This is a genomic window from Amycolatopsis sp. NPDC114478 (genome assembly GCF_055633805.1).
The window spans coordinates 170707-342560 of the sequence record NZ_JBVKDO010000009.1 but is presented as its reverse complement, the minus strand read 5'-3'; the positions used below and the strand labels follow the sequence as shown (position 1 = coordinate 342560).

Here is a 171854-nt window from a genome sequence, read left to right as displayed (position 1 = left end):
CCGCTACGAACGCAAACCCACCCACTACCTCGCCTTCCTTACCCTCGCCGCCGCCATCACCTGCTACAAGAAACTCGCCAAATGAGACAAGCCCTTAGTCGCCAGGTCGTCGATCTTCGTAGACGACGTAGCGCACGACGATGACCTGAACGAGGCGTTCGACCAGTTCAGTGCTCTGTATCCATGGAGCGACCGTTGACGTTGGTCCGGGAGGTGGGCTGACACGTCGAGGTTGAGGTGAAAGTTGCGCGCGAGCCGAAGGTTAGCCACTGCCGTGGCCGTTGTTGAGGCGTACCGGCAAGTACTGCCAGGTGCTGGCACGCGTTGTCACGAGAAGAGGCCGTGGCGATGGTTCCAGGCGAGGTGGAGGGCCGCCGCTGCGCCCGGGGAGAGTCGACCTTCTTCGCGTCGGTAGCGAAGCGTATTTTCTTCGAAAGGCAAAGCGCGAGCCGGGACGGTTCCTTCGGAATTGGTGTTGACGGCGTCGGCGAAGAGGTGGTCGTAGAGGTCGGGGGCGATGACCGCGGCGGTGAGGATGTCTCCGCAGAGGGTCAGGGCGTCGAGGGTGACTCCGAGGCACCAGATCTAGATGTCGCCGGCGTCGAGTGCGCGGTCGAGGATGGCGAAGGGCTCGAGGTCGTTGTAGGCGATCGGGTGGCCGCTGCCGTCGTATTCGTCGTGGCCTAGGAGTTCTTCGGCGAGTTCGCACTGGATGTTGCGCCAGAGGGAGAAGCCCGCGGCGATGGCCGCTGGGAGAACGCTGGAGGGTTGGAAGATCCCGGCGGGGAGGAGATGGGTTATGCCTCCGCCGCCGGCGACTTTGTTGCCGTCACGCTGATGTAGGACCACACTGGGGGAGTCGCCTCCGCGGATGGTCAAGGTTCCGACTGCGCCCATCAGCGGGCGGCGGCTGAGGTCGAACGGGTCTCCGATGAGGGTTCTGAAAGGAAGCCGCCGCCACGGCGGTTTCATGGTGGACAGCTCGTCGTTGTGGTCACGCATCAGGTGCCGCAGGGCAGTTTCGTGCGCAAGGGCTTCGTTGGTGTCCATGGAGTCGAAGAAACCCATGTGTCCGAAGTGCATCCCGATTTCTGGAGTTGTCCAATCGAGGTGCGTCAGGCGGAAGCACAGTCGGTTCTCGAACAGCTTCGGTGGGGTCAGATCACGGATGACGTCGTGGTAGCGGCGGTAGCGATGGCCCGGCGTGGACCAGGGGCGCACGGCCGCCGTCTCGGTCTCGCCGCCGGTTATCTCCGGCGGTGCGGTGTCGGAGGCAAGAGTCAGCGTGATGTCCTGGATCGACACGGCGATTGAGGAATCCAGCTCTGATGGGCGATGACTCCGGTGTTGTGCAGTCCAGGCAGGCGGAAGTCGGGGTAGAGGCCCTCGGCGGTGATCGCTAAAGCTCGCCGCGTGGTGCCAAGGGCGGCCCTGGTCTCGCGTTACCGCTGCTGCTCGCGCTCGACTTCCGGGCTGGGGGAGACCGGTTCATCCGCTCCTGTCGGTGCCATGGGTGTGAGTGTGATGGCTGGAGTCAGGTGTGGCCGTTTGAAACCCAGCTCAGCGATCGGGACGCTGAAAAACTCAGCAAGCAGCTGCTGGTAGAAACGTTTCGGGCACGAGGTTCCTCCGCACTCCCAGCGGTAGACCGACTTCTTGGTCAACGTCAGCTGGGCGTCGTGGCGGGTTGTGGCCAGCCGGTTCAGTTCCTCGGCCAGCTCCTGCTGCGACAGGGCGCGGTTCTCGCGGAGCGCGATCAGCGTTTCGTTGGGTGTGCGGTACGAGGACGAGCCTGCCATGTCCCCACCGTAGGCGACTGACACCGCTTCGTGATCGTCAACGTCCACGGTGTCCCCACCACGTCCACGATTCGGGTACCGCGCGTCCACGGCGCGGGGTCGATCTGTCCCGCCTGCGCTGTTGAACTGGATCTTGTCGTTCCACAGACCGAGGTAGAAGGCCATGGAACCGGCCTCACGAGGAGGGGCCGTGATCGACTCCAGGCGAACAACACCCTTGGGAAAGCAGATCGTGGTCACCGGCGCCGCGGGTTTCATCGGCTCGCACCTGGTCGACTCGTTGACCGAACGAGAATGCCAGGTCATCGGTGTTGACCGGTGGATCGTCACCGACGACCCGTTCGCCGCGCTGAACCTCGCCGTCCCGGCCGAGAATCCGCAGGTCCGCGTGGTGCACGCGGACCTCGCGGAGGCTGACCTGGCCCGCAGGGTGGGCGGTTGACCCTCGCGCAGCAACTGGGGGAAGAGCACCTGGTCGTCGGCTACCGGGGCTGCACCGATCGCTGATCGCCTCTAGCCTGTGGTTCTCGTGCCGCGGACGACGGGTAACCGCGCGGTCGCCGAGTGCGTACGTGCGAGCCGAGGAGCCGTCGTGTCCGACGAGTGGAACCAGTCGGCCGGCCGCACCAGCTCGGCCAGCGTAGCGGCGGCGGGGATCGGCGCGGTCTCCGGAGCGTCGGCGGTGCGGACGGGTGCGGCCGGCGCCCGCACCCGTCCGGGACCGTTCCCGTGAAATCCCCGTGATCCCGCTTCCCCCTTTCTCGGTTTAACAGAGAGCCAACACCCGGCGGCGGCCCGGAGAATTTCGGAACCAACACACCGTTTTCGGACACCGGAATACAAATTCGCGGGTCCTGTGATCATTCCGTGGGACAGATCACTGCTTGTTACTTGCCAACTACGGGCCACCCTGTCGAGGATGGACATGCACGCTAACGGGTGAACGCTTCTGCACCCGTATGGAGTCCTGATGTCGCCTGTTCGAGTGAAAGGGTGTTCGGTGGGGTTCACGGGCTATTCGTCCGATTCCGGGGTCGCGACGGAGGTTCGCGCACCCGATGCCGAGCCGGTGCGGCGATTGCACCATGTCTTCGAGCGCACCGCAGATCGCGTTCCCGATGCCATTGCACTCGAGGCGGACGGCCATTCTTTGACCTACGCCGAATTGGACCGCCGGGCCAACCGGCTCGCCCACCGGCTGCGCGCCGCCGGGATCCGCAGCGGGGCCCGGGTCGCGATCCTCGTCGAGCGGAGCGTGCACACCTACACCTGCCTGCTCGCCGTCGGCAAGGCGGGCGGCGCCTTCGTGCCCATCGATCCCGCGTCGCCCGCGGACCGGGTCGCCTACATCACCGGGGACTCGGCCGTCGACCTGCTCCTGACGACGCCCGACCGCGTGGCCGACGCGCCCTGTCCCACCCTCGACCCCGGGGACGTCGACGGGTTTCCGGACGACCGGCCGGACCTGGGCGACGACGACCTGCTCGACCCGGACCCTAGCGCGTACGTCATCTACACCTCCGGCTCGAGCGGCCGCCCGAAGGGCGTCGAGGTCGCGCAGCGCAGCATCGGCAACTTCCTCGACGTCGTGCCGCGGCTCTACGACGTCCGCCCGGACGACCGCGTCTACCAGGGGATGACGATCTCCTTCGACTTCTCCATCGAGGAGATCTGGCCGACCTGGGCGGTCGGGGCGACGCTCGTCGCGGGCCCGACCGACTCCCGCCGGCTCGGCGCCGAACTCGCCGAATTCCTCGCCGAGCTCCGGATCACCGTGCTGTACTGCGTGCCGACGCTGCTGGCCACGATCCCGCACGAGCTGCCGCTGCTGCGCAACCTCCTGGTGGGCGGCGAGGCGTGCCCGCGCCAGCTCGTGGACCGCTGGGCCCGGCCCGGCCGCCGGATCCTCAACACCTACGGCCCGACCGAGGCCACCGTCACCGCGACCTGGTGCGAGCTGAAGCCCGGCCGCCCGGTCACGATCGGCGTGCCGGTCCCGACCTACTCGGTGGTGCTGCTGGACGACGACCGCGTGCCGGTGCCGCCCGGCGAGGTCGGCGAGATCTGCATCGGCGGCCCGGGCGTGGCCAAGGGGTACGTCGGGCGGCCGGAGCTCACCGCGGACAAGTTCGTCGAGCACGACGGCGAGCGCGTGTACCGGACCGGCGACCTCGGCCGGCTCGTCGAGGGCGGGGAGATCGAATACCTCGGCCGCGCCGACGCCGAGGTGAAGATCCGCGGGCACCGCGTCGACCTCGGCGAGATCGAGAGCGTCCTGATGGCCGACCCGGGCGTCTCCGCGGCGGCCGCGGCGATGGTCGAGGTGACGCCGGGCGCGCCCGAGCTGGCCGCCTACGTCGTGTCCACTTCGGACGAAGACGAAGACGTGCTGTTCCGGCGGCTGCGGGAAAGCCTGCGCGAGCGGGTGCCCGCGTACATGGTGCCGGGCTTCTTCGTGACTCTCCCGGTGCTGCCGATGATGCCCAGCGGCAAGGTCGACCGCCGCGAGCTGCCGGTGCCGTCGGGCCGGAAGCGAACCCTGAACGGGCCGCTGGTCGCCCCGGCGACCCCCACCGAGGAGATCGTCGCGCGGGTGTGGTCGGAGGCGTTCGGCGTCGCACCGGAAGACTTCTCGGTCACCGCGGACTTCTTCACCGACCTCGGCGGCCACTCGCTGCTGGCCGCGACCGTCGTGTCCCGGCTGCGCGAGCACGACCTCGGCGCCGGGATCGCCGTGCGCGACCTCTACGCCCACCCCGACGTCCGGTCGCTGGCCGCGCACCTCGACGCCGGCGAGCCCGCCACCGTGTCGGCGGCCCAGCCGCGCTACGAGCCGATCCGCCACCGCACACGCCGGATCGCCGCAGCCGGGGCCGCCCAGCTCGTCGTGATCTACCTGCTGCTGCTGGTGATCACGCTGCCGGTGGCCTACGTCTACACCTGGAACGACGGCGACGTCTCGGTCCCGGTCCTCGCCCAGCTGCTCGTCGCGATCCTGATCAGCTACCTCGGCGTCCGCTGGCTGGTGCCGCTGCTGCTGATGCGGCCGCTGGCGGCGGGGATCCGGCCTGGCCGCTACCGGCTCTGGGGCTGGACGTACCTGCGGTTGTGGACCCTCGACCTGCTGCTGAGCGTCGGGCCGCTGCCGGTGGTCAGCGGCTCCGGACTGATGCCGCTGTACCTGCGGCTGCTCGGTGCCCGGGTCGGCAAGCGCGCCGTGATCGCCACCAGCTCGATCTCCCTGCCGACGCTGGTGCGCGTCGAGGACGACGCGGCGATCGGCTACGGCGCGGTGCTGCGGCCGTGGCGGGTCGAGGACGGCTGGGTGACCGTCGGCGAGATCACCGTCTGCGCCGGCGCCTTCGTCGGCGCGAACGCCGTGCTGGAACCGGGATCGACGGTCGGGCCCGGGGCCGCGCTCGCCGAGCAGTCCCTGCTCGGCCGCGGCGAGACCGTGCCGGCGGGGGAACGCTGGGCCGGCTCGCCGCCGGCGAAGGTGGCCGCGCTCTCGCCGGTCGTCGAAGACCTGCTGGCGTCGGCCGAGCCGCGCCGCGGCTGGCGCGTGCACCACATCGCGGCGACCCTCCTCGGCCTCGGCGCCCTCGAGGTCGGCGCGATCTGCCTGATCCTCCCGAGCGTGGCGCTGGTGTGGTGGGCGTTGCTCGGCTGGGGCGTGCTCGCCGGCGTCGTCGCCACCGCGCTGGCCGGACCCGTCTTCGTGCTGACCGTCTGCGTGGTGGTCGCCGCCGGCCGCAAGCTGGTGCTGCCGCGGACGCCGGTCGGGATCCACCCGGTGCGGTCCGGGCTCGGGGTCCGCAAGTGGGTCGCCGACAAGCTCCTCGAATTCAGCCTGATGTTCACGAATTCGCTGTACGCCACGCTGTACACGGTTCCGTGGCTGCGGCTGCTCGGCGCACGGGTCGGCCGCGGCGCCGAGGTGTCCACCGCCGGGCACCTCGACCCGGACCTGCTCACCCTGGGCAGCGAAAGCTTCGTCGCCGACATGGCCACGGTCGGCGCGGCGACCTTCGCCCACGGCCGCGTCGCCTTCCTCACCACCGAGGTCGGCCGGCGCGCGTTCGTCGGCAACGCCTCGGTGGTGCCGGCCGGGACGGCGCTCGGCGACGGCTCCCTCGTCGGCGTCGGCACGGTACCGCCGGGGGTGAGCGTCCCGGGCGACTCGTCCTGGCTCGGCTCGCCCGCGATGCACCTGCCACGCCGGCAGGACAGTGGCGACTTCCCCGAAGAGCAGACGTTCCGGCCACCGCGCGAGGTGGTCCGCCGGCGGCTGGCCATCGAGTTCGCCCGGGCGACACTGCCGGCCTCCCTGCTGGGCCTGAGCTTCTACCTGTTCCTGCTGACGCTGTCCGAGCTCGCGGCCGGCCGCGACCTCCCGGTGCCCGCGCTGGCGTCGCCGCTGGTCGCGATCGCGTCCGGGCTCGCCGTCATCGGGTTCTGCGCCGCGACCAAGAACAACGTCGTCGGTGAGTACACCCCGCGGGTCGAGCCGTTGTGGAGCCCGTTCGTGCGGCGCAGCGAGTTCGTCACCGGGCTCTACGAGTCGGCCGCGGTGCCGGCGGGGCTCGGGATGCTCGTCGGCACGCCGATGCTGCCGCCGCTGCTGCGGTGGTTCGGCGCGCGGATCGGGCGGCGCACGTGGATCGGCACGACCTACCTGACCGAGTTCGACCTGGTGCGCGTCGGCGACGACGCCACGGTCGGCACCGAGGTTTCGCTGCAGACGCACCTGTTCGAGGATCGCGTGATGAAGATGTCGGTGGTCACGGTCGGGGCCGGCGCCACCGTCGGCACCCGCGCGATCGTGCTCTACGACGCGGTCGTCGGCGACGGCGTGTCACTCGGCTCGCTGTCGCTGCTGATGAAGGGCGAACACCTCGTCTCGCACACGTCCTGGCGCGGCATCCCCGCGCAAACCCTGACCGCGAAAGGAATCCCGGCTTGAACACGGCCCTGCTGATGTCCGGCGCGCACCACTTCCGGGTCGACTACGAGATCAACCCCTACATGGACACGGCGGTGCAGCCCGACCCCGCGGCCGCCGTCGCCGAGCACGACGCGATCGTGGCCGCGCACCTGGCCGCCGGCCGCAAGGTCGAGTTCCTCGACCCGGTCCCGGAGTGCCCGGACATGGTCTACACGGCCAACGCGGCCGTGGTCCGGGACGGCCGGGCCGTGCTCGCGAACCTGCCGCCCGAGCGCCGCGCCGAGACCCCGCACCACCGGGACTGGTTCACCGCGCACGGGTTCGAGGTCGCCGAGTCGCCGTACGCGTTCAGCGGCCAGGGCGACGCGCTCGCCCACGGCGACCTGCTGCTGGCCGGCCACGGCCAGCGGACCGACCGGCGTGCGCACGACGTCGTCGCCGAGGTCCTCGGGTACGAGATCGTGCCGCTGCGCACGACCGGGCCGCGCTGGTACGACCTGGACCTCGCGGTCGCCGTCGTCGCGCCGGACGTGCTCGCGTACTGTCCGGCCGCGCTCGACGAACTCAGCCGCGGCCGGCTGCGCGAGCTCGGCGGGACGCTGCTCGAGGTCGCCGAAGCCGAGGCCCGGAACTTCGCGCTGAACCTGGTCAGCGACGGTCGCACGGTCACCATGACCGCCGGGGCGCCGGTGCTCGCCGGCGCGCTGCGCGACCTCGGCCTGGACGTCGTCGAACTGGCGACCACGCAGCTGCGCAAGGGCGGCGGCGGGGTCCGCTGCACGGCGCTGACCCTCGACAACCCGCGGCGGTCCGCGTGAAGCTCGCGCTCGTCTACCGCGGTCCCGCCACCGTGCCCGGCTGCCCCGAGGCGGTCGCCGGTCTGCTGCAGTCGTCCCGGCACGGCTTCACCGTTCGCTTCACCGGCCCGGGCGAAGAGGTTCCGCTCACCGCGGAAAGCCTGGCGGAGGCGAGGGTGTACGCGCAGCCCGGCGGCGGCACGCTCGGGCGCGCGTACAAGAAGCTTCGCGGGCACCGCGACATCATCCGCGGCTTCGTCGACGGGGGCGGCCGCTACCTCGGCTTCTGCCTCGGCGGGTACCTCGCGGGCGCGACGCCTGGGTTCGGGCTGCTGCCCGGCGACACCGACCGGTACATCGAGACCGAAGACGCGACCGTCGACGACGACGGGGACGCCGTCGTGCGGGTCCGGTGGCGCGGCCGCCGCCGGAAGCTGTACTTCCAGGACGGCCCGGTGTTCGTCCTCGACCGGCCGGACGCCGCCGACGTGCTGGCGACCTACCCGAACGGCACGATCGCCGCGCTGGTCGCGCCTTTCGGCGCGGGCCGCGTCGGCGTCGTCGGCCCGCACCCGGAGGCGACCCGCGACTGGTACACCGGCGGCGGTCTGCGCCCGCCGCTGCTGCGGTACGGCCACAACCTCGGCCGCGACCTGGTGGACGCGGTGATGGCGAGATGACCGGACCCGTGGCCTCCGCGCGGCTGACCGCGATCGACGCGACGCGCGGGATCGCGTTGCTCGGCATGATGGCGGTGCACTCGCTGCCGGACGAGGCCTCGCCGGGCCACCCGTCGGCGGCGTTCGCGATCTTCGGCGGTCGCGCGGCGGCGACGTTCGCGGTGCTGGCCGGCGTCGGCGTCGCGTTCATGACCGGCCGCGAGCGGGTGCGCCCGGCCGATTTCCGCGGCACCGCGGCGATGCTCGCCGTGCGGGCGCTCGCCATCGGCGCGATCGGGCTCGCGCTCGGCTACACCGACGCCGCGCTCGGCGCGGTGATCCTGCCGTACTACGCGATCCTGTTCCTGTTCGCGATCCCGCTGGTGATGCTGCCGTCGTGGGCGGTCGCGGCGGCCGGCGTCGCGGTCGCCGCCGGCGTCCCGCCGCTGACCCACCTGCTCCAGCCGCACCTGCCCCCGCCGACGCTGCTGAACAACGGCTTCGTTTACGCCGCAACGCATCCCGTGAAGCTGCTGAGCGAGCTGACGTTCAACGGCGAGTACCCGGCGTTGTCGTGGACGGTGTACCTGTGCGCGGGGATCGTGATCGGCCGGCTGTCGCTGCGGAAGCTCAAGGTCGCCTCCGGCCTGCTGGGCACCGGGCTGGTGCTGGCCGTCGGCGCCGCGACGGTGTCATGGGTGCTGCTGCACCACTACGGCGGGCTGACGGCGATCTGGTCCGCCCAGCCCGGCAGCAACCTCACCGTGCCGGAGACGACCGAGCTGCTCAACCTGGGCGGCGACGGCACGACCCCGACGTCGACGGCGTGGTGGCTCGCGGTCGACGCGCCGCACACCGGCACCGCGCCCGATCTGGTCGGCACCACCGGGTGTGCGATGGCCCTGCTGGGGCTGATGCTCCTGCTCGGCCGGGTGGTGCGGCCCGCCGTCCTCGCGCCGCTGTCCGCGGCCGGCAGCATGACGCTGACCTTCTACACCGCGCACATCATGTTCCTGAACTCCGACTACGACGTCTACAGCCCGGCGGTCGGGTACTGGCTGCAGGTGGCGGCGGTGCTGGTCGTGGGCCTGGCCTGGCGGGCGACGGCCGGGAAGGGACCGCTGGAGGCGCTCGTCACGGCGCTGGCGAAGCGGGCGAAGCAGCGTGTCGTGCGTCGCCCCGTCCTGGAGCCGGCGTGACCGGGCTGTCCCGCCGGGCCCTGCTGACCGGCGTCGCCGCGGCCGGCCTGCTGGCCGCGTGCGGCGGCAGCCCGGACACCCGCCCGCTGGCCCTGGTCTACCGCGGCGACGGGGCGACCGACCCCTGCTCGGAGGCCGTCGCCGCGATGCTGCGCGCGCACCCGCGGGGGTTCCGGGTCGAGTACTGCGGCCCGGACCAGGCGATCCCGCTGACCACGCAGGCGCTGGCGGGCGCGACGCTGTACGCCCAGCCGGGCGGCGGCGGCCTGGACGACGCGTGGCGGGTGATGCGCCGCCACGCGGACGTGATCAAGACCTACGTCAGCGGCGGCGGCCATTACCTCGGCTTCTGCCTCGGTGGCTACCTGGCGGGCGCGACCCCGGGGTTCGCGTTGCTGCCCGGTGACACCCGGCAGTACATCAGCTCCCGCGGCGCGGAGGTCCGCTCGACGCGGGACACCCTGATCCCGGTGGACTGGGAGGGCCGGCGCCACGAGATGTACTTCCAGGACGGCCCGGAGTTCGTCCTGACCGGCCCGGCGACGGTCCTGGCCCGCTACACGAACGGAACGGTCGCGGCACTGGTCGCGGCCCACGGCAAGGGCCGGGTTGGCGTGGTGGGTCCGCACCCGGAGGCCCCGCAGTCCTGGTATCAGGACGCGAAGGTCCCCGACCCGGGCACCGGACGGCTGGATCTCGGCTTCGCGTTCGTGGACCGGGCGCTGGCCTGATACTCCCGGCGAAGCGGTCCTGGCGAACCTTTCGTCCCACGTGGGCCGCGCTACCGGGCTAACGTCGCCACCCAAGCCGCGGCGGGGTGTACGGAACAGTCCTTCGATGATCTGCCCGTCGCGTAGTGGTACCGCACGCACTGGTCAGCGGCGAGTCTATTCACGATCTGCACGCCACGTCCCCCGGTCCTATCCGAGATGTCGGCGAGGTTGTCGTGGAAGGCGGTGACAGCTACGAGATCGACCTGTCCGACGACAACGCGGCCGCACTGCGCGAGGAACTTGCCCGCTACATCGCGGCCGGGCGACGGACCGGCGGCCGTAAGGTGCGGTTGGCGGCCGGTGAGTCGGCACAGGTGAAGAAGCCCGGCACCGCGGCCACGAATCGCGAACGGTCACGCCAGATCAGGGAGTGGGCCAGCAACAACGGCTACGCCGTGTCCGAGCGCGGCCGCCTGTCTGGCGAGATCATCGAGGCATTCGAGGCCAACGACGGCCAGCCGATCGTCGTCGACGAGCCCGCGCCTGTGGCGCGGAAGCGGGCACCGCGCAAGAAGGTCGCGGCCGCGAAGAAGTAACTGCCAGCCAGGTTGGCCACGCTGAGCGAGGCCAGGCGTGCGCTCTCGCCCCGTGGCTGCCGGGCTTGCCGCCCAACGGCGCCTCGCTCTCGATGCGGAAGGTTTCGCGGTAGGCGGCAACTAGGCCGACCAGCTCGTCCCAATCCTCGGCCGCGATCGGATTGTCCGGACGCGGCCCGAGGCCCGACACCCATTCGGGCTGCTCCCGGATCACCGCGGCGCGTAGGTGTTCGACGCGGTCGGCGATGGCGAGGTTCGTCTCGTGCAGGTACCGCGCGTGCCCGGGATGGTGGCGAACGTGGGCGAAGTCGGGGCGGCCCAGCCAGGGAACGGCACGTACGTGGGCTTCACCACGCTCTCCGCGGCGCTCCAGCTCAGCGGCGGGCGCCGATGACTTTCGCGGTGCGACCGCCTCTGTATGGGTAGGAGGTGGTTGATGATGAGCTCATCGCAGCAGCCGGTGACCACGGCGGTGGTCACCGGCGCCAGCCGTGGGTTCGGCGCGGCGATCGCTGCCGCACTGGTAGGCGGGGGGCACCGAGTCGTCGGCGTCGCGCGCACGGCCGAGGCGTTGGCGGACCTACGCCGGGAACTGGGTGCCAGGTTCGTCCCGGCGGTCGCCGACGCGACCGACGCGGAGACCGCCCGCACCCTGATCGAGCAGCACCAGCCCACACTGCTCGTGCTCAACGCGGGCGCGACGCCCGCCGCCAGCCCGGTGCACGAACAGTCGTGGGAATCGTTCAGCCGCAACTGGCAGGTTGACACCCAACACGCCTTCCACTGGATCCGCGCGGCGCTGCGACACCCGCTGCCGCCCGACAGCCTGGTGGTGGCGATGTCCAGCGGCGCCGCACTGCGCGGCTCACCACTGAGCGGCGGATACGCGGGCGCGAAAGCGATGGTCCGCTTCCTCGCCTCGTACGCGGCGGACGAATCCCGCCGCGCCGCCCTCGGTATCCGCTTCGCCACCGTGCTGCCGCAGATCACGCCGGCCACTGAACTCGGCGCCGCCGGTGTCGCCGCCTACGCCGAGCGCCAGGGCGTCAACACGGCCACCTTCGCGGCAGCACTCGAACCGCTGCTCACACCGGCCATTGTCGGTGCCGAGATCGCGCGACTGTGCGAGGACGTCGGCAATCGGGACGAGCCGCGGGAATACCAGCTCAACGGACACGGACTTCACGCGCTGGCGTGAACCACAAGGAAGAGAAGGATATGTTGCTGGAAAACAAGAATGTGGTCGTCTACGGCGCGGGCGGAGCGGTTGGCGGTGCGGTCGCCCGCGGTTTCGCCGACCAAGGTGCCCGGGTCTTCCTGACCGGGCGGAATCCCGACACGGTCAGCACCGTCGCCAAGGAAATCTCCGCCGCTGGCGGAGCCGTCGAGGCCGCCGTGGTCGACGCGCTGGACGAGAAAGCCGTCGGCGAACACCTCGACGCGGTCATGGCCGCCGCGGGCGGTATCGATGTGTCGTTCAACGCGATTGGAATCTCACCGCGTGGACTGCAGGGAATCCCGCTCGCGGACCTGGCGGTCGACAACTTCATGCGGCCGGTCACGACCTACGCCCAGGCGCACTTCGTGACCGCGAAATCCGCCGCTCGGCACATGATCCCCCAGGGCTCGGGAGTGATCATGATGCACACCCCCGAACCCGCCCGGGTGAGCCTGCCCCTGGTCGGCGGCATGAGTGTCGGCTGGGCGGCGATGGAAGCCCTCAACCGCGCGCTGTCCGCCGAATGGGCACCGCACGGCGTCCGCTCGATCTGCCTGCGCACCACCGGCATGGTGGACACACCGGTCATCGACGTCGTGTACGGGCTGCACGCCGACGCGCTGGGCATCTCCAAGGACCAGTTCACTGCCATCGCCAGCTCGATGACCCACCGCAAGCGCCCCACCGGACTGGCCGAACTCGCCGCGGTCGCGGTGTTCCTCGCCTCCGACCAGGCAGCCGCGATGACCGGAACCGTCGCCAACCTGACCGGCGGACTCATCGTCGACTGACCGCGACACGCCCCGGCCGCCACACCGGCGGCCGGGGCATCCCACCAGAGGAGCAAAACAGTGAACGATCTACTCGCGAACGTGGTCGCCGCACACGGTGGTCTGGACCGGTGGAACCGGATCCGGGCGATCCGCGTCGACGCCGCCATCACCGGGGCCTTCTGGCAGGTCAAGGGAAAGGCTGAGTCCATGAAGGACGTCCACGTCGAAGTGGACACCACCCGGCAACGGCTGACCATGGACTTCCTCGGGCAGAACCGCCGGTCGATCTTCGAGCCCGACCGGGTCGTCCTGCAGCAGGCCGACGGCACGGTTGTCGACGCGCGCGACGACCCGGAGCGGTCGTTCGACGGCCACCAGTTCCAGACGCCGTGGGACGACCTTCATCTCGCGTACTTCACCGGGGAAGCACTGTGGACCTACCTGAATGTGCCGTTCCTGTTCACCTGGCCGGGGTTCGTCTGCGAAGAGATTGCGCCCATCGAGGCCGACGGTGAAACCTGGCGGCGGCTGAAGGTCAGCTTCCCCGACCACATCAAGACCCACACGCGCAAGCAGGTGTTCTGCTTCGGCCCGGACGGGCTGCTGCGCCGCCACGACTTCACCATCGACATCGTCGATCCGGGCACCGAGTCACAGCTGCACGCCGCCGACTACCGGGACATCGACGGCATCATCATCCCGGCCACCCGACGGGCCTACGCCCCCATGGGCGACGACCGGATCGTCTTGGTCGCCATCGATATGGCCGACATCACCGTCGGTTGAGCCGAATTTCCTGCCACCCAAGGACATCGCGATGAACAGCACTCACCAAGCTCGGGCCGTCACGCCAGCGGAATGGGAGGTCGCGCGCCTGCGGCTGTTGGCGAAGGAGCAGGACCTGACCCGTGCCCGGGACGCCCTGGCCGCTGACCGCAGACGGATGCCGTGGCTGAAGGTCGATCAGGAGTACGTCTTCGACGGGCCGAACGGGACGGTCCGCCTGCCCGACCTATTCGACGGCCGCCGTCAGCTGCTGCTCTACCGTGCCTTCTTCGAGCCCGGGGTGTCCGGCTGGCCCGACCACGCGTGTGTCGGTTGTTCGCTGATGGCCGACCAGGTCGCGCATCTCGCGCATCTCAACGCCCGCGACACCACACTGGCCTTTGCCTCGCACGCGCCGCAATCCGACATCGAGCGGGTGAAAGCGCGGATGGGCTGGGCCATACCGTGGTACACGATCACCGACGGCTTCGCCGCCGACCTCGGCGTGGCCGAGTGGTACGGCACGAACGCGTTCGTCCGTGACGGCAACAGCGTCTACCGCACCTACTTCGTCAACGCTCGCGAGCACGAACTGATGGGCGGGACGTTGAACTCCCTCGACTTCACCGCACTTGGACGCCAGGAGGACTGGGAGGACTCCCCAGCGGGTTACCCCCAGGTGCCGCGATTCTCGTGGCTGAACCGACACGATGAATACGGCCCGACCGAGCCAGCCAGCCCTGCACCGTCGACCCAGGGAGCGGATCATGCACAGCATGACTGAGCCCCAGACCGGCAACGAGGACTTCGGACGCCTGAGCGAACCGTTCCGACGCGAGCTGCTCGCCTACTGCTACCGGTTGCTCGGTTCGGTCGACGAGGCCGAGGAAGTGGTTCAAGACGTCTATCTCCAGGCATGGCGTGCATACGACGGGTTCGAGGGCCGATCGTCGTTGCGTACCTGGCTCTACCGCATCGCGACCAGGGCGTGTTTCAAGGCGCTGGAAAAGAGCAGGCGCAGGCCACTGCCGGCCGATCTCGGCGCCCCCGAGGCGCTCCCGGAGGCCAGGCTGGTTGAGCCGGCCTCGGAGGTGTCGTGGCTCCAGCCGATGCCCGATCTCCTGTTCGCCGCCGCGCCGAGTGATCCGGCAACCGTCGTGGTGCAACGACAGACCATGCGGCTGGCCCTGATCGGGGCGCTCCAGCAGTTGCCACCGCGACAGCGAGCCGTGCTGATCCTGCGTGATGTGCTGCAGTGGCGGACCAGCGAGGTCGCGGAACTGCTGCAGATGACGGCAGCGGCCGTCAACAGCGCGCTGCAGCGAGCGCGTGTGCAGGTTCCGCTCAGTGAGGACGGTCTGACCGAACCCGCAGAACCGCGGCAGCGTGCCCTGCTCGACCGCTATGTCACCGCATTCGAAACCGAGGACGTCGACCAGCTCGTCTCGGTACTGACCGAAGACGCACGATGGGAAATGCCGCCGATCGCGACTTGGTTCGAAGGCCGCGACACTATTCTGGCCTTCCTGCTCAGGCAGATGCGGATCGTCGGTCCAGCCAAACTGGTGGCCACCTCCGCGAATGGGCAGCCCGCCTTCGCGGTGTACGCCCGCGGCGGTGACGGTGTGCTCCGTCCACACGCGCTGCACGTACTGACCGTCACCGCCGAGGGTGTCAGCCGGATCGTCGCGTTCCACGGCTCCGCGTTGTTTCCGCGGTTCGGACTCTGATCAGGAAACGCATGGCCGGACCGGAGAACTTCGACCAGCACGACGCCGCGCTGCACGCACAGCTGCGGCTGTTTTGCCAACTCATGCTCGGTTCGGCCGACGCCGCCGACTGCATGATTCAGCAGATCTACCGTTGCGCCCTCGATCACCATGACGAGCAGGAGAATTGCCCATCGGAACACGTTCGGCTGTTCCGTATCGCGGCCGCCCTTTGCGGGGTCCGTCGGCAAGGCCGGCGCGAGTAGAAGTTCGACTATTCCTTTGTGCGAACAGGAGAATCATGCAAATCGGAGTTATCGGTGCCACGGGCACCATCGGCAGTCGAGTCGTCACGGAGGCGCTCGACCGAGGGCATCGGGTCACGGCGTTCAGCCGCGACATTTCCGGCGTTCAGGACAGCCGGGAGAACATTCTCTGGCGGAAGGTCGATGTCACCGATGCCGCCGGTGTCGCCGCGGTCCTCCCTGGTCTCGACGTCCTGATCAGCGGATTCGGTGCCGGCAACGCTGCCAAGGACCCGGCTGACGCCGCGGCGCGCGCCATCGCCGACCCGGGCATCTACGCGCGGGTGGCCGCGGCGTTGCTGACCGCACTGGAAAGCCGTCCCCGTCTCCGGCTCGTCGTGGTCGGCGGCGCCGCGAGTCTCGAGGTCAAGCCCGGACTGGTGTTCTCCAGCTCTGACGAGCTGCTCAATGCCGCGATCGACGGCTTTGGCCTGCCAAGGGAATATGCGGCGGTAATGCGCGGCCACGGCGACGCGCTGAACCTCTATCGCACCTCGAACCGGCTCTGGACCTACCTCAGTCCAGCCGTGGAAATCGCCCCCGGCGAACGCACTGGCCGGTTCCGGATCGGTGGCGACCAACCCGTCCTGGACGCCGAGGGTCGCAGTCGCATATCCGCGGAGGACGCGGCCGTCGCCGTTCTCGACGAAGTCGAGGCGCCGCGTTTTGTGCAGCGCCGCTTCACCGTCGGCTACTGAGCGTGGGCTGATCGCGCGGCGTTGTGACACTCAACGTCACCCGCTGAGTGATCGTCCCTCACCCGTTCAGGTGGAGGCCATCGCTCGGCCGACGGAACCGGACAGGACGAGGCCGGCTGCGGTCAACACGGTCAACGGTGGTCGTTCGGTCAGAGCAGGGTGAGATCGTTGGCATCAGCCATTGCCTGATAGCCGGTGTTGTTGGGGTGCAACCGATCGCCGGAGTCGTGGGTCGGGTCTGGTTTTTCGCCCATGGCTCCAGCCAGGTCGATGACCGCGTCGTGCGCGCCCGAGTTTCGGATCCAGGTATCCACGGCGGCGTGTTTGGCCTCGCTGCGCGGTGTGGCGAAGCCCGATCCCCGCATCGGCAGCAGCGTCGCCCCAACCGCTCGAAGGCCCGTGGTGCGGGTGTGGCCGATCAGGTCGCGGTGTCCGACACGGTTTTACCGCATCTGAGGCGGTCGAGACGCTGGAGCCCGTGGGTGAGGCCAGCGACCGGCCGCGCTGGTACGGCGAGGCCGGTCGGGCCTATGCCCGCGCGCTGCAGGTTTCCCCGCCGGACGAGCCGGATCGTCCGGTCGGGTCGGAAGCCGATACGCCGCTGGTGCTGCACGCGCGTGCGCTGCTAGCGGTGCTGGGACGCATCCATACCCGCACCCGGCCACCGGCCGAGCTGTTCACCGAGCTTGTCGCCCTGGAACAGCGCGGCTGGCTCGCCGACCTGCCGCGGCTGCCTGCGGGGTGTGACGGGGGCATACTCGCCGAAGCCCTGACGGTGCTGCTGCTGACGCCGGCCGCTGATCTTGCCGAGGCAGCGACGCTACTGCGGCGGCTACCTCAGTTCGCTCACGACGCTGCCCAGGAGTCCCGCATCGCCGTTGCCGGATGGGTGCACCGACGCTACCCGCTGGGACCTCGCCACCGGCCGGACTTGGGTCCTGACCTCGTCGCCGATCGCCTGGTCCTTGACACCCTTCGCCGCCGCCCGCAGCTGCTTCGTGATCAGGATGCTCCTGCCGCGGCGCCGGTGCTGGTTCGTGCCTCCACCACTTATGATGATGCGCTCGAACAGCTCATCATTCTGCTCGCCCGCCAAACCAGCCAGCTCCCCGAAGCACTCGCCGCAATCCTGGGCACCGGCGTCACCGGCCACCTGCTTGACCGCGCTCTGGCAGGTTTGATCAACACCAACGTCGCCGATGACGTCCACGCCCGCGAACGGCTCCTCGAACTCAACCCGCCAGCAGAGTTTCCCCACCTACGCGCTGCCCAAAGCCAGCTACTCGTCACCCACTATCGCGAACAGGTCGAGTCGGGGCCTGATCGATACCGCCCTGACCTCGCCGGCGCTCTGAACAACCACGGGATCTACCTGCGGGAGGTCGGGCGGTATCGGGAAGCCGCGGAGGTCGCTGAAGAGGCCGTCACGATCTACCGTGGGCTGGCCGATGTCGAGCCTGATCGGTGCCGCCCAATCCTCGCCAGCTCCTTGAGAAACCTCGGGATCTACCGACAGGAGAGAAATGACATCGAGGGCGCGCTTACCGCCAGACGTGAAGCGCTGTCGGCGTGGAGAGCCTGCAGTGAGAAAGATCCACAGCTATACGAAGCAAATTACCGAAGCGAACTGGTGCATCTTTGTCAGCAGTTGGACCTTCTCGACCGCCACGATGAAGCAGTAGCTCTCAGTCTCATGTGCAGGACCCGCCCGTTGGTCGCACCAACGACCACTGAAGCCCTCCTCGGGCGTGCCCGACGAACGGCTCGCCCGCGACGCTGCACGATCATTCGACGTGGCCATCATGTTGCTCCTTTCACAGGTAATCCGCCGGACGTTCAAATTTGCCAATTATCGGCTAAATCGCTGTAGGTTCTCACTGTGCTCGACATGTCGATCGTGTATGACCTGGTGTTTCTCAGTTGTCTCACTGCGGCGTCATCAAAATCAGTCTCATACTCATGGCATTTCCTCAGCGGTTGGCACCGCGCAGTGGAGCTGGAGACGATGCTTCGATCACTTGCATTGGGCTTTCGGAAACGCCGCGACCTACCGGTCGATGCTCGATCAGGGGCGCTCCGACGTGTGGCCGGCGACCCGCGCCGGACATGGCGGCGGTGTTCGACGGATTCACGCTGATCGAGCCCGGCATCGTGCCGGCCGGCGAGTGGTGGCCGGCCGCGGGCACCGAGATTCCCGACCCGAAGTCGGTCGGCCTCTATGCCGGGGTGGCCCGCAAGGACTGACCGCACGATCCGCGGCCCCGATCTCCATCGGAGGTCGTAAGGCCGAGTTCCGGCCTGCGACGGATGTGCCAGACCACGGGTGGACGGCAGGGTTCAAGCCACGGCGCCGGTCGTCCGGCCGGCGCCATCGGCAGCCCGAGGGAGTTCACCATGGTCGAGCACGCGAATTCGCAACGAAGGCGCCAGCGTAGAACGCTGTCGGTCCTCGCCGGGGCGGCCGTGGCCGTGGTCGCCGCCGCACTGGCGGTCGGTTCGGTGCCGTTCGCGCGGGCCGAGGCATCGCTCGTGCCGACGACGTCGGACGGCTGGGCCGGGATCGTCCGGGACGAGGTCACGATCCCGATGGACGGCGGGTGGGTGTCGAAGGGCGAGCTCACCTATCCGCGCGGCGCCGAGGGCCGGCTACCCACCGTGGTGCTGCTGCACGGCAGCGGCAAGAACGACCTGAACGAGACCGTCGACACCGGCGCGACCCCGCTCGAGCAGGTCGCCCAGACGGCGAACCACCAGGGCTTCGCCGTGCTGCGCTTCAACAAGCGGGGCGTCGTCGACGTCGGCCCGAAGCTGAGCGATGATCCGGCCTTCCTCTATCCGGCCAAGCCCTATGAGCAGGTGGTGCGGGACGCGGCCGCGGCCGTACGATTCGCCGCGAAGTCGTCGCGGGTCGACACCGGGCGGCTGTTCCTGTTCGGCCACAGCGAAGGGACCCAGGTGGCGAGCAACCTGGCCGCCGCCCCACGGACCTACGGCATCCCCGGTCCGGCCGGCGTCGTCGAAATGGGCGTGGTCAGCGGTACGCCCCGCGAGGTGGTGTATTACCAGGCGGTCGGAGCGGGTCTGGGACAGTTGCACGACGAGTTCGACTTCGACGGCGACGGCCTGCTCACCGCCGACGAGATCACCAAGGGTCTGCTGGGTCAACCGGCCGGCACGGCGCAGCAGTTGCGCCCGCTGCTGCTCGACGGCGTGCACGACGACAAGGTCAACAGCCGGCTCGACGCGAACGGCGACGGCAAGCTGGCCATCGACGCCGAGGTGCGCCCGGCCGTGGAGGCCGCCGCTGGTTTCGCCGAGTACCCGAATCTCACGAACGCCCCGAAGGGCTTCGCCGACTACCTCGTTGACATCGCCCGGTTCCCGACCCCCGCCCAGGATCTGGTCCACTACCACGGCTCGGTGCTGCTGCTGAACGGCCAGACCGACATCCAGACCCGGGTGCGCGGTGCGATCGTCACCGACGCCGCGCTCACCACGGCCGGCAACCGCGACCACGAGCTCATCACCTACCCGGGAATGGGTCACTTCCTGAACGTGACTCCCCAGTACAACCCGGCCGAGGCCAACCCCGACCCGGTCGTGCTGGCCGACATCGGCAAGTGGCTCGCCCGGCACCGCTGACCATTCGCGGGTGCGGCCGCGACCCGGCCGCACCCGCACCGACCCCCCGAATCCGGACAGGCCATGACCGATTCCGTACGGCCGTGGGACGCACTCGGCCTGACCTCGCCGTTCCGCCGCGACTGTGCTCTCGCGGCGCTGGTGGCGCTCCTGTCGGCGACCGTGCTGTGGTTTCCCGACCCGACCGTGACCGCCACCGGCTTCGTCGTGCTGACCCTGCTGGCCGCGCAGGCGATCGCGCTGTGCCTGCGCCGGGTGCGGCCGCTGGTGTGCATCGCACTGGTGCTCGTCCTGCAGACCGTGCTCTCCGCCGTCGTACCCACCGGGCAGGGGGTGCGCGGGCCGGCCGTCGCCATCGCGGTCTACACCTGCGGCACGCTTCTGACCGTACGTCGTTCGTTCGCCCTGGCCGCCGCGGCGGCCGGCACCGAGATCGCCGGCTATGTCTTGTTCAGCGCGGTGCCGGCCACCTTCGGACCCGCCCCCGTGCTGCAGCCGTCCGCCGTGGTCGCCCGCGCCACCGGGCAACTTCTCGTGGCCCTGGCCGCCTACGGCGGCGCGGCCCTCATCGGCCAGAACGTCGCCATGCGCCGCCGCTACGCCGAACTCGTCGAGCTCCGGGCCGCCGAGGCCGCCCGGGCCCAGGCCGCCCGGGTCGAGTCGGCGCTGGCCGCCGAACGCACCCGGATGGCCCGCGAACTGCACGACGTCGCCGCCCATCATCTGACCTCGGTGATCGTGCAGGCCGCCCTGGTGGAACGCCTGGTGGAACGCGACCCTGCGGCCGCGCGCACCGGCGCGATCACCGTCCGCGAGGAGGGCCGCAAGGCGCTGAGCAACCTCCGCTTCATCGTCGGCGCCCTGCGGGAGGACGGCACCAACGGTGCCCCGGCGGCCGGCCTGGCCGGGATCGCCGAGCTGGCGTCCGGCCAGGGCGCCTCGCTGACCGTCACCGGGGAACCGCGCGACGTCCCGCCGGCCGCCGACATGGCCTTCTACCGGGTCGCGCAGGAGGCGTTGTCCAACGCCCGTGATCACGCACCGGGCGCCCCGGTTACGATCACCATCCGGCACCGCCGCAACGGCACCACCCTGCTGGTACGCAACGACCCACCCGCGGTCGTCGCAACACCCACCAACGGCGACCGCCGCGGCTTCGGGCTGATCGGCATGCGGGAACGCGCCAAGCTCATCGGCGCGACGCTGACCGCCGGCCCGGCCGCCGACGGGGGCTGGCAGGTCGAACTCACCGTGCCGCGAGCAGAAGGGGAACCACCTCCGTGATCACGGTGCTCCTCGTCGACGACCAGCAGTTGCTGCGGGCCGGCTTCCGTTCCCTGATCGAACTCGCCGACGACATCCGCGTGGTCGGCGAGGCGTCCAACGGCCCCGAAGCCGTACGCCTCACCCGCCTGCTGCGCCCCGACGTGGTCTGCATGGACGTCCGCATGCCGAACGGCAACGGCCTCGACGCCACCCGCGAGATCGTCCACGAGATCGAACCGGCCCCCGCGGTTCTGGTCCTGACGACCTTCGAGCTGGATGAGTACGTGTTCGGCGCGCTCGAGGCGGGGGCGCCAGCGGCTTCCTGCTCAAGGACACCGAACCCGACGACCTGGTCGACGCCATCCGGCGGGTCGCCGCCGGCCAGGGCCTGGTCGACCAGTCGGTCACCCGTCGCGTGATCCGCGAGTTCGCCCGCCGCCGCCCCGCCGCCGCGTCCGCCCCACGCCCGGCCGCCGGCACCGCCGACGCGCTGACCGCCCGCGAGGCCGAGATCGTCAAACTGCTGGCCCAGGGCATGTCCAACGCCGAGATCGCCGCCGCCCTGGTCGTCGAGGTAAGCACTGTGAAGAGCCACCTCAGCCGAGCCATGTCCAAGATCGGCGCCCGCGACCGCGTACAGACCGTCATCTGGGCCTACCGCAACGGCCTCATGCCAGCAGACCCGGACTGACCCTCGACATCTGCGGCAGACATCCTATGTTTTCAAAGTCAAGTCTGGGGTTGAAGGTGGGCCCAGGCGGTGGCCTCGTCGTAGGCCGTTCTGGTCTTTGGGCAGCCGTGCAGGATGCCGACGTGGCGGTTGCCGAGCTGGCGTAGAGCAGCCTGATGGCCGGTGCCGCGCTCCCGCAGGGATTGGTAGTAGGCACGGGCGCCCGGTGAGCCGCGCATCGTGCAGAACGCCCACTGATGCACCGCGTCAGCGAGACGCCGGTTGCGGGCGTAACGAGCCAGCACGACCCGGCGACCGCCGGATGCGCGGGTGATCGGTGAGGTGCCGGCGTAGTTGCGTTCAGCGTCCCGGTGCCGGCCAAAATGGTCGGCCACCACCTGCCCGAGCTCGGCGATCTCGATGTTCAGGATGTTGATCAGCTGGACCTGGCTGGACACGACGCCGCGTATATCCTGCCGGAGACTTCCTTTTGCCGTAGAAACGGGTGGGGGACGATTCCCCGCACCGACCGATCGAAATCCGCGTACTGCAATCGCGTGAGTTCCAACCGCGACTCATACGAGACGTGGCCTTTCGTCGTGCTCGACCAGTAGGTGCCCGAGTAGTGCTTCTGGCCCCGATACCAGCGGAAGGTGCGCCGCGGCGCAGCCGTGCTCAGCAGCGACTCGTCGACCTCGAACCACGGCCGCGTCTGTGCATCACGAAGGTCGCCGGGCAGCCGAAACCTGACCAGCGCATCCCCGGATCCGCCGGTCATGATGGCCTCCTCGGCAACAAGAACGGAACCTGATGGGCTCAACACCCACACCTGTGCGATTACTGCGAGCGTGACCGTGGCGCGCGCGTCGGCGACACCACGCGAACGGCCCAACATCAACTTGTGCCACGCGGAATCTCACGAGAACCCGCGCCGTCCCGGTCCCGAGCCGGGCGATCTTCCGCCGATCTCCTCCATGCCGTTCCCCGCGGGGAGCCTAGACGGCCGGACCGCCTGCGGCCGCCGGGTTTCCGCGCTCCCGAGTCGGTGCAGGACCGCGGCCGCCGCACTACCGTCGAGCGACGTCACTGCACTCTCGCCTACGTCACGCAGGGGCCAGCTCGACGAGACGGCGACGTCGGGTGGGTTCGTGTGCGGACCGCCCCACCATCCGAACCGCCCTGAAGGAATCGCCCGGACCGGGCAAACCGACCAGGCGGCGGCCATGCGGGCATCCCCGCATGGCCGGACGGGCACCCGTTCAGCGGTACTGCCACCCCTCGATCCCGAACATCGGTAGCGTGGGTTTCATGATCTCGGCCGGCCGGCGGCAGCCGGAAAGCGGCGTCCGCGACGAGGATGGTCCCACCACATGAGCAACCCCTTGGTCGCGCCGACGCAGGATTCGACGAAGGCGTACTCGGGAATTTCCCTGCTGGAATCGGCGAACGACCTGAAGTCCGCGATCGAAAGCGGGGACTGGGCGTCGGTCGCGATGGGGGCCGTCGGCACCGCGCTCGACGCGCTGTCGATGGCGATGGACCCCTTCGGCGCGATCCTCGCCGCCGGTGTGGGCTGGCTGATCGAGCACGTCGGGCCGCTCAAGGAAGCCCTCAACGGCCTCACCGGCAACGCCGACGAGATCGCCGCCCAGTCGCAGACCTGGACGAACGTCGCGGGCGAGCTACAGAGCGTCGGCACCGACCTCGCCGACCTGGTCAAGGCCGACCTGCAGTCGTGGTCGGGGCCGGCGGCCGACGCCTACCGCCAGCGCGTGCAGGACACCGGCACCCTCCTGGAGACCGCGCAGAAGGGGTGCGAAGGCGCCGCCAGTGGGGTCAAGACCGCGGGCGAGGTCGTCGGGGCGGTGCGGACGCTGGTCCGCGACATCATCGCCGAACTCGTCGGCCACCTGATCAGCTGGGCGCTGCAGGTCGTGTTCACCCTCGGCATCGGCCTGACCTGGGTCGTCCCGCAGGTCGTCGCGGCCGTCGCCAAGACGGCGTCCAAGATCGCCGACATCACCACCCGGCTCGTCAAGGCACTCAAGGCGCTCATCCCGCTGCTGAAGCGGGCCGGCTCGCTGTTCGATGACGCCGCGAAAGCGCTGAAGAACATCAAGCCCGGCAAGGTGTCCGGCCCGTCGAAGCCCCCGAAGATCGACGGGACGCCGAAGCCGCCGGAGCCCAAGCCGAAGGGCGGGGACAGCACCAGTACGGCCGGCGCGCACGGGAACCCGCCGCCGCCGAAGAACGACGGCGCACCGCCGCCCAAGAACGACAGCACCTCGCCGTCGGGCAGCAACGGCGACACACCGCCCGCCCACGGGGGCGGCAGCCCGGGCGGCGGGGCGAACGGCTCGCCAGGGGGCGGCGGCACCAGACCCTCGTCCAGCAAACCGGACAACCCGCGCGACACCGCGCCCACGCCGGACACCCGCGTCTGCAAGGACGACCCCGTCGACGTCGCGAGCGGCGAGGTGATCCTCGAGCAGGTCGACCTCGAGCTCGGCTCGCTCGTGCTGGCCCGCACGCACGTGTCGACCTACCGGGCGGGCCACTGGTTCGGCCCGTCGTGGTCGTCCACTGTGGACCAGCGGCTCGAGGTGGACGACGAGCACGTCTGCTACTACTCGGCTCTCGGCACGATCCTCGTCTACCCGCGCGGCGAGGGGGAGCAGTTGCCGTTGGAGGGCGCGCGCTGGCCGCTCGTCCGCGACGGCGACGCCTACACCCTCACCACCGACGACGCGGTGCTGGAGTTCTTCGGTGCCGGCCGGGTGGTGCCGCTGCGTGCCGTCCAGGGCGAGCAGCGGGTCGAGGTCTTCTACGACGACTTCGGCGTTCCGGCCCTGCTGCGCCGCGAGGACGGGGTGCGCGTCGGCGTGCGGACCCGGGGCGGCCGGGTCACCGAGCTGGTGGTCCTGGGCGACGGGCTGCCGGACGTGACGGCGCTGCGCTTCGACTACGACCCGCGGGACCACCTGGCCGCGGTGACCAACTCCTCGGGGCAGGCGCAGCGGTTCGAATACGACGAGGCCGGGCGCCTCACCGCGTGGCGGGACCGCAACGACGTCCACTACGGCTACACCTACGACGAGCACGGCCGGTGCGTCCGGACCAGCGGCGACGGCGGGTTCCTGAGCGGCACCTTCGCCTACGGCGACCACGTCACCCGCCACACGGACTCGCTCGGGCACGTCACCGAGTTCCACTTCAACGACGCCCGCCAGGTCGTGCGCGAGGTCGACCCGGCCGGTGGCGTGACGCTCTCCGAATGGGACCGCTACGACCGCCTGCTCGCCCGCACCGATCCGCTGGGCCGCACGACCCGCTACGGCTACGGCGAGGACGGCGCTCTGACCGAGGTGCACCGGCCCGACGGTTCCGTGGTGCTGTTCGACGGCACCGCGGGCGGCCCCGCCGCGATCACCGTCCACAGCGGGGACACCACCTGGCGCCGCCAGTACGAGGACGACGCGCCGGACCCGCGGACCACCCCGGTGGGCGTCGCCACGTCGCTGTCGTTCGGCGGCGACGAGCCGCCCGCGCCCGAAGGCGTCGAGCCCGACCAGTTCGGCCGGCCGCGGGCGCTGCCCACGGCCGGCGGGACGGTGGCGCTGAGCTGGACCGTGGAGGGCCGCCGGGCTGCGCGCGTCGGACCGCGGCAGGAACGCGCGTTCTGGCGCTACGACGGCGAAGGTAACGAGATCGAGCACATCGACGAGCTCGGCCGGGTCACGCGCCGCGAGTACGGCCCGTTCGACGTGCTCACGGCGGTCACCGACCCGTCGGGCGCGCGCACGGTGTACGGCTACGACACCGAGCTGCGCCTGACCTCCGTGACCAACCCCCAGGGCCGCACCTGGACCTACCGCTACGACGAGGCGGGTCGCCTGCTGGCGCAGACCGACTTCGCCGGCCGCACCCGCTCCTACGCCTACGACGCGGCCGGGCAGCTGGTCAGCGCCACCGACCCCGCCGGGCTGGTGACGACCTACCACCACGACGTCGTCGGCAACCTCGTCGAGGTCCGCGCGCCGGACCGCACGACCACCTACCGGTACGACCCCGTCGGCAACCTGGTGCGCGCTGCCAACGGCGAGTCCACCGTCGAGTTCGAGCGGGACGCGTTGGGGCGGGTCGTGCGCGAAACCGTCGACGGGCGGAGCGTGACGTTCGAGTACGACGAGGCGGGCACGCTCCACCGCCGCACGCCCGGTGGCGCCGAAAGCACCTGGTTCTTCGACGACCTCGACCGGCCGATCGGGCTGCTCGCCGGCACCCGCCAGATCGTGTACCGCCATGACACCGCGTCCCGCGTGGTCGCCCGCCACGACGGGGCCGTGCAGCTCGCCCAGACGTTCGGCCCGAACGGCGAGCTCGCCGCGCAGACCGTCACCACCGCGGGGGTCCCGGTGCAGCGGCGGTCGTTCGGCTACCAGGCCGACGGCACGCTCGTGGGACTGAGCGACGACGTCACCGGCACCACGGCGCTGAGCCGGGACCTTGTCGGGCGCGTCGTAGGGGTCACCTCGGCGCGGGGCCGCGAGGAGTACCGCTACGACGCCGCCGGCACGTTGTTCCCGCCTGCGGGCCTCGCGGTCACCGAGGACGGACACGGTCGGCGCGTCACCCAGAGCGCGGGGGCCGGCACGCAGACGTTCACGTGGTCCGGAGACCGGCTCGTCACGGCGACCACGCCGGACGGCACGGTGTGGCGCTACCACTACGACCCGCTCGGCCGCCGCGTCGGCAAGACCCGCCACGGCGCTGACGGCAGCACCGCCACCACGATCTACACCTGGGACGGCACCATCCTCATCGAGGAGGCCGCGCCGGACAGGCTCGTCACGTGGGACCACCTGCCTGGCACCGTGACCCCCGTGGTGCAGCGCGAGCGGGACGCCCAGGGCACGCGGGTGCGCACGTTCGTCACCGACGCGGTCGGCACGCCGACCGATCTGCTCGACGAGCGGGGCGGGCTGGTCTGGACGAGCCACCGCGCCGCGCACGGGCGGGAGCTGACGGCCGCGCCGACGCCGCTGCGCTTCCCCGGCCAGTACGCCGACGCCGAAACGGGCCTGCACTACAACGTCTTCCGCTACTACGACCCGGCGACGGCGCGGTACCTGAGCCAGGACCCGCTGGGCCTGGAGCCTGGCCCGGACCCGTACGCCTACGTACCGGACCCGTACGCGGAGTTCGACGCTCTGGGCCTGATGAACTGCTCCACCTCCTCGCAGTCGACGGGTGGCGGCGCTCCGCCGACCCCGCGGGGCGGGCACGACGCCGGCAACACCGGCGGCAGCTCGTCGAAACCCACGCCGCCGCCGGTGCCGCCGAGGAGCTCGAAGCCGAAGATCAAGCCGCCGGTGCCGCCGAAGCCGGGGGCGAAGCCCGGAAACACGGCCCCGTCGGGCAGCAAGCCGCCTCCGCCGCCGGTCCCGCCGAGGAGCTCGAAGCCGAAGATCGAGCCCAAGCCCGAGACCCCGGCTCCGCAGCCGAAGCCGGACACCCCGGGCCCGTCGCAGCCGAAGCCGGAGCCGAGCGGCCCGGCGGGCAGCGCCGGCAACCCGGCGCCGAAGCCACCGGCGGGCAAGGACGACTTCCACCAGCCGCCCCCGGGCGCGCCGAGCAAGCTCCAGGGGGAGTACACGTTCAAGCCGGAGCCGCAGAAGATCGGCGGCAGCCAGTACGGCGACGTGACGCCGATGCAGGAGCACATCTTCCAGGGCGTGATCGACAGCAAGATCGCGAAGTGGAAGCAGGACGGCGTGATGAACACACCGGTGGACATCAAGGTCTACTACCCGCCGGGCTCCAACCAGCTCAAGCTCGCCGGCGACGGCCACCACACCTTCGCCGCGGCGATGGAGAGCGGCCGCCCGATCAACCTGCAGCTGTGGAAGCAGCCCGGCGGCGGCCTGGCCAACCCGCAGACCAGCTGGGGCAACACGACCGCGCTGCCGGGAGTGCCCAAGCCGGGGCAGTGGCAGAAGTAGCCAGCGAGGCGAGAACCCGCGCCGCGGGACCACGGGGCGTGGGGAACGACCGGGTGTGAGGCGGGTAAAGGTCAACGGGCGGTGGCCCCTTCGCGATGAGGGCGAAGGGGGCACCGTTCGGGCTGCGATCCGGTCGCGCAGGTCAGGCGCGATCTCGCGACGGATCCGGTCTTCGACGCTGTCGCCCGGCCAAATCGGCCGGGCCACGGATCGCCGGATACCGGGGAGGCCCGGCCGGTTTACCTGGTCAACGCATGAGGGAGTGGCTCGGCCGACGTGCGATCAGTCAAGCTGCAGGTCGGTGGCGAACTTCAGTGTTGGGTTATAGATCAACTCGGTCCTCGGACACCAAACGTGGTGAACTTTCACCAAGCATTTCGCATCAAGCCGATCACCGTTGATGGTGGTCGGCATCTTGCGTTTCGTAGCCGGATCGCCCGTTCGGGGCGGTGGTCGGCGTGATCGTGGCAGCCGTGATCCCCGGCTCGGCTCCGGACGGACTCCTGGATCGTCTGGCTTCTCCGGCGGTGGCTCTGCCGTTGCCTGAGCTGCTGCCTGATCGGACTCGGACGGGACTGGAGTACGCGATAGCGCGAGTCAGCCCCTCAGGCCGGGTTTGCGTGTGGCCGTTGCTGGATCGGCTGGGCTGGCACGACGACGTCCGCCTCGCTGTGACGGTGGTCGGGACGTCGCTGCTGATCCGGCCGGACGCCGGCGGTGTGTTCGCGCTGGGGAAGCGGCGGATGGTCGTGTTGCCCGTCGCACTGCGGCGCCGCTGCAGGACGCCGCCGACGACCTCGGACCTGTCGAGATCCTCCAGTTCAGCCCCGTGCCCCGGGCCGACTTCATGAAGCCGGTCCTCGACACGAGCGCCGACGACCTCGAGACGCCGTTGAACTTCTCGGTGAAGGGCCCGGTCACCGCCGTGAACGCAGTCTTGCCCGGCATGCGCGTCCTGGGCCGTGGGACCGTCCTGTTCGTCAACGGCGGCAGCGCCGTGCACCCGCACCCCGGGCGCGCCGGCACCTCGATCGCGTTCGCCGCGGAAAGCGCGTAGGCCCGCATGCTGCACGAAGCCCTGGCTCCGGACGGCATCCACGTCGCCCAGCTGATCGTGCCCGGAGCCATCCGGCCCGACTCGTCGACCAGTAGCCTGGACATCCTGGCCGAGCGCCTGTTCGACCTCCACACCGAGCGCGACGGCTTCCGCCACTTCGCCGAACCCATGGCCGACTGACCGGGGAACGCCGTGAGATTCGCTCACCTGGCCACGGCCAGCGCCCTGGCCGCGACCGCTTGCAGCCCCGAGGTGCCCACCTCCTCGACACCAACGCCCTCGACACCCGTCGCCGCCAACACAGAGAGCGCGACCTCTGTGAACATCCGCCTCACCGTCGACGACCGCGTCGTGGCCGCGACCCTGAACGACAGCCCCAGCGCCCGCGACTTCGCCACGCTCCTGCCGCTCAACCTGAACCTGAGCGACTTCCACGAAACGGAACGGATCTCGGACTTGCCACGGTGGCTGACGACCGCCGACGCCCCGGAAAGCGCCGAGCCGAAAGCCGGAGACGTCGCCTTCTACGCCCCGTGGGGCAACGTGGCGATCTACTACCGCGACGCGCCCCGCGCGAGCGGCCTGATCGTTCTCGGCCGCTTGGCCGACGGCGGCGCCGACGTGCTCGCCACCGCCGAGCGGATCACGATCGAACTCGTCCCCGAACCTGGAGAACATCCCTGATGAACCCCACCTGCGACTTCACCGGCCGAGTCGCCTTCGTCACCGGAGCCGGTTCCGGGATGGGCCTGGCCACGGCTCGGACATTCGCCGAGGCCGGGGCGGCCGTCGCGCTGACCGACGTGGACGAAGCGGCGCTGGCTGCCGCCGACGGGGAACCTCACCGCCGCGGTCGACCGTGGCGGTCGAGACGTTCGGCCGGCTCGACGTGGCCTACAACAACGCGGGCATCCAGATCCCGCCCAGCGACGCTGCCGACGAGCCCGCCGAGCGGTTCGACCGCGTCACCACCATCAAACTTGCGCGGCGTGTGGGCCTGCATGAAGCACGAACTGCGGCACATGCGGGCACAAGGCAGCGGGGCGGTGGTCAACTGCTCGTCCCTCGGAGGTCTCGTCGGCCTCCCCGGCCGGGCTTCCTACCACGCCTCCAAGCACGGGGTGATCGGCTTGACCACCGGCGCCGCGCTCGAGTAGGCCCCGCGCGGCATCGGCGTCAACGCAGTCTGCCCCGGGACCGTCGACACCCCGATGGTCAGTGACATGATCGCCAAGGGCGAGCTCGGCCGCGCCGAGGCCGAAGCCACCCAGCCCATCAACCGACTCGGGACCGCCGAGGAGGTTGCCCAGGCGGTGCTGTGGCTGTGCGGCCCCGGAGCCGGCTTCGTCGTCGGAGTGGCCCTGCCCGTCGACGGCGGATACGTCGCCCGCTGAGCGACGGCACGGACTCTCATACTGGTTCCGGGACGGGCTCGGCTTCGCGCGGCCGAGACCCTCCCGGCCGACCGAACACGACGTCGTCATCCACGTCCGAAGCCTCGACCCGCTGACGGGCGACGCGGACGCCTGGCGGTCGGCGCGACTGGCGTTTGTCTTCAAGCAGCAGGTCGCGGAGTTGTTCGGCGACGCCGCAGCAGCGCACGACCGGGGTGCTGGACCGGGGGTTGAGTTCGACCACCAACAAGTCCGGCCTCAGCCGCGCACCGTCGTTGTCGACGGGGCGAACTGGTCATGCCTGCTTCCTCGCGTAGGTCTCGAGGACCGCCGCCGCGGTCCCGGCGTCATCGACGGTGACGACGATCGAGCGGCCGTCGCGCCGGACGACCTCCAAGCCGGGTCCGCGCCGCGTGACGATGCCCCACCTCCCCTTGCCGCGCGGGCCGATCACCCAGCGGATGCCCCAACCGCCGAAGTCCGCCATCGGATCGACCGGGACCACCCCCGCCGACGCCAGCTCGGAAGCCGGGACGCTGAATCGTGGCCATCCGAGCGTCGACCGCACGACGAACCCGCCCGGCCCGGCCGTCACCACGAACTGCGCGGTCGTCAGCAGGGCCGTGAGCATGAGGGCCGGTGCGAAGAAGATCGGCCAGAACTGCCGGCCCACGGTGAGGAACAACAGCACGCCGAGCACGATGAGAACCGCGGCGACCACGGCGATGAGCGACAGGAACCACGGCGCGAGGTCGACCCTTCCGATCCAGACGGCGACCTCTCCGCGTCTGACCGGCAGCCCGTCCGATGCCTCCACGCCGGTGGTCGCGGCGGCCTCACGGGGGAGCAGCCACCAGGTGAGCAGGCCCGCGGCGATGGCCAGCACGACCCCGCCCCCGAGCGGCAACGCGGGGGCGAGAGGCGAATGGTTGAGCACGACCAGGCCGACACCCATACCGACGGTGTGGAACACCGTGATCGCCACCGCGATCGCGGGCATCCAGGTGTTCATCCCGGCCATCCGTGTCGAACGGGCGATGAAGAACCCGATCAGCGCGATCACGGGAAGCCCGATCGCGGCAATGAGGATCGCGTAGCTCCACCAAGGTCCGTAGCGATCTCCCTGGGCGCCCCACCGCACGACCAGCTGTGCACTGCCTGCCGCGCCGACACCGATCACCACGGCCTCGGACGCCACGACGATCGCGAGCGGGACCCAGATCGTCGCGATGAGCGCCGCCCGGTGAGCGGCCGCGTGGCCGACGACCCGACCGGTCATGACTCGTACTCCTTCCGGACCAGGGCGAGCAGGGTGCCGATCGGGATACCGGCGGCTTTCGCCTCGTCCGCGGCGCGCGCCACGGCGTCCCTGACCCGATCGGCGGTCGGGCCGCCGACGACGACGGCGCCGCGACCGCGGCGGAGCTCGACCTGGCCGTCGTCGCGCAGCTCCTGATAGGCGCGCAGCACAGTGTGGACGTTGACCGCGAGTGAGTCGGCGAGGTCCTTCGCCGCCGGCAGCCGCGTCCCGGTCGCGATGGTCCCCGTCGCGATCTGGGTCGTGATCGAAGTCGCGATCTGGGCGAAAACCGGCGTAGCTGAGGAGGGGTCGACAAGCACGAACACAGGGTTATTCTAGTTCAACTAGAAGAATGAAGCTACCGCCCACGAGGAAGGGGAGCGCATGCCTACGGACGAACAAGCGTCCGCGACCGGATCCCGGCGGCCCACCAGCACGGGGTGCGGGCCGTGCTCGGTGATCCTCGAGGACCGCGTCGACACCCTCATCTTCCTGGTCGCGCCGCTCCGGACCTGTCCGCGATGAGCAGGATCTACACGTATTTCGGTGCGCTCATCGGCCTGGTCTGCGCGTACTTCGTTGTGCGGCTCGTCTTCTTCACCGACTTGACCACGAGAACCGTGCCCGCCGACATCCTCCAGGGCGTTCTCCTCGGCTGCGGGCTCGCGCTCGTCACCGCCCTGATCATCGGGCGGATCCGGGCCACGACATCGCACGGGTGGACGACGATGTACGGGTGCGGCCGGCCCGGCAACGGCTTGTTCTTCCGGGCGGCGCAGGCATGGGCCTTCCCGGGGCCGATCACCGTTCCCGAAGAGGCGATGTACTGGCGGACCACTTCGGACGGCTCGGGCCGGACGCTGGACGGCCACCGGGACTACGTCATGCACTTCGAGGCGGGACGGCTTCCGCCCACCACCGCGTTCTGGTCGCTGACCATGGGCGATGGGAGGAACCGCTACGTGCCGAATCCGCTCGACCGGTACCACGTCGGCGATCGCTCGGGCCTCGTCCCGAATGTCGACGGCTCGGTGGACGTGTACATCCAACGGCAGGCTCCGGTCGGCCACGAGCCGAACTGGCTGCCCGCTCCCGCGGGCAGCTTCATCCTCTGGCTGCGGGTCTACCTGCCTGGCCACGAGATCGCCGAGCGCACCTATTCGGTACCGCCGGTGGAGGTGAGCCATGCCCGCGGGATATGAACACCTGGTCATCCTCGGGGTCATCGCCGTCGCGGCATCGCTGCTGGCGACCTACCTGTATCCGCGCCTCCTGCTCATCGCGTACAAGCGGGCGATCCTCGTCAAGGGGGTGGACTCCGGCCCCATCCCGGTCAACACGCTCTACACCCAGTCTCAGGCACTCTTCCGAGACCCCTTCGCACCCTTGCCGCCAGGTGGGTCGCGACTGATGAGCATGGGCACGAACCGCGACACCCTTTACGTCGCGGGCTGGCTCGACCTCGCGGCGGGGCCGCTCGTCCTGCACGTGCCGGACATGGGAGACCGCTACTACAGCGTGCAGTTCACCGACCCCGCCACGAACACGAACTTCGCCTACGTCGGCACGCGCACCACGGGCACGGCCTCCGGCGACCACCTCGTCAGCGGGCCTCGCTGGACGGGGACCGTGCCGGAGGGCATGGCACACGTGTCGGCGCCGCACAACGCCGTCCTGCTCATCGGACGCGTGTTCGTCGCCGACGATGACGACCTGCCGACCGCATACGCACTCGCTCGGGAAATCCGTGTCACCTCGCGGAAAACGTAGTGTTCGAAAGGCGGTCGGTGGATCAGCCTGTCCGGGCGATGAGCCGATTGCGGCCGATTCGCTCAGACTGCCGGCGCGGTGCCGTCGATCTCCGCCGTCAGGAGCTCCACTTCCTCGGCGGCGACCGTGGCCTGCACCTTCTCCGGGGCGAGCGCCGAATTGACCGCCCAGTAGAAGATGACCAGCGCGAAGACGACGACCGTGGCGAGGTCCCACCATTCCGGGAGGATGTTGCGCGGCGCCACGTTCTGCGCGTACCGCCCCAGGAAGCCGATGATCGCGGAACCGACGAGCCAGGGGACGATCCAGACCGCGGCCTTGAGCTCCAACGGGCGCCGTTTCTCGGCGGGGGCCGTGGCGTAGCTGATCGCGAAGATCAGGAGGCCGACGACGACGGCGGCGAGGATCTTCCACGTCGTGTCGTAGCCGCCCCAGTAGATGATCAGGTTGGCGCTGACGAACCCGATCGGGGCAAGGACCTTCGCGTAGGGCGTGCGGTAGGGGCGCGGGCGGCCGAGGTCGCGCTTGCGGAGCGCGGCCAGGGAGACCGGCGCGAACGCGTACATCACCGCTGTCGCCGAGGTCACCACGTTGACCAGCGCCTGCCAGCTCGGGAAGGGCAGGAACGAAAACTCGCCGACGACGAAGGCGAGGATGATCGACCAAAGCGGGATGCCCCGAACGTTGACCTTGCCGAGGATGCCGGGCAGCAGCCGGTCGCGCCCGAGCGCGTAGGTCAGGCGGGCCGACGTCGCCACGTAGACGAGGCCGGTGCCGGCGGGGGAGACGAACGCGTCGGCGTACAGGACGTAGGCGAGCCAGCCGGCGCCGGCGGCGAAGGCGAGCGTCGCGTACGGGCCGAAGTCGCCCTTTTCGATCGGGTTGGCCCAGCCCTGGATCAAGTTGTGCGGGTCGATGCTGCCGATGAAAGCGATCTCCAGCAGGATGTAGACCAGCGCGCCCACCGCCATCGCGGTCAGCACCGCGCGGGAGAGGTCGCGTTTCGGGTTCCGTGCCTCGCCGCCGAGCTGGATGGCTTGTTCGAAGCCCTGTAGCGCGAAGACGACCCCGACCGGCAACGCGGCGAAGATTCCGTGCGCCCCGTACGGAGCGAAACCGCCGCCCGCCGTGAAGTTGCCGGCGTGGAAGCTCGTCGGGATCAGCACGAACACGGTGACCAGCGGGACGGCGGTCTTCCACAGCACCGCGTAGGAGTTGGTCTCCGACATCAGCTTCACGCCGACGATGTTGATCAGGGTGAAGACCACCATCAGGAGGCTGGCCCAAGCGAACCCGCTGGCGGTGAGCGTGCCGTCGTCGGCGTGCAGGAGGTTCAGGTTGTCCTTGACCCACGCGATGTTGTTCAGGTATTCCAGGCTCGCTTCGACCTCGATCGGCGCGATGGCCACGGCCTGCAGCCACGCGGACCAGCCGGCGACGAACCCGGTGACCGTGCCGTAGGCGAACAGCGGGAACCGCGCCGTGCCGCCGGCGACCGGATAGGCTGCACCGAGCTCGGCGTGGATCAGCGCCAGCACGGCGAGCATCGCCGCGGCGAGCACCCACGAGATGATCGACGCGGGGCCGGCGACCTGGGCCGCCTTGAGCGCACCCAGTAGCCAGCCCGAGCCGATGATCGAGCCGAGGGAAATGAACGTCAACCCGTAGAAGCCGACCGCTCGCTTCAGCTGTCCGCTGCCTTCGTCCGAGGCCACGACGGTTCGCGAGGAAGCCATGCACACTCCTGTCTGCGAAATCCGGAGTTCTCCGGGAGACCCTCCGGTGGCGTTCGGAGCACTATGGCGCATGTGCACTCCGAACCAAACCGCTGTGGTGGCAGAGTTTTGATACTTAAGGGCGACTTAACATGAGACTCGGACATTTGTCACTTATCCGGACCGTGGAGAGGGTGTGAATACGCATTCCGGGCAATGCGGAGAAAAGACGTTCGAGCGACAGGAAGCGGGCATTTGGAATGGGGCCGCGTTCTGAGGCCGCGTATTCCGTTCTTCTTCACCGGCAACGCCACCGAGAAGCGGGAGCGGCGCGCTGCCGCTCTCGGTGCGCGGATCACCAATCGGCTCGAGGATGTTCTCGCCTGGCTGCCGAGGATGTGAACCCGCTGCAACCGACAGGGTGAGGTGCGGGCGGCTCCTGTTGAGCCCTGCCGCGTTCAGTCACCGTCGTGGTGACGTATCTCGTCGTAGAGGCGCAGCCGAGGGGCTATCTCGTCTGCACGGTAGGTAGGCCTTGATCAAGGTTCGTTCGGGAAGCACTCCTTGCCGCACCCCAGCGCTGAACCGGGCGGCCAACGTGGCGATCTCGGTCAGGTCCACGGTGGGTGGCGGCTTGCCGGAGACCACACGACGAGGTGACACCGCCCCACGTGACCATCCCTGCACGCGGCCGAGGAGCCGACGCCAGTGCACCGAACTGTCCTGGTGGATAGCGCAACCGACGAGGTAGGCGTGGACGACGTTCCACTCCAGCCATACCCGGTCCGGCCTGCGCAGATCTGCGATGGTCGAACGCGCCACGGCGGGAATGGGCTGCTCCGCCGTCGCGAAGACCGTTCCGGCGCGGAGAACGATGTCCCGGTACGACGCCGTACGTAGCCGATGCAACGCCGCGACGTACTCACGCAGGGGTGGTGCGGGTGATCTCGGCGGTGGTGTTGCCGGCGTAGAGCGATTCCCGGGCTCGGGAAGCCGTGAAGGTAGCCGTTACGGCCCCTGCTTTGTTTCACGAGCCGGAGAAGTCGGTCAGGAAGTGGATCCCCACCTCGCACGAGTTCACGCAGGCGGCGAACCGCCGGGCGCCCAGCGGCCGCGGGAAGAACGGGCCGGTTTCGGCTATGAGGTGGCGGGACCTCGCGCGGGTCGACCGGCACCTGCGTTGACGGCGGAGAAGGAGGGACTTCGGTGAGGTTCATCGGCTTGCGGCCGTTCGGGCACGTCTCCGGGCAGATCGACGTGACGGTGACCGGTGTCGGGGACATCGACCTGCGCGACGAGGCGCACGTGGCGGCCATCAGGTTCGCCCGCGGCGAGCGGCACCTGACGATCGGGTTCGACTTCGTGTCCGAGTGGCCGGGTGGGCGGCAGCGGATCTCTCTGGAGTTCGGCGAGGTCGAGGTGCTGCGCATCGAGCCCTACTTGCCGACGGGCGTCGACCCCGGTTACGGGCACGCCCTCCTGTTCGGCATCGGCCACTGGGCGGACGCCGAAACCGGCCGAGAGGGCTTCACGGTGTCGACGACGACGTTGGAAGTCGACTTCTACGCGGTGGAACTGACGGCCATGGTGAGCTGACTCGTCCGCTGAGGGCCGCCGGGCGGTGACACCTTCCGGCGGCCCTGTCGCGTGGATGCCTTGCCGGGACTAGATACCCATGCTCGCGCCGAGGCTGTCCAGTGCCTTTTGGACCAGGGCCTGGGCATTGGCGTTCAGGTTCGAGTTGGTGCCGTTCACGACCCAGGACGAGCCCGAGAAGATCACCACGGTCACGCCGTTGTCGACGCCGCCGGTGGTGCCGCTGCTGGGGATGCCGAGCAGCGAGGCCGACTTCACCGACGCCTCACCCAGTTCGCGGGAGTCGTTGCTCGAAGTGGTCTGGTTGTTCCCGGTCTGCGTGTCGCCGAAGATGGCGCCGATGCACTTGCTCTTGTAGAACATCAGGGCGAACTGACGGCCCTTGATGTCGTGTTCCTTGTAGAAGAAGTGCGGGCAGGGGGACTTGCGGTCGTAGCAGTCGTCGCCCAGCACGTAGAACGGCACGTGGTGCGCGGCCAGCTGCTTGCCGTTGCTGTCCTGGAAGGTCGTCTGGCCCTGGTGGTCGGGATCGGGGTCGGGGTCGCTGCCGTCGTCGTCGACGGCCAGGCTGGAACTGTAGGCGTAGACGCCCGTCGCCACCTGGTAGACGTTGACGTTCTTGGCCCGCGTCATGGTGTTGATGTGCGGCTTGGAGTTGACCTGGTGCGCGGTCGTGCTGTTCTTCTTGACACCGGCCAGCACCTGGGCGGCCGTGTACGTCTTGTCGGCCGACGGGGCGGCCTGGGCATCGGTGTTCATCGTGGCGGCGTCGGCGGACTTGAGAGCGAATGGCGTGACGAGCGCCAGAGCCGCAGCGGCTGCGACAGCGAAGCGCGTACGGGATGTCATGGCTGGGGCCTTCCATCGATCGCGGGGACACCGGACTTCGTTAGGAATACTTCCTAACTGAGGGAACCACCTGGGACGCCATCACGTAACACTTTTACGGAAATTTTAATCAGATGTCCCGGTCTCCGGGGCAGGCGACCGGTTGGAGCGGCGGAGGGTGGTGATACGCGGCGTCGAGGGCGAGGGAGCAGGAAGCGTGGTCGAGACCGCGGCGGCCAAGCCGGCCCCAGTCATCCGCCCCCTGGTGCGCCGAACGGCAACCTGCCTGTGCGCGACGACCGCGCGTACGCCGAGCGCCTCTATGCCCTCCGGTCACGGTGAGCGCTGCTGTTACTTGGCGGTGGACCTCGAGAAACGCCTGAGAACCCTCTTCGAGGTGGCGGGTGAGGGACGCCTGAGGCATACCGGTGAGATTCCGGCGGCAATCACACCAATCGCCTTACCCGGCGGGCTGCTGATCAAGGTCGATGTGCGGCGGCCGACGCCTACTCAAGAAGCTCGGCAGCGAGAAGCGGTACGTCCGCGACGTCTACTGAAGACCTGCCGGTGAGCGCGTGCTGGGCATGAGACTGCACCGCTTGGTGGTGGCGATCGCGCTCGTCCTGCCCGGCGCCACGGCCACGGCCGCGGTCCTGCACACGGTCAGCGTCGGCGGCGAGGTCGCCACCCCTGCCCTCTACACCGCGGCCGAGCTGGTCGCGCTCGGCCGGGCGACTTACCCGGTCACCAACCCGCGGCCGGGTGCGCCCGCGGCGGTCACCGGGACCAGCCTCTACGCCGTGCTCGTGCGCGCGGCGCCGGTCGTCCCGGCGGGCAAGAACACGTCGCTGCGGGTGCTCGCGCGCGTCACCGGCAGCCATGGTCGAGTGACTTTCGCGCTGGGTGAACTGGACCCGGGATTCGGCAACCACCCAGCCGTCTTGCTGCCTGGACAGCGGGGGATCAGCCTGGTCGTCCCGGGCGACCGGGACCGCAGCCGCAGCATCACCGACGTCCGGTCCGTAGAGGTCACGGTGTACACGGCCGGTGTCCAGGAGGTACCGCCGGGCGGGCTCCGGGTCGTGACGCAGCACCGCAGCGTCATCGTGCCCGGCTGGCTGCTGGCTCATCTGCCGGCTCGGACTCGGCAGGTCACGTTCCTGGCGCGGCCCGCCGCTGAGCGCGGTTCTGCTCGTCGCCGGGGTTCCGCCGCTCCCGGGTACGTCGGTGGTCGCGGTCGGGGCGGACGGCTACGGCGCGGCGGTCACGCTGGCCGAGGACTACGTCGGCGGGCGTCCGCTGCTGCTGTCCTCGGTGGAGGACGGGGCACCGCTCGCGCAGCCGCGGTTGGTGCCGGACGGTGACGTCAAGGGTGGCCGGTACGTCTCGGGCGTGGTGACGCTAGCGGTGGGCTGACCTGCGGCGATCCCGGTTCGGGACTACAGTCCCGGGCATGGGTTTGAGCATCCGCAACCAGCTCGCCGGCACGGTCTCCGCGATCACGCCGGGCGAGGCGATGGCGACGGTCAAGACGCGCCTGTCCGGTGGCCAGGAGGTCACGGCCGCGATCACCCGGGAGGCCGTCGAGGACCTCGGGCTCGCCGAGGGATCGGCGGTGCGGGTGCTGATCAAGTCGACCGAGGTGTCCCTGGCGACCGGTCCGGTGAGCGGGATCAGCATCCGCAACCAGCTCCCCGGCCGGGTCACCGGCGTCACGGCCGGCGAGGCGATGGCGACGGTGAAGGTCACCGTCGAGGGTGGTGAGCTGACCGCGTCGATCACGCGGGAGGCCGTCACTGAGCTGGGCCTTGCGGAGGGCTCCTCGGTGGTCGCGCTGGTCAAGTCGACGGAGATCTCGCTGACGACCGACTGAACCGGACGCGGGTGCGGCCATACTGAAGCATGCTGTTGCGTCAGCTGGAGTACCTGGTCGCGCTGGCCAAGGAACGCCACTTCGCCCGGGCCGCCGCCGCGTGCCACCTCTCGCAGCCGTCGCTGTCGGCGGCGATCCGGAAGCTGGGGCGTGAGCTGGGCGTGCCGATCGTGCGTGCAGCCACCGGTTCGCCGGGTTCACGCTGGAGGGGGAGCGGGTGCTGGCGTGGGCGCACCGGTTTCTCGTCGCAGCCGACGCGCTGCGCCACGATCTGTCGATCATGCGCAGCGAGTCCAACGAGTCGTAATCATCGATGCGGTCCCCGAGTGTCTCGGCGACGATCCGCTCGACCTCGTCCGGTCCGCGTGCTTCCGACTCGGCCATGGGTGAGCTGCACCTTCAATCCTTTCGACGCCGCGGCTTGGTGGAGTTCGTGCTCGGCGACGTCGAGGGTGCCTTGGCGCAGCCGGCCGAGGACCGAGGCGCCCAGCTCGGTCCGAGCGGCATCACGAAGCAGGATCTGCGCGGCGGTGGTGTTCTGCTTGGCCTGGTCGATGACGGCACACACTGACAGATCCGGATTCCGGCCGCCTCGGCCGGGCGGGGTACCGCCAGCACCGTCATGATGACCGCGACGATCAGGCCGACAACCGTCGTGCGCTGCACGGGATGCGACGGTGAACGCACGCGTTTCCTTTCTCGTCAATGACAGCTACGGCAGCAAAAGGTACGGCACGACATCGGGCAGCCGGTAATCCTTCGGTAGGTTTTGTGCCGATGACCACAGTTCTCAATCAGGCTACCGGCTGGTCGAGCTGAACGGACACTGCGGGGAATCCACAGTGTCGTGCGGGTTTATGCCCAAGACACCGTCCTGGCTCTGATGCACACTGATGGCATCCCCTCGCGGGTGGAGAAGGAGAGTGAGATGCAAAACGAGCAGCGCATTGGCGAGCTCTGGTGAATGCCCCCGGAGACACATATCGCCGCCAAGCGGCGTTCGTGGCCTTGTTCGCCGGTTCACTGCTCACCGCCGATCTCGTCGGTGGTCCGGTGACACAGGCGCACGACTGCCTGAGTGCGACTTTTGGCGCAGTGACAGCCGGTGCCGCGATGGCGGGAGCGGGGATTCTGGTGGGCGGTCCAATCGGCGCCGTCATCGGCACCGGGGCAGGGGTGGTGGGCAGCGTGCTCGGCGGGTGCACCGAAATTGTCGAGGGTACGGCGCACCCCGTCACTTATTCGTCCGCCGGCTACTTCACCTCGCCGGAGATCGGCGATTGCGATGATTGCCGGAATTTCCAGCTGGTCGTGTGATGAGCACCTCATGGTCGCAGATCTTCATCGGCAGCAGATGAACCTGGATGTTCAATGAACCGGAACAGCTGCTTGTCGGGAGGAAGCCGAGTGTCCGCAACCGTTCGGGTACTTCTTGTTGATGACCACCCCACAGTGCGGGCGGGGATCCGGGCCGTCCTCGACGAGGAGGGTATCGACGCCGTGGCGGAAGCGGATTCGCTCGCCGGTGCGCGGCGGGCGATGGCCGAATCGTGTCCGCATGTCGTGCTGCTGGATCTGGGGCTGGGCCGCGAGTCGGGAATGAGCGCCGTCCGGGAGTTCGCCGGAAGGAGCGGTGTGCTGGTTCATACCATGCACTCGGACCTGGCCACGGAGGCGTTGTCCCGTGGCGCGCTGGGATTCGTGACCAAAACCGCACCGGTCGGCGTTCTCGTATCCGCAGTGCGCGCCGTGGCGGCCGGGCGCCGCTATCTCGATCCGGCGTTGGCCGCCGACCTCGCCACCGGGCTCGCCGGAAGTCCGTTGAGCACCCGGCAGCGGCAGGTGCTCGAACTGCTGGCCGACGGGCTCACTAACCAGCAGGTGGCCGACGTGCTCGTGCTCAGCGTCCGCACGGTGGAGAACGTCAGGGCCGGTTTGCGTAGCCGGCTGGGCTTGGTGGATCGGGCCGATCTGGTCGCCTACGCCCGCAAGCTGAGCGGGGCCGGGCACTGACGATGCGCAGTGCTGTGGTGCGGTCGGTGTGCGTCGCCGGCATCGGCTTCGGAACCCTTACCGTCCTCGTCGACTCGGTGATGCCGATCCCGATGCCCGCGGACCCGATCGCGGCGTTGTCGATAGCTGTGGGAGCCGGTGTGCTGGCCGGGTGGTTGCCGGGGACACGGTGGCTTCGCCTGGGCACCGTGCTGATCGCCGTCGGCGCGCTGGTCGTGGGGATCAGCTACCTGGTGAGCGGCGCTCCGTGCCTTCCGGCCCGCATCGCCGCGTTGGTGTTGCTGGTGCTGGCCTTGCTCTGCGCGGTACCCGGGTGGCCGGAGCTCGGACGCCTGCTGGACCAGTCCAAGGCGCGTGCGGTGATCCGGTTCCAGAACTACCACGCCGCGCGGATCGCCGACGAGCTGCACGACGAAGTTCTGCAGGCCCTGGCCATGAGCCGCCGACAGCTGGACTCCGCCGTGCGGCGGGGCGATACGGAAGGACTGGTCGTCGCGGCCCGTGCGGGGGTGGAGATGCTCGACGACCAGGCGGCGGTCCTGCGGAGCATCGTCGGCACGCTGCACCCGGTGACCCTGCGGCACGTGGGCCTCGTCGCGGGCGCCCGTGAGCTGGCCCGGCAGGTGGCTGCGGCGAACGGCCTGCTGATCGACGTCACGGTCGCCGGGCCGTTCGCGGTCGAGCTCGACCACGAGCTCGAGACGGTGGCGTATCGGGTTGTCCAGGAGGCCCTGAGGAACGTCGTCAAGCACGCAGAGGCGCGGAGCGTGCAGGTGCGGCTGACGTGTGATCGAGCCCACCTCGTGATCACCGTCTCCGATGACGGCCGCGGTCTGCGCGGGCCGCGTGGTCTCCCGGCAGCTGGATACGGGCTGGAGAGCATGCGGTGGTGGTGCGCGGCTTTCGGCGGTGACCTGGCCGTGGGTCACGGTCCCAGTGGCGGCACCCGGATCCGCGCGACATTCCGGATCCGTGGCGGTGGCGTCCAGCCGGGTACTCAGCTGAAGACCGCGTCGGAAGCCGGCGTCGAGGTTGGCTAGCTCGCCAATGCGCCGGAACCGATGGTCTCGTGCGAGCGTTGTCGGGGGACTCGGCGTGACGGTGCTCGCGACCTCGGCGATGGGGTACGCACTGGTGATCGGCGCCACCGAATATCTCGGCGCGGCCGAGGGTGCGCTGTTCCTCACTTTCTGGGGATTGGTGATGGGTGTGGGAAGCGCCCTGTCACCGGTGGAGCAGGAGGTGTCGCGGCAGGCGGCAGAGGCCGTGGCGGCGGGCCGCCGGCCGGACTCGGGCACGATCAGGGCGCTCGCGGTGACGCAGGCCGTCGCGATCGCGGTGGTCGCGGTACTGGCGGTGCCGGTGGCCAACGCGCAGCTGTTCGGGGAGCATCGAGAACTCGCGTTGGTCGCCGGGGGCGCGGTGATCGCGTTTCCCGCGCTGTACGCGATACGGGGTCTGTTCATCGGCGCTGGGGCGACCGGTTCCTACTCAACGATTCTGCTGGCTGAAGCGGGCGGCCGGTTGCTAGTGTTCACTGCGTTCCTCGCAGCCGGGCTCGGCGGGCTGACCTGGTTGTCGATCGCGGTAGCGGCCGGCTCGTGCATGTGGCTGCCGTTTCTTTCCCAGGTCCTCGGCCTGATTCAGAAAGAACCATCACGCGAACCGTGGGGCGCGCTCTGGCGGCGCATGCTGGGGTTGATTGTCAGCGCGGGGTTGACCGCGAGCGTGCTGACCGGCTACCCGGTGGTGGTCAAGCTGGTCGCACCTAACGGGAGCGAGGACGTTCTGAGTGGATTGTTCCTGGCGGTGTCACTGCTGCGGTCCCCGCTGCTGCTGGTCCTGGCCCCGATTCAGGCCCTCGCCGTGCCCGCGGTCGTCCGGGCCGTGTATCAGCCGGGCGGAGCACGACGGCTGCGGCGGCTCGTGGCGCTCGGCGCATGCGCGACCCTGGTCGCCGGACTGCTCGCCGGGGCGATGGCGTACGGTGCCGGGCCGTTGACGTTCCATCTGCTCTACCCGGAAAAGGTGGTGGTGCCGGCGTGGGCGATGGCCGGACTGGGCTGGTCGGGCGTCGCGCTGGCGGGGACGATGCTCATGGCGTCCGTGTTGGTCGCGCGGAAGCAGGCTGGCCGGGTGGCGACGGTGTGGGCGGTCGTGGCCGGGCTGAGCCTGTTGGTGCTGCTGCTTTCGCCGGGCGAGATCCTGTTCCGTGCCGTGCTGGGCGCGACGGTCGCCCCGACGGTCGGCCTGGCGGTTGCGCTCACGGTGGTGCGCACAACACGCGAAGCCGACAAGGGAACCGGATCGCTGGTCTGACGCCGATCTACTCGAAGTCATCGAACCGGAGCCCTGATGTCTCGGCGAGCCCGCAGCCGTCGGCCGGGTACACAGAGGACCCGGCAGTGCATCTGGGGGCATGGGAGCCGACATCCAGTCGCAGCCGCGCCGAGCGGGTCCGGCCCTCCCTGATCGCCTTCGCCTACTGGTCGAGGGTTTCCAGGTTGAGTCCTCACTGGACTGGTACATCGTGGACATCAGCAGGCCTCACGGCTGGACGGCCTTGCGCTTGAGCAGGTTCCGGTCCACCGTCTTCAACATCCACCACAGCTCGCGCGTGATGCACAGGTGCGGCTGGTCGACGATCGCGAGCGATTCCTTGCCGCCGTCCTTCGCGACCGCGCAGATCCGACGGCATGCGTTCCGAAGACTGCCGTGGCGATCCTGGCAGTGCCGGTGGCTCCGGGGAGATCGCCGAGTTGTGATGATGATGTGACGAGTGAAACGCCGACGCTCGGTCTCGCGCCGGAACGAATACTCGAGGCGGCTACGCCGGAGGGCTACTCGCTCGACGACACAGCCCCGGCACCGGACGTGTGGACCCGCGCAGCTACCACCTTCTCGAGCCTGGATGTGCTGCGAGATCAAGGCCTCGGCTCAGAGGCAGATGGTGGTGCACTGTCAACTGAGCGGTGACGCTCCATCTGTCACAATGCCGAGAGCATCTGTGTCCACCCCGAGGACCAGTCCGATCGGGGTGCTTGGCAAAGCACTTGGTTCTGTTTCCCCCGTGCTGCCGGTCGCTGCGTCTTGAGGCGCGTGTCGGCAATCACCCGTAGATCTCGATGAACCGCCCGACGAGCACAGAACCGGCCAACAGGGTTACGAGCATCGCCCCAGTCTGCGAGCTTGGGATCGCTGTCGCGTCCCGCAAAAAGAAACTATTCCTTCTCTCTCTCTTATTTGAACTCTTCAGAAGTCTGTGGCGGTAGGTGCGGCATACCTGAGGTGCATCCGCCAAGGGTGTGGGTAGGCCGCAAAAATACGGTGGGTTCTCCGCATTGCGACCGAAGTATGGGCGTCGATCCGGTGTTGTGTCGTATGTTCTGTCGTCGTACAGATAGGCGACAAGAGGGGGAAACACGTGCATTCCCAGTCCCGTCCCATGAGGGGGGTGACGATCGCCGGCCTGATCGCCGCGATTGTCTTGACGCTACTGGCGATGCCCGCACCGGCTCAGGCGGCAGGCCTGTGCGACCGGCATCCCGAACTGTCGGTATGCAAGGTCGCCGACCAGGTCAAGCAGGACACGGCCGCGGCCCAGAGCCTGTTGCGTGACGCAGCCCGCACTGAGCTCGGCGCGCTGGTCCTCGGCCAGCTGCGCCAGGGCACCCTGGACATCGCCGAGCACGAGCTCGGCCAGGCTGCCCAGATCACCGCTCATCTCGGCAAAGCGCTCGACTCCGGGGACCCCGCCGAGGCGCAGCGGGTTCTGGACCAGCTCGATGCGGCACGCGAGCAGCTGCACAACGCCGCGGTCGCGACGGCGGTAGTGGCGAAGTCGCTGCCCGAGCTCGTTCAGATCGCGAAGGAATTTGTGGCGAGGATCAACGCGATCCCGGCCCTGGATATCCACATCGATGTCGCCGCGCTGGAAGCCAACAACCGCGCGCTGGACGCCACTGTGGCCGGCATTACGCAGGCCTCGGCCGTGTTGAACGACGGTGCGCCGCGGATCCGCGCCGACTTGGCCGGCGCCAGCCGCGACTTCGCCGGAGCGAAGCGTGAGCTGGACGCGGCGAACAAGACCCTCGCGGCGGCGAACAAGACGCTGGACGCGTTCAAGGCCACACCGTGGAAACCGGTGGGCGGGGTGTCGCTGAAGGACATCAAGTTCGACTTCGACGAAGCCTTCGGCCACCCGACCCACAGCGGGTCGATGAATCCTGAAGTGTCCGCGCTGCTGTCGATCGTGGCGGACTTCATCCCCGGGGTGGGCAGCATCAAGAACGCGGTCGAGGCGATCGCCGGGAAGGACGCGTTCACCCAGGAGGAGCTCGACGGGTTCGAACGTGCCATCTACGGCATGGCCGCCGTCCCCGGCGCGGGCGGTGTCCTCAACAAGCTCACTGCGGTCGAGAAAGCAGCTAAGGTGGCGCGCGCGATCGAGATCGCCGCGAAGAACGGCGGTAAAGATTGGCGCGCAGCGTGGGAGGCGCTGCCTCCGGGGAAGCAGAAGACGGTCAAGGTGGTAGCCACCGTCAGTGAGCTGCGCACGTTGTTTGACCATTGGACCGCAGGGGCGCAGAAGCTTCCGCCCCGCGGAGAGGGCAAGATCCCAGATGTGTTCAAGTTGAATGACGGTACGACAATGCAGTGGCGAGTAGACTCAGAGTCGGGTGGCGAAACGATCGACATCTTCCCTGTTCGCCCCGAGAAACTGAAGGTTCACCTCGATGGATGACGAAGGAAAGCGTGCAGCAGCCGAGATCGATCAGGTCGTAGCCACTACTCTCGCGGATGGCCTTGACGACTGGATTCCGATTGACTGGCTGATCGCCAACGCCCTGGACGTCGTTCCGCAGTCCAGTGTCCACTTCAAAGCGTTCTTCACCTCCGCTCTCGACTTCCTGCTCCGCAACGACCTGATGGTGGTGGGCGAGCTGGGGAAAGTCGGGTTCGAGCCATGGAAATCGAGGACTGAAGACACCGTGGAACGCGTTGTCCGCGACTGCGAGGCCGTTGACTGGCTACCCCAGGGAAGCCTGTATTGGCTGGCGAGCACTCCGCGAGGTAAGCGGCAGGCCGGCTGAGTCAGGTCACCAGGCTGTCCATCGGTGCGGCGCATGCAGTGGAGATGGGTTCATGACCGCGGATCCGGCGCTCGAGCTGCGCGGCGATGACCTCCTGCTCGGTTTCGGGGTCGATCAGCTCTCGCAAGCGTCGGTGCTGGCCGCGCTCACCCCGGCCGAGCTCGCCACGCTGGACGCCTTGCTGGAGAAGGGCTTCCGCTCGGTGACGGCGTCCGGCCGGAACCGGTCACGACGGCTCGGGCGTGAACACCCGATACCTCCGCGTGGTGTGGCGATCGGGGTGAGCCCGGGTCACCACACCACGCGATCTCCAGGGGTCAGCCTCGGTGCCACTTCTGGTTCGCGCCGCCGGTGCAGTCCCACAGGATGAGGGGCGCCCGGTCGTCGCCGTTCCACGCCTTGATGTCGACGCACTTGCCGGACTGCGGGTTGACCAGGTCGCCGGCCGGGGTGAGGACGAACTGCTGCGCGGGGTTGCCGCTGCAGGTGGCGATCTGGATGGCCGCGCCCCTCTCGCGGGAACCCCAGGCGACGTCCATGCACATGTTGTTCGGGACCCGCAGCGTGTCACCGGTGAACGTCCAGTCCTGGGCGACGGTGCTGTTGCAGAAGAAAGTCTGCAGGTGGACGCCGTCGGCGAAGTTCCGCTTCGGCACGTCGACGCACTTGCCGTTCCAGTCGCTGATCAGCCTGGTGCCGGACGAGTGCGACCCGCCGCCGGTGAAGCTGTTCAGGGTGATGCCCGCGGCCCGGGGGCTGCCGTCGTTCACCAGGGACTCGAAGTTGCCGACGTCGTCGAAGGCGAACGCGTAGGCCTTGCCGTCGGCCATGTTCCCGTGCACCAGTTTCGCGTACTGGTTGGTCGGGTCGCTCCGGTAGAAGTCGGCGCCGGCGCCGCCCGGCTGCGTGTCGACGGTGCCCAGGGTGCCGCGGTTGAGCGCGGCGCACAGCGTGCGGGCGATCGGCCCGACGACCTGGTCGTTGGGGGCACCGAGGGCGCCGTCGCAGCCCCAGACGTTCGCCGAGCTGGGCTTGGTGAACGACGCCACCTGCTGGCCGGCGCCGTTGGTGAAGGTCATGACGGTGCCCGAGGTGCGGCCGAAGTACTTGGTGTTCGGCTGGTCGGCGAACGGGACGACGGTCAGCACCTTGCCCGTGTAGGCGTTCCACGCCGACGAGATGTATGAGTCGAGGTAGCCGCTGCCGAGCCGGCCGGCGTCGGCCGCTTTCCCCGGGGCCAGGACGCGCAGCACCGTGCCGTCCGAGCGGGTCTGGACGGAGCCCGCCCAGCCGGGCTGGGCCTGGATGCCGTTGATGACGTTGTCGCGGCCGCCCGGGACCAGCGTGCCGGTCGACTTCACGGCACCGGATCCGGTCGTCACGCTCACGGTGTGGGGCACGGCGAACATGTCCACCTGGGAGCTGTTCAGCCATAGGCCCGCGTCGTTGTAGGTGAACTCGCTCCAGTCGAACAGGACGTCGCGGTTGGCGTCGCCGCCCGCCCAGGGGGCGGGCTGGACCAGACCACCCGGAGCGAGGAAGAACTTCAGGCGTTCGCCGAGCGAGAAGTAGACGCGTCCGGAGACGCCGCGCGGCACCTGGATGGTCGTGGTGCCGCCGTTGCCGGGGCCGGGGATGGAGACGTCGGGTGCCGGAACCGGCGGGGTGCCACCGGGGCCCCAGGCGGTGAAGTTGCCGCCCGCGTTGACGTAGCCCAGCTTGCCGGTGCTCAGGTCGACACCGAGGACGTAGAGGTGGACCGCGTCCGCGCGACCGGTGTTGTTGGTGATGGAGAGGGGGAGGAGAGCGGGGCCGGAGGCCGCGGCCGGGGTGGCGCCGCCCGCCAGCGTCGTCGCCGCCACCGCCACCAGCGTGGTGAGGATCGCGGACAGTTTTCTTCGAGTGTGCAACAGTAACTCCCTTCTGGTGGATGGGAACGTAGGCACCCACCTCTCGCCCGTCCATGGCCTGAGCGCAGATGGGGTTCGTCGGTGCACCACCGCTGCCCGGACGGCTGTAGGAGCGGTGTCACGTTCGGTAGCGCTCGGGAGGTGCGGGTAACCCCCTGGCAGTATCACCGCGCATCGTTAGGATGCTGCCATGACCCGACACCGGATGGCGGTCGTCCTCCTCGAGGAGGTCCTGCCGCTCGACTACGCGATCCCGGTCCATGTCTTCGGCCGGGAGGCGTCGGAGGCCTACGACCTCGTCACGGTGTCCGTCGGCGGCGGTGCGGTGCCGGTGGCCGGCGGGACCTCGGTGGTGCCGGACGGCGGGCTGGAGCTGCTGCGCCGGGCGGACACGATCGTCGTGCCCGGGTACGCCGACGCGGTGGACCGTGAGCTGCCCGGCTCGCTGCTGCGGGCGCTGGTGGGGGCGCGTCGCCGGGGCGTCCGGATGGTGTCCATCTGCTCCGGGGCGTTCGCCCTGGCGCGGGCCGGGATCCTCGACGGGCTGACCGTGACCACGCACTGGTCGTTGTGCGAGGCACTCGCCGAGCGGTTCCCGGCGCTCACGGTCGACCAGTCGGTGCTCGTGGCCGGCACCGGCTCGGTCCTCACCTCGGGCGGTGTCACCGCCGGCGTGGATCTGTGCCTGCACCTGCTGAACGTCGACCTGGGACCGGCGGCCGCGCGGCACGTCGCGCGGCGCATCGTCATGGCGCCGCGGCCGGCCGACGGCCAGCGGCAGTTCGTGGAGAAGGCGGCCGTCCCGCCCGGCGACGACGTCATCGCGCGCGCCCAGCAGTGGATGCTCGTGTCGCTGGAGCAGAACTTGTCGGTGAAAGACGTGGCCACGCGGTTCGCCATGTCCGAGCGGACCTTCCACCGGCACTTCCGCGAGAAGATCGGTTCTCCGCCCTTGACGTGGCTGCGCGACCAGCGCATCGCCCGGGCCAAGGAGCTCCTGGAGAACTCGGAGCTTTCCGTCGAAGACATCGCGCGCCGGGTCGGGTTCGGCACGGCGACCAACCTGCGGGTGCAGTTCCGGCGCGCGACGAGCGTTTCGCCGCGCGAGCACCGGAAGGCGTTCACCTTCGACCGCGCGTGAGTGTTGGCAGCAACGTTTCGATAATCGGCAGTACTGCCACTGTCCGCGGGGATCCCCCAGGGCGAGACTCGGTGCCATACCGAGCCGACCTCAGGAGATCGAACCCATGAACCAGCCGACCTTCGTCCTCGTCCACGGCGCGCTGACCGATGCCTCGGTGTGGCGCCGGGTGTCCGTGCGTCTCCAGGACGCCGGCCACCCCGTCATCGCGCCGTCTCTGCCGATGCGTGACTTCGACGGCGACGTCGCCTACCTCAAGCAGTTCCTGGGCACCCTCGACGGCCCGCTCGTGGTCGCCGCGCACTCCTACGCGGGGTCGGTGATCTCGGCTCCGGACGCGTTGACCGCGGAGGTCCGGTCGCTGGTGTTCGTCACCGCTTTCCAGCAGGACGCGGGCGAGACCGCGGGCGCGCTCAACGGGAAGTTCCCGGGCAGCCTGCTGATCCCGGACAACCTGGTCGTGCGGGAGTACCCCGGCGGTGCGGAGATCTACCTCCGGCCGGACAAGTTCGGCGAGGTCTACGCCGGCGACGCAAGCGAGCGAGACCGGAAGGTCCTCTCCGCCGCCCAGAAGCCGTTCGACCCGGTCACCCTCGAAGGCAGCTTCGCGAAGGCCGCCAGCTGGCACACCTTGCCGTCCTGGGTGGTGGTGTCCACTCAGGACAGGTCGATCCCCACCGAGGCCCAGCGGTGGATGGCCGAGCGCGCCGGTTCGACCGTCGTCGAGGTCGACTCCACCCACGCCGTCCCCCTGGTGCACCCCGATGTGGTGGCCGAGGCCATCCTCAGCGCGGCGAGTTGAGGGTCTGAGGCGCCCGGGATCGAGTCGGTCGAGATCCTCGAGCGGATGAACGACATCCTCGCCGCGCCGGCGCACGTCCAGAAGGTCGACGTCCTGCTGGGCAAGCCGGACCCGTAAAGGGTGACGGGTGGGAAGCGCCAGACCTGGTCGGCGGTGGCGGCGCAGTCGGCCAGGTGAGGTGCCGCCGACCCGCGCTGCTGCGCGAGGTCCTGGCGGGCCCGGCCGCAGCGGCTCCGAAGAACTGCAGGTGAGCGGCCTGTCCGCGCACATAATCGGGCTCGAAGCGGCCGAGCACGGGGGTCCACGGCGACGTGCGCGATCCACCGCGACGACCCGTAAGACGACTGACTCGCGGCGCCGCGGCTGTCGCCGACGGTTGGCCCTTGGTTCGCTCAGCGTCTACTCAACCGCTTTGTCCTAATGTCGGACGCGCGTATTCGAGTGGAAGGGGGCCTGATGACCGCAGTCGTGATCGTCGCCGTCATCCTGTTCTGCGGTGCCATCGGGTTGCTGATGTGGAGTCCGTCGTTGACCTCGATGGGGAGCGCACCTGAGCCGAAGCGGCCGGGGGAAACCCGCTCGTCCGGCAAACGCCTATCGCGGTAGGCAGGGCGTCTCAGCGTCCTCACAGGGGCTTGCTCGATACATTCGCGTCGGCATACCTGTGGACGCAGTGAGAGGACACCCGATGGACGGGGCACGATCAGACCCGGAACACCTGCAGCGGCTTCGGTCGGTTCGCGTGGAACTGGCGCATCTCGAGGAGCTGCTCTGCCACGGCGCGCACCCGGTGTCCGATGCGGCGCACGTCGTGGCGGACAGCGCCAAGCGCGCACCGGCCTGGCTGCGGGTGACCCGCGGCGAGCAGCGGTGGGTCGTGACGCTGGCGATCGCGCTCGCGGTCACGCTGCAGCTCGTCCTGCCCGACCGGCTCGCCTTCCGGCCCCACTGGTTGCTGCCGGTGCTGGAGGTCGCGCTCGTCGCGGTGCTGATCGTGCTGAACCCGGTCCGCATCTCGCGCGGCCACCCGTGGCTGCGGCCGCTGTCGGTGGCCTTGATCGCCCTGATCAGCCTCGCCAACGGCTGGTCGGCAGCGTTGCTGGTGGTCGATCTGCTGGCCGCGCGCGCCGGCGAGGAACCCGGGCCGCTGCTCGGCAGCGGTGGCGCGATCTGGCTGACCAACGTGATCGCGTTCGCGTTGTGGTACTGGGAATGGGACCGCGGCGGCCCGGTCTCGCGAGCCCTCGGCGAACGGCCCCGGCCGGACTTCCGGTTCCCGCAGATGGAAGACCCGGAGCTGCACCCCGACTGGGAACCGCACTTCGTGGACTACTTCTACCTGTCCTTCACCAACGCGACCGCGTTCAGCCCGACCGACGTGATGCCGATGTCGCGGTGGGCGAAAATGCTGATGCTCAGCCAGTCCGCGGTCTCGCTGGTCACCCTCGCCGTCGTCGTGTCGCGGGCCGTCAGCCTGTTCAAGTGACGGCCTCGGAGATCCCGCGGGCGGGGATGCCCCGCCAGGCCGTGCCCGCCGGGAGCCGTTCACCCTTCATCACCAAGGACATCGCGTCGACGACGGTGTCGCTGCCGACCTCGCTGTCGTAGAGGACGACCGTGCGCGCGCCGATGCTCGCCCCGGCTCCCACGTCCACAGTGGACATCTTCATCACCCGGTCTTCGAAGAGGTGCGTCTGCAACGACGTCGCGGCGCCGACGCACGTATCGTCTCCGAGCCGGACGAGGTCGAACTCCGTCAAGTAGGTGGTCGCGATCCAGCAGCGCTTGCCGATCTCGGCGCCGAACAGGCGAAGCACCGGGCCGAGCAGCGGTGTGCCGGCCAGGGTCGAGAGCAGCGCGGGCACGGCGGCCGTTTCGTACAACGCGGTCACGAACTCGGTACGCCGCACGAACCGGCTCCACAGGGGCTCGACCCGTGGCCGGTACCGGCCGACGACGAGCCATTTGACGGCGGCGACCGCGAGAACCACACCGAACCCGCCGAGCAGGCCCGCGACGGGGGTGACGCCGACCGCCGCGACCGGCCCCGCCGTGCGGGCCGCCCACAGCTGCACGAGCAGCACGAGATAGCCCGCCGTGGCCAGCAGGCTGCCCGGCACGACGATGCGGAAAAACTCGATCACCAGTCGTTCGAGCACGCGCAGCCGGGTCGGCCGGAAGGTGAGCTCCTCGGCGAACGAGCCGCTGTCCTGGCGGCGTGGCAGCCGGATCGGCGGGGTGCCCAGCCAGGACGTGCCGTCCGGGCTGCCGTCCTCCGGTGCGCGGGTGTGCACGCCGATCAGGCAGCCGTCCCCGACGGCGGTACCCGAGCGCACGAACGCGGCGTTGCCGATGAACGAGCGACTGCCGACGGTGGTGCCGGCGAGCGCCACGTGCCCGTGGCAGTAGGTGGCGGCGCCGACGGCGGCCATGTCGGCGACGAAGCTTTCCGCGCCGAGGGTGAGCAGGCCCGGGTCGAGCTGGGAGGCGGTCGAAACTTCGGCGCGCGGGCCGATGCGGGCTCCGAGCGCCCGCAGCCATCCTGGTGTGTACAGCGTCGAGTAGAGCGAGTTCGTCGCGGCGAGGCTCGCCTGCAGGAGCTTGTCCGCGATCCACTTGCGCACCCCGAACGACGAGGCCACCCGGTGGATGCCGGGCGGGGTCGCCGGCAGCACCAGCCGCTTGCCCGTGAACACCACCAGGCACGTGGTGCCCACCGACATCGGGCCGGCCAGCAGGCACGCCCACCAGCCACCCGCGACGCCGTCGGTCAGGTAGGCCCAGCTGCCGAGCGCGACGGACGGCGCGAGGAAGATCAGCGGCAACAGCTCGACCATCAGCCAGGCCGCGCCGAAGGCGGCCAGCAACGGCCGGGACGGGGGTCGGCTCACGCGTGAGCGCAACGCGGCGATCAGCGGGTCGATCCGCGCGCAGCGTCGCGACGGCGAACCGGACCAGTACTGGCCCGGCGGGATGTGCTGTCCGGCCGTCACGGCGGACATCTCCGCCAAACCCGCACCGGCGCCGAGCACCGCGCCCGGCCCGGCGACCGCGTTCGCGCCGACGAAGACGTGATCGTCCAGCACCACGGGCGCGATGTGCAGCCGGTTGTCCAGCACCCGGTAGGCCTGCAGGTGCGCGCCGTAGCCGACGCTGACGTCGTCCCCGATCGTCAGCATCGACGGCAGCGACAGGTTCGCGCTCGCCAGCTGGCAGCCTTGCCCCACCCGGGCGCCGAGCAGCCGGAGGTACCAAGGCAGCAGCGGGCTTCCGCTCATCGTCGTGAGCGGGGCCAGCGCGAGCAGCGTCTGGATGAGCCACACCCGGAGGTAGGCGACGCTCCACAGCGGATACTCTCCCGGGCGCACCCGGCGCGACAGCAGGCGTACTCCGGCCACGGGGAGTCCGAACCGCCCGACGACGTAGGTCACGGCCGCGGCGGCGATCACGGTCCAGACGGTGCCGAGGGACAGCACACCGGCCGACCACCCGAGAACCACCGCGACCGGGGCACCGAGCAGCAGGAGTATCGCGCTGAGCGCGCCGACCTGCGCCGCGCCGCAACCGAACAGGCGGGACGTGGTCGTTCGCCGGTCCGCGCGAGGCGCGGAAGCACGCGGCGCCTGGGCCGTCCGGCCGGGCAGGGTGGAAGCCAGGGCGCGGATGGTGGGGTGTGCGTAGACGTCGGCCACGGACACACCGGGTGCCACGCCACGGTCACGCAGGATCGACACCGCCCGCGCGGCCAGCAGCGAATGCCCGCCCAGGTCGAGGAAGAAGTCGGCCGTGACCGAAACGCCGGCGGTGCCGAACAGCTCGGCCCACACCGCGGCGAGCGCCCGTTCGGCGTCGGTGGCCGCGGCCACCGTCGTCGCGCGGCCGCTGTGGAAGCGGGCGCCGGAGGGGCGGGGCAGCCGGGCGCGGTCGACCTTGCCGCTGGGCATCATCGGGAGCCGGTCGAGGGTGTCGACGTAGGCGGGCACCATCGACGGCGGCAGCCGCTGCCGCAGGGTGTCGCTCAGCCGGCCGATGATCGCGTCGTGGTCGTGTCGGGCGCGGGTGAAACTCAGGTACGCCACGAGTTCTTCGGTAGGGGCGTCCGGATGCGGGGTGACGGCCGCGACCGCCACCCCCGGGTGTTCCATGAGGACGCTTTCGATCTCCTGCAGGTCGATGCGGTGGCCGCGGATCTTCACCTCGCTGTCGGCCCGGCCGAGGTACTCGATCTCGCCGTCGGGGAGCACCCGGCCGAGGTCGCCGGTGCGGTAGAGCCGTCCGCCGCCGGTGATCCGCGGGTCGTCGAGGAACCGCTCGGCGGTCAGCTCCGGCCGGTTCAGGTAGCCGGCCGCGACGCCGGGCCCGCCGATGCAGATCTCGCCGACCGTGCCGTCCGGGACCGGTTGCAGGTCCTCGTCCAGCAGCACGATCCGGTACGTCGGCAGGGCCCGGCCGATGGTCACCGGACGGCCGGGCCGGAGCTCGCCCCAGGTCGCGGTGACGGTGGCCTCGGTGGGGCCGTAGGTGTTCAGCATCCGCCGACCGGGCCGGCTCCACCGCTGGACCAGCTCGGCCGGGCAGGCCTCGCCGCCGACCAGCAGGGTGCGGACACCGGGCAGCTCGCCATCGACGGTGGCCAGCACCGTGGGGACGCAGTACAGGATCGTGATGCGGTTGCGTCGCAAGAACTCGGCGAGGCCGCTGCCGATCCGGTCGGCGCCGGTCGGCCCGGCCACCAGGGTCGCGCCCGCGGCCCAGGTCGGCCAGATCTCCTCGATCGAGAAGTCGAACGCGATCGTCATGCCCTGGTAGACGCGGTCGGTGCGCCGAACCCCGTAGATGCCGGCGACGACGTCGATGAAGTTGCAGATGCTCGGCTGGCCGACCGCGACGCCCTTGGGGCGGCCGGTGGATCCGGAGGTGTAGATGACGTAGCACGGTTCGTCGCCGGCCGGCCACAGCAACGGCCGGGCGGAGCTGGCTTGGCGGAGTTCGGCGGCGAGGTCGCCGGGCCGCAGCACCGGGCAGCCGACGCCGTGGGCGGCGGCGTCCAGCTCGGGGGCGACCACCAGCAGGTCGAGTGCCGCGTCCGCGGCGACGTAGGCGACCCGGTCGGCGGGGGCCGCCGGATCGATCGGGACGAACGTCGCGCCGGTCTTCAGGGCCGCGAGCAGCGTCACGTACATCGGGAGCGAGCGGGGTACCAGGATGCCCACCCGGGCGTGCGGGCCGATGCCCCGGGCGATCAGCACGTGGGCCATCCGGTTGGCGTGCGCCTCCAGTTCGCGGTAGGTGAGCCGGTGGGTGCCGCATTCCAGCGCGACGGCGTCCGGTGTTTCGTCGCACGCGCGTTCGAAGAATTCGTGCAGCCGCCCGGGTCGCGGCTTGCCGAGGGGGACTGTGCCGAAGCGCGCGGTGTCCTCGAGGGAGATCGAGAGGTCCTCGCTCACTGGATTCCGTTCTGTGTGGCGATGGTGCAACTGTCGGGAATGGGGGATACGGCCCGGGCGGTCAGGTCCGCACCAGACGTCGGACGAAGTCGAAGCCGAGTTCTCGGAGGGCATCGCCGGGCTGGGCGAGGTCGTAGGCCTGGTACCAGTCGGCGGTCGCTTCCAGGTGCGGACCGGACACCGCGACCAGTCCGCGGCCGTAGCGCGCGATCAGCGCGGCGGCGAGGCCGTTCGGGTAGGTGGCGACGATCTCGGACGTCGCGGGGCCGTCGGCGGGGAACGCCGGTCCGTCCTGGAAGAACAGGAGTTGCCGACGGCCATTCCATTCGACCTGCACGACGGTGTCCTCTTCGGTGCGCACGGTCGCCGCCCGGGAGGTGATGTACTGGTCCACCGGGACCGGCAGCAGGTCGAATCCCGGGTCGGCGCCGGCGAGGTAGCCGCCGAGACAAATTCCGAGATAAGTTCCGCCGCCGTCGACATAAGCGCGGAGCAAGTCGCGGTAAACCCGCATGTGCCGGTAACCGTCGCCGAGGTCGCCGCCGCCGGGCTGCGCGTAAAGTCCGGCTTTGCCGAGCGTTTCCCCGGAGAGGGGAATCCGTTCGCCTGGGCCGGCGAAGTGAACGTCGAGTTCGACCGGGGAATCGCGCAGCAGACCGGCCAGTGCGTCGGCGCAGTCCGCGTCGGCCGCGGGGCCGCGGTAGACCAGTGCGAGCGCACGCGAGTTTGCCGTGGTGGGAGGGAATTTCGGCTTCGCGCCGGGCGTGGCGCATCCGGTCAACGCGGGGAGGCCGCCCAGCGCGCAGGCGACCGCGATGATCTGCCGGCGGTTCAATGCGGGATTTCCCATTGGCCGAGAAGGTCTCGTCACGTGACGTTTCCGGACTGGTGGGGCGGCAAAGCTTCCTGCTCCTCGGTCTGTTTTCCCTGCGGTGCCGGCGGCGACGGTAGGTTATGGATCAGCCGCTGTGAGGACACTGAGAGGGCGGTGGTCGTGAGACGTAAGTAACAGGTACGGAAATATGAAGGAAATTTGTGGGGGGAATCGTCCGGGTCCCCGCAATGCTGACTGTCGAGAACCTCGCGCGCCGCGGCTCGACGCGCGAAGCACGGCGCCCTCGGCAAGAATCGCGGGTGTGATGACTCAACGTGACCCGGCACCACGCTCGTCGAGGCCGGGGACCGGATCGGGCTGGGCCCACCGCCACCGGGACGTCTCCGGCGGCTGGCTGCGGCCCACCGTGTTCGGGGCCGTGGACGGACTGGTCACCAACGCCTCCCTGATCGCCGGAGTGGGAGGCGGCGGGGTCGCGCCGCACACGATCGTGCTCACCGGACTGGCCGGGCTGGTCGCCGGGGCGTTCTCCATGGGCGCCGGGGAGTACGTCTCGGTCACCAACCAGAACGAGCTCGTGCACGCCGAAGTCGCCCTCGAGGCCGACATGCACGCCCGGTTCCCGCAGCAGGAGCACGACGAGCTCGTCGACCGCTTCGTTTCCTACGGCGCCGACCGCCAGACCGCCACGACCATGGCCGAAGCGGTCGCCCGCGACCCGGAACAGGCCCTGCGCCTGCACACTCGCGACGAGCTCGGCGTCGATCCCCACGACCTGCCTTCCGCGTGGCTGGCCGGCGGAGCGTCGTTCGTCGCGTTCTCGGTCGGGGCTCTGCTGCCGCTGCTGCCCTACCTCTTCGGCGGCCGGACCCTCATCGCATCGCTGGTCATCACCGCGGTCGCGCTCCTGGCCGGCGGGATGACGGTCGGCAAGCTCACCGGCCGGCCGCTCCTGCGGTCCGGGCTGCGCCAGCTCGTCCTCGGCGGGCTGGCGGTCGCGGTCACCTTCGGCATCGGCCAGCTCATCGGCGCCCCGGCGGCCTGACGCAGGCTCGGCGATGTCCGCCTGCGCCCGGGCGTTCAGGGCGCGCGGTGGCCCTGGTAGCCGATGAGAGTTCCGGCGAAGCGGTCAGCCTCGGCGCAGGGGTCGGTGCGGGCGCTGAGTGCGGGGTCGGTCGCGTCGACGGTGACCACGAGGAGCGTGTCGTCGGCGACGCCGATCTCGGTGGTGCAGTGGCCGACGCGGGTGTCGCGATGAATGCCCGGGTAGCTGTGCACGGTGGTGGGTTCGAATCCCGCGATGCCCGCGCGGTGCTGGTAGCGGGCTTCGAGCCCGCCGCTGGTCGTGTCGACGGCGGCCTGGTAGCTCAGGCCCCGGGTGTCGCCGGGTATCCAGCGGCAGGCGCCGGCCTGCACGGTGCCGGGGGTGGTGACGTAGTAGTGCGCGAGCTGCTGGGCGGTCATCAGCCCGCACGGTGCGGCGGCGAACTCGGTGAGGTCGATCGGGTCGGCGACGATCTCCGGGGACAGCCGCTGCGGGCCGGACGGATCCGACGTGCAGGCGGTGACGGCAGCGAGCAGCGCGCCCGCGGTGAGCGTGATCGCGGCGATCCGCACGGTGGTCTCCTCTCGACGCCGCCCGGCATCCAGGGTGGCACGGCGTCGGCTCGCCCGGTGCCGGTTCGGGGCGGGCCGTCCGGTTCTCATGCGGATGCCCGATGTGCGGCCGTCGCTGCCCAGTGGGCCGGGTCGAGGGTGATCTGGCCGGTGTCGGTGTCGTAGTCGAACAGTTCCGCGTAGCGGCCCCAGTCGATGGCGGTGTTGAGCTGCTGCTGGGCGTCCTCGGGGGAGAAGCCGCGGCGGAGCAGGTCGAGGAAGAACCCGGCCCGCAGGTTCCCGTCGGCGCTGGCGGCCAGCGCCTTGTGGATGGTGCGCACCAGGGGCGCGCGATCGCGAGCCTGTTCGGCGAAGATCTTCTTGCTGTCCTGGATGTCGGCGGTGGTGAACGTTTCCCCGGCCGGGGTGAGGTGCAGGTCGCCGCCGGCGACGAACAGGAAGTCGAGCATGGCGGCGGCGTCGACCAGCGGAAGCAGGTCGTCGACTTCGAAGCCGATTTCGGCGGCGATGTCGGGCAGGTCCGCGCGGCCGCCGCGGGCGTAGACGATCTCGACGAGCCCGGCGAGCCCGCCGACGGACGCGGCCGGCAGGGGGCGCGCGGTGGGGGTGGCTTGGGTGGGTTCGGGCACGGTCTCCCCGGGTTCGCGGCCGGTGAGCAGGTCGTAGAGCTGGTCGACGAGGGCTTCGAAGGCCGGGGTCCTGCGGTCGCGGGGGCGGGGGAGGCCGACGGTGACCTCGGCGCGGATGTGGCCGGGGTTGGCGCCGAGGACGACGACGCGGTCGGCGAGCTGGACGGCTTCTTCGATGTTGTGGGTGACGATGCAGATCGCCTTGGTGGGGAAGCCGTCCTGCGCCCAGAGTGTCATGAGCTCGGTGCGGAGGTTTTCGGCGGTGAGGACGTCGAGGGCGGAGAACGGCTCGTCCATCAGCAGCACGTCCGGTTCGAGAACCAGGGCGCGGGCGAACCCGACGCGCTGGCGCATGCCGCCGGAGAGTTCTTTGGGGTAGGCCGATTCGAAGCCGTCGAGGCCGATCATGTCGATGGCTTTGAGCGCGCGTTCCCGGCGTTGTGCAGGCGGGATCCCTCGGGCGGCGAGGCCGAGTTCGACGTTGTCCTGGACGGTCAGCCAGGGCATGAGCGCGAAGGTCTGGAAGACCATGGCGGTGCCGGGGTTGGCGCCGTTGAGGTCGGTGCCGCGGTAGCGGACCGACCCGCTGGTGGGGCCGATCAGCCCGGCGATGGTGCGCAGCAGGGTGGACTTGCCGGACCCGGACCGGCCGAGCAGCGCGACGATCTCGCCGGCGCGCAGGTCGAGGGTGATGTCGTCGAGCACGCGCAGCTCATCGCCGGCCGGCCCGGTGAAACTCTTGCTGACCTTCTCGACGGCGACGAGAACTTCGGAGCGGGACACGGGGGAACCTCGTTTCAGGACAGGGAGAAGCGGCGTTCGGCCAGGGCGTACAGGCGCCGCCAGAACAGCCGGTTGAGGCCGACGACGTAGAGGCTCATCACCGCGACACCGATCAGGATCTGTCCGGCGTTCCCGGCGCTGGTGGCGTCCTTGATGTAGGCACCGAGTCCGGTCGCGGTGAGGGTGAGCCCGTGGTAGGAGACGACTTCGGCGACGATGGAGGCGTTCCACGCACCGCCGGCGGCGGTGATGCCGCCGGTGACGTAGCTGGGGAAGATCGCCGGCAGGACCAGCCTGCGCCACCACAGCTTCCGCGGGAGCCCCAGGTTGGCGGCGGCTTCGCGCAGGTCGTTGGGGACCGCGCTGGCCCCGGCGATCACGTTGAACAAGATGTACCACTGCGCCCCCAGGGACATGAGCAGGATGCCGCCCCAGTTCAGCGAGATCCCGGTCGCGACGAGGACGGCGGTGATGAGCGGGAACAGGAAGTTCGCCGGGAACGACGCGAGCACCTGCACGACCGGCTGGGCCAGCCGGGACACCCTGGGGTCGAGCCCGATCCACACCCCGACCGGCACCCACACCAGCGTCGCGGCCGCGACCAGCACGAGCACCCGGGCGAAGGTGATCAGCCCGAGCAGCAGGGCGTGGGCGACCTCGCCGAACCCGGCGGTGCCGGCGATGAAGGTGACCATCCGGACCAAGCCGTAGGCGATCAGCGCGAGCACCGCCGCGGCGAACACGACGTCCCCGGCCCGGCGGCGCACCGGCGAGACCCGCAGCGGGTGTTCGGCGAGCCCGAACCGGGCCATCGCCCGGTCGATCGGGTGCACCAGCGGCCCGAACACCCGGCGCAGCAGGGCCGGGACCCGGGAGCGGCGCAGCAGGTCCAAGGTGAGACTCCGGGGCGCCTGGGCGGCCTCGGAGTATTCGATCCGGAATCGTTCGGACCAGGCGGTCAGCGGTCGCCAGAACAGCACGTTGACCCCGACCACCATGACGATCATGACGGCGATGGCGAGCAGCACCTTGCCCAGGGCGCCCTCGTCGGAGGCGGCGGCGACGTAGGCGCCGATGCCGGGCAGGGCGTAGGAATGGTTGTCGACGCTGAGGGCCTCGGAGGCGGTGAGGAAGAACCAGCCGCCGCCGAAGCTCATCATCCCGTTCCAGACCAGCGGGATCATCCCGCTCGGCACGTCCACCCGCCAGAACCGCTGCCACCGCGAGAGCCGCAGGTCGCGGGCGGCCTCGTCCAGCTCGCGCGGCTGGGAGATCAGCGAGTGGTAGAACGCGAAGGTCAGGTTCCAGGCCTGGGAAGTGAAGATCGCGAAGATCGACGCACACTCCAGGCCCAGCTCCGAACCGGGGAACAGGGCGATGAACCCGGTGATCGTCACCGACAGGAAGCCGAGGATCGGCACCGACTGCAGGATGTCCAGCGCCGGCAGCAGCACCTTCTCCGCGCGCCGCAGCCGGGCGGCGGCCGTCGCGTAGACGAAGGTGAAGACCACCGACGCCACCAGCGCGAGGAACATCCGCAGCAGCGAACGCCCGGCGTAGTAGGGGAGTTCGGCCGGATCGGTGGACACTGTGGACGGTGCGGTGGCCGGTGTCCACGGACCGGCGGCACCGTGCGCCAGGCGCACCACCAGCCACAGCAGCGCGGCAGCGCCGAGGAACACCGCGACGTCGGCGAGGGTGCGCCGCGGTCGCGCGAGCACGCCCTTGGTCGGGAAGGTTCGCAGCAAGGACATGGTTCACCTGTCCTCGGTGTCGTCGTGGTCGGGGGTGGTGACCTGCCAGCGGACGCTGGTCACCGAGGGCTCCAGGGACAGCCGGGACACCGCCGACTCCATCTGCTTGTCGTCGCGCTGCTCGGCCGACAGGTCCGCGCGCACCTCCACTTGGCCGTCGTGGGCGGCGTTGAGGCTTTCGATGGACCGCAGCGCGAAATCCGTGCGCGACAACGACTGCACGAGCAGGGTGCGCACGTGTGCCTCGGCGTCGTCGCGGGTCACCGCGCGAAAGGTGTAGGTGGCGGGAGTTTCGGCGCGGGTGTCCGGCCGGCGATCGACCGCGCGCCCGAGCGGGCGCAGCGCCACGTTCACCGCCACCACGACGACCGTGCCCGCCGTCGCCTCGACGTACAGCCCGGTGCCGGCGAGCGATCCCACCGCCGCCGAGCACCACAGGGTCGCCGCGGTGTTCAGGCCCCGCACGGTCAGGCCCTCACGCAGGATCACCCCGGCGCCGAGGAACCCGATCCCGGACACGATCTGCGCCGCCACCCGCGTCGGATCGGCGCCCGCGCCGGTGAACCCGTGGGCGGACAGCAGCACGAACAGCGTCGCCCCGGCCGCGACCAGCGCGTTGGTGCGCAACCCGGCCATCCGGGCCCGGTACTGGCGCTCGAAGCCGATCACCGTGCCCAGCCCGACACCACTGCCCAGGCGCAGCAGCATCTCCGCAGTCGTCATCCTGCGCTCACTCTCGTTCAGGTAGGCGGAAAGGGTGGTTACCACCAGGCGGGGCGGCGGCCGTAGAGCCGTTTGGCCAGCTGCGCGGCCACGGCGTACGCCACCAGGACGAGGACGAGCCACAGCAGGTAGCCGCCGGGCAGCTGGTGCAGGCGCAGCGGCCCGGCCAGGGGCGACAACGGCAGCAGCAGCCCGGTCAGCCCGGCACCCGCCGCCGCGGCCACGACCACGCGAGCAGGACGAGCGCCCCGCGCGAACCCGGCCCGGCCGCGCAGGACCAGCACCACCAGAAGCTGGGAGAGCAGGCTTTCGGCGAACCAGCCCGTCTGGAACAGCAGCGGGTCGGCGCCGGCACCGAACACCCACCACAGCACCGCGAACGTCGAGAGGTCGAAGACGGAGCTCAGCGGGCCGAACACGAGCATGAACCGGGTCAGCCCGCGCGCGTCCCAGCGCCGTGGCGCGCTCAGGTACTCCTCGTCGACGCGATCCCAGGCCAGCGCGAGCTGGGCGAGGTCGTAGAGCAGGTTCGCGACCACGAGCTGGATCGGCAGGATCGGGAGGAACGGCAGGAACGCGCTCGCCGCGAGCACGGTCAGCACGTTCCCGAAGTTCGACGCGGCGGTGATGTTGACGTACTTCAGCGTGTTGCCCAGCGTGCGGCGGCCCTCGACCACGCCGCGGGCGAGCACGCCGAGGTCGCGCTCCAGCATCACCAGGTCGGCGGCGTTCTTCGCCGCGTCGGTCGCGGTGTCGGGGGCGATGCCGACGTCGGCGGTGCGCAGCGCGGTGACGTCGTTGACGCCGTCACCGATGAACCCGACCGCCCGGCCCTGCGCTCGCAAAGCCGCCACGATCCGGGCCTTGTGCGCGGGGGCGAGCTTGGCGAACACCGTCGTACGCTCGGTCAGCACTCGCAGATCGGCGTCGTCAGCCCGCTCGACGTCGCTGCCGAGCACGACCTCCCCGACCGGGACCCCGACCTGTTCCGCCACGCGCGCCGCGGCGTGGCGGTTGTCGCCGGTCAGGATCTTCACCGTGATCCCGTGCCCGGACAGCGTCCGGACGGCCTCGCTCGCGCCGTCGCGGACCGGGTCGACGAACCCGATGAAGCCGACCAGGACCAGCGCGGTCTCGTCGTCCTCGGTGTAGCGGCCGGGCCGGGCCGGGCGTTCGCGGGCGGCGACGGCCAGCAGCCGCATGCCGTGCTCGGTGTGGGCCCGGACGAGGTCCGTCACTTCGGCCCGGGCCGCGTCGGTCAGCTCGGCGACTTCACCGGCGCGGCGGGCGTGGCCGCAGCGGGGCAGGATCTCGTCCGGATCCCCCTTGGTGACCACGATGTGGGCGCCCGCGCGGTGGACGACCACGGTCGCGCGGCGGCGCGCGTGGTCGAAGCCCAGCTCGTCGACCTTGGTGAACAGCGCGTCGGTCACGAGGTCGTCGTCCGGCTCGGCGAGCTGCGCGACGATCGCCTCGTCGAGCCGGTCGCGCTGGTCGGCCTGGAAGTGCACCGCGAGGTAGGCGTACTCGGCGGCTTCGCCGTCCGGGCGGCCGCCGGAGTCGATGCTGTGCGCGAAGGCGACGCGGTCCTGGGTCAGGGTGCCGGTCTTGTCCACGCACAGCACGTCCATCGCGGCCAGGTCCTGGATCGCGTTGAGCCGCTTGACGATCACCTTCCGGTGCGACAACGCGGCCGCGCCGCGGGCCAGGTTGGTCGTGACGATCACCGGCAGCATCTCCGGCGTCAGGCCGACCGCAACGGCGACCGCGAACATCGCCGCCTGCGCCCAGTTCCCGGTGACCGTGCCGTTGACCACGAGCACGATCGGCACCATCACCAGCATGAACCGCACCAGCGTCCAGCCCACGCGGCGGACGCCGTGGTCGAAGCTGGATTCGGCGCGCGGCGCCGCCGCCTGCGTGGCCAGGGAACCGAAGTACGTCCCGGCGCCGGTGGCGACCACGACCGCGGTCGCGGTACCGCCGACCACCGACGTCCCGGCGAGCACGACCGCCGGCGCGTCCACGAGATCCGGCGGCGACGCCGGCCGTCCTCGACGCGGTGTGGGCGCCCGCTTCGCCACCGGCAGCGCCTCGCCGGACAACGCCGACTGGTCCACGACCAGGTCCGCGGCCGCGACCACCCGGACGTCCGCGGCCACCACGTCGCCCGGGCCGAGCAGCACCAGGTCGCCGGGGACGAGGTCGGCCGCCGGCACCTCACGCTCGGCGCCCGGGAAGCCCTCGCCGGCCCGGCGCCGGACGGTGACCGTCGTGCTGACCCTGGCCCGCACGGCACCGACCGCCCGCTCGGACCGCGCCTGCTGCCAGAACCGCAGCAGCACGTTCAGCGCCACTATCACCGCCACGGTCACGCCGCCGCGGAGGTCGCCGACCACCGCGAAGACCACACCGAAGCCGGCCAGCAGCGCCACGAACGGGCTGCGGGCCGCAACCCATCCGCGCTTGACCACTCCCGTCGCGACAGCGGGATCGAGGCGGTTGTCACCGAAGCGGCGCAGCCGGTCGGCGGCCTCGGCTTCGGTGAGGCCCTTCGGCGAGCTTTCGAGCCGCTGGAAGACCGTGATCACGGGCGCGTCGCCCAGTTCGGGCGGCACGCCGGGGGAACGCGTCATGGGGAGGTCCTGTCCATCGAGGGCACAGCTGTACGAGACGACAGCGGCACGACCACGCGGACCACCGGACTTACCCCGGCGTGGCCGGGGAGGGCCGGACGTCCCCGCGGTCGTGGCGACTACTTCCTTCGCCGGTCACCCGGCTCACCTCCCTCCACACGACAGGCCGCAGCACCCGGCGGGCGCCGACCGGGCACCAGTACACCCCACCCCGACACGAACAGTCAAACACTTGTCGAAGTGACCGTCCTTACGTCACCCTATGGGGACACTCGAGAGGATGTACCCCGTGCCTGCCCCACCCGACCCCGACGCGCTGCCGCCCGATCTGCTCCAGGACGCCGCGACCACCTTCGGCCTGCTGTCGGCCACCGTTCGGCTGCACCTGCTGTGGCTGCTCGCTCAGGGCGACCGCGACGTCGGGACCCTCGCCGACGAAACCGGCCAGAGCGTCGCCACCGTCAGCCACCACCTCGGCAAGCTCAAACTCGCCGGCCTCGTCCGCGCCCGCCGCCACGGCAAGCACCAGATCCATTCCATCGACGACCCCCAGGTCGCCGACATCGTCCAGCTCGCCATCCGGCACCACCAGGAACTCCGCGCCAGTACGCCCCGGACGCGCCGTACCCGGGGTGCCTGAGGCCGTCGCCTCTCAGTGTCCTATCAGGACACATCTGAGAGCCTCTCAATGGAATTCCCATGCCGGGCCGACGGGAATCGATCGACAGCAGGGTGGCGGATGTGACAGCCGAGGTGAGCGGTGGCCGGGGTGCTCGGCTGCACGCGGCGGTGTTCGGGTGGCTTTCCCGTCCGCTGGCGTCGTTCCACCTGGTGTTGTGCCTGTGCGGTCTGCTGACGTTGCTCGGCGCGGTGATGGTGCTGTCGGCGTCCTCGGCGTCGGCGTACGACCCGCACGCCGGGGGGAGTGTCTACGGCACGTTCTACCGGCACCTCGCCTCCATCGCCGCGGGGCTCGTCGCGTTGTGGGCGGGGTTGCGGCTGCCTTTGCCGGCGATCAGGCGGGTATCGCCGACGGTGATGGTCGGGGCGCTGGTCCTGCTGGTGCTGGTGGTCACGCCGCTCGGGACGCTGGCCGAGGGGGCCCGGCGCTGGTTCTCCTTCGGTCCGCTGTCGGTGCAGCCCGTCGAGATCGCCAAGGTCGCCCTCATCCTGTGGGGAGCGCACATCCTGGTGACGAAGGCCCGAGTGCTGCGGTACTGGCGACATCTCCTGGTGCCGGTGGTTCCGGCCGCGCTGCTGATGTTCGCGCTGGTGATGGCCCAGCCGAACTTCAGTGGCACGATCACGCTCGGGATCGTCCTGATGGCTCTGCTGTGGTTCGCCGGCGCGCCGAAGCGGTTGTTCGCGGCGTTGCTGCTCGGGGCTGGGGTGGGGGTGGTCGTGCTGGCCGTGGCCGCGCAGTACCGGCTGGCCCGGGTGCTGTCGTTCGTGTCCGACGGAACCGACTCGTCGGGTTCGGGCTATCAGGCGCTGCAGGCGGAGTACGCGCTCGCCGACGGCGGCCTGTTCGGCGTGGGACTGGGGCAGGGCGCGTCGAAGTGGAAGTACCTGCCGGACGTCCAGAACGACTTCATCTTCGCGCTCATCGGTGAAGAACTCGGCTTCGTGGGGTGCGTGGTCGTCCTCGTGCTCTTCGGGGCGCTGGCGGTGGTGGGCTTCCGGATCGCCACCCGCAATCGCGACCCGTGGAACCGGATGGTCGCCGCCACGATCACGGTTCTCCTGGTGACTCAGGCGGCCATCAACATCGGCTACGTGGTCGACGTGCTGCCGGTGACCGGTGTCACGCTCCCGTTGGTCTCCTACGGTGGAACTTCGCTGGTGGTCACGATGTTCCTGTTCGGCCTCCTCGCTCACTGCGCCCGGCACGAGCCGGAAGCCGTGGCGGACCTGACGCACCTGGGTCCGGGCCGCCTCGGCCGGCTCCTGCGCCTGCCCACGCCGGGGGCCTCGGCGCGGCCGTCGGTCCCGCGCGACCCGCCGCGAAACGAGCGGCGGCGGCGTGGGCGGACCGATCGTCGCCCGGTTGTGCCCATCGGCGAGCGAGGCGGCGGACGGCCGCCCCGGTAGTGCGCGCGGGCTGGGGTTCTCAGCGTTTTGCCAGCGTCAGGCGGATAGCATCGCGCGTCTCGGGACGGCTCACGCCCGCACGCGCGGACGGTTGTTCTCCGGGGGGATAGCCGTGAGGAGCGCGTTATGTCCGAAGTGGACTGTGGGGCATGAGGCTTGCCGTGTGGACGGTGCTGTGCGTCGTTTGCCTCGCCTCCGACCACGTCGTGCTCGGCGTACTCGGATTGCTGGTGCTCTTCGCCGCTCACGGTGGCTCCGCCGATGTTCGCCCAGCGCGTCGCAGCATGACCCTGCCGGTGTGAGCTGAACGCGCGGCGCCTCGAACCGCCGCGAGCGTCCGCCTCCCGCGTGAAGTGGCGGTTCCGGCCCGGCGTGGCGACACTGACGAGGTTCGGAAGGAGCCCGCCGATGAACCTGTCCACGCTGGCGCTGGTCCTGCTGGCCGGACTCGCCGGTCCGCTGCTGGCGGCGTCGCGACGCGCCCGGGTCCCGATCGTGGTCGGGGAGATCCTGTTGGGCGTGGCGGTCGGGCACACCGGCGCCGGCTGGGTGAACGCCGACGACCCGATCCTTTCCTTCGTCGCTTCCGCCGGCTTCGCGCTCGTCATGCTGGTTGCCGGCAGTCACGTGCCGCTGCGTGACTCGGCGCTGCGCGTCGCGAGCGGCCGGGGCGCGCTGCTCGCCGTGGTCGTCGGCATCCTGTCGGTGCCGGCCGGACTCGGGGTGGCCGCGCTGGTCGGCACCGGGCACGGCCTGCTCTACGCGGTTCTGCTCGCTTCCAGCTCGGCAGCTCTGGTGATGCCGGTGATCGACGAGGCGAAACTGGGCACGCCGCCGGTGATCGCGATGATCGTGCAGGTCGCGATCGCGGACACCGCGTGCATCGTCGCCCTGCCGCTGGCGGAGGATCCCGCTCGGGCCGGTCACGCGGCACTGGGCGCGCTCGCCGTGATCGCGGCCGGCGCCGTCTGGTTCCTCGTGCTGCGCCGGCTGCACGCCGACGGACTGGTGGAGCGGGCGCACGAGCTGAGCAAGACCCGGCATTTCGGGCTCGAGCTGCGGATCGCGTTGATCGTGCTGTTCGGGCTGGCCGGGCTGGCCCAGCTCGTCGGCGTGTCGGTGATGCTCGCGGGATTCGTGGCCGGGCTGGCGTTGGCCGCCGTGGGCGAGCCCCGGCGGCTGGCCAAGCAGTTGTTCGGGGTGACCGACGGATTCCTCGGCCCGGTGTTCTTCGTCTGGCTCGGCGCTTCGCTCGACCTGCGCGCGCTCGGCCGGCACCCGGAGATGCTGGCGCTCGCGGCGCTGCTCGCCATCGGCACGGTCGTCGTGCACGGCGCGACCCGCGTGCTCGGCCAGCCGCTGTCACTGGCGGTGCTCGCCGGTGCGCAGCTCGGGGTCCCGGTCGCGGCCGTCACCATCGGGAACCACGAGCACCTGCTCGCTCCGGGCGAGGGTGGCGCGATGCTGGCCGCCGCTTTGGTCAGCGTCGCGGTGACCGGGTGGGCCGCGCGGTCCGCTACCCGCAACAGCACGCAACAACGGAGGTCCGCGTGAAGGAACACTGGAAAACCGAACCCGACGAGCACGACTACCCGGCCGCTCTCGACTACCTGACGCTGGTCACCGACGAACGGACGGCCGCCCGTCTGGTCGAGGAACTCCGGCAAGCCGAGCTGACCCACCGCAAGGCCAAGGACATCTTGCGGGCCGGCCGCCTGGAGCTGCTGGACGCGGACAACGTCCACGTCGCCAAGGACCTGGCCAAGGTCAAGAAGGGCAAGGCCCTCTCGCCGGTCCTGCTCGTGCGCGGACACGGCCATCCGGGCTTGGAGACCGCCGACAACCTCCTCGTCGCCGACGGGTACCACCGTGTCTGCGCCTCTCATCACCTCGACGAGAACGCCGACATTCCGTGCAAGCTGATCTGACGGGGGCAGCGTCACCAGGCTTCTCAGCGATTTGCCAGCGAACGGTGAATAGCATCGGGAACAGCTCGGCTCCGGCTGTCCGTTGTCCTTCGTGACGATGCCGGTGTGCCCGGGCCGCTCAAGTGTGTCCACACAGGACAGCACATCCGCTGGCTCCGGTGAGGTTGTCGGGATCGATGATTCTCCGTCCGAAGAGGACGGTGACGGGCGTGCCGCCCGAAGCGCCGTCCCAGCCGTCCATGACGCGCCGCGGTACCGAGCTGGTGATGCTCGCCTTCGCCACCGTCATCGTGGTGTTCGCTTTCGTTCTGGTGGAGAGCAACCAGGACCACGAACTGACCCTGAGCGTGCTGTGGTACGGGCTCGGGTACTTCGCCATCTTCGCGGTCGCGCACTTCGCGACCCGCCGGTGGGCACCGCACGCCGACCCGCTCATCCTGCCGTGCACGGCCCTGCTCAACGGGATCGGCCTGGTGATGATCTACCGGATCGACCTGGCGCAGGCCGCGAAAGCCGTCCAGAACAACGACACCTTCGCGGCCGAGGCGCCGAAGCAGGTCCTGTGGACCGTCCTCGCGCTGGCGCTGTTCCTGCTCGTGCTGATCGTGGTCAAGGACCATCGGCGGCTGGCCCGGTTCGGGTACACCGCGGGCCTGGCCGGGATCGTCGCCGTCGCGCTGCCGGCCGTACTGCCCAGCGCGATCTCGGAGGTGAACGGGGCGAAGGTGTGGATCAAGCTCGGCCCGTTGTCGATCCAGCCCGGCGAGTTCGCCAAGATCCTGCTGCTCGTGTTCTTCGCGTCGTTCCTCGTGGCGAAGCGGGAAGTGTTCATGTCGGCGGGCAAGAAAGTGTTCGGCATCGAGCTTCCGCGCGCCCGCGACCTCGGCCCGATCCTGATCGCCGCGCTGGGCTGCATGGGCGTCCTGGCCTTCGAAAAGGAGCTCGGGGCGGCGTTGCTGTTCTTCGGGATCGTGCTCGTGCTGATCTACGTCGCCACCGAGCGCGGGATCTGGGTCGGGTTCGGGCTCGTCGTGTTCGCCGCCGGCTGTGTGCTCGCGTACCTGCTGTTCAACCACGTCCGCCAGCGCGTGGCGAACTGGATCGACCCACTGGCCACCTACGACCAGCCCGGCGGGGGCTACCAGCTGGCCCAAGGACTGTTCGGGATCGCGACCGGCGGCGTCGGCGGCACCGGCCTGGGGGCGGGCCGGCCGGACATGGTGCCCGAGGCGAGCACCGACTTCATCACCGCGGCGATCGGCGAGGAGCTCGGGTTCGTCGGTCTCGCGGCGATCCTGATGATCTACCTGCTCCTCGCGATGCGCGGCATGCGGGCCGCGCTGGCGGTACGGGACACCTTCGGGAAGCTGCTCGGTGTCGGCTTGTCCTTCGCGGTCGTGATGCAGATCTTCGTGGTCGTCGGCGGGGTCACGAAGCTGATCCCGGAAACGGGGATCACCGCCCCGTTCCTGTCCAAGGGCGGCTCGTCACTGCTCGCGAACTACATCCTCGTGGCGCTGCTGCTGCGGATTTCCGACACGGCTCGGCGGCCCACGCCCCGCCCCGCGGCACCACCGCCACGCCAGGCGCCCTTGGCCGACGCGCACACCGTGCTGGTCAGCGTCCCGGGCACACCGCCGGCCCCATCACGGTGATGCCGGAAATCGGATGGCTCGGCCGATCACCGCGGTGGTAGCCGGTCCAGACATCCTGACCAGTCGCCGTCCGGGCAGATCCCGACGTCGGTGATCGTCGTGTCGAGGGTGACGCGGTGTCCGGGGTCCAGGCAGGTGCTCACGGCTTCCCGGCCGACGCAAGCCGTGTAGTCACCGGACTCGAACACGGTGACCAAGGTGCCCGGGATGGTCACGGCACCGACGCCGCCGCCGAAACACAGGTCGGCTCGGGGAGATGCGACCCGCAGCACGATCGGCGCGGGACGCTGGCCGGAGCCGCAGTCGCGGCGGGCGATCGCCGAGTTCGTGCCAGGTGCCGCACCGCATCCGGTGAGCAGGCCCGCGGCGAGCCCGGTAGCCGACACCAGCGCGGCCCACCGCCGGAACTCGTTCACCACAGCCACTTCCCCAGTGTGCGATGGAGTCATTGAGAAGACGTTGAGAGAGCGCCGTGTTCGGCCGCCGAGGCGTTGTCCGTTGCCGGAGATGTCACCAGTGTCCTTTCCGGACTCCGGTTCCCGGCAACTCACGGTTCCCTCACTCATCAAACCCTCAGGATCTTCCCGGTACGGTCGCGACGCGCCGCACGCGGCACGGGTCCCTGGGCAGGGGCGTCGCGCGCGGCGCACCGAAGAGTGCCGGCCGGGCGGAGGTGGGCTCCGTGGACGGTGATGGGGGTGGAGAGTGGATCACGAGCAGCGTCGGACGCCGCCCGTTCCGCCCGCCCGTCGTCGCCCCGCTCCGCCATGGCCGGCCGCCGGACCTCCCGTAGCGGCTGAGCATCGCGTGGACCGGGAAGCTCGCACGGTCCGCACCGCTCCCGTGCCCGCGGCCGCGGCACGCCGCCGTCGGCGTCCGGCCTTGGTCGCGGGCCGGGTCGCGGTCGGGCTGGCGTCGCTGCTGGTGCTGACCGGCACCGGGGTGGCCTCGACGATGTTGACCAGCCTCGTCGACGGCCTGAACACCTCCGACGCGCTGGGGACGGACGGGCCGAAATCCACCGGCCAGGATCAGAACATCCTGTTGATCGGCCTGGATTCGCGCAAGGACCAGAACGGCAACCAGCTGCCCAAGGAGATCCTGGACCAGCTGCACGCCGGCGACGGCACCGAGGGCGGCTACAACACCAACACGCTGATCCTCATGCACATCCCCGGCGACGGCAGCAAGGTCTCGGCGGTCTCGATCCCCCGCGACGACTACGTCCCGGTGCAGGGCCTTCCCGGCTACACCCACGCGAAGATCAAAGAGGCCTACGGGCTGGCGAAGTTCTACGCCGAGCAGGACCTGGCCAAGCAAGGCGTCACCGACAAGGCGGAGCTGGAGCACAAGGGCCGCGAAGCCGGCCGGAAGAAGACACTCGAGACCGTCCGGAGCTTCCTGGACGTGCCGATCGACCGGTTCGCCGAGATCAACCTCGCCGGGTTCTTCGACCTGGCCACCGCGCTCGGCGGGATCGAGGTGTGTCTCAACCACGCTGTCAAGGACAGCTACTCGGGCGCGGACTTCCCGGCCGGGCACCAGACGCTCAACGGGTCGCAGGCGCTGTCGTTCGTGCGGCAGCGGCACGGCCTGGACAACGGCGACCTCGATCGCACCCACCGTCAGCAGGCCTTCATCGCCTCCGCGGCGCACAAGCTGCGCAGCGCGGGCACCTTCACCGACCTGGGCAAGCTGCAGGACCTGATCGACACGGCGAAGAAGGACGTGGTGATCTCCGCCGGGTGGGACATCCTGTCCTTCGCGCAGCAGGCGAAGAACCTCACCGGCGGCAACCTCGAGTTCACCACGCTGCCGATCGCCGGGTACGAGAAGGTCAACGGCCAGGACGTGAACAAGGTCGACACCGAACAGGTGCGGGCCGCCGTGCGCACCGCCTTCGGCATCGCCGCCCCGCCACCGGCGACGCCGCAGGTGAAGGCGTCGGCCACGATCGACGTCCGCAACACCACCGGCAAGACCGGCCTCGCCGCGGCCGTGACGCAGGCGTTGACGCCCTACGGGTTCCGCGCCGGCGAGCGGACCAGCGCCGCTCCCGCCGCATCGGCTGTCGCCTACGGCGCGGGCGCGCAGAACGACGCCGCCGCGGCGGCGGCACTGCTGGGCGGGCTGCCGGTCGCGGCCGACAGCCATCTGCCGAAGGGACACGTCCGGATCACCCTCGGCACCGGCTTCGCCCTGCCGGCCACGCTCGGCCCGCACGGCGCCGACGCCCCACCCGGCGTCCCCGCCTCAGCCTCGACGCCGGCCGGACCGGAACCTCCTCCGGCCGCCGGGCCGCAGGGCGGCACGGTCGACGGCAGCGGCATCCCCTGCGTCAACTGAGCGTTCACGAGGAGCTCCGAGCTGTGTCCTTGCTTGTACCGTCGTCGTCTCTGCTCGCCCTGTTCGCCGGGCGCCGCTGCCGAGTGGGGATGGTGACCGCGCAGGTCGTGTTCGCCGTCGCGGGCGGGCTGCTGACGGTGTTGCACGTGGACCCTCGGTGGGGACCGATCAACCCCATGACCGGGATGTTGTCGGACTACGCGTGGTGCCCTGGCTGGTGGATGTGGGATACGGCGCTGGTGCTGATCGCCGCCGGGTCGGCCGTGGTGCTGGCGGTGCTGTACCGCCGCCGGGTGCTGGTGTGCCGGCCGGCGATGTCGGCGATGGTGGTGTGGTGCCTGAGCGTGCTGGCGGTCGCGGTGTTCAGCAAGGATCCACAGGGCGGCGCGGTGACCGCGACCGGCAAGGCCCACCTGGGTGCCACCGCGATCTCGTGCGTGAGCCTGCCGCTGGCGGGCTGGCTGCTGGGGCGCCGCCACCGTCACGAGCCGAGCTGGCGGCGGTCGGCGGCGTGGTCGCGGCGCCTGGCGCTGGCCACGATCCCGTTCTTCCTGCCGTTCATCATTCCGTTCACCGCTGACGTCGTGCTCGGCGGGCACCTGCCGACCGTGGCGACCGGGTTGGTGGAGCGGGCGGTGGCAGCCCTCGAGCTGGCCTTGCTGGTCGTGCTCGCCCGCTGGGTCCGCCCGCAACGGCCGGCGATGCCTCGGACTCGCCCCCGTCGACAACCTGAGCGGCGGGCCTCATCGACCCTTCGAGTCTGGCGCCTGCGCAAGACGTCGACGCAATGCCTGCTCCCTCGAGCGGCGCACTCGGCCTGGGTGGTTTGTGGTTCTTGCCGGAGTTCCTACTGAAGTTCATTCACATTTGGCGATGATTTTCCTAGTCTGCGGGAGATCGAAAAGTCACCATCATCGAGGTTTCTCTCTCATTGGTAGCTCGGGCAAGGAGGACTTGTGCGGAATCGGTTGCGTTCTAGGCGGTCGTGGGCGATGCGGCTCGGCGTGCTGGCCGGTGTCATCGCGTCGACGGCGGGCATTTCTTCGGCCACCACAACGGCGATGGCCTCCACGTACGACTCGTGCACCATCTCGGGATGCTCCGCCGCGAGGTCGGCGAATTCGATCTGGCAGTCCGATGGCTACCCGGGCAGCCGAGGGTGGTACGACTGGCCGAACGGGCAGTGCAACTTCGCCGGCGGCACCTATTACAACAACGACGGGCAGCTGCCCGGCGGAGACTCGTTCCAGGAGTACGACGTCTACCCGCGGACGTGCGGTGCGCACCGGGACGCCTACCGGATCGTGGTCGACCTGAACACCGGCGAGGTCTGGTACTCACCCGACCACTACAGCGACTTCTACCACCTGTAACGATTTCCGGTTCGTGTCCCGGAAACTCGGCAGGCCGAGTGGTGAACGCTCGGCCTGCCTCCGTGGTGTCTCCTGTGAAGACGCTGAGAACGTGTCCGCCGTGCCGAGCGTGAAGCGCCGGACGGTGGGTATACATCGTTTCGTTCGAAGTCGGCGTCGAAAGGAGTGGTCATGGGGTTGCTGATCGGGCTGCTGGTCGTCTGGGCGGTACTGGCCGTGCTCGGAATCGTGATCAAGGGACTGTTCTGGCTGGTCATCGTGGGTGCGATCCTGTTCGTCGCGACGGGAGTGATCGGTATCGTCAAACGCGGCGCCCTGAGCGCCCGCCGATGAGGCGACGCCTGTCCCGGCCCTGAATGCACGCGCGGCGTTGTAATCCCATGGCGCGCGGCCGTCCACTGTGGACGATTGCGTACTCCTCAAGCGTCCGGAAGGCGCCGTCACGGCGGCCAGGTACGCGGTGACGGCGGCTGCGTCCTGGGCGCGCAGTCCGATGTGTCCGTCCGGGCGGACCAGGATGAGTTCGTCGTCGTGTGCGTCGGAGCCGATCGAGTAGGCGTTGACCCCGGCGACGTCGGGCAAAGGGGCCGAGGCCGAACCGGTAGAGCGTCCAGTCGCCGCCGCGCTGCAGCTCGAACAGGCGCACCGGGTGCCCGTCGGGCCGGGAGCAGAGCGCGTCGGGGTTGCGGTCGCCGGGGTGGGGGCCGGCGCCGTCCCAGGGTGGGCTGAGCGGGCCGCCGCGGTAGGTGATCCCCAGGCCGGACATCGCATCGAGGTCGGAGTCCTCGAACCGCGCGAAGCGCGTCAGCAGCTCCTTGGAAAGGCTCAGGACGGCTGCGGCCATCGGCAGCCGTTCTTGCTCGTAGGTGTCCAGCAGCGGCTCGGGTGCGCCGTTGAGGACCGCGGCCAGTTTCCACCCGAGGTTGATCCCGTCGTGGATGCCGGCGTTCATGCCCTGGGCGCCCGCGGGTGCGTGGACGTGGGCGGCGTCTCCGGCGAGCAGGACGCGCCCGATGCGGTAGCGGTCGACCATCCGCTCGTTGTAGCGCCAGCGCGAGGTCCAGAGGGCTTCGCGGAGCGTGACGACTCCGCGGCCGTAGGCTCGACGTCGCCGTCGCTCTCGCCGACCTCGGCTTGGAGCACGAAAGAATCGGTCGCGGGCAGCGGTACAGCGACAGGCGCTGACCACCGGATCGGCGACGGGCGTGCCACCGGTCGCGGTCGATGCCGTCGAGGCGGAAGTCCCCGAGCAGCATCTGCTTTCCTTCGCGGGTCACCCCGAGGAACGACACGCCCGCGAGCTTCCGGACGGTGCTGGACCCGCCGTCGGCGCCGACCAGCCATCCGGCGCGCAAGCGCTCGCCCGAGGAGAGTTCGACGGCGACGTCGTCATCGCCGGACCGCATGCCGACCAGGCTCGTGCCGAACTCGACCCTGACGTCGCAGCCCGCGAGCAGGTCACGCAGGGTATCTTCCAGCCGCCACTGGGGGAGGATCATCGAGCGGGCGAACGGTGTGGTCGGTGTCGGCTCGATCCCTTTGGTCATGTCGTGCTCGTGCACGGTGCCGTCGGGATCGACGTACCGGATCACCAGGCGCGACCGTCCGGCGGCGCCGAAGCCGTCCAGGAGTTCGAGCGTGCGCGGCTGGAGGCCCTTGCCCCGGCTCCCTGTCTGCGGTCCGGGTTTGAGCGTCGACGATGCGCACCTTGACGCCCTTGCGGGTCAGTGCCGCAGCGGTGATCAGGGCGGTCGGCCCGGCTCCCACGACGAGAACCTCGGTTGTACGGGCCGCATTTTCGATACAGGGCCAAGCTGGCGATCGGTGAAGGTGCGGGCCCATTCGCCTGTAGGCCGAGTTGCTCGCGATGGCGACGCTGGAGCGTACCTCCGTCCGGTGAACAGCTGGAACAGCAGCTCCGCGCCGCGCTGGTCCAGTTCCGGATACCCGAGTTCGTCGAGGCGGAGCAGGTCGCCCTTGCCGGAGCGGGGCTGCTCCGCTCCGGGCGGGGGCGGGGTCAGCGCTTTCCCACCGCCGCACCGGCTTTCGGCCAGTTCGCGCGCAGGTTCTCCAGGTAGGTCCGGGCCTGCTCGCCGGGCTTGGTTCCGTGGGCGAACGCCGTCATGTTCCCGGGCCCGGCGTTGTAGCCGAGGGCGAGCAGTTCGCCGGTGGTGTACTCGCCGCTGTGTTTCGCGGGCAGCCGGGCGGCCAGGTCGTGCAGGTACCAGGCTTCGGCCTGGATGGCCAGATCCGGGTCGTCGGGCAGCTCCGTCCACTGCCGGGACGCGAACGGCCGGCCGCGGCGGGTCTCCTCGAACGTCGCGCGGTGCATGTTCGCCACCCCGAACGCCGCGTCCGGCTTCAGGTTCTGCCAGGCCCGCTCGAGCTCGGGATCGTGCGGTTTGTAGTCCTCGTTGTAGAGGATCGCCATTACCAGCTGCGGGTCGACGCCCGCTTCGCGGGCCCGCGCGGTGACCTGCGGAGCGAACTTCGCCGGGTCGGGGTTCCCGGCCGAGGCGGAAACCGGGGCCGACTGGCTCGGCGGCGGTGCGGCCCGTGTGGGCGACGTCGAGGCCGGCGGCCCGGCGGGAGCTGCCGCGCACCCGACCGGCGCCAAGGCCAGCACGCAAGCGACCGCGAACACCCGAACCAGCCGCATGGACCCCGCCTTTCCCCGGTTCGGCACCACGATAGCCGGGGTGGCCGGCCCTCGGCCCGCCACCCACGCGCGGCTCCGCGGCGCCGGTCGACCGGCCGGGGCCCACCGTGGCCGGAAACGCCGGCTCCGCGCCCTGGGGGTGGACCCCCGAGTGTCCGAAGAGGACAGTGCAGGGCCGCGGCGACGGGCAGCCGGCGCGGAAGCGTGCGCCACCGCACTTTCAGGGCGGCCATCGGGGATATCCCCGATGCCCGAAGGGTTTCCGCGTAGGAGACTAGGTCCGTCATCGACTGGGGGAGATGTTCATGAGAGGCAATCGGTTCGCAGCCATGGTCGCGGTGACCGTGGTGCTGGTGTCGGGGGTCTGCGTATCGTCGGCGGCCGGCGTCCAGTTCGGTGGCGCCCCGCAGCCGGCCGGCCCGGGTGCCGGGAGCGCGGTGAACCTGGTCGACTACACCGACAACGACGGGGCGGCGTCGACGGTGATCCTCACCGGCGGGATCGGGGACTTCGGCGCGGCAGTGAGCGTGGATGCGAACGGCACGGTCAACCCGGACCACAACAGCGACCTCCTGCTGGCGCTGTCGCAAGGTACGTTCCGCCTCGACGTCGCCGAGCTGGACCGTGCGGTCGCGGCCGTGATGAGCACGTTCCCGCCGGACCGCCGCAGCTGCTCGGGTACCGTGCGCGCGACCGCGCCGGTGCCGATCGTGGCGGGCTCGGGCACCGGCGCGTACCGGGCGATCCGGGGCACCTTCACGCTGACCGTCACGGTCGCCGAAGTCGACGCGAAGGCGAATTGCGGGCCGGGCAGCGCTTTTCTCGACCAGATCGTCGTCACGGCCGGGCCGGGAACCGTGACCTCGACGTAGGGATCAGGCGAGGCCGACGCCGTAGGCGTTCAGCGCCGCGGTGACCGGCTGGAAGTAGTCGGTGGTGCTGTCGCCGCCGGACACGGTGCCCAGCGCGGTGCTGCCGTCGAACAGAGCGCCGCCGCTGTCGCCGTGGTCGGAGTAGACGTTCGTTTCGATGAGGCCGTAGACGACGTCGCCGTTGCCGTAGTTGACGGTCTGGTCGAGCGCGCTGACCGTGCCGCAGGTCAGTCCGGTCGTGCGGCCGCTCTTGCAGACCTGTTCGCCGACGTAGGCGTCGCCGGCCTGGGTGATCGGCTGGGTGGTGCCGTCGTAGAGGTCGACCGCGCCGGGGCCGTCGCCGGAGTCGTTGCGGATCAGGCCGTAGTCGGTACCCGGGAAGCTGGAGTCGACCGAGGGGCCGATGCCCTGCCAGGACGGGCCGCCTTGGGTGCAGTGGCCGGCGGTGATGATGTACTGCTGGCCGCCGCTGGTGACGTTGAACCCGGCCGAGCAGATGATCGAGCCGGTGCTGATCTCGTCGCCGTCGTAGACCTGGGTCGTCAGCGGTTTGGCGGTGTGCTTGACGCGCACGGCCGAGCCGAGGGACGCGATCGCCGAGCGCAGCCCGGCCATCCCGGCGCCGTGCGCGGCGTCGGAGATCGTGACGACGACCTGGTGCGTGGCCGGGTCGATGCCCCACGCGGTGTTGGGCACGTCGTGCACGCGGTCGAGCGTCGCTTTCGCCGACGCCAAGGCCGCCGCGGTCGGGGCCGCCGAAGCGGGCACCGCCAGTGCGAGCACCGAGGCCGTGGTGATTCCGGCGGTGAGCAGGATTCTGGGCAGGGACGTGATCATGAGGCACTCCCAGGGAAAACCGGTACGGGGACGTCCAAAGAGTCCCCGCACACGAGCCATGGTCACCACCTACTTCGGTAGGAAGATGTCGGTGAATTACCCTCTGTTAACCGACGTGGTGGCGTTCTCTCGGTTGGCGGATCAGGGAGCGCGGTGACCTTGGTAGCCGACGATGGCTCCGGCGAAGGTGTCCGCTTCGGTGCACGGATCGCCGTAGGCGTTGAGCTTGGTGTCCCGGGCGTCGGTGACGACGTCGAGAACCATGCTGTCGGTCACGCCGACGACGACGCGGCAGTGCCCGGCGGCGGTCTCGACGTGCACGGCCGGGTAGCTGTGCACCGTCGTCGCGTCGAACACCGGGAACGAGGTCCGGCGGCGGTAGACCTCGTCGAGACCGCCCGCTCCGACCGACGCCCGGTACGTCAGGGCCGAGGTGTCGGACGGGGTCCAGGAGCACGTCGGACCGTCGACGCCGGCGGACGCGGTACCGGGCCGGGTGACGAAGAAGCGAGTCAGCTGAGCGGCGGGCAGCAGCGCACAGGGGTCGCGTGCGTACGCGCTCAGGTCCAGCGGGTCGCCGGGAATCGGCGGCGACAACCGCGCGGGTGGCGCCGCGGCCGAACAAGCGGTCATCAGCGCGGCCGCTGCCAGGAGTGCGAACCCGGCCGGACACGACGACCTGGACACGACCGGCCCTCCTCGGGTGAGTGAAGCTTCTCGCGAAGATAACCACCCGCCCCTGGCAAGACGCTGAGGACGCCGAGAGGGCCGAACCGGACCGCGCTCAGCGTCCTCACAGCGGTTTTCGGAAAGGGTGCGACGAAACCCTCAGGCATACCCCGGAGTTGACGACGTGCCGATCACCACGACAGATCCCCTGATTTTGCCCGAGCGAGACCGCGCGGTGGGCCGCTGATCGGCGGACGGTCATGGCACACACCCGCGTCTACCGCAACGGCGTGCTCGAAGCCGAAGGGTTCCCGGTCGCGGCGGTCTCCGACCACCTCGCCGACCCCGCGGCCACCGTCTGGCTGGACTTCTGCGCCCCGACCGAAGCCGATCTCGCGGCGATCAGCGAAGAGCTCGGCCTGCACCCGCTCGCCGTCGAGGACGCCGTGCACGAGCACCAGCGGGCCAAGCTCGACCGCTACGACTCCCACGCGTTCCTGACCGCCTATTCCGCGAAGCTGGACGACGCCACCGGCACCCTCGTCGTCTCCGAACTGGCTGCGTTCATCACCGGCCAGGCTCTGGTCACCGTGCGCAAGGACGAGAACTTCGCGATCGACGCCGTGGTCGCGCGGTGGGACTCGGCCGGGGAACTGGCCAAGAACGGCGTCGGCTTCCTGCTGCACGGGCTGCTGGACTACGTCGTCGACGGTCACTTCGAGGTCGTGCAGTCCCTCGACGAGCAGATCGAGCACCTCGAAGATCTCGTGTTCGACGAGCGGCCGCGGTACACGGACGTGCAACGGCGCTCCTTCGCCCTGCGCAAGAGCCTGGTCCAGGTGCGCCGGGTCGTGCTGCCGATGCGGGAGGTCGTCAACGCGATCATGCGCCGCGACCTGCGCATCGTCGATGGTGAGATGCAGCCGTACTTCCAGGACGTCTACGACCACGTGCTGCGCGCCTCGGAGTGGACCGAGTCGCTGCGCGATCTGGTCACCACGATCCGCGAAACCCAGCTCAACATCCAGGGCAACCGGCTCAACACGATCATGAAGAAGGTCACCAGCTGGGCGGCGATCATCGCCATCCCGACCGCGGTCACGGGGTTCTACGGGCAGAACGTGCCTTACCCCGGGTTCCAGACGACCGCCGGGTTCTGGACTTCCACGCTGGTGATCCTCGTGCTTTCCGTCGGCCTGTACGTCTCGTTCAAGAAACGAGACTGGCTGTGAACGAGCAGCGACAGGCCGGGTTCCCCGGGTAGCGACGAATTCGCCGAATTTCTCGCCGCCATCGTTGGCGCGGACGCGAAACCGGAGCCTTCCGCGCGGGAAGGCTCCGGTTCGCCGTTCTCAGCGTCCGCAAAGCGAGCGACGGGTACGTTCTCACGGTGTTCGGTCTCAGCCTGGAGCATCTGGTCATCCTGCTCGCGGCGGCGTTGTTCATCCTCGGACCCGAGCGGTTACCCGGTGCGGTGAGCCAGGCGGCCCGTGCGGCGCGCCGGGCCCGCGAGTTCGCCGTCGGCGCCCAGCGGCAGCTGGAGGCCGAGCTGGGCCCGGAGTTCCAGCAGCTGCGCAAGCCACTGCAGGACCTGCAAGCGTTGCGCGAATTCGATCCCCGGACAGCCCTGCGGCGCCACCTCATCGACGACCACCCGCCCACGGCTCCGGCGATCCCGAGCGGCGGGCTGCGTCCGGGGGAGCGTCCACCGATCGATTCCGACGCCACCTGAGCCCGGTCAGCCGACGCGGCCGCCGGTCCCGGTGGCCGCCCCGGCTTCGGTGGGTGTCGGCTACCCGGTGATGCGGACGATGACCTGCTCGTTGGCGTAGGAGTACCCCGCGTACTCGATGGACACGCCGGTGCGCTCCACGTATTCCCGCAATGCCCGGTACTCGTGCTCTTGCCAGCCCTGGAAGTTGAAGAACTCGTCGAACACGAGCACGGAGCCCGGCCGCAGGCGAGGGCCGACGAGGTCCAGCACGGTCTTCGCGGAGCTGTAGAGGTCCGCGTCGACGTGGACGAAGTCGACCGGTCCGGGATGGCGGGCGAGAAAGCCGGGGAGCGTGTCGTCGAACCAGCCGACGACCAGTTCGGCGCCGGCGACGTCGGGGAGGCCGTCGACGGTGAAGCTGCCGGCCGGGAAGTCGATGCGCCAGTCTTCGGGCAGACCTTGGAAGGAGTCGAAGCCGTAGACGCCGCCGGAGGTCCGGGCGGCGGCGATGATCTTCAGGGTCGTGCCGGTGTAGACGCCGAACTCCAGAGCCATGCCGCCGGTGGGAGCCAGGGAAAGAGCGTGTTCCAGGGTCCGGTGTGGGTCGTCGAACCGCGGTGCGTGGGGCATGTGGGCGCGGACGAATTCGGCCGATTCCCGGGTGGCTTGCTGGTCGGCGGCGTAGACGATGTCGCGTCGCGTGCGGATTTCGAACTCGATGAGCCGGTCGTAGATCCGCTTGGTTTCGGCCCGCAGCTCGGCTAGTTGCCGTTCCTGCTGTGCCAGCAGTGGTGCGACGGCCTCCGTCACCGTGTTCTTCAGCCGTGCCCGGATCGGTCGCAGCAGCCGGTGCCGCCAGGACGCATGCATGGGGGATGGGTTCCTCTCGTCACCGAAGGTGGGGATTGTAAGCCGTACGTCGACGTGTGACGAGGCATTCGACCGGAGAGATTTTCGTCCTGCTCAGCGTTCTCTCAGGATGGACAATTCCCGCTGTGCCGCGCATCAGTATGCTGTCCGGCAGGTGGCGGAAAGGTGCGGGGGGCATGGTCTGGGTTCGGTTGTTGCCGCTGCTGGCGCTGTTCGCGACCGTGGCCTTCGCCGCGACTGCGTCCGTGGCCGCCGAGGACACGGACGGAGCGGTCGCGATGGCGCGATCGGCCTCGCCGGCGCCACCGGCTGCCGAACACGACTGGCCGAGCCGCAGGGTTCCTGCTCCTGCGCCGGAGCCACGCGCCACGGCGGTCATGGCATCGCCGCCCGTCACCAGCCCGTCTCCCACCGTCGTCCCCGGTCGCACTGATGTCCCAGCCCGGCCGGTGGTGCCCGAAAGTGCCCGTGCGCACGTGGTGGACCCCGGTAGCCGGCTCGCCGTGGGTGCGTTGTTTTCGGGCGACGGTCACTACTGTTCGGCCAGTGTGGTGGACAGCCCGAAGGGGAACCTGGTGCTGACGGCAGCGCATTGCGTCCACGATGGCGCCGGTGGGGGTGCCTTCACCAATGTGACGTTCGAACCCGGCTACCACGATGGGACAGCGCCGTTCGGTGTCTGGGCCGTCTCGCAGATCTTCGTCGCTCCCGGCTGGGAAGCCACTTCGGACCCCGACCTCGACTTCGCCTTCCTCACCGTTCATCAGGACGGCAACCCCGCCCCGCTCGAGAGTCTCACCGGAGCCAACCGACTGGGCTCCGACCGCGGCTACACCAACACGGTCTCGGTCACGGGCTACCCGGACTCCGCCGACGCGCCGGTGACCTGCCTGAGCACCACGACTCAGCAAGGTGCGAACCAGATGCAAATTTCGTGTCCCGGATTGTCGGAGGGAACCAGCGGCAGCCCGTGGGTCCTCGACGTCGACCCGGCGACGAACCTCGGCACGGTCATCGGAGTCGTCGGCGGTTTCGAGGCCGGCGGTGACGATGATGTGTCCTACAGCAGCTACTTCGACGCCGACATCGAAGCACTTTACCGAGCGAGCGTCACCGGATAGCGGATCACGGTGGACCCGGCCGGTGCCTTCGCCGCACATGCGAGGCTGGTTGGTCGGTTCGCCGAGGCGCCAAGCCATCGTTTCGTTCTGCGCCGTTCATCGGAGCGTGGTTTGCGAGGGGCCGCCGATCGGCGAGTGTGTCGGGATGAACGACGACGAAAAGATCTTCGCCCGCCACTTCGGCCGCCGTGGCTTCCTCGCTGCGGCCGGCGCGGCGGGAATCGCCTTCGCGGCGGGACCGCTCGCCGGGACGGCGGACGCACAACCCACCACAAAGGACATTTCGGACGCGACCGGCCGTGACGCCGCGAAGAGACCTCCCGTCGAGGGGTTGCACCTGCAGTTCGGCGCGGACGCCGCGAGCGAGGTCGTGGTGTCCTGGCACGCACTGCAGCCGGCCCGCGACCCGCGTGTGCTTGTCGGGCGTCCCGACGGCCGTTACGAGAGGAGCGTCCCGGCGAAGACCGTCAGCTACACCGACGCGAAGTCGGGCCAGGTCGTGTACGCGTTCCACGCCTCACTGCGAGGACTCCACCCGAACAGCGATTACGTCTACGCAGCGCTGCACGACGGCGCGGAGCCCGTGCTCGCGACCTTCCGGACCGCGCCGCGAGGCCGGGCGGCGTTCACCTTCACCAGCTTCGGCGACCAAGGCACCCCGACACTCGGCAAGCGCTACGTCCCTCCGGCCGGGGTCACCCTGCCGAACCCGCCGCTGGTCAACGACAACCTCGGTTCGCCGGCGGCCGGTGACACCACCGCAGGCGTCGAACGGGTGCAGCCGCTGTTCCACCTGTTCAACGGTGACCTGTGCTACGCCAACCTGGCCACCGACCGGGTCCGCACCTGGTGGGACTTCTGGACGAACAACAGCCGCAGCGCGCGCAACCGGCCGTGGATGCCCGCCGCGGGCAACCACGAAAACGAGCTGGGCAACGGCCCGATCGGCTACGCCGCCTATCAGACGTACTTCTCGGTGCCGCCCGCCTCCGGCCAGACCGACGTCACGCGCGGCCTGTGGTACTCGTTCACCGTGGGCTCGGTGCGGGTGATCAGCCTGGCCAACGACGACATCTGCTACCAGGACGGCGGCAACTCCTACGTGCGGGGCTACTCCCGGGGCGCGCAGAAGGCGTGGTTGGAGACGGAGCTCGCCGCCGCGCGCGCCGATCGCGACGTCGACTGGGTGGTGGTGTGCATGCACCAGGTCGCGATCAGCACCGCCGACCAGTTCAACGGTGCCGACCTGGGGATCCGCGAGGAATGGGTGCCGCTGTTCGACCGCTACGGCGTCGACCTGGTGGTGTGCGGGCACGAACACCACTACGAACGCTCCCACCCGATCCGCGGGGCGGCGGCCACCGCGACCCGCACCCCGGTGCCGGCGGCCACCCGTACCGACGTCGTCGACACCAGCAAGGGCACCGTCCACATGGTCCTCGGCGGCGGCGGCACGTCGGCGCCGTCGAACCAGCTGTTCTTCACCCCGCCGCGCTGCCGGGTGATCACCGCGGTCGGCGCACCCGACCCGGCGACCGGCAAGCGCCCGCCCGTCTACGTCACCGAGAACGCTCCGTGGTCCGCGGTTCGCGACGCCGCCAACTCGTACGGCTTCGCGGCGTTCACCGTCGATCCCGGCACCCGCCGCGGTGGCCTGACGACGATGCGGGTGACCTACTACGACGTCGTCGGCACCGGCGGCGCGCTCAAGCCGTTCGAGACCTTCACCCTCCAGCGCCCTCGCTCGGACGCCTGACGGCAACGTTCCGCCGGCGTCACGCGCGCCCTCACGACGCGCGTGCCGCCGGTGGAACGATCCCGTCACCGGCCGGTGCAGTACCGCGGACCCCGCTCGTTCGGTCGTGATCAGCCCGAACGACCGGAGGATCCGTCAGCGCGCCCGGACCCGCCGGCTCGACCGGCGCTGCCTCCGGCGTCGGCCGCGCCGCGTGGATCGCCGGGTAGACGAGCACCGGGGGAGGGCGGGGTCGGCCAGGACCGTCGGGACGTTCCGGCAGGAGTAGGCGGGCGCCAGATCAGGGCGTCGGCTTCAGCTGTGGGGCGCAGTGGTTCGGCGCTGCCGGGCCCGGTCGGTGAGCACACCGAGGATCCGCCGCCAAGCCGGTGACGCCTCGGCTACCCGAACGGAGACCAGCGTCATGGTCGCTTGCTGTCCGCTTTCCGCTTCCTGCTCGATCTGCCAGGCGTCCAGCTCGTCGACGAGCCGGTCCACGCGCGGATCGAGCGGATCCCAGTCGATCGACTGATCACAGAGGAGATACTGGTGCGTCTTCGCCGGGTCGTCGAACCTGGCGTTCCTGTCCTGTATCCACTGCGGCATGGCGCACGGGTCCAGCGCCTGCATCAGGATCCACGTGTCCCGCTCGAGTCGCACCGTCCGCTCGCTGACCCCGAGCTCGCGCATCCGGTCCAAGATCGCGACCACCTCAGGCGGCAGCACCAGCCCGTCGCCGCCGGCCAGCGCGGCGATCCGGCGCCGGTGCTCGGTGAGCTGGTCGACCTTGCGCCGCAGTTCGGCGTCGATGTCGGCGATGGCCGCGGCGAACTCGGCCGGCTGGGCGTGCAGCACCGCGTCGACGCGAGCCAGGGGCACACCGGCCTCGGCGAGGGTCCTGATCCGGATGAGGTCGACCGCCGCCTGCGCGCTGTAGCGGCGGTAGCCGGAGGCATCGCGTTCGGGCTCGGGCAACAGGCCGATGTGGTGGTAGTGGCGGACGGTGCGCACGGTCACGCCGGCGGTCGCCGCGAGCTGGCCGATCGTGAGCACCGGCTACCTCCGCTCTTCGGAAAGGCGCTCTTCGAAAAGAGCTAGGCGCGACCCACCCGGTCCACGACATCGCGGATCGCTTCGACCACGATATCGGGGCGCGCGAAGCAAAGCTGGCTGTGGCCGATGCCGGGCACGACCCGCCGCTCCCCGTGCGAAACCCCGCTCACCAGGGCCGCGACCATCTTCCTGCGGCCTTCGGCGATCTCGCGCAGGGTCTGCTCCGAGACACCCTGCCGCGTCTCCTCCGACGTCAGCGCCTGCTGAGCCGGGTCGACCCCCTCCGTGGTGAGGGCGATCAGCGGGACGTCGGGCAGGTCCGGCCCGGCCCGCAGTTCGTCGGCGAGCGCGACCAGGTTGCCACGCTCGGCGAAGCCGCCCAGGAGCCAGTTGTCACTCACGTGGGCCTCGATCAGCGACCGCCGTAGGTGCTCCGGGTGGTGCCCCAGCAGCTCGGCGTACATCCGGCGCAGGTCCGGGCGCTGCCGCCGGATCCACGCCAGGTCCGGTGCCATCCGCTCGCCCGCGGCCAGGCCCGCCTCGGCGGGCATGAACTCGTCCCAGTCCCGGTGGAAGGCGTCCAGCCAGACCAACCCGGCCACCTCCGGCGCGTACAGCTGCGTGAATCGATGCGCGTAGGCGCCGCCGAGGGAGTGCGCGACCAGAACGTACGGGCCGGCGATGGCCTGGTCGTGCAGCAGCTCGTGCAGTTCCGTGGCGACCGCGGCGGCGGTGCGCGGCAGCGGGACCGGGTCGCTGTAGCCGGTTCCGCCTCGGTCGTACACCACGGCGGTGGTGAACCGCGCTACCTGCTGGTGGACGAGGAAGTAGTCCAGGCCGACCATGCCGGCGCCCGGCAGGACGACGACAGCCGGGCCGCCACCACCCGACCGATGCACGAAAACGCGGCGGCCGTGGAGCTGCTGGAAATCGCCGATCGGCGGAATGAGGGCCGAAGAAAGGGTGCTGTCCGTCATGCCACCAGGCTCCAACCCTGACGCACGGTCAGGGTCAACCCCTTCCGATCGGAAGTTCACCGCGACATGCGCTCCACGAATTGCTGCCGCCCGAGCCGCTGAAGTCGGCGCCCGAGTAACTGTCTTCGACCGGGTGGTTCAGGCACACCTCGACCCCGCCGAGCGAGGTCGTAGAAGCCGGCCGAGTTCACTTCGGCGAACCGGTCGATCGGCACGTCGAGGAGGGTGTGCGCGGTTTCCAGGGTCTTCTTCCGGCCGGCTTCCCGGCCTTGGTGCTCCAGGTCCGCCTTGTCGGTGATGCCGCGAGCGGCCAGCTGCCGCTCCGCCTCCGCCTTCGCCAGCCCATGGCCAGGCCGCCGGTGATCCCGGACAGCATCGTCGCGGCGATCCCCGTCCCGGACGCGCGCGACTGATTTGTCCGATGAGGACTGTCGCTTGTGGTCCGTCCGAAACCCCGATGGCCTTGTCAGCCACCATGACCAGCGCGGCAGCGTGGACGTTGTGAAGGCGTCGTGTCGCGTTCTCAGCGTCCTGCCGGCGATCGGCGGCTACCGTCGTGCGCGGCTGGACACCCCCCGAACGGCGGCCGGTCTCGCGCACCGTCGTCAGTTGACGCCCCAACCGCGGTCGATGCCAGGATGGAGAACCTTCACTCTGCCAGGCCCGCCGCCTCATGTGCAGCGTCGTCGACTGCCTTGGCCGCTTTGGCGGCGAGGTCGGCCAGGTCGGGCAGGTCCGGGTTCAGCTCCCTGGCCCTGGCGGCGAGCCGCTCCATCAGCTTTGCCGAGTTCTGCGCCAGCCGCACCGCGTCGGCCATCCGGTCGTCCGCGGCCAGGTGTTCGATGTGCCAGGCCAGCCCGGCGAGCGTCTCGTCGTCGGTGTCCGGGGACAGGTAGCCGGCCAGTCCCGGCGGGTACCGGGTGTCGGCACGCAGTTCGGACAGCGCGGTCACCACCGAGGGCTCGGCGCTGAACCTGTCCAGCAGGTCGATCAGCGCGAACAGCCTGGCCACGACCTTCGGCCGGCCGGGGAAGCGGTCCAGCCACCGCACCAGCTCGGCCTCGCCGCCGAGGTGCTGCACGATCCGGGTCATCTGCGCGGCGAGCGCGGTGGGCAGCTCAGCGTGGAACATGGCGATGTGGGCCACCTGGTCGGCCAGCTCGGCCTGGCCGTCCTCGTCCAACTTGTCGGCGACGAACCTCTTGACCAGCTTCGTGTCCAGAAGGAAACCCGGTTTCGGCAGCTGCTCGTGGTAGGTCATGGGCCTCCCAGGTTCGTGACGGCGTCCGCTGTGGACGATCTGAGGACGGTCCCCACCTAGCTGGGGACGAGGATGCATCGGATCGCACCGGCGCCGTATCGACCTGGCAGGTCGAAAACCAGCACGGCGAACGGGCCTGCCAGGCGCATCGGGCGGCGTCGACCTCCCGAGGCCAAAAAGCCGCACGTTCCGTCATGTCACGGTGAACGGCCGCGCGACGGCACTGTCCGTCCTGGCTTGGCGGCGATGCACCCGCGCCGCCGGGAAGACACCGGTGTAGTTCACCGATCGCGGCACACCTGTCGGCCTGGCAGGGTGAATCGGCCCGGCAAATTCCGTCCCCGGCGTCGGAGACGCCGCCCGCCCGCGGCTGCCATGCTCGGCCCATGGATTACCACCAGTTCGTCGACGAAGTGGCCGAGCGGGCCGACGTCTCGCGAGAACAGGCCGAGGCGCTGGCCCGGGCCACCCTGTGGACGCTGGGCGAACGCATCACCGGCGGGGAGGCTCGCCACATCGCCGGGCAACTCCCCGAGGAGCTGCAGACCCCCCTGGTCGCGGCCGAGGAGGAAGCCGAGGGATTCAGCCTCGACGAGTTCATCCGCCGGACCGCGGAACGGGCCGGCGTGGACCGGGGCACCGCGGACATCGGCATGGCAGCGGTCTTCGCCACGCTGCGCGAAACGATCAGCGGTGACGACCTCCGCCACATGATGAGCCAGCTGCCGCTGGAGTTCAAGGAAATGGCAGCCGGCCCTCGTCTCTGAGACGTTCGAGTAACAGGAGGAGACCTACCATGACTGTGCCCGTCAGGCGTTCTGCCGGCCAGACGGATCGATGGAACCCCCTACGCGAATTCGAAGATCTTTATCGACAGGTGGACCGGCTCGCGCAGTCGGCGCTGGGCACCGCACGGGACGGCGGGCCGTGGCTGCCGGCCGGAGACGTCTCGGAGACCGACGACGCCTACCTGGTCGAGCTCGAACTGCCCGGCGTCCGGCGGGAGGACGTCGACGTCGAGCTGTACGGCAACGAGCTGGTCATCACCGGTGAGCTGAAAGAGCGGGAGCGCAAGGGTTTGCTGCGCCGCCGAACCCGCAGGATCGGCGAGTTCGAGTACCGCGTGACGCTGCCCGGCGACATCCGCGCCGACGGCATCGAGGCGGCACTCGACAGCGGCGTGCTCACCGTACGCGTCCCGAAGGTGGACGCCGCCAAGCCCAGCAAGATCAAGATCACCGGTGGTTGACCGATGACCCGAATCCTGGTGGTGCTCTCCGGCAGCGACCATTGGACGCTCAAGGACGGTACCCGGCACCCCACCGGTTACTGGGCCGAGGAGTTCATCGTGCCGCACAACGGGTTCCGCACCCAGGGTGTCGAGGTGGTCGTCGCCACCCCGGGCGGAGTGGCGCCGACGGTGGACCAGAGGAGCCTGGACCCGGAGACGGTGGGCGGCGAGAGGAAAGCCACCGCGTTTCGCGACTACCTCGACGCGATCGCCACCGAACTGGCCCGGCCAATGGTGCTGGAGCACGCAGTGGGGCACGTCGCCGACTACGACGCCATCTACATCCCCGGCGGCCACGGGCCGATGGAGGATCTGGCCGGCTTCGAGCCGCTTGGCGAGCTCCTCGTCCAGTTCTTCGACACGGGCCGCGTCGTCACGGCGGTCTGCCACGGTCCGGCGGCACTGCTCTCGGCCAACCGGCGCACCGGCGACTGGCTGTTCGAGGGCCGGCGAATGACGGGGTACACGAACGAGGAGGAGCGCCTGGTCGGCCTCGCCGACCGCGCGCCGTGGCTGCTGGAGGACCGGCTGCGGGAGCGTGGCGCGGACTTCAAGGCGGGCGCGCCGTGGGAGCCGCACATCGTGGTGGACGCCAACCTGCTCACCGGCCAGAACCCGGCGTCGTCCCAGGCGGCCACCGACCGGACGCTGAGTGAATTGCGCGTATACGACGCACTGTGACGGCGATATCGCCTGAAACTGCCATCGCCTGAAATTGCCGGAACATCCACGCCACGTGCGGCGCAGCCAGAGAGTCGGGTGCTCGCAGGTCGTATAACGATCTATACGGCGAGGCTGACGCGATCAGCCGCCCGACTTGTCCGGAGCCAAGGTGCCAGGCGCGGCGGGAGCGCGGTGGTCAAGATCGCTGTGCTCCCGCCGCTGCTAGCGTGCTGGGGTGAGCAACCCGCTGATCGCGCAGACCCAGGACTCGACGAAGGCCTACTCCGGCATCTCGCTCCTGGAGTCCGCCAACGATCTCTCGACCGCCATCAAGAGCGGCGACTGGGCCTCGGTGGCGATGGGCGCGGTCGGCACGGCGCTCGACGCCCTGTCGATGGCCATGGACCCGTTCGGCGCGATCCTCGCCGCCGGGGTCAGCTGGTTGATGGAGCACGTCGGCCCGCTCAAGGACGCCCTCAACGCGCTCACCGGCAACGCCGACGAGATCCAGGCCCAGTCCGAGACCTGGGCCAACGTCGCCAAAGAGCTCGGCAGCGTCTCCTCGGACCTGACCGACGCCATCAAGGCCGACCTGCCGTCGTGGTCCGGACCGGCCTCGGACGCCTACCGGCAGCGCGGCCAGGACGTGTCCACCACCCTGCAAGCGGCGCAGAAGGGCTGCGAAGGTGCCTCCAGTGGCGTCAAGACCGCCGGCGAGGTCGTGGCCGCGGTCCGCACGCTGGTGCGCGACATCATCTCCGAACTCGTCGGCCACCTGATCAGCTGGGCGCTGCAGGTCATCTTCACCCTCGGCATCGGCCTCACCTGGGTCGTCCCCCAGGTCGTCACGGCCGTCGCGAAAACCGCCTCGAAGATCACCGACCTGGTCACCAAGCTCGTCAAGGCGCTGAAGGCCCTGGTGCCGCTGCTGAAGAGGGCGGGAACCCTCTTCGAGGACGCGGGCAAGGCGCTCAAGAACCTCAAGGTCGGCAAGACCGCGCCGCCCCCCAAGGTCCGCGACATCAACGGCACCCCGAAGGCGCCACCGGTGAAAACCCCCGGCGGCGACGGCGGAGGCACCCCCAAGGACCACACACCGCCACCGGCGGCCAAGGGCGGCGACGACGCCACCCACACCTCCAGCACCGGCGACGGCGGCTCTCACGGCGGTGGCAGCACCCCACCACCGCCGAAGGCCGACGAGGCACCGCCGGTCAAGACCGACCCCGAACCGCCGCCGGCGCAGACCCCGAAGGGGCCGGGGGACGACAAGACCGTCACCTCGAGCTCCGGCGGCTCCGGCGGCGGCAAGAGCATCAAGGACAGCAACGCGAACCCGCACGAGAACGGCACCCCACCGCCGGACCGGTCGGTGTGCGGCGACCCGATCGACGTGGCGACCGGGTGGATGCTGCTGACGCAGACGGACCTGGAGATCCCCGGCGCGTTGCCGCTGGAGGTGTCGCGCACGCACATCTCGTCCTACCGCGCGGGCCGCTGGTTCGGCCCGTCGTGGGCCTCCACCGTGGACCAGCGGCTCGAGGTCGAGGACGACGGCGTGCACGTCGCGCTCGCCGACGGAAGCCTCCAGAGCTACCCCCTGCCGGTGAGCTCCCCGGTGCTGCCGGTGGCGGGCCCGGCACGGCCGCTCCGCCGTGCCGAGGGCGGCTACCTGGTCGAGGATCCGCAGCAGCAGCACACGCTGTTCTTCGAGGAGTCCGCCGACGGCGTGTTCCCGCTGAGGACGATCTTCGACGGCGACGGCAACCGCGTCGATGTGGTGCCCGGTGCGAACGGGGTGCCGGCGGAGCTGGTCCACTCCTCCGGCGACCGGGTGCTGTTCGACAGCGCGGGCGGCCGGATCACCGCGCTGCGGGCTGCCGACGGCACGGTCGTCGCGAGCTACTCCTACGACGCGCGCGGCCGGCTGGCCGAGGTCGTCGACGCCGCCGGCACGCCCACCCGTTTCACCTACGACGCCGACGGCCGGATCGTGCGCTGGGAAGACGTCAACGGCCGCTGGTACAGCTACGGCTTCGACGCCGCGGGCCGGGTCGTGCGGGCCCAAGGCACCGACGGCTACCTCGACTGCGCGATCGACTACGACCGCGAGAACCTCGTCACGAGCGTCACCGACTCGCTCGGCGCGGTGCGCCGCTTCCACCTCGACGACCGGCTCAGCGTGATCGCCGAGACCGACGCGCTGGGCCACACCACCAGCCTCGCCTACGACGAGCACGGCAGGCTGCTCACCCGGACCGATCCGCTGGGCCGCCAGGTCCGCTACGAGCGGGACGGGGCCGGCCGGGTCGTCGCGATCACCGCGCCGGACGGCACGCGGTCGCTGACCGAGTACAACGAGCAGGGCCGCCCGGTCACCGCGATCGGCCCCGACGGCGCCACGTGGCGCTACGAGTACGACGCGCGCGGCAAGGTCACCGGGGTCGTCGACCCGCTCGGTGCCCGGACCTCCTACGCCTACGACGAGCGCGGCAACGTCGCCGTGGTCACCGACGCGCTCGGTGGCACCACCCGGATCTCCTCCGACGCGGCGGGCCGGGCGCTGACCGTCGAGGACGAGGACGGCGCCGTCACCCGCTACACCTACGACCTGCTCGGCCGCACCACGTCGGTGACCGACGAGCTGGGCGCCGTCACCCGGTTCGCGTGGGCGGCGGGCGACCAGCTCGCCGAACGGATCGAGCCGGACGGCGCGACGTGGCGGTGGACGGACTCCGCCGTCGGGAACACCGACGAGAGCACCGACGCGCGCGGCAACACCACCCGCACCGAGTACGCGCAGTTCGACCTGCCGGTGGCCGAAACCGGCCCGGACGGCTCGCGGCTCGCCTACGCGTACGACACCGAGCTGCGCCTGGTGTCGGTGACCAACGAGCAAGGCCTGGTCTGGCACTACCGCTACGACCCCGCCGGGAACCTCATCGGCGAGACCGATTTCAACGGCCGCACCCTGCAGTACCGCTACGACGCCGCCGGGCAGCTGATCGGCCGCACGAACGGTGCGGGGGAGACTACGACGCTGGAGCGCGACGTGATGGGCCAGGTGGTCTGCCGCGTCACCGGCGAAGACGTCGCGACCTTCGCCTACGACGAGGCCGGCCGCATGGTCTCCGCGCGCAACGCCGACGCCGAGGTCACCTTCGCCTACGACGCGCTGGGCCGCGTGGTCGCCGAGACGGTGGACGGGCGCGTGGTGCGCTCGGAGTACGACGAGCTGGGTCGGCGCCGCGCGCGCCACACGCCTTCGGGCGCGATGTCGCGCTTCGAGTACGGACCGGCCGGCACGCTCGCCGCGCTGCACGTCGGGAACCGCTCGCTGCGCTTCGGGCACGACCTCGCCGGCCACGAACGGGTCCGCCGCTTCGGTGCCGCGGAACTGCGCCAGAGCTGGGCTCCGGGCGACCGGCTGGTGGCCCAGACGGTCGTCGCGGGCAATCGCACGACCCAGCACCGCGAGTACGGTTACCTCGCCGACGGTTACCTGGCTTCGGTGGCCGACGCGATCACCGGTACCCGCACCTTCGAGGTGGACCGCGCGGGCCGCGTCCAGGCTGTCGTGGGCCGCGGCTGGCAGGAGAACTACGTCTACCACCAGACCGGTGTCATCGCCCAGGCGCAGACTCCCGGAGCGCCGACGGCCGGGCCGCGCGAGTACCGCGGCACCCTGCTCACCGCCGCGGGCGCGGTCCGCTACGCCCACGACCCCGAAGGCCGCACCACCCTGCGCGGTGCCGGGCCGGCGGGTCCGCAGTGGCAGTTCCGGTGGAACGCCGAGAGCCGCCTGACCTCGGTGCTCACGCCCCGGGGCGAGCACTGGCGCTACCGCTACGACGCGCTGGGCAGGCGTGTCGCCAAGCAGCGCCTCACGCCGGACGGCCGGGTGGCCGAGCAGGTCCAGTTCGCCTGGGACGGGGACGCGCTCGCCGAACAGGTGCGCACCGGACCCGGTCAGCCCCCGGTCGCCACCGTGTGGGAGTGGGAACCGGGTACCGGCCGCGCCCTCACCCAGACCGAACGCGTCCTCGGCGCGCCGGGCGAGCGATTCCACACGATCGTCACCGACCTCGCCGGCACGCCGAGCGAGCTGCTGGAGGAGTCCGGTGAGGTCGCGTGGCACCGCCAGGCCACGCTCTGGGGCAAGGTCCTCGACGGACCGGGCCGCACCACCACGCCGTTGCGGTTCCCCGGCCAGTACCACGACGCCGAAACCGGGCTGCACTACAACCTCAACCGCTTCTACGACCCCGAGGCCGGCCGTTACCTGTCCCACGACCCGCTGGGCCTCGACCCGGGCCCGGACTCGCAGGCCTACGTCCACAACCCGACCGCGCTGGCCGACCCGCTCGGCCTCGCCCCGACCGTCACCCCGTGCGCGGCGAAGAAGAAGCAGCAGGCGGCCGCCTCCGGTTCCTCGAAGTCCAAGGTGAGCAAGGCGAAGCAGCAGTTGGTCGGTACCGGCGGCGCGGGGCCGAGCAAGAAGGCCCCGAAGGTGAAGACCAAGCCGGACGGCAACCCCGCGAAGTCCGACGGCTCGTACGGCACGACGAAACACGAGCAGGCGCGCACCTGGGACAAGTACCAGAACGAGATCAAGAACGACTCGACCTGGAAGGACCCGAACAAGCTCGTCAGCGGCAAGACGCACGAGTCCGAACACCCGATCGGGTACAAGGCTCTCGGCGGCGACGAGTTCAAGCGGGCCAAAGCGCACGAAGACCAGATCAAGTCGGACGTCGACAAAGGCAAGCGCGGGCCGAAGACGCAGGATGAAGCGGACAACATCCAGACGGCCAGGCGCATCGAGAATGACGCTCCGGCCTACCAGGAGTCACACCAGGCGCACCGCGACAACATCGGCACCGGCGGGCGCACCGAGAAGGACGCCTCGGGATTCAACGCCGACTCCTACCGCGACTCCCTCGCCAACACCTTGCGGGAAGGCCGGCCGAGCGACGGTGTCCAGCTCAACCAGCTCACCTACGCCCACCAGCACCTCGAGCCGAAGATGGAGCCCAACCCCGACTTCGTCAGCAAGGGCAAGACCCCGGACGTGCCGGAGAAGATCCAGACGTGGGAGTCGAACCCGCACTACAAGAACGACATGGAGACGCCGGACGAGCCGAAGCAGACCCACGCGTTCGAGCCATCCACGCGGGACAGCTTCCGGCCCACGGACGGGACGGTGCAGGGCAAGGTCGCCGACGACTCCTACCACCACATGGTGGACAAGATGGAGGGCAAGTCGGTCGAGTACAGCGACGGCACCGGCGGTGTCGGCAAGCCGGGCGGCACCACCCACACCCCGCCGGTCTCGCACGACGACGTCATCGAGATGCACACGGCGCGCGACGTCGTGCGGGACGGCGCCGGAGTGTCCAAAGAGGACATGCCGATGTTCCTCCACGACAAGGAGATGGGCCACCGCCTCGGGCAGCCGACCGACGCGGACAAGCAGAAGTACTGGGGCGACGACGTCAAGGACGTCGACATGTCGGACCAGGCGGTGCGGGACCGGATCCAGGCGCAGCAGGACCGCATGCAGCAGATGGTCGGCCAGCAGCGCGCCGGCCGCGAACCGGGCTGGGCCGCCGACCCGGACGCCATGGAGGTGGACGGCTGACCGGCGTGCGGCGTGCTTGCCGGACGCGCGGTCCCTTTCCCGGCCTGAGGATTGGACGCAATGGGACGCTCGTCGGTGTTCACTTTCCAGTACATCGCCATCGACACGGAGGCTGGTGTCACGCCGGAGGAGTTCGAGATCTTCGTGCGTGGTGAAGGCGTTCACCTGCCCTTGTACCCGGGGTGGCGGTGGACTTTGCTGCGCGGGTTGCGCGGAGAGCGGACCGGGCAGTACCTGATGTTGTACGAGATCGAGAGCGCCGAGCAGCGCGACCGCTACGTCACCGCACGGGGTGAGCAGACCGAACCGGCCCGGCAGTTCTGGGCGCGGCACCCCGAGGCGGAGGCGGTGCTGGCGCGGTGGCGGCGGCTGGGCACGTTCGCTGAGCTGCCGACGTTGTTCACCGACTACCGGCTGCTGGCCGACAACCCGCGGAGCACGGTCACGCCCGGCCCCCGCTACCGCGACCGCCCGGGGGAGGAGCCCGTCGCCCGGGTCGTCGGGATCCACAACCTGGCGTTGCGCGCCGGGGTGACCGAGGAGATGTTCGACCGCTTCATCGCCGAGAACCACCACCGGATCGACGACTACCCGGACTGGCGGTTCCACGTGCTCAAGGGCGAGCGGGGCAACCGCCTCGACCAGTACGTGATGATGATGGAGATCGCGAGCCTGGAGGCGCTGGACGTCTTCTACCCCGAGCCCGACATCGCCACCGGCGAGGCCGCGGAGTTCGCGGCGGCTCACCGTGACACGAAGCAGATGTACGAGGAGTGGAAGCAGCTGGCGTCGTTCTCGGGGTCGCCGCAGATCTACACGAACTACCTCGCCGTCGCGGAGAACCCGGCGTAGCCCCGCACGACCGGGACGGTCCCGGGATCGCGATCGGCAGGTGAGTGAAAGTGCGGGCACGGTGACTCTGAGCTTCAGTTGGTTGTCGGCCTGGGGAGCAGGACCTGCAACGCTCCCGGCTGGATCTCGCACACGATCGGGAGGTCGAGCTGCACCGCCTCACCGTCGATGCCGGCGGGCAGCTGCGCGAGCGTGCTGTGCAGGGTGATCCGGGTTGCGGTCCAGGTGACGATTCCGGCGCCGGGTGGTCCTGCGTGGCCTTGTTGCCGCAGTTCCGCTAGTTCCCGGCGCAGGCGGGGGAGCAGATCCGGCGGTGGCGAGCCGTCCGGGTGCTTGATGACGATCCCGCCGAGCCGGCCGGTGTCGAGTGCGGACCGGTGGCCCAGCCGGCGCAGCGCGCCGAGGTCGTACGGGTTGTTGGACACGAGGACGATCTGCGGGCTGTCGATCGGGCCTTCCGGAGTGTCCACGACGCCGTCGACCCGCTGCTCGCCCTGGAGGTATCCCGGCGCGATTTCGGCGAAGGTGCGCGCCTTCGCCTCCCGGTAGCCGGGTGTCAGCAACGCGTCCGCGTAGGCGCCGAACGAGACGTTGTTGACGAAGATCCGGGAGCCGACCCGGCCGAGATCGACCGGGCGGGGCGCGCCCGCGCGCAGGGCGTTCAGCGCGGACGCCGGGTTTCGGATGTCCAGGCCCAGATCGCGGGCGAAATGGTTGCGAGTTCCCGCCGGGATCACCACCAACGGCAGGCCGGCCTCGGAGGCTTCCGCGGCCACCGCGGCGACCGTGCCGTCGCCGCCGGCGACGCCGAGGATCCCGGCTCCGTCGGTGATGGCGGCTCGTGCCAGCGACGCCACGTCCTGGCCCGGGCCGGTCAGCCTGACTTGCGCGCCCATCGCCTGTGCCCGCTCCACCAGTCCGAAGCGGGCCACCTTTCCGCCTCCGGAGTGCGGGTTCATCACCACCACGGTGCCGTTCGTCATCACGATCTCCTGCCGGTCCCGGGCGGCTGGCCCCGACGACGGTATCGGATGTGAAGTGCACGCGGGAGCGGGCGCGGCCGGGCTTCCGAACACCGCCGGTCCGGGTCACGGCGATGCGGTGTCCGGCTGCAGGGTGAGGTACACGGCGCGGACGGCCAGGGTGCGCTCGATCTCGTCGATGATCGGGGCGAAGAACTGCTTGCGGTGCTCGGTGTCGCTCATCGAGGTGACCGCGAAGTACATGCTGCCGAAGCCCGCGAGCAGGGTGGCGTTGCGCAGCAGGGCGACCGGGACGCCCGGGAGCAGCGGCGAGATCGCCGGCTTGGTACCGATCCACTGTTCGGCCGCGGCGGGGGTCACGATGATCACGCCGAGGAGGACGAAGAAGGCGAACAGCGCGAGGCCGACGACCGCGGCCTGGACGAGCTGGCGGGTGGCGAGCATCAGCAGCAGGTTGCGCTTCTGGCGCCCGTTGAGGCTGACCGCGCGGACGGGCCCGTCGATGGTGACGGCGGCGAGCGGGGTGCCGGCGCAGGCGGCGGTCAGCATGGGTGGGCTGAAGTCCTGCTCGACCCGGCCGATTTCGTCGCGGAGGCGGGCGGCCGCGGCGAGAACGGTGACCGCGGCGAAGAGGGCGACGACCAGGGCGAGCCGCCACCAGGCGAGCTGGTTCATCAGCTGCCAGAGCTCGCCGGTGAAGAAGAGGAACAGGGTGACGAAGAGCAGGACCGGCAGGGCGCGGCCGAGGACTTGCACGCTGTTGCGGAGGTCGGTGATCGCCTGCTTGATGCCTTGGCGCACCAGGGTGCCGAAGCCGTAGGTGGTGGCGAGGGCAGTGGCCGCGAAGGCGGCGGCGAAGAACACCAGGAACGCGAGAACGCCCAGCGCGCGGGCGCCCGGGAGGGTGATGGCGCCGTCGAAGGCGAGCTGCAGCAGCGGCACCGCGACCGGCATGGCGGCGTAGGTGGCGAGGATGGCGATGGTCGCGCCGCGGGAGAAGCGGGGGAGGCGCCGGACGAACAGCGAGATCGTCACCCAGGCCGCGATCGTCACCGCGATGACCACGCCGAGCAGGACCCACCGGCCCGAGCCGGCCGTCTTGAGCGGGACGAGCCAGGCGAGGCCGGCGAGCATGACGAAGGTGAGCGCGGGCAGCATCCGCGGGAGGATGTGCGCGGTGAAGCCGTACCCGGCGATCATCGTCGGGGTCCCGCGGCGGAGGAACCAGCGTTCGGTCCGCTGGACCCGGGCCCGAGGTGAAGAGGTCGGCATGGGGAGATGATTCCCGGCGGCTCCGGGCCGGGCTCACCGGGCCCGGGCCGCCGCGACGGTCGCGTCGGCGAACCGGAGCTTGTCCTGGACCACGGGCGACAGCGTGAACGGGTACAGGTCGTCCTTGCCCATGCTGCGGTTGAGCTGGTTGAGCGCGCGCGACAGCGGGATCCAGGTCGCGACCAGGTCGTCGACGTCGTCGGTGTGGTCCTCGGGGACGGCGTCGACCCGGCTGCCGGGGTGGGGCGCGATCGGCGTGCCGGCGACGAGCACGCCGAGCGCCGCGGCGGTCTGCACCGTGTCGCGGATGTGCAGGAGGTGGGCGAAGGTCTCGGCCCAGTCTTCCCACGGGTGCGCGGCCGCGTAGTGGCTGACGTGGGTGTCCGCCCACTCCGAGCCGGGTGCGCTGCCGTAGTGGTCTTCCAGCGCCTGCTGGTAGTCGGCTCGTTCGTCGCCGAACAGGGTCCGGAACGCGTCCGGCGCGCCGGCGATGAGCAGGTCCCAGTACCAATGGCCGATCTCGTGGCGGAAGTGGCCGAGGAGGGTGCGGTACGGCTCGGCCAGCCGCGCGCGCAGGCCTTCGCGGAACCCGTCGTCGCCCTCGGCGAGGTCGATGGTGATCACGCCCGAGGCGTGGCCGGTGGTCACCGGCCGGTCGGCGCTGGAGAGCAGGTCGAACGCCAGGCCGTGCTCGGGATCGGCCGTGCGCGGGGTCACCGGGAGGCCGAGGTCGTCCAGCTGGTAGAGCAGCCGCCGTTTGGCGGTTTCCGCGGCGCGGAAGGCTTCGAGGGCCTCGACGTCCTCGTCGGCCGGGCGGGTCCGGGTCAGCGCGCAGCAGCCGCACAACGGCTCGGCGGTGGCGATCCAGTTGCACCCGGCGAGCTCCGCGTTGGCGCAGCGGGCGCGCCCGGCCGTCCGGACCATCGACCGGGTCGCGCGGTCGTAGCCCACGTCGGTGCCGCACACCACGCAGGCCGAGTTCTCGAAGAACAGCAGGTTCGCGCAGTGCGGGCAGGTGAACGTGCGCATGCGGGATGAATACCCGCCGCGAAGCCGGTGAACCGGACCAGCGGGGTGATCCGGGACGCAGGACGGCACCGCGATTTGCTCGAAAGCGAACAGATAGCGCGGCTGAGCCACGATCTCACGGTCGATTCCGCTGATGAGAGGAGTGATCATGGCTCGCATGATCAACACCCTGGGCGACCGGTTGCTGGGCCCGCCGCGCGTTGATCCTGACCACAGTGGACGGTGCCAGCATGGCCCCGGCCCTGCGCTCCGGCGACCGTGTCCTGGTGCGCCGCACTCGCCGCCCCCGGCGCGGTCAGGTGGCCCTGCTGCGCTATCCGCCGTTGCCGAGCGGAGCACCGGCGGGGGAGCAGCTGCTGCTCAAACGCGTGGTGGCGGTGCCGGGCGACCGCCTGCCGCCCGTCTGGGCCGACCCGGACGTGCACGGCCTCGGAGGTGCGACGGTGCCCCCGGGCTGCACCGTCGTCTTGGGTGACAACCGGCCGTCCAGCTGGGATTCCCGGCACTACGGGTTCGTGCCGCGGGAGCGGCTGGTCGGCGTGGTGGCGACGCCGGCGTGCGTTCTAGGACGCCGGTTTGGCCGAGAGGCAGGCGCGGGCTTCGGCGACCGTGGGCTTGATGGTGATCTCGCGGTTGAGAGCCGTCAGTTGTAGGTGCCGGAGCATCGTGCGCTGGGCGCTGACCAGGTAGAACGCGACGCCCGCGGAGCCGGCCGCGTGGGCGAAGATCTGGAGCGCCGCCAGTCCGGAAGACGCGAGAAACGCAACTCGGTCGAGGTCGGCGATGACCGCGGTCGGCGGGCCGGTGAGGGTCGATTCGAGGTGCTGGGCGAAGGTGTGGACCGTGGCCAGGTCGATCTCGCCGGACGCGGTCGCCAGTACCACGCCGGCGTCGCGGGTGATCGACAGCGCCAGTTTGCCCCGGCTGGAACGTCTTGCTGAGTCATCGTGCGGATGAGCACGGGCGGGTTCGCCGTCCGGCGCGGGGAATCCGGGCCGTAACGTCGCGTGCACCCGTTGCGGTGCGGTGGGCAAGCCGAACAGACGGTGCATTCCTGTGCTCCTTTTCCTGAAACTCGTGGCCTTCGCGCACCGCCGGTCAATACCTTCCGACCGCCGGCGTGCGCGCGGCCGGGATCCGGTACGTCCAGTGGGGTGCCCGGCGGCGCTCCCGCCGCGACCGGCGGACCAGGACCAGCAGCCACAGCACGCCGATCAGTGCGATCACGCCCTCGCCCGTCCAGGTCATCACCGTGTACACCGTCGTCACGTCCTCGGGCGGTACGACGAGGCCGCGCGGATCGAACTCCGCCACCTGCCCGGTCAGCACCAGGGTGATCACCAGGGCGATGGACGACATGGAATCCCACAGCGCGTGCAGCAGCGCGACGCCGAGGAACGCCAGCGCCAGGCGAAGGCTCAGCACGAAGTGCTCGCGCGTGCTCCACGCGAACAGCAGCCCGCCCAGGATGGCGGTCCACAGCCCGTGCCCGACCGGCGCGAGCAGCCCGCGCAGCAGCTCGGTCGTGACCAGGTCGGTCAGCGACAGGCCGTGGGAGGTGAACAACGACGTGAGCGCGTAGCCCGCGGATTCGAAGGCGGAGAAGCCGAACCCGACCGTGGCGCCGAGGATCATCCCGTCCCGCATGGACTTCACGACCAGGCCGCGCGTCAGCAGGGCGAGCGCGATCAGCTTGACGGCCTCCTCGATGAGCCCGACCCACAGGTACAGCCACGTCGACGGGTACAGCAGGTAGGCCTCCAGCACCGAAGCGCCGAGAACGCCGAGCACCCCGCCGACGAGGAAGGTCCGGAACACCAGCTCGGCGGTGATCTCGCCGGAGTCGCGGCGCTCGAACGCCCACGCCACGAACGTCACCGGCACCAGGAAGCTGCCGAGCAGCACGAGCGTGGGCAGCAGGTTGGGGTTGCCGGTCGCGTACGTCACGACGACCGAGAGCACCCACAGCAGCAGGCCGACCACGAAGATCCGTGCCCAGGTCCGCCGGTGGTGGCGGCTGACGGTGGTCATCGGCGCCTCCCGAACCGCTCGCCGCGCCCGGTGGCCCCGGTGTCGACGAACGCGCGGAAGCGGGCGGGGGAGCCGGGTTCGGCGACCCCCTCGAAGCCCTGCGGGCAGCGCAGTGCCGCCCACCGCCGCAGGCCGCCCTCGAAGGCGGCGCGGTACTGGGCGAAAACCTCGCCGAGCGCCTCGTCGTCCAGCTCGTACAGCACCGGCGGGGTCAGCCCGATCAGTTCCAGCGCGCCGCCGTCCGCGGTCAGCCGTTCGCCGAAACGGCGCAGCAGGCCGAGGAGGTCGTCGCCGGGACGTTCGACCCGGGAGAGGTCGATGACGAAGTGGCGGGCGCCCGCGTGGACGAGCCCGGCGAGGTACCCCGCGAGGGTGCGCAACGCCGGCGCGTCCGTCCGGCCGGCGATCGCGACGACGGTGTAGCGCCCCGGGTGCAGGGTCGAGCTGATGGTGAGTTCGGGCGGGGGTGCCGCGCGGCTGATCAGCCGATCCAGTTCCGCGAGCGCGATGGGCGGGTGGGAAAGCCTGGTGGTCATGGGAAACCTCCCGTTGTCAGGGTTCTTGCGCGAGGTGTTCGTGCACCAGCCGGACGGCCATGGCGCCTTCGCCCACCGCCGAGGCCACCCGCTTCACCGAGCCGTGCCGGACGTCGCCGACGGCGAACACACCGGGGCTGCTCGTCTCCAGCGGCAACGGCGCCCGCGAGATCCCGGCCGCCTGGAACGCGCCGGCGTCGGCGCCGGTGAGTACGAACCCGTCCGCGTCGAGCGCGACGTGGCCGGACAGCCAGCGCGTGTGGGGAGCGGCCCCGATGAAGACGAACAACGCGCGGGCGGCGAGCCGGGTCCGCTCGTGCGTGCGGTTGTCCTCGACCTCGACCCCCGACATCGTCTTGCCGTCCTCGACGATCTCGCGGACCTCGGTGTGCAGGTGGACCCGGATGCGCGGGTGCCGCTCCACCTGGTCGACCAGGTAGCGCGACATGTTCGCGCCGAGATCGCCGCCGCGCACCAGCAGGTGCACCACGGGCGAGGACCCCGCCAGGAACACCGCGGCCTGCCCCGCGGAGTTGCCGCCGCCGACCACCGCGACCGGGTCGGCCTGGCACTGCCTGGCCTCCTCCGGGGTCGCGGCGTAGTAGAGGCACGTGCCTTCGAGGTACTCGAGTCTGGGTATGGGCAGCCGCCGGTACCGGGCGCCGGTCGCGATGATCACCGTCCGCGTGACGACTTCGGTGCCGTCGTCGAACCCGACCGCGTACAGCCCGCCCCGCGGTTCGAGCGTGCGGGCTTCGCCCGGGACGTCGACCCGGACGCCGAACTTGGCCGCCTGGATCACCGACCGCTCGGCCAGCTCCGCTCCCGAGATCCCGGACGGGAAGCCGAGATAGTTCTCGATCCGCGAAGTGGTGCCCGCCTGCCCCCCGGCCGCGACGGCGTCGAAAGCCGACGTCGCGAGCCCTTCCGAGGCGGCGTAGACGACGGCCGCGAGCCCGCCGGGCCCGGCGCCGACCACGAGCATGTCGCGCACGCCGGCCCGGGGTTCCTGGTGCCGCAGCCCGACCGCGCGCGCCAGTTCGGCGTTGCTCGGGTTGCGCAGCACACCGGCGCCGGGCAGCACCACCACCGGCGTCTGGTCGACCGTGACGCCGAGCCGGCGCAGCAGCGCCTCGGCCCCGTGGTCCTGGTCGAGGTCGTCCAGCCGGTAGGGCAGGCGGTTGCGGGCCACGAACTCCAGCAGCCGCCGGGTGTCCGGCGAGTAGCACGAGCCGACGATCCGCAGCCCGTCACCGGAGCCGATGATGAGGGCGCGGCGGACGAGGTAGGCCCGCAGGATCAGGTCGCCGAGAACCGGGTCGCCGGTCACCACCCGCTTCAGCTCGTCGACCGGGAGGACGAGCACCTCGCCGGGTTCGGCGGCGACGGCGGTGAAGAACGACGGCTGCCCTTCGAGCAGGCCCAGTTCGCCGAGGAACCGCCCGGGGCCGTGGACGCGCACGGTTCTGGTCTCGTCCCCTTCGGTGTGCTGGATGGCGACCTTGCCGCTCAGGACGACGTACCAGTCCGACGAGCGTTCCCCTTGCGCGTAGAGCACTTCACCCGGCCGCACCGCCCGGCGCTCGCCCGCGGCGGAGAGCGTCTCGAGCTGCTCGCGGGTCAGCCGGGGGAACGCGCCGTGCGGATCCGGCGTCTCGACGAGGTCCTGCGCCGCGACCGTCATACGAACGCCTCGTGCGCGTAGCACCAACGCCAGTTTTCGCCGGGCTCGAACGAGCGCACGATGGGGTGGCCGATGGCGTGGGCGTGCCGGCGCGCGTGCCTCATCGGTGAAGAGTCGCAACAGCCGACGTGCCCGCAGGTCAGGCACAGCCGCAGGTGCACCCACGCGGTCCCGGCGGCGAGGCACTCCTGGCAGCCTTGGGGAGTCCGGGGCACCACCTCTCGGACGAGAGCCAGGTGCGGGTCGGTGACAGTGGTCATGTCTTCGCCTCCTCCGGCGAGTTCAGTGCTTGGTCGAGCCAGTCGCGCAGAACGTTTTCCGGCGCCGCGCCGGCCTGCCGCCGGACGACCTCGCCGCCGCGGAGCACCAGGAGGGTCGGCACGGCCATGACGTCGAACCGGCGTGCCGTCGCCGGTGCCTTGTCGACGTCGACCTTGACGAGCTTCACCTTCCCGGCCCGCGCGCGGGCGAGCCGGTCCAGCGCCGGGCTCACCGACCGGCAGGGGCCGCACCAGGTGGCCCAGAGGTCGACGAGCACCGGGAGGCCCGCCTGCTCGGCGATCGGCGCGAAGTCGGTGTCGCCCGCGTCGACCACCCACGGCAGCGGCTGGTGGCAGTTACCGCACTTCGGCGTTCCGTCGGCGGCGACGGGAATCCGGTTGCTCTTCCCGCAGTGCTCGCAGGCGACGACGACGGTCCTCATGCTGCCTCCTGTCCGGCGGCGCGGAAGTCGACGGTCAGGTCACCGTCGGCCGCGTCGACCACGATCACGAGTCCCTCGGTCAGCTCGCCGCGCAGCAGCGCGCGCCCGATCCGCGTCTCGACCTCGTGGGAGATGTAGCGACGCAACGGCCTTGCGCCGTAGACGGGGTCGAACCCGCGCCGGGCGATGAACTGCCGCGCCGAAGGGGTGAGTTCGACCGTGATGCCCTGTTCGGCCAGCCGGCGGCGCAGATCGTCGAACTGCAGGTCGACGATCCGCTCGATCTCGGCCGGCCCGAGCGGGGTGAACAGCACGGTGTCGTCGACGCGGTTGAGGAATTCGGGCCGGAAGTGGTGGCGCAGTTCGGCCAGTACGGCGTCCCGGGCTTCCGGCTTGATTTCGCCGGTGGTGGTGACGCCGTCGAGCAGGTGCTGCGAGCCGATGTTGGAGGTCATGATGATCACCGTGTTGCGGAAGTCGACGGTACGGCCCTGCGAGTCGGTGATCCGGCCGTCGTCGAGCACCTGCAGCAGCGTGTTGAACACGTCCGGGTGGGCCTTCTCGATCTCGTCGAACAGCACGACCGAGTACGGCTTGCGCCGCACGGCTTCGGTGAGCTGGCCGCCCTCGTCGTAACCGACGTAACCCGGCGGAGCGCCCAGCAGCCGCGAGACGGTGTGCCGCTCCTGGTACTCGCTCATGTCGAGCCGGACCATGTTGTCCTCGCTGTCGAACAGGGCCGCCGCGAGGGTCTTGGCCAGTTCGGTCTTCCCGACCCCGGTCGGGCCGAGGAAGATGAACGACCCGATCGGCTTGCGCGGGTCGCGGATCCCCGACCGGGCCCGGATGACCGCGTCGGCGACCAGCCGGACGGCTTCGTCCTGGCCGATCACCCGCTCGTGCAGGATTTCGTCCAGGCGCAGCAGTTTTTCGCGCTCGCCTTCCTGCAGCCGGGAGACCGGGATGCCGGTCCACGAGGCGACGATCTCGGCGATCTCGTCCTCGGTGACGACTTCGCGCAGCAGCCGGTTCCGGCCCTGCTTGCCCGCGAGCTGTTCTTCTTCCGCGGCCAGCCGGCGCTCGGCTTCGGTGATCTCGCCGTAGCGCAGCTCGGCCGCGCGGTTGAGGTCGTAGTTGCGTTCCGCTTCTTCGGCTTCGTGGCGGAGCCGTTCGAGTTCGGACCGCAGCTCCTGGACCCGCCGGATCGCCTGCCGCTCGGCGTCCCACTGCGCCTTCTTCGAGTCCGCTTCGGCCCGGAGATCGGCGAGTTCCCGATCGAGGTCCGCCAGTCGTGCCTTGCTGGCCTTGTCGGTTTCCTTGGACAGCGCGGCCTGCTCGATCTCCAGGCGGGTGACGCGCCGGGTGAGCTCGTCGAGTTCGGCGGGCATGGAGTCGATTTCCGTGCGCAGCCGCGCGCACGCCTCGTCGACGAGGTCGATCGCCTTGTCCGGCAGGAACCGGTCGGTGATGTAGCGGTGGGACAGGGTCGCGGCGGCGACCAGCGCGCCGTCCTGGATCTTGACCCCGTGGAACACCTCGAGCCGTTCCCGCAGTCCGCGCAGGATGGAGATGGTGTCCTCGACGGAGGGTTCGTCGACGACGACCGGCTGGAACCGGCGCTCCAGCGCGGCGTCCTTCTCGATGTGCTTGCGGTACTCGTCGAGCGTCGTCGCCCCGATCAGGTGGAGCTCGCCGCGCGCGAGCATCGGCTTGAGCATGTTCCCGGCGTCCATCGCGCCTTCGGTGGCGCCGGCCCCGACGACCGTGTGGAGCTCGTCGATGAACAGCAGGATGCGTCCTTCTTCGGCTTTGACCTCGGCCAGCACTGCCTTGAGCCGCTCCTCGAACTCGCCGCGGTACTTCGCCCCGGCGACGAGCGCGCCCATGTCGAGCGAGAAGATCGTCTTGTCCCGCAGGCCTTCCGGCACGTCGCCGCGCACGATCCGCTGGGCGAGACCCTCGACGATCGCCGTCTTGCCGACGCCCGGGTCGCCGATCAGCACGGGGTTGTTCTTGGTCTTCCGCGACAGGATCTGGATCACCCGGCGGATCTCGGCGTCCCGGCCGATGACCGGGTCGAGCTTGCCCGATCGCGCGTCGGCGACCAGGTCCCGGCCGTACTTCTCCAGCGCCTCGTACGCGCCCTCCGGGGTGGCCGAGGTGACCCGCTGGTTGCCGCGGATCTTGGTCAGTGCCGTCAAGAACGACTCGCGCGTCACGCCGTGCCGGGTCAGCAGCCGTCCCGCGGCGGACTTCGCGCCCTCGTCGGCGAGGGCCAGCACGAGGTGCTCGACGGAGACGTATTCGTCCTTGAGCCGCTTGGCTTCCCGTTCGGCGGCGTCGAGCAGGCCGGCGAGGCGCCGGGTGAGGTAGACCTGCCCGGGTGCGGCGCCCGGGCCGGTCACCTTCGGTCGCCGCGCGACCTCCGCTTCGACGGCTTCGCGGAGGCTGTCGACGTCCGCGCCCGCCTGCGCGAGCAGCCGGGGCGCCAGGCCGTCGGCCTGGTCGAGCAGCGCGAGCAGCAGGTGCTCGCCGTCGGTCTCGGTGTGGCCGTGGCGCTGCGCCACGCTCTGGGCCTCTTGGAGTGCTTCCTGCGACTTCTGGGTCAGCTTGCTCATGTCCATCGCCGATTGCTCCTGACTTGTCCTTCGAGGACGTCGATGCGGTCGAGCAGGTCGAGCACCAGCCCGATCGCCGCGTAGTTGAGGGGCAGGACGGCGTGCAGCCGCTGGATCCGGGCCACCCTGGCCATCGTGGACAAGGGGAAGCACGGGCGCCCGTTCGCGTCCGGGGTCGTCTCCACCAGGCCGAGCGCCGCGAACCGGCGGAGCAGCTCGGGGTGCAGCCCGGTGCGCGCGGCCACGGTCTCGAGGTCGAGCCGCGCCGGGCGGACGAGCACGTACCGCGCCATCAGGTCCTCCTGGGATCGAAGTCGGACACCGCGGCGAGCTCTTCGAACAGCTCGCGTTCCCGCTTGTTCGGGCGCTTCGGCACCATGATCTTGACCTCGGCGTAGAGGTCGCCGGGCTTGCCCTTCGGGTTCGGCATGCCCTCGCCGCGCAGCCGCAGCCGCCGTCCACTGGACGATCCGGGGACGACCCGGGCCTTCACCTCGCCACCGGGCGTGGTGATCGGGACCGTGGCCCCGAGCGCGGCCTCCGACGGCGTCACCGGGAGCTCGACGTGGATGTCGCGCCCCTCGAGCCGGTACCGGCGGTCCGGCCGGACGCGGACGACGAGGTACAGGTCCCCGGGGGCGGCGTTGCCCGCGCCCCGGCCGCCCTGGCCGGCCAGCCGGATGCGCTGGCCGTCGAGTACGCCCGGCGGGATCGTCACGTCGTACTCGCGGTCACCACCGAAGTTCAGGTGCCGCCGCCCGCCGCGGTAGGCCTCCTCGACGGACAGCTCGAGCTCGGCCTCCTGGTCCGCGCCCGGGACCGGGCCACCGCGCCCCCGGCCGCCGAAGAGACCGCCGAGGAGATCCTCGATGTCGACGCCTTCGAACCCTTCGAACCCACTACCGGAGGTGCTGTAGCGGACGCGGCCACCGCGCTGCCCGGCACCGGCGCCGGCGCCGACGCGCTGCTCCCAGTCGTCGGGCACCTGCCGGAAGTCGTCGCCGAACCGGTCGTACTTGCGGCGCTGCTCCGGGTCGGACAGGACCTGGTAGGCCTCGCTGACCTCCTTGAACCGCTCTTCGGCCTTCGGGTCCTTGTTGACGTCCGGGTGGTTCTCGCGGGCGAGTTTCCGGTACGCCCGCTGGAGTTCCTCGGCGCCGGCATCGCGGCCGACCCCGAGCGTGGCGTAGAAGTCCCGTGCCACGAGCGCTCACCCCCGCGGTTTCGCCACGGAGACCGCGGTCGGCCGCAGCTGCCCGTCGCCGGTTCCGTACCCGGGCCGCATCACGCGGGTCACCGTGTTCGGCTCGGCGTGCGGGTCGTCGTCGACGGCGACCACCTCGTGCCGGGCCGGGTCGAACGGGACGTCGCTTTCGTCGTCACGCTGGTACCCGAGGCCGGCCAGCAGCTGCACGGCCTGGTCGCGGATCGCCAGTACGCCCTGCACGATGGCGGCGGGGTCGGCTTGGGCGTGCGCGAGCGCCAGTTCGAGGTTGTCGAGGATCGGCAGGAAGGCGGCGGCGACCCGGGCACGTTCGGCTTTGCGCACGGCGGGCAGCTCCGCCGCGTACCGCTTGCGCTGGTTGTCGGCGTCGGCCGCCGCCCGGCGCCAGCGGTCCTCCAGCTCGGCGACCTTCGCCTCGAGCTCGGCGATCCGGTCGTGCCCCACCGCCGGAACGGGCGCGTCCTGGGGGCCGGACTCGGCGCCCGTCCCGGCGGCGTCCACGGAGGATGTCCCCGGCTCCGTGGATTTCCCTGTGGTGGCCATGGTTTCCTCACGCTCGGTCGAAGTCGGCGTCGATCACGTCGTCGTCTTCGGAGGGCGCTCGCTCCGGCGGCGGACCGCCGTCTCCGCCCGGCCGGGCCGCGGTGAGCCCCGCCAGTACCTGCTGCAGCTCCGACGTCAGCTCGCGCACCCGGTCCAGCGGCGCGTTCGACTGGACGGCTTCGCGTGCGTCGGCGACCAGCATCTCCGCGCGTGCCTTCTCGTGCGCCGGCGTCTGGTCCGTGATCGCCTTCTCGACCTGGTAGGCGGCCGTGTCGAGCAGGTTGCGCGCCTCGACCTCCTCGCGCAGGCGCTCGTCCTCGGCGCGGTTGCGCTCGGCCTCGGCGACCATCCGCTCGACCTCGCCCTGGTCGAGGTTCGAGCTTTCGGTGATCGTGATGCTCTGCTCGGCACCGGTGTCCTTGTCGCGCGCGGTGACGTTGACGATGCCGTTCGCGTCGACGTCGAACGTCACCTCGATCTGCGCCTCGCCGCGCGGGGCCGGCCGGATGTCGGTGAGCTGGAACCGCCCGAGCACCCGGTTGTCGGCCGCGCGTTCGCGTTCGCCCTGCAGCACCACGACGTCGACGGCGGGCTGGTTGTCCTCCGCGGTGGAGAACACCTCCGTGCGCCGCGCCGGGATCGTGGTGTTCCGCTCGATGATCTTCGTCATCACGCCACCGCGGGTTTCGACGCCGAGGGACAGCGGGGTGACGTCGAGCAGCAGGACGTCCTTGACCTCGCCCTTGAGCACGCCGGCCTGCACGGCGGCGCCGAGCGCGACGACCTCGTCCGGGTTGACGCTCATGTTCGGGTCCTTGCCGCCTGTGAGCCGGCGGACCAGGCTCTGCACGGCGGGGATCCGGGTCGAGCCGCCGACGAGGATGACCTCGTCGATGTCGTTCGCGCTCACCTTGGCGTCGGACATCGCCTGCTGCACCGGGCCGAGGCAGCGCTCCACGAGGTCCGCGGTGATCTGCTCGAACTCCGAGCGCCGGATGGTGGTGGTCAGGTGCTTCGGCCCGCTCGCGTCGGCCGTGATGAACGGCAGGTTGACGCTCGTCTGGCTGACCGAGGACAGCTCGACCTTGGCCTTCTCCGCCGCTTCGAACAGCCGCTGCAGTGCCTGCGCGTCCTGCCGCAGGTCGATGCCGTTGTCGGACCGGAACCGGTCGGCGAGGAAGTCCACGATCCGGCGGTCGAAGTCGTCGCCGCCGAGGTGGCTGTCCCCGGCGGTCGAGCGGACCTCGACCACGCCGTCGCCGACGTCGAGCAGGCTCACGTCGAACGTGCCACCGCCGAGGTCGAACACCAGCACGGTCTCGTGCTGCTGGGAGTCCAGCCCGTAGGCCAGCGCGGCCGCGGTCGGCTCGTTGATGATCCGCAGGACGGTCAGCCCGGCGATCTTCCCGGCGTCCTTGGTGGCCTGCCGCTGCGCGTCGTTGAAGTACGCGGGCACGGTGATCACGGCCTCGGTCACCCGCTCACCGAGGTTCTTGCCCGCGTCGTCGGCCAGCTTGCGCAGCACCTGCGCGCTGATCTCCTCCGGCGAGTAGAGCTTGCCGCGGATGTCGAAGCGGACGACGCCGCCCTCTCCCTCGACGACGTCGAACCCGACCGCCTTGGCCTCGTCGGACACCTCGTCGAACTTGCGGCCGATGAACCGCTTCGCCGAATAGATGGTGCCCTTCGGGTTGAGGATCGCCTGACGGCGGGCGAGCTGCCCGACCAGCCGTTCACCGCTTTCGGTGAACCCGACGACCGAGGGGGTCGTCCGGGCACCCTCCGTGTTGGGGATGACCCTCGGCTCACCGCCTTCCCAGACGGCGATCACCGAGTTGGTGGTGCCGAGGTCGATTCCGACCGCCTTGGCCATCACACACCTCCTGACTTGGCGGGCAGCTTCGCCAGCAACGCCCGGGCCTCATCGGCGACTTCGGCGTCGGCGACGACCTCGTAGCGGGTGGGCGTCATCGCGCGGACCGACGCGAAGTCGCGGCGGCCGCGTTGCAGCGCGTGCATGACCAGCCCGAAGACCGCCCCGACGATCGCGCCGAAGACCAGCCCGTAGAGCGCGAGCGTCAGCGTGGCCAGGACCGGGGTGAACCAGTTGAACAGGCCGAACAGCCAGCCGATCAGGAGCCCGGTCAGCGCTCCGGAGCCGGCGCCGCGCAGGGCGGCGCCGCCGAGGCCGAGCCGGCCGATGACCTGCTCGACGAGCTGCACGTCGCGGCCGATGATGGCCGTCCGCTGCACCGGGAACCCCTGGTCGGAAAGGTAGTCGACAACCCGCTCCGCCTCGCTGTAGTCGTCGTACGAGGCGATGGGGACACGTTCGGCGGCGTGGCGTGGGGCAGGCGCGGTCGCGCCCGGCTGTGCGGTCATGGTGGTTCGCCTCCTAGGCGTTCGCGTGTTCTTCGGCTCGAGCCTGCGCGGGGGCACCCGCGCGATCGTCGGTGAGCTGGCGCCGCTCGTCGTGGCTCCCGATTTCGACGCGGCGGGGTTTGCTCGACTCGGCCACGGGGATCCGCAGCGTGAGAACGCCACGCTCGAAGTCGGCCGACAGCTTGGAGGTGTCCAGGTTGTCCCCGAGGAACAACTGGCGGCTGAACTCGCCCTGCGGCCGCTCGTCGATGATCAGCTCGGCGCCCTCGTCGCGGGCCGGCCGGCGGGTCGCCCGCACGGTGACGACATTGCGTTCGACGGACACGTCGACGTCGTCCGGGTCGACGCCCGGCAGGTCGAGCGCGACCTGGAACTCGTCGCCGCGGCGGAACGCCTCCATCGGCATGGCGCGTGGGGCCGTGCGCCCGCTCAGCACCTGTTCGCTCACCCGCTCCCAATCACGGAAGGGATCGAAGCGCATCAGTGTCATGATCTTGTCCCAATCCGGGACGGATCGTCCTACCGGGAGTGTCCGATCCGAACCGATTTCGCGTTGGTTTTCCCGGCGGGCAGGATTTCCCGTGCCAGGCCCGGCGTGCGGCGACGGGGAGTGCCTGTCCGATGCGTCCACCGTGGCAAAGGCGCCCACCGCCCGCGTGCGCCCGGCAGGCCGAATTTCCGGGGGGTTTGTCGGCCCGGCAGAACACATGCCGACGGCGTAGGGTGCGAAACACCAGGTCGGGGTCGGGGAGGCCGAAATGACGCCCGAGGACGATACGGCCTCACGAGGCCAGGAAGCCAAGTCGGACAGCTGGTGGCGTGCGCAGCTGTCGAATCTCTACGGCCTCTTCGCGATTTCGATGATGATGTTCGACGGCCGCGAAGCGGCGGACATCATGCGGCTCGCCGCGACCTCGGTGCCGTCGCTGAGCGGTTGCACGACCGATGCGGCGTACCTCGTCGACGAGGACGGCAAGGTCACCGCGCAGGACGGTGTGGAGGAGGCTCATGCCGACCTCGCCGCGGAAGTCGGCAAGCTCGACGGGCAGAGCGGGCGGATCGAGCTCGCCGACGGCCTCTGGCGCTGGTGCTACGCGCTGCGAGGGCTGGGCGGCCTGACGGGCTACCTCGTGGTCCGGGCCGGGCAGTCCCCCTCCCGTGACGAGTTCTTCCTGCTCAACTCGCTCGGTCACCAGACCGCCGCGGCGCTGGCCAACTCCGCGCTGCTCAAGCGGGAGCGGCGGCACTCGGTGGCGCTGCGGGAGCTCAACGACCAGCTGTCCACGTCGCTGGAGCGGCTCAAGCAGCAGACGCAGGTGCACGACGTGCTGTCCTCCATCTCGGCCTCCGGGGCCGGCGAGCCGGGCATCGCGCACGCGCTGCACCAGCTGACCGCGCTGCCGGTAGCGATCGAGGATCGGTTCGGCAACCTGCGCTCCTGGGGTGGCCCCGGCCGGCCGGACCCGTACCCGAAGGTCGCCGTGCACCGGCGCGAGGAGCTGCTCCGGCACGCCGCGACCCTGCCCGAACCGGTCCGCGTGAAGGACCGGCTCATCTCCCTGGTGAAGCCCCGGCACGAGGTGCTCGGCGTGCTCGCCCTGATCGACCCCGCGCGGACGGCCGGCGCGTACGAGGTGTTCGCGCTCGAGTACGGCTCGACCGTGCTGGCGCTGGAACTCTCGCACCAGCGCAGCCTGGCCGAGGTCGAGCTGCGCCTGCGCCGCGACCTGGTGGACGACCTCATCGCCGGAACCGACGACGAGAGCGCGTACGCCCGTGCCGAGGCGATCGGGCACGATCTTCGCCGTCCGCACCACGTGGTCGTGCTGCGGTGGGCCGGTGGTCTCGCCGACGACGTGGTCGCCGAGGCCACGGGACGCGCCGCGACGGCGCTCGGGCTCGCCTCGCTCGTGTCGCGCCACTCGGGCGCGGTCGTGCTGCTGGTCGCCGGGCGGCCGGACGGTGCGGTGCTGCACGCCTCGCTCTCGCAAAGCCTCGGTGCCGAGGGGGCGATCGGGATCGGCAGCCGCTGCGACTCCCCGGGGCGGCTGCCCAAGTCCTACGCGGAAGCGGTGCGGGCGCTCGAGATCCGGCGCGGCTCGCAGACCCCGAACGGGGTCACCGGGATCGAACAGCTGGGGATCTACCGCATTCTCGACACCGGGCAGAACCACGGCGACGTCGTCGAGTTCGTCCGCGAGTGGCTCGGGAAACTGCTCGACTACGACACCCAGCGCAACGCCGAGCTGGTCGCGACGCTCGCCCAGTACCTGGAGTGCGGCGGCAGCTACGGCGACACCGCCGCCGCGCTCATGATCCACCGGAGCACGCTGCGCTACCGGCTCGGCCGGATCCGGGAGATCACGGAGCTCGACCTCAACGACGTGGACAGCAGGCTGAACCTGCACCTCGCCACCCGGATGTGGCACGTACTGCACGGATCGCCGTGACCGGAGGTGACGATGGACCAGCACGAGCGGACCGATCGTGAGGTGACCCTCGGCGGAGTCGCGCTCGCGCCGGGTGACCACCTCTGTGTCTTCCACCGGGGCAGAGCCGAGCGGGACCGTCTCCTGATCCCCTTCCTCGCCGAGGGCCTGTGGGCGGGGGACGCCGTGCTCTACCTGGGAGCCGAGGGTGAGCGGGAGACCATCCGCGAGCGGCTGGCCCACGCCGGCGACCTCATGCTGACCGAACCGGGCAGCGGCCACCTCCGAGACGGCGAGTTCGCGCCCGACGCGCTCTTCGCGATGCTGGACGGCTGGTCGCGGCGCAAGCTCGGCACCGGTGATCACCCTTTCGGGCGCATCGTCGGCGACATGAGCTGGGCCGCGCCCCGGCTGAGTTCCGCGCTGATCGACGCGCTCCTCGCCGAAGAGGTCGCCGTGACCGCCTGGGGAAAGGATTTCCCGCAGGTCGTTCTGTGCTTCTACGACCTGGATTTGTTCGGCGGCGACTTGATCCTCCCGTTGATCAAGGTACATCCGAAGGTCTGGACGGCCGGAACGCTCGTCGAAAACCCCTATTGCGTCTCATCGACCGAAGACGGGCACCACCCCGGCTTCGAACGGAGGATTCCGTCGTGACCGCTTCCCGGAAGTTCGGCACCCCCGGCATAGTCATCGAGCCGGGGCAGCACATCTGCGCGGTGTACGTGGGCGAGGAAGGTCGGGACAGTGTCCTCCTGCCCTTTCTGAGCGAGGGCCTGCGTGCCGGCGAAAAGTGCCTGTTCGGCGTGCACGAGGAGGAGGTCGGCGGTTTTCTCGACCGGCTCGGCGAGGACGTCGACGACATCGGGGCGCGCGTCGACTCGGCGCAGCTGGACATCCGGGCCGCGGGGGACACGCTGCTGTCGCCGGACGACTTCACCGTGGACCGGATCGTCGAGTTCTGGGACGAGGCCGTGTCCACCGCGATGGCCGCGGGCTACCCGTTCGTCCGGCTCGGCGCGGAGGCGCGCTGGTGGCACCCGCAGCTGCCCGGGCTGACCGAGCTGTTCCGGTACGAGGCCGCGTTGAACGACTTCACCAGCCGCTACCCGCAGGCGATCCTCTGCATGTACGACATCTCGCGCTACCGCGAGAACATCGTGCTCGACCTGCTCAAGACGCACCCGCAGGTGCTGATGTGCGGAGTGCTGCTGGAGAACCCGTACTACTCGCCGCCGGCGACCCTGGTTTAGCCCTCCCTCCGTTCTTCCCCGCGTGAAAGGCGATTCGGCGGGTACGCGACCCGAAGAGCACACGTGGGAAGGAGAATGCCGTGGTACAGCACGAGAAGTGGCTGACCGCCGTCGAAGACGTCGCCGAGCTGGACGACGCGGCCGAAGCGAGGGCCGTGCTCGGCGCGGTCGTGGCCGCCCTCGCCCGGTGCCTGCCGGACGCCGGCCGCGAGTGGCTGGCCGAGCGGCTGCCCAGCCCCGAGGCCGGTCCCGCGCGCGATCCCCGGGCCGGCGAACCTGAAGTCGGGCACCGACGTCGAAGCCGCGGTGGCCCGGCGGCTGCGGACCACCCCTGAGCGGGCCCGCTACCTGACGCAGGCGGTCCTGACCGCGCTCACCCGGACCGATCCCGGACTGGCCGAGGAGCTTCGCGGACGCCTCCCGCGTTCCGTTGTCGAGGTGCTCACTCCCGCGGGCGAGTCGCCCCGCGACGCCGCGAGCCATCGGCCGGAGGTCCCGACGCGGCTGTCGGACGAGGAGGTGGCCCGCGGCCTGCGTCACCTGACCGGGTGGTCCGGGGACCGCCACGGCATCGAGCGCACGGTCCGGCTGCCCGACGACCGGATCACGCCGCTGGTCGAGCGCGTCCAGCGGGAGGCGCGGGCGATGAACAACCACGCCCACGTGGAGCGGGCCGACGGCGGGGTGACGTTCCGGCTGCGCACCGGCCGCGAGGGGGTCGTGACCGAACCGGATCTGCGGCTGGCCGAGCGGATCGACGAAGCCGTCGGGTCCGGGGGCCGACCCGGTTGAGCGCGGCCGGAGCGGCTACCCGGCTACCATGGAAGACTCCGCGAACTGGTGGCGCGACGCCGTCGTCTACGAGGTCTACCCCCGCAGCTTCGCCGACTCGAACGGCGACGGCACCGGGGATCTCGCGGGCCTGCGCTCGCGGCTCGGCTACCTGGCCGACCTGGGTGTCGACGCGGTGTGGACGACGCCGTGGTACCGCTCGCCCATGGTCGACGGGGGCTACGACATCGAAGACCACCGGGCCGTCGACCCGCTGTTCGGGACCGACGCGGACGCGCTCGAGCTGATCGACGAGGTGCACCGGGCCGGGCTGCGGCTGCTGATCGACGTCGTGCCGAACCACACTTCCGACCGCCACCGGTGGTTCCGGGCCGCGCTGGCCGCCGGGCCCGGCTCGCCCGAACGGGCGCGGTACCACTTCCGGCCGGGCCGTGGCGCCGACGGGGAGCGGCCGCCCACCGACTGGCGCAGCGTCTTCGGCGGTCCCGCGTGGAAGCGGGTGCCGGACGGCGAGTGGTACCTGCACCTGTTCGCTCCCGAGCAACCGGACCTGAACTGGGACCACCCGGAAGTGCGCGCCGAGTTCGAGGATCTGCTGCGGTTCTGGTTCGCCCGCGGGGTCGACGGCGTCCGCATCGACGTCGCCCACGGCCTGGTGAAAGACTCGGCGTTCCCCGATCTGGGGTCCGGCCATGAAGATCTGATGCGGCCGCCGGACCGCACCCGGCACCCGCACTGGGACCTCGAGGGCGTGCACGAGATCTACCGGTCGTGGCGGAAGATCGCGAGCGAGTTCGGCCCGGACCGGGTGTTCGTCGCCGAAGCCTGGGTCTCGAAGCCGGAGCGGCTGGCGTGCTACGTCCGCCCGGACGAGCTGCACACCGCGTTCAACTTCGACTTCCTGCGCTGTTCGTGGGACGCCGCGGCGCTCCGTTCGGTGATCGACTGCACGGTGAAGGCCCTGCACGCGGTGGGGGCGCCCGCGACGTGGGTGCTGTCCAACCATGACGTGGTCCGGCACGTGACGCGGTTCGGCCGCGCCAACACCCGGGTCGAGGACCACCCCTGCCCGCCCGAGCCGGCCGATCTCCCGCTGGGCAGGCGGCGAGCCCGCGCGGCGCTGCTGCTGATGCTGGCGCTGCCCGGCGGCGCGTACCTCTACCAGGGCGAGGAACTGGGCCTGGAGGAGGTCGAGGACTTGCCCGAGGACGTGCTGACCGACCCGACGTGGGAACGCTCCGGCCACACCCAACGGGGCCGGGACGGTTGCCGGGTGCCGCTGCCGTGGTCGGGAACGGCGCCGCCGTTCGGCTTCACCGACGCCGGCGTGCCGACCTGGCTGCCGCAGCCGGCCCGGTGGCGGGAGCTGACCGTGCGGGCGCAGGGCGACGACCCGCAGTCGATGCTCTGCCTGTACCGCGCCGCCCTCGCCGCACGGCGGGAGCACCCCGCGCTGGGCGACGGGACGATGACGTGGCGGCCCGCGCCGGAGGGAGTGCTGTTCTTCGCGCGTGAGCCGGGGTTCGAGTGCGTGGTGAACCTGTCCGCCGAGCCCTTCGAGCTGCCGGAAGACGCGCGGGTGCTGCTGTCCAGTGTGCCGACGGACGGAGGCCGGGTGCCGCCGGACGCCGCCGCGTGGCTGGTCAGGAAGTGACGAGGCGGATCCAGCGGTAGCCGTGGCCGGCGACGGCCACGTCCGCCGGGTCGATCCGGTCGTCGTAGCCGCTGTCCTCGAACACCGCCATCGCGACGTCGTCCGCCTCGGCCGGGATGCGGACGCGGCAGGCGGACGGACCCAGGTTGTGCACGAACACCATGCGGCCCTTGGCCGTTTCGGCGCGGTGCACCAGCACCTCCGGCGGGCCGCCGTCGACGGGCTCGTGCCGGCCGACGGCGATCTCCGGGCACTCCTTGCGGGTGTGCAGCACCCGTTCGAACCAGGTGAGCAGGCTGGTCGCGTCCCGGCGCTGGCCGAGGACGTTGACCAGCTCGTACCCGAACGGGCCGCCTTGGACGAGCGGGGCGACCAGCTGCTCGGCCGGCGCGCGGGAGAACCCGCCGTTGGGCCCGTCGGACCACTGCATCGGCGTGCGGATCGCGGTGCGCTCGGGCAGGGCCAGGTCCTCGCCCATGCCGATCTCGTCGCCGTACCGCAGCACGGGGCTGCCGGGCATGGTGAGCAACAGGCTGTAGGCCAGTTCCAGCCGGCGCCGGTCGCCGTCCAGCATGCAGGCCAGCCAGCGCCGGATGCCGCGGTCGTAGAGCTGCATGCGGGGCTCCGGCCCGAACCGGCCGATCACGTCACCGCGTTCGGCGGGGGACAGGCCGCCGAGGTCGACCTCGTCGTGGTTGCGCAGGAAGGTGGCCCACTGGGCCTGGCCCGGCAGCCGCGGCGAGTGCCGCAGCCGCTCCCGGACGGGCTCGGCGTCGCCGCGCGCCAGCCCGAGCATCAGGGCCTGGTTGAGCCCGAAGTCGAAGAGCATCGTCGCGCGGCTGGCCTCGTCGTCCGCGGTGCCGAAGTACTCGAGCAGCTCGTCCTCGGGCACGTTCGCCTCGGCGAGCAGAATCGCGTCCCCGCGTTGCCAGGAAGCGGTTTCCCGCAGCCGCCGCAGGAGGCCGAAGTCCCGTCGCCCGCGCGACTCGATGAGGAACGGGGCCGCGTCGACCCGGAAGCCCGCGACGCCGAGCCGCAGCCAGAAGGTGACGATCTTGGCCAGCTCGGCCGCCACCGCCGGGTGCTCGACGTCGAGCTCGGGCTGGAAGCGGTAGAACCGGTGCCGGAACCAGCGATCGACGGACTCGGCGTAGCTCCAGGTCTCCGCTTCGGACCCGGGGAACACGCAGCCGTCCCACCGGTCGGCGGGTTCGTGGTCGGCCCACACGTACCAGTCGTGGTGCGGCGCCTCCCGGCCGGAGAGGGCCGACCGGAACCACGGGTGCTCGTCGCTGGTGTGGTTGACGACCAGGTCCAGCACGATCCGGATGCCGACCTCGTCGGCCTGGCTCACGAGCTCGGCGAAGTCTCCCAGCGTGCCGAAGCGCGGGTCGATGCCGTAGTAGTCGGTGATGTCGTAGCCGCCGTCGCGACGCGGCGAGGGATGGCACGGGTTGAGCCAGATCGTGTCCACCCCGAGCCGGGCGAGGTAGTCCAGCCGGTCGGTGAGGCCGCACAGATCACCGACCCCGTCGTCGTCCGAGTCCTGGAAGGTCTCGATGTCGAGGGAGTAGATGACCCCGTTGCGGTACCAACGATCCACGCTGCGGCGGCTACCCGCGGCCCTCCGGGACAAACTCAGTCATGAGCCCGCGCGAGGTGCTGGCCGCGAAGGACGGCGTAGAGGTGGTCCGGGTCGTGGGGGAAGGGGAATCCCATGGCGCAGGCCCGTTCGGCGTCCTGCCGGATGCCGCGCAGCGCACCGGGGGACAGCTCCGGGACGCCCGGGCCTTCGGAGCGCAGCCAGTCGAGCAGGTCGTCCCACCCCGCCCAGTCGCCGGCTGCCAGCACCGTCTGCACCGCGGCGCGGTCGAACTCTTCGGCGCGCAGATCGTCGCCGGTCGTCGTAGCGTCCTTTTCGCTCATGGAACGGCCGTACCCCGTGCTTCAGGCGGCAAACGCCCGGCCGGGCGTTTGCCGGTGATCGAGCCGGGAACCCGGAGAGCTCACTCCGGAAACCCGAGGGAAGGCTCGAGTATGACCGCCCAGCGTGCGCCGGAGGCCCTGGTGGTGGGCCTGCTGACCGATGACGGGTTGCCCGGGCAGCTCGCCGGGAGAATCGCGGACGACCTGCCCGCCCGCCTGGCCCGCGACCTCGGTGAGGAGACGGCCTGGCGCGTCGAGCACGAGACGCAGTCGCTTCCCCTGAACGAGAAGGGTGACATTCCCATGCTGGCCCTGGCGGAGGAGCGCCGGGCCGAACACGGCTGGGACCTGCTGGTGCTGATCACCGACCTCCCGCGGCGAGCCGGGACGGTCCCGATCGCGTCGGACTACAACGGTGACCACGGCGTGGCGATGGTGTCCCTGCCCGCGCTGGGTGCCCTGCGGTTGCGCGGCCGGGCGTCCCGGCTGGTCATCCACCTGGTCCGGCACCTGGTGGCGCACCGCTCGGCGAAGGAGGCGGACCCCCCGCGGGGGATGCTCGACCGGCTGCGGGAGGTGGTGGCGCCGACGCGGCACATCCACGGCCGCGGCGCCGCCGACGAGCACCTGGCCCTGGTGGGTGTGCGCGGCCGGCTGCGGCTGCTCGCCGGGATGATCCGCGACAACCGCCCGTGGCGGCTGGTGCCCAACCTCGCCGGCGCCACCGCGGCCGCGGCGGCCACCGCCGCGTACGGCATCATCACCACCTCGTTCTGGAAGCTCGCCGAAGCCCTGCCCTCACTGCGGCTGGCCGGGATCACGGTCCTGGCGATCGTGGTCATGGCGGGCTGGCTGATGGTGCACAACCACCTGTGGGACTCCCCGTCCGGGCACCTCGACCGGCGGAAAGCCATGCTGTACAACGCCTCCACCGCACTGACGCTGTCCATCGGTGTCGCCTGCATGTACGCCATCCTGTTCGCGCTGGCGCTGGTGGCGTCGATCGTCCTGGTCGAAGGCACTTACTTCGGGGAAGTCCTCGGCCACCCGGCGGGGCCGGCTTCCTACCTCAAGCTGGTGTGGCTCGCGACCTCCGTGGGCATCGTCGCCGGGGCGGTGGGTTCGAGCGTCGAAGACGAGGAACGCGTCCGCCGGGCGACCTACAGCCGGCGTGAGCGGGAGCGGCAGCAGCGCAACCGCGAACGCGCCGAGGAAGCCGAAAACGGCGGGGACGACTGAGCGGTCGCCGGGCCCCGCATCCGGCCACCGGCTTCGACGGTGGCCGGATCCGGGCGCCGGTCAGGGTTTGAGGACGACCTTCTCGCAGTTGTCCTGCTTGTTCTTGAACATCTCGAAGCCGCGGTCGGCCTCCTCCAGCGGCAGCGTGTGGGTGATGATCCGGGTCGGGTCGAGCTCCCCGCGTTCGATTCGCCGCAGCAGCGGCTGCATGTAGCGCTGCACGTGGCACTGCCCGGTCCGCAGGGTCAGCGACCGGTTCATCCACGCACCGGCGGGAAACTTGTCCAGCAGGCCGCCGTAGACCCCGATCACCGAAACCACGCCGCCGCTGCGGCACGAGAGGATCGCCTGGCGCAACGCGTGCGGGCGGTCGGTCTCCGAGCGCACGGCCTGCTTGACCCGGTCGTAGGCGGCGACGTGCGCGCTGCCGTGGGTGGCTTCGAGCCCGACGGCGTCGATGCACTTGTCGGGTCCGCGGCCACCGGTCAGCTCCAGCAGCCGGGACCGGACGTCGACCTCCTCGAAGTTGACCGGGATGTGGCCCGCGCGTTCCGCCAGCTCCAGCCGGTACGGCTCCTTGTCGATGGCGATGACCTTCGCGGCGCCCAGGAGCCGGGCGCTGTCCATGGCGAACTGGCCGACGGGGCCGGCGCCCCAGACCGCGACCACGTCACTGGACCGGATGTCGCACATCTCGGCGCCCATGTACCCGGTGGGCAGGATGTCGGAGAGGAACAGCACCTGTTCGTCGGTCAGGTCCGACTCGATCTTGATCGGGCCGACGTCGGCGAACGGCACGCGCGCGTACTGCGCTTGGCCGCCCGCGAAACCGCCGGTCAGGTGCGAGTAGCCGAAGATCCCGGCGACCGGGTGGCCGAACATCTTCTCGGCGATCCCGGCGTTGGGGTTGGAGTTCTCGCAGCAGGAGTACAGGTCCGCGGCGCAGGCGGCGCACGCGCCGCAGGCGATCGGGAAGGGCACGACGACCCGGTCCCCGGCGCGCAGCCGGCCCGGATCGACGCCCGGGCCGACCTCGAGCACCTCGCCCATGAACTCGTGGCCCAGGACGTCGCCGTCCTGCATGGTGGGGACGTACCCGTCGACCAGGTGCAGGTCCGAGCCGCAGATCGCGGTGGAGGTGATCCGGACGATCGCGTCGCGGTGGTTCAGGATCTTCGGGTCCGGGACGTCGCGGACCTCGACCTTGTTGCGGCCCGCCCAGGTGTTCGCCCTCATGCGTCCGGTCCCTTCTCGAGCTCGGCGTCCGACAGCGGTTGCGCGGGACGCTGGGGGAATTCCTTGCGCGCCCGCTTGCCCCACGGAGCGCCGTCGGACCGGACGACCTCGCCGGTCTCCAGGACCTGCTTGAGCCGGCGCAGGTCGTCGTCGAGCTGCTGGTGCGGTTCTTCGCCGAAGTACTTGGCGACTGCCTTGCCCACCGCGCCGCCGGGGATTTCGTACACCAGGACGACGTGGACCTCGGTGCTCTCCCCGTCGGGCGCGGGTGCGAACCAGACGGTGCCGGCGTTCGGCACGGTGGCTTTCCCGGTCGACCGCCACGCGATCCGCTCGCCGGGCGTCTTCTCGGTGATTTCCGCGTCCCATTCGACGTCCTTGCCGAACGGGGCACTGGCGGACCAGTGGCTCGTCCGGTCGCCGGTCGTGCGGACCTGCTCGAGGTGCGCCATGAACGCCGGAAGGTTCTCCAGGTCGCGCCAGAACGCGAAAACGTCCGGCACGGGTTTGCGGATGGTTGTCGCTGCTGTCAATTCCACGGAATCTCCTTTGCGTGCTTCCCGCGCCGCCCGCGGGGTACCGCCGTGCGCGCGAGTCGCGCGCACGGCGGTCAGCAAGTCCAGTGCCGTGATCCCGGCGACGGCGCCGGTCACCCCGGCGAGCCGCCGGCGGCGGTTCCCGCCGCGGTGGGCGAGGGCGATGCCGAGCGCGGTCAGGTCCATCGCGTCGCCCGCGACCCGGGTCCACGCCCAGGCGCCCTTCCGCCGGCCGGCGAGCAACCCGGCCGCGTGGACCAGTTCCCGCACACCGACGACCGGCACCACCGCCCGCGACCTCGCGGAGTCGTCCACGCCGCTGATCCGGCGCACGGTGTGCGGTGCGGCCACCTGTGCCACGCCGAGGCCCAGGCTCAACCAGCCCAACCGCCGGCCCTGCCGCTGCACCTCCTCGTGCTTTTTTCGTTCTGCTGTCGGGCTCACCGAGCGCGTCATGGTCAGCCTCCGTATCCGGTTGCGCTCTGTATCCGATCGACGGCGGCTACCCCTCGGCGATCCGGCTAACCCACCGACACGTTCGGACGGTGGTGGTTTAGCGGTGTGCCCGCCGGACATTCGTGCCCCGAGGGGAAATCCACGACGAGGAGAAAATCGTGAAGGCAGTGGTGTACGAGGGTCCGCGGCAGGTCAGCGTCAAGGACGTGCCGGACGCGCGGATCGAGCGGCCGACCGACGTCCTGGTGCGGATCACGTCGGCGAACATCTGCGGCTCGGACCTGCACATGTACGAGGGCCGGACCGACTTCGAGACCGGCCGCTGGTTCGGGCACGAAAATATGGGTGAGGTGGTCGAGGTCGGCGACGGGGTCGACAAGGTGCGGGTGGGCGACTGGGTCGTCCTGCCGTTCAACATCGCTTGCGGGCACTGCAAGAACTGCGAGCGTCAGCTGACGAACTACTGCCTGACCGCCCAGCCCGAGCCGAAGATGGCCGGTGCCGCGTACGGCTTCGCCGACATGGGCCCGTACGCCGGCGGACAGGCCGAGCTGTTGCGCGTGCCCTGGGGTGACTTCAACTGCCTGCGGCTGGGCGAGGACGCCGAGCAGCGCCAGACCGACTACGTGATGCTCGCCGACATCTTCCCGACCGGCTACCACGCCACCGAGATGGCCGGTGTGGTGCCCGGCGATCAGACGGTCATCTACGGCGCGGGTCCGGTCGGGCTGATGGCCGCCCTCTCGGCGACCATCCGCGGGGCGAGCAAGGTGATGGTCGTCGACCGGCGCCCCGACCGGTTGCGCCTGGCCGAATCGATCGGCGCGATCGCCATCGACGACTCGAAGGTCGACCCGGTGCAAGCCGTGCTGGACCAGACGATCGGACTGGGCGCGGACAACGGTTGCGAGTGCGTCGGCTACCAGGCGCACGAACCCGACGGGCAGGAGAAGGCCAACCTGACGATGAACCGGCTGGTCGCCTCGGTGCGCTTCACCGGGAAGATCGGCAACGTCGGCGTCTTCGTGCCCCAGGACCCGGGGGCCGAGGACGAGCTGGCCAAGCAAGGCAAACTCGCCTTCGACTACGGCATGTTCTGGTTCAAGGGCCAGCACATCGGCAGCGGCCAGGCGCCCGTGAAGAAGTACAACCGGCAGCTGCGCGACCTGATCGCCGCGGGCAAGGCCGAGCCGTCGTTCATCGTCAGCCACGAGCTGCCCCTCGACCGCGCACCGGAGGCGTACGAGCACTTCGACAAGCGCGACGACGGCTGGACGAAGGTAGTCCTGCACCCGGCGATGGCGGGCGCTTGACCTGACGGGAGGCCGGCGCCACGACCTCCAGGGCGCCGGCGACCTTCCCGGTGGAACTTCCTCAAGGCCGATGTCGCGCGGGCTGACTACTATCAGCCAGGATCAGGACCGGCGGCGAGGCGACCTTCGACCTCGACGCGAGGTGCGACGGCGCCTGGGAGCACGAATTCGGCGTGCGGCTGGAGACGCTGGACAATCCGGGCTGGCGGCTGCGTGCCGACATCGTGGGCACTGGTGCGGAGGGCCGGGTGCTGCCGAGGTCGAAGGTGGACCTCGGACCGGGTCGCTGGCTCTGGACGTCGGCGGACGGCGAGAGTTACGAAGCGTCCTGCGACTCGCGGTCGCTGCGTGAGTTGCTCGAGGCGTTCCGCGGCTTCGTGGCCGTTCCGGGATGAGTGAGACGGTCCGGAACCGCCGGCCATCGAGTTCCGGACCGCCACCTCCGACGCCTCAGCCCACCAGGAAGTCCTGGTTCGTGCCCGGTGCGTCCTTGCACGGCCACTGATCCAGCTGCTGACCGGGACTGGTGCCGGCGTTGGGCACGTCCAGGCACAAACCGCTGCGCTGGTTGCGGAACTCGTACGAGCCGTCGGACTGGGGGACCGGTTGCCACAGGTTGCCGGTGGCCGAGTTCGGGGGTTGCTGCACTATGTCGGGCGTGCCTTGGACCGTGGCACCGCCCGAGACCGCCACGTCCTGGCCGGAGTTCTGCGCCCGCAGTTCGCCGTAGCCGCCGGTGCCCGGGATGAACTGGAACTGCTGGTTGGACTGTCCGTTGCAGGTCCACTGGTCGATCGCCGCGCCCGCGGCCGCTGTGTTGCCGTAGACGTCGAGGCACAGGTTGTCGTGGGCGGCGACCAGCCGGTGGTAACCGGTGGGGAACCCGCCGCCGGAACCCGATGCGGGTGTCAGGTAGACGGCGAACGCGTCGTGGGACGCCTGGAACGTGAGCGGCACCGTGATCGCCGCGCCGGCGCTGACGTTCTGGTTGTACACCACCTGCGGTGCGGCCAAGGGCGCCTGGTCGGGGATGCGGTGCACCGTGACGTTCACGCTGCCGTTGCTCGCCAGCCAGGGAACCGAGCCCAGGCCGGTGAAGGTGACGGACGCGGCGCCGGTGTACCCGTTGGAATCGCCGATGATCGCCACCGCGCGCTTGGCGGTGGCGTCCTCGGCCGCCGAGATCGCCGTCGAGCCGACCTGACCGGCGGTGCCGACGAGCGTTCCGGTGAGGTCGGCGTAGTCGCGCATCACCCACCAGTTGCCCGTCGGCTGCCACGTCCCGCCGCTCTGGGTGAGGATGCCGGTGAGGTTCGGCGTGACGCAGCAGACCCAGTTGCCGCGCATCGCGTTGGTGTACCCGGATTGCGCGAACCGCGCGAGGTACCACGCGGTCACGCCGGCGGTCTGCCGGTCGGCGGGCTGGTACTCGTTCGCCGACAGCGGCACCGCGCCGATCCCCGCCGCGGCCAGGGCGCTGTTCAGGGACTGCGAGACGGTGACCGGGTCGTCGACGTCGCCCTCGTCGTGGTTGGTGATCATGTCCGGCACCGTCCCGGCCGCCTTTGCGTGCGCCAGCCAGGTTCGCCATTGCTCGGGCCGGCTTTGCGGGGTGTAAGCGAACGACGGGCCCACGATCTGCGCCCCGGGAGCGATGCGGCGGATCTCCCGGTAGGCGGTGTCCCACATCTGGAAGTACTGCGGGCTGTTCACACTCCGCGTCCAGAACACCGAGATGTCCGGCTCGTTGTCGATGTCGTAGGCGAACTTCAGCCCGGAGGCCTGCAGCGCGCCCACCGTGGCGTCGATGAACTTCAGCCAGTTCGAGCAGTCGCCGTTGTCGCACGGGTACACCGTGTTCGACGGCTGCCCGCCGTTGAGGCCGTAGATGTCGGTGACGAGCACCTGGTACTGCGCGTGGTAGGGCGGCCGGGTGAGCCGCTTCGCCTGCGCGATGATCGAGTCGACGTCGGCCTTGGTCGCGGCGCCGTTCTGGTAGCCGTCCTTGATCCAGCCGCCGGAGAACCAGCCGCCGCCGCGGAAGGCGTTGATGTTCAACGGCTGCAGCAACGAGTCGGCCGGTTGGCTGCCGTCCTGGGTGATGCCGTAGAGGAAGCCTTCGCCCACACCGGTCGCCGGTCCTCGCGTCGCGGAAAGGTCCACCGACAGCGATTCGCCCGCCGCCTGGCTGGTGGCCGGGGCCAGCACCGACCCGGCCAGCACCAGCGCCGCACCCAGCACCGGCCGCAGCCGCCCGAGCCTGGTTGTCGTTCTCATGGGTCCTCCTGCGTCGCACGCGACCGCCGGAACGGGCCGGCGGGGTCGAACCGGTTCGACCGGCGGGGTCGGGCGGACGTTACGTCCTGAGTCGGACGCGGTCAACGTGCGCGCAGCCGAAAACCGCGCTGCCACTGGGTTTCCGTGGCACGTCGATGAAAGTTTCAGCCGCGGCCGTGCACGTTTCACGCCTCACTTGACAGCGATCACCGCCGGGGAGTTACCTGTTTTCGCTGTCACACCAGGGATCGCGCCACCCGCAGAGATGTCGACGACGCCATCGGAGTCCGCCATGCGCCCCTTCACCCGCAAACCGCGCCGATCACGCCGCTTCCGTTTTGGTGCGCCCGCCGTCGTGATGGCGCTCGCCGTGGCGGTGGCACCGCCCGCGGACGCGGCGTCGACGCTGCGTTCGCTGGCCGAGGCCCAGAACCGGTACATCGGAACGGAAATCACCGGCAACATGGTGAACAACGCGACGATCACCTCGCTCGCCGGCGCCGAGTTCGACATGGTGACCCCGGGCAACGAGATGAAGTGGGACACCACCGAGCCCGGCAACGGTTCGTACAACTTCGGCCCCGGCGACAACGTCGTGTCTTTCGTGCAGTCGCACAACATGCGCGTCCGCGGGCACAACCTGGTCTGGCACGCACAGCTGCCCGGGTGGGTGAACAGCCTGCCGCGCAACCAGGTCCAGGGCGCGATGGAAGCCCACATCACCACCGAGGTGAACCACTACAAGGGAAAGATCTACGCCTGGGACGTGATCAACGAACCCTTCAACGAGGACGGCAGCCTGCGCCAGGACGCCTTCACCGGCGCCATGGGCACCGGCTACCTCGCCGACGCGATCCGCACCGCGCACAACGCGGACCCGAACGCCAAGCTGTACATCAACGACTACAACATCGAAGGCGAGAACGCCAAGAGCAACGCTCTTTACAGTCTCGCGCAATCCCTGCTGTCCCAAGGCGTACCGCTCGGCGGGATCGGCCTGGAAAGCCATTTCATCGTCGGCCAGGTCCCGTCGTCCATGCTGGCGAACATGCAGCGTTTCGCGGCGCTGGGACTGGACGTCGCCATCACCGAGCTCGACGACCGCATCCAGCTGCCGGCCTCCGGCAGCAGCCTTCAGCAGCAGGCCAACGACTACGCCACCGTGGTGAAGGACTGCCTGGCCGTCACCCGCTGCCCCGGCGTCTCGCAGTGGGGCGTCGGTGACGCCGATTCGTGGATTCCCGGGACCTTCCCCGGCTACGGCGCCGCGAGCATGTACGACAACAACTACCAGCCCAAGCCCGCTTACACCGCCACCGCGACGGCTCTGGGCGGCCCGCCTCCCACCGGCGGCGGGACCGGGCCGTTGCACGCCGTGGGCGCGGGCAAGTGCCTGGACGTGCCGAACTCGACCACCACGGCCGGCACGCAGCTGCAGATCCGGGACTGCTCGGGCGGCTCGAACCAGAGCTTCACCCACACCTCCGCGGGCGCGCTCAGCGTGTACAACGGCGGCGACTGCCTCGACGCCAGCAGCCGCGGCACGAGTCCGGGCACCAAGGTGATCATCTGGCCCTGCAACGGCCAAGCCAACCAGCAGTGGACCGTCAACGCCGACGGGACGGTCACCGGCGGGCAGTCCGGGCTCTGCCTGGACGTCACCGGAGCGTCCACCGCCAACGGCGCCCTCGTCGAACTGTGGACCTGCAACGGCCGGAGCAACCAGCAATGGACGCTCGGCTAGCCGCGTAACTGCTGTGAAAGGAACTCGTCATGTCAAGGTTCAGGCGTCGGCGGACAGCGGCGGTCATGGTCGGCTGCCTCGCGCTGACCGCCAGTGGTGCCGTGGCCGTCACGGCCGCACCGGCCGAAGCCGCGACTTCGATCACGATCAACGGCTCGTCGGGCGGGCGCACGTTCGACGGCGTGGGGGCGATCAGCGGCGGCGGTGGCAACTCCCGTCTGCTGATCGACTACCCGGAGCCGGAACGCGGCCAGATCCTGGACTACCTGTTCAAGCCCGGCTACGGCGCTTCGGTGCAGATCCTCAAGATCGAGATCGGCGGCGACACCAACTCCACCTCCGGCGCGGAGCCGAGCGTCGAGCACACGCGGGGGACCGTCAACTGCGACGTCGGCTACGAGTTCTGGCTCGCGGAACAGGCGAAGGCCCGCAACCCGAACATCAAGCTGTACGGACTGGCCTGGGGAGCGCCCGGCTGGATCGGCGGCGGCAACTTCTGGTCCACCGACACGCTCGGCTACCTGACCACGTGGCTGGGCTGCGCCAAGCAGCACAACCTGGCCATCGACTACCTCGGCGGCTGGAACGAGCGCGGCTACAACGTCGGCTGGTACGAGAACCTGCGGTCCACGCTCAACTCCGCCGGCTACTCGGCGGTGAAGATCGTGGGTGCCGACTCCGACTGGTCGATCGCCAACGACGTCAATTCCAACCCCGCTCTCGCTTCGGCCATCGGCATCATCGGCGCGCACTACCCGTGCGGCTACCGCTCGGCCCAGTCGAACTGCGGTGTGCCTGCGGCCGCCAGCTCGTCCGGCAAACCGTTGTGGGCCAGTGAAAACGGCTCGGACGACTACAACGGCGGCGCGCAGGCGATGGCCCGCGGCCTCAACCGCGGGTACATCGACGGGAAGATGACCGCGTACCTCAACTGGCCGGTGATCGCCGCGATCACCCCGAACCTGCCGTACCCGACCATGGGTGTCGCGCTGGCCGCGCAGCCGTGGTCCGGCCACTACGCGATCGGCAAGAACGCCTGGGTGCTGGCCCAGACGAGCCAGTTCACCGCGCCCGGCTGGCAGTACCTCGACGGCTCCAGCGGTTACCTCGGCGGCAACCGCAACAACGGCAGCTACGTCTCGCTGAAGTCGCCGAACAACCGGGACTACAGCACGGTCATCGAGACGGTGGACGCGGGCGGGCCGCAGACGCTGGCCTTCACCGCGACCGGCGGCCTGTCGACGGGCGCCGTGCACGTGTGGGCCACCAACGTCGGCTCCGGCAACGCGGCCGACTACTTCGTGCACACCACCGATCTCACGCCGTCCGGCGGCGGTTTCAGCCTGACCGTGCAGCCCGGGTACGTCTACACCCTCACCACCACGACCGGGCAGGGCAAGGGCGCCGCGGCCGGCCCGGCGCCGGGCGCGCTGAGCCTGCCCTACAGCGATTCCTTCGACAGCACCGCGATCGGCGCCGAGGCGAAGTACCTGATGGACTGGCAGGGTTCCTTCGAGGTGGCGGGCTGCGGCGGCGGCCGCGCGGGCCGGTGCGTGCGCCAGATGAGCGCGCAGGCGCCGATCACCTGGGACCCGCTGACTGACCCGCACACCCTGCTCGGCGAGCTGGGGTGGAGCAACTACACCGTTTCCTCCGACGTCCTGCTCGAAAAGTCCGGGTACGCCGAGCTGATCGGACGCGCCGGCAGCCAGAGCTACACCGGAGCGGCCGGGCTCAACGCCTACCACCTGCGCGTGAGCGACACCGGGAACTGGTCGATCCTGAGCTCGAACACCAACGGCACGGTCTCCACCGTCGCCCACGGCACGGTCGCGGCGCTGGGCACCAACCGGTGGCACACGCTCGCGCTCACCTTCTCCGGCAGCACCATCACCGCCGTCGTCGACGGCGCGACCGTCGGCTCGGCGAACGACTCCACGTGGGGAGCCGGTCAGGTCGGCTACGCGACGAGCCAGGGGGAGACGGCGCAGTTCGACAACCTGTCCATCACCCCGGGCAGCGGCGGAACCGGCGGCACGACGTCGACGGTCGTCGGCGCCGGGTCGGGCCGCTGCCTGGACGTGCCCAACGCGTCGCAGACGTCGGGCACCCAGGTGGAACTGTGGGACTGCAACGGTGGCGCCAACCAGCAGTGGACCTCGACCGCCGCGGGTGAGCTGCGCGTCTACGGCAGCTCCTGCCTCGACGCCAGCGGCCAGGGCACGACCCCCGGCACCAAGGCGATCATCTGGACCTGCACCGGCGGCACCAACCAGAAGTGGACGCTCAAGTCCGACGGCACGATCGTGGGCACCCAGTCGGGCCTGTGCCTGGACGCCATCGGGAACGGCACGGGGAACGGAACGCTGATCGACCTCGCCACCTGCACCGGGGGCGGCAACCAGAAGTGGACGCGGAACTGACCCGGCCGTCCGCCGATCCGGCCGTCACGCGGCGAGCCGCAGCGCGAGGTACACGCCGCCGCCCGCGGCCAGGAACCCGAGGAGGAAGCCGGCCCAGCGCGGGATGTCGTAGTCCTCGAGCAGCGACTCGCGGCCGAGCGCGATGAGCAGGCCGAGCCCGCCGAACACGATCATCCAGACGTCTTCGCTGATCGTCGCGCGCAGGTCGACCACGGTGCCGCCCTTGCGCACCATGACGATCTCGTCGGTCTGCTTCGCAACCTCGACCACGACCGGCGTGCCCGGCTCGGTGTCGAGCTCCGGGTGGCGGTCGCCGAACTCGAAGGTCTCGTTCTCCGCGTCCCGGACGGTGATGAAGTACGTGGTGTAGGTGGTCGAGTCCGGCCCGCTGGAGGGGTGGACCACCTGCCGGTGGGCGACGACCGTGCCCTCGAGCTCATAGGTCGGCGCGTCCCGCACGTCCAGGTCGTGGATCGCGTAGGTGAGCAGCGCGGACGGGAGCGCGAACCACAGCACGGTGCCGATGAGCCGCAGGATGATCATCGGCCGAGCCGACCACAGCGGCGCCCCGGACGGGAGGGGACAAACGCCCTCACCCGGGGTTGTGCGCGCGGGTTCGCAAGAAAGTTCCGCCTGGAGGTACACGGATCGCGAGCGGCGGCAGTCTTCCTAGTGATGGCTGACTACGAGGACTTCGTCCGGGCGCACCTGCCGCGGCTGCTCCGTTACGCGACGATGCTGACCGGAGAGCGGGAGCAGGCCGCTGACCTGGTGCAGGACGTGCTGGTCAAGGCGTACCGACGGTGGTCGCGGATCAGTGACGCCGAGCACCCCGACCGCTACGTCCTGCGGATGGTGACCAACGACTACCTGTCCTGGCGGCGCAGCCGGTCGGCGCGGCTGATCGCCGTGGGGGACCCGCCGGACGCGGCTCGGCCGGACGACTTCGCATCGGACCACGCGGCCCGCGAGGACATGTGGCAGCGCCTGGCGCGGTTGCCGCGGCGTCAGCGCGCCGTCGTGGTGCTCCGGTACTACGAGCAGTTCGCCGACGCCGACATCGCCGGCCTGCTCGGCTGCGCCCAGGCCACCGTGCGGGCCCACGCCCGCAAAGCCCTGACGACCCTGCGACACGGCCTGAGCATCGACCGGATGGCCCAGGCGAAGGAGAGCTGATGGACATCGAGAACCTGATCAAGGACACCTTCACCGCCCACGAGCCCGACGCCCCCGACAGCGACCAGGTGCTGGCGGCCACGCGTCAGCACCTCGACCGCAGGCGCGCCGCGGTGAGCCGTCCGCTCGCGGCCGGCGCCGGGGTGGTGCTGCTCGTCCTGGCCGCGGCCGGCGTCGTCGCGCTGAACCGGCCCGCGCCCGACAACCAGGTGGCCACGGGTACCGGCCAGAGCAGCGGACCGGCCCCCGTCGCGGCACCGGCCAAGCCAGGTATCGCGGAGCTGACCATGCCCTACTCGCTCGGCTGGCTGCCGCCGGGCAAGGCCGACTACCTCGCGCGTCGGATCAACACCGGTGGCAGCGCGGCGAACCCCGGCAAGCCGGTGTACGGCGGCGAGTACATGCTGACCGTCACGTCCGGGCGTCAGGTCCTGCTCGTGGACGTGCAGGAAGTGAAGATGATGCCGGTCGATCACGCCGCCTTCAAGTCCGGTCCGGGCCAGTCCGTCACGATCGCCGGGCGGGCCGGCGTGGAGAGCTCGCACTCCGGCGGCCCGGGCGGTTACGAGGTGTACCTGACCCACCCCGAAGGCGGCTCGCTGTACGTCAACGTGTCCGCGCAGCCGGGCAGCACGGCGCCGGCGCAGCAGCTGATCGACGCGGGCCGCCGCGTCGCGGGGAGCATCACCTTCCCGGGCAAGACCACCGTCACCCCGGCGTTCGGCCTCGGCCAGCTGCCCGACGGCCTGCGGATGTGCGCGTTCGACGTCGAGGAGAGCGGCCCGAGCGGTCCGCGCACGAGCTACTCGGTGGGCACGTGCAGCACCCTGCCCCCGATCCAGGTGCGCGTCGACGAGGCCGACCGGGTGCGCGGCACCGCGGGGCAACCGGTCCAGGGCCACGCGACCCGTTACGTGGACGAGAACGGTTACCACACGCTCTGGATCCTCAAGGCCGTCCACGACGCGCCGATCGCCGTCGCGGGCCGCGGCGCGCAGGCGGAGCTGTACGCCATCGCCGACCACCTCGTCCTGCCCCGCTGAGGTCCCGCGGGTCCTCTTCGGACACGACCGAAGAGGACCCGCGGTAGGCCGGACGCCGCGTGCGTAGTCAGCCGATGGCGATGGTGAAGATGTGCATCGCCGCCGTGCCGGAGTTCGCGCCGTCGCTCACGTCCGGCAGGGTCACCGACTGCACCGTCTTGCCCGCCTGCAACGGGATCGGCGCGTAGTACAAGCTCACCTGCTGGTTCAGCCGGCCACTGCTGTTGTTGAGGTACGGCAACGTCGTGAGGATGTCGCCGCCGGTTGCCGCGTTGGCCCACCAGTCCGCGAAGCTGACGCTGTGGGACTCCGTCGTGCCGTCGGTGTAGGTCACCGTCGCGGTGCCGGTCGGGCTGCCGTAGTCGCCGGCGCCGATCAGGCCGAGGGTGTGGCCGGTGCCGGAGACCGTGATGGTCTGCCCGCCGGCCACCCCGCCCGCGACCACGTTGTCCGGGCTGCCCGGCGTCACGTTGGGCCACGTGAACGTCAAGCCGTCGTGGGTGAACGTCGCGCCCGGAGTGAGACTCGGCGTCGCGGCGGCCAGCGCCTGCGCGGAGAAGCTGGCGTTGCCGCCGTCGAAGTTGCCCGCGCCGGGGGTGGCGTCGTCGCTGACGCCCACGTTGTTGTAGGCCGCGGGCAGCGACGGGTACGGCGGGTGCGGCAGGATCACGGTGGTCGCGTCCACCGAGGTGCCGGGCCCGTTGGCGGAGGTGAACGTGGCCTGCGCCGACACGTCGAACTTCCCGGGCTGCGCCGAGGCCGGCACCGTGACCTGCCAGGTCGTCGTGACGGTCTGCCCCGCGGCCACGGTCGGGAAGGTCGACGGCGAGGTGGCCGTCGCGGTCCAGCCGGTGGGCACGCTGAGCGTCAGGGTCACGTCCCGCAGCGGCCGGGCTCCCGCCGGGTTGGGCAGGGTGGTCGTGACGGTGTACGTCGTGCCCGGTTGCACCCGGTCGGGTGCGCTGAGCGTGAACGGCTGCTTGACCACCACGGGCGCCGAGCCGGTGACGCCGTCGACCGTGACGCCGATGGTCGCGACGCCGGGCGCGAGCAGGGTCACCTTGCCGGTGCGGCTCACCTGGGCCACGCGCGGATCGCTGCTGCGGTAGGTGACCCGCTTGCGCGCCAGGTCGACGAACGACTGGTCGTTGTTCACCGCCTCCACGACGTGGTCCGCCGGCACGTGCTGAGCGGCTTGGGCGGTGTCGTCGGCGATCCACGGGTTCTTGCCCGCCAGGTCGAGGCTCTGACCGGGCGCGAACACCACCTGGTCGGGCTGCACGGTCACGGACTGCGTCCGCGGGGTGATGGCGCCGGTGACGGCCACCGTGGCGGTGCCGGCGAGGTGGGCGGCGTCGGCGCCGACGCCGAACCGGTAGGCACCGTCGTACACCACCTGGCGGTGCTTGGCCTCGTCCCAGAACGACAGGTCGCTCAGCCGCACCGGGATGGTCAGGTGCTGGGTCCGGCCGGGGGCCAGCACGTCGGTCTTCTGGAAGCCGGCCAGCCGCTGGCGCGGCAGTTCGACGCCGGGCACGCTGAACGCCGTGGCGGCGTACAGCTGCGCGACGGTGGCGCCGGGCGTGCTGCCGGTGTTGGTGACGTCCAGCCCGATGGTGACCTTGCCGTCCGCACGGGCGGTCCTGGTGTCGGCGCGCACGTGTGAGTAAGCGAAGCCGGTGTAGGAAAGGCCGTAGCCGAACGGGTACGCCGGGGTTCCGGTGAAGTACTGGTAGGTGCGGCCGAGGCCACCGGTCTGCGACGGCGTCAGCCCGTAGTTCTTCATGCCGGGCAGCTGCGTGTCGTCGGCGTACCAGGTGAAGTTCAGGTGCCCGCTGGGGTTCTGCTTGCCGAACAGCACGTCGGCCAGCGCGGTGCCCTGGCTTTCCCCGTTGTACGCGCTGAACACGATGGCCGGGTAGCCGCTCTTGGCGTGGTCGAGGGAGACCGCGCCGCCCGCCTGCACGGCCAGCGCGGTGCGGGGGTTGCCGGCCGCCGCGACCTGGTCGAGCAGCGAGTCGTAGTTGCCCGGCATGGCGATGCTGGTGCGGTCCTTGCCTTCGGTGGCCACGTTCGTGTCGGTGCCGGCGACCACCACGACCAGGTCGGCGGTCTTGATCGCGGCCAGGGTCGCCGCCGAGCAGCTCGCCGCCGTGGTCGTGCCACTGGACGTCCCGCACGCGTCGAAGGTGACCGTGGCGGCCGGGTTGGCCGCCTTGAGCGCGGACGTGATGCCCTGCACGGCGTTCACCTGCAGCGCGGGCTCGCCGGAGTAGTCGCCGAGGGTGACCTTGCCGGCGAGGTCGCCGACGACGACCACGCTGCCGAGCTTCGCCGGATCGGCGGGCAGCAGCGGCGCCGCCGTGCCCGAAACCCGGTCGTTCTTCAGCAGCACCAACGAGTTGTCCGCGACCTTCGTGGCCAGCGCCTGGTGCGCGGCGCTCTGGAGCTGGTCCTTGGTGATCTTCGTGTAGGCCACCCGGTCGGCCGGGTCGAACTCACCGGTCTGCATGCGCATGGTGAACAGGTGCACCAGCGCGTTGTCGACGACGCCCTCGGAGAGGACGCCGGCCGTGATGGCCTCCTGGATGTTGGCCACGGTGTCTTCGGAGCCGGTGCAGTTGAGCTGGGTGCCCGCGCGCAGCGCGTACGCTTGGCCGCCCGCGGCGCCGGAAACCTGTTGCCCGGTAACGGTGTTCGTCCACTGCGTCGCCGCGTTGGCGGTGGCCGTGGTCCAGCCCGGCGGTGCCCAGTTGTGGCTGCCGGGCGCGTAGACGTCGCCGACCGCGCCGCAGTCGGACGTCGTGTAGCCGTCGAAGCCGTAGGTGCGCTGGGCCAGTTCGTTGGCCGTGTAGGTGTTCGCGGGCGCCGGCGTGCCGTTGATCGCGTTGTACGACGTCATCAGGCCGGACACGTGCGCGTCCTGGACCAGGTCCCGGAACTGCGCGGTGTAGTAGTCGCGGATGTTGGCGTCGGTGGTGTCGGAGGAGTCCGCGTGGCGGTCGTTCTCGACGTCGTTGAGCGCGTAGTGCTTGGCCGTGGCCGCGACCTTCAGATAGGGGGTCATCGGCCGGCCCGACGGCGTCTGGCCCTGGTAGCCGTTCACGAATGCGCCGGCCATCTTCGCGACCAGGTAGGGGTCTTCGCCGAACCCTTCGTCGGTGCGGCCCCACCGCGGGTCGCGGTCCAGGTTCACCGTGGGCGCCCAGTAGGTCAGGGAGCCGTAGCCGTTCTTGTCGGGGCCGATGTTGTTCTGCGCGACGCCCCACAGCGACTTGTCCAGCATGCCGCGGGCCTCGTCGGAGATCGCCGTCGTCTCCTGGTAGATCAGCCCCGGATCCCAGGACATCGTGCTCGCCAGGTTCGTCGGGAAGCTGGTGGCGTGCACGCCGCCGGTGGCGGTGCCGGGGTTGGTGTTCGCGCCGAGCGTGTTGAGCCCGTGCTGGCCTTCGCTCCAGTAGGTGTACTGCTGCACGCCGAGCCGCGGGATGGCCGGCGCGCTGTTGGTGTGCAGCTGCAGCACCTTCTCGGGCAGCGTCATGCGGGAGACGAGGTCGGCGGCCCGCTCGGCGAAGCTGTAGTGGGTGTCGCGGTAGACCGGCAGCGCGGCCGCGGCCGGCTGCGGACCGGCCCACGCGGACGGGACGAACGTGGCCGCGGTCATGGTGGCGGCGAGCAGGGAGGCGGCGGTGAGCCGTGCCCTTCGCCGGCCGGGGAGCAGCAGGGACATCGGATCTCCGTCACAGAGCGTCGGTGGGGATCACGTCGGTCCCCATCGTTAGCGCCGATCCCGTTTCGAGGCAAGGGTTCCGGCTTCGCCCGGTCGCCGAGCTGCGCTCTCCGGATGTAAGTTTCAGCCGGTGGACTCCCGGACGGCGGCGCTCGAACATCCCGAAACTTTCGCGGGTTCGTGGCGACGCCGGTGATCGCGGTCTACGCGAGCTGTTCCCGCGGGGCCGGTGCGCCGGTCGCCGCGGCCAGCCGGAGGTTGGTCTCGGCGGCACTGCCCGGGACGGCGGTCATGATCACGATCTTGAGCTCCGTGTCGCCGTCTCCGAGCACGTCGCAGTTCACCGCGATCGGTCCCACCGACGGGTGGTGGATCGTCTTCTCGTCCTCGCGGTGGCCGGCGACGGAGCCGGTGGCCCACAGCCGCGCGAACCGCCGGTTGCCCGCGGTCAGCTCGCCGATCAGCCCGGCGAGGCGGGCATCGCGCGGGAAGCGCCCGGTGGCGCGGCGCAGGTCGGCGACGACGGCGAGGTCCGTGGTCTCGGCGTCGAGCTCGGTCACCGGCCACTGGGCCAGGCAGGCGGGGCCGTCGTCCAGCGGGAAGCGGTCGCGGGCGAAGTTGCGCCGGCGGGGTTCCGCCGCCGAGGGGTCGCCCAGCAGTGCGGCCCAGCTCCGGTTCCACCAGACCAGCTGCCAGTCGGCCGCGAACACCGCGACCGCGACGTCGCCGAGCCGGGAGAGCACGCGGTGGACGCCGGGCGGGATGTGGTCGGAGATCGTGCCGTTGGCGGGCGGGGTGAGCCCGGCGAGCCGGTACAGGTGGTCCCGTTCGGGGACCGAGAGCTGCAGCGCCCGCGCGAGGGAGGCGACCACCTGCACCGAGGGCGTGGTGGCCCGGCCCTGCTCCAGGCGGACGACGTAGTCGACCGACAAACCGGCGAGGTCGGCGAGCTCTTCGCGGCGCAGCCCGGCCGCGCGGCGGTTGCGGCCCACCGGCAACGCCGCGGCGGAGGGCGGCAGCCGGTCCCGCCAGGTGCGGATCATCGCGCCGAGCCCGGCCCCGGGTGTCGTGGTCACGGTCCCATCTTCCCCCGGGGACGGGCGCCGGGCCCGGTTCGAGGGTGGTACTGCTGTTCCTACCGTCGAGGCGTCCCTGGCCGCCCGCGCCCGCCGGGGCCGAGGATCGACCGCATGACGATCACCTTCATCACCGGAGCGAACAAGGGTCTCGGCCGCGAGACCGCCCGCCGCCTCGCCGAGGCCGGCCACACCGTGCTGGTCGGCGCCCGTGACCCGGAGGCGGGCGCGAGCGCCGCCGCCGCGGTGGGGGCGCGGTTCGTGCCCATCGACGTGACCGACGACGCGTCCGTCGCCGCCGCGGCCGCCGACGTCGCCGCGCACGAGGGCGCGATCGACGTGCTGGTCAACAACGCCGGCATCCACGGCCCCGCCGGCGACCCTTCCGGCCTGACCGGCGCCGACGTCCTGGGCGTCTTCGACGTCAACCTCGCGGGCGTGGTCCGGACGACCACCGCGTTCCTGCCGCTGCTGCGGCGGTCGGCGGACCCCGTGATCATCAACGTGAGCAGCGGGATGGGCTCCCTCGCCCTCACCCACGACCCGTCGCGACCCGAGTCCAAGGTCGTCGCACCGCTCTACACCGCCTCGAAGGCGGCGCTGACGATGCTGACGACGCAGTACGCGAAAGCATTTCCCGGCATCCGGATCAACGCCGCGGACCCCGGCTACACGGCGACCGACCTCAACGGCCACAGCGGCCCGCAGACCGTCACCGAGGGTACCGACGCCATCGTCGGCCTGGCCACCGAGAAGCCCGGCGCCGGCTCCGGGCGCTTCGTCGCCCGGAGCGGCGAGATCGCCTGGTCCTGAAAACCGTGGACGTAAGGGTTCTCTAATCTCGTCGCCTGCTCGATCGCCCGCGGGCCGGGCTATGGTCGCCCGGTGATCGGCTCACGTTGGCAGCGCGGTGCCTTGTTCGCAGTGCCGGGACTCCTGCTCGCGGGCTTCGGTGCCGTGCATCCCGCGAACCTCGACGCGGCCACCGCTTCCTGGTGGGTGTCGCTGCACGTCATCCTGCTTCCGGTCTTCCCCCTGCTCGCCCTGGCGCAGTGGTTCTTGCTTGCGTCGGCACCACCATGGCTCCGGTGGCCCGGGCGGCTGGCCGCGTTCGGCTTCGCGGCGTTCTACGGCGGTCTCGACGCCGTCGCGGGAATCGCCGCGGGCACGGTCGTGCGTGCCCAAAACGGTGCCACACCGGTCGTCGGCGCCGTCTTCGCGATCGGCGACCTGCTCGGGTACATCGGCGCGGCCTGCTTCCTCGCGGCCAGCGTCTCGATCGTCGCGGCGACCGCCCTGCGGGCGAGGTGGCAGGCGGCGCCGGGAGGCGTGCTTCTCCTGCTCGCGAGTGTGTCGTTTTTGGACAGTCACATCTTCTGGCCGCGGGGCGTATTCACGATGATCGGCGCCGCGGCCGGGATGTTCTTGCTGTCCATGGCCGGCGAGCGCGGCCTCGGGTCGATCCGGTTCACGTCATCGCGTGAAGACCACGAAGAACCCGCTCCATGAAGTCGATGCTGGGACGACCGCCGGAGGCCATCGGCGTGTCCTGGACGGCCACCAGGCCACGGTCGGCGAGGTCGGACACCAGGACCCGGACGACGCCGAGGGGAATTCGCCGATAAGCCGCGATTTCCGCGACCGATTGCGACGAGCGGCACAGGATGCAGATCGCGGCTTCTTCCCGGGAGCAGGCGTGCTCCGGAATACGGCCTCGCTCGGTAGCCGCGATGAGTGCTTCGACGGGGAGCGTGCGCGTGGGCCGCGTACGTCCATGGGTGCGGAAGTACGGACGGACAAGATCTGCCGTGCCCGCGTCGAGCCCTAACGCCGGCTCCACATCGGCTCCTCACTGAAATTATCGACTGTCCGAAAGTATTTGCCGGTCCGCTGATCGTCGGCAATCGACCGAACGGGTAAAGCGCCGGTAACAGTCAGCAGCTTCGCCACCTCCGCGACGCCTCCGTCAAACATCACTTGGATGCGAGGCTTGGACATCATACCGCTACAGTAGAGTGACACTTAGGAGGAGTGAAGCATGCCTGCTCGCCGAATTCCGGCGCCGGGGTCTGCCGAGTGGAGTGAGCTCGCCCCCGGCTGGTCAAGGCGTCGCTGAGCAAGGACCCGCGGGAGTCCGGCAAGCAGCTCGAGCGGCTCTTGACCGATCAGTGAACGTCCGCGGCGGTGAGGGTGGGCCGTGTGCTGCGGAACCGTCCCGGTGATACGCCGTACTCGCGGCGGAAGGCGGCCGAGAAGGCGAACTCGGTCGAGTACCCGACCTTCGGGGCGATGCTCGCCAGCGCGGCGTCGCTTTCCCGGAGCAGCCGGGCGGCGCGGGCGAGCCGCCAGGCGGTCAGGTAGTTCATCGGCGGCCGGCCCACCGCGGCGGTGAACAGCCGCGAGAAGGCGGTTCGGGGCATCCCCGCGACCTCGCTCAGCCGGCCCACCGTCCACGGCCGGTGCGGGTTTTCGTGGATCTCGCGCAGCGCGGCCGCGATCCCGGGGTGGGCGACCTCCGGCCCCCCGGCGGCGGTGTCCCGCTCGTGCCACTGGCGGAGGACCTGGACGAGGATCAGGTCCAGCAGCGCCCGCCGCGTCGCGCCGGAGCCCGGCCCGGCCTCGGCGACGTCGGCGACGAGGAGGTCGATCAGGGAGCGCAGCTCCGGGTGGCGGTCGTAGTCCGGCGACAGCGCGATGAGGTCGGGCAGCGCGCGCAGGTACTGGGGTGCCTGGCCGCGGTCGAGCCGGTAGGCCCCGCACAGGAACTCGAAGGCCACGGGCTCCGGGGCCGGCGCGGGCGCGCCCAGCTCGAAGAGCGGGATGTCCGCCAGGGCACGGGGTTCCTGGCTGAGCCCGTGCTCGGCGCCGGACGAGGTGAGCACGATGTCACCCGGCCGCAGGGAAACCGGCTCGTCGTGGCTGATCAGCAAGCAGGTACCGCGCGTGATGATGTGGAACCCGCTGCCGTCGAACGCGGCGAACCTGAGGCCCGCCGAAGGCTGCTTGATCAGCCGAGCGCCGGCGCTCCCGACCCGCACGGTGCGGATCACCTCGCTGATCAGGTCCATACCGGCGATGCTACCGGCGCACAGCCGCGTATGGACCGGTGCCGCCGGCGCATGGCACGCCGCGCGCGCCCGGTGCTTGAGTCGACGGGGTGATCGAATACGCGAACGCCGCGACCACGGATGTCCTGCGCGCCCACGCCGGGAAAGTCGAACAGAACGAGCGGCCGGCCGCCGAAGGTTTGGCCGCCCTGCGCGAGGACGGCGTCTTCGCCTGGCGGACACCGGGGGAGCACGGCGGGGAATGGGCGGACGCGGAGACCATCGCGCGCCGGCTGACCGGCCTCGGCCGGGCCTGCCCGTCCACCGCGTGGATCGCCGGGACCTGCGTCACGGCCAAGAACCTCGCCGCCCGCTTCCTCCCCGGTTCCGCGACGCCGGAGTTCTTCGCCGATCCGGACGCGCTCTTCTGCGGTTCGGGGGTGCTCGGCGCGCAGGGTGAGCGGGTGCCGGACGGGGTGCGGGTCACCGGCCGCTGGCCGAACGTCTCGGGCGGCGAAGACGCGGTTTGGGCGACGCTCGCCGTGCTGGTCGACGGCGAGTTCTCCTTCGCGATGGTGCCGACGGCCGACCTCGTCGTCGAGCGGACCTGGGACATGGGGGGCATGTGCGGCACCGGCAGCCACACCTTGGCCGCCGACGGCGTCCTCGTGCCCGCGGGCCGGATCGCGGCGGCGGCGCCCTTCCCCCTGGGAGACTTGATGCTGTACGCCACCACGGTGCTCGGTCCGGTCGTCGGTGCCGCCCAGGTTTGCGTCCGAGGCGAACATCGCGGTGACGGCTGCGCATGGCGCTCGCGGACGCCGGCCGGGACTGCCGGGCCGCCGTCGAGCGGCTGCTCGACCTGCACGGTCCGAGCGGTTTCGCGACGTCGAACGTGCTGCAGCGGTTCTGGCGGGACGTCGCCGTCGGCAGCAGGCACCCGCACCTCAACCCCTACCTCGCGGTGGAAAACCTGGGCGCGGCGCTGAGCGAGACTGTCGACACAGTGTCGATTTTTCTCGACAAGGCGTAGAGTCGAGGGCATGACGAACCGAACCTTCCTGATCACCGGCGCGAGCGGCGGCCTCGGCCGCGCTTTCGCCGAAGGCGCGCTGGCGGCCGGTCACACCGTCGTCGGCACCGTGCGCAAGCCCGAAGACGTGGAGAAGTTCGAGGCGCTCGCGCCCGGCCGTGCCCACGCGCGTCAGCTCGACGTGACCGACGACGAGGCGGTTTACACCGTCGTCGGCGAGGTCGAGCGCGCCGTCGGTCCCATCGACGTGCTGATCGCCAACGCCGGTTACGGGCACGAGGGCGTGTTCGAGGAGTCCCCGATGGCCGAGCTGCGTGCGCAGTTCGACGTCAACGTGTTCGGGGTGGCGGCGACCGTCCACGCTGTCCTGCCGGGCATGCGGAAACGGCGCTCCGGGCACATCTTCGCGGTCAGCTCCATGGGCGGGCTGCTGACCCTCCCCGGACTGGCGTACTACTGCGGCAGCAAGTACGCGGTGGAAGGCATGCTGGAGGCCCTGTCCAAAGAGGTCGCCGGGTTCGGCGTGCGGGTGACCATCGTCGAGCCCGGGTCGTTCCGGACGGACTGGGCGGGCCGCTCGATGGTCCGCAGTGAGCGGTCGATCGCGGACTACGACGAGCTCTTCGAGCCGATCCGCGCGGCCCGGCAGGCCGCCAGCGGCAACCAGCTGGGCAACCCGGCCAAGGCCGGCGACGCGGTACTGGCCGTCGTCGAGGCGGAGAAGCCGCCGGTGCACCTCGTGCTCGGTTCGGACGCGTTGCGGCTCGTCGCGAGCGCCCGGGCCGCGGTGACCGCGGACATCGAAAGCTGGGACGAGCTGTCGCGGTCGACGGACTTCCCGGACGGGCACCAGATCGCGGCGAACTGAGCGCCGTACGATCGGGAGGGTACCGGTGGCACGGGAGGGGCAGGCGATGCCTGACAAGGTGGCCCGGCGGCGCTCCGGCGCGCCGTCCAAAGGGGACCTGCGCGAGCTGAAGATCCTCGAGGTGCTCGAGGAACTGTTGGCCGAGAAGAGCTTCGACGCGCTCACGACCAACGACATCGCCGAACGCGCCGGGCTTTCCCGCGCGTCGATGTACTTCTACTTCAGCTCCAAGCAGGAGGCACTCGTCGCCCTCTTCGCCAGGACCGTCGAGGCGCTGCACGAGAAGTCGCGCGCGGCGGCCGACGACCCGGCGGCACCCGCGGACGCGATCGCGACGGCCCTGCACCGCACCCGCGCACGCTGGCACGAGCACGGCCTGGTCATGCGCGTCGCGATCGACCAGTCCTCGGCGATCCCCGAGCTGGGCGCGTTGTGGATGGAGACCGCGGAGATCTTCATCGACGCGATCACGGCGATCCTGGTCCGCGCCGGCGTCCCGGACCGCGCCGGGCCCGCCGGCGCCCGGGCCGTCGCGGGGGCGGTGTGCTGGATGGTCGAGCGGACGTTCTACCACGCGTCGGCGGTTTCTCCCGAAGCGCTCGACCAGGCCTCCGAGACGTGCCGGGTGGTGTGGCTCCGGGTCGCGGGGATCGAGCCCTGACCGGTTTCCTCGCCCACCGCAGTGAACCCAGATAGAACGTTCGGTCTTGACAAGACCGGACCGAGTGCTGATGATGGGAAGCGATAGAACGTTCGGTATCGCGACTGCGCGATGAAGAAGGGACCCCGTCATGAGCAAACCCCTGTACCTCGGCATCGCGACGTCGACCGGCGACGGCAGGGCGGGAGGCCAGGCCAGGTCCGACGACGGCCTGCTCGACGTCACCTTGGCGATCCCGAAGGAGATGGGCGGCCCCGGCGGCGCGACGAACCCGGAGCAGCTGTTCGCCGCGGGTTGGGCCTCGTGCTTCCACTCGGCGCTCAAAGCCGTTGCCGCGCAGCGGAAGACGGCGGTCACCGACTCGGCGGTCGTCGCCGAGGTGCAGGTGCACGCGACGCCGGAAGGCGGGTTCACGCTCAGTGCCGCGCTGCACGTCGAACTGTCCGATGTGGACCAGGCGACGGCCGACGAGCTCGTCGAGGCCGCGCACGCGATCTGCCCGTACTCCAACGCGACGCGCGGCAACATCCCGGTGACCGTCGACGCGACCGTCGCCTGATCCGCGCCGGCCGGGCCGATGTGGACACCTCGGCCCGGCCGGAGCGCGCGCGCCCGGTTCGGGTGGGGCGGTGAGGCGGACCTATCATGGCCCGCATGGTGAGGGATTCCGGCTCCGCGTCGGCTGCGGCCGGGCTGAGCAGCCGAGAGATCATCTTGAACGCGGCTCGCGCCCTCGTCGGCGAAAAGGGCTACGACGGCATGGCGATCTCGGACCTGAGCGCGCAGTCCGGCCTTCCGCCCAGTTCGATCTACTACCACTTCGGGAACAAACTCGGCGTGCTGTCGGCGTTGCTGGAGCGCACCTTCGAAGAGCTGCACGCGTTGTTCCCGAGCCCGTCGTCGTTCGACGACCAGGCACCCCTCGAACGCCTCGAGGCGTGGTTCTCGGCCGCCTGCGAGTCCCTCGACCGGCGGCCGGACTACCTCCGGCTTCTCGTCGCCATCAGCGTCGGCCCGCAGAAGGACGCCGAGGTGGTTCACGCGACCGTGCGCCGCATCCGCGACTACGCGCACGCGTCCTGGGTGGCCGCGCTGACCCCGATCTTCGCGCCGGACGGCGGCGAGGACGGCGAAGCCCTCGTCAAGCAGCTGGCCGTCACGGGGCGCGCGTTGACGGACGGCCTCTCGGTGGCCGAAAGCTTCGACGGCACGAGCTACCGCTCGCAGGTCGGCCCGTTCGTCGCCCTGATCCGCGCTCTGGCGGAGCAGCGGGCCCGCGGGAGCAAGCGGAAGCGCTGAAGCCCGCCGCACTCCGATCGGCCGGCCTTGATAACGCTGCCGTCCGTTGTATAGTGAGCGCTACATACAGACGGGTGAGGACGGCACAGTGACGAGCACCTTGGATGTCGGAGACGCGCGCCTGGCCTGCACCGAGGCCGGTTCGGGCAGTCCGGTCGTGTGGCTGCACGGCTCGGGCCCGGGCGCCACGGGGATGAGCAACTTCGGCGGGAACCTGCCCGCCTTCGCGGACTACCGGAACATCGTCGTCGACCTGCCGGGCTGGGGCGAATCCCCGCGGCCGGAAACCGGCGAACCGCTGATCTTCCACGCCGCCGACCGCGTGTGCCGCGCGATGACGGCGCTCGGCGTCGAGCGGGCGCACCTGGTCGGCAACTCCTACGGGGGCGCGGTGGCCATGCGGATCGCGATGCGCTACCCGGACCGCGTGGACCGGCTCGTGCTCATGGCGCCGGGCGGGGTGCTCCCGCCGGACGCGCCGCCCTGGCCTCCCGGCCTGGAGCGGCTGTTCGGTTACATGGCCGCCGCCAAGCCTTCGCGCGACGCGATGGCCGAGTTCGTGCGGCTGATGGTGTTCGACGAGTCGCTGGCCACCGAGGCGCTCATCGACGAGCGCTACGAGTCGAGCCTGCGGGCCCACCCGGAGCTGCCGATCCCGCCGATCTTCGGTGACCTGACGCCGGACCTGGGGCTCATCGGCGCGCCCACGCTGCTCGTGTGGGGCCGGGAGGACCAGACCGTTCCCCTGACGTGGGCACCCAAGATCCTCGCGGGGATCCCCGACGCCGAGCTGCGCGTGCTGCCGCACTGCCGGCACTGGGTCCAGTACGAGCGGGCACCCGAGTTCAACCACATCGTCCGTGAATTCCTGCGGGGCGGGGCCGCCGCCGCAGTGGAGGGATGACCGCCGTGGGGATCAGGAAGCTGGGCTACGTCGGTCTCGACGTCACCGACGTCGACGCGTGGACCGACCTGCTCGGGCGCACGCTGGGAATCGGCGTCAGCCACGCCAAGTCCGGCACGGTCGAGGTCACCCTCGCCGAAATGGACGAGTTCAAGTACCGCGTCGCGCTCTACCCGTCGACCGAGGACCGCCCGCGCGAGCTGGGCTGGATCGTCGACACCCCTTCGGAACTCGACCGGCTGACGCGGCGCCTGACCGACGCCGGCTACACCGTCGCGGAGGGGACGGGGGAGGAGAAGGAACTGCGTGGCGCCACGCAGCTGCGCTGGTTCACCGACCCGGTCGGCTACCGCGTGGAGCTGGCGGTCGGCGAAGCCAAGGTGCGTGTCGGCGTCGAACGCCCGGCGGGCGGCCCCGGCGTCACCGGCCTGGGGCACTTCGTCCTGGCCAGCCCGAAAGTCGAGGAACTGCGCGAGCTGTACGAGTCCGTGCTCGAGTTCAAGCTGACCGACTACCGCGCTCCGGGCCTGTTCTTCTTCCGCTGCAACCGGACCCACCACAGCATCGCGCTCGCGAGCGCGGAGACGCCGTCGATCCACCACCTCGAGTTCGAGCACGGCTCGATCGACGACGTCGGGCGGGCCTACGACCGTGCGACTGCCAACGACGTGCCGATCTCGATCAGCCTCGGCCGGCACATGAACGACAAGGCGATCTCCTTCTACGTCCGGAACCCGAGCGGGTTCCACCTGGAGATCGGCTGCGGGGGCATCGAGGTGGGGGACGACTGGGTCCCGCACGACTTCGGCCGCTCGGACGAGTGGGGCCACCACCACGCCGACGCCAATCCCTTCGCCGCACCGAAGTCATGAGTCTCGCGGGACGCCGCGCCCTGGTGACCGGCGCGGCGAGCGGGATCGGCCTGGCCGTGGCCATCCGGCTCGCCGAGCTCGGTGCCCACGTCGTGGTGTGCGACGTCGACGCCGAAGGGGCGGCCCGCGCGGCCGAGCGGATCGGCGGCGAGGACCTGCCGATCGATATCCGCGTCGAACGCCCGCTCCGCCAGCTCGCCGGTCCGGCTCAGGTCGGTTCGAACCCGAGCGGTTCGCGTTCATGCTGCGGCTGATGCTGGACGCCGTTCCTGCTGACCCGGGCCAGCGCGTACAAGTCCGCCTACGTCAGCGCCAAGCACGGCCTGCTGGGGCTGTCGAAGGTCATCGCGCTGGAAGGCGCGGCTCACGGCGTGACGAGCAACTGCGTGTGCCCCGGGTACGTACGGACGCCGCTGGTCGAGAACCAGCTCGCGGAGCAGGCCCGAAGCGACCTCGATCACCGGCACCGAACTGGTTCTCGACGGGGGGCTGGAGCGCCTCGTGAGCCTGGGACCGTTCGGAGGCGCGGACCCCGCGCGTCCACGCCGGTCTCGGCTCGATACCGACCGTTCTATCTGTTACACTCGGGCGGATGGTGCACAACACTCGAGGCCAGGTGTCCGAAGCGCGGTCGAGGCTGCTCGCGACGGCCACCCGGATCTTCTACGCGGAGGGTTTGCACTCCGTGGGGATCGACCGGATCGTCGCGGAGGCGAAGGTCACCCGTGCCACGCTTTACCGGCACTTCCCCGGCAAAGAAGACCTCGTCGTCGCCTACCTGCAGGGTGTGCACGAGATGGAGCGCGAGGGGTACGCCAAGGTCCTCGACGGCGACCTTCCGGCCGCCGACAAGCTGCGAGGCGTCGCCGAATCGATCGGCGAGGGCATCCGCTCCGCCCACTTCCGCGGCTGCGCGTTCCTCAACGCGGTCGCGGAGTACCCGGATCCCGCGCACCCCGTGCACCAAGCCGTCCTTGCGCACCGCGAGTGGTTCCTGACCACCGTCACGGACCTGCTCGGGCAGGTCGGCGACACGCCGCCGGAACTCGCGGGCCGGCACTTCGTGATGCTGCGGGACGGCGCGATGGTCTCGGGCTGCCTGGCCGACCCGGCCGGCGTCTGCGACACGTTCCTGCGCGGTGTCGACGGGATCCTGCAGCACCGCGTCGACTCCGCCTCGAAGTAGCGGCCTGAGGGAGAACGTTCTGTCTTGACCCGTCGCTGAGTGACGGCTACTGTCGGCTGTGTACCGAGCGCTCTAGACAAATTCTCTCGGTTCATTCTTCCGAAGGAGCCGTTGTGAGGGTCTTTTCGCTCAGCAGCCCCCGAACCGACGACGGTCTGCCCTGGTGTCCCTGTTCCCCCGCGACGCGCGGGAACGAGCGGCTTCGATGAGCACGCTGCAGTTCAAGCGTTCGCCGCGGCCGGCGGCACCGCGCCCGCCGGGTGGTGAGGTGCACTTGGAGCCGCCGCCCGAGGTGCCGCGGGTGATTCTCGGGAACATCGTCATGAAGGCGCTGCCGGTCGTGATGATCGTCGCGTCCCTCGGGTTGCTGGTGTTCTTGTTCCAGTCGAGATCGCCCGGGGTATTTCCGAGCGGTTCACCGCCAAGAAAGCGCTGACCCGGCGCCTGCCGGGCCCGGACGTCACGCAGGAGCAGCTGAAGACGCGGTCGTGGTGGAAGGGCCCGGAGCTGTTCATCCTGGTCGACGACTACGACCTGGTCGCGACCTCCAGCGACAACCCGTTGCGCAAGATCTCCGACTTCCTGCCCCAGGCCAAGGACGTCGGCCTGCATCGCGGCGCCGGGCATGGTGATGAACGGTTCCCGCGACGAGGGTGCGTTGGTGGGCAACATCAAGCCGTCGGCGATGCAAGGCCGGCAAGCAGCTCAGCCAGGTGTCGTGGATCAACCCCGACTGAGACTGAACCAGGAGTTGAACAGTGACCTTTCTCGTGACCGGGACGTCCAGCGGGATCGGGCGGGCGATTGCCGTCCGGCTCGCCGAGCACGGACACGACGTCGTGGCCGGGGTGCGCAAGATTGCCGACGCCCCAGCGCATCCGCGCATCCGGCGGGTGGAGCTCGACGTGACCGACGCGGCGCAGCTGGCCGCGGTGGCGAAGGACATCGGCCCGTTGCGTGGCCTGGTCAACAACGCCGGAGTCACGGTTTCCGCGCCGGTGGAACACATTCCCCTCGACCGGTTGCGGGCCCAGTTCGAGGTCAACGTGGTGGGGGTCGTGGCCGTGTGCCAGGCGTTCCTGCCGGCGGTCCGCGCCGGGGGAGGGCGGCTCGTGATGATCAGCTCGTCCAGCGGCCGGGTCGCCATCCCCCAAGTCGGCGCCTACAGCGCCTCGAAGTTCGCCGTCGAAGCGCTTTCGGACGTGTTGCGCCGGGAATTGCGGCCGTGGAACGTGCCCGTGGTGGTCGTCGAGCCCGGCAACTTCCAGTCGCGGAACCGGGCGAGCACCGAGACCGCGGCCGAGGCCGACCGCGCGACCATGGGCGAGACGGCGGAGCGTCAGTACGGTCCCGCGATGGACGCTTATCTCGAATTCAGCAGGAAAGAACAAACGCGAGCCGGAGCGCCGGAACGGGTCGCCGCGGTCGTCGAACGCGCTCTCACGGCGAAGCGCCCGCGGCCGCGTTACCAGGTCGGTGCCGACGCGCACCTGCTGGTGGCGCTGAGCCGGCTGCTTCCCGCGCGGGCCATGGACGCGTTGCTCGTCAGGAGCATCGGCTTGCCGCCCCGCCCGCCGAACTGATCTCGTCCGGGCCTCGCCGGGCGGGACGGCGCGGCACTAGTGAGCCAGCGGTAGCCAACCCGTCTTCCGAGTTGTAGAGTGAGCGCTACATACAGAACATGGAGTGCCCGTGCCGGGCGCGATTCCAGCGCTCCCGGCGGGCTCTTTCGGGGGGCCTGACCGACCGCCGCAACGAAGCGAGGTTTCCCTTTGAACATCCTCGAGCAGGTCAAGAATTCACCGATGAGCCGGGCCCAGGTGAGAGCGGTCGCGCTGTGCCTGGTGATCAACTTGATCGACGGCTTCGACCTCCTGGTCACGTCCTTCGTCGGGCCGACGATCACCCGTGAGTGGAGCCTGTCGTCGTCGAAGGTGGGCGTGCTGCTCAGCGCCGGACTGGCCGGGATGGCCATCGGCGGGCTCTTCCTCGCTCCGCTCGCCGACCGCGTCGGACGCCGGCGGCTCAGTCTCGGCTGTCTCGCCCTGGCCTCGCTGGGCATGCTCGCCGCGGCCGGTTCGCGGGACTTCGGGCAGCTGCTGGCCTGCCGCGTGGTGACGGGAGCGGCCGTCGGGGCCATGGCGGCGAGTCTGCCGGTGCTCACCTCCGAGTACGCGAACCACCGGCGCCGGGGGCTGGTCGTCGCCCTGATCACCACCGGCTACGGCCTGGGCTCGGTCATCGCCGGAATCGCGTCAAGCTTGCTGCTGGGCGCGTTCGGCTGGCGCTCAGTCTTCGTGTTCGGCGCCCTCGGCACCGCGCTCCTCTTCGCGGTGGCACTGGGTTTCCTGCCCGAGTCGATGGACTTCCTCGTCGCCCGCCGCCCCCGCCACGCGCTGGACAAGCTCAACCGGATCCTCGTCTCGATGGGCCGCGCTCCCGTCGGGGAACTGCCCGCGCCGCCGTCGGTGGCGACCTCGCGCAAGGTCGTCCTCGACGCGCTGTTCCGCGGGAGCAACGCGGTCCGGACGGTCCTGGTGTGGGTGGCCTTCATCGCGGCCCAGCTGACGTTCTACTTCGCCAGCTCGTGGACGCCCAGCCTGCTGCTGAAGGCGGGCATGTCGGCCCAGCAGGGCATCAGCGGCGGCGTCCTGTTCAGCCTCGGCGGCGTCACGGGCGCGATCCTGCTGGGACTGCTGGCTTCCCGCGTCGGCGCCGGGCGGTTGACCGCGGCCTACTTCGGCATCGGCGCCCTCATGCTGCTCCTCTTTTCCGTGTCGCTGGGCGTGCTGGCCGGCGCCCTCGTCGTGGCCGTGCTGGTCGGGCTGTTCCTCAACGGCACGGTCTCCGGCATCAACGTCATCGTGCCGGGCCTCTACCCGGCCGAAGCCCGCGCGACGGCCCTCGGCATGGCGATCGCCGTCAGCCGGCTCGGTGCCGTCCTGGCGCCCCTGATCGCCGGCTTCCTGCTGCAGGCGGGGTGGGCGCCGGGGTCGATGTTCCGCGTCTTCGCCATCCCGGCGGTGCTCGGCGCGGTCGCGACGATCCTGCTCGGCCGCCTCGGGCGGGCGCGCGGGAACGAGCCCACCCGGTCCGGAACGGTCGAAAGCGCGGTGGCGGAAGCATGAGCGCGCCGCTGATCGACGTCGCCCGCACCGCGGTGCTCGTCATCGACATGCAGAACGACTTCGTCGAAGAGGGTGCGCCGCTCGAGTTCCCGGAGGGCCGGCGCGTCATCCCCGCGATCCAGCGGGTCCTGGAAGCCGCGCGCGGCCGGGACATGCCGGTCGTCTACGCCGCGCACGTCCACCGTCCTGGCGGGGCCGACCAGGGGATCCACCGCGAGCTGTACCCGCCGGTGGCCGCCGGGGAGGCCCTCGTCGACGGCGAGCGCGGGGTGGAGATCCACCCGGAGCTCACGCCGCGGCCGGGGGAGCCGGTGGTGAAGAAGCACCGCTACAACTCCTTCTACGCCACCGACCTGGAGATCATCCTGCGCGGACTCGGGGTGGAGACGGTGGTCCTCACCGGGATGACCACCGAGTGCTGCGTGCTCGGCACGGCCCGCGGCGCCCTCGAACGCGGCTTCCGCTCCCTGGTGGTCTCCGACGCGTGCGCGTCCTGCGACTACCCGGACCTCGGGGCCGGCCCCATGTCCGCCGCCGAGATGCACCTGGCCGCCTTGCGGGTGCTGGCGCTGACGTCGTCGCAGCTGATCGGCACCGACGAGCTCCTGGCGCGCCTGCCGTGAGCCGCGAACCGACGTACGATCCACAAAGGAGGACGGACGTGCCTGCCCTGGTGCTGCTCCACGGCGGCGGGCCGGGTGTCGACGCCGCGAGCAACTGGGCGAGCGTGCGCGCCGGGTTCGACGGCGAGTTCCGCTGCCTGGCGCCCGATCTCCTCGGCTTCGGCACGCGGATCGCCGGGACGGGCGGGCTCAAGGGGCCGCTGGCCTGGGCGCTGGCCCGCGCCCGGCAGGTCCTGGACCTCCTCGACCACCACGGGCTGCGCCGGGTGCACCTCGTCGGCAACTCGGCCGCCGGGGGCGCCGCCGCGCTGGTGCTGCTGGCGGTGGCCCCCGGCCGGGTCGAGCGGGCGGTCGTCATGGGCGGCGCCGGAACCGGCCCGCTGCCCCCGGCCGTCCCCTTCTACGACGATCCGACCGCGAAGTCCATGCGGGCCACCCTCGGCCGGCTCGTCGCCGACGAGACCGTCCACAGTGGACTCCTCGACGAGCTCACCGAGCTTCGGCTGAGGCAAGCACTTCGTCCCGGCGCCGAGACGGCGTTCCGGTCGATGTTCGCCGACGTCGTGGGCGGGCCGCCGCCGATCGACCTCGCGAAGATCACCACCCCCGTGCTCGCTCTGCACGGGGAGCGCGACCGAGTGTCGCCGGTCGAGGTGTCCGAGCGCCTGGTCGCGTCCCTGCCCGATGGCCGCCTCGAGGTGGTGGCCGGGGCCGGGCACTGGATCCACGTCGACCGGCCGGACGAGTTCGTCAAGCGGGTAGGGGAGTTCCTGAGCACATGACCGAAATCCTGATCGTCGGCGCCGGTCCCGCCGGGCTGACCCTCGCCATCGACCTGGCCCGCCGCGGCGTCGCCTGCCACGTCGTGGAGGCGACGCGGGAACGGACCGTCAACCCCCGGTGCAACACGACGTCCGCGCGGTCGATGGAGATCTTCCGGCGGCTCGGGCTGGCCGAGGAGATCCGGCGGGCGGGCCTGCCCGAGGGCTACCCGACGTCCATTCAATACCGGACGACCCTGGCCGGCGACGAGATCTACCGGATCAATCTGCCGTCCGCGCACGACGTCCTGGCCGGCGTCGGCCAGGACGAGTGGCCCACCCCCGAGCCGCAGCACCGGATTTCGCAGCTGTACCTCGAACCCATCCTGGAGAAGCACGCGAGCAGGCTCCCCGGGCTGACCTTGGAGCGCGGCACCCGGCTCGTCGAGCTCCGGCAGCACGACGACCACGTCGAAGCGGTCCTGGAGACCGCCGGGGCCCGGCGCACGCAGCGCTACGCCTACGTGGTCGGCTGCGACGGCGCCCACAGCACCGTCCGCCGTCAGCTGGGCATCAGGTACGAGGGTGTCGACGCGATCCAGCAGTTCGTCTCCACGTTCGTCCGCTCACCCGAGCTGGGGCGGCTCGCCGCCCGCGACCGGGCCTGGACGTACTGGACCTACGGCCGCCGGATCGCCTCGCTGATCGCCATCGACGGCGACGAACTGTGGCTCAACCACGTCGCCTTCGCTCCCGGACACGACACCGAGGGCGAAGACCCGGAACAGCTGCTGCGGGAGTCGGTGGGCCGGGCGGTCGAGCACGAGGTGCTCGGCGTCGTGCGCTGGACCGGACGGCGGCTCGTCGCCCGGCGGTACCGCGCCGGGCGCGTCTTCCTGGCCGGCGACGCCGCCCACATCTGGATCCCGGTCGGCGGGTTCGGCATGAACGCCGGCATCCAGGACGCGGCGACCCTGGCGTGGATGCTCGCGGCCGTCCAGCACGGCTGGGCCCCGCCGGAGCTGCTGGACGCCTACGAGCTCGAACGCAAGCCGGTCGGGGAGCAGTTCGCCGCCGCGGTGGGTGCCCAGGCCCGCACGTCGTTCGCGGACGTCTCGCCGGACATCCACCTGGACGGTCCCGAGGGCGAGCGGGCGCGCGCGGAGTTCGCCTCGCGCCTGGCGACCACCGAGCCGCGGCGGTATTCCCCCGACGGCTTCAGCTTCGGCTACCACTACGCGGGCTCGCCGCTGGTGATCGGCGGCGAAGACCAGGCGGAGATCACCATGGGGGAGTACCAGGGGCGGGCGCAGCCGGGCTTCCGGCTGCCGCACGTCTGGCTCGACGACGGCCGCTCGGCGCTCGACGTCCTCGGCCCCGGCTTCACCCTGCTCCGGACGGACCCGCGCGTCGGGGTGACGCCGTGGACCCTCTCCGCCCGCGACCGCGGGATCCCGCTCACCGTCGTCGACCTGCCCGGCCGCTACCAAGCCGCATTGCTGCTCGTGCGCCCCGACCAGCACGTCGCCTGGATGGGCGGCGCGGAGGGCCGCTCCGAGCAGCTCCTGCACACCGTCACCGGCCGCGTCCCCGCCCACCAGCGCTGAGAACCAGGAGAGAAACGCCATGCCATACGCACTGGGCATCGACGTCGGCGGCACGTTCACCGACGCGGTCGCCTCCGACGGCGCCGGCCGGATCGTGTCGGCCAAGACGCCGACGACCCCGCCGAACCGCGAGGCCGGCGTCATGCGCGCGATCGAAGACCTCGCCGGCGAGCTCGGCATCGGCGTCGGCGAGCTGCTCTCGCAGACCGACTACATCGCCCACGGCACCACCGCGTCGATCAACGCCCTGGTCCAGGGCGAGGTGGCCGATGTCGGGCTGATCGCCACCAAGGGCCACCGGGACGCCATCTACATCATGAACGCCGAGGGCCGCACCCTCGGCCGGTCGGCCCACGAAATCCAGGACACGCTCCGGCAGCGCAAGCCCGCGCCGCTGATCCCGAAGTACCGGGCCTTGGAGGTCACCGAGCGGATCGACCACGCCGGGAAGGTCCTGGTGCCACTGGACGAGGACGAGGTCCGCCGCGTCGCACAGTCCCTTGTGGACGAAGGGGTCGAGGCGATCGCTGTCTGTCTACTGTGGTCGTTCAAGAACGCCGGCCACGAGCAGCGCGTCCGCGAGCTGATCCACGAGATCGCGCCGGACATGTACGTGACACTCTCCTCGGAGGTCAGCCCCCGCATCCGCGAGTTCGCGCGGGCCTCCACGACGATCATGAACGCCCAGGTGGGCCCGAGACTGCGCACTTACCTCCTGCCGCTGCAGCAGCACCTCGAGGAAGGCGGCCTCAAGGGGCCCCTGCTGGTCATGCAGAGCGAAGGCGGCACCATCACCGCCGACCGGGCGCCGGAGCACGCCATCACGACGGTGGGGTCCGTGCTGTCCGGCGGCGTCATCGGCGGGATGCGGCTGGCCGGGCAGCTGGGCCACCGCAACGTCATCACCACCGACGTCGGCGGCACGACGTTCCTCGCCGGGCTGATCGTCGACGGCGAGCCGGTCATGGCGCCGGGGTCCATCGTGAACCAGTTCCCGATCAACGCGGCGACGATCCGCGTGCACACCATCGGCTCGGGCGGTGGGGCGCTCGCGTCGGTGGACGCCGGCGGGAACCTGCGGCTCGGCCCGCAGAGCGCCGAAGCCGTCCCCGGTCCGGCCTGCTACGGCAACGGCGGCACCCGGCCCACCAACACCGACGCCAACCTGGTGCTCGGCATCCTGAGCGAGCGCGGGCTCCTCGGCGGCCGCAAGCCGCTCCGGATGGACCTGGCCCGGGAGGCGATCCGCGAGCACGTGGCCGAACCGCTCGGGCTCACCGTCGAGGAAGCCGCCATCGCCATCCACGAGGTGCAGAACGCGCAGGCGGGCGACCTCCTGCGCCGGGCCGTCGTGCAGGCCGGTTACGACCCGCGTGACTTCGTCGTCTACGCCTTCGGCGGCGCCGGGCCCGCCCACTGCGCCGGCTACTGCCAGGACCTGGGTGTCAGCGAGGTCGTCGTGCCGCTCGGTCCCGTGGCGTCGGCGTTTTCGGCCTTCGGGCTGGCGGCCTCGGACGTGGCGCTGAGCGCCGAGCTGTCCGATCCGTCGTCCTTCCCGGTCGACCACTCGGTGCTCGAGTCCCACTTCGCCCGGCTGGAAGCCGACCTGCAGCGCGCTCTCGACCGGCAAAAGGTGAAGTTTCACGACGTGTCACTGCACCGCGAGATCGACCTGCGGTACTCGATGCAGGTCACCGAACTGGCGACAGCCGTTCCGGACGCGAAGTTCACCGATCGCACTGGCGACGAGATCCTCGAGCGCTTCGAGCAGCAGTACGAGCGCATCAACGGCAGCGGCGCCGGGTACCGCGAAGCGGGCGTGCAGGCGATCACCTACCGCGTCCGAGCGAAGGCCGGGCTCGGCTTCCCGGTCGCGCTGCCGGAAGTCCCGGACGCCGACGGCCCGGACCCGCGGGAAGCGCTGCTCGGGGAACGGTCCGTCTGCCTCGACTCGCAGCTCGGCTTCGCGCCGACCCCCGTCTACGACTACGCACGGCTGCGCGCGGGACACGAGCTCGTCGGCCCGGCGATCGTCGACGTCCCGACCACCGTGGTCGTGGTTCCAGCCGGGGTCACCGGCCGCGTCGACCACCTCGGCAACCTCGTGCTGCGCTACCAGTGAGGACACCATGACTTCTCGAATCCCGGGAGCGGACGGGTTCACCAGCCGCCCCATGTCCCGTGAAGAGCTGTTGCGGCGGATCCCGCCTTCCTTGCCGCTGCACCAGGTCGGTGACACCGAGGTCGACGCCCTGACCTACGAGGTCGTCCGGCACCGGCTCTGGGCGATCACCCAGGAGATGGGGGAGACGCTGCGGCGGATGTCGGGCTCGCACGTCGTCACCGAGTCCAACGACTTCAACTTCTCCATCTGCGACGAGCTCGGCGAGCAGGTTCAGGTCGGCACCTACAACATCGGCCTGATCGGCTCGATGGACCTGGCCATCACCTGGACCCTGCGCAACCGCAGCGACAACCCGGGCATCGCCGAGGGCGACATGTTCCTGTGCAACGACCCGTGGATCGGCGGCGGGCTGCACCAGAACGACGCCGCGATCCTGGCGCCGATCTTCCACGACGGCAAGCTGTTCGGCTGGACGACGGCCATCGCCCACCAGGTCGACCTGGGCGGGCCACGGCCGGGGTCCTTCAGCCCGTCCGCGCAGGACGTCTTCGGCGAGGCCGTCCCGACGCCGCCGATGAAGGTCGTCCGCGGCGGGGTGCTGCAGCGCGACGTCGCCGACGCCTGGGTCCGCCGGTCCCGGCTCCCGCACCTGGTCGGCCTCGACCTGCGCGCCAAGATCGCCGCCAACAAGAACGCGGCCGAGCAGATCCTCCGCCTCATCACCAAGTACGGCGCCGACACCGTCAAGGCCGTGATGCACCGGATGATGGACGACGCCGAGCGCCGGCTGCGGGCCAAGCTCGCGACGCTGCCCGACGGGACGTGGTCCGCGGTCGGCTACCAGGAGCAGTCGCAGACGGGTGACCGCGGCCTGCACGCGATCAAGGTCGCGATGACCAAGGAAGCCGACCGGCTCGTCTTCGACTTCCGCGGCACCGCCGGGCAGACCGGCATCATCAACTGCCCCTACCCGGGGCTGCGGGCCGGGATCGTCTTCACGATGCTGCCGCTGCTGGCCGGCGACATCCCGTGGGCGGCCGGCGGGCTGATGCGCTGCTTCGAGATCATCACCGACGAGGACACCATCACCAACGCGTCGTTCCCCGCCGCGGTCGGGAAGGGACCGTTCGGGCCGGCGTGGGGATCGGGCAACCTGGTCGCCGAGGTGCTCGCCAAGATGCTGGACGCCGAACCCGACCACCGCGCCGACGTGCAGTCGATCTGCAACGGCACCACCGACCTCTGCGTGGTGTCCGGTGTGGACGTTCGCGGCGGGGGCGGCAAAGGCTTCGTCTCGCCCATTTTCGACGTCATGGCCGGCGGCTACGGAGCCCAGGTGTACCACGACGGCGTCGACACCGGCGGCCGGCTCATCATCCCTTCCGCGCGGGCACCGGACGTCGAGATTACCGAGTACCTCTACCCGCTGGTCGCCCTGTGGCGCCGTGAGCAGATCGACTCCGGCGGGCCGGGCCGGCAGCGGGGCGGGATGAGCGGCTCGGTCTGCTACGTCCAGCACCCCGACCAGCACGGCACGTTGTCCCTGGTCGTGTCCGGCGCCGGCAAGGTCGCGAACCAGAACGTCGGCCTGGCCGGCGGCTACCCGGGCAACTCCCAGCTCGACCTGGTCGTGCGCGGAGTCCGCGAACCCCAGCTCGCCCAGGCGGTCACCATCCCCGGCCACCTGGGCGAGCTGGGCGGGGAGATCGAGGTGCTGCCGTGCGAAGGCGAGTCGCACCTCGGCCCCGATGACGCGCTCTACCTGCACTGGCAGGCCGGCGGCGGGTACGGCGACCCGCTGCTGCGGTCGCCGGAAAGCGTGCGCGAGGACGTGCGGCAGGTCCGGGTGTCGGCGGACGCCGCGCGGGACGTCTACGGCGTCGTCATCCGGAGCGGCGAAGTAGACGGTTCCGCGACCGGCGAGCTGCGCGAAAAGCTGCGGCGCCGGCGGGCATCCGCGGCCGGGCTGACCGGTCTCACGCCGATCACCACGCCGGAGCTGGGCGAAGCGCGGCGGCTCGACGACAACCTCGTCGTCCTGGACAGCGGAACCGTCGCCTGCGTCCACTGTGGAACGGAGATCGGGCCCCTCGAAGGGGGTGCGTTCATCGGGGCACTGGTCCGCCGGGACGCGGCGCCGACCGAGGCGGGCCCGCACATCTGGCACGACCCGCTGGAGTACGTCGACGCGGAAGTCGTCTTCCGGCAGCTGTGCTGCCCCGGTTGCCTGACGGCCGCGCATTCCCGCGTGGTGCCGGTGGACCATCCGCTCCCGGTCGACGAGTACCGGCGCTGGGCGTGAGCCCGCTCGTGGTCCGCTCCTTTCCCGCTCGTAAGAAGTAGGAAAGAACGTTCTGTCTTGACATTGCGCAGCGCGCCCACCATGCTGAGTTGAGATAGAACGTTCGGTCTTGTCGGGGAGGTTCCCCGCGGTCTTGAGAGGATCATGGTGACTACTGTCGACTCGCCCGCCGTAGGTGGGTTCGCTCCGGCTCTGCGCCGGTTGTACTTCGTGCGGTTCGCGTTCGCCATCGTGTGGGCGGTCCTGATTTTCCTGACGACCAAGTCGGGTCTGGGGGCGGTCGGCATCGTCCTGGCCGTCCTGTACCCGCTGTTCGACGTGGGTTCGGCCATTGTGGACGCTCGCTCGTCGAAGGGCGGCGGGTCGGTGACCGCGTTGTACGTGAACATGGCGATCAGCCTGCTCGCGGCCATCGGGATCGGCGTCGCGTCCGCGTCCGGCGTGGCGGGCGTGCTGCGGGTGTGGGGCGCCTGGGCCATCGTGGCCGGGGTGGTCCAGCTGATCGTCGGGGTCCGCCGCCGCAAGATGGGCGGCCAGTGGCCGATGATGCTCAGTGGTGGCATCTCCGTGCTGGCCGGCGCCAACTTCGTCATCGGCGCCTCCGCGGCCAACCCGTCGCTGGCCAACGTGGCCGGTTACGCGGTCCTCGGCGGCATCTTCTTCCTCGTCTCGGCGATCCGGCTCGGCCGCGCCGCCAAGGGGAACTGACATGACCACGTACGACGTCGTCGTCATCGGCGCCGGCCCGGTCGGGGAGAACGCGGCCGACCGGATCGTCCAGGGTGGCCTGACCGCCGCGATCGTCGAGCGGGAACTGGTCGGCGGCGAGTGCTCCTACTGGGCGTGCATGCCGACCAAGGCGTTGCTGCGCAGTGGGGCAGCCCTCCGCGCGGCCCGGCAGGTGCCCGGCGCATGGGAAGCCGTGACCGGTGAGCTCGACGTGGCGGCCGTGCTCCGCCGACGCGACTCCTTCGCCTCGAACTGGAACGACGAGGGCCAGGTGTCCTGGCTCGAGTCGGCCGGCATCCCGCTGTACCGCGGCCATGGCCGGATCGCCGGAGCCCGGGTCGTCGAGGTGACCGCCGCCGACGGCACCACCACGACGCTGACCGCGCGGCACGCGGTGATCGTCGCGACCGGCAGCAGCGCGCTCGTCCCGGACATCGAGGGCCTCCGCGCGGCCAAGCCGTGGACCAGCCGGGAAACCGTGGCGGCCAAGGAGGTTCCCGCCCGGCTCGCCGTCATCGGCGGCGGGGTGGTGGCGTCGGAAATGGCGACCGCGTTCAGCGAGCTGGGGTCGTCGGTGACGATGCTGGCCCGCGACGGCGTGCTGCACCTCAACGAGCCGTTCGTCGGCGAACGCGTCGCGGAGTCGTTGCGGGAGAGGGGGGTTTCGGTCCGCATCGGCGCCGAGGCCGGGTCCGTCAAGCGGAACGAAGACGGCACGGTGTCGATCACGCTCACCGACGGCGAGCAGCTCGACGCCGACGAACTGCTCGTCGCGATCGGCCGCACACCGAACACCCAGGACATCGGGCTGGAGAACGTCGGCCTGAAGCCGGGCGCCTGGCTCACGGTCGACAGCACGATGCGGGTACTCGAAACAGACGGCTGGCTCTACGCCGCCGGTGATGTGAACCGGCGTGTTCTGCTGACACACCAAGGCAAGTACCAGGCTCGCGCCGTCGGCGACACCATCGTGGCCCGCGCGAAGGACGAACCCCTGGACGACGGCGACTGGGGTCGGCACGCGGCGACCGCCGACGAGCGCGCGGTGCCGCAGGTGGTCTTCACCGACCCGGAAATCGCGTCGGTCGGTCTCACCGCGGCCAACGCCGAAGCCGCCGGGCTGCGGATCCGCGTCGTCGACTACGACCTGGCCGCCACCGCCGGCTCCGCCGTGCAGGCCGAGGGCTACCGGGGACACGCCCGGATGGTCGTCGACGAAGACCGCAAGGTGATCGTCGGCTTCACGCTCGTCGGCCCGGACGTCGCGGAGATGCTGCACGCGGCGACGATCGCCGTGGTCGGCGAAGTCCCGCTGGACCGGCTCTGGCACGCGGTCCCGGCGTTCCCGACCGTCAGTGAGGTCTGGCTGCGGCTGCTCGAAGCCTACGGCCGCTGATCCGCCCGTTGCCCCGGCCCCGCCGCGATCCGGCGGGGCGGGGTGCCTACTTTCCCCGGAAGGGTTTTCCTGTCATGCGTTTCCGCATTCCTCGCGTCGCCGTCACCGGTGTCGCGGTTCTCGCCCTGCTCGCCACCGCCGCGCCGGTCACGGCCTCGGCGACCGGCACTCCGGACAGCACTCCCAAACCGACCATCGTGCTCGTCCACGGAGCCTGGGCCGACTCCTCGAGCTGGAACCCCGTCATCGAACGGCTGCGCCGCGACGGCTACTCCGTCCGCGCCATCGCCGATCCGTTGCAGGGACTGACGAGTGACACCGCCTACGTCACCAGCTATCTGTCCACTATCGACGGTCCGAAGGTGCTCGTCGGTCATTCCTACGGCGGCGCGGTCATCACCAACGCCGCCACCGCCGTGCCCGACGTCAAAGCCCTTGTGTACGTCGCCGGTTCATCCCGGTCAAGGGCGAGACCATCGGTGACCTCGCCGCGAAGTCGGCGACGCCGCTGCCGCTGATCACCACCCCGGTGCCCGGCGGCGTGGAGGTCACCATCGACCCGGCGCAGTTCCGGACGGCGTTCGCCGGCGACCTCGACCGGACCCTCGCGGCCGACCTCGCCACCACCCAGCGGCCCGCGAACACCCGGGCCGTCACCGACGCCAGCGTCACCGAGGGCTTCCGGACGATCCCGTCGTGGGCCCTGCTCACCCGCCAGGACCACGCCATCAGCCCGGATCTCCAGCGTTTCATGGACACGCGCGCGGGTGCCCGGATCACCGAGGTGGACGCCTCCCACGCGGTCATGCTCAGCCGTCCGGACGTCGTCACGAAGCTCGTCGAGCAAGCCGCGCGATGACCGCCGCGACCACCGCACGCGCCGATCCCGTCCCGATGACCCACCAGCAGGTCCTGCAGGCGCTTTCCGGGCTGTACCTGGGGATCTTCGTGGCGATCCTGTCGTCGACGGTCGTGACCAACGCCTTGCCCACGATCGTCGCCGACCTGCTACACGGCGCACTACGGCCGCGGCCCGGACCCGGCCGTCGACGACCCGATCCGGCTGGCCCGCTGGGGGTTCGGGCACAAGGGGGCCCGCACGCTCTGAGTCGTATCGTCAATCCACATCAGGCGATCGACGGGAAGGTGGGGTCAAGGTGCGGGTACTCGTGTCGGTCGACATGGAGGGCGTTGCCGGAGTGGTCGACAGCGATGACATCCGCCCCGGTCACGGCGAGTACGAGCGCAACCGCGCACTGCTGACCGCGGAGGCCAATGCCGCGGTGCGGGGTGCACGCGTATGCGGCGGACGCGCAGGTGCTGGTCGCCGACGCGCACGCGCGGTTCCGGAACCTGGTGCCCGAACTGCTGGACCCGCGGGCCGAACTGGTGCGGGGGACACCGAGGCCGCACGGGATGATGGCCGGGCTCGCCGCCGACGTCGACGCGGTGCTGTACATCGGCTACCACGGCAAGGCGGGTACGGCCCGTTCGGTGCTGGCCCACACGATTTCCGGCGCGCTCATCGCCGACGTGCGGTGCAACGGTTCGTCCCTCGGCGAACTCGGCCTCAACGCCGCGCTGGCCGCCCACTTCGACGTGCCTTCGGTTCTGGTCAGCGGCGACGACACCGTGGCCGCCGAGGCGGCCGAGGTGGCCCCGGGCATGCGCTGTGTGGTGGTCAAACGGGCGCTCGGCGCTCGTGCGGCCAGGACGGTGCACCCCGACGAGGCGTGCCGCCGGATCGAGCTCGAGGTGCCGCGAGCGCTGGACGAGCGGGCCGCGGTGCGCACCCGCCGGTTCGACGGCCCGGTGCGGCTGGAGGTCCGGCTGCAGCGGCCGCACATGGTCGAACACGCCTTGCTGGTGCCCGGGATGGAACGCACGGACGGATGCACCTTGCGCTACGAGGCGCCCGACTTCCCGACCGCGTACGACGTCCTCGAACTCATCGCGGTGCTCGGCGCCGTCTGATCGGCTGCTCGGTACGCGCAGGCTCAGGCGAAGGCCGCGGCGTGCTCGGCGAGGAAGGCGTGGAGACCGCGCGGCGCGGTGCCGGCGAGGGTCGCCACTTCGCCGGTCAGCCAGGCCGCGTCGCCCTCGGCGATCAGCCCGAACGCCTGGGCGTTCGAGGTCGCCACCGCTTCGGGAACCCCGGCCCCGATCATCACGGCTCGATGCTCGTCCGGGCTGATCCGGCGGTACTCGACGTCGAGTCCCAGCGTGGCGGACAGTTCTTTCGCGATGTCGGCGTAGGTGATCAAGTCCGGGCCGGTCAACCGGTACGTGCGGCCCACGTGGGCCGCCGGTGCGAGGGCGATCCGGGTCGCGACGGCCGCGACGTCCCTGGCGTCGATCATCCCGACCCGGCCGTCGCCGGCCGACATCGTGAAGCCCCGCGTCTGCCGGACCGCCGGCGCCAGGGCGAGCAGGTTCTGCAGGTAGGCGTTGGACCGCAGCAAGGTGTGGGGGAGGCCGGTGGCGGCCAGGTGCGCCTCGATCCGGGCCTGTCCGCGTCGCCGGTCCACGGGGGAATCGGCCGACGCCTTGCTGGTGATCTTGACGACGTGGGTCACGCCGTTCCGGACGGCGCTGTCGATGACCGCGATTTCCTGGGCGGGCACGGCCGGGCTCACCAGGATGACGGTGTCGACGCCGGCCAGGGCCGCGTCCAGCGTGCCCGGGTGGTCGAAATCGCCGGTGACGATCTCGATCTCCTCGGCGAGGGCGGCGCGGTGCGCCACGCGGGACGGGTCGCGGACCAAAGCCCGTGCGGGTTGGTGCTGCGCGGACAGCAGCCGAACGGCTTCGGAGCCGACCGTGCCGGTCGCGCCGGTGACCAGAATCATCGTGTTCCCTTCGGTCCCTCACAGAATGGATCGTGCTATCCAATCTAGGCGCGCTAGGATTGGATAGTCAAATCCAGTTTTGGAGGTCCGATGCCCGCTCGCGCGGTGCCGCAGGAGGCGCCCAGCACACCGAAGGGGCGCGCGACGCGCGAGCGGATCGTCGCGGCCGCGGCCGACCTGATGTACCGCCACGGCGTGGCGGGCACCAGCACCCCGGCGGTGCGCGATGCCGCCGGCGTCAGCTCGTCGCAGATCTACCACTACTTCGCCGACAAGGACGACCTCACGCGAGCGGTCATCGCGTTCCAGTCCGAGGCGATCCTGTCCCACCAGGCACCGCTGCTGGCCAAGCTCGACAGCGTCGCCGCCCTGCGCTCGTGGCGCGACGTGGTCGTCGACGCCGCCCGCCGGCAGCACGGCACCGGTGGATGCCCGCTGGGCAGCCTGTCCAGCGAGCTGTCCGACGATCACCGGTGGGCGCGCGACGCCTTGGCCGGCAGCTTCACCGCCTGGTCCGAAGCCATTCGCGCCGGTCTGGCCGCCATGATCGACAGCGGCGCCCTGCGGCCGCAGACCGACGCCACCACGCTGTCGCTCGCGCTGCTGGCCGCGGTTCAGGGCGGCCTCGTCCTCGCGCAGGCCCAGCACACCACCGACGCCCTCGAAGCCGCCCTGGACACCGTGATCGCCCACATCGACGACCACGCCGAACCGACGGCCTGAACGTACGGCCTCGACGGGTTCGGGCGGGCGATCCGTGTTTGCGCGGGCCGGTGGTGCGGGTACCGGTAAGGACCACGAGCCGGATGAGGTGCCTGCCGATGACGAACGAGCTGCCGGATCTGCTCGCCGGACGCTACGAACTCGGGTCGCTGATCGGCAAGGGTGCCACCGCGCAGGTCTACCGCGCCCTCGATCGGGAGCTGGGGCGTGAGGTCGCCGTCAAGGTCTACGACCGCCACGCGGTGGCGGTGGAGGAGCTGCGCCGGGCGCGGGAAAAGACCTTGCTGGCGAGCATCGACCACCCGCGGGTGGTCGCCCTCTACGACAGCGGCACCGAGGGCGACCGGCCGTACCTGGTGATGCGGCTGGTCGACGGGGAAAACCTCGCCGAGCGCTTGCTCGCCGGGCCGTTCACCGCCGACGAGGTCGGCGAGCTGGGCGTCCGGCTGGCGCACGCGCTGGCCCACGTCCACGCGCGGGGCATCGTGCACCGCGACCTCAAGCCCGCGAACGTCCTGCTCGGCGCGGACGGCCCGCTGATCACCGACTTCGGCATCGCGCACGCGCTGGACTCCACGCGCATCACCGGTACCGGACTGGTCACCGGCACGGCCGCGTACCTGGCGCCGGAGCAGATCCTGGGGGAGCCGGCCGGTCCGCCCGCCGACGTCTACGCCCTCGGGCTGATCCTGCTGGAGTGCCTGACCGCGCAGCGCGAGTTCCCCGGCACGCTGGCGGAGTCGGCGATGGCCCGGTTGCACCGCGCGCCGCGGATTCCCGAGGGGACACCCGGCCCGCTGGCGCACGCGCTGAGCCGGATGACCGCCCGGGAACCCGCGGACCGGCCGAGCGCCGAGCAGCTGCCGCACCTGCTGCAGGAGCCCTCCGCGACGGTGACCGCGGTCCCGTTCGCCGTCCCGGTCCGGCGACGGCGAACGGCCGTGGCCGCGGGCGGGGTCCTGGTGACCGCGGCGGCCGGTTTGCTCGTGGTGCTCCTCGCGACGCCCGCCGATTCCGGGAACTCTCCGGCGCGGCCGCCCCAAGCGGCCCCGGCCACCAGTTCGGCCGTGGCGCCTTCTCAGGTCACCTTGCCGCCGGCGTCGGCCGTCGTGGTGGTCTCGCCGCAAACCGCGAAGCCGGTGACAGTGGGCGTGGTCGCCGCCATACCCCCGAAGGCCGGCCCGCGGAAGCCGGACGACGGTCCGGTGAAGCCGGACGGCGAGGCCAAGCCGGACGGCGATCAGCACCACGATGGGGAAAAAGCCGTGGGCCCGGGCGGAAAACCGAAACCGCGCCACTGACCGAGACGGTGCGATAGTTCCGATCTACGTTCAGAGGACGGGAAAGCCGGGTATCCGCAGCCAGTCCCGTCCGTGCTTGGCGGGGCTTCGGCGACGGCGTCGGTTCAGCAGCGAGCCCGGCGTCGTCGCCCCATCGCCGAACCTGTACGGCGGAGAAGCGCGTTTTAGTGCTGCAGCACGATTTTCCCGCGTGCGTGGCGGCTTTCGCTGAGTTCGTGCGCGGCGGCGACTTCGCCGAGCGGGAACGTCGCGGCGACCGGAATCCGCAACCGCCCTTCGGCGGCCAGCGCGACCGCGGCCGAAAGAGCGTGCAGCGCCAAGGGATCCGCACCCGAGCCGGCCGGCGACCCGTGCGACATGTGCACCCCGTGCTCCGCCGCCGCGAAGTCGGCGATGGTCACCACGTGCGCCGGGTCGCCGGTCAGCGCGACGAGGTCCGGCAACGCGCCGCCCGCGCAGTCGAACACCGCGTCCACTCCGGACGGTGCCAAGGCGCGGACCCGCTCGACCAGCCCCGGGCCGTACGTCGTCGGCTCCGCGCCCAGCGAACGAAGGAAACCGTGGTTTCGCGGGCTCGCCGTGCCGATCACCCGCGCGCCGCGGGCGGTGGCGAACTGGACCGCGACCGTGCCCGTACCGCCCGCCGCGCCGTGCACCAGCACCGTCTGCCCGGCGCGGACCGCGAGGCGGTCGAGCACCCGGGTGGCCGTCTCGGCCGCGCCCGCCGCGCCGCCCGCTTCCGCCCAGCTCCACTCCGCCGGCTTCGGCGCCCACGCCGCCAGCACCGCGAAGTCGGCGTTCGCCCCGCGCGTGGCTGCGGGGGCCATGCCGAACACCGGGTCGCCGATCCGCACATCCGTGACGCCGGAGCCGACCTCGTCGACCACGCCCGCCGCGTCGAAGCCGGTGCGGAACGGGAACTTCACCGGCACGACGTCCCGCAGCTCTCCGGAACGGAGCCGGATCTCGCCGGGTGAGATCGCGGAAGTCCGTACGGCGACGCGGATTTCACCCGGGCCGGCGTGCGGCGCCGGCACGTCGGCGACCTCCACCACGCTCGGCGGCCCGTAGGAGGAAAACTGGACAGCTCTCATACGGGCGAATGTAACGGAGCACCCCGTCCGGTTGGCTAAAGTGAGAGCGGTGACGGCCGAAGTGAGAGCGCCCCTCCGTTCCGACGCCCGCGACAACCGCGGGCGCATCCTCGTGGTCGCCCGCGCGGCCTTCGCCGCCGAAGGCCTGGACGTGCCGATCCGCGAGATCGCCCGGCGCGCCGGCGTCGGTGTCGCGACCGTCTACCGGCACTTCCGGACCAAGGAAGCCCTGCTGGCCGAGGCCTTCGCCGAGCAGCTGGCCTCGTGCCGGGCCGTCGTCGAGGAAGGCCTCGCGGCCGACGATCCGTGGCGCGGGTTCTGCCTGGTCATCGAGCGGCTCATGGAAGTTCACGCCCTCGACCGCGGCTTCGCCCGCGCGTTCACCTCGCAGGTGCCCGGCATCGCCCACTTCGCCGCGGACCGCGACCGGACGCTGCGGCTGCTGCTCCGGTTGGTGCGGCTCGCGAAGGAAGCGGGCGAGCTGCGGGACGACTTCGTGCTGGAAGACATCAGCCTCGCGCTGATGGCGAACGAAGGCATCCGCGCCGAATCGCCCGAGCTGCGGGTGGCGGCCTCCCGCCGGTTCGCGGCCCTGATGCTCCAGTCGTTCCGGGCGGACCCCGTCCGGACGCCGTTGCCGCCCGCCGTCCGGTTGCCGCTGTCCCGGGCCGAGCTTGGCAGGGCCCGGAGCAGCGGCACCGGACCGGTTCAATAGTTGGCCCGTCCCCCTGAGGCGTCGAAGACCGCACCGGTCGTGAAACTGCACGCCTCGCTCACCATGAAACAGATGACGTCGGCGATCTCCCGCGCGGCCGCGATGCGTCCCATCGGCACCATGCGCTTCATCATCTCGATCGCCTCGGCCGGCACGTCGTTCACCATGGCCGTCTCGGTGGGGCCCGGCGTGATGGTGTTGACGGTCACGCCGGACGGGGCGAGCTCCTTGCCGAGTGTCTTCGTCAGACTGATGACACCGGCTTTCGAAGCGCCGTAGGCGGCTCCTCCGGGAACACCCTCCTTGCCGGCGATCGACGCAACCGTGGCGATGCGCCCGTAGCCGCGCTCACGCATGGCCGGCACGACGGCCGTGCAGCACAGGAACGTCCCGTCCAGGTTCACGGCGTTGATGCGGCGCCAGTCCTCGTAGGACAGCTGACCGACCGGCCGCATGGGCCCGATGATGCCTGCGGAAGTCACCAGGACGTCGACCGGGCCCAGTTCCTCGACGGTCGCCGCGTGTGCTTCGCCGACACCGGAAGCATCGGTCACGTCGACCGCGTGCACGTAAGCGGCGCCGCTGTGGTCCCGGGCGTCCTTCAGCTTGCCGGCGTCGAGATCCCACAGCGCGACACGGCCTCCCTCGGCCGCGATCTGCTTCGCGACGGCGAGGCCTATCCCCGAAGCGCCGCCCGTGACGACGGCGACGCGGTTTGCGAATCGATCGGTCATGGTCATCTCAGGCGACGACGTGGGTGTGCTGGACGGCGGCGGGCCCGGCGGGGTACGGGCTGATCGCCTTGCGCCATTGGGCGTACTGCTCGGTTTCGCGGTAACGCTCGTGGGCCGCGAGGTCGGTCCATTCCACGAGCAGCACGAAGTTCGTCGGGGTCTCGACCCCCTGGGTGAGGCGGACCGAAAGCACTCCCTCGGTGGCCTCGAACCCCTCGCTGGCGGCGATGTGCGCATCCGTGAATTCCTTCTCGGTGCCCGGCTTCACGGTGATCTGGGCGATTTCGATGATCATTTCAGTACTCTCCATTGTGGTTGGTGCGGCGGCGTTCCAGCAGGTAGCCGGCGAGGACGAACCCGAGGCTGGGCAGGGTGGTCATGAGCTGCGGCCAGGTGTTTTTCCCGGGCGGGTCGACGCTGGAGACTCCCGGGTAGAGCGCGACGGACAGCTGGGTGAGGCCGTACATGCTCGCGATGACGGCGGCCGCGTCCAGCGACGCGCGTGTCTGGTTCGGTTTCCACAGGTAGTGGAGGACCGCCGCGCCCAGCGCGACGCCCATGCTCATGGTCTGCGCGTTGTGGAACTTCGCGTGCGGTGGCCAGGAAGGATTGTAGATGTGCGTCTCGTTCCAGTCGGCCACATAAACGCCGACCGCGGTTCCCGCCGCGGAAATCGAGATGAGCACCTTCCCCCACGGGAACTTCCTGCGGTTGCGATCTGACACCTTGGTCCCCTTCGAATGTGCGGTCGGACCCGTGAATATCGGTGGTCTCGAAGGACCGGGTGACCCGGAACCTCCGAGGAGAAGAGCGCGACTGCCATATCCGTGATGTCGCGCCGTGACATCATGCTAGTGATGTCACGGCGCGACGTCAACTCTCGAACCGGAACCGAGCCCGCGGGGCGGACGGTCAGGGGTGCCGGGTGGCCGGAGTCCGGCGCCGCGGAGACCGGGCCGCGGGCACGATGGTGGTGAGCAGGGCCAGCACGGTCTCGGTGATGGTCGTCAGGTCGGTGTCGTCCTGACCTTCCAGCCACTTCCGGTAGGCCGTGCGGAAGATCTGGCTGCCCGTGCTGGCGGCGAGCTCCGCGATGTCGGGGTCGATTCCGCGCTCGCAAAGGGCCCGGCGGAACCCTTCGGCCATCTGGTGCTGCTTGATCAGGTCGCGTTCCAGCAGCCGGGGGTTCTCCGAAATCATCCGGCTCCGCCGGTACAGGGTTTCCCGCGACCCGAGGGCTTCCCAGTCGTACCCGGTCAACGTCCGGATCACCGCCTGAATCGGCTGCGTGAGATCGGGGGTCCGCAGGAGTTCCCCGACGAGCACCTCGTTGAGGTGGTTCGCGTCGGCGAAGAGGATTTCTTCCTTGTCCGGGAAGTACCGGAAGAAGGTCCGGGTGGTGACGCGGGCGCGTTCCGCGATCTGAACCGCGGTGGTGGCTTCGAAGCCCTGCTCGTCGAACAGCTCCATGGCGGCCTGTTTCATCCGCGTCTCGCTGCCTTCTTCCCACCGGGGCATGGCGGCAGTGTACCTCCCGTGATGACTCGTCGTGACAACGCGCGGCCGGAGCCTCAGTGGAGGTGCTGGGACAGGAACAGCGCCGCGCGGTCGAGGGCGTAGCCGGCTTCCTCGAGGACGCCGGCGAAGCTCTGGAAGACGTGGGGGACCTCGGCGGTGACGTCGAGGACGACGTCGACGCCGGCGTCGATCGCGCGGGCCGCCAGGCGGGCCGAGTCGTCGAGCAGGACCTCGTGGGTGCCCGTTTGCAGCAGCGTCGCCGGGAATCCGGTGAGGTCCGCGGACAGGGCGGGGCTCAGGTGCGGGTGCCGCGGGTCCTGGCCGGCGCAGTACATGCCGACCACCGGTCCGAGCATCTCCCGCGTGAAGATCGGATCGATGCCCGCCTTGGTGTCCATGCTCTCGCCGCTGAGGGTCACGTCGAAGGCGCCGGAGAAGGCGACGACCGCCGCGGGGGAGGGCAGGCCGGATTCCCGGGCCCGCAGCGCGGTCGTGACGGCCAGTGTGCCGCCGGCCGAGTCTCCGGCCAGCGCGATGCGTGCGGGGTCTTCGCCGTTCTCCAGCAGGGCGTGGTAGGCGTTCAGGCCGTCGTCGACCGCCGCCGGGTACGGGTGCTCCGGAGCCAGGCGGTAGTCCACGGACAGCGCTCGCATCCTCGTGCGGCTGACGAGGGCGCCGGTGAGCGCAAGCGCTGTCTCCGGCGAGCCGGCACTCCAGGCGCCGCCGTGGAAGTACAGGATCGTTCCCGGAAGGGCGCCTTTGGGTGGCTCGACGAGGAGGGCGCGGCGGTTGCCGAGCGTTGTCTCCGAGGTGCGGATCCCGTCGGGGACGGGCATCCGGGCTTGCGTCGCGGCGTAGCCGGCGCGCATTTCTTCCAGGTTCCGCGGCGCGGGCCGCGGCTGCCGCAGGATCGCGTCGACCTGCGCGCGTTGTGCCTTGCTTATGGGGTGACCTGCCTTCTCGACGGTGGTGGCCGGATCGCGGTGTCGGATGTCACGCCGCGACATCGAACTTAGCATGATGTCGCGCCGAGACATCGCATGCTAGTGTGATGTCACGGCGCGACAACGCGAGGAGAGGGACCGCCATGAACGACAGCAGCGACCGGAGAGCTTCGGGCGAGTTCGATCCCGCGCGGCTCCGGCAGAAGTACCGTCAGGAGCGGGACAAGCGGCTGCGGCCCGACGGCAACGAGCAGTACCTGGACGTCAGCGGGGACTACGCGAAGTTCGCGGCCGACCCGTACCTGGAGTCGAGCCCCGGAGGTCGGCCGCGTGAGGCCCGGTCCGTCGAAGTGGACGCCCTCGTCCTCGGCGGTGGATGGGCCGGGCTGACGATGGCGGCGCGCCTGGACGAGGCCGGGGTGCGCGATTTCCTGATCGTGGACCAGGCCGGTGACTTCGGTGGGGTCTGGTACTGGAACCGGTATCCGGGCGTGCGCTGCGACATGGAGTCCTACATCTACATGCCGTTGCTCGAAGAGATCGGGACGGTGCCGAGCGAGAAGTACGCCGGTGGCCCCGAGATGCTCGAGCACGCCCGGGCGATCGGACGGCACTACGACCTCTACTCGCGGGCGCTGCTCGGCACGACGGTCACCCAGGTCGTCTGGAACGAGCAGGCGTCCCGGTGGGTGGTCTCCACCGATCGGGGGGATGTGCTGCACGCGCGGTTCGTGATGGTCGGGACCGGCCCGCTGAGCCGGCCCAAGCTCCCGGGCATCAAAGGGATCGAGAACTTCCGGGGAAAGGCGTTCCACTCCAGCCGGTGGGACTACGGGGTCACCGGCGGCGGCTGGAACGGCCGGCTGGACAAGCTCGCGGACCAGCGGGTCGCGGTGATCGGCACCGGTGCGAGCACCATCCAGATCCTGCCGCACCTCGCCGACAGCGCGCAGCGGGTGTACGTCTTCCAGCGCACCCCGGCGGTCGTCAACGCCCGGGGCAACCGGCCGACCGACCCGGAGTGGTACCGCGCGCTGGAGCCCGGCTGGCAGCGCAAGCGCATGGACAACTTCGTCGAGCTGATGGCGGGCCTGCCCGTACCGGACCTCGTCGACGACGAGGCCACCCGGATGGCCCGGCGGGTCGTGGCGGCGGTCCACAGTGGACCGGGCGCGGCGCCGGACTTCGCGGCGATGCAGGCCGTCGACTTCGCGAAGATGGAGGAGATCCGGGCGCGGGTGACCGAGACCGTCCGTGATCCGGCCAAGGCGAAGTCGCTGCAGCCCTGGTACGACTACTTCTGCAAGCGCCCGCTGTTCAGCGACGACTACTACCCGGCGTTCAACAACGACAACGTCACCCTGGTCGACACCGACGGCCGCGGGGTGGACCACATCACCGAAAGCGGGGTCGTGGTCGACGGGGTCGAGTACGAGGTCGATCTGATCATCTATTCCACCGGGTTCGACTCCGGCGCCTACACCTACGAAGCCGGCGGGTACCAGCTGATCGGGCGGGGCGGGGTGACCCTGGCCCAGCATTGGCAGCACGGGATGCGCAGCCTGCACGGCATGATGACCAGCTGCTTCCCGAACTTCTTCCTCCTCGGCGGCATCGAGCAGGCCGCCATCTCGGTCAACTTCCCGCACGTCACCTCCCGCCAGGCCGAGCACGTCGCGGCGCTGACCGCGCGTTTCCTGCGGGCCGGCGTCACCGTCGCCGAAGTGACCGCCGACGCCGAGCAGCGCTGGGCCGACGAACTGGCCCGGGTGCACGTCGACCGCACGCGGTACGACGCGGAATGCACCCCGAGCTACTACAACAACGAGGGCAAGCTCGACGACC

At 70.5% G+C, this 171854-nt stretch carries 165 protein-coding genes and 9 pseudogenes (1 of these 174 running past the window's edge); 111 read left to right on the top strand and 63 right to left on the bottom strand.

Going from position 1 to position 171854, the window contains the following annotated elements:
- Window positions 1-585 precede the first annotated feature (585 nt).
- Both ACZ7OH_RS26180 and ACZ7OH_RS26175 read right to left on the bottom strand, forming a co-directional pair.
- Window positions 586-1305 (bottom strand): hypothetical protein, encoded by a 720-nt coding sequence (locus ACZ7OH_RS26180; protein WP_470283182.1) that lies wholly within the window; start codon window positions 1303-1305, stop codon window positions 586-588.
- A gap of 137 nt (window positions 1306-1442) precedes the next feature.
- Complete coding sequence (locus ACZ7OH_RS26175) at window positions 1443-1964, bottom strand: helix-turn-helix domain-containing protein (protein ID WP_470283181.1); 522 nt, start codon at window positions 1962-1964, stop codon at window positions 1443-1445.
- Between the two features lie 25 nt (window positions 1965-1989).
- Here ACZ7OH_RS26175 and ACZ7OH_RS26170 point away from each other — a divergent pair, with 25 nt between their 5' ends.
- The 16 genes from ACZ7OH_RS26170 (at window position 1990) to ACZ7OH_RS26095 (ending at window position 16177) form a co-directional block, all read left to right on the top strand.
- Window positions 1990-2241 carry an NAD-dependent epimerase/dehydratase family protein gene (locus ACZ7OH_RS26170; RefSeq protein ID WP_470283180.1) on the top strand — a complete coding sequence of 84 codons (252 nt, stop codon included), beginning with the start codon at window positions 1990-1992 and terminating at the stop codon, window positions 2239-2241.
- A 150-nt stretch (window positions 2242-2391) separates the two neighbouring features.
- Window positions 2392-2532, top strand: a complete 141-nt coding sequence (locus ACZ7OH_RS26165) for a hypothetical protein (protein WP_470283179.1) — start codon at window positions 2392-2394, stop codon at window positions 2530-2532.
- A 267-nt stretch (window positions 2533-2799) separates the two neighbouring features.
- Entirely contained in the window at window positions 2800-6762 is a 3963-nt protein-coding gene (locus ACZ7OH_RS26160) for a Pls/PosA family non-ribosomal peptide synthetase (RefSeq protein ID WP_470283178.1), read from the top strand.
- Window positions 6759-7562: a dimethylarginine dimethylaminohydrolase family protein gene (locus ACZ7OH_RS26155; protein WP_470283177.1), complete on the top strand. Its 804-nt coding sequence runs from the start codon at window positions 6759-6761 to the stop codon at window positions 7560-7562. The genes ACZ7OH_RS26160 and ACZ7OH_RS26155 overlap by 4 nt, the downstream gene beginning before the upstream one ends.
- Window positions 7559-8221 (top strand): BPL-N domain-containing protein, encoded by a 663-nt coding sequence (locus ACZ7OH_RS26150; RefSeq protein ID WP_470283176.1) that lies wholly within the window; start codon window positions 7559-7561, stop codon window positions 8219-8221. Before ACZ7OH_RS26155 ends, ACZ7OH_RS26150 begins: the two co-directional genes overlap by 4 nt.
- Window positions 8218-9399 carry a heparan-alpha-glucosaminide N-acetyltransferase domain-containing protein gene (locus ACZ7OH_RS26145; protein WP_470283175.1) on the top strand — a complete coding sequence of 394 codons (1182 nt, stop codon included), beginning with the start codon at window positions 8218-8220 and terminating at the stop codon, window positions 9397-9399. Before ACZ7OH_RS26150 ends, ACZ7OH_RS26145 begins: the two co-directional genes overlap by 4 nt.
- The gene (locus tag ACZ7OH_RS26140; RefSeq protein WP_470283174.1) at window positions 9396-10130 is read left to right on the top strand and encodes a BPL-N domain-containing protein; all 735 of its coding nucleotides are present in this window, start codon (window positions 9396-9398) and stop codon (window positions 10128-10130) included. Before ACZ7OH_RS26145 ends, ACZ7OH_RS26140 begins: the two co-directional genes overlap by 4 nt.
- Window positions 10131-10345: 215 nt before the next feature.
- Window positions 10346-10708 (top strand): histone-like nucleoid-structuring protein Lsr2, encoded by a 363-nt coding sequence (locus tag ACZ7OH_RS26135; protein ID WP_470283173.1) that lies wholly within the window; start codon window positions 10346-10348, stop codon window positions 10706-10708.
- A gap of 226 nt (window positions 10709-10934) precedes the next feature.
- Window positions 10935-11102: a hypothetical protein gene (locus ACZ7OH_RS26130; RefSeq protein ID WP_470283172.1), complete on the top strand. Its 168-nt coding sequence runs from the start codon at window positions 10935-10937 to the stop codon at window positions 11100-11102.
- 45 nt (window positions 11103-11147) lie between these two features.
- Window positions 11148-11906: an SDR family oxidoreductase gene (locus ACZ7OH_RS26125; protein ID WP_470283171.1), complete on the top strand. Its 759-nt coding sequence runs from the start codon at window positions 11148-11150 to the stop codon at window positions 11904-11906.
- Window positions 11903-12718: an SDR family NAD(P)-dependent oxidoreductase gene (locus ACZ7OH_RS26120; RefSeq protein ID WP_470283170.1), complete on the top strand. Its 816-nt coding sequence runs from the start codon at window positions 11903-11905 to the stop codon at window positions 12716-12718. The genes ACZ7OH_RS26125 and ACZ7OH_RS26120 overlap by 4 nt, the downstream gene beginning before the upstream one ends.
- Before the next feature lie 60 nt (window positions 12719-12778).
- Window positions 12779-13486, top strand: coding sequence for a hypothetical protein (locus ACZ7OH_RS26115; protein ID WP_470283169.1), 708 nt, complete (start codon window positions 12779-12781; stop codon window positions 13484-13486).
- A 31-nt stretch (window positions 13487-13517) separates the two neighbouring features.
- Window positions 13518-14249, top strand: a complete 732-nt coding sequence (locus ACZ7OH_RS26110) for a DUF899 domain-containing protein (protein WP_470283168.1) — start codon at window positions 13518-13520, stop codon at window positions 14247-14249.
- Window positions 14242-15195 carry a sigma-70 family RNA polymerase sigma factor gene (locus ACZ7OH_RS26105; protein WP_470283167.1) on the top strand — a complete coding sequence of 318 codons (954 nt, stop codon included), beginning with the start codon at window positions 14242-14244 and terminating at the stop codon, window positions 15193-15195. Before ACZ7OH_RS26110 ends, ACZ7OH_RS26105 begins: the two co-directional genes overlap by 8 nt.
- A gap of 11 nt (window positions 15196-15206) precedes the next feature.
- Window positions 15207-15440 (top strand): hypothetical protein, encoded by a 234-nt coding sequence (locus ACZ7OH_RS26100; protein ID WP_470283166.1) that lies wholly within the window; start codon window positions 15207-15209, stop codon window positions 15438-15440.
- A 35-nt stretch (window positions 15441-15475) separates the two neighbouring features.
- Window positions 15476-16177: an NAD(P)-dependent oxidoreductase gene (locus tag ACZ7OH_RS26095; protein WP_470283165.1), complete on the top strand. Its 702-nt coding sequence runs from the start codon at window positions 15476-15478 to the stop codon at window positions 16175-16177.
- A gap of 149 nt (window positions 16178-16326) precedes the next feature.
- Here ACZ7OH_RS26095 and ACZ7OH_RS26090 read toward each other — a convergent pair whose 3' ends face one another.
- On the bottom strand, window positions 16327-16596 hold the full coding sequence (locus ACZ7OH_RS26090) for a GDSL-type esterase/lipase family protein (protein ID WP_470283189.1): 270 nt from the start codon (window positions 16594-16596) through the stop codon (window positions 16327-16329).
- A gap of 59 nt (window positions 16597-16655) precedes the next feature.
- On the opposite strand from ACZ7OH_RS26090, the gene ACZ7OH_RS26085 reads away from it, so the two are divergent.
- From ACZ7OH_RS26085 to ACZ7OH_RS26060, 6 genes are all read left to right on the top strand, one after another.
- Window positions 16656-18047 (top strand): hypothetical protein, encoded by a 1392-nt coding sequence (locus ACZ7OH_RS26085; protein ID WP_470283164.1) that lies wholly within the window; start codon window positions 16656-16658, stop codon window positions 18045-18047.
- An 89-nt stretch (window positions 18048-18136) separates the two neighbouring features.
- Window positions 18137-18421 (top strand): SAM-dependent methyltransferase, encoded by a 285-nt coding sequence (locus ACZ7OH_RS26080; protein ID WP_470283163.1) that lies wholly within the window; start codon window positions 18137-18139, stop codon window positions 18419-18421.
- A gap of 150 nt (window positions 18422-18571) precedes the next feature.
- The gene (locus ACZ7OH_RS26075; protein WP_470283162.1) at window positions 18572-19819 is read left to right on the top strand and encodes an alpha/beta hydrolase; all 1248 of its coding nucleotides are present in this window, start codon (window positions 18572-18574) and stop codon (window positions 19817-19819) included.
- A gap of 63 nt (window positions 19820-19882) precedes the next feature.
- The gene (locus tag ACZ7OH_RS26070) at window positions 19883-21103 is read left to right on the top strand and encodes a sensor histidine kinase (RefSeq protein WP_470283161.1); all 1221 of its coding nucleotides are present in this window, start codon (window positions 19883-19885) and stop codon (window positions 21101-21103) included.
- A gap of 5 nt (window positions 21104-21108) precedes the next feature.
- Complete coding sequence (locus ACZ7OH_RS26065; RefSeq protein ID WP_470283160.1) at window positions 21109-21504, top strand: response regulator; 396 nt, start codon at window positions 21109-21111, stop codon at window positions 21502-21504.
- A complete protein-coding gene (locus ACZ7OH_RS26060) occupies window positions 21501-21776 on the top strand; it encodes a response regulator transcription factor (RefSeq protein WP_470283159.1) in 276 nt (91 codons plus the stop codon). Before ACZ7OH_RS26065 ends, ACZ7OH_RS26060 begins: the two co-directional genes overlap by 4 nt.
- Window positions 21777-21814: 38 nt before the next feature.
- On the opposite strand, the gene ACZ7OH_RS26055 is transcribed toward ACZ7OH_RS26060, so the two are convergent.
- Together ACZ7OH_RS26055 and ACZ7OH_RS26050 are read right to left on the bottom strand one after the other, a co-directional pair.
- Window positions 21815-22213 (bottom strand): transposase, encoded by a 399-nt coding sequence (locus tag ACZ7OH_RS26055; protein ID WP_470283158.1) that lies wholly within the window; start codon window positions 22211-22213, stop codon window positions 21815-21817.
- A complete protein-coding gene (locus ACZ7OH_RS26050) occupies window positions 22192-22533 on the bottom strand; it encodes a hypothetical protein (RefSeq protein ID WP_470283157.1) in 342 nt (113 codons plus the stop codon). Before ACZ7OH_RS26050 ends, ACZ7OH_RS26055 begins: the two co-directional genes overlap by 22 nt.
- A gap of 592 nt (window positions 22534-23125) precedes the next feature.
- On the opposite strand from ACZ7OH_RS26050, the gene ACZ7OH_RS26045 reads away from it, so the two are divergent.
- The 5 genes and pseudogenes from ACZ7OH_RS26045 (at window position 23126) to ACZ7OH_RS26025 (ending at window position 30208) form a co-directional block, all read left to right on the top strand.
- Entirely contained in the window at window positions 23126-27757 is a 4632-nt protein-coding gene (locus ACZ7OH_RS26045) for an RHS repeat-associated core domain-containing protein (RefSeq protein WP_470283156.1), read from the top strand.
- A gap of 829 nt (window positions 27758-28586) precedes the next feature.
- Window positions 28587-28814, top strand: coding sequence for a hypothetical protein (locus ACZ7OH_RS26040; protein ID WP_470283155.1), 228 nt, complete (start codon window positions 28587-28589; stop codon window positions 28812-28814).
- A 6-nt stretch (window positions 28815-28820) separates the two neighbouring features.
- Window positions 28821-28994 (top strand): hypothetical protein, encoded by a 174-nt coding sequence (locus ACZ7OH_RS26035; protein ID WP_470283154.1) that lies wholly within the window; start codon window positions 28821-28823, stop codon window positions 28992-28994.
- Window positions 28995-29132: 138 nt separating this feature from the next.
- Complete coding sequence (locus ACZ7OH_RS26030; RefSeq protein ID WP_470283153.1) at window positions 29133-29498, top strand: cyclophilin-like fold protein; 366 nt, start codon at window positions 29133-29135, stop codon at window positions 29496-29498.
- Window positions 29498-30208, top strand: a pseudogene (locus tag ACZ7OH_RS26025) (SDR family NAD(P)-dependent oxidoreductase). Before ACZ7OH_RS26030 ends, ACZ7OH_RS26025 begins: the two are co-directional and overlap by 1 nt.
- 295 nt (window positions 30209-30503) lie before the next feature.
- On the opposite strand, the gene ACZ7OH_RS26020 reads toward ACZ7OH_RS26025, so the two are convergent.
- Window positions 30504-31487, bottom strand: a complete 984-nt coding sequence (locus ACZ7OH_RS26020) for a hypothetical protein (RefSeq protein ID WP_470283152.1) — start codon at window positions 31485-31487, stop codon at window positions 30504-30506.
- Window positions 31484-31834: a GntR family transcriptional regulator gene (locus tag ACZ7OH_RS26015; protein ID WP_470283151.1), complete on the bottom strand. Its 351-nt coding sequence runs from the start codon at window positions 31832-31834 to the stop codon at window positions 31484-31486. Before ACZ7OH_RS26015 ends, ACZ7OH_RS26020 begins: the two co-directional genes overlap by 4 nt.
- A 195-nt stretch (window positions 31835-32029) precedes the next feature.
- Here ACZ7OH_RS26015 and ACZ7OH_RS26010 point away from each other — a divergent pair, with 195 nt between their 5' ends.
- Window positions 32030-32710 carry a DUF1214 domain-containing protein gene (locus tag ACZ7OH_RS26010; protein ID WP_470283150.1) on the top strand — a complete coding sequence of 227 codons (681 nt, stop codon included), beginning with the start codon at window positions 32030-32032 and terminating at the stop codon, window positions 32708-32710.
- Entirely contained in the window at window positions 32694-33278 is a 585-nt protein-coding gene (locus tag ACZ7OH_RS26005; protein WP_470283149.1) for a DUF1254 domain-containing protein, read from the top strand. Before ACZ7OH_RS26010 ends, ACZ7OH_RS26005 begins: the two co-directional genes overlap by 17 nt.
- A gap of 62 nt (window positions 33279-33340) precedes the next feature.
- On the opposite strand, the gene ACZ7OH_RS26000 is transcribed toward ACZ7OH_RS26005, so the two are convergent.
- A complete protein-coding gene (locus ACZ7OH_RS26000) occupies window positions 33341-35014 on the bottom strand; it encodes an APC family permease (RefSeq protein WP_470283148.1) in 1674 nt (557 codons plus the stop codon).
- 1185 nt (window positions 35015-36199) lie between these two features.
- On the opposite strand from ACZ7OH_RS26000, the gene ACZ7OH_RS25995 reads away from it, so the two are divergent.
- A complete protein-coding gene (locus tag ACZ7OH_RS25995) occupies window positions 36200-36589 on the top strand; it encodes a hypothetical protein (protein WP_470283147.1) in 390 nt (129 codons plus the stop codon).
- A 69-nt stretch (window positions 36590-36658) separates the two neighbouring features.
- Here ACZ7OH_RS25995 and ACZ7OH_RS25990 read toward each other — a convergent pair whose 3' ends face one another.
- Window positions 36659-37348 (bottom strand): glycoside hydrolase family 75 protein, encoded by a 690-nt coding sequence (locus tag ACZ7OH_RS25990; protein ID WP_470283146.1) that lies wholly within the window; start codon window positions 37346-37348, stop codon window positions 36659-36661.
- 644 nt (window positions 37349-37992) lie between these two features.
- On the opposite strand from ACZ7OH_RS25990, the gene ACZ7OH_RS25985 reads away from it, so the two are divergent.
- From ACZ7OH_RS25985 to ACZ7OH_RS25940, 10 genes and pseudogenes are all read left to right on the top strand, one after another.
- A complete protein-coding gene (locus ACZ7OH_RS25985) occupies window positions 37993-38781 on the top strand; it encodes a hypothetical protein (protein ID WP_470283145.1) in 789 nt (262 codons plus the stop codon).
- Window positions 38782-38870: 89 nt separating this feature from the next.
- On the top strand, window positions 38871-39290 hold the full coding sequence (locus ACZ7OH_RS25980; protein ID WP_470283144.1) for a TOBE domain-containing protein: 420 nt from the start codon (window positions 38871-38873) through the stop codon (window positions 39288-39290).
- Window positions 39291-39319: 29 nt separating this feature from the next.
- Window positions 39320-39409 (top strand): annotated as a pseudogene (locus tag ACZ7OH_RS25975) (LysR family transcriptional regulator); the annotation flags it as partial.
- Window positions 39410-39672: 263 nt separating this feature from the next.
- Window positions 39673-39861: a hypothetical protein gene (locus ACZ7OH_RS25970; protein ID WP_470283190.1), complete on the top strand. Its 189-nt coding sequence runs from the start codon at window positions 39673-39675 to the stop codon at window positions 39859-39861.
- 431 nt (window positions 39862-40292) lie between these two features.
- The gene (locus ACZ7OH_RS25965) at window positions 40293-40607 is read left to right on the top strand and encodes a hypothetical protein (protein WP_470283143.1); all 315 of its coding nucleotides are present in this window, start codon (window positions 40293-40295) and stop codon (window positions 40605-40607) included.
- Between the two features lie 90 nt (window positions 40608-40697).
- Window positions 40698-41303, top strand: coding sequence for a response regulator (locus ACZ7OH_RS25960; RefSeq protein WP_470283142.1), 606 nt, complete (start codon window positions 40698-40700; stop codon window positions 41301-41303).
- A gap of 2 nt (window positions 41304-41305) precedes the next feature.
- Window positions 41306-42343 (top strand): sensor histidine kinase, encoded by a 1038-nt coding sequence (locus tag ACZ7OH_RS25955; protein ID WP_470283141.1) that lies wholly within the window; start codon window positions 41306-41308, stop codon window positions 42341-42343.
- A 55-nt stretch (window positions 42344-42398) separates the two neighbouring features.
- Entirely contained in the window at window positions 42399-43622 is a 1224-nt protein-coding gene (locus ACZ7OH_RS25950; protein ID WP_470283140.1) for a hypothetical protein, read from the top strand.
- Between the two features lie 1135 nt (window positions 43623-44757).
- Window positions 44758-46047, top strand: a complete 1290-nt coding sequence (locus tag ACZ7OH_RS25945) for a pre-toxin TG domain-containing protein (protein ID WP_470283139.1) — start codon at window positions 44758-44760, stop codon at window positions 46045-46047.
- The gene (locus ACZ7OH_RS25940) at window positions 46040-46396 is read left to right on the top strand and encodes a hypothetical protein (RefSeq protein WP_470283138.1); all 357 of its coding nucleotides are present in this window, start codon (window positions 46040-46042) and stop codon (window positions 46394-46396) included. The genes ACZ7OH_RS25945 and ACZ7OH_RS25940 overlap by 8 nt, the downstream gene beginning before the upstream one ends.
- A 1-nt stretch (window position 46397) precedes the next feature.
- Here ACZ7OH_RS25940 and ACZ7OH_RS25935 read toward each other — a convergent pair whose 3' ends face one another.
- Complete coding sequence (locus tag ACZ7OH_RS25935) at window positions 46398-46523, bottom strand: hypothetical protein (protein ID WP_470283137.1); 126 nt, start codon at window positions 46521-46523, stop codon at window positions 46398-46400.
- A gap of 190 nt (window positions 46524-46713) precedes the next feature.
- Window positions 46714-48306, bottom strand: a complete 1593-nt coding sequence (locus ACZ7OH_RS25930) for a beta-1,3-glucanase family protein (RefSeq protein WP_470283136.1) — start codon at window positions 48304-48306, stop codon at window positions 46714-46716.
- 190 nt (window positions 48307-48496) lie between these two features.
- Here ACZ7OH_RS25930 and ACZ7OH_RS25925 point away from each other — a divergent pair, with 190 nt between their 5' ends.
- The 4 genes from ACZ7OH_RS25925 to ACZ7OH_RS25910 all read left to right on the top strand — a co-directional run bounded on the left by ACZ7OH_RS25925 (window position 48497) and on the right by ACZ7OH_RS25910 (window position 51735).
- Entirely contained in the window at window positions 48497-49447 is a 951-nt protein-coding gene (locus tag ACZ7OH_RS25925) for a GlxA family transcriptional regulator (protein WP_470283135.1), read from the top strand.
- 106 nt (window positions 49448-49553) lie between these two features.
- Window positions 49554-50249 (top strand): alpha/beta fold hydrolase, encoded by a 696-nt coding sequence (locus ACZ7OH_RS25920; protein WP_470283134.1) that lies wholly within the window; start codon window positions 49554-49556, stop codon window positions 50247-50249.
- A 456-nt stretch (window positions 50250-50705) separates the two neighbouring features.
- Entirely contained in the window at window positions 50706-50855 is a 150-nt protein-coding gene (locus tag ACZ7OH_RS25915) for a hypothetical protein (protein ID WP_470283133.1), read from the top strand.
- Window positions 50856-50991: 136 nt separating this feature from the next.
- Window positions 50992-51735 (top strand): hypothetical protein, encoded by a 744-nt coding sequence (locus ACZ7OH_RS25910; protein ID WP_470283132.1) that lies wholly within the window; start codon window positions 50992-50994, stop codon window positions 51733-51735.
- Here the strand turns inward: ACZ7OH_RS25910 and ACZ7OH_RS25905 are convergent.
- Both ACZ7OH_RS25905 and ACZ7OH_RS25900 read right to left on the bottom strand, forming a co-directional pair.
- Window positions 51728-55696: a Pls/PosA family non-ribosomal peptide synthetase gene (locus ACZ7OH_RS25905; protein WP_470283131.1), complete on the bottom strand. Its 3969-nt coding sequence runs from the start codon at window positions 55694-55696 to the stop codon at window positions 51728-51730. The genes ACZ7OH_RS25910 and ACZ7OH_RS25905 overlap by 8 nt on opposite strands.
- Window positions 55697-55757: 61 nt before the next feature.
- Window positions 55758-56546: a BPL-N domain-containing protein gene (locus ACZ7OH_RS25900; protein ID WP_470283130.1), complete on the bottom strand. Its 789-nt coding sequence runs from the start codon at window positions 56544-56546 to the stop codon at window positions 55758-55760.
- 289 nt (window positions 56547-56835) lie between these two features.
- Between ACZ7OH_RS25900 and ACZ7OH_RS25895 the strand changes: the two genes are divergently transcribed.
- The gene (locus tag ACZ7OH_RS25895) at window positions 56836-57576 is read left to right on the top strand and encodes a VIT1/CCC1 transporter family protein (protein WP_470283129.1); all 741 of its coding nucleotides are present in this window, start codon (window positions 56836-56838) and stop codon (window positions 57574-57576) included.
- Between the two features lie 35 nt (window positions 57577-57611).
- Here the strand turns inward: ACZ7OH_RS25895 and ACZ7OH_RS25890 are convergent, their stop codons facing one another.
- From ACZ7OH_RS25890 to mgtA, 5 genes are all read right to left on the bottom strand, one after another.
- Complete coding sequence (locus ACZ7OH_RS25890) at window positions 57612-58148, bottom strand: DUF3558 domain-containing protein (protein WP_470283128.1); 537 nt, start codon at window positions 58146-58148, stop codon at window positions 57612-57614.
- Window positions 58149-58234: 86 nt separating this feature from the next.
- Window positions 58235-59560 carry an ABC transporter ATP-binding protein gene (locus tag ACZ7OH_RS25885; RefSeq protein WP_470283127.1) on the bottom strand — a complete coding sequence of 442 codons (1326 nt, stop codon included), beginning with the start codon at window positions 59558-59560 and terminating at the stop codon, window positions 58235-58237.
- A gap of 14 nt (window positions 59561-59574) precedes the next feature.
- The gene (locus ACZ7OH_RS25880; RefSeq protein ID WP_470283126.1) at window positions 59575-61314 is read right to left on the bottom strand and encodes an ABC transporter permease; all 1740 of its coding nucleotides are present in this window, start codon (window positions 61312-61314) and stop codon (window positions 59575-59577) included.
- Between the two features lie 3 nt (window positions 61315-61317).
- A complete protein-coding gene (locus ACZ7OH_RS25875; protein ID WP_470283125.1) occupies window positions 61318-62037 on the bottom strand; it encodes an MgtC/SapB family protein in 720 nt (239 codons plus the stop codon).
- Window positions 62038-62075: 38 nt separating this feature from the next.
- Window positions 62076-64673 carry a magnesium-translocating P-type ATPase gene (gene mgtA, locus ACZ7OH_RS25870; protein WP_470283124.1) on the bottom strand — a complete coding sequence of 866 codons (2598 nt, stop codon included), beginning with the start codon at window positions 64671-64673 and terminating at the stop codon, window positions 62076-62078.
- Between the two features lie 280 nt (window positions 64674-64953).
- Here mgtA and ACZ7OH_RS25865 point away from each other — a divergent pair, with 280 nt between their 5' ends.
- The 6 genes from ACZ7OH_RS25865 (at window position 64954) to ACZ7OH_RS25840 (ending at window position 70347) form a co-directional block, all read left to right on the top strand.
- Complete coding sequence (locus ACZ7OH_RS25865; protein ID WP_470283123.1) at window positions 64954-65313, top strand: ArsR/SmtB family transcription factor; 360 nt, start codon at window positions 64954-64956, stop codon at window positions 65311-65313.
- Between the two features lie 101 nt (window positions 65314-65414).
- On the top strand, window positions 65415-66764 hold the full coding sequence (ftsW, locus tag ACZ7OH_RS25860) for a putative lipid II flippase FtsW (RefSeq protein WP_470283122.1): 1350 nt from the start codon (window positions 65415-65417) through the stop codon (window positions 66762-66764).
- A gap of 149 nt (window positions 66765-66913) precedes the next feature.
- Window positions 66914-67066 carry a hypothetical protein gene (locus ACZ7OH_RS25855; RefSeq protein ID WP_470283121.1) on the top strand — a complete coding sequence of 51 codons (153 nt, stop codon included), beginning with the start codon at window positions 66914-66916 and terminating at the stop codon, window positions 67064-67066.
- Between the two features lie 106 nt (window positions 67067-67172).
- The gene (locus tag ACZ7OH_RS25850) at window positions 67173-68318 is read left to right on the top strand and encodes a cation:proton antiporter (RefSeq protein ID WP_470283120.1); all 1146 of its coding nucleotides are present in this window, start codon (window positions 67173-67175) and stop codon (window positions 68316-68318) included.
- Window positions 68315-68692, top strand: coding sequence for a hypothetical protein (locus ACZ7OH_RS25845; RefSeq protein WP_470283119.1), 378 nt, complete (start codon window positions 68315-68317; stop codon window positions 68690-68692). Before ACZ7OH_RS25850 ends, ACZ7OH_RS25845 begins: the two co-directional genes overlap by 4 nt.
- A 176-nt stretch (window positions 68693-68868) precedes the next feature.
- On the top strand, window positions 68869-70347 hold the full coding sequence (locus ACZ7OH_RS25840; protein ID WP_470283118.1) for an FtsW/RodA/SpoVE family cell cycle protein: 1479 nt from the start codon (window positions 68869-68871) through the stop codon (window positions 70345-70347).
- Window positions 70348-70373: 26 nt separating this feature from the next.
- On the opposite strand, the gene ACZ7OH_RS25835 is transcribed toward ACZ7OH_RS25840, so the two are convergent.
- Window positions 70374-70772 (bottom strand): hypothetical protein, encoded by a 399-nt coding sequence (locus ACZ7OH_RS25835; protein WP_470283117.1) that lies wholly within the window; start codon window positions 70770-70772, stop codon window positions 70374-70376.
- A 382-nt stretch (window positions 70773-71154) separates the two neighbouring features.
- Here ACZ7OH_RS25835 and ACZ7OH_RS25830 point away from each other — a divergent pair, with 382 nt between their 5' ends.
- From ACZ7OH_RS25830 to ACZ7OH_RS25815, 4 genes are all read left to right on the top strand, one after another.
- A complete protein-coding gene (locus tag ACZ7OH_RS25830) occupies window positions 71155-72693 on the top strand; it encodes an LCP family protein (RefSeq protein ID WP_470283116.1) in 1539 nt (512 codons plus the stop codon).
- A gap of 23 nt (window positions 72694-72716) precedes the next feature.
- Window positions 72717-73547, top strand: a complete 831-nt coding sequence (locus ACZ7OH_RS25825; protein ID WP_470283115.1) for a DUF998 domain-containing protein — start codon at window positions 72717-72719, stop codon at window positions 73545-73547.
- Between the two features lie 102 nt (window positions 73548-73649).
- The gene (locus ACZ7OH_RS25820; RefSeq protein ID WP_470283114.1) at window positions 73650-74066 is read left to right on the top strand and encodes a ribonuclease domain-containing protein; all 417 of its coding nucleotides are present in this window, start codon (window positions 73650-73652) and stop codon (window positions 74064-74066) included.
- A gap of 171 nt (window positions 74067-74237) precedes the next feature.
- The gene (locus ACZ7OH_RS25815) at window positions 74238-74399 is read left to right on the top strand and encodes a hypothetical protein (RefSeq protein ID WP_400898577.1); all 162 of its coding nucleotides are present in this window, start codon (window positions 74238-74240) and stop codon (window positions 74397-74399) included.
- On the opposite strand, the gene ACZ7OH_RS25810 is transcribed toward ACZ7OH_RS25815, so the two are convergent.
- From ACZ7OH_RS25810 to ACZ7OH_RS25795, 4 genes and pseudogenes are all read right to left on the bottom strand, one after another.
- Window positions 74368-75255: an FAD-dependent monooxygenase gene (locus ACZ7OH_RS25810; protein WP_470283113.1), complete on the bottom strand. Its 888-nt coding sequence runs from the start codon at window positions 75253-75255 to the stop codon at window positions 74368-74370. The two genes, ACZ7OH_RS25815 and ACZ7OH_RS25810, sit on opposite strands and share 32 nt — an antisense overlap.
- A 142-nt stretch (window positions 75256-75397) precedes the next feature.
- Window positions 75398-75694, bottom strand: a pseudogene (locus ACZ7OH_RS25805) (pentachlorophenol monooxygenase); the annotation flags it as partial.
- Between the two features lie 91 nt (window positions 75695-75785).
- A pseudogene (locus ACZ7OH_RS25800) lies at window positions 75786-75908 on the bottom strand (hypothetical protein); the annotation flags it as partial.
- A gap of 175 nt (window positions 75909-76083) precedes the next feature.
- Window positions 76084-76725 (bottom strand): transglycosylase SLT domain-containing protein, encoded by a 642-nt coding sequence (locus ACZ7OH_RS25795; protein WP_470283112.1) that lies wholly within the window; start codon window positions 76723-76725, stop codon window positions 76084-76086.
- Window positions 76726-77030: 305 nt separating this feature from the next.
- Between ACZ7OH_RS25795 and ACZ7OH_RS25790 the strand changes: the two genes are divergently transcribed.
- Window positions 77031-77597: a hypothetical protein gene (locus ACZ7OH_RS25790; protein ID WP_470283111.1), complete on the top strand. Its 567-nt coding sequence runs from the start codon at window positions 77031-77033 to the stop codon at window positions 77595-77597.
- 3 nt (window positions 77598-77600) lie between these two features.
- On the opposite strand, the gene ACZ7OH_RS25785 is transcribed toward ACZ7OH_RS25790, so the two are convergent.
- Together ACZ7OH_RS25785 and ACZ7OH_RS25780 are read right to left on the bottom strand one after the other, a co-directional pair.
- A complete protein-coding gene (locus tag ACZ7OH_RS25785; protein ID WP_470283110.1) occupies window positions 77601-78434 on the bottom strand; it encodes a S1 family peptidase in 834 nt (277 codons plus the stop codon).
- 141 nt (window positions 78435-78575) lie between these two features.
- Window positions 78576-79121, bottom strand: a complete 546-nt coding sequence (locus ACZ7OH_RS25780; RefSeq protein ID WP_470283109.1) for a DUF3558 domain-containing protein — start codon at window positions 79119-79121, stop codon at window positions 78576-78578.
- A 242-nt stretch (window positions 79122-79363) separates the two neighbouring features.
- On the opposite strand from ACZ7OH_RS25780, the gene ACZ7OH_RS25775 reads away from it, so the two are divergent.
- The gene (locus ACZ7OH_RS25775) at window positions 79364-80335 is read left to right on the top strand and encodes a magnesium transporter CorA family protein (protein ID WP_470283108.1); all 972 of its coding nucleotides are present in this window, start codon (window positions 79364-79366) and stop codon (window positions 80333-80335) included.
- A gap of 158 nt (window positions 80336-80493) precedes the next feature.
- On the top strand, window positions 80494-80835 hold the full coding sequence (locus ACZ7OH_RS25770; RefSeq protein ID WP_470283107.1) for a twin-arginine translocase TatA/TatE family subunit: 342 nt from the start codon (window positions 80494-80496) through the stop codon (window positions 80833-80835).
- Between the two features lie 60 nt (window positions 80836-80895).
- On the opposite strand, the gene ACZ7OH_RS25765 is transcribed toward ACZ7OH_RS25770, so the two are convergent.
- Window positions 80896-81687, bottom strand: coding sequence for a class I SAM-dependent methyltransferase (locus ACZ7OH_RS25765; protein ID WP_470283106.1), 792 nt, complete (start codon window positions 81685-81687; stop codon window positions 80896-80898).
- Between the two features lie 176 nt (window positions 81688-81863).
- Between ACZ7OH_RS25765 and ACZ7OH_RS25760 the strand changes: the two genes are divergently transcribed.
- Together ACZ7OH_RS25760 and ACZ7OH_RS25755 are read left to right on the top strand one after the other, a co-directional pair.
- A complete protein-coding gene (locus tag ACZ7OH_RS25760; RefSeq protein ID WP_470283105.1) occupies window positions 81864-82808 on the top strand; it encodes a trypsin-like serine peptidase in 945 nt (314 codons plus the stop codon).
- Window positions 82809-82953: 145 nt separating this feature from the next.
- Entirely contained in the window at window positions 82954-84564 is a 1611-nt protein-coding gene (locus tag ACZ7OH_RS25755) for a fibronectin type III domain-containing protein (RefSeq protein ID WP_470283104.1), read from the top strand.
- Window positions 84565-84858: 294 nt separating this feature from the next.
- Here ACZ7OH_RS25755 and ACZ7OH_RS25750 read toward each other — a convergent pair whose 3' ends face one another.
- Together ACZ7OH_RS25750 and ACZ7OH_RS25745 are read right to left on the bottom strand one after the other, a co-directional pair.
- Window positions 84859-85596 (bottom strand): MerR family transcriptional regulator, encoded by a 738-nt coding sequence (locus tag ACZ7OH_RS25750; RefSeq protein ID WP_470283103.1) that lies wholly within the window; start codon window positions 85594-85596, stop codon window positions 84859-84861.
- A 41-nt stretch (window positions 85597-85637) separates the two neighbouring features.
- Window positions 85638-86573: an alpha/beta fold hydrolase gene (locus tag ACZ7OH_RS25745; protein WP_470283102.1), complete on the bottom strand. Its 936-nt coding sequence runs from the start codon at window positions 86571-86573 to the stop codon at window positions 85638-85640.
- A gap of 227 nt (window positions 86574-86800) precedes the next feature.
- Between ACZ7OH_RS25745 and ACZ7OH_RS25740 the strand changes: the two genes are divergently transcribed.
- Window positions 86801-86986, top strand: a complete 186-nt coding sequence (locus ACZ7OH_RS25740; RefSeq protein WP_470283101.1) for a hypothetical protein — start codon at window positions 86801-86803, stop codon at window positions 86984-86986.
- Between the two features lie 236 nt (window positions 86987-87222).
- Here ACZ7OH_RS25740 and ACZ7OH_RS25735 read toward each other — a convergent pair whose 3' ends face one another.
- A complete protein-coding gene (locus ACZ7OH_RS25735) occupies window positions 87223-87834 on the bottom strand; it encodes a hypothetical protein (protein ID WP_470283100.1) in 612 nt (203 codons plus the stop codon).
- 386 nt (window positions 87835-88220) lie between these two features.
- On the opposite strand from ACZ7OH_RS25735, the gene ACZ7OH_RS25730 reads away from it, so the two are divergent.
- The 5 genes from ACZ7OH_RS25730 to ACZ7OH_RS25710 all read left to right on the top strand — a co-directional run bounded on the left by ACZ7OH_RS25730 (window position 88221) and on the right by ACZ7OH_RS25710 (window position 96281).
- Window positions 88221-88601 (top strand): DUF2267 domain-containing protein, encoded by a 381-nt coding sequence (locus ACZ7OH_RS25730; protein ID WP_470283099.1) that lies wholly within the window; start codon window positions 88221-88223, stop codon window positions 88599-88601.
- A 110-nt stretch (window positions 88602-88711) separates the two neighbouring features.
- Window positions 88712-89083: an Hsp20/alpha crystallin family protein gene (locus ACZ7OH_RS25725; protein WP_470283098.1), complete on the top strand. Its 372-nt coding sequence runs from the start codon at window positions 88712-88714 to the stop codon at window positions 89081-89083.
- Between the two features lie 3 nt (window positions 89084-89086).
- Complete coding sequence (locus tag ACZ7OH_RS25720; RefSeq protein WP_470283097.1) at window positions 89087-89806, top strand: type 1 glutamine amidotransferase domain-containing protein; 720 nt, start codon at window positions 89087-89089, stop codon at window positions 89804-89806.
- Window positions 89807-90023: 217 nt separating this feature from the next.
- A complete protein-coding gene (locus ACZ7OH_RS25715) occupies window positions 90024-95429 on the top strand; it encodes a DUF6531 domain-containing protein (protein ID WP_470283096.1) in 5406 nt (1801 codons plus the stop codon).
- A gap of 60 nt (window positions 95430-95489) precedes the next feature.
- Window positions 95490-96281: a hypothetical protein gene (locus ACZ7OH_RS25710; protein WP_470283095.1), complete on the top strand. Its 792-nt coding sequence runs from the start codon at window positions 95490-95492 to the stop codon at window positions 96279-96281.
- Between the two features lie 74 nt (window positions 96282-96355).
- Here the strand turns inward: ACZ7OH_RS25710 and ACZ7OH_RS25705 are convergent, their stop codons facing one another.
- The 3 genes from ACZ7OH_RS25705 to ACZ7OH_RS25695 are packed head-to-tail and all read right to left on the bottom strand — an operon-like array spanning window position 96356 to window position 99565.
- A complete protein-coding gene (locus tag ACZ7OH_RS25705) occupies window positions 96356-97357 on the bottom strand; it encodes a diacylglycerol/lipid kinase family protein (protein ID WP_470283094.1) in 1002 nt (333 codons plus the stop codon).
- Between the two features lie 12 nt (window positions 97358-97369).
- A complete protein-coding gene (locus ACZ7OH_RS25700; protein ID WP_470283093.1) occupies window positions 97370-98536 on the bottom strand; it encodes a hypothetical protein in 1167 nt (388 codons plus the stop codon).
- 33 nt (window positions 98537-98569) lie between these two features.
- On the bottom strand, window positions 98570-99565 hold the full coding sequence (locus tag ACZ7OH_RS25695; RefSeq protein ID WP_470283092.1) for a zinc-binding metallopeptidase family protein: 996 nt from the start codon (window positions 99563-99565) through the stop codon (window positions 98570-98572).
- Window positions 99566-99762: 197 nt separating this feature from the next.
- Here ACZ7OH_RS25695 and ACZ7OH_RS25690 point away from each other — a divergent pair.
- A pseudogene (locus tag ACZ7OH_RS25690) lies at window positions 99763-100218 on the top strand (S26 family signal peptidase); the annotation flags it as partial.
- Here the strand turns inward: ACZ7OH_RS25690 and ACZ7OH_RS25685 are convergent.
- The 13 genes from ACZ7OH_RS25685 to ACZ7OH_RS25625 are packed head-to-tail and all read right to left on the bottom strand — an operon-like array spanning window position 100129 to window position 111777.
- On the bottom strand, window positions 100129-100617 hold the full coding sequence (locus tag ACZ7OH_RS25685; RefSeq protein WP_470283091.1) for an STAS domain-containing protein: 489 nt from the start codon (window positions 100615-100617) through the stop codon (window positions 100129-100131). The pseudogene ACZ7OH_RS25690 and the gene ACZ7OH_RS25685 sit on opposite strands and share 90 nt — an antisense overlap.
- Before the next feature lie 46 nt (window positions 100618-100663).
- A complete protein-coding gene (locus tag ACZ7OH_RS25680; protein WP_470283090.1) occupies window positions 100664-101596 on the bottom strand; it encodes a PrsW family intramembrane metalloprotease in 933 nt (310 codons plus the stop codon).
- Entirely contained in the window at window positions 101593-102132 is a 540-nt protein-coding gene (locus tag ACZ7OH_RS25675) for an STAS domain-containing protein (RefSeq protein WP_470283089.1), read from the bottom strand. The genes ACZ7OH_RS25680 and ACZ7OH_RS25675 overlap by 4 nt, the downstream gene beginning before the upstream one ends.
- Before the next feature lie 16 nt (window positions 102133-102148).
- The gene (locus ACZ7OH_RS25670; RefSeq protein WP_470283088.1) at window positions 102149-103816 is read right to left on the bottom strand and encodes an FAD-dependent oxidoreductase; all 1668 of its coding nucleotides are present in this window, start codon (window positions 103814-103816) and stop codon (window positions 102149-102151) included.
- Complete coding sequence (locus ACZ7OH_RS25665) at window positions 103813-104076, bottom strand: ubiquitin carboxyl-terminal hydrolase 14 (protein ID WP_364583415.1); 264 nt, start codon at window positions 104074-104076, stop codon at window positions 103813-103815. Before ACZ7OH_RS25665 ends, ACZ7OH_RS25670 begins: the two co-directional genes overlap by 4 nt.
- Entirely contained in the window at window positions 104073-104519 is a 447-nt protein-coding gene (gene trxA, locus ACZ7OH_RS25660; protein ID WP_470283087.1) for a thioredoxin, read from the bottom strand. Before trxA ends, ACZ7OH_RS25665 begins: the two co-directional genes overlap by 4 nt.
- On the bottom strand, window positions 104516-107143 hold the full coding sequence (gene clpB / locus ACZ7OH_RS25655; RefSeq protein WP_470283086.1) for an ATP-dependent chaperone ClpB: 2628 nt from the start codon (window positions 107141-107143) through the stop codon (window positions 104516-104518). The genes trxA and clpB overlap by 4 nt, the downstream gene beginning before the upstream one ends.
- On the bottom strand, window positions 107134-107430 hold the full coding sequence (locus tag ACZ7OH_RS25650) for a chaperone modulator CbpM (protein ID WP_400898659.1): 297 nt from the start codon (window positions 107428-107430) through the stop codon (window positions 107134-107136). Before ACZ7OH_RS25650 ends, clpB begins: the two co-directional genes overlap by 10 nt.
- A complete protein-coding gene (locus tag ACZ7OH_RS25645; RefSeq protein WP_470283085.1) occupies window positions 107430-108341 on the bottom strand; it encodes a DnaJ C-terminal domain-containing protein in 912 nt (303 codons plus the stop codon). The genes ACZ7OH_RS25650 and ACZ7OH_RS25645 overlap by 1 nt, the downstream gene beginning before the upstream one ends.
- A 6-nt stretch (window positions 108342-108347) precedes the next feature.
- On the bottom strand, window positions 108348-108863 hold the full coding sequence (locus tag ACZ7OH_RS25640; RefSeq protein WP_470283084.1) for a nucleotide exchange factor GrpE: 516 nt from the start codon (window positions 108861-108863) through the stop codon (window positions 108348-108350).
- Window positions 108864-108912: 49 nt separating this feature from the next.
- Window positions 108913-110778 (bottom strand): molecular chaperone DnaK, encoded by a 1866-nt coding sequence (dnaK, locus tag ACZ7OH_RS25635; protein WP_470283083.1) that lies wholly within the window; start codon window positions 110776-110778, stop codon window positions 108913-108915.
- Window positions 110778-111287: a YflT domain-containing protein gene (locus tag ACZ7OH_RS25630; RefSeq protein ID WP_470283082.1), complete on the bottom strand. Its 510-nt coding sequence runs from the start codon at window positions 111285-111287 to the stop codon at window positions 110778-110780. The genes dnaK and ACZ7OH_RS25630 overlap by 1 nt, the downstream gene beginning before the upstream one ends.
- A gap of 13 nt (window positions 111288-111300) precedes the next feature.
- Complete coding sequence (locus ACZ7OH_RS25625) at window positions 111301-111777, bottom strand: Hsp20/alpha crystallin family protein (RefSeq protein ID WP_470283081.1); 477 nt, start codon at window positions 111775-111777, stop codon at window positions 111301-111303.
- Between the two features lie 268 nt (window positions 111778-112045).
- Here ACZ7OH_RS25625 and ACZ7OH_RS25620 point away from each other — a divergent pair, with 268 nt between their 5' ends.
- The 6 genes from ACZ7OH_RS25620 to ACZ7OH_RS25595 all read left to right on the top strand — a co-directional run bounded on the left by ACZ7OH_RS25620 (window position 112046) and on the right by ACZ7OH_RS25595 (window position 117415).
- A complete protein-coding gene (locus ACZ7OH_RS25620; protein WP_470283080.1) occupies window positions 112046-113737 on the top strand; it encodes a PucR family transcriptional regulator in 1692 nt (563 codons plus the stop codon).
- Window positions 113738-113749: 12 nt separating this feature from the next.
- Window positions 113750-114373 carry an MEDS domain-containing protein gene (locus ACZ7OH_RS25615; protein WP_470283079.1) on the top strand — a complete coding sequence of 208 codons (624 nt, stop codon included), beginning with the start codon at window positions 113750-113752 and terminating at the stop codon, window positions 114371-114373.
- Window positions 114370-114969, top strand: coding sequence for an MEDS domain-containing protein (locus tag ACZ7OH_RS25610; protein ID WP_470283078.1), 600 nt, complete (start codon window positions 114370-114372; stop codon window positions 114967-114969). Before ACZ7OH_RS25615 ends, ACZ7OH_RS25610 begins: the two co-directional genes overlap by 4 nt.
- Window positions 114970-115049: 80 nt before the next feature.
- Window positions 115050-115304, top strand: coding sequence for a DUF2267 domain-containing protein (locus ACZ7OH_RS25605; protein ID WP_470283077.1), 255 nt, complete (start codon window positions 115050-115052; stop codon window positions 115302-115304).
- Window positions 115276-115761, top strand: coding sequence for a 4a-hydroxytetrahydrobiopterin dehydratase (locus tag ACZ7OH_RS25600; RefSeq protein ID WP_470283076.1), 486 nt, complete (start codon window positions 115276-115278; stop codon window positions 115759-115761). The genes ACZ7OH_RS25605 and ACZ7OH_RS25600 overlap by 29 nt, the downstream gene beginning before the upstream one ends.
- A gap of 28 nt (window positions 115762-115789) precedes the next feature.
- Complete coding sequence (locus tag ACZ7OH_RS25595; protein ID WP_470283075.1) at window positions 115790-117415, top strand: glycoside hydrolase family 13 protein; 1626 nt, start codon at window positions 115790-115792, stop codon at window positions 117413-117415.
- Here the strand turns inward: ACZ7OH_RS25595 and ACZ7OH_RS25590 are convergent.
- Both ACZ7OH_RS25590 and ACZ7OH_RS25585 read right to left on the bottom strand, forming a co-directional pair.
- Window positions 117405-119018, bottom strand: coding sequence for an alpha-amylase family protein (locus tag ACZ7OH_RS25590; protein ID WP_470283074.1), 1614 nt, complete (start codon window positions 119016-119018; stop codon window positions 117405-117407). The genes ACZ7OH_RS25595 and ACZ7OH_RS25590 overlap by 11 nt on opposite strands.
- A gap of 35 nt (window positions 119019-119053) precedes the next feature.
- Window positions 119054-119341 (bottom strand): hypothetical protein, encoded by a 288-nt coding sequence (locus ACZ7OH_RS25585; RefSeq protein WP_470283073.1) that lies wholly within the window; start codon window positions 119339-119341, stop codon window positions 119054-119056.
- Window positions 119342-119452: 111 nt separating this feature from the next.
- Here ACZ7OH_RS25585 and ACZ7OH_RS25580 point away from each other — a divergent pair, with 111 nt between their 5' ends.
- The gene (locus ACZ7OH_RS25580; RefSeq protein ID WP_470283072.1) at window positions 119453-120580 is read left to right on the top strand and encodes a hypothetical protein; all 1128 of its coding nucleotides are present in this window, start codon (window positions 119453-119455) and stop codon (window positions 120578-120580) included.
- A gap of 60 nt (window positions 120581-120640) precedes the next feature.
- Here ACZ7OH_RS25580 and ACZ7OH_RS25575 read toward each other — a convergent pair whose 3' ends face one another.
- Window positions 120641-121816 carry a zinc-dependent alcohol dehydrogenase gene (locus ACZ7OH_RS25575; protein WP_470283071.1) on the bottom strand — a complete coding sequence of 392 codons (1176 nt, stop codon included), beginning with the start codon at window positions 121814-121816 and terminating at the stop codon, window positions 120641-120643.
- Window positions 121813-122808, bottom strand: coding sequence for an SRPBCC family protein (locus ACZ7OH_RS25570; RefSeq protein WP_470283070.1), 996 nt, complete (start codon window positions 122806-122808; stop codon window positions 121813-121815). Before ACZ7OH_RS25570 ends, ACZ7OH_RS25575 begins: the two co-directional genes overlap by 4 nt.
- 158 nt (window positions 122809-122966) lie before the next feature.
- Here ACZ7OH_RS25570 and ACZ7OH_RS25565 point away from each other — a divergent pair, with 158 nt between their 5' ends.
- Window positions 122967-124121: a glutathione-independent formaldehyde dehydrogenase gene (locus ACZ7OH_RS25565; protein ID WP_470283069.1), complete on the top strand. Its 1155-nt coding sequence runs from the start codon at window positions 122967-122969 to the stop codon at window positions 124119-124121.
- 101 nt (window positions 124122-124222) lie between these two features.
- Entirely contained in the window at window positions 124223-124516 is a 294-nt protein-coding gene (locus ACZ7OH_RS25560; protein WP_470283188.1) for an Imm53 family immunity protein, read from the top strand.
- Window positions 124517-124571: 55 nt separating this feature from the next.
- Here the strand turns inward: ACZ7OH_RS25560 and ACZ7OH_RS25555 are convergent, their stop codons facing one another.
- The gene (locus ACZ7OH_RS25555; protein ID WP_470283068.1) at window positions 124572-126398 is read right to left on the bottom strand and encodes an RICIN domain-containing protein; all 1827 of its coding nucleotides are present in this window, start codon (window positions 126396-126398) and stop codon (window positions 124572-124574) included.
- Window positions 126399-126690: 292 nt separating this feature from the next.
- Here ACZ7OH_RS25555 and ACZ7OH_RS25550 point away from each other — a divergent pair, with 292 nt between their 5' ends.
- The gene (locus ACZ7OH_RS25550; protein ID WP_470283067.1) at window positions 126691-128142 is read left to right on the top strand and encodes an endo-1,4-beta-xylanase; all 1452 of its coding nucleotides are present in this window, start codon (window positions 126691-126693) and stop codon (window positions 128140-128142) included.
- A 29-nt stretch (window positions 128143-128171) separates the two neighbouring features.
- Window positions 128172-130565 carry a ricin-type beta-trefoil lectin domain protein gene (locus ACZ7OH_RS25545; protein ID WP_470283066.1) on the top strand — a complete coding sequence of 798 codons (2394 nt, stop codon included), beginning with the start codon at window positions 128172-128174 and terminating at the stop codon, window positions 130563-130565.
- A gap of 24 nt (window positions 130566-130589) precedes the next feature.
- On the opposite strand, the gene ACZ7OH_RS25540 is transcribed toward ACZ7OH_RS25545, so the two are convergent.
- Window positions 130590-131108, bottom strand: a complete 519-nt coding sequence (locus ACZ7OH_RS25540) for a hypothetical protein (RefSeq protein ID WP_470283065.1) — start codon at window positions 131106-131108, stop codon at window positions 130590-130592.
- 132 nt (window positions 131109-131240) lie between these two features.
- On the opposite strand from ACZ7OH_RS25540, the gene ACZ7OH_RS25535 reads away from it, so the two are divergent.
- Both ACZ7OH_RS25535 and ACZ7OH_RS25530 read left to right on the top strand, forming a co-directional pair.
- Entirely contained in the window at window positions 131241-131741 is a 501-nt protein-coding gene (locus ACZ7OH_RS25535; RefSeq protein ID WP_470283064.1) for a SigE family RNA polymerase sigma factor, read from the top strand.
- Window positions 131741-132784 (top strand): hypothetical protein, encoded by a 1044-nt coding sequence (locus ACZ7OH_RS25530; RefSeq protein WP_470283063.1) that lies wholly within the window; start codon window positions 131741-131743, stop codon window positions 132782-132784. Before ACZ7OH_RS25535 ends, ACZ7OH_RS25530 begins: the two co-directional genes overlap by 1 nt.
- Before the next feature lie 67 nt (window positions 132785-132851).
- Here ACZ7OH_RS25530 and ACZ7OH_RS25525 read toward each other — a convergent pair whose 3' ends face one another.
- Window positions 132852-136514 (bottom strand): glycoside hydrolase family 3 C-terminal domain-containing protein, encoded by a 3663-nt coding sequence (locus tag ACZ7OH_RS25525; protein WP_470283062.1) that lies wholly within the window; start codon window positions 136512-136514, stop codon window positions 132852-132854.
- A 203-nt stretch (window positions 136515-136717) separates the two neighbouring features.
- Complete coding sequence (locus ACZ7OH_RS25520) at window positions 136718-137590, bottom strand: helix-turn-helix transcriptional regulator (protein ID WP_470283061.1); 873 nt, start codon at window positions 137588-137590, stop codon at window positions 136718-136720.
- A 114-nt stretch (window positions 137591-137704) separates the two neighbouring features.
- Between ACZ7OH_RS25520 and ACZ7OH_RS25515 the strand changes: the two genes are divergently transcribed.
- Window positions 137705-138403, top strand: a complete 699-nt coding sequence (locus ACZ7OH_RS25515) for an SDR family NAD(P)-dependent oxidoreductase (RefSeq protein ID WP_470283060.1) — start codon at window positions 137705-137707, stop codon at window positions 138401-138403.
- 72 nt (window positions 138404-138475) lie between these two features.
- Entirely contained in the window at window positions 138476-139099 is a 624-nt protein-coding gene (locus tag ACZ7OH_RS25510) for a hypothetical protein (protein ID WP_470283059.1), read from the top strand.
- Here the strand turns inward: ACZ7OH_RS25510 and ACZ7OH_RS25505 are convergent.
- The 3 genes from ACZ7OH_RS25505 to ACZ7OH_RS25495 form a co-directional block, all read right to left on the bottom strand.
- The gene (locus ACZ7OH_RS25505; protein ID WP_400898713.1) at window positions 139059-139430 is read right to left on the bottom strand and encodes a DUF742 domain-containing protein; all 372 of its coding nucleotides are present in this window, start codon (window positions 139428-139430) and stop codon (window positions 139059-139061) included. The two genes, ACZ7OH_RS25510 and ACZ7OH_RS25505, sit on opposite strands and share 41 nt — an antisense overlap.
- A 325-nt stretch (window positions 139431-139755) precedes the next feature.
- On the bottom strand, window positions 139756-140658 hold the full coding sequence (locus ACZ7OH_RS25500; protein ID WP_470283058.1) for an AraC family transcriptional regulator: 903 nt from the start codon (window positions 140656-140658) through the stop codon (window positions 139756-139758).
- 10 nt (window positions 140659-140668) lie between these two features.
- Window positions 140669-141370, bottom strand: a complete 702-nt coding sequence (locus tag ACZ7OH_RS25495; protein WP_470283057.1) for a hypothetical protein — start codon at window positions 141368-141370, stop codon at window positions 140669-140671.
- 72 nt (window positions 141371-141442) lie between these two features.
- Between ACZ7OH_RS25495 and ACZ7OH_RS25490 the strand changes: the two genes are divergently transcribed.
- The 25 genes and pseudogenes from ACZ7OH_RS25490 (at window position 141443) to ACZ7OH_RS25370 (ending at window position 162105) form a co-directional block, all read left to right on the top strand.
- Window positions 141443-141670: a hypothetical protein gene (locus ACZ7OH_RS25490; RefSeq protein ID WP_470283056.1), complete on the top strand. Its 228-nt coding sequence runs from the start codon at window positions 141443-141445 to the stop codon at window positions 141668-141670.
- A 10-nt stretch (window positions 141671-141680) separates the two neighbouring features.
- The gene (locus ACZ7OH_RS25485) at window positions 141681-142538 is read left to right on the top strand and encodes an oxidoreductase (protein WP_470283055.1); all 858 of its coding nucleotides are present in this window, start codon (window positions 141681-141683) and stop codon (window positions 142536-142538) included.
- Window positions 142539-142584: 46 nt separating this feature from the next.
- Entirely contained in the window at window positions 142585-143199 is a 615-nt protein-coding gene (locus tag ACZ7OH_RS25480) for a TetR/AcrR family transcriptional regulator (protein WP_470283054.1), read from the top strand.
- A 130-nt stretch (window positions 143200-143329) separates the two neighbouring features.
- Entirely contained in the window at window positions 143330-143758 is a 429-nt protein-coding gene (locus ACZ7OH_RS25475) for an organic hydroperoxide resistance protein (RefSeq protein WP_470283053.1), read from the top strand.
- A 95-nt stretch (window positions 143759-143853) separates the two neighbouring features.
- The gene (locus ACZ7OH_RS25470) at window positions 143854-144498 is read left to right on the top strand and encodes a TetR/AcrR family transcriptional regulator (protein ID WP_470283052.1); all 645 of its coding nucleotides are present in this window, start codon (window positions 143854-143856) and stop codon (window positions 144496-144498) included.
- Window positions 144499-144586: 88 nt separating this feature from the next.
- The gene (locus tag ACZ7OH_RS25465; RefSeq protein ID WP_470283051.1) at window positions 144587-145402 is read left to right on the top strand and encodes an alpha/beta fold hydrolase; all 816 of its coding nucleotides are present in this window, start codon (window positions 144587-144589) and stop codon (window positions 145400-145402) included.
- A gap of 5 nt (window positions 145403-145407) precedes the next feature.
- The gene (locus ACZ7OH_RS25460) at window positions 145408-146274 is read left to right on the top strand and encodes a VOC family protein (RefSeq protein WP_470283050.1); all 867 of its coding nucleotides are present in this window, start codon (window positions 145408-145410) and stop codon (window positions 146272-146274) included.
- Window positions 146271-146528 (top strand): SDR family NAD(P)-dependent oxidoreductase, encoded by a 258-nt coding sequence (locus tag ACZ7OH_RS25455; RefSeq protein WP_470283049.1) that lies wholly within the window; start codon window positions 146271-146273, stop codon window positions 146526-146528. The genes ACZ7OH_RS25460 and ACZ7OH_RS25455 overlap by 4 nt, the downstream gene beginning before the upstream one ends.
- A gap of 15 nt (window positions 146529-146543) precedes the next feature.
- Window positions 146544-146711 (top strand): annotated as a pseudogene (locus tag ACZ7OH_RS25450) (SDR family NAD(P)-dependent oxidoreductase); the annotation flags it as partial.
- 155 nt (window positions 146712-146866) lie between these two features.
- Window positions 146867-147460: a TetR/AcrR family transcriptional regulator gene (locus ACZ7OH_RS25445; protein WP_470283048.1), complete on the top strand. Its 594-nt coding sequence runs from the start codon at window positions 146867-146869 to the stop codon at window positions 147458-147460.
- Between the two features lie 205 nt (window positions 147461-147665).
- Window positions 147666-147866, top strand: a pseudogene (locus ACZ7OH_RS25440) (hypothetical protein); the annotation flags it as partial.
- A 23-nt stretch (window positions 147867-147889) separates the two neighbouring features.
- Window positions 147890-148197, top strand: a pseudogene (locus ACZ7OH_RS25435) (hypothetical protein); the annotation flags it as partial.
- Window positions 148198-148218: 21 nt separating this feature from the next.
- Window positions 148219-149043: an SDR family NAD(P)-dependent oxidoreductase gene (locus ACZ7OH_RS25430; RefSeq protein ID WP_470283047.1), complete on the top strand. Its 825-nt coding sequence runs from the start codon at window positions 148219-148221 to the stop codon at window positions 149041-149043.
- 222 nt (window positions 149044-149265) lie between these two features.
- A complete protein-coding gene (locus ACZ7OH_RS25425) occupies window positions 149266-150588 on the top strand; it encodes an MFS transporter (protein WP_470283046.1) in 1323 nt (440 codons plus the stop codon).
- A complete protein-coding gene (locus ACZ7OH_RS25420) occupies window positions 150585-151211 on the top strand; it encodes a cysteine hydrolase family protein (RefSeq protein WP_470283045.1) in 627 nt (208 codons plus the stop codon). Before ACZ7OH_RS25425 ends, ACZ7OH_RS25420 begins: the two co-directional genes overlap by 4 nt.
- A 38-nt stretch (window positions 151212-151249) precedes the next feature.
- Window positions 151250-151993: an alpha/beta fold hydrolase gene (locus ACZ7OH_RS25415; protein ID WP_470283044.1), complete on the top strand. Its 744-nt coding sequence runs from the start codon at window positions 151250-151252 to the stop codon at window positions 151991-151993.
- A complete protein-coding gene (locus ACZ7OH_RS25410) occupies window positions 151990-153579 on the top strand; it encodes an FAD-dependent monooxygenase (protein ID WP_470283043.1) in 1590 nt (529 codons plus the stop codon). The genes ACZ7OH_RS25415 and ACZ7OH_RS25410 overlap by 4 nt, the downstream gene beginning before the upstream one ends.
- 19 nt (window positions 153580-153598) lie before the next feature.
- Complete coding sequence (locus ACZ7OH_RS25405) at window positions 153599-155701, top strand: hydantoinase/oxoprolinase family protein (protein ID WP_470283042.1); 2103 nt, start codon at window positions 153599-153601, stop codon at window positions 155699-155701.
- Between the two features lie 52 nt (window positions 155702-155753).
- Window positions 155754-158006 carry a hydantoinase B/oxoprolinase family protein gene (locus ACZ7OH_RS25400; RefSeq protein ID WP_470283041.1) on the top strand — a complete coding sequence of 751 codons (2253 nt, stop codon included), beginning with the start codon at window positions 155754-155756 and terminating at the stop codon, window positions 158004-158006.
- A 144-nt stretch (window positions 158007-158150) separates the two neighbouring features.
- Window positions 158151-158714: a hypothetical protein gene (locus ACZ7OH_RS25395; RefSeq protein ID WP_439379643.1), complete on the top strand. Its 564-nt coding sequence runs from the start codon at window positions 158151-158153 to the stop codon at window positions 158712-158714.
- A gap of 1 nt (window position 158715) precedes the next feature.
- A complete protein-coding gene (locus tag ACZ7OH_RS25390; protein ID WP_470283040.1) occupies window positions 158716-160131 on the top strand; it encodes a dihydrolipoyl dehydrogenase family protein in 1416 nt (471 codons plus the stop codon).
- A gap of 74 nt (window positions 160132-160205) precedes the next feature.
- The gene (locus ACZ7OH_RS25385; protein WP_470283039.1) at window positions 160206-160649 is read left to right on the top strand and encodes an alpha/beta hydrolase; all 444 of its coding nucleotides are present in this window, start codon (window positions 160206-160208) and stop codon (window positions 160647-160649) included.
- 11 nt (window positions 160650-160660) lie between these two features.
- On the top strand, window positions 160661-160990 hold the full coding sequence (locus ACZ7OH_RS25380) for an alpha/beta fold hydrolase (RefSeq protein WP_470283038.1): 330 nt from the start codon (window positions 160661-160663) through the stop codon (window positions 160988-160990).
- A gap of 322 nt (window positions 160991-161312) precedes the next feature.
- Window positions 161313-161372 (top strand): annotated as a pseudogene (locus tag ACZ7OH_RS25375) (hypothetical protein); the annotation flags it as partial.
- A 49-nt stretch (window positions 161373-161421) separates the two neighbouring features.
- Window positions 161422-162105, top strand: a complete 684-nt coding sequence (locus tag ACZ7OH_RS25370; RefSeq protein WP_470283037.1) for a M55 family metallopeptidase — start codon at window positions 161422-161424, stop codon at window positions 162103-162105.
- A gap of 23 nt (window positions 162106-162128) precedes the next feature.
- Here ACZ7OH_RS25370 and ACZ7OH_RS25365 read toward each other — a convergent pair whose 3' ends face one another.
- Window positions 162129-162980 (bottom strand): NmrA family NAD(P)-binding protein, encoded by an 852-nt coding sequence (locus tag ACZ7OH_RS25365; protein ID WP_470283036.1) that lies wholly within the window; start codon window positions 162978-162980, stop codon window positions 162129-162131.
- 90 nt (window positions 162981-163070) lie between these two features.
- On the opposite strand from ACZ7OH_RS25365, the gene ACZ7OH_RS25360 reads away from it, so the two are divergent.
- Window positions 163071-163703: a TetR/AcrR family transcriptional regulator gene (locus tag ACZ7OH_RS25360; protein WP_470283035.1), complete on the top strand. Its 633-nt coding sequence runs from the start codon at window positions 163071-163073 to the stop codon at window positions 163701-163703.
- A gap of 98 nt (window positions 163704-163801) precedes the next feature.
- Complete coding sequence (locus ACZ7OH_RS25355) at window positions 163802-165004, top strand: serine/threonine-protein kinase (protein WP_470283034.1); 1203 nt, start codon at window positions 163802-163804, stop codon at window positions 165002-165004.
- Window positions 165005-165168: 164 nt separating this feature from the next.
- Here the strand turns inward: ACZ7OH_RS25355 and ACZ7OH_RS25350 are convergent, their stop codons facing one another.
- Window positions 165169-166098: an NADP-dependent oxidoreductase gene (locus ACZ7OH_RS25350; protein ID WP_470283033.1), complete on the bottom strand. Its 930-nt coding sequence runs from the start codon at window positions 166096-166098 to the stop codon at window positions 165169-165171.
- 49 nt (window positions 166099-166147) lie between these two features.
- On the opposite strand from ACZ7OH_RS25350, the gene ACZ7OH_RS25345 reads away from it, so the two are divergent.
- A complete protein-coding gene (locus ACZ7OH_RS25345) occupies window positions 166148-166813 on the top strand; it encodes a TetR/AcrR family transcriptional regulator (protein ID WP_470283032.1) in 666 nt (221 codons plus the stop codon).
- On the opposite strand, the gene ACZ7OH_RS25340 is transcribed toward ACZ7OH_RS25345, so the two are convergent.
- The 5 genes from ACZ7OH_RS25340 to ACZ7OH_RS25320 form a co-directional block, all read right to left on the bottom strand.
- On the bottom strand, window positions 166807-167547 hold the full coding sequence (locus ACZ7OH_RS25340) for an SDR family NAD(P)-dependent oxidoreductase (RefSeq protein WP_470283031.1): 741 nt from the start codon (window positions 167545-167547) through the stop codon (window positions 166807-166809). The two genes, ACZ7OH_RS25345 and ACZ7OH_RS25340, sit on opposite strands and share 7 nt — an antisense overlap.
- Window positions 167548-167554: 7 nt before the next feature.
- Entirely contained in the window at window positions 167555-167842 is a 288-nt protein-coding gene (locus ACZ7OH_RS25335; RefSeq protein WP_470283030.1) for an antibiotic biosynthesis monooxygenase family protein, read from the bottom strand.
- A 1-nt stretch (window position 167843) separates the two neighbouring features.
- On the bottom strand, window positions 167844-168272 hold the full coding sequence (locus ACZ7OH_RS25330) for a DUF6640 family protein (RefSeq protein ID WP_470283029.1): 429 nt from the start codon (window positions 168270-168272) through the stop codon (window positions 167844-167846).
- A 187-nt stretch (window positions 168273-168459) separates the two neighbouring features.
- Entirely contained in the window at window positions 168460-169065 is a 606-nt protein-coding gene (locus tag ACZ7OH_RS25325) for a TetR family transcriptional regulator (protein WP_470283028.1), read from the bottom strand.
- Window positions 169066-169118: 53 nt separating this feature from the next.
- A complete protein-coding gene (locus tag ACZ7OH_RS25320; protein ID WP_470283027.1) occupies window positions 169119-170072 on the bottom strand; it encodes an alpha/beta hydrolase in 954 nt (317 codons plus the stop codon).
- 80 nt (window positions 170073-170152) lie between these two features.
- Between ACZ7OH_RS25320 and ACZ7OH_RS25315 the strand changes: the two genes are divergently transcribed.
- A protein-coding gene (locus tag ACZ7OH_RS25315; RefSeq protein WP_470283026.1) for a flavin-containing monooxygenase crosses the window boundary here: on the top strand, window positions 170153-171854 show its 5' portion. 122 nt of this gene lie beyond the right edge of the window; the window shows 1702 of its 1824 coding nt (coding positions 1-1702); its start codon is at window positions 170153-170155; its stop codon lies off the right edge, out of view.

Coding starts and splice junctions, on each gene's coding strand:
- ACZ7OH_RS25685 (WP_470283091.1), bottom strand. CDS start 100,617: ATGCACCGTCTGTTCGGCTTGCCCACCGCACCGCAACGGGTGCACGCG.
- ACZ7OH_RS25525 (WP_470283062.1), bottom strand. CDS start 136,514: ATGTCCCTGCTGCTCCCCGGCCGGCGAAGGGCACGGCTCACCGCCGCC.
- ACZ7OH_RS25615 (WP_470283079.1), top strand. CDS start 113,750: ATGGACCAGCACGAGCGGACCGATCGTGAGGTGACCCTCGGCGGAGTC.
- ACZ7OH_RS25535 (WP_470283064.1), top strand. CDS start 131,241: ATGGCTGACTACGAGGACTTCGTCCGGGCGCACCTGCCGCGGCTGCTC.
- ACZ7OH_RS25630 (WP_470283082.1), bottom strand. CDS start 111,287: ATGACCGCACAGCCGGGCGCGACCGCGCCTGCCCCACGCCACGCCGCC.
- ACZ7OH_RS25880 (WP_470283126.1), bottom strand. CDS start 61,314: ATGTCCTTGCTGCGAACCTTCCCGACCAAGGGCGTGCTCGCGCGACCG.
- ACZ7OH_RS26000 (WP_470283148.1), bottom strand. CDS start 35,014: ATGGCTTCCTCGCGAACCGTCGTGGCCTCGGACGAAGGCAGCGGACAG.
- ACZ7OH_RS25540 (WP_470283065.1), bottom strand. CDS start 131,108: ATGATCATCCTGCGGCTCATCGGCACCGTGCTGTGGTTCGCGCTCCCG.
- ACZ7OH_RS25700 (WP_470283093.1), bottom strand. CDS start 98,536: ATGCCGACCTCTTCACCTCGGGCCCGGGTCCAGCGGACCGAACGCTGG.
- ACZ7OH_RS25570 (WP_470283070.1), bottom strand. CDS start 122,808: ATGACGCGCTCGGTGAGCCCGACAGCAGAACGAAAAAAGCACGAGGAG.
- ACZ7OH_RS25425 (WP_470283046.1), top strand. CDS start 149,266: ATGAGCCGGGCCCAGGTGAGAGCGGTCGCGCTGTGCCTGGTGATCAAC.
- ACZ7OH_RS25765 (WP_470283106.1), bottom strand. CDS start 81,687: ATGCATGCGTCCTGGCGGCACCGGCTGCTGCGACCGATCCGGGCACGG.
- ACZ7OH_RS26020 (WP_470283152.1), bottom strand. CDS start 31,487: ATGACCGGTCGGGTCGTCGGCCACGCGGCCGCTCACCGGGCGGCGCTC.
- ACZ7OH_RS25990 (WP_470283146.1), bottom strand. CDS start 37,348: ATGAACACCGATGCCCAGGCCGCCCCGTCGGCCGACAAGACGTACACG.
- ACZ7OH_RS26010 (WP_470283150.1), top strand. CDS start 32,030: ATGAGCAGGATCTACACGTATTTCGGTGCGCTCATCGGCCTGGTCTGC.
- clpB (WP_470283086.1), bottom strand. CDS start 107,143: ATGGACATGAGCAAGCTGACCCAGAAGTCGCAGGAAGCACTCCAAGAG.
- ACZ7OH_RS25895 (WP_470283129.1), top strand. CDS start 56,836: ATGACTCAACGTGACCCGGCACCACGCTCGTCGAGGCCGGGGACCGGA.
- ACZ7OH_RS25875 (WP_470283125.1), bottom strand. CDS start 62,037: ATGACGACTGCGGAGATGCTGCTGCGCCTGGGCAGTGGTGTCGGGCTG.
- ACZ7OH_RS25815 (WP_400898577.1), top strand. CDS start 74,238: ATGGGGTTGCTGATCGGGCTGCTGGTCGTCTGGGCGGTACTGGCCGTG.
- ACZ7OH_RS25670 (WP_470283088.1), bottom strand. CDS start 103,816: ATGACGGTCGCGGCGCAGGACCTCGTCGAGACGCCGGATCCGCACGGC.
- ACZ7OH_RS25340 (WP_470283031.1), bottom strand. CDS start 167,547: ATGACCGATCGATTCGCAAACCGCGTCGCCGTCGTCACGGGCGGCGCT.
- ACZ7OH_RS26110 (WP_470283168.1), top strand. CDS start 13,518: ATGAACAGCACTCACCAAGCTCGGGCCGTCACGCCAGCGGAATGGGAG.
- ACZ7OH_RS25335 (WP_470283030.1), bottom strand. CDS start 167,842: ATGATCATCGAAATCGCCCAGATCACCGTGAAGCCGGGCACCGAGAAG.
- ACZ7OH_RS25695 (WP_470283092.1), bottom strand. CDS start 99,565: ATGCGCACGTTCACCTGCCCGCACTGCGCGAACCTGCTGTTCTTCGAG.
- ACZ7OH_RS26070 (WP_470283161.1), top strand. CDS start 19,883: ATGACCGATTCCGTACGGCCGTGGGACGCACTCGGCCTGACCTCGCCG.
- ACZ7OH_RS25455 (WP_470283049.1), top strand. CDS start 146,271: ATGAGTCTCGCGGGACGCCGCGCCCTGGTGACCGGCGCGGCGAGCGGG.
- ACZ7OH_RS25620 (WP_470283080.1), top strand. CDS start 112,046: ATGACGCCCGAGGACGATACGGCCTCACGAGGCCAGGAAGCCAAGTCG.
- ACZ7OH_RS25865 (WP_470283123.1), top strand. CDS start 64,954: ATGTACCCCGTGCCTGCCCCACCCGACCCCGACGCGCTGCCGCCCGAT.
- dnaK (WP_470283083.1), bottom strand. CDS start 110,778: ATGGCCAAGGCGGTCGGAATCGACCTCGGCACCACCAACTCGGTGATC.
- ACZ7OH_RS25580 (WP_470283072.1), top strand. CDS start 119,453: ATGACCGCCCAGCGTGCGCCGGAGGCCCTGGTGGTGGGCCTGCTGACC.
- ACZ7OH_RS26105 (WP_470283167.1), top strand. CDS start 14,242: ATGACTGAGCCCCAGACCGGCAACGAGGACTTCGGACGCCTGAGCGAA.
- ACZ7OH_RS25710 (WP_470283095.1), top strand. CDS start 95,490: ATGGGACGCTCGTCGGTGTTCACTTTCCAGTACATCGCCATCGACACG.
- ACZ7OH_RS25405 (WP_470283042.1), top strand. CDS start 153,599: ATGCCATACGCACTGGGCATCGACGTCGGCGGCACGTTCACCGACGCG.
- ACZ7OH_RS25720 (WP_470283097.1), top strand. CDS start 89,087: ATGACCCGAATCCTGGTGGTGCTCTCCGGCAGCGACCATTGGACGCTC.
- ACZ7OH_RS25385 (WP_470283039.1), top strand. CDS start 160,206: ATGCGTTTCCGCATTCCTCGCGTCGCCGTCACCGGTGTCGCGGTTCTC.
- ACZ7OH_RS25445 (WP_470283048.1), top strand. CDS start 146,867: ATGGTGCACAACACTCGAGGCCAGGTGTCCGAAGCGCGGTCGAGGCTG.
- ACZ7OH_RS25420 (WP_470283045.1), top strand. CDS start 150,585: ATGAGCGCGCCGCTGATCGACGTCGCCCGCACCGCGGTGCTCGTCATC.
- ACZ7OH_RS25355 (WP_470283034.1), top strand. CDS start 163,802: ATGACGAACGAGCTGCCGGATCTGCTCGCCGGACGCTACGAACTCGGG.
- ACZ7OH_RS25575 (WP_470283071.1), bottom strand. CDS start 121,816: ATGAGGGCGAACACCTGGGCGGGCCGCAACAAGGTCGAGGTCCGCGAC.
- ACZ7OH_RS25840 (WP_470283118.1), top strand. CDS start 68,869: ATGATTCTCCGTCCGAAGAGGACGGTGACGGGCGTGCCGCCCGAAGCG.
- ACZ7OH_RS25795 (WP_470283112.1), bottom strand. CDS start 76,725: ATGCGGCTGGTTCGGGTGTTCGCGGTCGCTTGCGTGCTGGCCTTGGCG.
- ACZ7OH_RS25410 (WP_470283043.1), top strand. CDS start 151,990: ATGACCGAAATCCTGATCGTCGGCGCCGGTCCCGCCGGGCTGACCCTC.
- ACZ7OH_RS26175 (WP_470283181.1), bottom strand. CDS start 1,964: ATGGCCTTCTACCTCGGTCTGTGGAACGACAAGATCCAGTTCAACAGC.
- ACZ7OH_RS26145 (WP_470283175.1), top strand. CDS start 8,218: ATGACCGGACCCGTGGCCTCCGCGCGGCTGACCGCGATCGACGCGACG.
- ACZ7OH_RS26075 (WP_470283162.1), top strand. CDS start 18,572: ATGGTCGAGCACGCGAATTCGCAACGAAGGCGCCAGCGTAGAACGCTG.
- ACZ7OH_RS25675 (WP_470283089.1), bottom strand. CDS start 102,132: ATGACCACCAGGCTTTCCCACCCGCCCATCGCGCTCGCGGAACTGGAT.
- ACZ7OH_RS25730 (WP_470283099.1), top strand. CDS start 88,221: ATGGATTACCACCAGTTCGTCGACGAAGTGGCCGAGCGGGCCGACGTC.
- ACZ7OH_RS25325 (WP_470283028.1), bottom strand. CDS start 169,065: ATGCCCCGGTGGGAAGAAGGCAGCGAGACGCGGATGAAACAGGCCGCC.
- ACZ7OH_RS25545 (WP_470283066.1), top strand. CDS start 128,172: ATGTCAAGGTTCAGGCGTCGGCGGACAGCGGCGGTCATGGTCGGCTGC.
- ACZ7OH_RS25350 (WP_470283033.1), bottom strand. CDS start 166,098: ATGAGAGCTGTCCAGTTTTCCTCCTACGGGCCGCCGAGCGTGGTGGAG.
- ACZ7OH_RS26125 (WP_470283171.1), top strand. CDS start 11,148: ATGAGCTCATCGCAGCAGCCGGTGACCACGGCGGTGGTCACCGGCGCC.
- ACZ7OH_RS25515 (WP_470283060.1), top strand. CDS start 137,705: ATGACGATCACCTTCATCACCGGAGCGAACAAGGGTCTCGGCCGCGAG.
- ACZ7OH_RS25395 (WP_439379643.1), top strand. CDS start 158,151: ATGGTGACTACTGTCGACTCGCCCGCCGTAGGTGGGTTCGCTCCGGCT.
- ACZ7OH_RS25680 (WP_470283090.1), bottom strand. CDS start 101,596: ATGACCACCGTCAGCCGCCACCACCGGCGGACCTGGGCACGGATCTTC.
- ACZ7OH_RS25320 (WP_470283027.1), bottom strand. CDS start 170,072: ATGTCGCGGCGTGACATCCGACACCGCGATCCGGCCACCACCGTCGAG.
- ACZ7OH_RS25745 (WP_470283102.1), bottom strand. CDS start 86,573: ATGACGGACAGCACCCTTTCTTCGGCCCTCATTCCGCCGATCGGCGAT.
- trxA (WP_470283087.1), bottom strand. CDS start 104,519: ATGAGGACCGTCGTCGTCGCCTGCGAGCACTGCGGGAAGAGCAACCGG.
- ACZ7OH_RS25490 (WP_470283056.1), top strand. CDS start 141,443: ATGGCGCTCGCGGACGCCGGCCGGGACTGCCGGGCCGCCGTCGAGCGG.
- ACZ7OH_RS25585 (WP_470283073.1), bottom strand. CDS start 119,341: ATGAGCGAAAAGGACGCTACGACGACCGGCGACGATCTGCGCGCCGAA.
- ACZ7OH_RS25855 (WP_470283121.1), top strand. CDS start 66,914: ATGAGGCTTGCCGTGTGGACGGTGCTGTGCGTCGTTTGCCTCGCCTCC.
- ACZ7OH_RS25480 (WP_470283054.1), top strand. CDS start 142,585: ATGCCTGACAAGGTGGCCCGGCGGCGCTCCGGCGCGCCGTCCAAAGGG.
- ACZ7OH_RS25925 (WP_470283135.1), top strand. CDS start 48,497: ATGACCCGACACCGGATGGCGGTCGTCCTCCTCGAGGAGGTCCTGCCG.
- ACZ7OH_RS25625 (WP_470283081.1), bottom strand. CDS start 111,777: ATGACACTGATGCGCTTCGATCCCTTCCGTGATTGGGAGCGGGTGAGC.
- ACZ7OH_RS25790 (WP_470283111.1), top strand. CDS start 77,031: ATGAGAGGCAATCGGTTCGCAGCCATGGTCGCGGTGACCGTGGTGCTG.
- ACZ7OH_RS25595 (WP_470283075.1), top strand. CDS start 115,790: ATGGAAGACTCCGCGAACTGGTGGCGCGACGCCGTCGTCTACGAGGTC.
- ACZ7OH_RS25365 (WP_470283036.1), bottom strand. CDS start 162,980: ATGATTCTGGTCACCGGCGCGACCGGCACGGTCGGCTCCGAAGCCGTT.
- ACZ7OH_RS25850 (WP_470283120.1), top strand. CDS start 67,173: ATGAACCTGTCCACGCTGGCGCTGGTCCTGCTGGCCGGACTCGCCGGT.
- ACZ7OH_RS26050 (WP_470283157.1), bottom strand. CDS start 22,533: ATGACCGGCGGATCCGGGGATGCGCTGGTCAGGTTTCGGCTGCCCGGC.
- ACZ7OH_RS26045 (WP_470283156.1), top strand. CDS start 23,126: ATGAGCAACCCCTTGGTCGCGCCGACGCAGGATTCGACGAAGGCGTAC.
- ACZ7OH_RS25500 (WP_470283058.1), bottom strand. CDS start 140,658: ATGGACCTGATCAGCGAGGTGATCCGCACCGTGCGGGTCGGGAGCGCC.
- ACZ7OH_RS25470 (WP_470283052.1), top strand. CDS start 143,854: ATGGTGAGGGATTCCGGCTCCGCGTCGGCTGCGGCCGGGCTGAGCAGC.
- ACZ7OH_RS25650 (WP_400898659.1), bottom strand. CDS start 107,430: ATGGCGCGGTACGTGCTCGTCCGCCCGGCGCGGCTCGACCTCGAGACC.
- ACZ7OH_RS26100 (WP_470283166.1), top strand. CDS start 15,207: ATGGCCGGACCGGAGAACTTCGACCAGCACGACGCCGCGCTGCACGCA.
- ACZ7OH_RS25755 (WP_470283104.1), top strand. CDS start 82,954: ATGAACGACGACGAAAAGATCTTCGCCCGCCACTTCGGCCGCCGTGGC.
- ACZ7OH_RS25665 (WP_364583415.1), bottom strand. CDS start 104,076: ATGACCACTGTCACCGACCCGCACCTGGCTCTCGTCCGAGAGGTGGTG.
- ACZ7OH_RS25485 (WP_470283055.1), top strand. CDS start 141,681: ATGACGAACCGAACCTTCCTGATCACCGGCGCGAGCGGCGGCCTCGGC.
- mgtA (WP_470283124.1), bottom strand. CDS start 64,673: ATGACGCGTTCCCCCGGCGTGCCGCCCGAACTGGGCGACGCGCCCGTG.
- ACZ7OH_RS25915 (WP_470283133.1), top strand. CDS start 50,706: ATGACCGCAGTCGTGATCGTCGCCGTCATCCTGTTCTGCGGTGCCATC.
- ACZ7OH_RS25530 (WP_470283063.1), top strand. CDS start 131,741: ATGGACATCGAGAACCTGATCAAGGACACCTTCACCGCCCACGAGCCC.
- ACZ7OH_RS26035 (WP_470283154.1), top strand. CDS start 28,821: ATGCTGCACGAAGCCCTGGCTCCGGACGGCATCCACGTCGCCCAGCTG.
- ACZ7OH_RS25900 (WP_470283130.1), bottom strand. CDS start 56,546: ATGGGAAATCCCGCATTGAACCGCCGGCAGATCATCGCGGTCGCCTGC.
- ACZ7OH_RS25775 (WP_470283108.1), top strand. CDS start 79,364: ATGGCACACACCCGCGTCTACCGCAACGGCGTGCTCGAAGCCGAAGGG.
- ACZ7OH_RS25400 (WP_470283041.1), top strand. CDS start 155,754: ATGTCCCGTGAAGAGCTGTTGCGGCGGATCCCGCCTTCCTTGCCGCTG.
- ACZ7OH_RS25940 (WP_470283138.1), top strand. CDS start 46,040: ATGGATGACGAAGGAAAGCGTGCAGCAGCCGAGATCGATCAGGTCGTA.
- ACZ7OH_RS25555 (WP_470283068.1), bottom strand. CDS start 126,398: ATGAGAACGACAACCAGGCTCGGGCGGCTGCGGCCGGTGCTGGGTGCG.
- ACZ7OH_RS25955 (WP_470283141.1), top strand. CDS start 41,306: ATGCGCAGTGCTGTGGTGCGGTCGGTGTGCGTCGCCGGCATCGGCTTC.
- ACZ7OH_RS25785 (WP_470283110.1), bottom strand. CDS start 78,434: ATGATCACGTCCCTGCCCAGAATCCTGCTCACCGCCGGAATCACCACG.
- ACZ7OH_RS25550 (WP_470283067.1), top strand. CDS start 126,691: ATGCGCCCCTTCACCCGCAAACCGCGCCGATCACGCCGCTTCCGTTTT.
- ACZ7OH_RS25760 (WP_470283105.1), top strand. CDS start 81,864: ATGGTCTGGGTTCGGTTGTTGCCGCTGCTGGCGCTGTTCGCGACCGTG.
- ACZ7OH_RS26095 (WP_470283165.1), top strand. CDS start 15,476: ATGCAAATCGGAGTTATCGGTGCCACGGGCACCATCGGCAGTCGAGTC.
- ACZ7OH_RS25360 (WP_470283035.1), top strand. CDS start 163,071: ATGCCCGCTCGCGCGGTGCCGCAGGAGGCGCCCAGCACACCGAAGGGG.
- ACZ7OH_RS25735 (WP_470283100.1), bottom strand. CDS start 87,834: ATGACCTACCACGAGCAGCTGCCGAAACCGGGTTTCCTTCTGGACACG.
- ACZ7OH_RS25980 (WP_470283144.1), top strand. CDS start 38,871: ATGGGTTTGAGCATCCGCAACCAGCTCGCCGGCACGGTCTCCGCGATC.
- ACZ7OH_RS25475 (WP_470283053.1), top strand. CDS start 143,330: ATGAGCAAACCCCTGTACCTCGGCATCGCGACGTCGACCGGCGACGGC.
- ACZ7OH_RS25920 (WP_470283134.1), top strand. CDS start 49,554: ATGAACCAGCCGACCTTCGTCCTCGTCCACGGCGCGCTGACCGATGCC.
- ACZ7OH_RS25970 (WP_470283190.1), top strand. CDS start 39,673: ATGGGTGAGCTGCACCTTCAATCCTTTCGACGCCGCGGCTTGGTGGAG.
- ACZ7OH_RS25390 (WP_470283040.1), top strand. CDS start 158,716: ATGACCACGTACGACGTCGTCGTCATCGGCGCCGGCCCGGTCGGGGAG.
- ACZ7OH_RS26005 (WP_470283149.1), top strand. CDS start 32,694: ATGCCCGCGGGATATGAACACCTGGTCATCCTCGGGGTCATCGCCGTC.
- ACZ7OH_RS26080 (WP_470283163.1), top strand. CDS start 18,137: ATGGCATTTCCTCAGCGGTTGGCACCGCGCAGTGGAGCTGGAGACGAT.